The organism is Natronococcus pandeyae (assembly GCF_008122205.1).
Classification (GTDB): Archaea; Halobacteriota; Halobacteria; order Halobacteriales; family Natrialbaceae; genus Natronococcus; species Natronococcus pandeyae.
The window spans coordinates 115344-338172 of the sequence record NZ_PHNJ01000003.1; the positions used below are offsets into that span (position 1 = coordinate 115344).

Here is a 222829-nt window from a genome sequence, read left to right on the forward strand (position 1 = left end):
CGAGGACACCGAGGTCGTCCACCGGGAGTACGGCTGCGAGTTCGTCCTGGACCTCGCGGAGGTCTACTTCTCGCCACGGCTCGCGACCGAGCGCCACCGAGTCGCCGAGCAGGTCGGTAGCGAGGAGCCACGCTCCTCGGAACACGCGAGCGGACGGCGTCCGCGAGCGACCGGCGAGCGGGCGTTCGACATGTTCGCCGGCGTCGGCCCGTTCGTGATCCCGTTCGCGAAACGCGGCGCCGACTGCGTCGGCGTCGACGTCAACGAGACCGCGATCGACTATCTGCGCGAGAACGCGCGACGAAACGACGTGGAGGATCGCGTCACCGCCATCTGTGCCGACGTCCGGGAGGTCGCTCCCGAGTACGAGGACTGGGCCGACCGCCTCGTCATGAACCTTCCACACAGCGCCGACGCGTTCCTCGAGTCCGCGGTCACGGTCGCGGGCGACGACTGCGTGGTCCACTACTACGACATCCAGCACGAGGACGACCCGTTCGGCCCCGGAGAGCGGGCGATCCGCGAGGCCGCCGAACCCGAATACGACGTCACCGTCGAAACGCGTCACACGGTCCGATCGTACGCTCCACACGAGTTGAACGTCTGTCTGGACGTCCGACTCGAGCGCTAACTTCCACCACGAAACACCGTCACACCACCGCGACGATTCGCAATCCTTATCCCGGTTATCGCTCCTATCATTAAACGCGTTCAACGCAGGTGTTGGGGCGACGGACGTCGCCGATGCACGGGACGTGAGTGTGCCGGTGTAGCTCAGACTGGCAGAGCGAATCCTTCGTAAGGATTAGGTCGAGGGTTCAAATCCCTCCACCGGCTTCCTTTTGGCGAACAACTTCGTGAGCCGGCCGTCCGTTCTGGAGGGATTTTAACGACTCCGAGGTTCTGTATGGGATCGTTCGAAAGACAGTTTGCGTCTTTCGTAACCGAGCGGATCTGCAGTAAGCGAGGACTTTGCTTCCGCAAGATCAGCGGGACGCGACCCCGACAGACTCCGCGAGGCCAGCAAAACCGACGGTTTCAATCGATGACGAGAGACCGGGGCTCTGTAGCCACGCAGGTTCTCGAGAGCGTTTTCCAATCCCTCTACTCCATACACATGTTCAACTGTTACGTAAAAAATATAATAAGAATCATATTCCACAGAGACTAATTTTCCCTACCGGGGAGTGTCCTGTGACATTCCGTCGATGCTCCCTGGGCTCCATTACACTTTCACTCCTCGTTCCCCGGAGAACTATAGTACCAACTGAAACGAGTTCCACACCGATCGCACTGTCCGCGGTTCTCGCTCGCGTCGCTCACGGGTCGTTCCTCCCCGTTCGCGTTCCGCGGCTCTCACTCACTTCGTGCTCACGGGTCGCGTTCGCTCCCCGCTCGCGTTCCGCGGTTCTCACTCACTTCGTTCGTTCCGAACCGCGCTCGCTCCGAACCGCGCACGTTCCGAACCGCGCTCCCATCGTGCGAGCGGGTGTGCACTGACGTTCAGTGGCTACGATACTCCACAGTAGCCGCGAGAGATGGAACGACGGTCGTTCGTCACGCCGACGCCGGAGACGCCGCTCTGGTCGTGTGTTTGCAAGTGGTTATGAAGGGTTGGGAGCGTGGAACTCCGCGTCTTATCCATTGAAGTGCTGGTGATTAGTCTTGCTCCCAAAACAGATTGGGTTGACGACGGATCGGGTCCGATCGATCGTCTCCGGTATTACCGCGCGAACGTGCCGTCTCTCTCATCTGGAGGTGTTACAGGGCGTGAGGACTCGAGGATCAGCGACGAGACGAGCGAATCCGACGAACCCGAACCCTGGCCGTCGTCACAGAAACGCGGTCAGCACGAGGACGATCGAGAGACTCAGTACGGGTGCGTCACGCCGTGAGAACGACAGCGGCGGAAGCGTCGGATTCCACGAGAAGCAGCGAGCCTGGAGCGCGAGCGAGAGCCGGTCGGCCCGGTCGAACGTCCGCGAGAGGCCGAGCAGTCCGAGCGTCGTGAGCCGATCGACGGCTCCCCGTTCGGTCCCGAGTCGCGCGGCCATCGCGTCGCGGATGGTTCGCATATCCGACTGGAGCACGGGCAGGAATCGGAAGACGAGCGCGACGCCGATGCCGAGCAGTTGACCGGGCTTTCCGGGAATCGTCCGCTGGATCGCGGCTCGAGAGTGGCGAACCGGGGTCGTCCGGACGTAGGCCGCACTGACGAGCAGAATGAGCAGGACCCGGTAGCTCGCCAGCGCGGTAGTGAGCCCGGAGTCGAGGTCGATCCAGGGCGATCCCAGCGTCGCCGCCGCGACGATCGGCCCGAGCGCGAGGATGACCAGCGCGAACCGATAGGCGTAGAGCGTCTCGAGCAGGGGCACTCGGGCGACGACCAGAACGACCGCGGTCAGCGCGGAGAGAGCGACCAGCGCGCGCGGCGTCGTGTGGGCGAGCGCGGTCGCGGCGAAGCCGATCTGGACCGCCAGCTTGGAGCGCGGATCGAGCCGGTGAACGATCGTATCGCCGGGTTCGTAGGTCAGCATCGGCTCACCGAATCGTGCTCCGGTCTCGCGGAACCCGAACCTCGAGGCCCTCGAGTTTCTCGACGGCCGTCTCGGGCGGGTCGTCGACGACGACCCGTCCGCCGGCCATCGCGACGACGCGGTCCGCGAGTCCGAGCACGTCCCGGAGGTCGTGGGTCGCGATCAGGACCCCGGTGCCGTCGGCGGCGAGCGCCTCGAGTCGCGAGAGCACCGACCGCCGGGCCGGTTCGTCGAGCCCGGTGAAGGGTTCGTCGAGCACGAGGTGGGTCGGCTCCATCGCGAGCGCGCCGGCGATGGCCACGCGGGACTGCTCGCCGCCCGAGAGCTGGTCGATCCGCTCGTCCTCGCGTCCCGCCAGGTTCACGGCCGCGAGCGCGTTTTCGACGCGGCGATCGATCTCGTCGCGCTCGAGGCCCAGATTCTCCGGACCGAAGGCGACGTCGGCGCCGACGGTCGCGGCGACGAACTGGTCGCGGGGGTGCTGGAAGACCATACCGACGCTCGAGCGCGCGCCGATCAGGTCGTCTTCGACGTCGGTCCCGTCGACGAGGACCGTCCCGTCGTCCGGCGTCAGCAGGCCGTTGCAGTGGCGCAGCAGCGTCGTCTTGCCACTGCCGTTGGCGCCCGCGAGGACGACGAACTCGCCGTCGGGAATCGAGAGCGAGACGTCCTCGAGCACTCCTACGTCGTCGAAGCCGAACGAGACGGATCGAAATTCGATCATCGAACTGTTCGACGGTTACGTGGGATCGATCCGGCCGCTGCGGACGATGGCGATCGCGGCGGCGAGTTTCAGCAGGTCCGCCGGAACGAACGGGACAGCGACGGCGAAGCCCGCTTCGACGATGCTCGTTCCCGTGAGCCAGGAGAACCACACCATCCCGCCGGCGTAGATCAGGACCAGGCCTATTCCGAGGCTTCCGACGACGAGCGGGAGCGACGCGTCGGCCGGATCGATCAGCGTGGTTCCCCGGTGCACGAGCAGTCCCACTAGCGCCGCGGCGACCGGGAACGTCCAGAGGAAGCCCGCAGTCGGTTCTGCGAGCAGTACTCCCGGGCCGCCGGTCATTCCGGAGAAGACCGGCGCTCCGGCGGCTCCGGCGGCGAGATACAGGACGATCGAGGCTCCTCCCCAGAGCGGACCGAGGTACAACCCGGCGAGGAAAACCACGAGCACTTGCAGCGTCACCGGCGCCGGTGAGAGCGGGTACGGGATGGTCACGATTGCGGCCGCACCCATCAGCGCCGCGAGCAGAGCCGCTCGAGCGAACGCGTGGACGACGTCTCCCTCGATCAGGTCGACGTCGCTCCGTTCTGTTGCCATACGTGACCACGGCCGTAAACCAAGATCAAGACTTCGGTTTACCGAGTCGGCTGCGAAGCGACGGAAATGAGGGTGTGACGGGGGTATATGCTGTCATAACGGGTACGTCCGTCACCGCCAGCTATCAGTCTCAGCAACGGACGACGAGTCGCGTGCTCGAGGGTGTTGTGCGATCGGTATTGGCGACGAAGGCGGGTATCCCACCTCCGTAACCCGGCATTATCTCTGCCGACTAGCTGGAACGACCGACAGGGCTTAATCGTCGTGTTGACCGTTCTATCGGGAGGATGCGATCGATTCGCGCAACTGGGAGGAAGAAGGGGAAGCGCTCGAGGGGGCAGACGGCCGACGGGGCATCGAGATCATGACTCGCGCCGCGTTCGTCGCGACGATGCTCACCATTTTGATGGTTACGAGCGTCGTCGCACTGCCAGTTCTCGGCGGTGGGTCGCCGTTCGCTGACGGTACCGCCGAGTCCGTCGACGACGTCGGGGGACAGGACTCGAATCCGGGAGCTGCGGCGCTCTCTCAGATTGCTTCGACGGAAGGGACGTTCGAGCCGGTCGCGATGGGATCGGGGTCGCCCGCGGAGGCGTCACTCTCCCAGGAGACCGAGGAAGCCGTCGAAGACGGCGTCGACGAGGGGATCGCCCTCGTTCAGGCGCAGGGAATCGAAGTGACCCAGGAGCAGCGCACGGTGGCGGTCGAGGGTGCCCAGGAGTCGGCCGCACAGCACCAGGAGGCGACCGTCGAACAGGTCCAGGCGGCGACGACCGGCGCGGTCCACGGCGCGTTGCTGCAAGAGCAGCGCGTCGAGGTCGAACAGATCCAGATCGCCGTCGGCGGGGCGACCGACGGCGCGCTCGAGCAACACCAGACCGCCACTGCGACGCAGCTCCAGAGCGCGACGTGGGGCGCGACCCACGGCGCGCTCGCCCAGGCACAGCGCGTGACCGTCGAGCAGCTGCAAGTCGCCACTCGCGGCGCGGCCGCGGGCGCCGCGAGCGAGGCCGGCGAGCGGGATATCGACCGAGTGCCGGTCATTCAGGAGGCGGCCCAGGGCTCGGCCTACGGCGTCCTCGAGCAGTACCAGAAACTCACGGTCGAGCAGCGCCAGCAGGTCACGCTCGACCACGTCCAGCACGCCGCGGCCGGGGCGGCGGCCGGCGCGCTCGAGGGGAGCACGCCCGAGGCGCTCGAACAGATCCAGGAGATCGAGATCGAACAGTATCAGCAGGTGACGATCAAGCAGGTCCAGAAGGCGGCGGTTGGTGCCGCGAAAGGTGCACTCGTCCAGCAGCAGACGGTGACGGTCGAGCAAACCCAGGCCGCGGCGCGCGGAGCGGGAGCGGGATCGCTGGTACAGGTTCAGTTGGTCCGGATCGAGCAGGTCCAGCGGATCACCGTCACGCAGATCCAGGAGGCGTCCTTCGGCGCGGCGAAGGGCGCGATCGTCCAGAGTCAGGAGGCGACGGTCGAACAGATCCAGGCCGCCGCCCTCGGCGGGTCGCAGGGCGTGCTCGTCCAACAGCAGGAGGTGACGATCACCCAGATTCAACACGCGGCGGTCGGCGCCTCGAAGGGGGCGGTCGAGTCGGCGATCCAGTACCAGGTCGTCGAGGTCGAACAGATCCAGGCCGCCGCGTTCGGCGCCGGCGAGGGCGCGGTGGTCCAGACGCAGGTCGTCGACGTTGTTCAGGTTCAGCAACTCGCAGCGGGCGCCTCGAGCGGCTCGCTCTCGCAGCACCAGACGGCGTCGGTCGAGCAGATCCAGACGGCGGCGAAGGGTGCCAGTCAGGAGACGGCGCGACTCGTCCAGGAGCAACGCATCAGCATCACGCAGCTACAGGTGCTCACCCAGGAGAGCGCGGCCGCCGCGGCCGCCTTCGCCGCCGAGGAAGGGATCGACGACGAGGCCGAGATCGTCCAGTTCCTCGAGGTCGAGATCGAACAGCGACTCGAGGTGATCGACGAGGTCGAGGGCGAGGCACGGCTCTCGTTCCCCGAGCAGGAAACCGACGGCGAGACGGTCGTCGTCGACTCGGTCGAACTCTCCGAGGGTGGCTTCGTCGCGGTCTACGACGAGGGCTTCTTCGCGGGCGAGCCGACCGAGAGTCTCGTCGGGGTGTCCGGGTACCTCGAGCCCGGCGAGTACGAGGGCGTCGAGATCGACCTCGAGGAGCCACTCGAGGAGGACCGCCAGCTGATCGCGGTCGCCCACCTGGATACGAACGAGAACGAGGCGTTCGACTACGTCGACACCGGCGGCGAGGAGGACGTGCCGTACGTCGGACCGGGTGGCATCCCCGTGATGGACCAGGCGATCGTCGGCCTCGAGGAAGAACCCGAACCCGAAGCGACGCTGCTCGTCGACGATCAGGAAGCCGACGGCGAGACGCTGTTCGTCGAGGAGGCGTCGGCGACCGTCGACTACGCCATCACCGTCGAGTACGACGGCGAGCGCGTCGAGAGCGAACAGTTCGAGGCCGAGGAGACGGTCGAGGAACTGGAACTGGAACTCGAGCCGCCGATCGAGGAGGATACGACGGTCGAAGTCGCCGTTATCGACGCCGACGAGGAGGAACTGGCGGGCGAGACGATCGAGTACGAACTCGAGGACCCGGATCCCGACGCGACGCTCGAGGTTGCAGACCAGGAGGGTGACGGCGAGACGCTCCTCGTCGGCTCGGCGTCGGCAGCCGTCGATTTCGCCGTCGTGGCGGAGTACGACGACGAGCGCGTCGAGAGCGAGTTCTTCGAGGCCGAGGAGACGGTTACGGGGCTGGAACTCGAGCTCGAGCCGCCGATCGAGGAGAACACGACCGCGGAAATCGTCGTCGTCGATGCTGACGGTGAGGTGCTGGCGAGCGAGACGATCGAGTACGTGATCGAAGAACCCGATCCGGATCCGACCGCGGAGCTTTCGGTCGAGAATCAACAGGGTGACGGCCAGTCGCTGGCCGTCGCGGAGGCGAGCGCGACGGTCGAGTACGCGCTCACCGTGACCGACGAAGACGACCAGCGACTCGCCGAAACCGACCTGCTCGACGCGGACGAGACGATCGAGAACGAGTCGATCCCGCTCGAGCCGCCCCTCGAGGACGACGCGACGCTCGAGGTCGCCCTCGTCGGCGCCGACGGCGAGGAGTTGGCGAGCGAGACCGTCGACTACGCGTTCGATCCCGGCTTCGAGGTCGAGTTCGTCGACTGCACCAGGGCCGAAGTCACGGCCTCGCTCGAGGACGGCGACCAGGTCGCCGCGAGCACGGGCTTCTACGACGCCGGCGGCTTCGGCAACACGATCATCGAGGACTTCGTTACGGTTGGCGAGGACGTCGAGGCGCCGTTTACCGGCACGATCGTCTTCGAGGTCGGCGCGGAAGACGACTTCACTGACGAGGACGAGATCACCGTCGGCGTCGAGGAGTACGGGCTCTACGGCACCTTCATCTCGGGGATCAGCTCGCCGGAGGCGATCCCGACGGCCACTATCGACCATCCCCACCCCGAGGCTGAAGCGTGTCTGGAGGAGGTTCGACCGGACGAGCCGTCGATCGCCGTCACCGACGCGACGGTTGGGGAGGACGCGATCGACGTGACGTTCGGCTACGAGAATCCCAACGACGCACCACTCTTCGTCGGGAGCGAGTTCGTCGAGGGAACGACCGCCGAGGAACCGCCGACCGAACTCGAGCCCGGCGAGGGCGAGTTCACCGTCGAGTGGACGCCCCAGGACGACGAGGAACGGCTGGTCTGGGAGGTCGACCTCTCGCGGTACGAGTACGACGAGCCGCTGACCGCCGCGACGCCGACCGCGGGCGAACTCGAGCCGGACGAGCCCGAGCCCGCGGCGTTCGCCGTCGAGATCGTGGAGACGAACGCGCCGGTCGAGCAAGGGGGGACCCTCGAGGTGGTCGCCGACCTCGCAAACGTCGGTGAGGAGGAGGGAACGCAGGAGATTGCGCTCGCGATCGACGGTACCGAGGTCGACTCGACGACGATCAGTCTCGAGCCCGACGAGTCGGAGACGGTCACGCTGCTCACCGACACCATGGACTTTGAACCTGGCGAGTACACGGCGACCGTCTCGAGCGAGGACGACACGGCAGCAACGACGGTTTCGATCGAGGCGCCGGACGAGCCGGCCGAGGACCCTGTCGAGGAGGACGAGCAGCCCGTCGACGAGGACGAGCCAGCCGAGGATCCGACCGACGAACCGGGAGACGATCCCGCCGAGGAGCCCGCGGATGATCCGACCGAGGATCCTGTGGACGAGCCGATAGACGACCCTACTGAGGAGCCGGTCGACGAGCCGGCGGACGACGAAGCGGACGGGCCAGCCGAGGATCCAGCGGCTGATCCCGCTGACGACCCCGACAACGAATCGGCGAACGATCCGGCTGTCAGCAACGAAGCAGTCGCTTCGTAACGAGAAAACTGCCCGTCGCAGGAACCGAAGAATTCGATCGTCTCGGTACTGGTGCCTACCGCGAGCCGTTCCGAGTCGGTCTCGTCAGTGCTGGTGGCCGGTGGCTTCGCCGAACGTCACGCCGAAGCGCTCCTCGAACAGCTCCATCACGCGTTCCTCCTGGGCCTCGATCTGCTCGTCCGTCTCGCCGCCGTGGTGAACGAGGTGGTGTGCGCGGCTGGCGAACGAGAGCAGAGTGATGTCGCCAATCGTCTCGGCGGCGTCCTGGTCGCCCTCCGCGAGGAGGTCGACGAGTTCCGCAGGGAGCGTCACGTCATCGTTCGAGCCGTCGTCGGTCGAGATCGAGATCGAGATCGTTTCGACTTCGTCTGTCATACCCCTACGGTCGGGGGGTACGCGTAAAGATGCTGTGGCTTGCGCCCATTGGTTCGCGGCCGACGGTCGCCACGGTGTTTTTGCTGCTCCGTGACGAACGGTCTCGTATGCCCACCGTCGAACTCGAAGAAGAAACCATCGAACGCCTGGACGGCCTCCGAATCGAAGACGAGTCCTACGACGAACTCATCACCGAACTGATCAACATCTACGAGGCCAGCGAGTACACGCTCTTTCACGCCGGCGACTGAGTCCCAACGCGGCGAGTCAGCTGTCGGCCACGGCCTGCCGAACACTGTTCCACCGGCCGTTCGACTCGAGTTTCGCCTGGAGTTCGTCCGCGTACTCCTGTGTGAGCTGTTCGGCCGCTCGCCGCTGCTCTTCGTGGGAGTCACCGTTGTCGCCGAGGCCGAGCGCGCCGAGGATGCTGCTTACGACGCCGCCGGAGGAACTCGAGCCGCCACCGCCGCCCTGGCCGCCCATCGCACCCATCTGGGCGTCGAGGTTGTCGAGTTCGGGCAGGATCTGGTCGACCTTCTCCGTGTTGGCGACGATCCGCGCCCGGTCGGGATCCTCGGGGTGTTCGATCTCGAACTCGGTCGCGGTCATGATCAGGCTCCACTGCTGGCTCGAGAACTGTGACTCCGCGATGCGCGAGGAGAACTCCTGATCGACGGTCATCCGTTCTCCGACGATCCGGTCCGTCCACGAGTTGTTGCTCATGACCGTCGGTTGAGTCGGTGACTGTATCAGCGTTTCCCTCGATTATACTGTCGGCTGGAAGTCGGTATGGGGGATTCGCCGCGACCATCCCGCGAATCCCCACACAGTTCTCGCCGACAGTAGACACGTCGCACTCGCCGTCGCTCGAGGCAGTGTCGATTCTCGCCGGTTTCCCGGCGCGGTCAGTCCAGCCGTTCCGAGGTCTCCTCGTGGCGAGTTGCGAGTTCGACGTACCGGTCAGCGGTCGCCTCGAGACGCGGGTCGTCGACCTCGGCTTTCGGCTCGGCCGGGGATCCGGCGACGAGCGTCGACGGGGGGACCTCGGTGCCTTCCGTGACGACGCTGCCGGCTGCGACGACGGCTCCCTCGCCGATGCGGGCGCCATCGAGAACGACGGCGTTCATGCCGATCAGCGCACCCTCGCCGACAGTCGCGTCGTGAACGATCGCGCTGTGACCGACCGTGGCGGACGGTCGCAACTCGGCGTCCTCGTGCAAAACTGCGTTGTCCTGTACGTTCGCACCCTCGCCGACGACGATCTGTCCGTGGTCGCCCCGAATCGTGGTATTCGGCCAGACGCTGGCGTCGGCTTCGACGACGACGTCGCCGATGACGACTGCGGTCTCGTCGACGTACGCGGTGTCGTCGACCTGCGGTTCGGTCCCATCGAACGAGCGAAGCATACTCGTCTCCTCTCGAGAGGGCGGCTTGAATCTACGCGTTACCCGAATCTCTGCCGTTTCGGAGGGATCATCGATACCGGAGCTCTCGAATACCTACATGTGTTGGGAGTAGCTCTAATACATTCTCTCCACTACCTGTAAGTAGGCAGTGGACGGACGTACTCGAAACATCCGCAGACCGCTGCCGTAAACGAAGGCCCCATCTTCGACCCCAGGAAGTCCACCCCACTTCCGTTCCACCGAAGACAGCCACCTTCGATCAGGGGGGTTCGACCCCGCTTCCGTTCCACCCAAGACAGTCACCTTGATTCAGGGGGGTTCGACCCCACTTCCGTTTCTCTCTTCGAAGCGACCGATTAGAGACGTTACTCGTCGGGCAGTCGTTCGGAGAGTCGATCGAACCGATCCTGTGCGGACGCCTTTCGATCACGCTCGTCGTCGGGACGGTACTCCATCTCGCGGAGCGTCTCGTCCTCGAGCGTGACGGTGAAGACGGCACCCTCGTGGCGTCCGTCGTCGGGAAGCCGCTCGACGTCGAGCGTGTACTCATCGACGACCGATCCCTCCTCTTCGAGCAGTAACACGGCCGTGGTGCCGTCGACGATGCGATCGAGTACTGCGGTGGCGGTGTCACTCATTATCCGAATACAGGGGTTCGAACGGGATCAATCGGGGGGTGAGAGATGGCCGGTTCGCTCAGCGATGCCGACTCCTCGTCGTTTTTCTTCTCGAGCAGATCCATCGGGTCGCTCGAGGCGTCCCGTTCGGTCGCGACGGATAACTCCTCGCCGTCGGTCGTCAGGACGATGTCTCCGTGGACACCGGTCCAGTAGGTCTCGATCCCGCGGTCGGCGAACCGCTCGAGCACCTCGTCGTGTGGGTGGCCGTACTGGGAGTCTTCCGCGCTCGAGATGACCGCAACCTGCGGATCGGCGGCCTCGAGGAACGACTCGGTCGAGGACGTCGACGACCCGTGGTGGCCGGCCTGGTAGGCGTCCGCCTCGAGGTCGTCGCTCCAGTCGTCGACGAGTCGCTGCTCGGCGTCCTGTTCGGCGTCCCCGGTCGTCAGATACGAGAACTCGCCGAACTCCACGGCCAGCGCCACGCTGTTGTAGTGGAGTCCGTCGCCCGAATCTCCCTCGGGTGGATTCAGCACGGTCGCTTCGGCGGTCCCGTTCTCGAGCGGCAGGTCGTCGCCTTCCTCGACCTGGAAGAGCCTGACCTCGTACTCCTCGACGGCGTCGAGGTAGTCGTCGTACGTTGCACTCGTGTGGACGACACCGGAGTCGTAGGCTGCCCCGACACCGTCGCGGTGTTCCTCGAAGTGTTCGATGACGGCGGCGTGGCCCCCGATGTGATCGGCGTGGGCGTGCGTCGCGACCAGGTGATCGATCCGGTCGACGTCCTGGGCCTCGAGGTAGTCGATGACCTCCTGGCCGTCCTGGCGCCAGTCGCCCGTATCGATCAGTATCGTCTCACCGCTGGGCGTGATCAGCAGCGTCGAATCGGCCTGTCCGGCGTCGATGTGGTGAATCTCGAGTTCGCCATCCGTCTCGATATCTTCCGCTTCGACGTCTTCGTCGTCTTCGGAGTCCGCTCCGATACCCGCTCCACCGATACAACCACCGAGGGCGACCAGTCCGACGGCGGCCAGGATCACGAGTGCTCGTCGCATGCCCAATCAGAAGTGAGCCGAACATATGTGAATTGGGAGTGGTCAGAAATCGTGATAGTTTCGCCGTTCTATCGCTCGATGGCGGTGAAATCGACGGACGACTCGAGACAAATAAAAAACCGTTGACAGTTCCGCGAGCCGGGCGGCGTCAGAACGCGTCGCCTTCGAAGCTCGTGTCGGCGTGGAGACTCTCTTTCAGCGCGTCGTGGACCTTGCAGAGTTCGAACCCGCGCTCGATGATCTTCTGGCCGGTCTCGTCGTCGACGTCGGCTTCGACGCGGATGTCGAAGTGGATCGACTCGAGTTTGTCGTCGTCGTTGAGTTCGCCCGACGACTCGATCTCGATCTTCCCGAGCTCGTCGACGCCGCGCTGCTGGCCGCCGACGCGCAGCGCCGGAACGTAACAGGAGCCGTAGGCGGCGAGCAGGGTCTCGAGCGTGTCCGGTCCCTCCTCTCCGTTGGAATCGATCGTCGTCTCGAAGTCACGGATCTCGTTCGTCGCGCTAAACCCCTCCTCGGAGATGGTGGTAGCCTGTTTCGACATAGCACTCGAGACAACTACAGCCTCCGGTGTAAACGTTGTTCTCCCGGCGGGATACGGTTCAAATCGATGACGAACGGACGTACACGGTTCCGGCAGTTCGTCGCGGCCGTGAACTCGAGCTACTCGTTACGTCCAGATGCGTATGGAACATCCGGCGTTGTGTCTGCAGTATCGACCAGCCATCCGTGGGGTGGGACTGAAAGGGGCTGGCCGGCTCGAGGTGTGAGACGAAGTAAGCACTGGACCAAGTGAAACGAGGGAAGCGCGCAGCGAGTCGTAGCCCTCGAGCCGGCCAGGGGCTTTCGTGGTAGTATCTACAGAGCAGGTCCTGCTTACACGAACACAGGGGATCGCCACGCCCTCCCCAACCGATTCGCTCGCTTTGCTCACGGCTTCCGCCGTTCGCATTACCGCGGCGCTGTGCGCCGCGCCCCGCTCGCTCATCCCTCGCGCAGCATCGTCGACCACCCTCACTGGTGCTCACGGTTCCCTTCGGTCACCGTTCGCTTTCCGAGGTGCTCGCAGGCTCGCACCTCGCTACGTTCGGCCGGTCGACAGCGCGCGCCACCGCAGATCGAGTGGATGGCCCGAAGTGATACGCCGTCCACCTATATTGAACACGAGTTTCACGCGCGCTTCCGAAACTGTCAGCGAAGAAAGTGCGGTCGTCTCGACCCCTAGCTCTCGATCTCGAACGGCTCGTCGGCCTCGAGGGCGTGAACCTCGGCGTCGCTGCCGGTTCCCGCGACCTCGCTCGCGAAGTCCTCGGGATCCTGCTCGATCGGCGGGAAGGTGTCGTAGTGCATCGGGAACGCGTGGTCGACGTCGAGCCAGTCGACGGCGATGGCCGCCTGCCACGGCCCCATCGTGAAGTGGTCGCCGATCGGGACGGCAGCGGCGTCGGGCTCGAGGTACGGGCCGATGACCTCGCGCATCTCGGTCATCAGTCCCGTATCACCGGCATGGTAGAAGGTGGTCGACTCTTCGTCGGCGGCCTGGGTGGGCTTCGTGTCGGAGATGACGAAGCCGGCCGGCATTCCCGCGTCGACGTCGTACTCGGTCATGATGCCGTTCGTGTGATCGGCGCGGTGCATCGTCACGAAGGCGTCGCCACAGTCGACGGTGCCGCCGAGGTTCATCCCCATCCCGCCGACGGCGTCCTCGAAACCGAACTCCTCCTCGCAGTAGGAGACGAGTTCCGGCGTCGCGACCAGCGTCGCGTCCGAGAACTCGCCCGCGTGGGAGATGTGGTCGGCGTGGCCGTGTGTCAACAGCACGTAGTCGGGCGTGTCGATGTCCGACGGATCCAGATCCGTCTTCGGATTGTCGAAGAACGGGTCGATCAGCAGATCGGTGTCGCCGACGGTGACGTGCCACGTCGAGTGGCCGTGCCAGGTGACTTGCATAGCGGGTGAACCGTTAGTCCGAGGGCGCCTTAAAACTGGCCGAGGGGACGCCCCACGCCTCCGTGTAGAGCGCTGCGTGGACGAGTCGCTGGCCGCCGCGTTCGGTACCGAGTTCCCCATCTGTACCGGTTTACCCGACTGCTAAGGGACGGCTCAACTTCCCCATACTTATGAGGATCGTTTCGAAAGAACCGAACGCCGCACGCGATTGACACACCACGCATGCGGCGCGATCGGGACGATCGCATCCCGATGCGCTTTTTCGACGGACGGATCCTCGACGAGCGAGCCGACCCGATGCCGTGACGTTTTTTGTACGGGGGCCGTACGGCGACTATGCTCGCACTGACGCTCGAGGACTTCATGGTAGAGCTGAACGACGGATCGATCAAGAACGTCGGACCGAAGAACAAGTCGGCGACGGTCAAGCTGTTCGACGTCGACGCCGCGGAGGCGCGCGAGTTCGGCGACAAACGCGTCAAACTCGTCTTCGAGGACGAGGACGACAACGAGGTCCAGGTCTCGCTGTTCCCCGAGGACGTCCGCAAGATCGTCGACGATATCGAGGCGCTCGAGGACGATTCGCCGGTTTTCGAGTGAGCGTCTGGCGATTCCGCCCGTTCGTTTCGCACACGCAGTAACTGATACTGCTGTGAGTGCATTTCGACAACCGTTTTAGGACGAACCTGCTTGGTTCGAGTAGATGGGTAACTGTATCATCTGCGGTACGCCTGTTGACGGCGAGATCTGCAAGAGTCACGAGGAGGATGCCGTTTTCGAATTCCACGGCACGTCCGCCTCACAGCTCACTCCCGGTCGGTACTACCGGGGGACCGTCGACGGCTACGCCGACTTCGGAGTGTTCGTCGATATCGGCGATCACGTCACCGGTCTGTTGCACAGAAGCGAACTCGAACAACGACTCGAGAGTCTCGACTGGGAGCCTGGCGACGACGTCTACGTCCAGGTGCTCGACGTCCGAGACAACGGCAACGTCGACCTCGGCTGGTCGATCCGCCAGCGCGAACGCGAGTTCCGCGGGAAGCTGATCGAGACGGCCGACGACGAGTTCCTCCCCGAGGAGTTCGAGAACGACGACGCCGACGAGGCCGCCGACGATTCCGGCCCGCGCGCGAGCGCCGACGACGCCGGTCCGAGCGACGAAGGATCGCCCACGACGAGTGGTGCGGACTCCGTCGCTGCCGAGAGCGGTTCCGTCGCAGCGGAGACGGCCGCGACGACGACGCCGACGACCGACGACGCCGCCGACGCCGAACCCGAATCGGAACCGGCGCTCAAGCGGACGACAGTCGCCGCAATCGAGAACCAGGTCGGCAGTGTCGTCCGCCTCGAGGGCGAGATCACGGGCGTCCGCCAGACCTCCGGCCCGACGGTGTTCGAACTGCGCGACGAGACGGGAACCGTCGAGTGCGCGGCGTTCGAGGAAGCCGGCGTCCGGGCCTACCCCGACGTCGACGTCGACGATGTCGTCGCGCTCGAGGGCGAGATCGAGCGCCACCACGGCGACCTGCAGGTCGAGACCGAGACTCTCGACATCCTCCAGGACGACGCGCGTGACACCGTCACTGAACGGCTCGAGAGCGCGATCGAGAGCGAGGCCCGGCCGGCCGACGTCTCGCTGCTGGCCGACCACGATGCGGTCGCCGCCGTCGAGGACGAACTCGTCGACGCCGCGACGTCGATCCGACGCGCCGTCATGGAAGACCGCCCGGTCGTCGTTCGTCACGCCGCGACCGCCGACGGTTACGTCGGCGGCGCCGCCATCGAACGCGCCGTACTCCCGCTGATCCGCGAGAAGCACACCCGCGAGGACGCGGAGTACCACTACTTCGAGCGCCGACCGCTCGAGGGTCGCGTCTACGATATGGACGCCGCAACGAACGACGTCACCTCGATGCTCGAAGCCCGCGACCGCCACGACGAGCAGTTCCCGCTCGTCGTGCTCGTCGGTGCCGGCTCGACCGTCGAGTCCGTCGACGGCTACGACCTGCTCTCGCTGTACGACGCAGAAGCGCTCGTCATCGACGACAGTCGCGCCGACGAGGCAGTTACCGACGCAGTGGCGGCCGCCGTCGCCCCGTCGCTCGCCGGCGTCGACGTCGCCGACCTGACCTCGACGGCGCTCGCAGCCAACGTCGCCGCACACGTCAACGACGACGTTCGCGACGACCTCGAGCACCTCCCCGCCGTCAGCTACTGGGAGGACACGCCCGAGGCCTACACCGACCTCGCGAGCGAGGCCGGCTACGACGAGACCGGGATCTCCGAACGCCGCGAAGCCGTCGCGCTCGAGGCCTACTACCAGAGCTACAAGGACAAGCGCGAACTCGTCGCCGACCTCCTGTTCAAGGACGGCGAGGGAACGGGGACGGCTCGAGAGGGCGACCTCGCGGCTCACGTCTCCGAGCAGTTCCGTGACAAACTCGAGACCGAACTCGAGACCGCGCGGGCGAACCTCGAGGTTCGCGACGTCGACGACGTCACGATGGCGCTGCTGGACACAGACGCGTTCACTCACCGCTACAACTTCCCGACGACGATCCTGCTGCTCGACGAACTCCACCGGCGTGAACGCGAGCGCAGCGAGCCGCCGGTCGTCACGCTCGGCATCGGCGAGGACGAACTTCACGTCCGCGCAACCGAGCCAGTGAACGTTCGCGATCTCGGCGACGCGATCGCGGAACGCGCGCCGAACGCTGGCGTCCACGTTCTCGGCGGTCAGGACGGTCACATCGAGTTCCTGCCCGGCGAACGCGACGCCGTCCAGGAGGCTGCGATCGAAGCACTCGGCGAGACGCTCGAGTAAGACGCGCCCTTCTCCGCTGTCCACTGACCCGCCAGCGGCAGCGCTCGCGTTGCTGTCATCTCGGGAACCCCAGTTACCGCCCAGCTACGGCGCCAGCGACTCGGAGTCGGCCCGAATCTCTTCGAAAACACGGGTCGCCCACTCGCGTGCGATCGCCGTCTCGGTGTCGACGAACACGCGCATCGTTCCCGTCTCCTCGTCGTAGCCGCCGACGCCGATTCGCTCGTCGAACAGCGCCAGCCCGTACGGAAGCGCGTCCCGCGTTCGGATAGCGACGTTCCCTTCGTCGATCGCGTCGTCGAGGGTCGTCTCCCGATCCTCGCGAAGCGTCTCGACGGCGTCGGGTCGGTAGATGAGTTCGGCCGACCGGCTCTCGAGCAAGCCGTCGGCGGTCGCGTCGAGTCCGGGCGGAATCATGTGCGTGGTGTTGAATCCGCGGAAGCGCTCGCTCTCGCGCAGGAGTTCCAGGAACCGCGTGACGGGTGCGTACGGCTCTTCGGGCATGGCGACGGTGACCGTCGCGTCGGCGAACGGTTCGACGACGAACTCGTCGTGGTCCTCGCAGATGTAGTCGAACAGCGGATCGAGTCGGTGGACCGTCTGGAGGTACGTCTCGAACTTGGAAACGCCGTGGGCGACCGTCTCGCCGAGCCCGGTCAGTCGGTACCGACTGTCGACACGTTCGCCGTATCCCTGGGCCTCGAGCCAGCGAACGAACCGGTGGCTCGTCGCTTTCGACACCTCGAGCGTCGACTCGATATCGCGTCGGTCCAGCGGCTCCGCGAGTAGCGCTCGGAGCAGCGGCCCGTGTCGGATCACGTCGATCATCTCGTCCGTGTCCGGGTACGAGTCGCGCCGCTCGGGCTGATCGCGAACCCCGCCGAGTTCGAGTTCGTACCGGAGCAGTTCGTCGAGAATGTGCCGCGTTCCGGTGGGTTGCTCGGTCATGTCAATCGTTACCAAATGGTACGACACTCGCTCGCTTAACCCTGTCTCACGGCGTGAAACGGCTCTTCTCGGCCGAGCTTTCTCTCGGAAAATAAGTATAGCGCCCCCGGAGGCGTCCGCTCTGATATGGGAACTAGTCCCGTACAACCCGACCCAAACGAGACCGACGCCTTCCTCGAGGACCTTCTCGAGCGAGCCGCGGGCACCATGTCGCTGTTCGGAATTTACATCGGCGACCAGCTGGGCTACTACGACGCGCTGGCTGCGGGCCCCCTCACCGCGACGGAACTGGCCGAGACGACCGCGACGGACGAACGCTACGCGCGCGAGTGGCTCGAACACCAGACCGTCACCGGCGTGCTGTCCGTCGAGAACCCCGACGCCGAGGCGACCGACCGCCGGTACGTCCTGCCGGCGAGCTACGTCGAGGTCTTCTGCGAGCCGGAGAGCCTGAACTACCTCGTTCCGCTCGCGGGGCTCGTCGCCAGCGTCGGCACGCCGCTCGAGGACGTGATCGAGGCGTTTCGAACCGGCGGCGGGGTCCCGTTCTCGGCCTACGGCGAGGCCTGTCACGAGGGCATCGCGGCGATGAACCGACCCGCGTACGTTTCCCAGCTCGGTCCCGAGTGGCTGGCGAGCATGCCCGACGTGGACGGGACGCTCCGCGAGGGCGGCCGCGTCGCCGACGTCGGCTGCGGTCACGGCTGGTCCAGCATCGGCGTTGCAGAGCACTACCCCGAGACGACGGTCGACGGCTACGAACTGGACGCGGCGTCGGTCGAGCGGGCGACCGAGAACGTCGCCGAGCGCGGCGTCGACGATCAGGTCAGCGTCCACCACCGCGACGCCGGCGATCCCGCTATCGAGGGCGACTACGACCTCGTGATGGCACTCGAGTGCGTCCACGACCTCGCGGATCCGGTCGGCGTTCTCGAGACGATGCGCCGGCTCGCGGGCGAGGACGGCGCCGTCCTGGTCGTGGACGAGCGCGCGGGCGAGGCGTTCACGCCGGACGGCAACGAGATCGAGCCGCTGCTGTACGGCTTCAGCGTCCTGCACTGCCTGCCCGTCGGCACGGTCGACGAGCCGGCGGTGGGCACGGGGACCGTGATGCGTCCGGGGACGCTCGAGGCGTACGCCAGCGAGGCGGGGTTCTCGAGCGTCGAGGTGTTGCCGATCGAGAACCTCTTCTTCCGGTTCTACCGGCTCCACCGATGACCACTCCTCCCCCGACGTCCGAATCCGCCGACACGCGCATCCCGTGGGACTCGCCGACGGTCCGGATCGTCCTCCTGAGCACGCTGCTGGCGCCGCTCGGGGTGCCGCTCGTGAGTCCGACGCTTCCCGTGATTCGCGATACGTTCGGCGTCACCGAGGCGACGGCCAGCCTGCTGATTAGCGCGTATTTTGTCGCCGGCATCGTCCTCTCGCCGTTCATCGGGGCGCTGGCCGACCGACTCGGCCGACGGCTCGTCCTCGTCGTGAGTCTGATCGTCTTCGGCCTCGCGGGCGGCGTGATCGTCCTCGCGCCGTCGTTCACGACGGTCCTGCTGGTGCGTATCGTCCAGGGGACGGCCTCCGCGGGCGTCTTCGTCGCGACGGTCACCATCATCGGCGACACGTTCGAGGACGCCCAGCGAAACGCGGTCCTCGGGATCAACACGGCCGTTCTCTCGGTCGGCGCGGCGATCTTCCCCGTCGTCGGCGGCGTGCTCGTCGCCGTCTCGTGGGACGCCCCGTACCTGTTGTACCTGCTCGCGGTCCCGCTCGGTCTGCTCGCCTGGCGCGTGCTCGAGGAACCCGACCGTGACGGTACGAAACCGGCAGGCGACGAATCGATGTCCGGCGACGGGACCGTGTCCCTCGATGCGGCCTACGTTCGCGGCGTGTTCGCCGCCGTCGGCACGGCGAGCGTGCTGGCGATGTTCCTCGCCACCTTCGCGGCCGAACTGCTGCTGTTCGGTTCCGTCCTGACGGCGGTGCCGTTCCTGCTGACCGGTTCGTACGGCCTCGCACCCGTCGTCGTCGGCGGCGTCCTGATGCTCTCGGAAGGTGTGTCGGTCGTCGTCTCGGCTGCGAACGGCCGGTTCGCGAGGCGGGCGACGAACTCGACGCTCGTCGGGGCAGGATTCGTCTGTCTGGCGGCCGGCTTCGCCGTCGCGTGGCTCGCCAGCTCGGTGGTGGTGATCGCCCTCGCCACCGCGATCATCGGCGCGGGCATCGGACTCGTGTTGCCGTCGGTCGACGCCGAGGTGAGCGATCGGGTCGCCAGCCAGTATCTGGCCGGTGCGTTGAGCCTCCGTAACAGTACGACGTTCCTCGGTCGCACGCTGGGTCCGGTCGCGTTCGCCGGGATCGCCGCGACGACCGGCTACGCGCCGCTGCTGCTCGGCGGTGCGATCGCCGCGCTCGTCGTCGCCGGTGTCGTCGTGGGATCGAGGCCGGGGCCTCGAGTCGGAGACGTGAGACGATCGGGCACGATATGAGGACGCACTCCCTATCGACCCGCATGACGATTTCACGTCGACAGCTGTGTTCGACTGGAGCGGCGTTCGCGGTCGTCGGTCTCGCCGGCTGTCTCAGCGGTGGCGACGAATCCGCCGAGGGCAGCGGGGACGACTGGACGTGGTCCGGCTCCCTCCCAGTCGAATCCGTCGTCCAGCACCACGATCCGGACTGTGGCTGTTGTTCGGCGTACGTCGAGTATCTGGACGACCACGGGATCGACGTCCAGGTCGAAGAGACGAGGGATCTCGAGGGCATCAAACGCGACCTGTCGGTTCCGGAAGACGCCTGGAGCTGTCACACGATCGAGTTCGGCGACTACCTCGTGGAGGGCCACGTTCCACTCGAGGCGATCGAGACGCTCTTCGAGGACGAACCCGCGGTCCTCGGCATCACGGCGCCGGGAATGCCCCAACACTCCCCCGGGATGGGACCGCCCGGTGACGAGCCGCTGACGATCTACAGCTTCGAGGAGTCGGGCGAGACCGCGGCGTACGTCGACGTCTGATACGGTCTGCTGTAACTGTTTACCGGAGCAACCGCAGGACGCCTCGCGGTTGCTCCGGAAAGGACTTACAGCAGTCCGTATGAGGGGTGGTTCGACGACGCCCGGCCGGTCGGCAGTCGCGTCGGTCAGGGTCACCGGGACGCGTCGTCCGCCGCGGACCCTTTGATATCCTCGAGGAGGTTCGTGAGTATCAGCTCCAGTTCCTGGCGTACCGTTCCGGCGCCGACTCGGTCCAGAACGAACGACCAGATCGAATCGAACGTGTACCGAGTGATCGCCGAGATGCGCGTCTCGTCCTCGTTTTCGACGAGTATCCTCGAGTACCGCTCTTCGAACATCTCTCCGCCGTCGACGAAGCGATACTCGTACCCGTTCTCGAGTTCGGAAAACGACACCACCATCTCGGCGTCCTTGAGCGAGACGGTTACGTCCGCTCCGTCGGCCGTCGGTTCGTACTCCCGGATCTCGTAGACGTCGGCGTACTCGAGAATAGAACGGGGAGTCAGGCGTTCGACGACGTCCTCGTACGACGGCTCCACCACGTACGAGACTTCGACCTCGTGCATCACGCGTAGCTGCGGGCTGGCCGCCAAAAACCGTACGCATTGCCTCGTCGAACAGTCCGTCGGCGATCGACGATCTTCGAGTAGTTCTGTCCGACAGTTCAGCCGTTGGATCCGCTTCGGACCGCGTACCGATGCCCCTCGTGACGACGAGCAGTAGCGAGTCCGACACGCTTATTCGCGACGCGCGACGAAACCCGTGTAGTGAGTACCGAGACGCCCGAACCAACCGAAACCGACGCGTTCGAGAAGGTCTGCAAGACGCTCGTCGAGCGGATTCTCGCAGGCGAGATCGACCAGGACGAGGTCGAGAAGGCCAAACTCGAGGCGTGTTCGGAGCACTCGGCGCCGAAGGTGCCGAAGAACTCCGAGCTGCTGGACTACGCGCCCCAGGAGCACCGCGAGGATCTCGAGACGGTGCTCCAGCGCAAACCCGTTCGGACGGCCTCGGGCGTCTCGCCGGTCGCGATCATGACGTCACCGGAGCGGTGCCCCCACGGGAAGTGTCTCTACTGCCCCGGCGGCCCCGACTCCGAGTTCTCGAGTTCGCAGAGCTACACGGGCGACGAGCCCGCCGCGGCTCGCGGAGTGCAGAACGACTACGATCCGTACGGCCAGGTGACGCTCCGCCTGGAGCAACTGCGCGAGATCGGCCACCCCGTCGACAAAGTCGAACTGATCCTGATGGGCGGGACGATGACCGCTCGGAGCCACGACTACCAGGAGTGGTTCGTCAAGCGCGCTCTCGAGGCGATGAACGACTTCGACGTCGACAAGGAGCCCGAACCCGCGGAGGGCGTCAGCTTCGCACAGGACCCCGATGAGTACGAGTGGAAGTACCTCGAGGACGTCATCGCCGAGAACGAAACGGGCGATATCCGCAACATCGGAACGACGTTCGAGACCAAACCCGACTGGTGCGACCCCGAGCAGATCGACCGGATGCTCGACCTCGGCGGCACGAAGGTCGAGGTCGGCGTCCAGACGACCTACGAGCGGATCAACCGGGAGATGCACCGCGGTCACGGCGCCCAGGCGTCGATCGACGCCAACCGACGACTGCGCGATTCGGCGTTCAAGGTCGGCTTCCACATGATGCCGGGCCAGCCGGGGATGAGCAAGGAGATGTGTCTCGAGGACTTCCGGCGACTGTTCGAACAGGAGCAGTGGAAGCCCGACTACCTGAAGATCTATCCGACGCTGATCGTCCGCGGCACCGCGACCTACGACTGGTGGCACAAGGGGGAGTACGAACCGCTCGACAACGACGAGGCCGCCGACCTCGTCGCCGAGATCAAGGACATGATTCCCCGGTACACGCGCCTCCAGCGCGTCCAGCGGGACATCCCCGCGGACTACATCGACGCCGGCGTCTGGAAATCGAACCTCCGACAGCTCGCCCGAAAACGGATGGCCGAACACGACTGGAACTGCGAGTGTATCCGCTGTCGTGAGGTCGGAATGAACGACGAGGAGCCCGAGAACGTCGAACTCGACGTGATGACCTACGAGGCCTGTGGGGGGACCGAGCACTTCATCTCGGTCGAGGACTTCGAGCAGGACCTCCTGATCGGCTTCTGTCGGCTGCGGTTCCCGAACGATCCGGTTCGGCCGGAACTCGAGAACGCCGCGCTCGTTCGCGAACTCCACGTCTACGGCTCGGAGGTCACCGTCGGCACGGAGAGTGAGGGAGACCAGCACCAACACCAGGGCTACGGTCGTCGGCTGATGGCACAGGCCGAAACACTTGCCGCCGACGCCGGCTACGACAAGGTAAGCGTCATCTCGGGCATCGGCGCCCGGGAGTACTACCGGAACAAACTCGGCTATCACCAGGACGGGCCGTACGTGAGCAAACGACTGTAGCGGCCGTGGCCACGCCGTTCTCGACGCTCGGTTCTCCATCCTGTCTGGTCTCGAGCGACGCGAACGCTCGGCCACGACCAGTGCTGGCCGCTCGACGCCGCGAAACTGGCCGATCAATCTGCAAGAACTGTCTATAAAAACACGGCAATCACTCCGAAATTTTTATACGTAATGGGGCTAAAGCATTAGCTGCCGACGAACGTCGGCATTGATCACACTCCCCCAGACAACCAGCGCCACACCCGCTGTACCTCATTCGAGCGCGCCGCCGTTCCCCCCACTGCTCGATTCCCCCCTCGAGCGGTTCACCGCGGCGCGCTCTGTGATCTTTCTCGGTTTCGACGCGACTCATCTTAAACGGCGAGCACCGTATCTACGACGAGCATGATCGCGAACCCGCAGACGAACGTCGCCGTCGCCGTGTCGGCGTAGCCGTGGCCGTGACTCGAGGGGACGAGTTCGCGGAAGACGACCGCAATCATCGCGCCCGCGGCGAACCCGGCGGCGACGGGGAAGAGCCCCGTGACGAAGGCGACCAGGGTGAAGCCGACTGCGGCAGCGATCGGTTCGGGAACACCGCCCGAGAGCGTCGTGTAGAGGATCGTCTTCGGCTTCGAGACGCCGGCGCGGACGGCCGGCACAGCCATTGCGAACCCGTCGGGGACGTTCTGGACGGCGATTGCGGTCGCGATGGCGAAGCCGAGTGCGGTCTCGCCGCTGGCGAACGCGATACCGACCGCTAACCCCTCGGGAACGTTGTGGATCGTGACGGCGCTGCCGACGAGGAGGGCCCGTCGAATCGCACCGTCCTCCTCGCGGGTCGGTTCGAGTCGATCGGGTAACGACGCCTCGTCGACCACGGCGGTCCCCTCGAGGCGCTCGCCGCGAAACCGCAGGTGGAGGTGCGGAAGCAGCGCGTTCGCGACGAGCATGAACGCGCCGCCGCCGAGCAGTCCGGCGACGACCTCCCAGGGCGTCCCGAACTCGAGACCCGGGACGATCAGCGCGAAGACGGCCGCGCCGACCATGATTCCGGCGGCGAGACCGATCGCGCCATCGTAGACGCGGTGGCTCACCTGCGTGCTCGCTAGCGTCGGGAGTGCGCCGATCCCCGTCGCACAGCCGGCGAGTAGCGCGACGAGTACGACCGTAGCGACCGTCGTCACGACCGTCCCGTCACCCTCGAGAGGCAAAAAGTCGGCTCGTGTCTCTCGTCTGACGCCGCTCGTCGAACTCCTGAATCGAGTCAGTCACGGCCTCGACCGCACCGAGATCTCCGTCGAGTGCCGCCGATACGATCGAACGCTCTCGAGAAACGCGACGGACTGTCCGTGCTGTGACTCGAGCGGAGAAGCGACGGCCGTCAGCCGTCGATGGTTACCTCGAGTTCAAGCAGTCCGAGGTAGTCCGGGGCCGCGCCGCTCGTCCGGAACTCCGTCACCGTCGAGTCGACGAGTTCGTAGAACTCCGACTGCGAACCCGGGACGATGGGCTGGCCGTCCTCGCGCAGGAGGTAGGCGGGCGCGTTCGTCCGCTGGATCTGCTGGACCTGCTCGCGCCACGCGTCGCCCGCGTAGAGGAAGACGCCGAAAGAGAATCGTCCCGCGGCGAGCGCCTCGCGCTTCGACGAGAACTGGTCTGCCTCTTCGATCCGGTACTCCTCGTCGCTCACCCAGGCGAGGGCCGCGACGCCCTCCGCGCGGAGGAGGTAGACGTCCCAGGACAGCGTGTTGTCGAAGATGGCCCACGTGTTTCGCGGGCCGACGGCGTCGATCTGGACGCTGAACGCTGGCCGACCCCGCGAGCCGGTCGGTTCGTGAACGAAGGTCGCGTCGTAGCCCGGAACGCGGATCCCGCGGTCGTGGTAGGCGATCCCATCGACGGGAAGGTCGACGTCGAGTTCGTCGACTAGCGCGCGAACGGAGATCCCGCCTTCGGCCTCGAGCTGGCCGAGAAACGACGAGAGCTGGTAGACGTTGGACCAGGGAGTGTTGGCGGGCGCACTCATCGGTGACGGCGACCTCCGTGGCGGGAACGCGGACGATCGCACGGCGGTTCGGAGACGCGTCTCATACCGTTTTCGAGGGCGGTGGCACGGATTAGCGTTCTGGCTTGCGGCGGCACGGGTAGCGCTCCGGCTTCGCTCGAGTCGGAGCGACACGTCTTTTTGACCGGGACGGGCAGTGTAGGACATGGATCCGAAGCGGGAGCTTACAAGTGTCGACCTCGCGGCCCTCGTCGGGGAGTTCGGTGCCTACGAGGGAGCGAAGGTCGACAAGGCCTACCTCTACGGCGACGATCTCCTCCGGCTCAAGATGCGGGACTTCGACCGGGGTCGCGTCGAACTAATGATCGAAGTCGGCGAGGTCAAGCGCGCCCACACGGTCGCGCCGGAGCGCGTCCCGGACGCCCCCGGCCGACCGCCGCAGTTCGCGATGATGCTCCGGAACCGACTCTCCGGTGCGGACTTCGTCGGGGTCGAACAGTTCGAGTTCGACCGCATCCTCGAGTTCGTCTTCGATCGCGAGGACGGCACGACCCGCATCATCGTCGAACTGTTCGGCCAGGGCAACGTCGCCGTCACCGACGGCGAGTACGAGGTGATCGACTGTCTCGAGACCGTCCGCCTCAAATCGCGGACCGTCGTTCCCGGCTCGCGATACGAGTTCCCCGACACGCGGACGAACCCGCTGTCGGTCTCGCGCGAGGCGTTCGACCACGAGATGGAGGAGTCCGACACCGACGTCGTCCGGACGCTGGCGACCCAGCTCAACCTCGGCGGACTCTACGCCGAGGAGATCTGTACCCGCGCGGGCGTCGAGAAGGCCCTCGATATCGACGACGCCACCGAGGACGACTACCAGCGGCTCTACGAGGCGATCGAACGTCTCGCGATCGACGTCCGGAACGGAAACTTCGACCCTCGGCTCTACCTCGAGCCCGAGGACGACGGCGAGGACGCCGACGACGCGGACTCGAACGCGGGCCGCGTCGTCGACGCGACGCCGTTCCCGCTCGAGGAGCACGAGGAGGCCGGCCTGACCGCCGAGGGCGCCGACAGCTTCCTGGCCGCGCTCGACGACTACTTCTTCCGGCTCGAACTCGAGGACGAGGAGCCGGATCCGACCGAGCAACGGCCCGATTTCGAGGAGGAGATCGCCAAACAGGAGCGAATCATCGAGCAACAGCAGGGTGCGATCGAGGGGTTCGAGCAGCAGGCCGAGGCCCAGCGGGAGAACGCCGAGTTGCTCTACGCCCGCTACGGACTGGTCGACGACATCCTCTCGACGATCCAGAACGCCCGTGCACAGGATCGCCCCTGGGACGAGATCGAAGAGCGGTTCGAGGAGGGGAAAGAACGCGACATCGAGGCCGCCGAGGCGGTCGTCGACGTCGACGGCAGCGAGGGGATCGTCACCGTCGATATCGACGGCGAGCGGATCGACCTCGTCGCCCACGACGGCGTCGAACAGAACGCCGACCGCCTCTACACCGAGGCGAAGCGCATCGAGGAAAAAAAGGAGGGCGCGCTGGCCGCCATCGAGAACACCCGAAACGACCTCGAGGAGGCCAAACGCCGCCGCGACGAGTGGGAGGCCTCGGACGACGAACCCGACGAGGACGAGGACGAAGAGACCGAAGACCGAAACTGGCTCGAGATGCCCTCGATCCCGATCCGGGAGAACGAGCCCTGGTTCGATCGGTTCCGCTGGTTCCACACCAGCGACGGCTACCTCGTGATCGGCGGCCGAAACGCCGACCAGAACGAGGAACTCGTCAAGAAGTACCTGGAGCCCGGCGACACGGTGCTCCACACCCAGGCCCACGGCGGCCCCGTCACGGTCCTGAAGGCGACCGACCCGAGCGAGGCCTCCTCCTCGGACATCGAACTCCCCGACTCGAGCATCGAGGAGGCCGCCCAGTTCGCCGTCACCTACTCGTCGGTCTGGAAGGACGGCCGCTACGCGGGCGACGTCTACGCCGTCGACTCCGATCAGGTGACGAAGACGCCCGAGAGCGGCGAGTATCTCGAGAAGGGCGGGTTCGCAATTCGGGGCGACCGGACCTACTACCGGGATACGCCCGTCGGCGCAGCGGTCGGCATCCAGTGTGAGCCGTACACGCGCGTGATCGGCGGCCCGCCGTCTGCGATCGAGGGCCAGGCCGAAACGATGATCGAACTCGAGCCCGGCCGGTACGCCCAGGCCGACACGGCAAAGCGACTCTACCGGCGGTTCCGCGAGGAGTTCACGGACGAGTCGTTCGTCCGGAAGATCGCCAGCCCGGACCGCATCCAGCACTTCATGCCGCCGGGCGGCAGCCGGATCGCCGAGGAGTAGCAGGGCCGCGTTCCGCGATCCGATAACTGTCATCGAGTGATTCGCCGACGATCCTCGAGTTGTTTCAGATCACCACACACCACTCGAGCCGGTAGCTCGACGAACCCGTCCTCCGGCGGCGCGCGCTGAGCCGCGGCGAACAGACAGTGAGCCTCGGCTCGAAAGCGTGCGAGGAACGAGCGAGTGACGGCGGAACGAGCGAATCGTCTGTGGAGGACGTGGACGGTCCGTGTCGCCAGTGTGAGTGCGCTCCGTGTAGGGCAAGTAGGTAACGGAGCAGCAATCGATCTCACTGATAGCTGTCAGGAACAGCGAATACAGAGAGTGAGTTCAGCACGACGGGTTCGTTTGTTTCATCTCGAAGGCGATGAACCAGCCGTTCAGTTGAACAGGCGAACTGAACCTCTTTGTACCCGTTTGCAGTAATGAACCTGCCCACTGATTGAAATTAGAAGTATAGGGGTGTCTATCAGTCGTCAGGTCGCTTTTCGACGGTGACTATCGGGTCGTAGGCTTGGTGAACTTGTCCGATTTCGGTGCCTGCGATGAGTTCCCAGTTGCCAGCGACCGTCGCTTCAAACAACCCAGTGGTGAAAAACCTCGCTGCCCCGGAAGGGATTTCGTCACCACCTTCAACAACGATGGTAGCCGTTTGAATGTCCTCATCTTCGTTCGGTGGGACGAGTTCAACGCTGACTTCACCGGTAATGGATTCGCCACCAGCGTTTCCGAGAACAACTGCGATTTCAAATTCGTCGCCAACGGTGATGCCGCTCGGTTCCTGTGGCTGATTCCGAAGGAGAATGAACTCACCGGGCGCGTCTTCATCAATCTCAAACCCGGGTGCATCAGCAGCGGTATCCGTTTCGGTAGTAGCCTCATCATCGGTATTATCAGTGCTGGAACCATTCAGGCATCCAGCGATAATGGGTACACCGACTGGAAGACTGGTGAGGAGGGCACGACGGCGCATATTCAATCCACATTTCGTAGGAGTATATATATTGATAGATTTTTCGCCCCAGTGCTGTACCCTTCACCTACACTAAACGATCCCTATTTTCGCAAATCAAGCCGAATCTCGTGCGGCATTCGCGCTATCTATTCAGCAGTAACTGAACATCTTATCCAGATTCTGTCAAAAGTCCTGTTCTAAATATAGAGGATGGACCTTGTTTAGACGTCCTCGAATGGGCGACGTATCGTCATCTGCCGCCCCATCAATCATTTGGTACAGTCAGCGGGAACACAACATAAAACACGAATGCAAGACCGATTCCTTGCCCAATGGCGTGGAAAATCGTGTCTTGCCAAGTATGCCCAAACCCGACAATTCCGACTAACAACCCCAGACCTAAACCAATGAACAGTCCTAGAATGGCTCTCCGAAACGGAGACTGGAAAACATCACTCATATATAAAAATACCTGCCATGACTTATAAAATATAGTAATTGTACTATGCATTTGGGCTGCTCACTGTCTTATTTGTATGGAGCAATCAGTTCCGTCGTAAATCAAGCCAGAACTCGTGGGACATTCGCGCCCTGTATTCAGCACGACGCTACGAGTATCACTGTCACCTGACAGATGTAATCACGCTAGGTTCGCACACTCTACACAACACTCCCTCGAGCGCCTACCCACCCGAAGTCGTTGAACGAAGAGACGCCGCTCAGACGGTTCGATCGATCGCCACGACGTGTGCGTCTTCGGGTTCGAACCCGACCGTAACGTCGCCAGAGAGCGGATCGCGAGTCCTGACGAGCAGTTCCTGGCCGTACCACTCGAGGTGCACCCGCGTCGTCTCGCCGAGGAACTCGGCGCTGGCGACGATCGCTGTCGTCGCGTTCACGCCGGCACCGATCCGCAGGTTCTCGGGTCGTACGCAGAACGTGACCTCGTCGCCGACCGAGACCTCGCGGTCCTGGAGATCGACCGCGAACGTTTCGGTACCGACCTCGAGCGCGGCTCGCTGCCGGCCGTTCGCCCCTCTCCCCTCGACCGACCGAACGGTCCCGTCGAAGACGTTGTTGTCGCCGACGAACTCCGCGACGAACCGCGTCTCGGGCCGTCGGTAGATTTCACGCGGCGGGGCGACCTGTTCGGGCGCTCCGGCCCGCATCACCGAGACGCGATCCGAGATGGCCAGGGCCTCCTCCTGGTCGTGCGTGACGTAGACCGTCGTGATTCCGAGCTCCTTCTGGATCGCTCTGACCTGGACGCGGAGGCGCTCGCGAAGCTGGGCGTCGAGCGCGCTCATCGGCTCGTCTAACAGGAGCACGTCCGGGCCGGGCGCGAGGGCTCGAGCGATCGCGACGCGCTGTTGCTGGCCGCCCGAGAGCTGGTCCGGCTCGCGGTCAGCCATCCCCTCGAGGTCGACCAACTCGAGCAGCTCTCGAACCCGCCCGCTCTTCGAAACGCCCCCCGGCGGATCCGCGAAGTTGAGCCCGTAGGCGACGTTCTCGCCGACGCTCATGTGGGGAAACAGCGCGTAGTTCTGGAAGACGACGCCGACGTCGCGCTCCTCGGGCGGCGTTCCGGTCACGTCCTCGCCGTGGAACCGGACGCTCCCCTCCGTGGGCGACTCGAAGCCCGCGATCAGGCGAAGCGTCGTCGTCTTCCCGCAGCCCGAGGGGCCGACGAGCGTGAAGAACTCGCCCTCTCGAACCGACAGGGAGACGCCGTCGACGGCCGTCGTCTCGGCGTAGCGTTTCGTGACCGACTCGAGTTCGAGCGCGATTGGCCGGTCGCCGGGGTCGTCGGCCGCTGCGGCGTCCGCGGCACGGCCCGGTCGCTCGAGCGGGGTCGGCGTCGGCTCCTCAGATGCCAAAGCTCTCACCCCCGAGGCGGTCGATAATCACGAAACTGATGCTCGTGACGACGAGCAGGACGACGCCCATTGCGGTTGCGGGTCCGAGCCGACGGCCGATGAAGCGTTCGATCGCGACCGGCATCGTATACTGGTCGGTTCCCGTCGCGAGGATGACCGTCGAGGAGAACTCGCCCATCGAGATGGCGACGACGAAGGCGGCGCCGGCGACGACGCCGGGCCACACTAACGGAAGCTCGACGTCGACCAGCGCCCGCGCCCGAGAGGCGCCGAGCGCGCGAGCGGATTCGACGAGCGATTCGTCGACCGACTCGAGCCCCGGCGCGACGGTGCGGACGACGAACGGGTAACACGAGACCGCGTGGGCGGCGACGATCGCAACCGCCCCGGCCATCGTGAACCGCCATCCCGAAATCTCGATCCCGAAGACGGGGCCCCGAAGGAGCCCGATTCCGACGATGATCCCCGACACTGCGAGCGGCGCCATCGCGACGGCGTCGACGAGTTTCCGACCGCGATACCGTCTGGTCGTCAGCACCGAGACGACGATCCCCATCGGCAGGGCGAGCGCCAGCGCGCCGGCGGCGAACAGCAGCGAGTTGCGGATGGCGGGCCAGGGCTGGACCTGGAACGCGGCCGCGGTCTGCTGGCGCTCGAGCAGGAATCTGTAGTGGTCGAGCGTGAGCCCGTTCGGCCCGGTGACGCTCGCGTAGAGCATGCTGACGATCGGTGAGACGAAGACGACGAGCGCGATCACGGCGTAGACGGCGATCCCCGCTCGCGGAACGACCTCGCGAAGCGAGAACGAGGGCGGCGAAAGCGGGCGACGCGCCAGCGGCCGGACGCCGCGCGAGCGGACGACGTGGTTCGCCTCGTAGCGCAGATAGCCGTAGAGGACACCCAGCGAGACGACGAGTTCGACGATCGCCAGCGCGGCCGCCTCGGTGTAGTTCAGGTCCTGAACCAGCCGGTAGACGAACACCTCGACGGTCGCCAGATCGAACCCGCCGAGGGCCAGCACGATCGGGAACGTCCCGAACGTAAAGACGAACGTCAGCGCGGCGCCCATCAACACGGCGGGGTACAGTTGCGGGGCGACGATGTCCCAGAACGCCCGAAACGGGCTCGCGCCGAGGCTTCGAGCGGTCTCGATCGCGCTCGCGTCGACCGACTCCCAGGCGGCGGTCGTCACCCGCGCCACCAGCGGCGCGTTGTAGAAGGCGTGGGCGATCAGAACCGCCTCGAGCGAGTACATGAGCTCTACGGGTCCGAGCCCGACGAGCCCCAGCGCCCCGTTGAGCGTGCCGTTCTGTCCGAACGTCGCGACGAAGCCGACGGCGACCATGATCGACGGCAGGACGAACGGCAGCACCGTCAACGAGCGCAGCGTCTGTCGCCCGCGGAACTCGTAGCGTGCGAGCACGTAGGCGGCGGGGACGCCGAGCGCGACGCTGAGCAGACTCGAGAGCGCCGCCTGATAGGCCGTGAAGCCGACGACGCCGAGCCGTCTGTCGCTCGAGAGCAGGTCCCCGGCGACGGCCAGCGGCGACTCCCCGGCGAACAGCCGCGCGAGGTCGCCGAAGTAGAACGGATCGCGCAGGAGTTCGACGAAGACGGCGAGCGTGAGCGCCCCTTCGACGACGATAGCCTCGACGAAGACCGTCGCCACGGGGTAGTAAAACAGCACGAGCAGCAAGACGAGCGTTCCGAGGCCGAACAGCGCGATCGCCCGCCGCTCGAGGCGGTTCCGGATGCCCCGCCCACGCCGTCGATCCGACGGCTCGCTCGGCGGAGTGGACTCCCCTGACGCGGAGTCGGGAGTGCCGACCGGCGCTGTCGCCCCGCCGTCGGTTCGTGAACCGTTCCGCTCGCGTGCGGAGTTCCGATCGGTCACGGGACCACTCCGGTTCTCGAGTCCGTTCCCGTCATCGTTCGCCGAGTGAGTTCCGCCCCGGACCACCCGGTGGTACCGTCGATCGAAATTTCTATGCGGCGACCGCGGGAACGGGCGCCCATGACCGTCTTTGCACTTCTTCGCGTGACGCCGATCACCGGAGAGGACGTCACGGCGGACGTCGCGGCCGCCGTCGAGGCCCTCGAAGAGTACGACGTCGAGTACGAGACGACGCCCATGGCGACGACCGTCGAGGCCGAGGACGTCGAGGAACTGTTCGCCGCCTGCGCTGGCGCCCACCAGGCGGTCGACGCCGCCGAGGTCCAGACGCTCGTCCAGGTCGACGACAAGCGCGAGAAGTCGATGTCCGCGAGCGACAAGGTCGACGCCGTTGAGACGGAACTCGGCCGCGAGGCTCGAAGCGACCGCGAGTGAGACGGATACGCCGCTCGAGTCATCTGCTGGCCCGCGGTGGCGGTCCGTTCGGTCGCGTCGATCGAGGTCACTGGTCGATCAGTACTCAGTAGTTCCCGGCGACCGTCTGCTCCCAGTCGCTGAGCCACTCGTCGAGGTTTTCCTCGAGTTCCTCGTAGCCGAAGAACGGGGTGTCGTCGGGCACGTTGGCGTACTCCTCGTACACCTCCGGCAGCTCCGTCTCCTCGTTGACCGGCCCGGTGACGTTCCGCTCGGCGATCACCGACTGGACCTCGGGCTCGAGGATGAAGTCCATGAACTGGGTGGCCAGTTCGTCGTCGGTGCCGTCCGCGAAGCGGACCATCCCCGAGACGTTGGCGTAGGCCTGGTCGTTCAGCAACGACACCTGGTGTTTCTCGAGGTCGTTCTCGAAGCGCTTCGCGTAAACGCGGTCGTTCGCGTAGGAGACGACGACTGGGATTTCGTCCTCCTCGAACTGCGCGTACACGTCGCTCCAGGAGTCGAGGACTCGCGCGTCGTTCTCCATCAGCTCCTCCCAGTACTCGAGGTAGCCGTCATCGCCGAACTGGTCGATCGTCCACAGCAGGAACAGCAGCCCGGTCGTCCCGCGCTGGGGGTTCGAGACCCCGATTTCGCCCTCGTACTCGGGATCGAGGAGATCCTCGAACGTCTCGGGGGTGTCGACGTTCCGACCGTCGTAGACGATCGCACAGTAGCTACTGTACGTCGGGATCACCCGATCGTGCGGATCGAAGTAGTACTCCTCCTCGACGTCGACGACGTTCTCGAGTGCGTCCTTGTCCGTCTCGGCGAAGAGGTCTCCATCTCCCTCGACCTCCCGGTCCGCGCGAACGAGTTCGTGGGGACTGAGCCCCAGGTAGAGTTCGGGTTCGATCTCGGCGCCCTCGTTGTGGCGATTGATGTAGTGGTTGAGCTCCTGCTCGGGCGTCTGCCACTCGAACTCGACGTCGTAGCGCTCGGCGAACTCGTCGGCGATCCACTCGCCCGGACTGTCGCTCGGCGCGTCGACGAACGAGTTGTAGGTCGCGACTTTGAGGACGTCGTCATCGTCGTCGGTAGTGCCCGCTGTTCCACCGTTTTCTCCTTCTCGAGAGACACATCCAGCCAGACCGACTCCGGCAACCGTTGCCCCCGACGTGAGAAATGCGCGTCGTCTCATTACTCAGTGGTCACAACCGGTGGTACGTAAGAGTCGCGCTTTCGATCGGGGTCAGTCGCGGTCCGCAGTCGGTAGCTCGAGGCTCGAGCCGTCCGGAATCGCCCCCTCCGGCTCCGAGAAGTCGAGTCGGCCCGTCGCGGCCAGCGTTCGAAGCGCGTAGAGGTTCCGGAACGGTGCCAGCCGATCGAGCAGGTCGTCGTCGACGATTCCGTACCACGAAAGCGGATGGTTCCCCGGCTCACTCCAGGCCGACCGCGGCGCGAGAAACGGCGGCTCCCACTCTCCCGATCGCTCGGTGAACTGCCGAGTCGGCGTGTGGCGAACCAGCGCGAGGTGGCGATCGATCGGCGAGAGCGTTCGATCCGTCAGCGCCGCCCGCTCGCGGGAGACGTCCGCCGCGCGACGATAGTACTCCACCGCGAGGTCCGCGTGCAGTCCCTTCCCCCGCCGCTGCTCGAGGGGCACTCGCTCCCAGGCGCGGACGTAGGCGGGATCCCACAGCGGGAGCCACCAGTCGAGACCCGCGTCCTCGTAGACCCGACAGTCGCCGTTCGTGAACGTCGCCATTCGGCCGCGCCACTCCCAGCGCTCGTATGCGGCGGCCGCAGTCGCCGGATCGAACACGGCGTCTGGATCGCGGTCGCCGAGCAGCCCTCGCCGGATTCGCTCGCGGGCGGCCCGCTCGAACGCTGCGTCGTCCCACTCCCACAGCGCGTAGTGGTGCTCGAGGACGTAGTCGATCAGTGCCTCGAGCGACGGTTCGACCCGTTCTCTGTCGTCGATATCGTCGACGTCGTCGTCCGCGTCGACGGCGGGGCCGCAGCCGACGCTCGCGGACGGCGCGCCGTCGTCCCGCTCGCCGGCGAACTGCGGAAGCCGCTCGCTCGGCGTCGCGACGGTGTGGCCGGGACAGTACAGCGCGTCCGTCGGCAGTCGCCCCTCGGCGACCAGTTGCCGGACGGCGGGCCACTCCGCGAGAAACGGGAGCGCGTCGCCGCCGAACGCCCGTCGTCTGTACGTCCGTCCCGCCGATCCGTGGTACCACTCGCGCCATCGATCGGCGTCGTAGTCGCAGAACTCCCACCGAATCCCGAGTCGATCCGCGATCTCCCTGCTCGCCTCGACGTCCGGATGACCGGAGCGACCGAACGTGAAGCCGATCACTTCGCGCCCGCGCTCGACGAGCGCCGACGCGAGCAGCCGGGAGTCGTAGCCGCCCGAGAGCGGGACGACGATGGGGCGGTCACCGGCGACGCACTCGAGTCGGTCGAGCGCCGTCTCGAGAGCCGACCCGAGGTGCGCTTGCGGCTGCTCCGGAACCGAGCCCCACCTGTCGGCTGCCCCCGCGGGCCAGTAGTCTCGGTACGTACTACGGCTGGCTCCGTCGGCGTCGATCCGGACGACCTCGCCGGGCTGGGTCGACCGGATTCCGGACCAGATCGTCTCGGCTCCCGTCACGTACCGCGTGAGGAGGAACTCGCTCTCGGTGACCGGGTCGCGCTCCGCCTCGAGCGCGTCGCGAACGATCCGTCCGCGATCGGAGACGATCGTTCCCCCGGGATCGTAGTACAGCGGAATCGAGCGAGCGCCGTCGGCGACGAGGGACGTCCCGTCCGAGTCGTGGACGACGGCGGCGAAGAAGCCCTCGAGCGTCGCCGCGACGGACGCGACGGCGTCGAGGATCGCCCCGTCGGCGGCTCGAGCGTCGGCGAATCGGGAGGCGAGCGCACTCTCCTCGAGCAGCAGTTCGCCGTCGAACGCGCGGCCGCGAACCGCGACACCGTTCGCTCGCGTCCAGCCGTCGGCCCGGAGCGCCGTCTGCATAGTCGTGCTTTCGGCGAGGGGTATATAGGCTCGGCGCTGGCGTCGCCCTCGCCGATCGATTCGTCGTCGAAGGACCGATCCAGATCGGAACAACGCTGATTAGTCCGCTCCCGGAAGCGACAATGTGGGGTGAAGACGATGACCGGACCGATCGGCCACTTCGAACCCGTCGGCGGCCAGTTCGGGGTCGATACGACCGTCGCGATTGCCATCGTCGTAGCCGTCGCCCTGGTCGCGACGACGCTGTTCTTCCTGTACCTCGCGTTCGCGGTCCCCACGCCGGAGCCGGCGACCACGCCGACAGTGCACAAATCCGCCGGCGGCGAAGCGGAGTCCGCGGACGCTGGGCCCGACGCACCGGAAGACGCCGCAGCAAACGGGCCGGACGACTCCGACTCGAGCGCGACGACGGATTCGGGAACGAGGGCGTCGAACAGCGGCACCGACGCATCGGAAAACGAGTGACGAGGCGTTCAGCGGGACTACCGCGGTTTTTGAGGAGGGGAACGCGAGGGACGGACGCTCGAGAAGCTACTTCTGGTCGCCGGGAGCGCCGGGAGCGTTCTGTTGCTCGACCTCGGCCGCCCAGTGGTGCATCGACTCGTCGTAGGACGTCCCGAGGGCGATCAGGAAGCCGACGATGGCGGTCACGAGTGCGACGCTCCCGACAGCGACGACGGCGATCGAGAACAGCGGCCCCGCCAGGACCTGGGCCGACGTCAGCAGCGACACTGCGGTTACGGCGGCGATCAGGGTGAACAGGCGAGCCAGCCGACCGGTGTCGAGTCCGTCGGCGGACTTCGACTTCGTATCGGTGAGGTCGACGACTTCGCTCAGGATGCCGTTGTACTCGCTGTCGGTCGTCCCGTGCCCCAGGGAGTGAATCGACTGCGCGACCCACACCCCGGCGGTGAAGTTGAGGAGTGCGACGAACGAGACCAGTCCCAGTTCGCCCTCGACGAACAGTCCCGCGACGATTGCACCGCTGAACGAGAGCGCCATGATCGCGTGGGTGACGAGTGACCGCTTGCCGAAGTCTTCGAGTCGACCGATGTGTCCAAGATTCATACCACCAATAGGACCGTAGCGGTAATACAGAGCAGCCCTAACTATGGCAATCGTTCGTGTTAGTAGAAGTTCCCCGCGATCCGAACGACCCTTCGCAGGCGAGATTGCAGTTGCCGGGACAGCTGGTTCCCGACTGCGGATAGTGGTCCACAGTATGGCTGAACTCGGGAGGGCAACGATCGTCTACGAGACCGCGACCGGCGAGGTCGAAAGAGCGACCGTCGACAACGACCATATCGCTTACTTCCAGGACCACTGGCTGTTCGAGTACGGGACGGACGACGACGGGAACGACATCGTCCGACGAGTCCCGAGCGAACGGGTCTACCACGTCGAACGCTCCGTCGAGAAACTCGAGGAGACGTTCGACTCGACAGTCGACAAGGCGAGGGACAAACTCGAGGACATTACCGAGTGACGCGCCCAGTCGCGCCCAGTTTCGAGTAACAGCAGCGGCGGCACCGTTTCGTGCTGATTCGAGAACCGGCGAGTGACGACTGGCCTACTCCTCCTCGTCGGTCGCCTGTTCGACCCGCTGGGCGTGCTTCTCGAGATCCGCCGCGATCGACCGCGCCTCGTCGGGCGCGAGTCGGATCTCCTCCATGTGTGCGGGGAGGTGGTCCTCGGTCATGTTGTCGAGTTCGAACTGGAGTCGGACGTAGTCCGGCTCTTCTCTGTCCGCCGTCGCGTTGACGACGGCGAGCGATTCCGTCTCGAAGTCGTGTCCTTTCGCGACGGCATCGGCGAGATCGAGCGTCGTGTACGCGTTGACTTTCATCAAACGGTCTGCCATCTGTCTGTCTCAACGGAGCGCTCGGACGTACTTAGGCGGCCCGGCAGCGACAACGGAGACGAAGCACAGCCGAAAAACAGCGGCCGTACCGAAAGCGCGTCGCTACGGGTCCGGCGATCGGTTGCCCGTCAGTCGTCGGATGGGATCGGCGTGCCGTCGGCCTTCGCGGGCGCGGGACTCGAGTCGAGGTCGTCGTCCTCGGCGTAGGGGTACCACGTCCGCTTCGTGTTGTGCATGAAGGGATCGTCGTAGTCCGTCTCCTCGGGCTCGATCAGGTCGGCGAGTTCCTCGTCGTCGCGGTCGGCGACGAACTCGCGGAAGCTCTGGGCCTCGCTATCGCGGGCCTCGTCGAAGTTCTCGAGCAGGTTCGCGATCGCTCCCGGCACCTCGTCGGCCGGGATCCGCTCTGCGATCCAGGAGGCGAACTGCGGCTCCTCGCCGAGACCGCCGCCGAGGCCGATGTCGAGCGCCTCGACCGGCTCGCCGTCCTTGCGCGTCTTCATCCCGCGCAGGGAGACGTCGGCGATCTGGGGCTGAGCGCACGACGCCGTACAGCCCGAGAGGTGGATGTGGAAGTTCTCGACGCCCTCGGGGAGTTCGACGTTCTCCTTGAGCCAGCGCGCGTACCGGACCTGGCGGTTCTTCGTCTCGACGATCGAGAGCGAACAGAACTCCGTGCCCGTACAGGCGATCGAGCCGCGCTGGAACGGGTGGGGATCGGGGCTGTACTTCTCGAGCACCGGCACCTCGCGCAGGTCGTCGACGCTCTCCTCGTCGACGTCGGTGAAGATGATGTTCTGGCGCTGGGTCAGTCGGACCTCGCCCGAGCCGTACTCGTCGGCCGCGTCGGCGAGCTCGTAGCCCTCGTCGACGCCGATTCGGCCGACCAGAACGTTCAGTCCGACGTAGTAGTTGCCGTCGACCTGCTCGTGGACGCCGACGTGGTCGTGTTTGCCGTCGGCCTCGCCCGCGTTGTACGAGTACGATTCGCGGAGGTCGTCGCCCGCGGTCTCGAGTTCGAAGTCGACGTACTCCTCCTGGAGCGTTTCACGAAGCTTCTCCGGCCCCCACTCGTCGACGAGGAACTTGATGCGGGCGTTGTACCGGTTCTCGCGGTCGCCGTTGTCGCGGAACAGCGCCGAGATGCCGCCGGCGACGTCGACCGCCTGTTCCGGCGTGGCGAAGACGTCGATGTTGCGGGCGAAGCGCGGTTCGTTGCGCGAGAGACCGCCGCCGACGCGGACGTTGTAGCCCGTGACGGTCTCGCCGTCGATCTCCTTCTCGGCGGGCTCGAAGGCGAGGTCGTTGATGTCGCCCTGGCCACACCCTTCGTCACAGCCGGTCACCGACACCTTCCACTTCCGGGGCAAGTTCGAGTGCGCCTCGTTCTCCTTGAACGTGTCGTGCAGTTCGGTCGCGAGCGCGTCGGCGTCGACGTGCTCGTGTTTGTCCTTGCCGGCGACCGGACAGCCGACGATGTTTCGCCAGGAGTCACCGCAGGCCTGGACCGTCGAGAGACCGACCTCCTCGAGTCGGTCGAAGATCTCCGGGACGTCCTCGAGGCGGATCCAGTGAAGCTGGATCGCCTGTCGGGTCGTCACGTCGATCCAGCCGTTCCCGAACTCGGGGTTCTCGGCCGGGCCGCGGGAGAAGTCGTCCGCGATCTCGACGATCTGGCGGAACTGTCCCGGCTCGAGCACGCCGCCCGGCGGGCCGATTCGCATCATGAAGTACGACTCCTGGCCGGCTCGCTGGTGGTACAGTCCGTACCACTTGAAGCGCTCGAACCAGGCGTCGTGTTCGTCGTCGGGGATCGCGTCCCAGCCTTCTTCGGCGAATCGCTCGATCTCCGCGCGAATATCGGTACCGTAGAGTTCGTCCTTCCACTGCTCGACGTCACTCGCCATTGATACCCTTCGTATGAACCCGCCGCATAAGCCCCTCTTTCTGGCGTCAGTTCTCCCCGGCTCTCGCGTATCTCGGCTACACTTGCCGCTACCAGTTCAGTCGGTTTCGGCGCCGGGCTCTACGATCGACTGGACACCCTCGGGGCTGTACGGTTTGAATTCGCCGTCGACGACGCGGCCGACGGGTAATCGCTCGATCGAGTCCTGCGTACCGCACTCGAGACACCGTCCGACCGTGTCCGCGACGACGACCGATCCGCTGACGTCGACGCCGAAGAATCCTTCCAGGAGGACGTACGCCGGTTCGCACTCGCAAAACGAGCCGTGAGAGAGGGTCCAGACGTCGCTTACGCTCACCTGTCGGCTGTCGTTGACGCTGATCCACGCGCCGTCGTCGAGCGTTCGCACTGCAATCGTCATACGACCGCTTGGTCGGCGACGGGTCTCTGTCCGTTGACCCGGGCAATGCTTACCGGTGAGCGGACGGCGATTTACGCGGAAATCGCGCGTGGGCGCCGGGAAGATACCGAGAGCTTCAACCGAGATAGCTGCCATTCTTTCCGGTACAGAGGAGTGTCGATAACCGGAACCGTTTCCGTCACTCCTCACTGTCGAACCTGCGGCCGCGAATCGGGCCGCGACGAGCGACTCGGCTCCGCAGTTCGCGAATAACAGCACCTTTTAGCGGCCCTCCCGGACTGACAGGTATGCAGATCAAAGACCGGGAACGGATCGAGGGGGGCCGCGAGCGCCTCACCGTCGTCCCCGAGAGCGTGGACGACCTCTGGCACCTCCAGTACGTTCTCGAGCCCGGCGACCGCGTCGCGGGTGACACGACCCGGCGGATCCAGCGCAACGACGACCAGATGCGCGACACGGGCGGCGAGCGCGAACCGATGTGGGTCGCCATCGCCGTCGACGATATCGAGTTCCACAAGTTCGCCAACCGATTGCGCGTCGGCGGCGAGATTGTCGCCTGCTCGCGGGAGGACCAGCTCGGCTTTCACCACACTCTGAACGTCGAGGAACGCGAGGAGCTGTCGATCGAGAAGCGGTTCAAGCCCGACCAGGAGGCCCGCCTCGAGGAAGCCGAGGAGGCCACCGAGAACCCGGACGTCGCCATCGCAACCGTCGAGGAGGGCCAGGCGCACGTCCACACCGTCGCCCAGTACGGCACCGAGGAGCGGGCGACGATCACCGGTCCGACGGGCAAAGGCGAGTACGCCCGCGAGCGATCGGAGCTCTTCGCCGAACTCGCCACGGTACTCAAACGACAGGACGCCGACGCGATCATCCTTGCGGGGCCCGGCTTCACGAAGCAGGACGCCTACAAGTACATCGAGCAGAACGAACCCGAGGTCGCGGAGCTGATTACGATGGTCGATACGGCCAGCGTCGGCGACCGCGGCGTTCACGAGGTACTCAAGCGCGGTGCCGTCGCCGACGTCCAGCAGGAGACTCGCATCGAGAGCGAGGCCGAGTACATCGACGACCTCACCCAGCGCATCGCACAGGGGGCGAAGGCCGCCTACGGTCCCGAAGAGGTGCAGAAGGCCGCCGAGTACGGCGCGATCGAACGACTGCTGATACTCGACGACCGACTCCGGAAGGAGCGCGGTCCCGACGGGGAGTGGGCTATCGACGTCGACGAGATCGTCCGCACGACCGAACAGAAAGGCGGCGAGGTGACGGTCTTCTCGAGCGAGTTCCCCCCGGGCCAGCAGCTGTCGAACCTGGGCGGGATCGCGGCGCTGTTGCGGTATCGACTCGAGTGAGTCGGCTGCTCCTATCCGGGAAGCGCCGGCGACGTGATTCGATCAGTTCGATTTCTCGAGCGTTTCGTCGCTCGCTTCGATAAGCTGGATCAATACCGAGGCGAACAGCGAGTTCGAACTCCAGATCGCGGTCTCGCTCCCGTCGTTGTCGACGACGCTCAACAGCAAGCTGTCGTCGTCGACGATGGCGATCCGCCCCGATCGCTGGTCGCTCTCGCGGTGGGCCGGCGGCGTGTCGACCGTCACGCCGTCGAGCGCCCCGAGACGGTCGCGAACCGCGTCGCTACTACTGACGACGACGACCTCGACGCCGGCGGCGGCGCGCTTCTCGAGGGTCTGTTCGATCTGGGGCGTGACGAGTTCCGGAAGTCGTGCTCCGAACAGCAGTCGCCGATCCGCTGCAGAGAGGATGTCGGCGATGCGGTCGTCGACGCGGCTGCGTCCGCGAACCGTCCAGATGTCCTCCTGGGTTTCTTCGCCGTTCGGCTCCTGTTTGACGGTCGAAACGTAGTCGAACGCGCGTTCCTGCTCGCGCTCGAACCGCTCCTCGAGCGTCGTCCGGGCTTCTTCGACGCTCACCGGCCGGTAGCGGATGGGACTGGACTGCTGGACCTCGAGCAGTCCGCGCTCCTCCAGGCTCTCGGCGACGCTGTACACCTGCGATCGGGGGACGTCCACCACGCGGGCGACGTCCCGCGCAGTCCCCGAGCCGATTTGGTGGAGGCCGATGAACACCTTCGCCTCGTAGCTGGTGAGCCCCAGTCGTTCGAACGCCTCGAGAGCCTCGGACTCGTTCGGCGTCATCGATCCTCACCTCCCTCGTCGGACGCTCCGTCGTCGGGAACTCCCCCGTCGCTCGCCGCCGGGGCTCTCGTCGGCGAGGACTCGAACGAGACGTCGGGGCCGAAGTAGCGCGTCCAGAGGACGAGCAGCGTCGGCAGGACGATCACGCTCGCCAGGAACGCGTAGATGATCGTCAGCGCGGTGATGACCCCGAACTGCTCGAGCGCGGGAAGGATGGCGAAGGCGAGCACGCCGAAGCCGCCGACCGTGGTCGCCGCGCTGCCGAGCAGCGCGCCGCCAGTGCCGGTCACTGTGGTGTGCATCGCGTCCCAGACCGAGCCCTGGCGCTCGAGTTCGAGCGTGTACCGGGCGCTCACGTGGATGCTGTAGGCGACGCCGAGTCCGATCGTCAGGCTGGTGATCATCCCGGTCAGGACGTTGAAGGGCATCCCGATCAGGTACATCGTTCCGAGGATCCAGCTCACTGCGAGTGCGACCGGGAGCAGGGTTATGGCCCCGAGCGTCGCGCTGCTGCCGGTAAGCTTGTAGGCCGTCGTCAGGAACAGCAAACAGGCCACGAGCGTGATCAGCAGGCTCTCGAGCACCGTATCGAGCAGGTCCTGCTCGACGACGTGGCCGACGATCGGATCGCCGGTCGCCACGACGGACCACGGACCGCCGCTCTCGAAGTCGGCGGCGAGCGCCCGCATCTCGTCGGTCGTGTCCTCGCTCGGCGCGTCGCCCTGGATCGAGACGATCATGCGAACGGCCTCGTACTCTCCCTCGTCGGTTCGGTAGACGACGTCGCTCGCGGCCTCGGCGTCGACCTCGTACAGTTCGTCGTACAGCTGTTCGACGTCCTGGTCCGGGACGCCGTCGCCGTTCGTATCGGCCGCCTGGAACGACTCGTTGAACGACTCGTTCTCGGCTGCGACGTTCTCCATCGTCGCCAGCGGACTGCGGACGTCCGCCTCACCGCTCGCCAGTACGTACACGACGTCGCTGTCGGCGGCGTCCGCCTCCGTGGCTTCGATCTGCTGGAGGGTCTCGTCGTCGGTCACGTCACCCCGTATCAGCAACTGCGCCTCCGAGTCCTGTCGCTGGAAGTTCTCGTCGACGTACTCGAGGTTATCCTTCGCGGTGTACTCACCCGGCTGGAACGGCTCGGGGAGGTTCTGGGTCCACGCCGGCGGGCTATCGGCCAGGAAGTCCTCGTCCTCGAAGCTGGTGTCGACCTGGGTCGCGCCGTAAACGCCGCCCGCGGTCAGCAACAGGACGGCGACGAGGACGACCAGCGGTGCCTTCCGGGCGGCGACCGCGCCCACGGAGAGCGCGTCGGCGAGTCGGCCGCCGCCGGTACCGAACGCCCGCTTGCGTCGGTCGATGCCTCGGCCCTCGAGCCAGGAGTCGATCACGACCTTCGCGGCGGGGATCATCGCGCCGAAGACGATCAACGCCGCGAGGATCCCGACTGCGCTGACGACCCCGAACTCGCGGATCGGGCCGATCGGACTGACGAGATTCGAGAGGAAGCCGATCACCGTCGTCGCGGTCACCCAGACGAGCGCGACGCCGACGCCGGCGAGCGCGACGGTCATCGAGCCGCGGGCGTCGCCGGTCACGCCGTCGGCCTCGCGCTGCTCTCGATGCCGCATAAACACGTGAATCGCGTAGTCGATCGAGAGCCCGATCAACAGGACGGGGATGGCGACGAACATCTGGTTGAACGAAATCCCCGTCCAGCCCATGAAGCCGAACGTCCAGACCAGCACGGCGAGGATCCCTGTAACGCCGAGGACGATGTCGAGCGGGTCGCGGTAGGCGATCAGCAGCGCGACGACGACGAACGCGAGCGCGAGGGGACCGACGATCGCGAGACTGTCGGCCATCGAGCGGTCGATCTCGTCGGTGATGATGCCCGCGCCGAAGACGAGCATCTCGTCGTCCTGGGACTGCGTGAGCTCCTGTAGCTCGAGCTGGGTCGCCGTGATCTCCTCGTCGCCGCCGTCAGGTCCCTGGAAGTCGGCACCGTCGGTCGACTGCGTGACGAATATCATCCGCGACTCGGCGCTCGTCGAACCGGGGTCGTAATCGTTCGGCATCAGGCGAAGCGCCAGGTCACCACCCGCCTCATCGTCGTCGTCGAGGACGCTCGTAACTGTCTCCTCGTAGGTCGACTCGTTCATCGACTCGAGGTGCTCGATCTGTTCGTCGATCGAAGGTGCGCCCGCGTCCTCGAGTTCCTCCTGATCGGCCTCGAGTTGCTCGCTCTCCTCCTCGAGTGCGTCGCTCTCGGCTTCGAGCTGTTCGCTCTCTTCTTCGATTGCCTCCTGGTCGGCCTCGAGTTGCGCGTACTCGTCCTCGAGGACGCCCTGGGAGCCCTGCAGGAAGACGCCCTCTAGTTGCGCGTCGAGTTCGGCCGAGCGCTGTTCGTACTCCTCCTCGGAGAGCTCACCGGCGTCGTTAGCCTGCTCGAGTTCGACGCGTTCCGACTGGATCTCGCGTACGTCGTCCATCGCGGCGTCGTACTGCGCCGCCTGCTCGTCGGTCAGGCCGGCCGTCGCCTCCTCGAAGACGGTCTCGAGTTGCGCGTCGAGTTCGGCCGAGCGCTGTTCGTACTCCTCGTCGGAAATCTCCCCCGCCTCGTTGGAGGCGTTCAGTTCGGCGTACTCGAGCTCTATCTCGGCGGTCTCCTCGAGTCCAGCCTCGAGCTCTGCGGCGGTTTCGTCGAGTTCCTCGCTGCGCTGTTCGAGCTCCGCGCTTCGCTGCTCGAGCTCCTCGCTCTGGGCTTCGAGTTCCGCGCTTCGCTCCTCGAGTTCGGCACCGCGCTCCTCGAGTTCGGCGGCTTGCTCCTCGCGGATCGCGGTCGTCGCAACCAGGTTCTCGACGCCGACGATCGGATCGTCCTCGGCGAGCGTAGCGTTGATCGACTCGTTGTTCCGAATGTCCTGCTGGAACTCGAGCGAGGAGACGAGCGACTCCTTCGTCAGGACGTTGTCTCCCCTGACGATCAACTGGACCGTCGTCGTGTCCTCGGCGTCGTCGATCGTGAAGTTATCCTGGCTGTACTCGAGGGCCGCACCCTCCTCCGAGTCGCTCTCGTACTGATCGAGCGACGAGTCGTCGTCGACCATCGGCATTCCGGCGCCGACCAGCGCGGTCGTCAACAGCAGCGCGAACAGGACGATCTTCGCGTTCGCGGTGATCGCATCGGCGACGCGGTGTGGAACGCTCACCGGGAATCACCGGTCTGGTTCGTTAGTAAGGAGGGCGGCATCATCTGTTGTGAGGATATTACTAACGTGTACAAATATAGCTGTTGTTAGTTTGGTACTAACAGATTACTCGATGCCGTCGATCGGATGGGGGGTAGACCAGGTTTACAAGATAGCTCGTCGTAGTTCTCCAGACCGTTTCGAGGACTCGAGTTCGTGCGAGTCGCTTCCAGACTCGGCGAGAATACGACGAGACGGTGAGAATCACATGACGACGAAAATAACCGAACTCGTCCGGCGCGACCCGGAGGAGATCTGGACCGACGGAAACCTCGAGACGATCGACGACCTCTTCGCGGAATCGTTCGTCCTGCACGACCCGTCCTCGGCCAACGAACAGCGGGGCCGCGACGAGTACAGAGAGTACGTGGAGACCTACCGAGCGGCGTTTCCCGACCTGGAGTACGCGGTCGAAACCGTGATCGCCGAGGACGATATCGCCGCGTTGCGGTACACTGCTCGCGGCACGCACGAAGGGGAACTCCTGGGGCTGGAGCCGACCGGCGAGCGCGTCTCGGTGTCGGGGATGGAGATGTACCGCGTCGAAGACGGGCGAATCACCGAGATGTGGACGAGTTACGACTCACTTGGACTGTTCCAGGAACTGGGAGTCGTCCCGCCACTCGAGGAACTCGACGAGACGTCCGAACGAGACTGAATTCCGTCGCTCGCTCTCGGGACCGTTTCGATTCAGTGGCTCTATTGAAAGCTTCAGTAAATGAGAAGAGTTGCCTGCTGAATACAGCGTGTGGATGCATCACCAGTTTCCGCGCGAGCAAAGCGAGCGCGGTTCCCGGACGGCGAGGACGAAAGCCGAGCCGTCCGCCTTTTTCATCGAAGTCCGCAAGCGCGGAGCGCTTGCGGGCCCATCAGAAATCTTTGATTTCTGAGGACGTTTTTGCGCCCAGCGCGGGACCTTCGGTCCCGCGAGCCGTGCGAACAGGCGAGACCGAAGTCTCGCATACCGTGCGAACGGACGCTATGCGTCCGTGAGCAGAGGGCACTTCGTGCCCGTGAGCAGAGAGCGGTTCGCCTGCGGCGAACTCGAGGTGGAACAAGTTCGCGCCCTGTCTCTCGCACGCTCCGCACGACCCATCCAGCATTTGGTAGAAGAACGCGCAAGATACGAAGGGTGAGTTCAGCAGGACAGTTTTGGCCGTTTTATCTCGAAGTCGGTGCACGATGCGTTCAGGATATCTGCGAGTCTATCGGTGGATCTGGAGGACTGAATACGGATGAGGAATCACCGCGGCTTCCCGCTGCGTAGCCGCCCTCGCCTGATAATACGTAGTTCTGAAGGGACAACTCTTCGAAACTGGCTCACCGTTCGGGCACAGACTCGGGATTGTCCGCCGATGCGTCTCCATCCCGAACCGAGATGCTTACCGTGGGGCCGTTCTGGATCTGAACGACGTAATCCAGGTACGTGAACTCGATTTCCACCTCACCGGTGTTCGAGTCCGCATCCGCCTGAACGAGCGCGTCCAGCGCGTCCGGATCGACGACGCTAAACAAGGGAGGAGATAAATCAGTCGGCGAGACGCCCTCCTTCTGGGCTACCGTCTCGACTACCCGGTACGACGGAACGTGTGAATCCATTATCGACCCTAAGGCTGTGATAAGATATCAATGTTGCCCCGAATATGACGTATTCCTCAAATATAAGCCCTAAATGTGCAAAATACGCAGCTTCGTTCGCGGACCGAGCAGCCTCGATCCGTTGCCTTCACCATGTGATATACCACCGGTGTGGATTCCCGCAACGCGGACGAAGATTCATACAGACAGTAGGTCTGTACAAACCCATGAGTCAAGTCGCACTCGACGACATCGATCGCGGTGTCCTATTCTTGCTCCAGGAGGACGCCCGGAACACCACTATCGCCGAGATCGCAGAGAATGTGGACGTCTCCAACAGCACCGTCCGCAACCGCATCGAGCGTCTGGAGGAGACGGGCGTCATCGAGGGGTACTTTCCGAAGATCAACTACGAGCAGGCGAACTACCCGCTGCACGTGCTGTTCGTCTGTAGCGCCCCCGCCGGCGAGCGCGAGCAGTTGGCCCTCAGCGCATTGGATCGCCGCGGGGTAGTTGACGTCCGTGAGATGCTCACCAACAGGCGCAACATCTATATCGAGGTCGTCGCCACGAACACCCGGGACCTGGCCGAAATCACCAGCGGTCTCACTTCCTTGGGCTTCAGCATCGAGTCCTCTGAAATCGTCACCAACCACTATACCCGCCCCTGGGGTGAGTTCGAGCTCGAGGAAGCCGAAGAGTAGCCTGACTGGCCAACTATCGTATTACTTGATGAGTGTGTGGAATGGGCAACGAATTGGGTGGAAAGATACAAAATATGCAGCTCAATTTCTGCTTTTTCACAGCCTTTTTGCTGGTTCATGCCCAATCGGAAAAGTGAAACAGATGGGTCGGTGAGACACGCTCATCTGTTCCGTAGTAACTCTATGACCGACCATTCATATTCGTCACGCGAGCCCACCGTTCAACGGGAGCGTGCTTCACTCGACGAGCTGCTCGAGGCGCTCAGCAAGCCCCCTCGGCGCCGCATCCTGACTGCGCTTGCTGAGGCCAACCCGAGAGACGAAGCCGAGTTCGCCCCGGGGGAGTTCACCAGCGCCGCGCGACGCCAGGAACTCTTGACGAGACTGCATCACACCCATCTCCCGAAGCTCGACGAGGCAGGCTTCATCGAGTGGGACCCCGATTCGAAGACGATTACGCGCGGGCCGCGCTTCGACGAGATCGCGCCGCTCGTCGAGTTGATGATCGCCCACCGGGACGAACTTCCAGTGGGCTGGCCGTAGGTCGGAGTGACGGTCCGGTGTGGGTTCCAGTTTCGGGGGCGACAGTGTGGCTCTGTCGGCGGGGGTCAGTAGGTGTCCAGGGCCAACAGAGACGTCCTCTGTTGAGCGATTACTCCCTTCGAAATCAAGCCGAATCTCGCGCGATATTCGCGCTGTGTATTCAGCACGGCTGCTAAAACCTATCACCGACCGATATTTTTAGCAGAGCCGATTCAGCGTGAGAGCGGTGGTGCTCGAGCGAACCCAACGGTACGCGACGTTCCGTTTCCCCTGTTCACCCGACCGTCTCCGCGTCGAGCACGCGGAGTGCCGACGCGGGGCACTCACAGTTGGACGTCGAACTGACCGGCATCACGTCGCCGTCATTGGTTACCCAGACTGTACAGACCGCCTCGCACCCCTCACAGATCGCGACCGATCTCTCTCGTTCGTCGGTCATCCGTCGGCCACCCACGAGAGTCGCCCGTCGTTTTCGAGTGACGGCGTGGACACGTCGCTGTTGGAACTGTCCGTCCACCCCTCGTTTCTGGTAGTCACGATATATCTCTCTACAAGAACGGGAGCTATTGAACGAAGCGACCGTGTCGACGAGTTCAGACAGTTTACCGCAATTACGGTGAGTTTTCTGCCGGGCTGGCGGTCCCACGGAGTCGCCGGCTCACTCGATGGAGATCGTCTTGAGGTCCTCTGCGAACCGAACGTCGCCGTCGTAGTGGGAGCCGATCGACTCGAGCATCTCGTCGTGGCGTCCCTCGGTGTGCGGATAGAGGTGCGTGAGATAGACGCGGCCGATCTCCCGGTCGGCCAGTTCGCGGCCGAGGGTCTCGGGAGTCGGGTGGTTCGAGACGTCGACGTCGTCGGGGAACGAACAGTCGTGGAGGAGGATCGCCGAGCCCTCGGCGAAGTTCGCCAGGCCGGCGAACGCCTCGCTGTCGCCACTGAACGTAAAGAGGTCGCCGAAGCGGTAGGCCAGACACGGCAGCGAGTGACGCGTCTCGTAGGCCGAGACGTCGAAGCCCGCGACCGAGAACTCGCCCGGAACGACCTCGCGGATCTGCAGGTCGAGTTTGTCCTGCATGTACTCGTGAACGGAGAGGAGGTCGTCGACGAGAGACTTGGTCCCCTGTGGGCCGACGACCTCGAGGTGGTCTTCGCCGGCGAGCCAGCGGGCTTTCATCAGCGGCAGCAGATCGGCGACGTGGTCGAGGTGATGGTGCGTGAGCAACACGGTCGAAACGTTCTCGTGGCCGACGCCGGACTGCTGGAGGCGGTGGAGCACGCCGGAGCCACAGTCGACCAGCAGGGTTCGGCCGTCCTCCTGAACGAGGATGCCGGTCTGGAAGCGTTCGCCGGTGGGCATCGCACTGCCAGTGCCGAGAAATGTAACGCGCATACGGCCCTGTGGGATGCCCCATCCGATAAGGCTGGCTGCTCGCCAGCCATCGCATCCGTCAACAGTTAACCCGCCGGCGTCGGAGCCGTACGTATGCGCGCTGCAGTACTCGAGGCCTACGGCGAGGCGCTGTCGATCGAGTCGGTCGAACGACCGGATCCCGATCCCCACGGTATCGTCGTCGACGTCGAGGCCTGCGGGATCTGCCGGAGCGACTGGCACGCCTGGCAGGGCCACGGCGAGTGGGCCGACGACCGGGTCCCGATCGGGCAGATCCTGGGCCACGAACCGGCGGGACGGGTCGCTCGAGTGGGGGACAGAGTGGAGCGACTCGAGGTCGGCGACCGGGTCGCGATCCCGTTCAACCTCGGCGAGGGGTCCTGTCCGCAGTGTCGAAACGGACACGGCAACGTGTGCGAGGACGGCTACGCGCTGGGGTTCGAAGAGACCGTTCCCGGCGCGTTTGCCGAGCAGGTCCGTGTTCCGTACGCCGATTTCAACGCCGTCTCGCTCCCCGATGGCGTTTCAGCGGTCGACGCGGCCGCGCTCGGCTGTCGCTACGTCACGGCGTTCCACGCACTCGCTCATCGGGCGGATCTCGCCGCCGGCGACTGGGTCGCGGTCCACGGCTGCGGCGGCCTCGGCCTCGCCGCCGTCCAGATCGCCGGCGCGCTCGGGGCGAACGTCGTGGCGGTCGACGTCCGGGACGGACCGCTCTCGATGGCGACCGACCTGGGGGCCGACGCGGCGGTGAACGCGAGCGGGGAGGTCGACGTTCCGGCCGAAATCGAGGCCGTGACTGCCGGGGGTGCTCACGCCTCCGTCGACGCCCTCGGCCGCGCGGAGACCTGCCGGAACAGCCTCGACTGTCTCCGCATCCGCGGGACCCACGTCCAGATCGGGCTGACCACCGACGCCGAGCGCGGGGAGGTCTCGCTGCCGATCGACGAGATGACCCGCTGGGACGTCACATTCGTCGGCTCGCGGGGGATGCCACCCTCCCGGTACGACGAACTGCTCCGGATGATCCAGTCGGGCCGGCTCGAACCAGGGAACCTGGTCACGCGAGAAGTAGGACTCGAGGACGTCTCGGATCGACTCGCGGCGATGTCCGAGTACGACACTCGGGGCGTCGAGGTCGTGACGGAGCTGTAGCGCCGACTCGCGGACCGAAACTGTTCGGCTCGCTCGAGCGGGAGAGCCAATGCGAACGCGGCTCTACCGGGCCCGGTCGGATCTGGCTCCAGCGCGGATCCGTCGATCCTGTGGATTGAACAGGAACCGGTCGTACTTTCCGTCGTACCACTCCAACAGCGGTTCGTCACTGGTCGTGTCGACCCCGATCATCGGTGGTTCGTCGGTCTCCGCGTACTCCTCGGCACCGTCGTTCGGATCGTAGACGGCGAACGTCACGCCACTATCGGTCACGTCGTAGTCGTAGAGGAGCACGTAGTGGCCCCGGAGTACGTTTTCGCCGGTGATCGTCACGCCAGCCGAGCCGAACTCGTCGATCGTCGCACGGAGCTTGCGCGCCTGCGACCGGTAATCGATCCACTCCGGTCGGAGGAGCGCCCACCGTTCCAGCCACGAGTCGACGTTGAGGAACTGGCTCCGGTGGAACCGCTCGATATCGTTGCGCACGGGAGCCGACGACTGATCCTCGAGTGGATCGTTCACGTGCTCGATCTCGCTCGCCGAATCGCGGTCGACGGGGAGGGCGGCTGGCTCCTCGAAGTACCATTGCGCCGCCGCAGCCATGCCGTAACAGTACCCCTTCGTGCCGAACAGTCGGTTGGCGTTCGTGTAGAGACGTTCAGCTATCGGTCCGATCTGGGACTCGAGCCCGCCGCCCAGCGCGATCGTCATCTGATTCTGAAATCGGTCGCTCCAGTAGGCCGTCAGGGCTTCTCTAACGTCGCTCTCGGAGACGAAATCGGTCGGTTCCGGGGGAACGGGAGGGGTCGAGTAGTTGTCGAACCCGAACCCGTTGACGGCCGGATCGAATCCGCCCTCGTCGGCGATCGGAGTGAAGGCGGACTCTGAATCCGAGGCGAACAGCCGGCTCTCGCGCGCCGCGACGGACAGAACCCCCACTCCAGCCGAAAGCGAGAGCCCGCAGAGAAGCTTGCGACGAGTCAGTCCGGCCATGAGCTGTTCAGGGACGCGGTTACGCGAGTCGACCAGTCGGTCGCTCGAGTGCGGTCGAGCCGTGAACCGTTCGACGTCCGTTCCCCGGTCGCGGCAGTCGAGCGTACGACGTGCCACGAGTCCGGTCTCGATCGGACGAGCCGTTACGAGGGAGGTGTCCGGCAGCGACTCGTTCCAGGCCGCGATCCGTAACACTCTCCCGCCGATCAGCAGTATATAGTCCGGCCCTGCAGATGCCGGCATCGCCAGGCCAGTACTCGAGCGTCCCGTTCGGACGTACCGTCCACTTTCACTCCGCTGACCAAACCCTCTTACATAGTCATCCCGCAGACCAGAGTGATGGACGGGAACGACGGCCTCGAGTTGCCGGTCGCCGACGAGGACCTCTCCTTCGATCCGGACGCCGCCACCATCGAGGACCGCGACGTCTTCGACCTGCTCGAGCCTGCGGTCCAGGAGTGGTGGCTCGAGGAGTTCGGCGAGTTCGTTCCCGAGAACGACGGCTTCTTTACGCCGCCCCAGGAGGGGGCGATCCCGAAGATCCACGACGGGACGAACACACTGATCTGTGCGCCGACCGGCTCCGGAAAGACGCTCGCGTCGTTCTCAGCGATCATCAATGAACTGTACAGGATTGATCGCGACCTCGAGGAGGGTCTCGAGAACTCCGTCTACTGCCTCTACGTCTCGCCGCTGAAGTCCCTCGCGAACGACATCCATCGCAACCTCGAGGTGCCCCTCGAGGGGATCGAGTCGATAGCAGGGCAGCGGGGCGAGGAAATGGGCGAAATCCGCCACGCCATCCGCCACGGCGACACGGACTCCTACGAGCGCCAGCAGATGCTCGAGGAGACGCCCCACATCCTGAACACGACGCCCGAAACGCTGGCGATCCTGCTGAACTCGCCCAAATTCCGCGAGAAGCTTCGAACGGTCGAGTACGTCATCGTCGACGAGATCCACTCGCTGGCGGGCGGGAAACGGGGGACGCACCTCTCGGTGAGTCTCGAGCGACTCGAGGCGATGGTCGACCACGAGATCACGCGGATCGGCTGTTCGGCGACGATCGAACCGCTCTCGCAGGTGGCAGAATTTCTGGTTGGACAGCAAGATCCGGGTGGTGATCCCCGGCCCTACGACATCGTCGACGCCCGCTTCGCCCGCGAGTTCGACATCGAACTCGAGTGTCCGACAGACGACCTCATCAACACCTCCCGGGAGGTCGTCCAGGACCGGTTCTACGACATGCTCCACGAGCACGTCAAAGAGCACACGAACACGCTCGTCTTCACCAACACCCGGTCGGGCGCCGAGCGCGTTCTGCACAACCTCCGCGAGCGCTTCGACGCCTACGACGAGGAGAACTCGGGGTGTCACCACGGCAGCCTCTCGAAGGAGGTCCGACAGGACGTCGAGGGACGGCTGAAGGACGGCGATCTCGAGGTGGTCACGAGTTCGACCTCGCTCGAACTGGGGATCGACATGCCCCACGTCGACCTCGTGGTACAGGTCGGCTCACCCAAGTCCGTCGCCGCGTTGCTCCAGCGCATCGGCCGTGCGGGCCACCGGGTCGGCCAGACCGTGACTGGACGGGTGATCGCCCTGGATCGGGACGAACTGCTCGAGTGTGCGGTGATGCTGAAGAAGGCCGCGGACGGCTTCGTCGACTCGGTGTCGATCCCCGAGAACGCCCAGGACGTCGCCGCCCAGCAGGTTTACGGGATGGCGATCGCCGAAATTCGTCCCGAATCCGAGGTGAAGGCGATCCTCCGGCGGGCGTACCCCTACCGGAACTACACCGAAGCGGAGTACGAGTCGCTCGTGCGCTACCTCACGGCCGAGTACGCCGGGCTCGAGGACAGGAACGTCTACGCGAAGATCTGGCGCGACGAGAACGACCCGCCCGACGGCGAACACCACCACGAGGCGTTCCCGGTCGGCGAACCGCTGGTCGGCAAGCGCGGCCGACTCGCGCGGGTGATCTACATGACCAACATCGGGACGATCCCGGACTCGTTTACCTGTGACGTCCACACCCGTGCGAGCGACGAGTGGGTCGGCCAACTCGACGAGAACTACCTCGATACCCTGGAGAAGGGCGACGTCTTCGTCCTCGGCGGCAACCACTTCGAGTACCGCTACCGGCGGGGTTCGAAGGTCTACGTCGATCACACGAGTGCGCGGCCGACCGTTCCCTCGTGGTACTCCGAACGGCTGCCCCTCTCCTATGACCTCGGCTGTGAGATCCTCGCCTTCCAGCGGGACCTGCTCGAGCACTACGAGGCCGGCGGCTCGTCCCGCGTTAGAGGCTGGCTGCGAGGGTTCCCGCTCGACGACGACAGCGTCCGGGCGATCGCGCGGCTGTTCGAGCACCAGATCCGGTACGCGGGCGAGGAGAGCGTGAGTACCGACGCCCGCCTCGCGGTCGAGATCGAACGCAACCGCGAGGAGTACGAGCGCCACTACTACGTCCACTCGAACTACGGCCGGCGGGTCAACGACGGCTTCTCCCGCCTGCTGGCCTACCGCTGCGCCCAGGAGGCGACGGCCAACGTCCGGGTCGCCGTCGCGGACAACGGCTTCGTGCTCTCGATGCCGTTGAACCGGAAGGTCGACCTCGAAGGGGTCTTCGACGACCTCGAGGCCGACCAGGTGTGCGCGGACCTCCGGGCGGCCCTCTCGGGAACCGACCTCTTACAGCGGTACTTCCGGATCAACGCGACCCGGTCGCTGATGATCTTGAAGCGCTACAAGGGCTACGAGAAGTCCGCGAGCGAACAACAGGTCTCGAGCGAGATGCTGCTGGGCTTCGCGGAGGACCTCGAAAACTTCGCGGTGATCGAGGAGACCTACCGCGAGATCCTCGAGGACAAACTCAACGTCGACGAGATCGAGGACATCGTCGCGGCGATCGATTCGGGCGAGCTAGCGGTCGAGCGCCAACTGCTCGACTCGCCGACGCCGCGGGCGTTCGGGCTGGCGACTCTCTCCGCGAGCGACGTCGTCCTCGCGGAGGACGAAAGCGCCGCGTTGCAGGCGTTCCACGAGCACGTCCTCGAGGAGATCGGCGAGGGTTCGTTGCGGGGACTCGCCAGCGAGGAGTAGTCGGACCGAGCGGCGGAATCGTATCCGGGCCCGCCGCCCGGTTAACAACGGTTCGATTTCTACCAAACGAACTTTACCTTGGAAAGTGATGTGAGGGTATGACGCTGCAAAAGCGCACGCGCGAGCGAACCGTCGGCGGATCGGACCGACGTTCGTCCAGGAACCGACTCTGCCAGTCTCTCACAAAACGGAATACGTAACGTTTGCAATGAACGACAACTTCCACAGCAGTATGACCGACACCGATCCGCCGAACTGGGACTTCAAAGACCGCGATATCGCGATCCTCTGTGAGCTCTCGAACGATCCACAGCTCTCCTCTCGAGAGTTGACGGACGTGCTCGAGTCGGAGTACGAGATCGACGTCTCCCACGTCACTGTCAGCGAGTCGATCCGACGGATGCGCAACGAGGGTGTCTTCCGCGAGGCGATCATCCCGAACGAGGAGTACTACATTTTTGCACTGTTCGAGTTCAAATTCAACACCGAGAACTTCGCCGACGGCTGGCGAGCGGCGATGGAGCACATCCGCGAGGACAAGCACACGCTCTTTTTCTTCCTCTCGGACGGAGAGTACCAGTGGAAGACGGTGATGATGTTCCGGGGCCGCGAGCAGGTCTCTCGGTGGATCCACGACTGTTATACTGAGCACGGCGACGTCATCGCCAACATCCGCAACTCGGCGGTCCACAACGTCCTCAAGTTCCGGACCGATCCGGAGATCTACGAGGATCTGCGCGAGGAGAGCGACGAGGCGTAGCCGTCGGGTTCCGGCTCCCGTAGCTGCGTTCCAGTGGAGGAAAGTGTGTGCGGCAACGTTATATCATTGGAAGAGGGTTATCTCGACTCCTCGATTCAGGCGTCGCGATCGCTGCTCTGCTCGACGAACGAACTGACCGCTTCGTTGAACGCGTCGGGTTCTTCCCAGAAGGGTACGTGGCCACTTTCCGAGAACATCACGAGTTCCGAGTCGGAGATTCGATCGTGCATCCACGCACCCACGTCACTGGGATAGATCTCGCTCTGTTCGCCGTAGAGGAGGAGCGTCGGGACGTCGATCTCGGGGACCACGTCCCGCCGATCGCTGTTGACCAGATCGCGAAGCACCGCCGTTGCTACCGACGTCGGCGTCTTCATGGTTTCTGCGTACATTTCATCGACCGTCTCCGCCGACGGCGGGTCGGCAAACATGTCGCTGATAAATTGTTTGGCGAAGTCGGGCCGGGCGGATTGGATGGTCTCTACGACCTCTTCCAGTGCTTCAGGGGTGAATCCCCCGAACACCGGGTGTTCCCAGTTTTCTTCCGAGAGAAGACGGGGACTTTGATCGACGAATCCAACGGCGCGGAGCCGATCGCTGCCGAACTGGTCGAGATACGTCAGCAACACGGCAGCCCCCATCGACCAGCCAACCGCCGTAACGTCGTCGAACTCCAGTGATTGCACGAAGTGGCGGATGTCGCGGGCGTACTCCTCCAGCGTGTGGTTCTCGTCGGTTTTTCCGGAGAGCCCGTGACCACGGAGATCGACAGTGACGACGTAGTGGTCGTCTGCGAGCGTCTCTACGTTCTTCTGCCACCAGTATTCCGCGTTCATCGTCCAGCCGTGAACGAGAAGAAGCGTCTCACCCTCTCCGCGTTCTTCGTAGTACAGCGGTACCCCGTCTGGCGTTTCTATGTATGCCATATGCTAGAACACATCGTGTTACTACATAGACACCTTCTCTGCGTGGTAGACATGTCGGGACAGCGTCGTCACTTTCGGCCGCTGATTCGACTGTGATCTCTCCTCTACCTGTATCTGACGGCGGTTTCATCGTCAACTCGGGATACCGAAACCCCACTTCGATTACCGGTGAGGGTTCCGATCGATGGCACGCCTCCACACGAAAGCCTCGGCCTCTTCCCGCCGTCGACGCTATGACAAGCGCTATGATCGGCGCATTCACCGTCGGGAAGAAGGCTGTTACGTTCGGCTACAAACGCTTCGGAATCCCGGGAGCCGTCGCTTCCGGCGGGGTCGCACTGGCCGGGTACGTCGCCGTCCGCCGTGCCCTGCAGTCGGCCACGGAATCGGACGACGTCGATTCGGCCATCGACGCGACGACGATCGAATCCGCGGTCGAGGACAAAGGGATGGACGCGGTCGCTAGCTCGGACGTCCTCGACGAGGCGATCGATCGGGACGAACTGGATTCGGGCGTCGAGATGGACGACGTCCAGTCGTCGGTCGAGGACGAGACCGACGCGTCCGACGAGATGGACGACGTGGGCGAGGAAGACGACAGAGACATCGGAGACGACGGAGACGTCGACGGTTGATCGACGGCATTCGAGTGACTGCCGATTTTTGTGCGGCGAGGTATACTATTCGATAGAACTATTCGAAGATGGGGCGCTCTAACTTGGCCGTCACCGCTGGTGACGGCCGGAGTTTCGCGACCGACTTCTCACCGACTCCTGTCCGACAGTATTACCGTACGAGCGTGAGCATCTCACAGGAGAGCGCGACCTCGTCCTCCTCGGTGACGAGTCGCGTCTCGTAGCGAACGACGCCGTTCGCGACCGGATGGTCCCTGGGCTCTTTTTCCACCAGTTCCGACTCAGCGCGGACCGTCGTCCCCATCGTGACGGGTTCGGTGAATCGGAGCTTGTCGACCCCGTAGAAGGCGATCGTCTCGGGGCGCTCGTGGCGGTACTGCCAGAGCAGTCCCGACGCGACAGCAAAGAGGAGCGCACCGTGGGCGATCGGCTCGCCAAACGGCGTGTCCGCGGTGTAGGACTCGCTCAGGTGCAGCGGGTTGAAATCGCCGCTGACACCCGCGTAATTGCGGACGTCCGCCTCGGTGATCGTTCGCGAGTGGGTGACGACCTCGTGGCCGACCTCGAGATCCTCGAACGAGATCGCGTCGTCGGCCATCTCACTGCCCCTCGAACTCCGGTTCGCGATCCTCTGCGAACGCGGCGGTCCCCTCGCGCACGTCGTCGGTGCCGATCAGCAGGCCAAAGCCCTGGCTCTCCATCGCCAGCGCCGCCTCAAGGCTGGCGTCCTCGCCCTGGTTCATCACCTTCTTGGCGACCTCGAGCCCGAGCGGCGGGCCGTTTCGCAGGTCGTCGACGAACGCCTCGACGGTCTCGTCGAACTCGTCGCGGTCGACGGCCCGATTCGCCAGCCCCCAGTTTGCGGCCCGCTCGGCGTCGATGTGGTTGCCCCGGAAGACGAGTTCCTTCGCGCGAGTCTCGCCGAGGACGCGCATGAGTCGCTGCGTGCCGCCGCCGCCCGGAATGAGGCCGAGGCCGATCTCGGGCGCGCCGAAGGCCGACCGTTTCGTCGCAATCCGAAGGTCGCAGGCCAGCGCGAGCTCGAGGCCGGCACCCAGACAGTAGCCGTCGATCTTCGCGATCACGGGCCGCGGGAACTCGTGGACCGTCTCGAAGGCTGGCGTGACGTCCATCGCGTCCGTGGGCTCGAGCGAGCCGAAGCCGGTGATGTCCGCGCCGGCGCTGAACGCGCGGTCGCCGGTTCCCTCGATCGTCGCGCACCGAATTTCGTCCGTGTCGACCGTCGAGAACAGGTCGTCGATCTCTCCAAGGAGATCCGCGGAGAGGGCGTTCATCCGCTCGGGCCGGTCTAGTTCCACCTCGAGCACGCCGTCGTCGATCTCGGCGTTCAGGTAGCGGTAGGCGTCGAGATCGCCGTCTTCGCCGCCGCCGTAGTCGTGGAACCCCGCGCCGGCGTCCTCGCCAGTCTTCCCCTCCTCGACGAGCTCTCGAAGGTGGGGATGGGGCTCGAAGCGGTCGTCGCCGGTCTCCTCGAGTCTGGTCTCGAGCTTCTCGAGCACCCTGTCGAGACCGATTTTGTCCGCGCGACGGCAGATCCCTTCCGGGAAGCCCAGCCCGAGACGAACGCCGATATCGATCGCCTCGGGGGTCGCGACGTCCTCGCCGACCAGGTACGCCGCGCGGTTGATCATCCGCGCCTCGACCTGGAGTGTGTCGAAACCCTCCCCGTCGCCGGGCTCGTAGTCGGGTCCGTCACCCTCCTCGTAGTCGTAGAACCCTTTGCCGGTCTTCTTGCCGAGTTCTTCGGCCTCGACCTTCTCTTCCATCACCGGCGGGATGTCGTCGCCGGCCTCCTTGCGGACGTGGTAGCCGACGTCGATCCCGGTCAGGTCGGCGAGTTCGAACGGCCCCATCGGGTAGCCCCGCTGGTGGGCCATCGCCGCGTCGGCCTGGCGAACGTCGGCGTCGCCCTCGGAGACCATCCACGCCGGTTCGCCGATGAACGGGCCGACGATGGTGTTGACGACGAAGCCGCGGACGTCCTTGCGGACGTAGATCGGCGTCTTCTCGATCGATTCGACCCACCCGTAGCCGGCCTCGGCCGCCGCGTCGCTCGTTTCCGCGCCGTAGATGACCTCGACGAGATCCATCTTCACCGGCGGGTTGAAGAAGTGCAGACCGAGGACGCGCTCGGGCGTGTCGACGGCCTCCGCGATGTCGGTGATCGGCAGACTCGAGGTGTTCGTCGCCAGCAGGGTGTCCTCGTCGGTGTAGCGCTCGAGGTCGGCGAAGATGTCGTGTTTCAGCTCGAGGTTCTCCGGCGCGGCCTCGATGACGAGGTCGGCGTCGGCGACGGCCGCCTCGAGATCGGTCGTGGTCTCGATCCGCGCGAGGATCTCGTCGGCGGGTTCCTCGAGGCGGTCTTTCTCCTCGAGTTTCTCGAGGCTCCAGGCGATCGACTCGTAGCCGTCCTCGACCAGCTCTTCCTCGATGTCCCGCATGGTGACGTCGTAGCCGGCCATCGCGGTCACTTCGGTGATTCCGTGTCCCATGTTGCCGGCGCCGAGTACGGCGACGCGATCGATGGTGTCGTATGACATGATCATCAGATCGTCCGGGACGTTCTTAACTCCACCGACGGCTGATTACCATTGTTAAGGAAGCAATCTATTTATGGACAGGACGTACGCCCCAGGATGATCCCGGTGAACACCGATAACCATCAATCGGTAGGCGGGTTACGCCGAGGGCTGAAACCGGCCAATTATCGTCGCACGTTCGATTTACCGCAGCCATCGGCTTTAGGTATCAGTATGCAAACTATCGGACGATGGAGGCCGTCCTGTGGTACGTGTTTACCGGAACGCGAGGCGGCCCCAACCGCGTTCGTCTTTTGCGGGCGCTCGACGAACGGCCTCGAAACGCGAACAAACTCGCGGAGGATCTCGACCTCGACTACAAGACCGTTCGCCATCACCTCGAGGTGTTGGTGGATAACGACGTCGTAGAGAGCAGCGGCAACGAGTACGGCGCGGTGTACGTGCCGACCGATCGAGTGGACCACCACTGGGAAACCGTCGAAGAGATCATGGGTAAGGTGGACTGAGTATGAACGAATTTGGGAAAGTGTATATCAGCGCACAATCGAAAGGGGAAACGAAATGTCGATCTGGATAGATATTGCGCGCCTCTCGGCCGCGATCAACGTGATCTTGCTGCTCGGACTCGGCTACGTCTGGGTGCGCAACTATCTCCAGTTCCGCTCGAAGCACACGCTCGGACTCGCGGTGTTCGCCGTGCTCCTGCTGGCGGAGAACGCGCTCGCGCTCTACTACTATCTCGTCGATCCGACACTTTCGGCCTGGTTCGCCACCGAGGTTCCGGCGATCGCCTGGCGAGCGATGATGTTCCTGCACGTCCTCGAGACCCTCGCGCTGCTCTTTCTGGTCTGGGTCACGTGGGACTGAACTCAGTCTAGTCTGGTGGTTTTCTCGAATCGAATCCGACGGACGAGCGGCAAGTTCGATCCGCGTCCGGACGGAGTCGGTTCGAAGTAGGAACGAATTTGGGTGAGAGTTCGGCGAACTGTCTTGTGTTCGATAGTACTCGATACTTTTGCGATCGAAGAACTACCATGACTCCACCACACGACCAGCAAACGAGCGAGAACGCGACGAGTGCGAGCGGCAACTCCCGACGACGGTTCCTCGCGGGGACCGTGCTCCTGAGCGCCGGTGCCGGCGCCTTCGGCGCGTCCGGTTCGGTTCTGGGTGACGACCACGGCGGCAACGGCACCGACGACCACGACGAGATGGACGAGGAGCCGATGGCGACGGTCAGCTTCGAGGACCAGACGACCGGCGGCACCTGGGTGAACGTCGCTTCGACGACGCTCTCCGAGGGCGGATTCGTGACGATCCACGACGCCTCGCTGCTCGAGGGAGCGGTCTTCGACAGCGTGGTCGGCGTGAGCGAGGCGCTCGAGGCCGGCGATCACGAGGGCGTCGTCGTCGACCTCTTCGAGGGCGTTCCCGGCGCCGACTTTGACCGAGAGATGGTCGACGACGGAGAGACGCTCATCGCGATGCCCCACTTCGATTCGAACGACAACGGGACGTACGACTTCCTCACCAGCGAGGGCGAGGAGGACGGCCCGTACGTCGACGAGGAGGGCGAACCGGTCGTCGACGACGCGGTCGTGAGCGTCGACCACGACGAGATGGACGACGAGTCGATGGCGACGGTCAGCTTCGAGGATCAGCACGGCGACGGACGGACGGTGACGGTCGCCGAAGCGACGCTCTCCGAGGGCGGGTTCGTGACGATCCACGACGCCTCGCTGCTCGAGGGCGAGGTCTTCGACAGCGTGGTCGGCGTGAGCGAGGCGCTCGAGCCCGGATCGGTCGAAGACCTCGATGTCCGACTGTTCTGTAACGTCCCCGGCGCGGAGTTCGACCGGAAGACGGTCGACGACGGGGAGACGCTCGTCGCGATGCCCCACTTCGACTCGAACGACAACGGGACGTACGACTTCCTCACCAGCGAAGGGGAGGAAGACGGCCCCTACGTCGACGAGGAGGGCGAACCGGTCGTTGACGACGCCAACATTCGAGTCTGTTAACCCGACTCGATGACCGGCTGCCAGCATCGTTCCCGTCGATCCCTGCTTCGAGCGAGCCCACGTTGTCGTCCGCACGTTCGCGGCGACACGGTCCCCGCAGCAATTCGGCCTCCCAACCGACGGCGAAACGAACGGCTGCAACGACGATTTCGGCTGTCGTCTCGCTGCCAACCTCACGGTGCATGGGCGGCGTTCCCACGCCTGCCTCCGTTTCAACCCATAGTGATTTCCAGTGAACACCAGCGACGGTCGTGAGAGTGGATCGATTCGCGTTTCGGGACCTCGTCCCGACAGCGTGGCCAACGCGCGGACCCAGCTCCAGCTGACGCTCGTCGCGTTCGGCGTGTTCCTGTTCGCGGGCGGCGCGATGATCACACTCGGGGCCTTCTCGCCAGGACTGGCCTCCTTCGACCAGGACGACGAATCGGAGAGCGGTTCCGACGTCGAACTCGAGGGTTCGGAAGCGATCGATGCGGACGGGGACGCGACGACGCCGGCTGAATCCGGCGAGGGCGGCTCGAGTGACCAGAAAGAGAGCGAGAACGGGAATGACGAGTCGGCCGCTATCGACTCGAGCGAACTCCGCGACCGCGACGGCGCCGACTCGACGGAACTCCGGACCCTCGAGATCGAGGCAGCGGGCTCCGGACCGGTCGCCTACGAGGTCGTCGTCGACGGCAGCCTCGAGGCGGCAGACTCTCGAACCGCGAGCGGAACCGCCGTCGACAGTGGAGTGGCCGCCGGCGAGTTCGACGGCGGGAGCCACACCCTCGTGTTCGATGGCGACGTGACAAACGTGGTCGTCGACGGCAACGCGACTGTCTCTATCGACGGCGATCTCGTCTTCTCGACGGGCGAGGAGACGGAGTAGTCGGCCGGCGGCTCCAAGGTCTCCGTTCTCTCGACGGTGTACGACGGCCATCCAGCCGGTGCCGGAACGTTCTCGACGCCTCCGAACCGGCTGATGCTATACTCGTTGGGGAGAACGAGGCGTACGTGCGGCCGAGTGCACCAGCGAGAGCGACGGAACTCACTCGTCGTCGCGTCGCTCGAAGATCGCGTTTCCGACCCAGCTCATGACGAGGTCGTCGTCCTGGTTGTACGTCTCGAGGCGGCTCTTGACGTAGCCGCGATCCGAGCGACTCTCGGAGAGGCGCTTCTCGAGCACCTCGGTTCGGAGCGAGAGCGTATCGCCCGGTTTGACCGGCTGGTGCCAGCGCAGTTCGTCGACGCCGGGGGACCCCATCGACGCTCGCTCGTCCTCGTCGTCGGGCCCCTCGACGAGCATTCGCATCGACATCGCCGCGGTGTGCCAGCCCGAGGCGACCAGTTCGCCGAACATGCTGTCGGCCGCGGCCGCCTCGTCGACGTGGAACGGCTGTGGATCGTACTGCTCGGCGAACTCGACGACCTCGTCCTCGGTGACGTGATACTCGCCGAACGCACGCGTTTCGCCGATCTCGATGTCTTCGAAGTAGCGCATATCAGAGCGGTTCCTCGCCCTCGATGATCCGCATCGCCCGTGCGGCCAGCGCCGGAACCCGCGCTTCCATCTTCGGATACATCGGATCGTCGCTGTTCCCCTCGAGGTAGCGCCGGAAGAACATCTCGCCGAGGGCGGCCAGCTTGTACACCGCGAGCGTGCGGTAGAACCGCTCGTGTTCGAACTCGAGGCCGGTCCGGTCCTCCCAGCGGTCGACCAGTTCGCGGCGGGTCGGGTACCCCTCCCGTTCCATGAACGTCGACGTGAGTTCCGGCACGGCAGGATCGGGATCCTTCGCGTCGCGCCAGTAGGAGAGCATCCAGCCCAGGTCGGCCCGCGGATCGCCGAGCGTGGCCATCTCCCAGTCGAAGACGCCGATCAGTTCGGGCGGGGTTCCGGGACCATACATCACGTTGTCGAGCTTGTAATCCCCGTGGACGAGCGTGTGTGGGTGTTCTTCGGGCGCGTTCTCCTGCAGCCAGGCGCCGACCTCGTAGAGGTCGGGTACTTCGCGCTCCTCGACCGTGCGGTCGAACGCCCACATCAACTGCTGGCCCCAGCGCTCGACCTGGCGCTCGGTGTACCCCTCGGGGTAGCCGAACTCGTCGAGACCGACGGCCTCGTAGTCGACCTCGTGGATGGCAGCCAGCGTGTCGACGAGTTCCTCGCCGATCCGCTCGCGGGCGTCGGGGTCGGCGAACTCGTCGGGCTCCTCGAGCCGGAGCACGTGCCCCTCGAGTCGCTCCATCACGTAGAAGTCGCTGCCGATGACGTCGTGGTCCTCGCAGGCGAGCAGCGGCTCGGGGACGGGGACGTCGGTGTCGACTAATGCGTTCGTCACCCGGTACTCCCGCAGGACGTCGTGGGCGGTGTCGGCGGTCTCGCCCGGCGGGGGCCGTCTGATCACCAGGTCGCGGTCGCCCCAGGTGACGAACAGCGTCTCGTTGGAGTGTCCTTCCTGGTGGCGGTCGATCTCGTACTCTTCGGCCGCACCCAGGTGGTCCTCGAGGTAGGTCGCCAGCGCGTCCTCGTCGACGAGACGCTCGTAGTAGCTCTCGGTCATGGGGCGCACGCGGTGCGTTCGGTCGGCTGTCGGCTCGATACGGTCCGATCCGTCGGAAGAGCTGTTCCGTTCGTCATAGTCGTGTACGGTACTACTCCCGATCCGATTAACGAAAATAGTTACGACAGAAACTTTATTTTACAATGTTCGCATATATGGGGTATGGAGTACCACGATAGCGATCGGGCGCGCGAACTGGCTGCCGACGTTCGCGAGTTCGTCGACGACGAAGTGATTCCGGTCGAACGCGAGTGGCTCGGAAACGGTCCGGTTCCGAACGACGTCGTCGAGGACCTGCGAGAGAAGGCGCGCGAACGGGATCTCTACGCGCCCCAGATCGACGAGGAGCACGGTGGCCTCGGCCTCGAGTTCAGCGACGTTCTGCCGGCGTTCGAGGAGGCCGGTCGCAGCCTCCTCGGGCCGCTGGCGCTGCGGGTCGACGCGCCCGACGAGGGGAACATGCACACCCTCGAGATGGCCGGCACCGAGGAACAGAAAGAACAGTGGCTCGAGCCGCTGGTCGACGCGGAGATCCACTCGGGCTTCTCGATGACCGAGCCGATGCAGGGTGGCGGCTCGGATCCGAAGATGATCAAGACCACCGCGGAAAAAGAGGGTGACGAGTGGGTCATCAACGGCCACAAGTGGTGGACCACCCAGGGTAGCGAGGCCGACGTCCTGCTGGTGATGGCCCGGACGGACCAGGACGCCCATCCCTACGAGGGCTGTTCGATCTTCCTCGTGCCGAGCGACGCCGACGGCGTCGAGTACCAGCGCGATATCCCCCACGTCGGCGGGAAGTTCCGTGGTTCGAGTCACGCCGAAATCATCTACGACGACGTGCGGATCCCCGAGGAGAACCTGCTGGGCGCCGAGAACGCCGGCTTCGCCATCGCCCAGAAGCGTCTCGGTCCCGCGCGGCTCACCCACTGCATGCGCTTTTCCGGGATGGCCCAGCGCTCGCTCGAGGTGGCGAAGGCCTACACGAGCGAGCGCGAAGGGTTCGGCAGCACGCTTTCGGAAAAGCAGAGCCTGCGATACGAGATCGCAGATGCGGAGACGCAACTGCACGCGGCCAGGACGATGGTCCGTCACGCTGCACGCGAGATTAGCGAGGGGAACGAGGCGCGCGTCCCCGTCTCGATGGCGAAGGTCTTCACCGCCAACGTCGCCCAGGAGACGGTCGACCTCTCGATCCAGTGCTGTGGCGGCAACGGGATCGGCAAGGACCTGCCGCTCGCGGACTTCTACGAGAACGTTCGGTCGTTCCGCATCGTCGACGGCGCCGACGAGGTCCACAAGCGCGTGATCGCCCGCAACGCCTTCGAGGACATCGACGAGAGCGAACTCGACCCGGTGACGCGGTTCCGTGGCTAACCGGTCGACTCCCCAGCGGTCCGCAGGGACCGACGCATCCAGTCAGGTAGCGTCCACCGTCAGGTCGTGTCCAGATCGAGCCGCGAGAACGTCCAGTCGGCGACCGAACTGTTCTCGACCGCGCTTTCTGCGCGGAGATCACGTGCGAGTAGCGTCCGTGCCGACGGTCGAACGACCGTCGAGAGCGGCGGTCGCGTGTCGGGGTAGAACCGGTAGCGAACCGGCGTCGGCAGCGTCTCGCCGAACGCGGTGACGAAACTGCGGTTCTCGTACTCGGAGAGCACCGCGACGAGCAGGCGGTTGAGCGCCGCCCGTTCCGACTCGACCGCTCGAGGGACGGTCTCGACGATCCGAACGTGGTCGCCGACCGTGGAGACGACGAGCGCAGCCACCGGCTCGGTGCCCCGTTTCGCGACGTACGCCGTGTACCCGCGAGCCGGATTGGCGAATCGCCAGCGGTAGAACTCCGCGGTCCGATTCGTGTGTATCCCGTCGGGGATCGACCGACGGTAGATCCGCTCGAGCGTCTCGACCGGCGGCGTCTCGTAGCGCTCGAGTCGGACGTCGGCGTCGGGTGCCAGGAGGCGGTCGCCCGTCCGGTGTGAGCCCGAAATCGCGTTCGAAAGCGATCTCGAGAGCGCGGCCGCTGTGCGGCTCTCGCTCGACGCTTCCGCCTGCTCAGAGTCGCCGGTCCCGGTCCACCGCTCGAGGGCGCGGACGGGATCCTGAAACCGATAGTACAGCGGTACCGTGCCGATCTCGTGCCAGCCGTGATCGAGGTTCCCCTGTATCGAGGCCTCGTTCGGAAAGTTGAAAAAGAACGACGGGCCGTCGTCGGCGTAGCGCTCGAGGGTCCGTTCGTTCATCCGGCCGAACAACCCCTGCCGACGGTGTTCGGGGTGGACCATCGTGTCGCACGGCTGGAACGCCGTCCACACCTGCCCGTACCCGCGCATCTCCTGGGCGAACAGCGACCGGCAGCCGACGAGATCGCTGTTTCGTTCGGCGACGACGATCGGGACGTGATCGACGTACGGATTCTCCTGGTACTTCCACCGGAACCAGTCGGGGCGACGGTCGCGGTCGAACACAGTCTCGTATAGCGATAGAAACGCGGCTCGATCGCCGGGCTCGAACCGGCGGATCGTTACCCGCGACGTACCCCGATTGACTGATTTCATGGTTCGAAGCGATCTTGATGCCCGGTTCGCGCGCGCGACGAGACGCCGCGGACTCACGTCTATCTCCACCCAGCGGATAAAAAGGGATTGAGCCTTAATACGCCGAATTTTACAGGACTCAGGACCTCTATCGGAACTCGACTGTCACGCGACCGAACAGCTATCGGAAGCGAGAGACGTTCGACCGCCGACCGATTTCACCCGTTTCGTTCGCCGTCGACGATCTCGAGGACCTCCGGTGGCGACTCGATGCGGTAGGAGACGGCGGGGCCGTCCTCGGCACCGAAGGCGACGCCGTGGATCCCTGCCTCGGCGGCGCCTTTCACGTCGTGGTCGTACCGGTCGCCGATCATCAACGACCGCTCGGCTGGGACGCCGGCCTTCTCGAGGGCCGTCTCGAACATCGCGGGATCGGGCTTCGTCCGGCCGACCTCCTCGGAGGTTGTGATCGAGTCGAACGCCTCGCGGACGCCGAACTGTTCGAGCATCCACCGGCCTTCCTCGTCGTCGACGTCGCTGACGACGCCGACGTGAAGGTCTCGAGCGGTGAGTCGCTCGATCGTCTCGACGGCGCCCGGAACCGGCTCGATCGATGACCGGACGGCCTCCCGGAACGGCGGCTTCCACTCCGATCGCGGAACCGGTTCGCCGACGACCGCTTCGATACCCCTGTGATAGCCGTCGCGTGCGGCTCGAAACTCCGTTCCGTCGCGTTCGCGGAAGTGGTCGCCGACGGCGCTGCGCCAGGTGGCTATCGCGTCTTCGATGGTCGCGTCTACGTCGTGGCGCTCGAGGAGGTCCGCGACGAACGCGGTGTGTGCTGTCTGGACGGACTCGAGGTCGAGGATGACGCCGCCGATGTCCCAGAAGACGGCTTCCCACTCCTCGGGCTCCGCAGGGGTACCGTCGCCGGAGCGTGAATCGCCGCTCATCGCTCCGCCCGCCGGATCGTCGACCGATCGACCTCGTCGATGCTGGCACAGCCCGACAGCCCGACGGTCAGGTCCAGGTCCGCGAGGAAGTTCTTCAGGACGGAGCGCACGCCGTCCTCGCCGCCGATTCCGAGCCCGTAGGCGTAGGGCCGGCCCAGCAGGACGGCGTCGGCGCCGAGCGCGATCGCCCGGACGGCGTCGCTGCCCCGGCGAATCCCGCTGTCGAAGAGGACCGGTACCTCGTCCCCGACGGCGTCGACGACGCCGGGCAGGGCCTCCAGTGCGGGAATCGCGCCGTCGACCTGGCGGCCGCCGTGGTTCGAGACGATCACGCCGTCCATCCCGCACTCGACGGCGCGAGCGGCGTCGTCCGGGTGGAGCACGCCTTTGAGGATAATCGGCAGATCCGTATGTTCGCGCAGGAACGAGAGATCGTCCCAGGTGAGCGAGGCGTCGCCGAAGCAGTCGGTGAACGACTCAAGCGAGGCCTCGGGATCGGCCCACGGATCGTCGGTCTCGAGGCGGTCGCAGAACGCGTCGTCCTCGAAGTAGTTCTTGACCCCCTGGCCCTCGAGGAACGGGAGGTAGGCGAGCTCGATGTCGCGCTCGCGCCACCCCATCTTCGGCGTGTCGAGGGTGACGACGACGGCCTCGAAGCCGGCGTCCTCGGCGCGCTCTAAGAAGCTGGCCGCGACGTCTCGGTCTGCACTCCAGTAGAGCTGGAACCATCCCGGTGCGTCGAGTTCTCCGGCGATCTCCTCCATCGTGTACGAGGAGACGGAACTCGAGATCATCGGCACGCCGACGTCGCTCGCCGCGCGGGCGACGGCGAGTTCCGCCTCGTCGTGAAGGATCGACTGGACCCCAATCGGTGCGAGCAGGACCGGTACCGGAATCTCCCGGCCGAACAGTTCGATCGAGAGATCCCGGTCGGAAACGTCCCGCAGGATTCGCGGAACGATCTGCCACTCGTCGAAGGCACGGTCGTTCGCCTCGACCGTCGACTCCGAGCCCGCGCCGCCCGCGACGTAGGCGAACGCCTCCTCGCTGAGTTCCTCGCGGGCGCGTTCCTCGAGGTCCTCGTAGGCGACCGGGAACTCGGGTGGCTCGCCCTCGAGCATCCCCCGTCGGTAGACTGCTTCCTGTCGATCCGGCCCGTAGCTGGTGTTTTCTCCTGTCATAGTGCTGGGTGAGCGGCAGTCGGCACCGCTCGAGTGTGTGCGTATCGATGACAGTGCTCGCCCACTGTCTTAACAATACGGGAGTCGGACCCATCTTTATTAACAGTGTCTGCGTATCGTTTACTGTACCTAACAATGGTAACCACTCTCGCAGCGGAGACGGGTGATCGCCGATGAGTACCGAACAGTTCAGCGTCGACGGCGACGTCGCCATCGTCACCGGGGCCTCGAGCGGCATCGGGGAATCGATCGCGAAGGGGTTCGCTGACGACGGCGTCGACGTCGTGATCTGCTCGCGCGAGCAGGACAACGTCGACCCGGTCGCGGAGGAGATCAACGAAAGCGACCGTCCGGGTACGGCGCTTCCGGTCGAGTGCGACGTCACCGACCGGGAGGCGGTCGACGCGCTGGTCGAGGCGACCGTCGAGGAGTTCGGCGGTCTCGACGTGCTGGTGAACAACGCCGGCGCGTCGTTCATGGCCACCTTCGACGATATCTCCGAGAACGGCTGGAAGACGATCGTCGACATCAACGTCCACGGCACCTACCACTGCACGCAGGCCGCCGCGGAGCACCTCAAGGAAGACGGTGGGGTCGTGATCAACCTGTCCAGCGTCGCCGGACAGATGGGATCGCCGTACATGAGCCACTACGGCGCGGCGAAAGCGGCCGTGGTGAACCTGACGAAGACCCTCTCCTACGAGTGGGCGGGAGACGACGTCCGCGTCAACTGCATCGCGCCCGGCTTCGTCGCGACGGAAGGCGTCGAGAGCCAGATGGGCGTCTCGGCCGACGAGGTCGACCGGACGGAGGTCGAACGGCGGATGGGAACCGTCGAGGAGATCGCCGATCTCGCGCAGTTCCTCGCGAGTCCGGCCTCCTCGTACATCGTCGGCGAAACGATCACCGCGCAGGGACTGCCCCGCATCGAAGAGTCACCGGACGTATGACCGACAGAGACGTCCACCTCCCTGTCGCGGCCCAGCCGAGCGTCGACTCGCTGGCCGAGTACGCCCGGCGGGCCGAAGACGGGGGATTCGACTGCGTCTGGCTCCCCGAAACCTGGGGTCGAGACGCGGTGACCGTCCTGACGACGATCGCCGAGCGAACCGAGAGCGTCGATCTCGGGACCAGCATCGTCAACACCTACTCGCGCTCGCCGGCGCTGCTCGGCCAGACCGCCGCGACGCTGCAGGAGGTCGCCGACGGCCGGTTCCGTCTCGGCCTCGGCCCGAGCGGCCCAGTCGTGATCGAGAACTGGCACGGTCTCGAGTACGGCAACCCGCTCAAGCGCACCCGAGAGACCGTCGAGGTCGTCCGGCAGGTGCTCTCGGGCGAGACCGTCGACTACGAGGGCGACGAGTTCTCGCTGGCCGGCTTCCGACTCCGGTGTGAGGCACCCGATCCCGCACCGCCGGTCGAGGTGACCGGGATGGGACCGAAGGCGGTCGAACTCGCGGGCCGGTTCGCCGACGGCTGGCACGCCATCATGCTCACGCCCGACGGAGTCCGGGACCGAATCGAAGACCTCGAGCGCGGCGCCGGCCTCGGCGACCGCGACCCCGACGATGTGGCGGTGACCGTCGGCGTCACCTGCTGTGCGCTGGAGGACGCCGACCGAGCCCGCGAACTCGCCCGACAGCACACCGCGTTCTACGTCGGCGGGATGGGAACGTTCTACCGCGACGCGCTGGTTCGCCAGGGGTACGACGAGGGCGAGACGATCCACGACGCCTGGCAGGAGGGTGACCGGGAGCGGGCGCTCGAGGCGGTCTCCGACGAGTTGCTCGAGGACCTCTGTGCCGCGGGCGACCCCGAGACCGCGCGCGAGCGAGTCGCGCGGTTCGAGGCGGTCGACGGCGTCGACGCCGTCGCCGTCAGTTTCCCGCGCGGTGCCGACCAGGAAGAGATCGAGGCGACGATGGAGGCGCTGGCGCCGGATTCGGACCCGGCCTGAACGGCGTCTCGTTTTCGCGAATTCCGGACGCGTGAGCTATCGCTCGAGCAGGTAGAGCGTCACGAACGCGGTCGCCGAGACGATCTCGGCGATCTTCGTCGAGAGTGCGGCCAGATCGTCCCGGAGGTGATCGACGAGGACCTCGTGAGCCGGGGCGTCGTGGTCGTGATCGTGCCCGTCATCGTGAGAGTGTTCGTCGTCGTGGGCGTGGTCATCGTGCCCGTCGTCGTGGCTGTGGTCGTCGTGGGCGTGATCGTCGTCGTGACTGTGATCGTCATCGTGCCCGTCGTCGTGACCGGTAGAATCGTCATGGCCGTGATCGTCGTGACCGTGATCGTGGCCGTCGAATCCGAGGGTACTCTCTGCGATCTGGAAGACGTGCCAGTCGGCGTAGGCGAAGACGTGTCCGATCATCAGGAGTGCACCGGCGAGGAACACCGTTGGCGGTGCGACGACGCCCGTCGCGTAGCTGACACCGAGGGCGACGACGAACGCTGCCCCGATGAGAAATAGAATCGGTAACAGCACGGTCGTTCCGTTCGCGAGAGACTCGAGGATACCACCGACGCCGAGTACCAGGTGGACGATCGCCGAAAACCCGGCGAGCCCGAACGCGACTGCCAGGAGAACGGTTCGCTGGTTCATTACGTGCTTCTCGCCCCCTCATTCCAAGGTGTCTGTGGTACATTCGTCGAAAGCTGACGTCTCTCTTCGAGACGGTCACTCGAGAAGTACAGTCATCGCTCGCAGAACGACCTGCCCGGTCGCACGGAGTGACGGACGATCGACCTCCTCGAGAGGTGCGCTCGGGCGTGGGCACTCGAGCGCTGCCGACAGCTACAAACCGCGTATCGACACAGTTCGTTGTATGCCCGGAAAGGTACCGCCGGAGGAGTTGCTCGAGCACGTGTTCGGCCGCACGGGAACCGCGAACGCGGACGAGTCGGTGATTCAGGGACCCGCGGACGGTGAGGATGCCGCGGCGATCGCGTGGCCTGACGGCGAGGGAACGCTCGTCGTCAGCTCCGATCCGATCTCGCTCGCGGCCTCACAGGTCGGCCGCCTCGGTGTCCACGTCGCCTGCAACGACGTCGCCGCCTCCGGAGCCGATCCCCGCTGGCTCACCGTCGTCATCCTGCTCCCGGACGAGGACGCGCCGCTCGAGACGATCACCGACGACCTCGACGCGGCCGCTCGGGAGGTCGGGGCGTCGATCGTCGGCGGTCACTCGGAGTACGTCGACCAGCTCGAGCGCCCGCTCGTCTCGCTGACCGCGATGGGGGCGAGCGACGCGTTCGTCCCGACCGGGGGCGCAGAGCCCGGTGACAGGGTCGTCCTCACGAAGGCGGCAGGGATCGAGGGGACGGCCATCCTCGCGGCCGACTTCGGCGACGAACTCGGCGTCGATTCCGACGTCCGCGACCGCGCGGCGACGTTCCTCGAGGAGATCAGCGTCGTCCCTGACGGGCGCATCCTCCGGGAGTACGCGACAGCGATGCACGACCCCACGGAGGGCGGCGTCGCGGCCGGCCTGTTCGAACTCGCGCGGGCCTCCGGCGTTCGGCTCGAAGTCGACCGGGACGCAGTACCGGTCCGCCCCGAAACCGAGACGCTCTGCGGGGCGGCGGGCGTCGACCCGCTCCGGATCTTCGGCTCGGGTGCGTTGCTCGCGACCGTCCCCGAGGATGCGATCGACGACTGTCTCGAAGCGCTTGAGGACGCCGACCTCGCAGCCGCCGAGATCGGAACGGTCGGCGAGGCCCCACGAGCTTCGGAGACGGCGGACGGTTCCGCGCTCGAACTCGGTTCCGAGACGATCACGGAGCCGATTCAGGACGACCTCTATCCGCTGTGGGAAGCCGCCGACGACGGCGACTGATCCGCGGGCTCGCTCGAGCCGAACGCCGCACGAACGACCGCGTCGACCACGACTGCTTCGGGATCGACGACCGCGTCCGCCTCGCCGTCTCCGACCACTTCCTTTGCGTCTCGATTTGCGATCATCACGATTCGAGCGTCCGTGACGCCTCGTGCGGCGAGCGACGCGTCGGTGGCATCCAGTTCCCCGGCTGTCGTGACGAGAACTGCATCGCACGCCTCGAGTTCGGCCCGCTCGAGAACGCGCGTCTCGGTCGGATCGCCGACGACGGTCTCGACACCGTCGGGAAGCCGTTTCGCTCGTCGCTCGTCGCTCGTTACGACGGTGATCGAGCCCCGTCCCGAGAGCCCTTCGGCGAGTCGAGCGGTCCACTCGTCGGAGCCGAGGACGGCGATTCGTTCTCCATCGCCCGTGCCGGACTGCCCTCGGTGGCTCGTCGCCTGCCGACCGGTTCGGGCGAGCCGGTTCTCGAGGGCCGGACCGAACAGGCTGCCGACGACCACGCCGACGGTCGTCGGCCCGAGGACGACCAGGCTGATGGCGAACAGGCGCGCGGTCTCGGTCTGTGGATGGATGTCACCGTAGCCGACCGTGCTCGCGGTGACGAGCGTGAAGTAGACCGCGTCGATGACGGTATCGAGTTCGTCGAACTGGGCCCGGAGGGTGTACGCGCCGGCCGTGCCGTAACAGAAGACGCCGACGATGGCCACGAGCGCGCCGAGCTGAGTCGAGGCGAGCGCGCTCGAGCGCGTGAACCGCTCGCTGGTGAGCACGAGCACGGCGAGGCCGCCGATCGAGAGGACGAACAGCGGCACCGAGAAGAGCCGGAACTGGACGACGCCGTGGGCGGCCGCGAGAAAGACGAGCGCAGCCGCAGTGACGTACGCGAGCCGGTAGCCCCGACGCATCCCCCACGCGGTGACGAGCAGCGCGAAACCGATGACGGTCCCGCTGAACTCCGCGGCCGCCTGGAGGTCTCCGAGGGGTCCAGCCGCCTCGAGGGTCGGTCTGGTGAGGATGGCGACGACGCCGGTCACGATGGAGGTGATGGCGACTGCGACGACGAGCCAGACGGCGACGCGGCCACCCGGACGGTAACTACGGAGGCGTTCGAGCATAGGCGTTCCACCACGCCGACGAGGGTAAAACTGGATCCGTGGGAGCGACGACCGACTCGAGTCTACCGACCCTCGACCAAGAGCGTGTTCAAGGCGTCGGGAACCACTAGCACGTCGCTGCCGGGTTCGACGGCGTCGGAGACGTCGCCTTCGGCGCGCATCAGACACGATTCGACGACCTCGGGGGCCTGGCTGTTCGTCACGACGAGGTCGTGCTCGCGCAGGACGCGCGCGACGACGAACGCCCGCTGGGCGCCGGGCTCGTACCCCTCTCGCATCTCCTCGTACAGCGATTCGGCGTCGTCGGCGTCCCGGAGTCGCCGGAAGAACCGCCGCTCGCCGGTCCCTTCGCCTGCACCTTCGGGGAGGGCGGCGGGGACGACGAGTCGGCCGGACGGCTTCAGTGGATTTCGGTCGCCCAGCGCCACGTAGGTCGCGCCGCGGGTCGCCTGGTAGAGGTTCCCGTCCTTGGGCGCGCCGACGCCGCAGACGACGGCGTCGAACTCGCGTTCGATCGGAACGGAGAGGGTGTCTCGAACCACTGCCGCGAGTTCGCGGACGACGCGTCGCCCCGCTCCGGCGCGGACGCCGAGCACGCCCGTCGGCCCGTGCGTGAGATTGAGCGAGAAGTCGACCCCGACGAGGTCGCCGGCTGCGTCGAGCGTCTCCCGAAACGGATTCCCTTCGACGCGGCCGAGTCGGACGCCCTCGCGGGCGAGCATCTCCGGGCCGTGGGTGTAGCGGATCAACGACTCGCTGCCCGCGCCGATCACGACCGTCTTCGCGCCGCCGCTGAAGCCGGCGTACTGGTGGGGTTCGACGACGCCCGTGGAGAGGACCGTCTCGGCGTCCGCGACGGGGTCGCCGATCTCGACGGGAACGCCATCGACTGTTCCAACCTCGCGAACCGACTCCGGGTCGTGGTTCACCGCCAGATCGGCGTGGGGGCCGAGCATCGCTTCGATTTCGTCGTCGGTCATCGGTCGGTGGAGGCCGAGGCCGATGACGACCGTGACCTGCTCGCGCGCGACGCCGAGGGTCACGAGGCGCTCGAGGAGCACGTCGAGTAACACGTCGTCGGGCGCTTTTCGCGTGATATCGGTGACGACGATCGCGACGTCGTCGTCCGGATCGACGCGGGCGGACAGCGGCGGACCGAGGGGCTCCTCGAGCGCTCGTTCGGCGGCCGCGCGAACGTCGACGGAGTCGCCGCCCGGCGGGTCGGCGACCGTCACCTCGCAGTCGGGGAGTCGCACGTCGATCGTCCCGGAACCCAGTGGAACGTTCACGAACGGCATTCGATTTCGGTCGTAAAAAACGATCGTGGTTTCGGCCCTTCGGGACGATCAAGTCCCGGTCCGCCGCGGCTACTGTGCACCGTCCTCCCGGCGCTCGTCGATGAACAGGCGCACGCCCATTACGGGGATGAACAGGAAGAACGCCATGAAGACCGTCCCCGCCAGGACCGAGACCGCGAAGTCGAACGCGAGCGTCGGCGGCAGCGTCCAGGCCGCGAGCAGGAATCCGCCGAGTAGCGAGACCACGATGAGGATCAGGATGTCGGTCGCGTGTACCGGAACCTCCTGTGACATACCCGAACTTGCGACCGGTGGCACATAACGCTACGCGGTTTCGCGCTCGGTCGACCGCCCCTCCTTACCTGCGCGCCCACTCGAGCATCCGTCCGTAGACGGGGTCGGAGCCGAGCGCCTGGCTGTCGCCGACGAGTACCAGCGCCCGCTTCGGTCGGGTGAGCGCGACGTTGATCCGGCGGTAGTCCTCGAAGATGGGGCCCTCGAGGCTTCCCGTCGCGGTAAAGGAGACGACGATGACCTCCTTGCTCGAGCCCTGGAACCGGTCGACCGTGTCGACGGCGACGTCTTCGGGGACGTGACTCGAGATCTCCGAGACCTGGGCCCGGAAGGGGGCGATGACGCCGATCGCCGACCGATCGACGCCGGCGTCCTCGTAGGTGTCGATCAGTTCGGCGATGCGGGCCGCCTCCACGCTGTCGGTGTAGCGGCTGCCGTCGCCCTCGACGTCGACGAACGCGACGGGGTCTCGCAGGGTTTCGGGAAGGTCGTCTCGAGTGACGCCCTCGAGGTCGTCGAGCGTTCGGCCGGCGACCTCGGGCGTAGCGGGTCGAAGCTGGCCGTCGTAGAACTCCCGCGAGGCGAACACCTGGATTCGCTGGTTCATCCGGTACTGGCGGTCGAGCATCACGCCGGCATCGGGGTGGAGATCGACGAGGCGTTCGAACAGCGACTCGGTGAGGTCGTTCTCCGCCCGCACGACCGGCGGCAACTGCTCGTGGTCGCCGACGAGGACGAATCGCTCGGCGAGGTTGATCGCCGCGAAGGTACCGGGCTCCGTGAGCTGAGCCGCCTCGTCGACCAGCGCGGCGTCGAACGACTGCTCCTTCATGATTCGTGACCCGCAGGTGGCGGTCGTCGCCGCGACGACCTGTGCGTTCTCCAGTTCGGCGACTCGCTCCTCGGGATCGCCCGCGCGCTCGAGCCGATACGGCTCCATGTCGTCGCGAACGCCGCTCTCGGAGCCGACGCGGACGATCCGGTCATCGTCGACGACGTCTTCGAGCTGCTCGAGCAGGGCTTCCAGGGCGTTGTCGACCGCGCGGTTCGTAAAGGCAGACAGCAGGACGCGCTCGCCGCGCTCGACCATCGCGCGGATGGCGCGGGCGATGGTGTAGGTCTTGCCGGTCCCCGGCGGACCGTGGATCAGCGCGAAATCGCGAGCGCCGACGGCCATCGCGACGGCCTCGTTCTGAGCCGCGTTGTTGTCGATAAACGTCTCCTCGATCGCATCAAATTCGGGTTCGGCCCGGTCGAACAGCACGTCCTTGCGGCGTTCGTCGCCTTTCAGGAGCATGTCGTGGAGCGCGACGAGCAGCCGGTCGGTCGTCAGCTCCGAGGGGTAGACGTCTAATCGCGTCACTTCGACGGCCTCGTCGGCCGTCAGAATGACGCTCTCCTCGTCCAGCCGCTCGATTCGAGCGAGTTCGGACTGCCCGCGAACCGGGTGGCCGTCGCTCGCGAGCACCAGGTCGCCCTCTCGGAGCTTCGAGGCCGCACCGCTCGTTCGACGGGCCGTGAGTTCCCAGCGCCCCTCCTCGAGTTCGCGTTTCTCCTCGAACTCGAGGTCGATCATCGCGCGGTCGTCGTCGGCGCGCTCCTGGGCGTCCTGCTCCCAGAGCTTGGCGTACTCGCGGTGGACCTCCCGTCGCTCCTCCTCGATCGCGCGGGAGAACCGCTCGAAGAACTCCCGCTCCTCGGCGGGAAGGGGTTGACCGATCTGGCCGGCCTTCGACTCCTGGTCGAGTCGGCCCGAGACGACCATACAGGTGTCCTGCTCGAAACAGTACTCGCACTTGGCGTTCCCCTCGTAGCCGGTCGGCACGTCACCGGCCATCTCGGCCGCCGCGATCTCGTTGCGCAGTCGAACGACGTACTTCAGGAGGCCGTCGCCCATCGAGAACTCCTTCGCGGGGGTGAGGTCGCCGGTCTCCTCGTTGCGATCGAGCGCCGAGTTTTTCGTGTAGAGCAGGGTTCCGAGGTCCACGTCGCCGCCGTGTTCCTCGAGCAAGAGCGCGTAGCAGGCGGCCTGGACCTTGTCCTTGAATCGGGGCTCCTTCTTGAGGTTCTTCCCGGTCTTGAGTTCGACCGGCGCACCCCGCCGGATCGCGTCGGCCCGACCGCGAATGCCGAACGTCTCGCTGATGAGGAGCTGCTCCGACCGCCAGCTGTCTTCTTCCGTCAGGCGGCCCTGCTCGAGCCACCCCTCGATCGCCTTCGCGTTCTCCCGGACGTCCTCTGCGACGGCGTCGGGCGACTCGCCGAGCAGGCCGAGCTGGAGACCGCGTTCGTCGACGCGGGCCTCGATCGAATCCTCGAGCTCTCGGCCGCGCAGGAGGTCACCGAACACCTCGTGAACGAGCGTCCCCTTCACGACGGGGTAGTTCAGCGGGACCCCGGAGAGTTTGTTCAAGTAATAGAGGCGGGGACACTCCGTCCAGTTCCGGATCGCCGTCACGTTCACGAGGAAGCTCGGCTCGACGACCACGTAGGAGTCGCCCGTCGTCTTGTACTGGGTCTCGCCCTGGTACTCCTCTCGCTCGGCGTTGGTGACCAGCAGTTCCATGCCGGGTTCGAGCAACTCGGCCGACTCGGTCCACTTGTTCCAGCAGACGACCGTCGTGGGCTCGTGGTCGTCCGCGAGCACCAGCGGCACCTCGGCGAGCTGACTCTCGCCGTAGCTCGTCGACACCGAGCGAACCTCGACCTCGTCGGCGACCGTTCCGCGTACGTCCACGGCTATCGTCACGGCCGAGGCATCAAAAACGCTATCGGTCGCGGACCAGACCGGGATTGCCACTGCAGTTTCGCGAGTAATCCCGTGTTTATTCCGGTGTCACCAGTTGTTTCTTCCGACGTCAACGGTTCCGTCAGCGGAACGGTCGCGGCCCTTTTGGAACTTCGCGGCGAACCTCGAACTGCTATGAGTGACCCCAACAGTGACGACCGTCGCACGGATACGGAAGCCGACCCACCAGAGGGTCGAACACCCACCGAAACGGACTCGGGAACCGGTGCCGGTGACCGAGACGACCGCGGGCGCGATCCGCGCGACGACTCCACACAGATCGCGAACGAGGAACGCCGGCGGAACACGCCGTTCATCAGCGCGATCGTCGCTGCGATCGGGGTGTGGGTCGCCCTCTCCGTGCTGATCTACGACATGGGCGCGGCCGCCCTCTGGAACAACGTCCTCGTCGGCGCCGTCGTCTTGGTCGCCGGCGGCTACAACTACTATCGGCTGGTGAACGACGCCCCGCTCAGCGTCGGCGTCGCCTCACTGGTCGCGCTGCTCGGCATCTGGCTGATCGTCGCCCCGGCGCTGCTCGAGATGGTCAACGGGTTCTGGAGCACGCTCGTCTCCGGACTGCTCATCGCGGCGCTGGCGGGGTACAACGCCTACGAGGCTCGAGAGGCCCGTTCGGTCGCGACCGAGCCCGAACCGGAGGCGCCCTGAGACGTATCGCGTAGCTACGACTCGAGGTCCGCCTCCAGCCGCCGGCGTCGGTGTTCGGCGGCGTGGTGGTCCGTGGCGACGGTTGCGAACGCGACCATCGCGACCGCGAAGGCGATCGAAACGACCGGCGAAACGCCGTTGACGTAGCCGTTCGCGAGCTGTCCTGCGGCCAAAACCAGCGGTCCAACCGCGAGCAGCGTACTCTTCGTCGGCGCAGCGCGAAACAGGTCGATGTACGAGGGGGATCGGCGGGCGGCCATGGGAAACTGTCGGTTACCCCCTCCTGTCTGGGGCGACGCCGTATTCCTTTTGGTTCGGTCGCCCTGATTCCCGGCGATCGATACGTTCATTCTGTCCGCGATACAACCCTCGAGTATGCGGATTCGCGAGTGGCAGGACATCCTCGAAGACGTCACCGAACGAAACGTGGACCCGGACGACTGGCGCGCAGTCGCGGGCGACCGCGCCGGTGGGGTCGGTGAGGACATGTATCTCGGACACCCTCGAGCCGGCGTCTTCTTCCTCAAGACCTACGCGAAGAACCCGTTCGAGGTTCGCGGCGTCGGCACGAAAGTCGCCCGTAGTCTCGACGACGAGATCGGTTCGTTCATGCCGGAACGCGACTCCGGCGGTCGCTTTGCGGTCCAGTCCCCGCCGGACGACGAGGACCACGCCGAGACCGTCTCGAAGCGCCTCGAGACGGTGCTCGAGACACACTCGGACGCGCCGACCCGGCCCCAGGACCTCTTCGACGACGTGATGGAGGCCGTCGAGAGCCCGGCGTTCGGGCCGATGGAGTACGACCAGTACGACCGGCCCGAGGAACTCGAGGAGCTCTCCGAGCAGTTCGACGAGGCCGAAGAGCTACTGAACGCGGAGCTCGACGATCTCATCGAGACCGACGAGGTCGACCGCGGCTTCATGTAGACTGGGTGGCGGCCGATCGCGCTATTCGTGCTCTCGAAGCCTGTTCAGACGATATCTCCCGTCCCGCGAGCGGACGGATTCGCCTCGGTCGACGGAATCTCGCCGGTCTCGGCGAGGCTTTTGAACCGCTGCAGCGTCTGCCCGACGACCGTCTCGGGGACGATGCCGAGACGTTCCATCGCCGCGTCGCCCAGCGACCCTCCTGGCGGATCGTACTGGATCTCGAGCGAGACCCTCGTTCCGCGGTCGCCGGCCGCCAGCTCGAACCGGATCGTCGCCTCGTGTGGAACCACCGCGCCGTCGAGCGATTCCCACCGCAGGAGTTCGCCGGGCCGATCCTCGACGATTTCCGTCTGCCACTCGACGCGACGATCGAGCGGGCCGCGAACGTGCCACTGGTGAGTGTCCCCGTCGAGCCCGGACACCGCAGCGAAATCGCCGAGGATGCGGCTCAATCGCTCCGGTTCGCGCCAGAACTCGTCGAGTTCGTCGGCTGGCCGACCGACCGTGATCGAGCGCTTCACCGACGGTTCGCCGCTCGTCGCGCTCCCGTCCAGTTCCGTGTGACCGTCTGCGGTGGTGATACCGAGGGCCTGATAGAGGCGGCTGTGGCCACGGACGCCACGGTACAGCAGCCCGGCGCCGGCGACTGCCGACGCTGCGCCGTCGAGCGAACGGCGTCTGAGACCACGCACGAGGAGCGCGCCGCCGAGCGCCGCAGATGCCGCTCGCTCCCATCGGCTGACGTTCGTTCTCGAGCGCTGGCCGGCCGGTATACGCTCTGCCTCCGACTGTTCGTCGGCCGAGTGCTGTGTGGAGCCCGTGGTCATGGGTCGGATTCGACGACGGTTGTGGGGTTTGCACCGGAGCGAATCGGCTGTTCGCCACCGTAGCCCTGACCCGCGCGATCGGCGGCAGTGGCGGTCGATACGTCGTGTACTCTCCGGACGCCGACGGCGTTCCCTGGCATGTATAGCGGTCCCGATACGTAATCCGGACAACTGCTTCATTGGATGTTTGGGCTGCAACTGCAACGCTTCTCGAGCGCGTGACAGCGTCGATCGCGGACCGGAACCCGACTCGTCCGTCGGGCCGACGGTCGGACCAACCTGCGTCTGCGTCCGGTGGGCCTTTGGGACCAGGCTTCGACAGACCAGCCTAGAAATGAGTGACACTGCCGAGTCCGTCGTCGAGGACTACTACGACGCGCTCCGACGGGGCGATCCGCTCGAGCGGTACTTTCTCGAGGACGCGTCCACCGTCAAGTTCGGCATCAGCGAGGCCCTGTTCGGCTACGACGCCGTCGCGGACGCGCTCCGGAGCCAGACCGAGACGACCGAGGACTGGACCGTCGAGAGCGACCGGCTTACGGTCGCCGAGGACGACGAGTGCGCCACGTTCGCCGACGAGGTGACGATGGCCTGGACCGACTCCGAAGACGGGACGGAACGGCGTTTCGAAACGCGCTGGAGCGGCACGCTGGTTCGCCGCGAGACGCCGGACGGTGACTCGAGTACGGATCCGACCGACGGTCCGGCCTGGCTGTTCCGGACGATGCACGTCAGTACGGCCGATTCGCTATGAGCCGCGACCCCCGTCGTTCCTCGCGGACCGGCGTGTTGACGACGCCGTCGGCTCGCCTCGCGATCGTGTTCGTGCTGCTCGTCGGCTTCTCGGGCGGACTGATCGCGCTCCAGGGCGGCGCGTCGCTGATCGAGATCGGGCTGGCGATCCTCGGCGGACTCGTCGCTGGCGGCGGACTGCTCTGGTATCTGTACTGGATCCTGGAATAGCGCGCTCGTTGCCGCGGCGACCGTCTGGTTCATACTGTCGGACAGAAGTCAATGAGAAGTCAATCGCGAAGTAGCGGCCGTCGCCGCTGGAGACGGCCGCGTCCGAGCGATCGATCTTCAAATAGCTCTGTCCGACAGTATCACCGCTCGAGACGTCGAACCCACAGCCCCGGCGTGTCGAGTTCCTCGTGCGTCGGGAGGTTGTCGGGGTGGTCCCAGACCCGACTCGCCGTCTCCAGATCCCGTACTGCGACGACGTGCTCGAAGAAGTTCTTCCCGCGTTCGTACTGGCGCTCCTTGAGTCCGAGTCCGAGCAGGCGCCGGAACAGCTTCTGGAGCGGGCCGCGGCCCTGTCGGCGAGCGTCGAGTTTCCGGCGAAGATCCTCGTACTCGTCGTCGAAGGCGTGGTCCATCAGGAGTTCCGCGTAGCCCTCGACGACGGTCATCGCCGCGTCGAGTTCGCGGAACGCCTCCTTGTTGAACGACCCCTCCGAGAGGTCGGCGATGCCGTCTTGCATCCGATTCTCGAGGTGGGTCGAAAGCCACGGGGCCGCGCCGAACTCGGCGGCGTGGGTCACTTCGTGGAACGCGATCCAGCGGCGGAACCGGTCGGGGTCGACGTCGAGGGCTTCGGCGGCCTTGAGAATGTTCGGTCGGACGAAGTACAGGGCGTGGTCGTCGTCGGGCGTCTCCGCGAGCAAGAGGGGATCGTACTGCCCGAGGACGTTCCGGCCGAGGAACGAGAGCAGGACCGTCATCGTCCCCGTGTTGATCGTCCGGGCGACGCCGGGGAACGCGCCGGTGTGGGTCTCGAGGGCGCCCATGACCCGCTCGAACGTCTCGACGTTGGCGTCGATCCAGTGGTGACGGTTCTGGATCTCGATCGTTTCGGGAACGTCGAAGTCGGCGCCGGAGACCGAGCGGACGGCCGCTCGAGCGTCCCGCACGTCGCGGGCGTAGGCCTCGCGCTCGCCGGGCTCGAGGTCGAGGGAGCCGGGGTCGGTCGCCGCCTTGGCACCGTCGGCAGCCGACTGCCAGTCGATCACGCTATCGCCGGACGCTCCGGCGACTGCGCGGGCGCTACGGTAGAGATTCACAGCTGTCGGTACGAGTGGCGAACGCAAAAGCGTTCGGCTCGCCGTCGGGTTGTAACGGTCGGTACGAAGCCGAGCGTGACGTCTCGACCGGTCTCGACGTCGACGGCGAGACGAGCGATCGGTTGTGACCCGTTTCGGTCGATCGTCTCAGTTGACGATAACGTCTGGCTCTTCTTCGGCTGGGAACTCCTCTTCCTCCTCGTCGTCGCCAGCGTACTTTTTCAGGGCGACGCCGATTGCGGCGAGGAAGACGAGCGCGATCAGCGCGCCGATGGCGCCCTTCCCGCCGGAGTCGTCTTCGCCCGCGGCCGCTTCCTCTTCGTCCGACTCCTCGGCGAACTCCGCTTCGAGTTCGTCAGACTCCTCTTTCTCGCCGAACGGAAGCGCGTCGTCGATGGCTCGCGGTCCGAACTGCGTGTCGCCGTCCAGATGCAACTCGATGAACGTGAACTTCTTTTCTCCCATACGGGATGGATCGACGAGTGTCCACTTAGCCGTTTGGCTTGGAGAGGCGTGACAGCTCACCGAGGAGACGGTGCAGACGGCACCGGGACCGGTACGATTAAGTGTGCATCACTTGCGGTGTTTCGTATGAGTGGACGACCGCTGGACGTCCTCGAGGCGTCGCTCGGCGAACGTGTCACAGTGCGACTCAAGAGTGGCGACGAGTACGTCGGCGATCTCGCCGGCTACGATCAACACATGAACCTCGTGCTCGAGGACGTGTCGATGGCCAGAGAGCGCGAAGTGGAAGAGGAGGAGCCGGTCGAAGACACAACGATTATACGCGGCGACAACGTCGTTTCGATCACTCCATGACTGGTGCAGGAACCCCGAGCCAAGGAAAGAAGAACAAGACGACCCACACCAAGTGTCGTCGCTGCGGAGAGAAGTCCTACCACACGAAAAAGAAGGTCTGCTCGTCGTGCGGCTTCGGCAAGTCTGCCAAACGCCGCGGCTACGAGTGGCAGTCGAAGACCGGCGACAACTGAACTCTCTCTGCTCTCGCACGACACGCTGTTTTCACGCCGAGCGCAGCGACAACGCACTGAGCCACCCGGCTACCGCTGAGCCAGCAGCCGCCTGGTCGTCGCGCTACCGTCTTCGGCCGCCGCCCTATCCGTCGCCGTCGTCGCGCTACCGTCGCCGTTCACCGGCTCTCGAGGCTGACGAACGATTATATAGCTGTCAGTCGTATATACTCTCGATCGAGCCGTGAGCAGCGGCAGTCGGTCGAGGAAGACACCATGCTAACCGAATCAATCGAGTATCTGAAGAACAGTGACGAGGTATGGAAGACGAGCATCATCGGCGGGGTCCTCCTGCTGTTTAGCTTCCTGCTGATCCCACTCTTTCTCGTCTGGGGATACGTCATCCGCGTGCTGGACCGGACTTCGCACGGGAACGACGAGGCCCCGGTCTTCGAGGAGTGGAGCGAGCTGACCATCGACGGAGCGAAAGCGTTCGTGATCCTCCTCGCGTACTCGCTCGTCCCCATGGTGGTCGGCGGGATACTGGTCGGCAGCGTCTGGTTTGCTACCGGCGGAACGCCGGGTTCGATCGGTGCGGCCGGATTCGTCCTCGCCGGACTGATCACCCTTGCACTGTTCGTCACGGTGGCATACGTCACCCCCGCAGCGCTCGCCAACTTCGCGGAGACCAAGCGCATCGGCGCCGGATTCGATTTCGAGACGCTCCGTCCCGTCCTCTCGAGTGGCACGTACGCGGCCAGGTGGCTGCTGGCGTTCGGGATCGTCCTCGTCGGCTCGTTCGTCTCGGGGATCCTCAACGCGGTTCCGTTCCTCGGGACCGTTCTGGGCGCGATCGTCGCGTTCTACGCCCTGGTCGCGGCGTACTACGTCATCGGCCACACCTGGCAGGACCTCCACCCGATCCCCGTAGAGGAGACTGGCGGAGAGCCGTCGCCCGAGCGGTCTGCGATCTGATCGGCGTATCCTTCGCGCCGAGTGATCGAGTCGCGCGACGACCGCCAACGGGGGCGGTGACCGGTCCCCCGTCACCTGATGAACAACCCTTAGTTCGGGGCCGCAAACACTCTCCTATGGAGACGACAGACGCCTTCGTCGGCCTCGAGTGTGTCGACTGCGGATCGACCGTCGACGCCGATGTGGAGGGCCATCAGTGTCCGGACTGCGGTGGCATTCTCGACCCGAACTACGACTACGACGCCGTCGACCTCGACCGCGAGTCGCTGGCTTCGCGGCCGTTCGACTCGATGTGGCGCTACGAGGAACTGCTACCGTTCACCCGCGAGTCCGCGGTGACGATGGACGAGGGGACGACGCCGCTGGTCGACTGCCCCAAACTCGCCGACGAGATGGGCGTCGAGCGCGTCCTCATCAAGGACGAGGGCCGGAATCCGACGGGGACGTTCAAAGACCGCGGGCAGACCCTCGCCGTGACGGCGGCCGTCCAGCACGGCGCGACCGACGTCGCGCTCGCTTCGGCGGGTAACGCCGGCCAGGCCGCCGCAGCCTACGCCGGCCGGGCCGGCCTCGAGTCCCACGTCTACCTCCCCTCCCGGTCGGGCTTTACGAACAAGGCGATGGTGAACGTCCACGGCGGCGACATGAACGTCGTCGGCGGCCGGATCGGCGACGCTGGCGCGGCCTTCGAGGAGGGGCTCGCCGAACACGACGACTGGTACCCGCTCCAGACGTTCGTCACGCCCTACCGCCACGAGGGCAAGAAGACGATGTTCTACGAGATCGCCGAACAGCTCGAGTGGGAGCTGCCGGACGTGATCTCGTACCCGACCGGCGGCGGGGTCGGTCTGGTCGGGATGTACAAGGCCGCCCGGGAGTTCCGGGAGCTCGGTCTGACCGACGACCTGCCCGCCTTCTACGCCGCGCAGGCGACGGGCTGTGCGCCCGTCGTCGAGGCGTTCGAGAAGGGCCGTGACGTCCACGAGCCGGTCGAGAACCCCGACACGATCTGCGGCGGCATCGAGATCCCCGACCCCGGCGCGAGTCCGTGGATCCTCGAGGCGCTGCGCGAGACCGACGGCGGCGCCGTCGCCACCGACGATACGGAGATTCTCGACGCCGCGATCCAGGTGGCCCAGCACGAGGGCCTCGAGATGGCGCCGACCTGTGCGGCGGCCGCAAGCGGCGTCTGGGAGCTGTCCGAGCGCGGCGAGTTCGATGGCGACGAGACGGTCGTCATCGTCAACACCGGCACGGGGAACAAAGAGGCCGACGTGCTCCGCAGTCACCTGATGAGCCAGGGGATCTGAATCGCGTCTCGTCGGTAGCTTCGACGAGTGCCCGAAACCACCGTCGCGCCGCCGAGGGACTGCCCCCCGATCATGTCGTTCCCTCCGTCGATTCCGCTCGGTAGTTCGTGTGCAAGCGTGGTTTCCTCTCGCAGAATAACGCCGGCACACGAACGCCGGCACACGAGTTTGGACGCCTGTGAACCGGTGCGAACACTGTCGCCGTCGGGCCGAGAACATATCGTTCGATCCGGATCGAGTCTCGGTGACAGACCAGGGGTAGCTTTTTAGTTATTGTCTCGACAGTTTTCGTATGGATTCGTCGGGGTACTACGACGACTTTGCAGCGTTCTACGATGCCGCCTACGGCCAGCAGGCGGGCGTCGTCGAGGATGACGTGCAGTTCTACCTCGAACTCGCCCGCGAGGCCGACGGCCCCCTCCTCGAGGTCGGCTGCGGGACCGGTCGCATCTACCTCGAGTTGCTCCGCGCCGACATCGACGCGGACGGGATCGACCTCTCGAGCGGCATGCTCGAGGTGCTCCGGGAGAACGCGGCGGACGAGGGGCTCGAACCGAACGTTCGAGAAGCCGACGTCACCTCGTTTCGCTCCGACCGGGAGTACGCCCTCGTGATCGTCCCGTTCCGCGCGTTTCTCCACCTGACGACGGTCGACGATCAGCTTGCGGCGCTCGAGCGGATTCACGACGTGCTCGCGCCCGGCGGCCGCCTCGCGCTCAACGTCTTCACGCCCAACTTCGACGTAATCTGTGAGGCCTACGGCGAGCCGGAGGAGACGACGGTCGAGGTCGACGGCGAGACCTGCACGTATCGGACGGTAACCGAACTGGCCGACGAGGTCGAGCAACTGGCTCGAATCCGATCGGAGGTGCTGACGAGCGACGGCGAGCGACTGTTCGAGCGCGAGGCGCCAATCGCGCTCGTCTCGAAACGCGAGTTCGAGTTGCTGTTTCGCCAGTCGCCGTTCTCGTCCTGGGACGTCTACGGCGGCTTCGAGTACGATCCGCTCGAGGATTCGAGCCAGGAGATGGTCTGGATCGCCGACCGATAGCGACGCTCGGATCGCCGGCCGCCGGCCGTTTCGTAGCGCTTTTGCCGGTTGTCGGGAAACGGGGCGGTATGACTGCTCCCTGGGCCGATTGGAATCACGTTCTCAAGCTGGATCCGGACAAAGAGCTTCCGGAAGGCGTCACGTTTGGCGATCTCTGTGCGACCGGGACCGACGCGATCGAAATCGGCGGCACGATGGGGATGACCGAGGAGAACATGACCGCGGTCATCGAGGCCTGTGCCGAGCACGACGTCCCGCTCTACCAGGAGCCGTCGAACCCCAGCGTCGTCGTCGAGAACGACGCACTCGATGGCTACTTTATCCCGACGGTGTTCAACGCCGGCACCCCCTTCTGGATCACGGAGGCCCACAAGGAGTGGGTCCGAATCGACGACGTCGACTGGGCCCGGACGACGACCGAGGCCTACATCGTCATGAACCCCGAGGCGGACGTGGCGACGCTCACCGAGGCCGACTGCGACCTCGAGGCGGACGACGTCGCGGCCTACGCGAAAGTCGCCGAGCGAATGTTCGGCCAGGAGATCGTCTACCTCGAGTACTCCGGGATGCTCGGCGACGAGGGGATCGTCAAAGCTGCGAGCGAGGCGGTCGACGAGTCGACGCTGTTCTACGGCGGCGGCATCCACGACTACGACTCGGCGTACGCGATGGCCCAGTACGCGGACGTCGTCGTCGTCGGGGACCTCGCCCACGACGAGGGCGTCGACGCGCTCCGCGAGACGGTCGATGCAGCCAACGACGCCTGATAGGGTCGGTTGTAACTGTTTACCGGTCGTTCGCCAGAGCGGGGTGCCGAACGACCGGAAATGACTTCCAACCGCTCCTGTGACGACCGACGTACTCGCTCGATCCGGGACGCCCCTCGCCGTTCACTTTGTGGCGAGCCACCAGGATACCGCTTGGCTGCAGGTATCGCGAAATAATACTGTCCGTCATTCTTATACCGTCCGGTGGCCTTACACTGGTGATGGCAACCCGGTTACCCTCCCACCCCTCCAGCGACGAATCGCTGTCAGTGAGAGTCGCTCGGCGGATCGCCGCCCACGAGGGCGTCGATCCGACGGAACTGTCACCACCGCTGTACCACAGTCTCGATCCCGACGCGTTGGATACCCTCTTCGAACCGATCAGCAGCGGCGGGCCCCGCGCGGGTTGCGTGACATTCAGCTACGACGGAAAACGAGTCACCGTCGACAGCGACGGCGAGATAGCGATCGAATCGGAACAGCACGCCCAGTCTCGATGAAGTACTGCCACAACTGTGATTGGTTCGCGAGCGTCGAAGACGGCCTCTCCGAACGGGAGCGCTCGAAACTGGCGATCGAACACTTCGTCGAAACGGGCCACTCGATCGACTCGACCGATTCGCTCTGCAGGCCGACGCCGCCGGCCGTCTGTGAGGATATCCTCGTCGACGAACTCGTGAGTTCGGTCACCGGCGCCGGCGCGGACTGATCGGCTCTCTCTTTCGAGACCGCTTTCGCCGTTGGCGTCGGTGTGTTCGCGGTTCCCCTCGCTGTCGAGAACGACGTGGGTCGTTGCGTATCCATCGCTGCCGGAACTACCGGTCGGCGTTTGGTGCACTCATACGGTCTGTTGTAGCGATTTACCAGTGCAACCGCGACATGTCTGCGGTTGCACCGGCAACGACTTACAGCAGACCGTATCACTCGTCGTCCGGATGAGAAATCTCGAGTTCGAAGTCGTCTTCCGGGTATGCGACGCAAGTCAGCACCCAGCCATCCTCGATTTGGTCGTCTTCGAGGTACTCGTTGCCGTCGTGGGTGACGACATCGTTTGCGTCGCCGTCGTACCTCGTAGTACACTCTCCGCAGGTGCCTACTTCGCACTCGTACGGAATGTCGACACCGGCGTCGAGCGCCGCGTCCAGCACATCCTGATCGGCCTCGACGTCGACCGTTTCGTCTTCCTCGGGGAACTCGATCTCGTACGAGTCCACGTCGTCATCCGCAACGTCATCGTCATCGAGACAGCCCGAAATCGCAACGGCGCCTGCACCGCCGATCGCGGCCAACAATCGGCGACGATCGGTTCGGGGCATCTCTCGAGGAACGACGATCGTTAGCTTCGACTCGTCGGTAGAGTCGTCTGGTTTGCGGCATGGTCGCTTGCCCATAGCCTGGTTTCCGACACTGCAGTACCGTATAATAGTTTCCGCTGGACACTCATACTGTCGGACAGAAGTCAATGAGAAGCCGATCGTGAAGTAGCGGCCGTCGCCGCTACCTGTGGATCCGGCAGATCGTCACCGGTTCTCGACGAGCTCTCGAAGCTCCGGGAGTACCTCGGTCACGTCTTCTCGGCAGACGACGTCGGCAGCGCCGTCACACGGCGTCGACTCGAGGTTGACGATCCCGACCGTCGCGCCGTTCCTGGCCGCGATTCGGGGGAGCGACGCGGCGGGCTCGACGACGAGCGAGGAGCCGATTGCGAGGAAGGCGTCGCTCTCGCGGGCCAGCGACTGCGCGCGCTGCATGACCGCGTCCGGAAGCCGTTCGCCGAAGAGGACGACGTCGGGCTTGTAGACGCCGCCGCAGTCGCAGGTCGGCGGAAGTTCACCGTCGGCGGCGCGCTCGAAGATCGGATCGCCCTCGCGGCGGCGGCCGCAGTCGGCGCATCTGACGCGGCGGGCGTTGCCGTGGAGTTCGAGGACGAAGCCGTCCACGTCGACGTTCGGTTCGTCCGTCTCGCCGTCACGGACGGCGGCCGCCGCGTCCCGGTGGAGCCCGTCCGTGTTCTGGGTGCAGATCGCCTCGAGGTCGCCGTCGCGTTCCATCGCGGCCAGCGCCTCGTGGCCCGCGTTGGGTTCGTACTCGCCGCTGAACATGGCTTCCTGGAGGTCGAGTCGATCCGCCCAGAACCCGTCGGGATCGCGCTGAAATCGTCCGTAGGTGAACTGGCCCTCGTCGAACTGTTCCCAGACGCCGTTGTCTCCCCGAAACGTCGGGATGCCGGAGGGCGCGGAGATGCCGGCCCCCGTAAGGGCGGCTGCGGTGTCCGCGCTCCGGATCGCGTCTGCAAGGGTCTCGAGGTCGTCCATACCGTGATGGTCGTGACGGATCGGCAAAAGCGAGGCGGAGAGTTCGACGATGGGGCCGAACAACTCACTCCATCGAGCCTGCGTAGGCGGCGGCCAGCTTCGATTCGATGCGCTGGAGGTGTTCGCCGACGGTCGACGGGGCGAGATCGATCTTCGCGGCGAGTTCCCGGTGAGTCGTCTCGCGAGGCACCTCGTAGTAGCCCTCGCGGACAGCGACCTCGAACAGTTCACGCTGGCGTTCGGTCAGGGTTGCCCTAGGATCGGGGCCGGGTTCGTACTCGCCCAGCCGCTCGAGTTCGAGTCGGATCTCGTCGGGGAGGTCTGCGGCCGCTCGCTGGATCGCTCGACTCGTGCCGATCGCCGTAATCTCGAGTCCGCGTGTGCCGTCGGTCTCGATGTAGCGCATCGGCCAGTCGAGGATGATCTCGTGTTCGCGGAGGACCGACAGGAGGTCGTCGACGAGGCCGACGCTGCGACATTGCACGTAGGCGAGGCCGTGGCCGTCGCTGCGGGTGACGTCGTACTCGAACACGTCCCGGGAATCCGCGAGGAGCGTCCGCGCCCGCTCGAGGTCGCCGCGAAGTTCGAGCAGTTCGACGTACCGTTCGTCGTCGTCGTGGACGGGATTTACGTAGCGGATCGCCTCGACCGAAACCGCATCGCTGCGGCCGAATATCTCGTCGATGGGGGTGAGTTCTCGCCCGCTCCACGTCAGCGTCACCGTCGCATATCTCATGGCCGGCTCCCTCGAGACACCCGTCTTTCGTCCGCGGCGGTCGTCAGCCGCCCCGCTTCGCCTCTCGCTCTCGAGTCGACGGCGCGCCGATCCTCGTCCGATCCCACGAAGAGGCTCATCACTAGCGGCTGTCGATCTATATTTAAATACACCGGGGATGATCGGGTTCAAACATAGGGGGATCGCGCCCGTCGTTCGACGTACATGAGCAGTGACACCCCCGCCGTTACCGACGAGCACCCTCCCGGACCGGACGGTCTTCCCATCGTCGGCAATCAACTCGCCTTTCTCCGCGACCCGTACGGCTTCATGACGCGGACGGCCCGCGACTACGGCGACATCGCCTACTGGGAGGACCCCACCGGTCCCGTCTATCAGCTCAACCACCCCGACTACATCGAGCAGGTCCTCGTCCAGAACAACCAGAACTACGTCAAGGGGGATCGCTTCCAGCACATTCTCGAACCGGTCACGGGAAACGGCATTCTGAACAGCGAAGGCGCGGTCTGGCGCCGGAACCGGCACCTCATCCAGCCGGCGTTCAACCCCGACCGGATCCGGGAGTACGCCGAGATGATGACCGCGTTTACCGAGGACGCCCTCGAGGAGTGGGAAGACGGCCAGACCCGGCTGTTCCACGAGGACATGATGGAGGTGACGCTGCGGATCGTCGCCCGGGCGCTGTTCGGCGTCGACATCGACGAGTACGTCGACACCGTCGGCTCCGCGCTCGAGGAGTTTATGCTGGCCACCGAGAGCCTCTCGCACCTCGTGCTCCCGCCGCAGGTGCCGACTCCTTCCAGGCGGCGCATCCAGCGGGCACGGGAGGAACTCGACGCGGTCGTCTACCGGCTGATCGAGGAGCGGCGGGCGAACCCCACCGAGCAGGACGTCATCTCGAAGCTCCTCGAGGTGACCGACGAGGAGGGGAACAGGCTTTCGGACGAACAGATCCGCGACGAGGTGGTGACGCTGTTGCTCGCCGGCCACGAGACGACGGCGCTCTCGCTGACGTTCACGGCCCACCTCCTCGCGAGGAACCCTGCCGTCGAGGAGGCGCTCGTCGACGAACTCGAGACCGAACTCGGCGGCGAGACGCCGACGATGGGGGACCTCTCCGACCTCACGTACACGGAACGGGTAGTCACGGAGTCGATGCGGCTCTACCCGCCCGTGCCGGGGATCGTCCGCGAGCCGGTCAAACCCGACATCGTCGGCGGCTACGAGATTCAGCCGGGGGCGACGATCCGAATGCACCAGTGGGTCGTCCACCGCGACCCCCGCTGGTACGACGATCCGCTCGCCTTCCAGCCCGAGCGCTGGACCGACGAGATGGAGTCTGACCTGCCGAAGCTGGCCTACTTCCCGTTCGCGGCCGGCCCACGCCGGTGTATCGGCGACCGGTTTGCGATGCTCGAGGCGCAACTCATTCTCGCGACGATCTACCAGGACTACCACCTCGAACTCGTCCCCGGGACGGAGGACCTCGACCTGATGGCGACGATCACCGCCCGCCCGAAGGACGAAATTCCGATGACCGTCCGCAGGCGGTAACCGCCGTCCACCGCCCTCGAGCGACGCAGAAGCCTCCCGTTGGTGTCCGCGAGCCGAGTCGCGGCCCCCCGTCCGGTCCCGAGCCAGAACGATTGCGCTTAAGTTCCGGCGATGGGAATCGGGAGGTATGCAGGACAGAACTTACACTGCCGACGCCGAGCCAGGTGACGAGGTTACGGTCGCCGGCTGGGTCCACGAGATCCGCGACCTCGGCGGGATTGCCTTTCTGATTCTCCGGGATGCGACCGGGAAGATTCAGATCAAATTCGAGAAGGACGAGATGGACGAGGAACTCGTTGAGACGGGTCTTGGTGTCTCGCGTGAAAGCGTCGTCAAAGTCTCCGGCGACGTCGAGGAGGAGCCCCGTGCGCCGACCGGCGTCGAGGTCACGCCCGAGTCGCTCGAGGTCGTCGCCCCCGCCGACCCCGAACTGCCGCTCGACCCCTCGGGGAAGGTCGACGCCGATCTCTCGACGCGACTGGACAACCGCACGCTGGACCTCCGCAAGGACGAGGTCCAGGCGATCTTCGAGATCCGCGCGGAGATCCTGCGCGCGGTCCGCGAGCAGTTCCGTGACTTCAAGAGCACGGAGATCACCACGCCGAAGATCGTCGCGACGGGAACCGAAGGCGGTACGGAACTCTTCCCGATCACCTACTTCGGGGAGGAAGCCTTCATGAACCAGTCGCCACAGCTGTTCAAGCAGCTGGTCGCCGGCTCGAACGTCGAGCGCGTCTTCGAAATCGGCCCGATCTTCCGCGCCGAGGAACACAACACGCCGCGCCACCTCAACGAGGCGACCTCGATCGACTTCGAGGGTGCGTTCTGCGATGCCGACGACGCCATGGACGTTGCCGAGGGCGTCGTCACGGCGGCCTACGAGGCCGTCACCGAGAACTGCAGCGAGGAACTCGAGGCGCTCGGTCTCGAAGAGGAGTTCGAGATCCCCGAGGGCGACTTCCCGCGTCTCAGCTACGAGGAGGCCATCGAACGCGTCAACGCGACGGGTGAACTCGACGAGCAACTCGTCTGGGGCGACGACCTCTCGACGGAAGCCGAGAAAGCGCTCGGCGACGACGTCGGCGGCCACTACTTCATCACCGACTGGCCGAGCGAGGTCAAGCCGTTCTACATCAAGGACCACGACGACGACGAGCAGCTCTCGACCGGCTTCGACCTGATGCATCCGCGGATGGAACTGGTCTCGGGCGGTCAGCGTGAACACCGCCACGAGCACCTCATCGAAGGCTTCGAACAGCAGGGTCTCGACCCCGACCAGTTCGAGTACTACACGAAGATGTTCAAGTACGGCATGCCGCCCCACGCCGGCTTCGGGCTCGGCGGCGAGCGCCTGATCATGACGATTCTCGGACTCGAGAACATTCGAGAGGCTGTGCTGTTTCCGCGAGACCGGCAGCGGCTGAGCCCGTAGAGCGAAGACGTTGGGAGCCAGCGAGACGACCGCAGGGAGTCTCGCCGGATCGCCAGCGTTTGTCGACGTAGCTGCGAGCCGCTATCGCTTCGTTTTCAGCGTCTCGAACACTCGCTCACCGTAGGCCTCGAGAGAGTCGTCCCCGGAATCGAACGAACGTACCCAGTTTATGTAGGCGACGAACCGACCGAAGTCGATTCTGCTGCGCTCGAGGACAGTCACTTCGAGCGTCGCCGGGTCGTCGCTCGCGAGCACGTAGGGTACGTACGCGCCGGCGACGTAACCGACCTCCCACAGCACACCGATCTCGGGCGTGTCCGCGACGTACTCGAGATAGAGATAGCGCCGCTCGCGAGCGAGACGGTCGACGTCGATTCCGCCGCGCTCGAGGGCTGTCTCGAGGGAGTCCTGGCCCGTTACGTTGGCCTCGAGTCCCGCGTCGATACCGGCCTCGTACTCGTCGGAAAACTCGCGGACGGGAAGCTCCGGGAGCCGGTGTTGCACCGGCGTGTGATCCTCGACTGGCTCGGGTTCTTCCTCGTATCCCTCGTCGTGCTCGGTGGTACAGCCGGCGAACGCCAGCGAGCCAAGCGATCCGACGGTCGCGAGGAGTGTCCGACGCGAGACTGCTTGCGGGCGGTTCATCTCCACTGACGTAGTCGCGAGCGAATCAAAGCGCTCTGCCCGGGAAGTGCAAGTTCGCCGTTTACCCGTCAGATGGTGATACCGGGAACGGATGGTCCTCGACGGGTTCGTCGCTGGCTTGCTGCTGGCAGGAATCGCGATTCTCGCGCTCGTCGTACTGACTCGCATCCTCGAGGAGCGCGCTCTCTCGCTGCCGATCTTCTACCTCGCGCTGGGTGTAGTCGGGTTCACGCTCGTGCCGGAACTGCCGTATCCCGACCCGATCGAGCACGCCGATACGGCCGAGCGATTGACCGAACTCGGGGTCATCGTCGCACTGATGGGGGCGGGGTTGAAGATCGATCGCCGCGTTGGCTGGCCAGCCTGGGAGTCGACGACCCGTTTGCTCGCGGTCACGATGCCGCTGTCGATCGCCGGAGCAGCGTTGCTCGGGTGGGGCGTCGCCGGGCTGTTGCTCCCGACCGCGCTCTTGCTGGGGGCAGCGATCGCACCGACCGATCCCGTGCTCGCTTCCGAGGTCCAGGTCGGCCCTCCCGGCCGCAACTCTCCCTCATACACGGATCTCGATCCGGGCGCGGACGCCGACGACGGGACCGGTGACGTTCGGTTCGCGCTGACGTCGGAGGCCGGCCTCAACGACGGACTCGCGTTCCCGTTTTCGTACCTGGCAGTTCTCATCGCGCTCGTCGGCTACGCGCCGAGTCGCTGGCTCGGACAGTGGCTTCTCGTCTACGTCGTGTACAAGATCGTCGTCGGAGTGATCGGCGGCGTCGTCCTCGGCTGGCTGATTGCTGTCGTCGTCTTTCGCTTCTCGGCCGACTCGCCGCTCTCGCGCTCGGTCCAGGGTCTCGAGGCCGTCGCCGGGACGCTGATCGCGTTCGCGGCGGTCGAACTCGTCGGCGGCTACGGCTTCATCGCGGTGTTCGTCGCTGCGCTGACGCTCCGGGAGTACGAGCGCACTCACGAGTATCACGACGCGCTCCATGGCGTCGCGGAGATGGCCGAACACCTGTTGATGGCCGCGATCATGGTGCTCTTTGGCGGTGCGCTCGCCGACGGACTGCTCGCGCCGCTGACCCTCGAGGCGATCGTCGTCGTCCTCGGAATTCTTCTGGTCGTCCGTCCGCTCGCTGGATTCATCGGCTTTCTCGGCTCCGACCTCGAGTTTCGCAAGCGGCTGGTCATCTCGACGTTCGGAATCCGCGGTATCGGGACGTTCTTTTACCTCTCGTGGGCGCTGAACGCCGCGCCGTTCCGCGAGGCCGAGTTGCTCTGGGCGATCGTCGGCCTCGTCGTCCTCGTCTCGGTCGTCGGTCACGGGATCCTGGCGACACCGGTGATGAACCGCCTCACCGAAATCTGACTCTCTCAGCCAGCGGATGTGCTCTTATAGAGATTGTCTTCTCCGATAGCAACTGAATTAACACTAATCACATGTGAGTAAGGAAGTGAAATACAACCGGAATTTTACAGTAGTATTTCAAGCGAAGCGGATATAACGTTTGCAGAAGCTCTATTGATGGCTATTCAATACTGATTCGTATGGAAGACTGGAGGCGGCGAGTCGGTTTTGCACTCACAGCAGTAGCCGCAATCATTCTCGTTTATTCTATTATTTACCAGTGGGCGATGGGTACCTTCGAAGGCCGAGAGATTCCATTTTACAAGGCGGTTCAGGTCGTCATCGAATCGCTTACGACGGCTGGGTTCGGCGGCCATGCCCCCTGGGAAAGCACGGCACTGAACCTCATGATAATCGGGATGAATCTCACCGGCGTCCTCCTCGTGTTCCTCGGTCTTCCCCTGTTCGCTATTCCGCTTCTCCGACAGGCGCTCCAGTCTGGCCCGCCAACGACGAGCAACCTATCCGATCACGTGATCATCTGCGGTCATTCGGCACGTGACGACGTGTTACGAAAAGAACTCGATGAGGTCGGGATACCGTGTCTCTTCATCGAACAGGACTCAGATATAGTCGCTACACTCTCAGACAAGGGTATCGATGCGGTTCACGGCGACCCAGAAGAGATCGAAACCCTTCGCGCCGCAAACGCATCGACGGCCCGTGCACTCGTAGCGGACGTGAGCGATGAAGCGAATCCAACGGTAATCCTGTCGGCTCTTCGTGTCAACCCTGATCTGAAAATTATCAGTGTCGTCCGGGATTACAAAACGGCAGCGTATCACGAATATTCGGGTGCAGACGAAGTCGTGTTGGCTCGGCAGCAACTCGGAGAGGCGTTCGGAATGCGGGCGAGGACCTCGTTTGCGGAGAAACTCCGAAACGTAATCCACGTCGAGAACGATTACGAGATCACGGAACTACTCGTCCAAGAGGAGAGCGATCTCGCCGGACAGACGATCAGAAATGCGGATATTTTCGACCTGAACGACATCACGATCATCGGGGTGTGGATCGGCGGAAAGTTCGTCGTCTCTCCCGATCCGGACACCGTTCTCGAAGAGAATACCATCCTTCTCGCTGCGGGTGGACACGGCGACTTCGAGAGCGTAACTGCGCGTCCGATTCCAACGCATCACTACCCGTCTCACGTCATCGTCTGCGGTTACGGCACCGTTGGCTGGTCCGTCGCTGAAACCCTTCAAGAAGCGAATATTACGACCAGTGTAATCGACCAGGACGATCGAGACGGAATTGACGTGGTCGGTGATGCCACTGACCCTGAAACGTACGAGGCCGTGGATCTGGAGGATGCAGAGACTATCGTCCTCTCCTTGGACGACGACACGACGACGATCTACGCGACGCTGATTATTGAACAGTTGGCTCCCGAGATCGAGATCATTGCTCGTGCAGACGATCCAGATACCGTCTGGAAGCTATACAATGCTGGAGCCGACTACGTCTTATCGCTCCCGACGATCACTGGCGAGATTCTGGCGGCACACCTGATCGAAGAAGTAGAAATCGTCACCCCACAGGTCCAGTTCGAGTTCGTTCGATCGAAGGCTCCTTCACTCGTCGAGAAAAGTCTCAGCGACATCGATTTGCGGGCTCAAACGGGATGTACGGTAATCGCTATCGAACGTGATGGCGAACTGGTAACGGATTTGAGACCGGACTTCGTTATCAAAGAAGGCGATACCCTCATTGCGGGAGGGAGTGAGGAAGCAATCGATCGCTTCAATCGGCTTGTCTCCGAGTAGTTTTTTACTCCACTTAAACAAGGGTATCTGTTCCCTTCAAGAGCGCGCCGAGTCTCGGACTTGCCGACTCGAGGGCGAAGTTTGCTACAGTTCGATTCCAGCATGAGTGAGACGACAAACGCGACGTTCTCGAGCCGATAGACTGATTGGACGCCGCTGAACCCGCAGATATTGATAGGTGTCCGCCGGTCGTGTTACAGAGGTGGATGCGTAATACGCTGGAAATTGCACCAGCTACTAAACAGCTGTTTCAGCTAAAATATATCTAAACACGTAAATTTCAACGAGGTTACTGATTCGAATTGTCACCGAAGTCGTTGTACGTCACTCGGCCCGTACTCGACGGCGCGCTCGAGCCGTTCTTCACCCTGTTCTCGAAGCTCCTCCCGACTCACCTCGCCCGTCAGAACTGCTTCGACCTGATTCTTGAGTCGTTCGGCGGCCAGTTCGTCCGGGATCGCGACGAAGAGCGCGCCCTGTTCGAGCAGGTCTGCACCGGACTCGACGTCGACCGCCCGGACCATGATATCGGCGTCGATATCGAGGGCGAGGATCTGTTCCGCCCAAGATTCCCGGGCGACGGTGCCAACGATCAGTCCCGCCTCCTCGGCGTTGGCGACCGTCCACGTCGACGTCGTCATCACGTCGCCGAGGACGTAGTTCTCGCAGTGATCTTTGACGGCCTCCTCGCGCGTCGGATCGCTCTCGAGGACGACGTACGATTGATCGATCGACTCGCAGGCTTCGACCACCTGCTGTCCCTCGCGGTCGTAACCCGTCACGATAACGTGATCTTCGAGGCCGTCGCGCACTTGGCTCCGCTCGCGAACCCGTTCGGTGTCGCTCTCGAAGACGTCGAGTTCGACGAGGCGCTGGAAGCCGGCTTCCGCGTAGCGCTCGGTGACCGTCGAGCCGAACATGGTGACGATCGCCGCGAGTACGATCGCGTCGAACAGTTCCGGGACGAGAAGGCCGGCGACCAGCGCCTCGATCGCGATGATGAGCGCGAACTCGCTCACCTGATCGAGGTTGTAACCAGTAAGCGTTGCCGTCCGGGAGTCGTACTCCCGCCAGCGAAGCACGAGGTAGGTGACCATCGGGTTGAGTACGAAGACGGCGAACAGGAGCAGGGCACCGATGCCAAGCGTCTCGACCGTCGGTATGGAGACGAGCGCGCCGAGCGTGATGAAGAAGATCGGCGTGAAGAAGTCCTCGAGGTAGCCGATGGCGTCGACCATCTCGACGTCGTGGGGGTACTCGGAGGCGACCGCGAGGCCGGCGGCGAACGCGCCGACGACGATCGAGACGCCGACCAGTTCCGCGAGCGCGATGAAGCCGATTATCAGCGAGACGCCGGTCAACATGAGGATCTCGACGTCGCTCTCGGCGGCCGTGACGAACCGGTCGAAGAGGAACTGCCGGAACAGGAGCGCGGCGCCGATCAGGGCGACGCCGGTCGCCAGTGCGAGGAGGCTTCCCTCCGTGTAGACGAACGCGGACAGCAACAGGATCGTGCCGATCGCGACCACGTCTTCGACGAAGTGGATGGACTCCGCCATGCGCTCGTGTAGGCTACGCAGCCGGATCCGCCGCTCGAGCAAGCTGAGCGCGACTAGCGATGAACTGAGCGTCGCGGCGAGCGTGAAGTACAGCGCGTTGAGCCCGTCGAGGCCGATTCCGAGCCCGACCCCGTACATGATCAGACCGGTGACGAGCAACTGGACGACCGAGACGATGGTACTGTCGCGTCGCAGACCCCCACCCTCGAGGGGGTCGAGTTCGACGGCGAACGCGAACACGAGGAAGGCGATCCCCCACTGCGCGAGGTCGAGCAACTGCCCCTCGTCGACGAACAGGCCGACGGCGACGCCCGCCAGCAGGTAGAACGGCACCGTCGGAAGCGAGTAGTGGGTCGCGAGGAGCAAGAGTGCCGCCGCGACCACGAAGATGAGCGTCAGTGCCGCGATGAACTCGAACTCGCTCACTCGTCACCACCTCCATCGACGTCGGCGGCGGTTCCGATCTCCTCTCGCGGCGGCTCGGTCGGAGTCCCGCCGAGTTCGCGGATCCGGTTCATCGATTCTCGAGCCGAGTCGCGGAACCGGTCGCGGTCCTCGACGAACGCCTGGACGTACTCGCCGACCAGTTCGCCCGCCATCACCTCCTTGAGAACGACGTAATCGGCACCCAACTCGTAGAGGTCCGCTGCCTCGTCGACGTGTTCGGCGGTGGCGATGACGAGAGTGTCGTCCTCGGTCTCCTCGATGAGCTGTCGGTTGACCGAGGAGGGACGGGCCATCGAGAGGACGAACCCGGCGGTCTCGAGGTCGGCCTGCTCGCGGATCTCGCCGTGGCGGACGTCGCCGTAGTAGTAGTCGACGTCCATCGACTCGAGTTCGTCGACGTTCTCGGCCGATCGGTCGACGACGACGACGTCGTCGAACTGCTCCTTGATAACGGGGAGTGTCTCTCGAACGACGGGATCGTAGCCGACCAGCAACGCGTGATCCTCGGTGATCGAGAGCGATGCGTCGCGCTGGTCCTCGTCCTCGAAGCGCCCGAGGTAGGGCTCGGCCAGTTCGTAGAGGCGATTGTTGTAGAGGATGATGTACGTCGAGAGTGTCATTGTAACGAGTGCCATGAGGCTGAGATAACCCAGAATCGGTTCGTCGACGAGTTCCTGGGTGACGGCGAGTGCACCGACGACGAGCGAGAACTCGCTGACCTGGACCATGTTGATCGAACCCAGGAACGACGTCTCCGGCGCGAAGTTCTCGCGGTCGATCAGGTAGAACATGATGAGGAAGTTCCCGATCATCAACACGGCTGAGGCGACGAGCGCTTCCTGCCAGTAGGCGAGCAGGTAGTCGGCCTCGAGCTGGAGCCCGATACTCGTAAAGAAGACCACGAGGAAGAAGTCGGTCACGGGCCGCATCCGCTCTTTGAGTTCCGTACTGTACGGTAGCTGCGCCAGGCTGAGTCCGGCGATGAACGCCCCGACCTCGACGGAGAGTTCGAGCGCTTCCGCGACGAAAATGAAGAGGAATGCCCAGGCCAATCCGACGACGAACAGGACGTTTCGGTCGCTAGCGACTGACGCGAGCAGTTTCGGTAGCAAATACTGGTAGGCGACGTAGGAGACGGCACCGATCGCTGCCATCAGTCCGAGGATGCGAGCTACGTCGAAGAGAATCTCGCCGGCGGTACCCTCGAGACCCGCGCCGACCAGCGCGAGGACGATCACGAGGTATATGTCCTGGACGATGAGAACGCCGATGTCGATCCGGCCCGGGAGCGTCTTGAGTTCGTCCTTCTCGTCGAGGAGTTTGACGATGATCGGCGTCGCGCCGAAGACGGTCGCGAGCGCGATGATAAACACGTCCATCCCCCGGAAGCCAAGCAGGAATGCGATCCCGAACGCCGCCGCAGTCTGGAGGATCGTCTGCCCGACCGCGATGTTGACGATCGGTCTGAGGATGTCTTTGATGCGATCGAATCGCATCTCGATCCCGAGCACGAACAACAGAAAGCCGAGCCCGAGTTCGGCCATCACTTCGATCAACTGTTCTTCCGTCACGATACCGAGCAGGACGGGTCCCAGAACGATTCCGGTTAGAATGTACGCGACGAGCGTCGGTTGGCCCGTTCGTCTGGCGATGTAGCTCAGTACCGTCGCCGTAACGACGACGATCGCGAAGTCGGCAGCAAGTGCAATTCCTCCGAGTGGCATCTCAAATCAATTCGTATCGACGACAACACTGCGCACCGGCGAGTAACGCGCTGCCGGCGGTTATTGTACGTGAGGCGACCACGACCGCCGTGTTCAAAGCGACGATCTCGGTAGTTTCGTGTGCGGTTCTGATTCGGTCGTTTGCCGAGCGTCGTCCACCAGCCACGAGCGCGCCGTGATCGAATCGGACGTTCATCGGTGCTCGAGCACCGTTCCGTCGGCGCCGGCAGCGACCCCAAGCGTCTCGCCGATGGCGACACCCTCGAGCGCCGCGCTCGAGTCCATCTCGGCGCGTTCCCACTCGGCCGTCGGCCCGGCGCGCTCGTAGACGGCGCCGTCCTCGTCGCAGACGACGAGCCGATCCTCGTGCCGGGCAATCGCCGTCAGCGCCGTCTCGCCGACGCGTTCGGGCGTCCACGTCGAGCCATCGAATCGGTGGACGACGCCCGCGTCGGTACAGACGTGGCAGTTGCCCCGATCGCCAGCGGCGATTCCGGTGAGCGTGCCGTCGGCACCCTCGAGCCCGACCGTCTCGAACGTCTTCCCGCCGTCGTCGGTTTCGAAGACACCGTCGTTCGTATCGCAGCAGTAACCGAGCGACGCGTCGACGAGCGTCGCGTCGCTCAGACTCGAGCCGCTTCCTGGCTTCACGGGCTCCGCCCAGTCGAGATCGCCGTCGCGGTAGCGCCCGCGAAGGACCTCGCCCGAGCCGTTGATCAGCAGGACGGTCTCGTCGCCGCTCGAGCCCGCGACGGCGATCCCGGCCAGGTTGCTGGTTTGATCGTCGGGCGCCGAGTAGTCCGTGTGCCGGCCCGACGAGCACTCGAGCCGCCCGACCGCGCCGCCGTCGCCGGCGACCCAGGCAATCTCGCCGTCGTCGGTCACGCCGACGCCGCGCAGGGGCTGTCCCTGCGCGGCAGGGCCGTCCTCGAGGAGCACGTCCCAGTTTTCGTCGGCAGTGCGCTCGAGGACGATCCCGTCGTCGCCGACCGCGAGTGCACCCGGCGACGTGATCACGGCGTCGAGCAGGGCCGCGTCGGTCGGCGAGTCGACCTGCTCCCAGTTCGGTTCGACGTCAGATTCCGGTTCGGCGTCGTCCTCGTCGACGTCCGAAACGGGGGCCGTCTCGGTCGACTCGGCGTTCGATTCCTCACCGGCCGTCGGCTCGCGTTCCGGTTCGGCTTCGGTCGTCAGCTCGTCTTTCCGTTCGGTCGACGCCGCTCGTTCGCTTTCCGTTTCTACCGTATCGTCTTCCGTTTCTGCCGCCGATTCTGACTCGGACGCAGGTTCCGGCTCGCGTTCCGTGTCGGCTGCAGAGCCCGATCCAGCCGCAGGCGCCGATTCGCGTTCGGCCTCGACCGTGGGCTCGTGTTCGGTCGCCGGCTCCGGTTCGGATTCCGTCTCGGCTGTAGACGGTGGTTCGGACGCGGGTTTCGACTCCCCTTCCGCCTCGCTCGCGGTCCCCGTTTCGGTCACGGGTTCGGGTTCGCTCTCCCCCGTCGAGGGCTCGAGCGAATCGGCGTCCGAGGTCGGCGACGGACCGTCGTCGAGATCGCCCCGGTCGGAAAGCGCCGCCTCGGTCGGCGACGTCGACTCGCCCGCCGAATCGCCTCGCTTCCGAGAGACGTAGAGGACGATCGGCGGAACGATGTAACAGGCGAGTGCCAGGACGACGAACCCGCGGTGAACGATGGTGAGCGTCCCGAACGCCGTGAGTCCGGCCGTCGCGACGGCGTGCATCCACGTCTTCGTATACTGCCGAAAGAACGAGCCGAAACTCTCGGGTTCGGATCCTGTCGCCATTGACTAGTCGCACCCGTCCTCGAACGGCCGGCTCTCGTTACGACTGTCGGCCACCGGGCCGGCGACGGTCGGTAACGAGGACTGTACGTTCATCGAATGAGAGTCCGCCTTCCGAACGGAAAAGCCACAACCCTGGGTTTGCCAGAACCCGAACCCGTCGACGTCGAACCTGCAACGTTATATCGGGCGAGTGGCAACCGGTGCGTAATGCGCGAGGAGGCGACGGCGTTCGTTCCGGGCCACATTACGGGCTTTTTCAGCACGCACCCGGACGACGATCCGACGAAGGCCGGCTCACGTGGTGCAGGACTGACGCTCACCGACGGCGTCGAAGTCACCGTCGAACCCGCGACCGAATCGACGGTCGAACTCGACGGCGAATCGATCGAGATCGATCCGGTGACGACCGTCCTCGAGACGCTCGACGCGCCGGCCCGCGTCGAGGCCGAGGCGGATCTCCCGATTGGCGCCGGCTTCGGCGTCTCGGGGGCCATGGCACTCGGCACCGCCGTCGCGGCGAATCACGTCTTCGAGCGGAAGCTTTCGCGAAACGAACTCGTCACGATCGCACACGGCGCCGAAGTACAGGCCGGGACCGGCCTGGGCGACGTCGTCGCCCAGGCCCAGGGCGGAATTCCGATCCGCCTCGAGCCGGGGTGCCCGCAGGTAAACAAACTCGACGCGATTCCGGCTCGAGCACGTGTCGAGTACGTCACCTTCGGCGAACTCTCGACGGCGGACGTGCTCGCCGGCGACACCGACCAACTCTCGATGGCCGGCAAGACGGCGCTGTCCCGGATCGTCGAGGAGCCGACGCTGCTCTCCCTGATGTACGCCTCGAGACAGTTCGCTCGCGAGGCCGAACTCCTCACGTCCGACGTCGCGGAGACGATCGAGGACGTCGCGGCCGCCGACGGCCAGGCGTCGATGGCGATGCTCGGCGAGACGGTGTTCGCCCTGGGAACCGGGCTCTCCGACGCCGGCTACGAGCCCTCGGTCTGTGCGACCCATCCCGCCGGTGCGGTGCTCAAGTAGCGCCTGACGGATCGGTCGGCTTTTTATCCGCGAATGCGAGTCATCGTTCGTGAGCGATTACGACACCGTCTCCGCCGACGTCGAGCACGAAGAGGAGATCCCGGAGGACCACCCCAGATACCAGGACCTGCTCACCCGCCACCGGATCGAGCAGGGTGTCGAGAAGGGGATCACCCACCTGCAGGGGATGCACGCCGAGGGCCGAGGCAGCGCCTTCGACTACCTCCTCGGCGAGGAGACCATCCCGAGCGCAGACGAGGCCGAACGCGTCGCCGCGGCCCACCTCCTGCTCGCCGATCGGCCGGTGCTCTCGATCAACGGCAACGTCGCGGCGCTCGTTCCCGGCGAGATGGTCGACCTCGCCGAGGCGACCGGCGCCGACCTCGAGGTCAACCTCTTCAACCGCACGCCCGAACGGATCGAGGCGATCGCGGATCACCTGCGCGACCACGGCGCCGAGGACGTGAAGGGAGTCGAGGCCGACGCCCGGATCCCGAACCTCGACCACCAGCGCGCGAAGGTCGACGCCGACGGGATCCACGCGGCCGACGTCGTGGTCGTCCCGCTCGAGGACGGCGACCGCGCGGAGGCGCTCGAGGCGATGGGCAAGACCGAGATCGTGATCGATCTCAACCCGCTCTCGCGCTCGCCCCAGGTTGCGGAGGTGCCGATCGTCGACAACATCATCCGGGCGGTGCCGAATATGACCGCTCACGCGCGGGATCTGGCGGGTGCTGACGAGTCGGAACTGCGCGCGATCGTCGAGACGTTCGACCGGGAGGCGGCGCTCGAGGCGGCGGAAACCCGAATCCGAACCGGCGATCTCTAACGGTCGGCTCAGAACTCGTCCGTGATACGCGGAGAGACGGCGTCGCGGCCGTCGTCGCGGTCGATAATGTGGCCATCGCTTCCGTCGCCGTCGACGAGCGGCACTCGAGATTTGATCGACGCGACGGACTCTTTGACCTGGTAGTACGACAGCGAAAAGTACTCGCTCGCCTGGCGACTGATCGAGTCGTCGACTTCGAAGCCGATGTCGCAGTCGTCGCCCCGGAGCGTCTTCCCGTCCTCGTCGACGAGCCAGCGGCGGGCCAGTTCGACGCCCTTCTCGGCGTCGTACCCCCGGGCGACGTAGTGTCTGTAGGGGTGACGAATCCAGGAACACTCCCAGTGAGCGTAGACGTCGACGCCCTCCGCTCCGTCGAGTTCGTGGAGGACGATGTGGAGCTGGTACGACGCCAGCGGCGACGCTCGCCACACCCACGATCCCTCGGCGGTGTTGCCGTCCATCCGGACCTTCACCGCGGAGATCGGATTCCGCGAAAAGCCCAGGTCGTCGAGCAGCGACTCGATGTCGTCTTCCGAACAGTGGGCGGTCAGCACGTATTCGTCGGCGGTGGTGTGCGTGACGGCGTAGCCGTCGAAGGTTCCCCGCAGAAGGTAGTGGATCTGCGGGTAGACGGTCCGCCGGGCGGCGTTGATAGCGTCCTCACTGTAGCCCATACGACTGGAGAGTACCCTCGAGCAACCGTATGAACGTTCGGCAGGCACTGTCTACCCGCTGTAGAACTGCTGTCTCGTGACGGTGTTCGGAGCACACCGACTCGCCGAGAGCATCGACCACCACGAAAGGCCCCGGGCCGCTCGAGTCGGGTGGCTCGCTGCGCGCTCGCTTCACCCACGGACAGTCGAGCGGAGAGCGAACGGACAGTCCGTAACTGATAGAGTACGGGTTACCAGTAAAATCGCAGGACATCGTGGTGTGTATGCACATGCTGGTGGAAGGGTTAGGTGGCTACTGGTTGACGATCGTTACACTCGCATGAACACGACTAACAGCGACGACGTTATTACGCGACAACGAATCAATACCGAGCAAGATGCCCCGGCGGCCCAGGTCGTCGAACTCGTCGCCGACCTCGAGGGACGGGAACCGACGGAACTGCCGCCGATCTACTACAGCGTCGACGAACTTCTCGCGGATCTCTTCTCGTCGCCGCCGAAGGCGGAGGCCGATGCGTCGCTCGAGTTCACCTACGAGGGATACCAGATCCGCGTCCAGCAAAACGGCGTGACGACGGTTTCGAACCGTACGCAAGCGGCACCCGGCTAACTGACGGCGTGAGCAGCCGATCGCTCCGCGTCCGCGGCCGTTCGCTCGCGCTCGACGTCGGTCGGTCTGTGACGGATTTCTCTCGCAGCTGAAGCCGTGGGCTCTCTCGTTACGTATAAAACCGTTCGACGGATGCGATTAGACAGAGATGGACGCCTACGAGTTGATCACGAGAAACGCCGAGGAAATCGTAACCGACGAGGAGGTGCGCGAACTCGCGCAAGCGCCCGAGGACAAGCGCGTCTACGTCGGCTACGAGCCCTCCGGCGTACTCCACCTGGGACACCTGCTGACGGCCAACAAGCTCATCGACCTCCAGGACGCCGGCATGGAGGTCGTCGTCCTGCTCGCGGACGTCCACGCCTACCTCAACGGGAAGGGCACGTTCGAGGAGATCCGCGAGACTGCAGAACAGATGCAGGCGCAGTTCGTCGCCTACGGTCTCGACGAGGAAAACACCGAGTTCGTCTACGGCTCGGAGTTCCAGCTCGACGAGGAGTACACCCTCGACCTGCACGAACTCGAGCTTTCGACGACGATGAACCGCGCCCAGCGCGCGATGGCCGAACTGCAGTCCGGCGAGACGGCGAAGGTCAGCCACCTCGTCTACCCGCTGATGCAGGCGCTGGACATCGAGTACCTCGACCTCGACCTCGCCGTCGGCGGCCTCGACCAGCGCAAGGTCCACATGCTCCACCGTGAGGAGCTCCCCGACCTGGGCTACGAATCCCGGCCGTGTCTGCACACCCCGATCGTCGCCGACCTCACCAGCGGCGAGGGCAAGATGTCCTCGAGCGAGGGCGTGACGATCTCGATGGAGGACTCGACCGAGGAGTTAGAGGAGAAGGTCAACTCGGCGTTCTGTCCGCCGACGCGCGACCCGGAAGACAATCTCGAGAACCCCGTCCTCGAACTCTTCGAGTACCACGTCTTCCCCCGGTTCGACGAAGTCGTCGTCGAACGCCCCGACAAGTACGGCGGCGACCTCACCTACGAGGCGTACGAGAGTCTGGCCGCGGACCTCGAGTCCGGCGAACTCCACCCGGCCGACGCCAAGGGAACGCTCGCGACCTACCTCGACGAACTGATCGCGCCGGGCCGCGAGAAGCTGCGCGAACTGCGAAGCTAAGGGTTCGGCCGCCGGCAGTCGCGGCTCCTCGTTTCGCGGACCGACGGATCGCTCCCGGTCGCGCCCACCCGTACGGCTCAGAACTCGACCGCGTCGATCCACGGCTCGTCACCGCAGTACTGGCACTCGAACGTCGTTTCGTACTCCTCGCACGGATCGTGGATCCCGCGTCCGCACGTCTCGCAGATCGTGATCTCGCGTTCGTTCGCCTGCGTTTCACAGATCGTGCAGCGATTCCCGATCTTCATGTGTCGTGCTAGCTCACCTCCCGTTGCTCGGAATTCCGTGGCAGAACGGCAAAAAACCGCGGATCGGACGGTCAGGGGACAGGTCGCGGCGACGGATGATCGGAAGAACGGACGTATCGTTCTGCGGTACCGCACTCCGATTACCGTCGGCACCGACGCTACCCGGTGCTCGAGTCGCGAGCCTCGGCGATGCGTTTAACGTACGATGTCGACGTGTACCGTCGTATGACGTTTCAACTTACGGCCGAGCAGGAGGCGATTCGGAACGCCGTCCGCGAGTTCGGCGAGGAGGAGATCAGGCCGATCGCTCGGGAGTACGAGCGGGAGCAGCGCTACCCGGCAGAGCTGCTCGCAGAAGCGGCGAAGCTCGACCTCGTCGCCCCGCACGTCCCGGAGAAGTACGGCGGCGCGGGGATGGACGCGATATCGACGCTGCTCGTCACCGAGGAACTGTGGCGTGCGGATCCGGGCGTCGGCGGATCGATCTCCGCGGCGGACTTCGGGACGGGGATGCTCGTCGAGTACGGCGAGGAGTGGATGCGCGAGCGGTGGCTCCCGGAGATCACCGCCGGCGAGACGCCGATCGCGACCGCCATCTCGGAGCCCGCCCACGGTTCGAACGTCGCAGGGATGGAGACGCGCGCCGATAAAGACGGCAACGAGTGGGTCATCAACGGGCAGAAGATGTGGATCACCAACGGGACCGTCGCCGACGTTGCGATCGTCATGGCGAGGACGACGCCCGACGCTGGTCACGAGGGGATCACCGCGTTCCTCACTCCGACGGACGTCGACGGCTACGAGGCCGCGCGGATCACGAACAAACTCGGGATCGAGGCCCAGGACACCGCCGAGATCGTTCTGGACGACCTTCGGGTTCCCGACTCGAACGTCGTCGGCGAGGTCGATCGCGGCTTCTACCAGCTGATGCGCTTCTTCGCCCCCGCACGAGCCGACGTCGCCGCCCAGGCCACGGGCGTCGCCCAGGCGGCGCTCGAGGCCTCGATCGACTACGCGACCGAGCGCGAGCAGTTCGATCGACCGATCGGCGAGTTCCAGGCGATCGAGCACAAGCTGGCCGAGATGGCGACGAACGTCGAAGCGGCGCGATCGCTGGCCTACCGCGCGGGGGCCGCACTCGAGTCCGACGACGACGCGCTCGCGACGAAGCTCGCGTCGATGGCGAAGCTGTTCGCCAGCGAGCGGGCGGTCGACGTCACGGACGAGGCGATCCAGGTCCACGGCGGCGCCGGCTACGTCGACGATCACCCCGTCGAGCGGTACTACCGCGACGCCCGCATCACGAAGATCTACGACGGGACGAGCGAGATCCAAAAGAGCATCATCGCCGACCAGCTGTACTGACGCGCCGGCGGTCCGGACCGATCCCGCCGATTCAAGTACGAGGGCTCCCCTCTCGAGGCTATGAACGAGACGAGACGAGCGATCCTCGAGCGAATCGCGGACGGGCCGGTCTCCGGCCCCGACGTCGCAGAATCGCTCGAGGTCTCGCGGGCGGCCGTCTGGAAGCACATCGAGGCGCTTCGCGAGGCCGGATTCGAGATCGAGAGCGGGCCGACCGGCTACGAACTGACCGACGTCACGGTGTACAACGGACCGGCCGTCGAGTACGGGCTCGAGGCGCCGTTTTCGGTCGACTACCACGATTCAGTCGGGAGCACTAACGACCGCGCTCGCGAACTGGCGACCGACGGCGCGAGCGACGTCGCCGTCCTCGCGGACGAACAGACCGGCGGCCGGGGCCGCCTCGAGCGCGAGTGGTCCTCGCCCGCAGGCGGCGTCTGGCTCAGTATCGTCTCGAGGCCGGTGATCGCGCCGGCCCGCGCGCCCCTCTACACGCTCGCGGCGTCGGTCGCGACGGCGCGCGCGGCGCGAGAGGCCGGCGTCGACGCCCGGATCAAGTGGCCGAACGACGTCGTCGTTCCCGTCGACGACGACGGCTCCTACCGGAAGCTCGCGGGCATTCTCACGGAGATGGAGGGCGAAACGGACCGGATCGAGTGGCTCGTCGTCGGAATCGGCGTCAACGCGAATATCGACGACAGCGAACTTCCGCCGGAGGCGACCTCCGTCCGCGCCGAGGCCGGCGACGTCGACCGTCGCGCGTTCGTCCAGCGCGTGCTCGAGGAGTTCGACCGCTACCGGAACGATCTCGAGGCGGTCGTGCCGGCCTGGCGCGACCTCGCGCTGACGCTCGGCCAGCGCGTTCGAGTCGATCGCCCGTCGGGCGAAATCGTCGGCGAGGCGGTCGACGTCACCGACTCGGGAGCACTCGTCGTCGACACTGGCGAGGAACAGGTGACGGTAGCGGCGGGCGACTGCGAGCACCTGCGTCCTATTTGATCGGCTCGGCGTCGGACGGCCCCGCCGTCTCCTCGCTGGCCATCGTGGGCTGTTCCTCCGCGTTCTCTTCGAACTCGTCCTCGCCGAGCCGAACCGTCAGTACCGGAACGGACGCCCGCCTGACGACTCGTTCCGCAACGCTCCCGAGGAGTAGTCGATCGATCCCGCCGCGACCGTGGGTGCCCATGACGACGAGGTCGCAGTTTTCGGGCGTCGCCTGGTCGACGATGACGCGACTCGGCGATCCCTCGAGCACCTTCGTCTCGACCTCGACGTCGGGGGGTGCAAGCTCCTCGACCCGGCTGACTGCCTCCTGTCCCTCCGATCGAAGTGCGTCGCCGATCCCCTCCCAGGCAGTCTCCATCGGGAGGCCGCCGTAACTGGCGACGTTGGCGACGTAGATCGCTCGAATTCTCGCGTCGTGAGCGCGAGCGAGGTCGAACGCGTACTCGAGTGCGTGCTCGCCCTCGGGTGAGCCATCGGTCGGAACGAGGATGCAATCGTACATCTGTTACCACGTAACATGGGTGTCGTTCGTAATAATGTTACGGTAAAATTCACCGATTATTGCCCGGCGTCAGGGCAGACTCGAGCCCGATCTCGAATCCGGGAGCTGCGATCAAAGAGAGCGTTCGAACGGGTGGTCGATTCAGTACTTGACAGCGAGCGGCCCGCAGGTCGTCGAACCGACCACAACGTCTATAGTAGCCACTGAAAGTCAGTGCACACCCAATCGCACGACTGCTGTGCGATAGGTGTGTAAACCGTTTCAGTTGGTACTATAGCGGCAGGCGCGACCGAAGATGGTCACTCCCCGTCGGCCGCGTCCGACTCCCAGCCTTCGGTATAGATCCGCTCCTCGTCGATTCCGGCAGTCCCGAGGATCTCTCGCGTTTCGACGACCATCTCGGGGACGCCACAGACGTAGCAGTCGGTCTCGTCTCTGTGGTCCAGTTCGTCCAGCGTGTTCTCGAGGTGGTCCTGTACGTGCCCGGTCCGGCCGTTCCATGCCTCGCTGTCGGCGTCGGAGAGGACGTATTCGACGGAAACGCGGTCGTGTCCCGCCCGAAGCTGATCGAGACTCTCGCGGAAGATGAGGTGTTCCTGGTCGCGTTCGCCGAACAGGAGTCGGGCGTCGCCCCGGCCCGCTCGAGCGTACTGTTCGATCATCGGATAGAGGGGCGTGATTCCCGTCCCCGTCGCAATGAACAGGGCATCGCGGTCGAGGTTTCGCACGGAGAGGTCGCCGTCGACTGGTTCGATTTCGACCTCGTCACCCGGCGTCCGCTCGTGCATATAGACGGAGCCGGTTCCGCCGTCGTAGCGCTTGATGGCGAGAACGAGTTGCTTCGTCCCGGGGACGTTCACGGCCGTGTACGGCCGGGCGTCCTCCTCGCCGTCGGTTTCGAAGTGAATCGTCGTGTGCTGACCGGGGTCGTACTCGAACCGGTGCTCGTCGGCGACGAGTCGAAACTGCTTCACGTCGGGGGTCATCTGGTGAACGTCAGCGACTGTCGCGGTCAATGTCATCTGCTCGAGTGTGTGGACGTCGAGCACTAAGCCGTGCTGTCGGCACGTGCTCGCCGTGGGTAGGTGTCACGATGGCGGGAAACACAGGGCAAGAACTGTCCCACCTCCGACCTGCAGCACCCGTCGTCGCGTCCGCTCGCTCTTCGTCATACTCCTACTTACACGAGATACTGAATTACTACAGAGGGGATAACCGGCGATTTAGCGGGAGTATAATCCATTCCACTCTGTTTTTGTACCCGTCGTGACAGCAGACACGGGGACTCGCGACTGGTCTGCCGACGTCCGGCCCGAACCCGTTCCGCTGCGAGCGTCAGGGATCGAGCACGACCTCGCGAACGTCGTCGACGCCGGCCCGTCGAACGACGGCCCGAACGGGATCCCGTACGCCGGCAAGGTTATCCGAGTCGCCGTCCAGTACCACGAATCGGCCCACCTGTCCCGACTCGAGCGGGCCGTACTCGAGGTCCGCCAGTTCGGCGCCGTTGATCGTCGCCATCCGGAGAACGTCGACGGCGGAGAGGTCGGAACACTTCGCGAGGAACTCCATCTCGCGGAACATCGACGGCGAGTTGAGCATCACGTTGTCGGTCCCCAGCGCGAGGGTCGTCCGCTCGGCCAGTTCGGTGACCGGCGGAAAGCCGACGTCGGTCACGAGATTCGAGCGCGGGCAGACCACGATCGGGATCTCGCTGTCCGCGATCCGCTCGAGGTGGATCGGCTCGGGGTGGACGACGTGGACGAGAAAGTCGGGATCGAGATCGAGCGCGCCGTTGAGGTCGCTCGGATCGGCCTCGCCGGCGTGGATGCCGAACGGCTTGCCGGCCTTCCGCGTCGCGGTACGCTCTTTGTCGAAGTCGGCGTCGTTGGCGCCGCTGGCGCCGAACCCGTCGCCGGCGTCCATCGCCTCGATCGATCCCCGGGCGAACGACAGCGCGTCGATCTCGACCCCCTCGGCCGCCGCCTCGAGCATGCGAACGCCCTCGACGCCGCCCTCGCGGAAGTCGAGGCAAGCGGCGGTCCCCCCGCGCCGCATAAACTGGAGGGAGCGGCGCATCGCGCTCACGAGTTCCTCGCGCGAGGCCTGGCGCAGCAGGCGGTGTTTCAGCCCGTCCGGCGGGGCGACCAGCTCCTCGAGCGAGAGGCCGCCGCCGGCCTCCTTCGCGATCGAGTCGCCGATGTGCGTGTGGGCGTTGACGAACGCCGGCAGAATGACGTCCGAGCTCTCGACCGCTTCCTCCTCGATGGCTTCGATCCGTCCGTCATCGTCGATCACGATCCGTCCCTCGACGGGCTCGAGCTCCCGTCCGCGGAGAATCGTCCCCGTTCGCTCCATACTGGTCCCTTCGCGGGCCGGACCTTCAACCGTTTGCAACGGGTCGCGTTCCGTTCCCGAACCGGCCCGTCAGTCGACGAACTGGTCCAGCGTCGTGTCGAGGCCGTCCCGGACTTCGGTGACGAGCGCGCCGTCGATGTCGAGGCCGAGCACGTCGACGGCGGCCCGACCGACCCGTTCGCGGAGGTCGGCCGGGGAGTAGACGCCGAGACGCCACTGAGAGTACTGGGCGGCCCGGAGCGCCTCGACGAGCGGCGACTGCTGGCCGAGTTGCCGAACGTCGCCGTTGACCATCACGCGACTCGTCGACTCCGTCATCGATGGACGACCCGGAACGTCGAGGATGACGTGCGCTGAATCGACGCCCGCCTCGTCGGCGACGTCGCGTTCGAACTCCCGGATGGCGTCGTGATCGGCCTCGATGATCCCGCCGGGAACGTCGTCGATCTCCGCCCACACCGCACGCTTGAAGAGGTCGCGCTGGTCCAGTCGCCGGGAGAACGCAGTCGTCGGCTCGCACGAGCGCAGCGCCACGATCAGGTCGTAGTCGTCCATCCGCTGGAGGGTTTCGGCGTCGACGTCGGCGTCGGGTGTCTCGAGCAGCCGTTCGGCTGCGCGACGAAGCATCGCCTTGCTGATTCGGGCGACACTGTGGCTGTAGACCGTCGGGTTCATCAGCGCTCGCGCGACGAGCAGGCTCTCCGCGGTCTGAACGTTCCCCTCCGCGAGGACGAGTTCGCCGTCGGTAAACGTGAGCTCTCGAACCAGCCGGCCGTGGTCGATCGTCCCGTAGGGAACCCCCGTGTGGTGGGCGTCGCGAACCAGGTAGTCCATCCGGTCGACGTCGAGTTCGCCCGACACGAGCTGGCCGAACCGCCCCTCGCCGGCGACCAGGTCCGCGACCCGTCCGGGCTCGAGGTCGTGATCGCGCAGCACCTCTCCGACCGTACCGTTCTCCAGCAGGTCGTGGACGTCGTCGTGGTACCGACCCGTCCGTCGATACGTGAGCGACTCGAGGTTGTGGCTGAACGGGCCGTGGCCGACGTCGTGGAGCATCGCCGCGGCGTGAACCCGCTCCGCCTGTCGCCCCTCGACGCCGAGCTGCTCGAGCGCCTCGCACGCGAGGTGGTAGACACCGAGGCTGTGTTCGAACCGGGTGTGGTTCGCCGAGGGGTAGACCAGCGAGACCGTGCCGAGCTGTTTGATTCGACGGAGCCGCTGTACCGCCGGCGTATCGAGGAGGTCCCGCGCAACGCCGTCGATCTGGATGTGATCGTGGACGCTGTCCTTGATGATCTTCATTGTCGGTATTTTGTCCGGTTAGTACAAAAACCGTCGTCCACCCGGCCCCCTCGAGTCGGGGACCGCATTGGATATGACGACAGCAATACTATAGCCGTGGATATCGTCCACGTTACGTACCATGACACAGCTCACGATTCCACCGGACGCCGACGAGGAACGAGCGACGAAACTCGTTCAGGAACACGTCGAGATCGGCGACGTCGTCGAGGTCCGTAACCAGGAACGGACCGAGGGGGACGCCTTCGACGTCACGGGAACGGTAACTGGCGTCGAGCCGGGCTACCTCGAACTCGACGAACGGCCACCCGCCGAGGGAAGCGTCCGCTACGACGAGATCCACACGATCACGAAGATCGATTCGGAGTAACGGTCCGTCACTTCCTGACGGAGGCGGAGATCGAACCTGTTTTCGGTCACCCGACCGCGACATCACCGACAGCAGCCCGCGCGCCACGCTTCAGTTCGAGACTCTCAATCCGAGAGTCCGTTCTCGTTGACCGGGTTCTCGGGCCGATCGCCGTTCAGAACCCGCAGGACGTCTCGAGTTACGGTCTCGTGGAGGTCGACGTACGATTCCTCGGAGTACCACGCGACGTGCGGCGTGAGGACGACGTCGTCGCGACCGACCAGCGGCGAGTCTTCCGGTGGTTCGGTCGGGAGCACGTCCAGTCCCGCAGCCGCGAGTTCGTCGTTCTCGAGTGCCGTCGCCAGCGCGTCGGTGTCGACGACCTCGCCTCGCGCGGTGTTGAGCAGGATCGCGTCGTCGTCCATCGCCGCGAACGCCTCGGCGTCGAACAGTTCCCGCGTCTCCTCGGTCAGCGGCGCGTGCGTCGAGACGATATCGGCGCGCTCGAGCAGGCCGTCGAACGACACTTTCTCGACGCCGTACTCGGCGAGTTCGTCCTCGGACTGGTAGGGATCGTACGCGACGAGTTCGAACTCGAAGCCCGAGAGGCGTTTGGCGATTCGCTGTGGAATCTTCCCGAACGCGGCGAAACCGAGCGTCTTCCCCGGCAGTCGGTGGATCGGGGCGCCGATTGTCCAGTCCCAAGTGCCGTCGTCGATCGCCCGGTCGTACAGTGACGTCTTTCGAACGCAGGCGAACAGCAGCGCGATCGTGTGTGTCGCGACCTCGTCCTCGCAGTAGTCGGGGACGTTGACCACGACGACGCCATTGTCGGTGGCGGCATCGAGATCGACCGTGTCGACGCCGATCCCGTACCGGCCGACGGCCTGCACGTCGAGTTCGTCGAGCACGTGCTCGTCGATGGGTGCGTACTGGGCGAGTAACGCGTCAGCGTCGGCCTCTCGAGCGGCCTCGATTACCTCGTCGGCGGTCTCCGCCTGCGCGGAGACGAGTTCGGCGTCCCGTTCGTCGACGACGCGGCGCTCGATGTCGAGATCCGGGAAGTCGAAGTCGGTAACGAGAATGGTGTCCGTCATCCGCTCGGTTCCTTCGTGGATCTCGCCGATAGTAGTATCGCCTGCTGTGATTCTCGCGCCCAAAACTCGGGGGAGAGGGGCCGAACCTACTCGAGCGAGATCCACTCGCCGCGCTCGTCGCTGTCTTCGATCGCCGCGAGCACGCGCTGGGCGGCCAGTCCGTCCTCGAAGCTCGGTGCGAACTCGCCGTCCTCCGCTACTGCGGAGAGGAACTCGTAGTTCTCGTGGACGAAGGTGTGCTCCCAGCCGATGACGTGACCCGGCGGCCACCAGTGGTCGACGTACGGGTCGTCCTCGTCGGTGACCAGGATCGTCTCGTAGCCGCGGTTCTCGTCCTTCCGGAGCACCTCGAGTTCGTTCAGGCGCTCGAGCGAGAACCGGAGGCTGCCCTCGCTCCCCTGGATCTCGATCGTGTGATCGTTCTTGTGGCCGGTTCCGTAGCGAGTGGCCTCGAGGGTCCCCATCGCGCCGTTTTCGAACTCGAGTTGGGCCGAGTAGGCGTCGTCGACGGTGACGGGTCGGGTCTCGCCGTCACTTCCCTCGACAGGTCGCTCGTCGACGAACGTCTGCAGGTGGCCGCTGAGGCGCTCGATGTCGCCCGCGAGATCGTCGTCGCCGACCAGGAAGTTCACGAGGTCGACCGTGTGGGCACCCAGGTCGCCAAGCACGCCCGATCCCGCCATCTCCTCGTCGAGACGCCAGGCCCACGGTGCTTCGGGATCGACCAGCCAGTCCTGGAGGTAACGCCCGCGGACGTGGTGGATCTCGCCGAGTTCGCCGTTCTCGAGCAGGCGCTTCGCGTACCGAATCGCCGGCACGAACCGGTAGTTGAACGCGGCGCCGGCCGGAACGCCGGCTTCGCGGGCTGCCTCGGCCATCTCCTCGGCCTCCTCGAGCGTCGGTGCGAGGGGCTTCTCGCAGAAGACGGGCGTGCCGGCCTCGAGGGCGGCGATCGAGGGTTCGGCGTGGACGTGGTTCGGCCCGAGGTTGTAGAAGACGTCGACGTCGTCGACGACGTCGCGCCAGTCCGTCGCGATCTCCGCGAATCCGAGCTGGTCGGCCGCCTCGCCGAGGGCTTCCTCGTCGCGACCGACGAGGACGCTGCGCTCGACGTCCGGAGCGTCCGGGAAGAACATCGGCAGCCGCGCCAGTGCGTTCGCGTGGGCTTTCCCCATGAACCGATAGCCGAGTACGCCGACTTCGAGGGTCATGGCTGAAGGTTCACGAGAGATGTAGTTAGTGCTTTTCGTCTCGAGAATTCGTTTCTGTTTGCCGATAGGACGATCTGCTCACGCTGCCGTTGTGAGAACGGGCTCCACTTTTCATTGGAACCGTTGCTGAGTGGTACGACTGTAATGAACGCACTCGATCCCTTCGATCACGTACAGATACGAACATACCCGTACTTCGGCCGGGGACTCGCCGCCCCGTCTTCCTGTCTTTATAAAGACTGAAGACCGCGACCGAGAACGCACAGGTAGGGTGACGCTCACTGTCTGTGCGCTACATTTCGGCTGCGAAACGAGTGATTTCGGACCTCTCGAGCGACGGTCGCGGGAAGATCCTCCTCGCCGTCGCCTTCGGCTGGTTTCTGTCGATCAGCGTCCGGATGATCTACCCGGCGTTGCTGCCGCACATCAGCGATGCGTACGACCTCACGCTCACGACTGCCGGCCTCCTCCTGACAGTTCTCTGGATCGCGTACGCGTCCGGGCAACTTCCCGGCGGAATCCTCGCTGACTGGGCCGGGGAGCGCCCGCTGTTGATCGCGAGTTCCCTTCTCGCAGCGACGATGCTCGCACTCGTCATCGTCGCGGACTCGCCGATCGTCTTGTTCCTGGCGACGGCATTGTTCGGCGTGGGAACGGCTTTGTACGGCGTCTCGCGGTTCACGATACTGGACAAGATCTATCCCGACCAACTCGGTACGGCGACGGGCGCGACGATGGCCGCTGGCGACGTTGGAAACGCGGTAATGCCACCCGCTGCCGGGTTCATCGCGGTCGTGATAGGCTGGCAGTACGGCTTCGGGTTCACTGTCCCGCTCTTCCTGGTTGCTGCGGTCGGTCTCTGGGCGACGCTTCCGAGACAACCCGCTACAGCGACACCGCTGCGCGAGTACCTCGAACTCGGCGACATCGTCCCGACGTTGTCTCATCCGGCCGTCCTCCGAGGAACCGCGTTGCTCGTGCTGTGGGGCGTGATCATTCAGTCGTTCATGGGGTTCTACCCGACGTATCTGATCGAGGTGAAGGAGTTCTCGGCACAGGTGTCGACCGCACTCTTTGGCTTCTTTTTTGCGCTCGGGATCCTGATGAAGCCGATCGCCGGGCGCGCCTACGACAGCGTTGGTGTCCGAGTCCCGCTGCTAGTAATCATGAGCGCAGCTGGTCTGGCGCTCGTCGTTCTCCCGTACGTCGGCACGATGTGGCTGTTCGTCCTCCTGACCGTGTTCGCGAGTGCCCTCCTGGGATTCGAGACGATCGTGATCTCCGATCTCACTCAGCGGCTTCCGGACGGAACGCAAGGGACGAACCTGGGTGCCCTTCGGACGGTCTACATCGCGCTCGGCGCGTTGAGTCCGGTCCTTTTCGGGGCGGTCGCCGACCGAGGATACTTCAACGAAGCGTTTCTCGGGCTCGCCGTTCTTGCCGGCGTGGTCCTTCTCATCGTGTTCGCCTCGATCGATTACTAACTCCGAACTTTTTCCGTCTCGGGTTCGCTCGCCTCGCTCGCTCACCACTCGACGCAAAAACTTCGATGAAAAAGGCCGCTCGCTCCCGATGGTCGCTCGCGGATGCATCGCTTGCAACTCGACCGCAGCGGTAATTCCGCCACCGATACTCCTTTATAAGCGAGGGGGCTCCTGAAACCGACAGTCGTCTATCAAAGAGTACCGAAAATCGATATTCGAGTAACCGCTTACTCGGCCCAGTACGCCTCGCCGGGCTGTTCGCGGAACACCGCACGCTCGAGGATCTCGACGGCCTTCTCGAGTCCCTCGCGGGAACTCGTCAGCGAGTCCTCGTGTTCGATGCTCAGGGCACCGTCGTAGCCGACCATCCGAAGCGTCGAGACGAGGTCCTTCCAGTGGCCCTCGCCGTGGCCGTAGCCGACCGACCGGAACAGCCAGGAGCGGTTCGGCTCGTCGTCGTAGGCCGTCGTGTCGAGAACCCCCTTCTCGCGGGCCTGCTCCTCGTAGACCTTCGTGTCCTTGGCGTGGAAGTGGTGGATCGCGTCGCGCTCGCCGAGGTAGCGGATCGCGTCGGTGATCGAGATGTCCTGCCAGTAGAGATGCGATGGGTCGAAGTTCGCGCCGACGCGCTCGTTCGTCTCCTCGCGCAGGCGGGCCATCCCGTGGGGCTCGTAGACCAGCATGTTCGGGTGCATCTCGATCGCCAGGTCGACGCCGTGATCGTCGGCGAACCCCGCGAGGTCGGACCAGTACTCGATGGCGACCTCCCACTGGTACTCGTGGGCGTCGGCGTGTTCGGTCGGCCAGGGGGCCGTGATCCAGTTCGGCACCTCGTCCTCGGGGCCGCCGGCAGGGAGCCCGGAGAAGCAGGTCACCGTGTTCACCTCGAGTTGCGAGGCGAGTTCGATCGCCTCGCGGAGTTCGGTATCGGCCTCCTCGGCCTGTTCTTCGTCGGGATGTAGCGGGTTGTTGTGCGTCGCGAGCGCGCTGATCCGCATGTCGAACTCTCCGAGCAACTCCTCGAGTTCGACCTGGGCGTCCTCGTCGTCCAAGTACTCCTCTCGGACGAGGTGGTCGTCTCCGGGGAAGCCGCCGACGCCGGGTTCGATCGCGTCGACGCCGATATCCGAGAGGTACGCAAGGGCGCCCTCGAGCGATTCGTCCGCGAGCGGCGGGGTGTGAACACCGATATCCATACGGGTGAAACGTCGTGACCGCCCTTCATAAATTCGGGTGGAGGCGAGCCGACAGACGAACGGCTGCGCCAGTTTTTACCCGACTCTCGCCTGGTAACCGACTGACAAAACAGGGACGGATCAGCCGCGACTCGTGTCGCGGCCGGAATTTTCGGGGTCGAGCAACGCCGGGATTCAGACGGGTTGCTGTAACGATTTATCGGCGCAACCGCAGAACGGTCGCGGTTGCGCTGGTAATGACTTACAGCAGACCGTCTCAGTACAGCTGCTGTTCCTTCTCGTCTCGCTCACTCTCGCGTTCCTGTTCTCCCTTCTGTCGGGCCCGTCCGCGCCGGTACTGTTTGATTCCTGGAACGACCTTGTTCTTCAGGTCGAGGACGAACGAGACGATCCCGTAGATCCAGAAAAAGAACAACACGAGGAATCCCCCGTAGTAGACCAGCGGGACGAGGCTACTCATTGTTCACCGGATTCGGCTTCCGCCATCGTTCGGGTCGCTTCGGAGAGGTCGACGATGCCGTGGGCGAGAGCGTCGCCGGACTCGGCGTCGAACAGGTGGATCTTCGAGCGATCGAGAACGACCGAGACCGACTCGTCCTCGCCGATGTCGGTGTCGGGATCGACGCTCATCAGCAACTGGTTCGAGGCGCCGGAGGCCTCCCCGCTGGTCATCGAGCTTCCGCTGGAGCCGTCCAGCGAGAGATAGACGAAGATCTCGTCGCCCATCGGTTCGAGGACGTCCGTCCTCGCTTCGATCACTTCGGACGGGTGCTCCACGGAGTCGTCGTTTCTGGTGAGGTAGATGTCCTCCGGTCGGACCCCCGTCGTAACCCGGTCACCGACCGGGAGGTCGAGTTCAGTCATATCCGACTTGAGATCGAAGTGATCGGTTGTGACCCCGCCGTCGACGAGTTCCCCGTCGGCGAAGTTCATCGAGGGGGAGCCGATGAAGCCGGCGACGAAGCGGTTCGCTGGCTCGTTGTAACAGACCAGCGGCGGGTCGATCTGCTGGAGCTCTCCCGCGTTGAGGACGGCGATCCGGTCGGACATCGTCATCGCCTCGGCCTGGTCGTGGGTGACGTAGATGATCGTCGTATCCAGCTGTTTGTGGAGGCGCTGGAGCTCGGTCCGCATGTGGACCCGCAGCTTCGCGTCCAGGTTCGCCAGCGGCTCGTCCATCAGGAAGACGTCGGGGTTGCGAACGATCGCGCGGGCGATCGCGACGCGCTGCTGTTGTCCGCCCGAGAGCTCGTTCGGTTCGCGATCGAGCATCCCCTCGAGCTGGACGATATCCGAGGCGTTGTCGACCCGCCGATCGATCTCGTCCTGGTCGTACTTCCGCAGGCGAAGGCCGAACGAGATGTTCTCGTAGACGTCCATGTGCGGGAACAGCGCGATGTTCTGGAAGACCATCGACACCCCGCGATCTTTCGGCGGCAGTTTGGTGACGTCGGTCTCGCCGATCCGAATCGTCCCCTCGGTCGGCTTGGTGAGTCCGGCGATGGTTTCCATCGTCGTCGACTTTCCACACCCCGACGGGCCGACGAAACAGACGAACTCTCCGTCCTTGATATCGAGATTCATGTCGTCGACTGCGACGACGTCATCGTAGCGCTTCGTGACGTTGGTAAGTGATACGCGTGCCATAGTTACTCCTTGAGTGCTCCTGCAGTTAGTCCGCTAACGATTCGTTCCTGTGCGACGATCACGAGGATCAGGATGGGGATGACCCCGACGATGCTCGCCGCCGCCATGAGATTGAAGTCGGTCGTGTACTGGTCCTGGTAGCTCAGGATTCCGCCGACGAGCGGCGACCAGTTCTGGGGGACGTTCTCCAGCGCCATGATCGAGCTGAAGAAGTATTCGTTGTAGACCGCGATGAACGTCAACACGGCGGCGGTCGCGACACCGGGCGCCGACAGCGGCATGATGACCCGGAACAGCGCGCCAAGGCGGGTCGTTCCCTCGACCCTCGCAGCGTCCTCGAGCCCGTCGGGGATCTGGGCGTAGAACGTTGTGAGGATGAAAATCGCCAGCGGAAGGAACAGCGCGCTAAAGGGCATGATCATCGACCCCGGCGTGTTCACCAGCCGCGGCGGCTCGAACAGCTCGATCCCGAGGAACGGGATGACGACGGCGTTCCCGAGGAACGCGTCGAACAGCGGGATGAGAAACGCCGCCGGCGGGAAGTACGAGACCATCAGTACGCCGAGCATGAGCGGTCCCTTGCCGGGGAAGTCGAGTCGGCCGAAGACGTAGCCGGCGAGGCTCGCGACGAGCAACACGATGATCGTCGTGATCGTCGCGAGCACGAAGCTGTTGAACACGTAGAGGTGGAACGGAACCTGCTGGAACACCTCGACGAACGCCGACGGGTTGAACCCCTGCGGATGCGGGAACTCGAGGCCGATGACCGGCAGCGACCAGTCGCCCGTAAGGATCGCGCTGTTCGGCGTGAGCGCGAGCACCAGCAGCCAGTAGAACGGGAACAGCGTCGTCACGAGGAAAAAGCCACACGCGACGTAGAACAGCGCCTGGTAGAGGCGGCTGCGTTTCTCGTCGTCCCCGATGACGCCCTGGGTCCACTGTGCGAGTACGCCGTCGTCGGTGTCCGCCGAATCGGACTGTTGTTCGGTTGTCGTAGCCATGTCAGACTCCCTCCTTGAACTGCCTGTAGATGACGACCATCGCGAGGGCACCGATGATCGCTGCCGTCACGAACGCGATCGCCGAGGCCAACCCGCGATTCGTGTTGAACGTCTCGACGACCATACAGGAGAGCGACGGAACGACTGTACAGCTCGAGGCGACGTCGATCAGTCCGTAGATCCGCATCGCGTCGATCGTCCGGAAGAGGACGGCGATAGCCACCGCCGGCAGGACGAGCGGGAACGTGATCAGTTTGAACTGCTGCCAGCGACTCGCGCCGGCGACCTTCGCGACGTCGTAGAGGCTGCGGTCGACGCTCTGGAGCCCTGCGAGAATCAGCAGGGCCATGAACGCCGTCGTCTTCCAGATGTCGGCAACGGTTACGATGAGGAGTGCGCTCCACGGGTCGTTGAGTGTGTTCGTCGGTGCAACGATCCCGAAGTTCGCCAGATACTCCGTCAGGAACCCGGTGCTCGGGTGGAACATCAGGTAGAAGATCATCCCCTGAATGACCAGTGGGATCGCCCACGGGATGATGATGGCGACGCGGACGAGACGCCGGCCGCGGAACTCCTGGTCGAGGATCAACGCCTGACCGAATCCGATAACCGTCTCGAAGAAGACGCTCACGACGGTAAACACGAGCGTCACGACCAGCGCACTACGGAACCAGCCCTCGACGTGGACGAACGGGAAACTCGAGCTCGTGCTCACGTCGGGCAGGAACGTCGTCGATCCGGGGAAGTCCGGATCGCGTTCGCCGGTAAACATGTCGACGTAGTTCTGGAGTCCGACGAACTCCGGATCGCCGGTGCCCAACACGTTGACGTACATCGACAGCTCGAACGTCCGCAGTAGCGGATAGAGCGCGATTGCGCCCAGGATGACGAACACCGGCGTCAACAGCAGGTAGGCGAACGCGGTTTCGCCGAGATTCTCGAGCCACTGTGTAACCGCAACGTGCGGTCCCGAACGGCGTGAGTCTCGGCTTGCGGTATCCGTCCCTTGTTCCGTGCTCATTCTTAGGACTCGCTCTGCTCGAGTGCTTCTTGAAGATCAGCTGCGGCGTCTTCGGGGCTCGCTTCTCCGGCGACGGCCCGATTGGCCTGCTCTGCGATGATCTCCGCCTGGGAGGGCCACTGTTCGGTGACGGGACGCGGCATCGCGTTCTCACCGGCCACGCGCAGCGTATCCATGTAGTGCCCGATGTCACCGACTGCGTCGGGATCCGTCGCCTCTTCGTCGTCGAAGAGCTCGGGCTTGGGCGGCAGCCAGGCGACGATCTCGAGCATACCGAGGTTGAAATCGTCTTCCGTCATAGCCTGCATGACTTCCACTGCCTCTTCGGTGCGCTCGGAGTTGGGGTTGAGCCCGATGTGCCAGCCGCCCTGTGCGGAGGCCGTCCCGCCCGCTCCGGGCTGGGCGGCCTCGTCCTCGTCGACGGCGTAGGGGATCGGCATCGCGCCGAGGTCGTCCTCGTCCTCGAACGGGTAGTCGGCCTCGTCGTCGAGGGTCGTGGGAACGACGTAGGGCCAGTTGCGCAACATCGCCGTCTGTCCCGACGAGAACGGCTCGCGGGCACCCTCCTCGTCCCAGGAGGTGATGTCGGAGGGAGCGATCCCGGTCGGATACTCGTCGAGGGTGTCGTCGTCGTCCTCGTCCGCCGCGAACGTGTACATCATCGAGAGGGCGTCGATGAACTCCTCTTCGTCGATGGTGACGGGACGATCGCCGACGGGACCGCCGAGGTTCTCCTCGCCGCCGAAGTACGCGCCGCCCCAGGAAGTCATGACCTCGTTGAAGCTACAGCAGGAGGTTCCCTCGTAGATGTCGAACTGCGTTGCCAGCCCAACCTCGGCGTCGGAGGCCTCGACCATCTCCTCGGTCAGTTCGGCCCACTCCTCCCAGGTCATCGGCTCCGTTGCCCACTCCTCGAAGTCGTCGTCGTCGTAGCCGGCGTCGCGGGCGTAATTCTTGTTGTAGTACAGACAGCCGTAGTCGGGGAACAGCGGGAGCGCCATGAGGTCGTCCGTCTCCGGATCCCGGGCCGTGTCCACGAACGCCTCGAAGTACTCCTCGTCGATCCGACTCAGCGTCTCGTCGTCGAGCTCCTCGGAAAGGTTCGCGAGGTAGCCGTTTTCGACGAGAACGTTCGTCCAGCCGGTGTCACACATCATGAGGTCGGGTTCGGTTTCGCCGGCCTCGATCAGCTGCGAGTAGGTATCCCGCTGGTCGCCGGTGTCGTCCGACTGGGAACTGAATCGGATCTCGATGTCCTCGTCCAGCCCGTTCTCGTAGAGCAGGTCCGGCATCCCGTCTTCGACGTCGTCGATGGTGGTCGACCCCATCGCGATCACGACGGAATCCTCGTCTCCGTCGTCGCCGTAGATACAGCCGGCCAGGCTAACCGTCGCGCCGGCCGCGCCGGCTGCCTTGACGAACGTTCTCCGCGAAACGCTCGAAGAACTATCACTCCCCTGTGAATATCTGTCACTCATGCACGATAGTATGTGAATTGTTCCTATTTATAATTACTGGGTCAGGTACAACGGGTGTAGTTAACTTTTACCGACCGGTGACAGGAGTCGAACAGCGAAGAAAATGACTATTACCGGAGTGGTTCCGAGACGGTGTCGGTGCTGCCCGCTATCGCTCGACAGCCTCGATCGTGGTTCGCGTCGCTTCGAGGTCCTCGATCGTCGCGCCCCAGCCGCCGACGGTGTACGTCCCGTGGTCGCTCTCGAGCGTAAACGAAGCTTTACCCGCGAGCTGGGTGAGCGGGGTCTGCTGACCCCCGCTCGCCGGGACGCCGGCGTACGTGACGTCGACGATCGTCCCGGCGACGCTGAGTTCACGGCCCGTGTCCGTCTCGAAGCCATGGACCGTCGCCCCGATCGTCGCCCCCTCGTCGAGCAGGGGCTCGACGCAGCGGAGGCACTGTCGCATATCGACGTAGGTGATCGGTGGCTCGTTCCGTCGGGTGGAGTAAATCGCGTCGTGGACCTCCCAGAGACAGGTGAGAAAGTACCAGTGAAAGACGTAGGCGTGGGTCCTGTCGTTGACGAGAATGCCGTACTGGCTCATCGACTCCGCGTGAGGAGCGAAACAGGTCCAGGAGCGGTCGACGAGCGCCACGAACGGCGACGGAACGTCGCGGTATCGAGCTTCGGTACAGGTGTGGGCCAGCGTCTCGGTCGACGGGAGTGTCGGCTCCGTCGTCGTCGCCGGGAACAGACACACTTTCGTGTCGATACCGGCGTCGTGAGCCACCGCGAGCGCGTCCGAGAGTTCGTCGAACTGTGCCGGCGTCAGTCCGACCTGCACCTGGTGGTCGGCCGATCGAATCAGTTCGTCCGCCCTGTCGAGGACCGTGTCGAACCGCTTTACGATGCTCACCTTGTGGCCCTCGATGTCGGGGCGGCTCCACCGTTCCTCGATCTCGTCCGCTGCGGTTACGAAACGGCTCGCTCGTGACCGGAGATCCGACAGCACTTCCGCCGGATCGTGTGCGCGAGCGTGCAAACTGTCCTGCTCGTAGGTTTCGATGTAGTCGTTCTCCTCGAGGGAGCGCAGGACGTCGTAAATCCGGGGGTCGGGGACCACACTCGCCTGTGCGATGTCGGTCGCCGACGCGGAGCCGAGTCCGAGTAACGTCACGAACGCGTCCGCCTGATAGGGAGACAGACCCGCGTCCTCGAGAGTGGTAGTAAGCTCGTCAGCGTCCATCGCCACCCTCCAGAACTCCGTCGTCTCGGATAGTGCTGCTCGGACGGTGTCCGCCGGTCCCCCGCTGGTCCGACGAGCACGTTCGGCCCACCACGGCCGGGCCCACCGGTCGGCACCGTGAGACTCTCTCACTCATCACAACTTGTGTATAACACCCGTTGTAAAAAACACTATCTCTGACGGCACACTGAAGTCAGTCGAACGGAAACCCGATTACATGACGAGTCTTCTCGATCGAATCCGACGTCCCGAGTACACCGGGACGAACCGATGTTGGCCGTGTACCGTTACGAACGGACTCCTGTTAGGAATCGTCGTCGTCGCGCTCGCAGCCACCCGACGACGGCTCGGAGCCGTCGCCGTCGCGGCCGTCGGCGCCGCGTCGATCGCCCTGCGAGGTTATTTCGTCCCGTATACGCCCCAGTTTGCGCCGCACCTCACCGCCCGGCTCCCGCTCGGCGAACCGGGCTCCGACGACGCGGGTTCGCTCTCGGACGCAGGATCCGCCGAAACCGAACGCGGTGAGGAGGGGCCGACCGGCGAGGACGTCCTCACCGCGCTGGTCGAGGCCGGAGTCGTCGTCCCCGAAGGCGACGAACTGTTCCTCGACGAGGAGTTCCGGAACGACTGGCACGACGAGATGCGGACGCTGCGCGACCGCGACCTCGAGACGCTCGCGGAGATCGCCGACCGCCACACGGCGCCCGAAACCGCGGTTCGCGTCGGTAGCAGCTTCGGTCGCTCGTACCTCGTGCTCGACGGGGAGGACGGAGGACTCGTCACGCTCCGGCGGGAAATCGCCGTCGCGGAACTCGGCGCCGCTCGCGCGCTCGAGTCGGTCGTCGAGAGCCCTGCGATCCGACGCGCCGCCGGCCGGCCGCTGCGCTCGTTGCTCGAGGGATGTCCGCTCTGTGACGAACCGCTCGAGATCACGCAGTCGAGTTGCTGCGGCGAGGTGACGCCGATCGGGTCGACGCCGAAAGAGAAACTGTACTGTCCGAACTGTAACGTTCGGCTGTTCACGTTCGACTGACGGCCGCGGTCCGTAACCGACGGCGCCGACGCGTTTTTGCGTTCGCGTCCACGACGACCAGCCTCTGTAAGTGGTGTTTCCATGTTAACAAATGGTAACGAACCACACATGCGTGCTGACTTCACAGAAGACGACGCGGGAAAGCGAGTCGTCAACGCGGAGGGCGACGAGATCGGTATCCTCGAAGAGGTCGAACGGGGAACTGCGTACGTCAATCCCGACCCGGGGCTGACGGACACGATCAAGTCGAAGCTGGGCTGGGGTGATACCGACGAAGAAACCTACCGACTCGATGCCGACCGCGTCGACTCGATCACGGACGATGAAGTGCGGCTGGGACGCCTCTGAGCGGTCGATCCGCGCGCCGATCAGAGAGCGGCACCCGATTCGGTCACCGCTCTTTCCTGATCGTTCGCACCGCCTCGCGGTCCGGCAGCGCGGTCATCGCGCCCGCAGCCGTCGTCGCGGCCGCGCCGACGGCGTTCGCGAACGCGAGCGTCTCCGCTAAGTCCCGTCCCTCGTACAGCGCTGCAATCGCGCCGGCGACGAACGCGTCGCCCGCGCCGGTCGTGTCGACGACGTCAGCCTCGTAGCCTGGATGGCTGGCGGTTCCCGTCCAGGGGGCGTCGTCGCCGGCGATCCCGATCGATCCTTCGCCGCCGCGGGTCGCGAAGACCGTCGACGGCCCGCCGTCGAGGGCGAGGACCTTGCGAGCCATCGCCTCGACGTCCTCGCCCTCGAATCCGAGCGCCTCGAGTTCCTCCTCGGCCGCCTTCAGGATGTCGACGTGTGCGAGCGCGTCCCGGACGACGTCCCGAAACTCCCTCTCGTCGGGCCACAGCTCCGGCCTGGCGTTGGGGTCGAACGAGACGGTACAGCCCTGCTCGGCGGCGCGCTCGAGCAGGTCCAGCGTGGCCGCCCGCGAGGAGCCACTCGAGAGGGCGACCCCGCCGGCGTGGACCCACTCGAGGTCCTCGAGCGCCGCGTCGTCGATTCGGCCGGGCTCGAGTCGGGTGTCCGCCGTCCCGTCGCGGTAGAAGGAAAACTCGCGGTCGCCCGTCTCGTCGTGGGTGACGAACGCGAGCGTCGTCTTCGCATCGGGATCGCGTTCGACGAACCGGTCCGGCAGCCCGTGATCGTCGAGCGTCTTCCGGAGGTAGCGACCGAACGGGTCGTCGCCGACGCGGGTCCAGAACAGCGGCGTCTGCTCGAGGCGGTCGAGCGCGACGGCGACGTTCGCGGGCGCGCCGCCGGGCCGTCGGTCGAAGCGTTCGACGTTCGAGATCGGTCCGGGTCGCTCGGGGAGGAAGTCGATCAGCGTCTCGCCGGCGACCAGTATCTCGTGGTTCATAGCTCCTCGTTCATCGTCCCGGTGATAATGTGTTACGAAGCGGGCGAGGTTGGGGTCAGAAGACCAGCAGGAGCCCCAGCACGACGGCGGAGACGTACAGCGTGACGACCGCGGCGTAGCTCGCGAACTCGCGCCAGTCGAAGCCGTAGAGCGAGAGCACGCTGGCGAACAGGAACGCGAGCCAGAGGTTCGAGACGCCCGAGGCGTACATCACCGCGATCAGCGCCGGCACGACCTCGAGGTTCCCCGCAGCGACGACGGGACCGTGGAGCAGCCACACCGAGCCGGGATCGGGGACCAGCAGGCCGACGAGGAACGTCGCGACGTACGAGCCGACGTACGGCAGCCCGGTCGCGGCCAGCGCGTCGCCGAGCGAGCCGTACAGCTCCGCTTCCGCCAGGAGCGCGAACGCGGCCCCGTACAGCAGGAACGGGATCGCCATATGGTTCGCCCACTTCGTCGCGTCCTCCGTCTTCTCCCGGAAGGCCATCGGCGGCCCCTGTGCGAGCAGTCCGAGGACGACCAGGCCGAACGCGAGCCAGGGCAGCGTCAGTCCGCCGCCGGTCGCGAAGTGCCAGCCCAGCGAGGCCAGTCCGATCGCGACGACGACCAACGTGAGCGTCTCGGCGTTCTCGAGGCAGTCGCCGACCTGCCAGTCGGCGGGCTGGCGGGCGGGCGAGTAGTGCTCGAGGGTCTCCTCGATCGACCCCTCGAGGATCCGGTTTCGCTCGCCGAGGGTCGTGATCTCGTCTTCGTCGTCGGGGGCCAACCACACGAGCAGCAGCGGGAGCGTGAGCGCGAAGATGAGGCTCGAGGCGAGGTTCGCCGGGTGGAAGAGGAACTCGCGCATCGCGATGGCACCCGCGTCGTCGACCATCACGTTCGTCAGACCGGTGTCGTCGGCCGCGATCAGCGCGCCGGGGCTGGAGAGCCCCTGGTTGGCCAGCACGAGCGCGAGCAGCCCGCCGGTCAGGACGAGCGGATAGTGGACCGCGGTGCCGTTCTCGCGGGCGCGACGGCAGAGCCGCTGGCCGACGAGCACGCCCCCGATCAGCCCGAACGCCCAGTTGACCCAGCCGAGGGCGAGCGAGACGAACGCGGTCGCGTAGATGACGCCCGCCTGGCTCGTCGGCAACGCGTCGGCGAGTCGATCGAGGACCGCGCCGACGCGGGGCGATTCGACGACCGAGGCGCCGAGCACCCAGTAGAGGATCAGGAGCATGTGGAGGGCGAACAGCTCGTAGACGTAGAAGCCGCCGCCGAACAGCTCGAGCTGGGTGATCGACTCGAGCGAGGGAACGGTCGCGACGAGGGCGATACCCGCCAGGAGGATGGCGCCGACGAGCGACTCGGGGAAGTACTTCCCGAAGGTCGGCACGAACGCGTTCCGGACGTCGGCGTCGACGTCGGCGGCCTCCTCCTCCTCGACGGTCGCGGGAGTGGGTTCACTCGCCATCGCGATCACCCGAACACCCCGATCATGATCGCACCGGTCCCCATCACGATTCCGGAGAAGACGAACAGGACGGCGACGTACCCCATCATGTCGCGGATGGTGAGTCCCGCGATTCCGAGCACCGGGATCGCCCAGAACGGCTGGATCATGTTCGTCCACTGGTCGCCCATCGCGAAGGCGATCATCATGTGGTTCATCTGCGTGCCCTCGATCTGCTGGGTGGCCGAGGCGTAGATCTCACCCATGACGACCCACTGGCCACCCCCGGAGGGGACGAAGAAGTTGACGATCCCGCCGGAGACGAACACCAGCAGGTACCACGTCGTATCGCTCGCATACTGGGCGGCCGTCTGCGCGGTCAGCTCCACCAGGCCGGAGAAGACCATGATCCCCATGATCCCGCCGTAGAACTGGAACTGGATGATGATCTGGCTGGCGCCCCTGATCGCCTCGTGGAAGACGTCGATGTAGCTCCGCAGCGATCCGTGCGCGAGGAATCCGAGCCCGAACATCGCGGAGATGAGCACGTTGATGTCGAGCGCCTGCATTATCGGCTCCGTCGCGAACAGGTATACGAGGTACGTCCAGATGGCGACGCCGACGCCGGCGCAGACAAACGTGCTGTCGAGGACGGCCGCCTTGAGCCGCGAGTCGTGCAGTCGGTGCGGTCGCGGACCCGTCTGGCCGCCTCGAGCGCCCTCGCCGCGGGCGGCGCGAAGCTTCTCCTCCGGGACGGTCGTCACGTTTTCCCGGTCGGGCGCCATCAGCGGCATCAGCACGACGACGACGGCGACGACGGCCGCGATCATCACGAGGTTGATCGGGTGGAAGATCGTCTCCGAGACGGGGATGACGCCCATCGTCTCCTCGGCGAAGTGGCCGTCGGTCGCGACCAGCAGCAGCGCCGCGCCCGAGAGCCCCTGGTGCCACGGCAACAGCCCTGCGTAAGCGGCCGCGACCAGCAGCGGGTAGTGCACCTTGACGTCCTGCTCGGCCATCGCGATCCCGACTTCCCGGGCGAGGATGGCACCGGCGATCAGGACGACGCCCCAGTGGAACAGCCCCAGCAACTGGCCGCAGAGGGCGACGACGAAGATCGCCTGCGTCTGCGTGTCGGGGATCGACGCGATCCGCCGGAGGCCGCGTTTGATCGGCGGCGAATCGGCGAGCGCCCACCCGGTGAGCAGCGCCAGCGAGGCCTGCGTCGAGAAGGTGACGACCTCCCAGAACCCCTCTCCCCAGTGTGTAGCGACGCTGGCGGGGCCCTCGTCGGTGAGCACCACCGCGATGGCCATCGTCAGCAGCGTCAACAGCAGCGCGAAGATGAAGGCGTCCGGCAGGTAGCGCTTGATCACCCTGCTCGCGCCGTCGCCGAGCGACGTGAAGAAGCCGCGTATCGCACCGCGCTCGTTCGAGTCGGTCGAACTCATGAGCTACCCCAATTCGGTCTGCAGCCTCCGAACCATCGTTCCAGAACACTGTGTAGAGACTCGACACTGTCTCTTACTATCATTCGATACTGACTATCAATCACATACGAAGGGAAAAAACGGCGGCCTGATTCGTGAGCCGCATCCCGAGACGGCCGAAATCGGAAACTGCTCGAACAAGAATCGGAGGGATCGTTCGGTCGCTCGAGCGAACCCCGATCCGAATCAGGTGCGCGATGTGCGCTCCACGTATACCGCTATTTTTCCCAGTCGATCGCTTCCGTTCGTTCCGCCTGACGGAGGATGAACGGTCCGAGCGAACCGGTTCGTTTCGAGATGGTCGCGATACGCAGGACGTAGGCCGCGAGCAGGAAGAACGGGACGAGCGCGACCGTCGCACTGGCGCTGACGAGCCACACCATGTTATCCACGCCGAGCGTCGCACCCGGTACCGAATCCGGCTCGAGATAGAACACCGTCGCCGTCGCGGCGACGACTCCCGGCAGCCCGGCGTACAGTATCGATCGCGTGAGGTGGACGAGTTCCCACTGGAAGTACAGCGACTTGAAGTGCTCGAGTGCCGGTCCGAACAGCGTCAGCACGTCGATGAGTTCGTCGAAGGCGTCCAGCTCGTCGTCGTCGAGACTGTCCTCGTGTTCGTGACGGAGCCGCCGGACCGCGTAGATCTTCCAGGAGTAGTTGTAGTTCAACCCCGACCGCAAAACGCCGAACTCGCCGAAATTAGACGTCTCGAGCTGCGCGTCGATCTCCTCCGAGTTTCGACAGACGTTGTCGACCAGTCGATCGGCTCGGCTCCGAAGCGTCTCGTCGGCGTTGTCGGCGACCGCCTCCCGGAGCGCTTCGGCCCGTCCGCTGCTCGTCTGAACGAGCGCCTGCAGGAACTGGGAGGGGTCGGGCGGACCGACCGTTCCGAACAGTTCCTCGACGCTGCGTCGGTACTCCATCGCCTCGTTCATCCACCCCTGCTGGTCGCCCAGCCGACCGAGTTCCTGTGAGAGAACCAGTTGATTGATCGAGACGACGAGCGTCATGCCGGTGAGAATGGCGGCGATCAGCGCCTGGAACGCCGTATCAACGGGTGAGCCGTTCTCCATCGCCTCCCGAAGCGGCACGGCGATCGTTCCGAGCCCGACGAACGTGGCGAACGTCAGGATGGACAGCGCCCCCGCGAGCAGCCACCGGTTCGCATCGAGCAGGATCCAGTGTGCGAGCCGACTCTCGCCGGTTCGCCCTCGGAGGGTATCCCTCGACAGCGGGTTCTCCATACCGGTCGTACAGTCTCGGGACGAAAAGTGATTGAGCTTGGAAGGGGGGTTCGAGACTGATCCGACGGTCGGCCCGTCGATCAGACGCTGACCGCCCGGAACTGAAGCCGCCGGTAGTCGGCGATCCACGTCTGGTCGTCTTCGTTGTACAGGGCCGGTTCGAGCCGCTCCTCGACGGCGTCGATCACCGCAGTTCGCTCCGTGGCGGACAGCGGTTCGAAGAGGCTATCGCCGAACATCTCGAGCCACCGTCGTAACCCCGCCTCCCCCTCGAGCGGGGTCGGCCGGTCGAACAGTTTCGCGTCCCGCACTTCGAATCCGTGATCCTCGAGCCGGGTCGCGTACTCGCCGACGCTCGGGAAGTACCACGGATGGTCGCCCTCGTAGCCCCGCCGTTCGAGTTCTGCGAGGATCGTCTCGACGATGCGAGCGACGTTTCCCGTCCCCCCGAGTTCGGCGACGAAGCGCCCCCCGGGGACGAGTGCGTCCCGGACGGACTCGAGGACCGCGTCCTGGTCCGTGTCCGGAATCCAGTGCAACGCGGCGTTCGAGAACACCGCGTCGAACGGATCTCGATCCGCGACGGCCACGCTCCGGGCGTCGCCCTGGACGAACGAGAGTTCCGGGTAAGTTTCGCGCGCCTCGGCGATCATCGACTGGGCGCTGTCGAGACCGACGACCGTCGCCCCCTGATCCGCGATTTCGGCCGTCAGATGTCCGGTGCCACAGCCGAGATCGAGGATCCGCTCGTCGGGACGGGGAGCGAGCAGTTCGACGAGGTCCGCGCCGTGCTCGTAGACGAACGAGTGATCCGCATCGTACTGGTCGGCGTCCCAGCTGTTCGGCCTGGCGTCACCGTCGGTCATACGACCCAGCGAACGAGACGGTACGTGTTGAGTGTTACTGCCCGTCACTCACGGCGGGCTGTCGGCTGCTGGGAGCGACGTGAAAACGGACCGCAGGGATTCGACTTCGAGCGACGACCGCTTCGATTTCGAGCCCCGGCCGCTAGTCGTCGGCAGGCGCAGGCGCACCGCGTTCGACGTCGACGTTACCCTCGTCCAGGTCGGCCTCGACGTTGCGGGCGGCCTCGACCATGTTCGCCATCTTGCCGTAGGCGACCTCGCGGGGCAGCAGCTTCACGCCGCAGTCCGGCGAGACGACCAGCTGTTCCGGCGGGACGACCTCGAGCCCCTTCTTGATGTTCTCCTCGATCTGCTCGACGGACTCGACTTCCGCGACGTGGACGTCGGTGACGCCGAGCGCGAGGTCCTTCGAGAACTCGGGGTCCTTGAAGACGTCGAGCTGGTCGTAGTCGCCGTTGGCGAGTTCCAGGTCGAACTCGTCGACGGGGAACTCGAGGATTTCGGGGTAGATTCGGGAGTAGTCACCGTAACAGACGTGGAGGCCGATGCGGACCTCCTCGTCGATATCCTCGACGATGCGCTCGAGACACTCGCCGACGATGGCGTGGTCGTCGGGCGTCGTCGCGAGGGCGGGCTCGTCGATCTGGATGTAGCGGGCACCGGCCTCGACGAGCTTTTCGATCTCCTCGTTGACCAGATCCGCGAGGTCGTAAGCGAGTTCCTCGTCGTCGCCGTAGGCCTCGTTAAAGGACCAGTTCGCGAGGGTGTACGGGCCCGTGATCGGGACCTTGACCGGTCGGTCGCTCGCGGCGGCGGTGAACTCGTACTCGTCGACGAGCCAGCTCTCGTCGTACTCGACCTCGGACACGACGCTTGGCTTGTCGAAGTAGTTGTGTCCCCACACCTTGACGGGGCCGTTGAACTCGTAGCCATCGATTCGGTGGGCGAAGAACTCGACCATCTCGTTGCGTCGCATCTCGCCGTCGACGACGACGTCGAGACCGGCGCGTTCGTGCTCGTCGGTGATGAGGCGAGCGGCGTCGTCCTTCGCCTCCTGGTAGTCGTCGTCGTCGAAGCCGTGGTCGGGGTCCTGGTAGAGCTCTTTCGCGCGGTTGAGCCACTTGGGCTTCGGGTAGGAGCCGACGACGGTCGTCAGCAGGAAGTGGTCGTTCTCGTGTCCCTCGGGTCGGAACTGATCTTTGTTCTCGTTCGTGGTCATGCTGCTTTCACCTCCGCGAGATCCGCGGCTTCGGCAAGGACGGCGAGTTTCTCCTCGAACTTGGCGTAGGGCAGGTAGAACGTCTCGGTGTTGGTCGTCAGGTAAACCGTCTCGAAATCGGTGACGGGAACCTGGTCGTACACCCAGTCGACGCGCTCGCGGATCGCCTCGGGATCCTCGACGAGCGTGTTCTGACCGTCGGCCAGACCGAGCGAGATGTCGTCGGTCGCGCCGTACTCCTGAATGTTGTACAGGTTGTCCTCCTGGTTCGCGACGAAGTCGAAACCAACCGCGTCGATATCGGCGTCGAGCAGGTGGGCGTAGACCTTCTCCTCGAGCGCGCCCCAGTAGGGCTGGACGACGACGTCGGCGTCGGTCGCGCTCGCGACCTGGTCGATCGCTTCGCTCGCGCGCTCGTCGACGCCGTCTTCGGGCGCGTTCTCGACCAGCGAGGGCTCGAGCAGGAACAGCGTCTCGTGGGCGGGGAAGGCGTCGACCTCGCCCTCGAGGAAGTCGGCGATGGCGCCGAGGAACTCCGCCTCGTCGCCGTACTGTTCGTCGGTCGCGAGGTCGGCGAGCGAGTACGGACCGGGGAGGACGGCCTGCAAGTCGTCGGTCAGTTCGCTGGCCGCCTCGAGCTCCGAGGCGACGTCGCCGGAGAACTCGAGGGCGCCGTTGACGACCGGCTCCCGATAGAAGTTGTTGTTGTCGTAGTAGCGGACGATACCGCGTGTTTCGACGGCGTCGTGGACCGCGAGCGGGTGTGCGAGCATGTCGTCCCAGCGCAGCTGACCCTCGACGACGCGGTCGAGACCGGCCTCTTGCTGTACCCCGATCACTTCTTCGCGTGCGTCCTCGTAGGCGGCGGTGATCTCCTCGCCCTCGTCGCCGCTGACGAGGTCGTGTTTCTGGTGACCCTTCAGATCCGAGAGGTCGTCTTTCGCCCAGTCCGGGAGCGGAAAGAGCCCCGGCGTGGTCGAGACGTATTCAGTCATGCGTAGAGGCGGCTAGGCTATGCCGACGCTTAATATTTTCCATCCATGCTAATACGCTACAGTAATTTTTGCAGGTTTCTCTCGATATCCGGACCGCCTGAAAGAGGACTCGATCGCGGAACGTTATCCTGCCAGCCGTCACACCACCAGTATGGACCTGACGATCGACCACGTCCCGTTCGCGTTCGCGGATCTCGAGGCGATCAGCGACGAGTTCGACCGACTCGGACTCACGCCGGAGTACGGCGGCGTTCACGGCAACGACGTCACTCACATGGCTGTCGTCGGATTCGACGACCGGTCGTACATCGAACTCATCGCCGAGCGCCGGACGGGCGACCACGACTTCTGGCCGGAGCACATCCGCGCGAACGCGGGGCCGGCGGCGTGGTGCGTTCGCGTGCCCGACATCGTCGAGGAGTGCACGCGACTGCTCGAGTGCGCCACTCCGGTCCGCGGGCCGCTCTACGGCTCTCGCGAGCGCGACGACGGCACGCTCGTCGAGTGGGACAGGGCGGAGTTCGGCACCCACGAGCGGCGACTCCTGTTCCCGTTCGCCATCGCGGATCGAACGCCGCTCTCCTACCGGGTCGAACCCTCGCCCAGCGTCGCCGGCGGCCCGCTCACCGGCATCGAGCAGGTGGTCGTCGCCGTCGCGGACCTCGAGACCGCCATCGAAACGTTCCGGGACCGTTATCGGTTTCCGAAACCCGTTCGTGCTACCGTCTCCGGCTTCGGCACCGTCGCCTCGGTCCCCGGCCAACCCCTGGCGTTCGCGACGGCGGACGACGGCTGGATCGCCGACCGTCTCGAGCGGTTTCCCGACTGTCCGTGTAGCTGCCTGCTCGGGACCGACGACCTGGGGGCCGCGCGGGAGGCGTACCCGCTCGGCGAACCGCTCGAGTGGCCCGAGGGTCGCGTCGCCTTCTTCGACTCCGAGACGCTCGGCTTCCGGCTCGGCGTGATCGAACGATCCTGACCGCGTTCGGGCTGGTCGGCGGCCAGTTCGGTCGAGTTCGTGTCGGTCACTCGAGCGCCAGCAACGCGACCTCCTCGTCTTCGACCTCGGCAACGACGTAGAGTGTGCCGTCGTTGAGCACCGGTCCGGGACCGACGATCTCGCCGCCGAACTCGTGCTCGAAACGAATCGCGGGACCGTCCGCCGGATTGCCCTCCGGAGCCGGGTCCAGCGCCCGGAGGCGGTCGCCGCCGACGAACACAGTTTCGCGACCGTACGCCGGTGCGGTATCGTCTCGGTCGCCGATCTCGTGGTCCCAGTAGCGCAGACCCGATTCGGCGTCGAGAGCCCGAAGCGTCTCTCCCCTCGCCGCGAGAACGAGATCGTCGACGACGGCGAGTCCACCGTCGACCCAGCCGGTATCCGCCACCCACTCGAACTCCGTCGTCGATTCGTTCTCGTCTGTCAGCGCGTACGTGTTTCCGTCCTTGCAGTTCACGTAGATCGTCTCGCCGTCGATGCTGGGCGGCGCCGTCGGTGACTCGGGCAACTGCCACCGGTTGTACGCGACCCCGTTCGTCGCCAGGGCGTAGACCATCCCCGCCTCGGTAGCGACGATGATCAAGCGCTGTCCGAGGGTTACGGCGTGGTCGAGAACCTGCCCGAAGACGTCGCGGTGCCAGCGAACCGAACCGTCCTCTGGATCGAGCGCGACGACGCGTTCCCCGAACGCACAGATCAGCAAGCCGCCGATGGTCGCTGGCACCGTCGAGTTGCCTGGCACGTCGATCGCCCGCACCCACAGTTCGTCGCCGGTGTCGGCCTCGAGCGCGTGGACGCCGTCGTAAGTCGAGACGTAGACGACACCTTCTCGGATCAGCGGCGGTTCCCACACGTCTTCGACCGACCAGAACTCCGTTCCGTCGTCGGCGTCGAAGACGAACAGTTCGCTGCCGTTGAGAAGATAGACGCGACCGCCGGCAGCCACCGGTTCCCGCCGCACCATCGGCGTCACCTCGACTCGCCAGCGCTCGGAAACCCCGTCGACCGGTGCCTTCCCGTCGGCGACGGCGCGAGTGTTGGCGGCGTTACAGCCGAAACTCGACCACTCGCCGTTCGCACCGTGGACGTGGCTGTTCGGATCCGGGAGTTCGTCGACGCCCGATTCGGGCGGTTCGTCGGGCTCGGGTGGGTCCCGAGACTGCGTACTCGAGAACCGCGAACAGCCCGGGAGCAACACGGCCCCGGAACCGACGCTCGCCAGAAGGGCGCGTCGCGAGGATTGCATCGTGTTTTTCTGCTGACGTGGGTCGCAAGTATCTTCTGATCGATCCGGAATTTCGACGGATCGGACGCGGTCGTTACAACGGGCAGAAAGCATTTACCGGACGGAGACTCCCTGGGAGACGATATGCAACGACGGGGCGTTCTCGCTGCGATCGCCGGCGCCTGTTCCCTGGCCGGCTGTACGGAATCCGAACCGTCGGCGGGAGTGGAGCCCGCTTCCGCCGCGGAGGAAGACGAGGAAGTGGCGGACTCGAGCGTGACGGGCAGTATCGACGTGGTCGTCGACGGCGATCCGCTCGACCAGTTACCGAACGAGTGGTCGGCAGCCGACCACGAACGGCTACGCGTCGCCGAGGCTATCGACGCGCTGGCAGCGAGTGGCTATCGCCGGAACGGATGGCGCGTTCTCACCGTCGACGGGACATCGTACGACGAAGCGGACGTCGCCACCGAACTCGTGTTCTTCGTCGACGACTCGCTCGTCGATCCGGACGCGTACGAACTCCGGGGAGGGGAGTCGGTTCTGGTCGAAATCACGACCGACGGCGCCGTGAGCTACGAAGAAAATCCGTCGTTCATCGACGCATCGGGAGAGATCGACGTGCTCGTCGACGGCGAGCCGTTCGATCTCTCGCAGGACCGGTTCCAGGCCGAGCACGCCGAGGATTACGCGATGGCGTTTCACTTCCACGAGGGCTCCGAGAAGTGGTACATGGAAGACTGGGAGCGAGTGACGCTGGGCGAAGGCCTCGACCTGCTGCCCCACGTCTCGTACGATCGCGAGGACGGCACCCACGTCCTCGCTATCGACGGTACCGAGTACGACGAGCGGACGCCGGGGACGGAACTCGCGTTCTTCGTCGACGGAGAGCCGGTCAACCCGGCGGCGTACGACCTCGAGGACGGGAACGAGTTGCTCGTCGAGATCACGACCGGACCGTGAGTCGGCGATGCGATTCGCCCCCTCCCTCAACGGAACAGTTCGAGCACCGTCAGCGTCTCGAACGGGAACGACTCGTCGGCGACGGCGGCGGCGCTGAACCCTTCCTCGCCCGCTCGCTCGACCACCGCGTCCACGTCAGTGAGGCTGCTGACGAGCAGGTAGACGACGCCGCCGGGGGCGAGCACGCGGTCGACGCTCTCGAGGAAGGGATCGATGATCGCTCGCCCGTCTTCGCCGCCCGACAGCGCGCGTTCCATCCAGTCGTCCCACTCGTTGTCGGGATCGGTCGGCAGGTACGGCGGATTGAACGCGACCGCGTCGAACGCGCCGTCGGCGAACGGCGAGACCAGATCCGCGCGAACGGTCTCGAGCCCCTTCTCGCGGGCCTGGCGGACCGCGTGGGGGTTCAGATCCGAGGCGATTACGCGAACACCGGTCTCGTCCGCGACGCGGGAGGCGACGTACCCCGACCCCGTCCCGACCTCGAGGACGGTTCGGTCGTCGCCGGTCCCGCGTCGTTCGTCACTCCGGTCGCCGTCGTCGCTCGAGAGGCGGTCGCAGACGGTCTCGGCGAGCAGTTGCGAGTCCTCGGCCGGCTGGTAGACGTCCGTCCCGATATCACGTCGGTCGCGGAGGTCCACGTTACTCTCCCTCCTGTGGCCGCATCCGTTCTTCCCGTTCGCTCGATTCTTGTGGATCGGTCGTTCCCGTTTCGTGGCCCTCCGAAATCCGGAACCCGCCGGTCTCCTCGCGGCCGGCGAGTTCGCGCTGCGGGTACGGAATCTTGATCCCCGCCTCCTCGAACTCGGCTTTGATCGCGTGAATCGCCGCGGTTCGGGCCTCCGCGTGTCGCCTGGCGCTCGGCTTGTCGATCCAGAACCGCACCCCGAGCAGGACCGATGAGTCGCCGAGCGATTTGGTGACGACCTGTGGTGAGGGGGCTTCCAGGGACTTCTCGAGGCCGTCAACCGCAGATTGGGCGATCTCGCTGGCGCGCTCGACGTCCGCCGCGTAGTCGACGCCGACGTCGACCTCGACCCTGATACGGCCCCGCTTCGAGCGGTTCGTGACGACCTCGGAAGCAACGACGTCGTTGGGAATCATGATGTACTCGCCGTCGAACGATCGGATGCGGGTGTTGATGATCGAGATGTCGGTGACGATCCCCTGATCGTCCTCGACTTCGATCCAGTCGCCGATCTCGAACGGTCGGGCGAACATCAGGACGAATCCGGCGAGAATGGTTCCCAGAACCTGCTGAGCGGCCATTCCGATGATAATGCCGAGAAAGCCGGCCCCGACGAGCAGGCCGCCCAGGTCGTCGATCCAGAGCGCGAGGATGACGATCACCGCGACCGTCAGAATGATCACCTGCGAGAGCCGATGGGTGACCTCGCGCTGGTGGGCCGTTACCGCCGACGCGGAGCTAAAGACCTCGTCGATCACCCGGTGGACGACCCGGGTGACGATCAGCGCCGCGACGCCGAGGACGAACGTGAACACCGCTCGCGCGACGGCGTCGCCGCCGACGTCGTACTCCGTATAGATGTACCGAAGCTGGTCGGTCTGGCCCCAGACGCCGACGATCACCGCCAGGCTGAGCAGGAACGTCCCGACCAACACCGTGGTCGAGACGATATCGCTGTACAGCGGCCGGGTCCGCTCCTCGAGCCACTCCTGAAGTCGCTGAAACGAGAGTACCACGGCGACCAGCGTACCGGCTGCGACGAGCGTCACTGCGATTCGAATCGGTGTCGTCTGGAAGACGTCCGCAAGCCAGTCGAGCCCCACTGTGTCGGTCATTGCTCCGTTCTCGAGCGAGTCGGCGATCCAGCTACCTGTATCCGTCGGTCAGTTCGTTACGCGAGCGAATTGATTAGTATTAGTTTGCTTCCGGCTGGCCGACCTCGGTGGCGAGCCGTGCCAGTTCGGCGAACTCGGCCGGCGTCATCGCGTCGGCGCGTTTTTGCAGGAGGTCGTCGTCGGCCGCTTCGACGACTGCGTCGGGAGCACCGAGACTCGTGATGTGGGCGGTGTTCCGGATCGCGTTCCGGATCGTCTTCCGGCGCTGGGTAAACATCGCCTTGACGAACCGCAGGAAGAATTCCTCGTCGTCGACCGTGTACTCGGGTTCCCGTGGTATCAGCCGCACGACGGCGCTCTGGACCGCCGGCGGCGGCGAGAACGCCTCCTTCGGGATCGATTCGACCAGTTCGGGCTCGGCGTAGTGCTGGGTCGAGACCGAGAGCCTCCCGTACTCCGAGGTGCCCGGTTCGGCCACCATCCGCTCGGCGAACTCCTGTTGAAACATCAACACGAGCGGCCGCTTTTCGGGGAGCAGGCGGAACGCAATCTCGCTCGAGACGCCGTAGGGAAGGTTCGACACCGACGCCGAGAAGTCGGGCAGATCGACCTCGAGGGCGTCACCCTCGATCACGGTCAGTCGCTCGTCGGCGATCTCGTCGGCGAACTCCTCGCGGAGAAAGGCGGCGAGGTCGCGGTCGCGCTCGACGACGGTGACCTCGTCGGCGATCTCGAGCAGTCGATCCGTCAGGGCCCCCGTTCCGCCGCCGATCTCGAGGAGGTGGCTCGTATCGGCGTCGATCTCCGCGGCTCGCGGGGGCTCTCCGCTCGCTCGATCCGAGGCGCGTCGCGCCTCGCCGTCGTCGAGATAGGTCGGGATGCGGTTCAGGACGCGATCGTCGACGAGAAAGTGCTGGTCGCGGTTCGGATCGCCGCGAACGCCAGCGCGAGCAATTAGGCCGTCGGGATCTCTCATTGCTGGCGCTAGACGCGGGGACCGTGTAAACGCACCGTCTCGGCGCGAGCGGTCCCTCCTACTGTTCGTCCCGTCGGCCGACGAACGTCCGGTACTTCAGGTCGTCGTCGCGCAGTTCCTCGAGGATCCGCTCGGCGAGGATCTCGTCCGGATCGTGCAGCCCCGAGACCCGCTCGGACAGCTCCTCGAAGCTCTCGAAGGGCTTGCGCTTTCGCTCCTCGAGGATGCCGTTGCGCAGTTTCTTCCCGATCCCGGGCAGGAGGTTCAACTGGTGGAGTCGCAGCGTGATCGGCTGGGCGTCGTTGTAGAAGTCGACGAACCGCTCTTCGTCCTCCTCGACGAGGTCCTGGACGACGTACTCGAGTTCCGACTGGGCACCCGAGGTGAGGTCCTCGTACTCGACCTGCCGGCACTCGACGACGACCTCCTGCTCGGCTTCCGGTTCGATGACGATTTCAGTGCCGATGGTAAGCCGCGCGTCGTCGTCGAACGCGACCTGATAGAGCTCGAAGTCCTCGACGTCGAGTGCGTATCCTGCCGGTGACCGTTCGTACTGGGGTCGCCTGTCGTCCGACAGCCCGTGTGCGAGGTAGTCCAACACGACCGCGCGTCGAACGTCCGTCTCGTCGCTATCGACTTCGCTCATTACTCTCCGATACGGCAACGGCGTACTTAAAGAATCGGCCCGCCGTCAAGCGTACTTTGCAACGACGTTGAGAATCTCGTCGAGTTCGTCTCCGGACAACGAGTAGCGCTGCTGAGCGTACACGGATCGGAGTTCGTCACGGTCGCGCGGCAGGAGGTCGGCGATCTTGTACGCCGTCGGCTCGTCGACCTTCTCGAGTTCCTGCAGGTCGTCGACGAGGGCCTGGGCCTCTTCGGGATCGAGGACCGCGAATCGGTTGGCGTGTTCGATCGCTCGCGCGAGTTCGTAGCGCAGCTCCCGGCTCTCGTCCAGTGCGCGCTCGGCCTCGATGTCGGCGAGCAGTTCCTTCGTTTCCGAAACCGTCAGGAACTCCTCGTCGACGATCTCTTTGAAGATCGTCATCGTGAACTCAGACGCGGACTTCGTCCTGGTCCTGTGCGCGGAGGTGAGCGGCAGTGACGATCAGCGTCTTCTCCTTGCCGCCGTCGACGATCTGCACCTTGAACGCGTTGCCCTGCTTTCCGACGACTTCGCCGGTACGGCCGTCGAAGCGCGGGTGGAACCGTCCGTCCTGAATGCTCGGGTCGATCTTCAGGTGGACTTTCTGTCCGTCGTCGTACTGCTGAATCGCTCGCTGTGGCGGCGATGCGCCGCGGTCTCGAGGAGTGTTTGAAAGCTTGTTCCGGGTCCCTTGACGAGGTCCTTTAGAGTTGGGCATAGTCGTACGGCCCTCTTACTTCGTGATGGTTATAAAACGCACGTTCCGCCGTCGCGGCGGTTGCGAGCCAAGTCGGTTCGTGGGTTGAGCCGAGTGTCTTCAGTGGCGAGACCTCGAGCGTCACGGTTCTGGACGCGGGTCCGGCGCGACCTCGAGCCGTCTTCGCCGAATCGTCGACGCGAATTCGGTCGCTCCCGTGACGAGGAGGACGCCTCCGACGGCCGCCAGAAAGACCGTCACGATCGGTGTCGAGAGGATTCCCGTGGCGTGGTACCCCACGAAGGCGCCGACGAGGAATCCGAGGTGAATCGTGACGACGCTCGCGATCCCCCAGCCGCGACCGACGGGGGCGTACAGGCCGCCGATCGCGACGGTCTCTCCGACGGCGTGGACGGTTAGGAACACCAGGCCGAGCAGTCCGAGCGCGGCGCTCGCGGCGTAGACGCCCGCGACGAGGATCCCTTCGACGATCCGGTGGAGCAGTATCGCGCCGAACGCGGCGTCCGCACAGCCGTCGTGTGGCGAAACGCCGCCCGCTCGAGCGATCCACGCGAGCGTCCCACCGAGTATCGCGGCGCCGACCGCGGCGGCCGGCTGCTGGGCGGCGGCCGAGAGGAGCGCCACGAGGCCGAGGACGAACAGCAACACGGTCATCTCGATTCTGGTCGTCGATCCGTGGACGAGATCGGTGGCGAGCTTCGTCCGATAGTGGCGAACCGCTCCGAGACCGACTGCAACGCTGAGGAACGTCGAGACGCCGATCGCTACGACGAAGGGAACCGCGGAATCCGGACTCTGTGCGGTCGCTCCCGTTTCGTGAGCGCGGACGACCGCCGGCCAGACCGAGAGGCCGACGAGTGCGATCGCTCCGGTCGTCCGAATCGGTCTCATCGGTTCACAACGGTGCTGGTAGTTCGGATGTCGTTCATCTCGGGGGTTTCAGGAGGACCGCTGGCCCGCGTTCTCCGCTCGAGCGCGGGCGCGTACGATCGTTACATCCAGATGTCGCTCGTGCAGTCGCCCTCGGGCCACCGGATCTCGTGAGCGCGGGCGGGTCCCTCGGGGAGCGTCCCGAAGTCGACGAGGAACTCCTCGTCCAGGGTCATCGTCCCCTTGCGGGGGTCCACGTCGACTTTCAGCATGACCGAGCCCTGCTCGGCTTCCTCGGGGAAGAACTGGTCGTCCCAGCTCGAGTACAGCGACGTCGTGAAGTAGAGCCGCTCGCCGTCCAGCGAGAGCTGGAGCATCTGCGGCCCGGCGTTGATCGTCCGGCCGTTCACCTCCCGGCGGTCGCCGAAGAGCCCGCCGACGGAGATCGTGTCGGCCAACCGCGGGTTCGACCGATCGGAGATGTCGTACATGCGGACCTCTCCGTGGAGCCAGTTCGAGAAGAACAGGTACCGATCGTCCATCGAGACCACGAGGTCCGTGATGAGACCGGGGACCGGCATGTCCCACTCCTCGTGTTCGCGTGGCTCGACGTCGATGACCTTGCTGGCCTGCCACTCTCCATCCTCTCGAGTCAGGTGGAACATGTTCGAGGAGAGGGCAGCGCCGACGTAGGCGTGTTCGGAGTCGGGACTGTGCAGGAAGCGGACCTCGAGCGGAACGACCCCTTCCTCGCCGAGGTCGATCGTCTGCTCGACCGTCCGGTCCTCCCAGTTCCAGAAGTGGAGCTTCTGGCCGTAGTTCCCGGCCTCGACGTCCTCGAGGTCGAACCCGGGCTGGTAGGTCGCGGGGGCGGCCCACTCGGAGGAGACCATCACGTTGCGACGCGGCTGGTACCAGAAGTCGTAGTTCATCTCGATGTCGCCGGGCGCGTCCCACCGGCCCTCGACCTCGAAGTTCTCGTCGAGGAGGAGGAAGCCGCCCGGCAGGTCGCCGTCGGCGTTCCCGAGCATGCTGATCATGATCTTCTCGTCCGGGATGCAGTGGACGGTGTGCGGGGCCGACAGGTCGTGCTCGAAGACCGCCTCGGGTTCGACGACCGTCTCGAGTTCGGGGTGCCGTGGATCGTCGGTGTCGACGACGTAAATCCGGGACGAACGGTTCCCGGGGACGACGAGGTACCGCCGCTGTGCCCCCTCGATGTGGCAGGACGACGAGCACGCGTTCCAGCCGAAGTGGTGCAACTCGTCGCCCTTGACGGGCATCTCGATCCGGTCGACGATCTCGCAGTACGTCTCGGAGTCGGGATCGAGGTCGACGACGGCCAGCATATCGGGCGCGTCGATGTCCGTCCCGACGTAGAGCGCCGGTACGTACGCGGTCGTTTCGCGAGCCGACCCCTCGATGGCGGCTTGCGGCGTTGCATAGCCCACGTCACTGACGCGATGCTCGTGGTCGTGGTGGTCGTGGGCGTGACTGGTGTGGTTTGAACTGGAACCCATGCAGTATATTACGCCCGCATACATCATAAACGAATATTATAGAAATAAATTCACAACTATTCGGTCCTGTATTTTCGCCGGATCGTCCCGCGAAGCAAGGAGTGGGGTCGATTTCTGATCGGCCGCGGACCGCGACAGCGTAGTCGTCAGTATAACCTACCTCCGCTGCGTCGGCCCGCGTATGGACGACGACCAGTTCCGGTTCGAGACCCGATCGATCCACGCCGGACAGGAACCCGACGAGGAGACCGGCGCGCTGATGACGCCGATCTTCGCGAACTCGACGTACAAACAGGACGCTCCCGGCGAACACCGCGGCTACGAGTACTCCCGGACCGGCAACCCGACCCGGACGGACCTCGAGGAGAACCTCGCCTCCCTCGAGAACGGCGCGTACGGCCGCTGCTTCTCGAGCGGCATGGGATCGATCAACACCGTGCTCAACCTGCTCGAGGCCGGCGACCACGTCGTTACGGGCAACGACGTCTACGGGGGAACCCACCGCATCTTCACGCAGGTGTACGAGGACTACGACATCGAGTTCTCGTTCGTCGATATGACCGACCTCGACGCCATCGACGCGGCGTTCCAGGAGAACACGGAACTGCTCTGGCTCGAGACGCCGACCAACCCGCTCATGTCGATCGTCGACATCGAGGGCGCCGCCGAGATCGCCCACGACAACGACGCGCTCTGTGCGATCGACAACACCTTCGCGACGCCGTACCTCCAGCGGCCCCTGGAGCTCGGCGCCGACGTCGTCTCGCACTCGCTCACCAAGTACCTCGGCGGCCACTCGGACGTCGTCGGCGGCGCGCTGATCACGAACGACGAGGAACTGGACGAGCAGTTTGGCTTCTACCAGAACTCCGTCGGCGCGACCCCCGGCCCCTTCGAGTCGTTCCTCGTCCTCCGGGGGACGAAGACCCTCCCCGTCCGGATGGATCGCCACTGCGAGAACGCCCGCCAGATCGCGGAGTGGCTCGAGGAGCACCCGGACGTCGACCAGGTCCACTATCCGGGCCTCGAGTCTCACCCCGGCCACGAGGTCGCCCGCGAGCAGATGGACGACTTCGGCGGGATGCTGAGCTTCGAACTCGACGCGAGCCTGGAAGAGGCCAGCGAGGTCGTCTCGAGCACGGACGTCTTCACGCTCGCCGAGAGCCTGGGCGGCGTCGAGAGCCTGATCGAGCAGCCGGCGCCGATGACCCACGCGGCGATCCCGCGCGAGGAGCGCATCGAAGCCGGGCTGACGGATAGTCTCATCCGGGTGAGCGTCGGCATCGAACACGAGGACGACCTGATCGCCGACCTCGAGGGTGCGATCGAGTCGGCCCTGGACTGAGTCCGGCAGTACGATCCACGGCGGACGCAACCCTTTCCTTCCGTCTCGTCGAACCGCGAGCCATGAGCACTGACGAGGATCCCGGCGTCTACGTCCTGCCGATCACCGTCGAGTACGGCGGCCGCGAACTCACGATCAACCCGGCGGCGGTCGAGACGGATCGCGGGCTGGTGCTGATCGACGTCGGACCGCCGGGTGCCGTCGACGGAATTCGAACGCACCTCCGGGAGATCGGGTTCGGTCTCGAGGATATCTGGCTCGTCCTCGCGACTCACCACGACGGCGATCACGTCGGGGGCCTCGCGGAACTGCTCGAGCGTATCGACCCGGTCGTCGCCGCCCACCACGAGGAGGCGCCGTTCATTACCGGCGAACGGGAGCCGATCAAGGGCGACGGCGATCGGTACTCGCCGGCACCGGTCGATCTGGAACTCGCTGGCGGGGTCCGTATTCCGACGATCGCTGGTTCGATGACGGTGCTCGAGACACCGGGTCACGCGCCGGGACACGTCTCGCTGCACTTCTCCGACCACGACCTGTTGCTCGCCGGCGACGCGCTCGTCGCGGACGGAAACGAACCGCTCTCCGGACCGAAACCGGAGTTCACGCCGGATATGGACCGCGCCACCGAATCAGTCGGCCGACTCGCCGAACTGGACGTCGAGCAGACGCTGTGTTATCACGGCGGCTACGTCGAGGAGGGGGCCGACCGAATCGCGGAGATTCACGCGGACCTGCGCGACTGATCGGAGACGCGAGACGAGATACCGCTCCGGCGTAGCGGCCGGACAAATTATCCACCGTCGCCCCCTCCGTCTGCTATGAGTGTCATAACCGAGTTTACGATTCCGGCGGAGGCGTTCGCACTGGAACACACGTTCGACACCGTCTCGGACGTGACGATCCAGATCGAACGGCTCGCGAGCCACAGCCGCGAGTGGGTCATGCCGTTTTGCTGGGTTACCTGCGAGGATCTCGAGGCCGTGACGGACGCGCTTCGAGAGGACCCGACCGTCGACGGCGTTCGACTGGTCGATAGCGATTCCGACGTCGGCTACCTCAACGTCCACTGGAACGAAAGCGTGCAGTCGCTGATCGATACCGTCGTCGACCAGCACGGAATTATGCAGGAGGTGGAGGCGAACGACGGGATCTGGCACCTCAAACTGAAGTTTCTCGATGGGGATGCAGTCCAGAAGTTCCAGACGTACTTCGACGAGAAGGGCTACTCCTTCGAACTCCAGCGGCTCTACGACGGAACGGCACCGAAGGAGCGGGAGTACGATCTCACCGCCGATCAGCGCGAAGCGCTGGTGATGGCGCTGGAGATGGGATACTTCGACGTCCCTCGGGAGGCGAACATCGAAGACCTGGCGGCGGAACTCGAGATTTCGACGAACGCAGTGTCGCAGCGATTGCGCCGCGCGAACCGAAATCTCACCAGAAACACGCTGACCGTCTCGCCGCCCACGGAAACGTCCGAGACGAACGAGTCGGAATGACACTCCCTATATGAATACTCTCGATATCAACACACGGCCCGTTTCCTTCCCGGGATGCTTTCTAGCGTAATGAACGAGCAAACCACGACGACGCCGACTCTCGATTCACTCTCCAGCGACATCGCTTACGACGTCCTCAGTAACCATCGCCGTCGGACGCTCCTCGCTCTGTTGACCGCGCACGACCGAACGCTGACGGTAAACGATCTGACGAAAGAAATCGCCGTCCAGGAATCTGACGAGCAGATAACGAATATTTCGGGCGACGAACTGGTCCAGGTCGCGATTTCACTCCGCCACAACCACCTCCCGAAACTCGTCGATATGGGCTTCATCGACTACGACGAACGCCGATCGCTCGTCGGTCCGACGGAGAAACTCGCATCCCTGGAACCACACCTCCAGTCAGTCAGTCCGACCGACGTTCCGACGTAGTCTCGAACGGCGGCTGATAGGGTCGGTTGGAACTGTTTACCGGTCGTCCGCCAGAGCGGGGTACCGAACGATCGGAAATGACTTCCAACCGATCCTACGAACCACGGCTGCGGTGTCCTGTGTCCGATCGCTGCACGCAGTGTCCGTAAACGTTCCCAGTCCCGACGTTCGTCCCTCGTCGATCGCCGATCGGTAGTATCTCTCAGCCGCCTGTTATCCCGGTAGACGGCCTCACACGACACGGCTCGCTCAGGCTGCTCCGAATCGGTCGTGAGTTCGACGGCGTCGGAGCCGAACGGACTCGAGTCGCGTCTCGGCGTTCTCGTCACACCCGGTCCGCTCACTCCGTGACGATCTGGCCCTCGAGGTAGTTCCGGATCTTGTCGTTGCTCGACTGGACCTTCTTGCAGAAGGTGACCACCCGGTCGCCGTCCTCGCGTCTGTCCTCCTCGATCTCGAGTTGCAGTCCCTGATCGCGGAGGTGTTCGAGCAGGACGTTGACGGTCTCCGAACTGGCACGAACGGTGTGGCGTTCGCCGACGCTGTCGCCGTCCTCGACGGTCTCGATCGCGTCCCGCATCGACAGCAGGATCGCCTCGCCCAGTTCGTGCGCTCGCTCGCGAGCGGCGTCGTCGTTCTCGTCCCACTCGATCGTCTGGAACCCCTCCCTGAGCAGCCGCCGGAACATGAACTCCTGACCGTAGTCGAACGGCAGCGAGAACGCGTAGGCGAGGTCGCCCCGGCTCGAGGCCGAGGTCGTGTACTTGAGCTGTGTCGACCCGTCTGGAGATTGCATCACCACGCCCTCGCGACCTTCGTCGTCGAGTTCCTCGATAATCGGCCGGACTTCGCTCGCCGCCCCGTCGACGTCGTAGGTGCCGAACAGCTGCGTCTGTGGGACGTCGAAGCGCTCGTATCGCTCCCGGCGCTCCTCGACGTCGAGCGGCTCGCCCGACGTCCGATTCCGCCAGTCGAACGCGCGGAAGACGAGCGACTCGACGCCCGGATAGTCGTGTGCCGTGTAGGGGTTCTCCGGCCCGATCATCTCGCCACAGACCATCGCCTCCGGGTGCTCGTCGAACAGGGGCTCGAGGTCGACCAGCCGCTCGATCATCCGGGTTGTGAACGGACAGACCATCCCGCTTCGCGTGAACGCAAGCTGGTCGCCGTCGACGCGAGCGATGCGGACGTTGTAGCCGTTGAGCTTCTCTTCGACGGCGACCCGGTCGTCGAACTGCTCGGGGATCCCGGTCTCGAGCACGAGCGCCCGCGGAATCTTCGGGAACCCGCGGACGACCTCGCCTTCCATCAGGACGGTTCCGCGCTCGACGCCCCGACGATAGTCCGGGACGTGGCGGTACTCCCGACCTTCGTAGGTGCGGTGCTCGAGGTGGTCTTCGAGGGCGTCGAACGCCGACTCTCCGATCCCGAGCTGCTTGTGGTACTCGGTATCGTTCATCACGGTAGGGCTACCACGACGAGCAGTATAATCACCGGGCGCTCGAGCGGGAAACGGCTACAGTGTCGCGTCGCAGTGCGTACACGTCGTTCGTCCCGGATCGTTCGGCGCGCCGCACGCGTCGCAGTTCACCGGTTCGGCATCGGAATCGTGCACCGCGTCCGATCTGATCGACGCCCCGCACTCGGGACAGGAGTCGGTCTCGTCGCCCTCGTCGAGGCTGTCTCGAGTACGGCCGCGGTACCCCTGTGCGAGACCGATCACGAGCAGCGTTCCGAAGAACAGCAAGCCGAGGGGGCCCAGCGCGGCGAACGTCAGGAACAGGAGATAGAGGACGGTGAGGAGTCCGATCGCCTGCAGTCCGGCTCGAACGGTCATGCCTCGGACCAGTTAGACGACCCACATAAGCTTTTTCGAGAAACCGACGATCGGAACGCGAAGTCGAACCGCGAGCGCGGCCGCTGAAGCGGAATTCTCATCGGCGTCCAGCGAGTACTCGAGCGCATGCGAATCGAACTCCGCGTCTGCCAGCACTGTCTCGAGGGCGACCACGGTAACGAGCGGCGGACGCAGGTCATCAACGATATGGTCAACTGCGCCGAGCGGATCAAAGAGCACAAGGAGATTATCGACCTCGACGAGGTCGTCATCCGACGCGTCACGGAGAACGACCCGGGAAAGCCCGAGGCACTGCCCGTCGTCTCGGCGACGATCCAGGACGACCAGATCGTTCTCAACGACCTGCAACTCGTGACGGAGGGGCCGGACGGGAACATGCTCATCTACGTCGAACCGCAGGACGTTCTGACGGTGCTGGCGGGCAACGTCGACGAGATCAGCAAGGCCGTCCACGAGGACGTCACGGTCGACCTCTCGGCGACGGGCGCACAGATGATCTCCGACGCCGACCTCGGCGCTCGAGGACCGAACACGGACGAGCACTAACGCTTCGTCCTCGAACTCCACAGTCGGTTCCACGAACCCACTTATTTGCTCCTGGCCGTCCTACGTCCGGCCATGTCCATCGAGGCGTTCAAACAGCGGTTCGTCCTCGACACGTCACTGTTCATCACCGAGGAGATCCGTCACGACGACGAGTCGCTCGAGGAGGCCGTGCTCAGGCTGCTCGAGTTGATCGCGAACGCCCGTCTCAACCTCGGGATCTCCTGTTACGTCCCGCCAACGATCCACGACGAGCTCACCACGATGCTCGAGCACCGCGACGTCGACGACGAGGTGTTCTCGAAGCTCAACACCTGGGTCATCCGCAAACACCCGGACCGGTACGAGGTGTCGATCCCCGCGAACGTCGTCTACAGCTTCGTCGACGAGATGAGCAACCGGGTCGACCGCGGCCTTCGTGTCTCCGAGAAAGCGGTGCGACGGGCCGAAGAGCGAGACGACGAAACGCTCGAGGATCACGATCACAAGACCGAGGTCGACGCGGTGATCTCGGAACTCCGCGACAAGTACCGCGGCGCGATGCGCACCGGCGTCCTCGACTCCCGGGAGGACTTCGACCTCCTGATCCTCGCCCGCGAACTCGATGCCGGGGTCGTCACCGAGGACCGCGGGATCATCGACTGGACCGAGGACTTCGGCCTGCGGTACATCCGGGGCCGTGAGTTTCCGGATCTACTCGAGCAGTATCTCACCGCCGTCGATCCCGAGTCGAAGCGAACGATCGACTGACGCGACGGATTGGCAGACCGGGATGGCCGCGGCGGCTCCTCGAGAGTGAAACACAACCGTGAAACCGTCTACCTTGGCCGTCTTTGACAAACACTTGTCTACTAACGAGCCATTTTAGTTACCGTTCGTGTACGAAATAGCTGTAACTCTTGCAGGTGCGGTCATGCTTATCACCTGTTCAGCGGGTATGGCCACTCGTGAACCGACGAGATATTCTGAACGGTATCGGTGCAACGTCTGCGGTCTCGATTGCTGGTCTCGCGGGCTGTCTCGACGGCGGCGATACCGGCGACGACGAGTACCCCTCGGACGCGCTCACGTGGATGGTTCCCTGGTCCGAGGGTGGCGGGACGGACACGTACGCTCGTCAGCTCGATCCGCTGATGGCGGAGGAACTCGGCGAGTCGGTGGCGATCGACAACAGAGCGGGTGCTGCGAGCCTCCTCGGAATCGAGTGGCTTCACAACCAGGAGGGCGACGGCTACACGTTCGGGACGGCCAACACCCCGAGCTGGCAGTTCGCCTGGCGAATGAATCAGGACGACGCCGGTGGCTGGGAGCCGACGGATTTCGAGCCGATCGCGTACTTCGGCATCTTCGGCTACACGATCATCGTCAACGACGACCACGGCATCGAGGATTACGCCGATCTGCAGGACGCCTACGCCGGTGGCGACCTCGAGAACTTCGCCGTCCAGGGTGTCGGCCACGACAGCCACGTCGCCGCCTACCTGCTGCGCGACGACTACGACCTCGAGTGGGACAACGTCGTCCCCTACGACGGCGGCGGCGAGGTCAACGAGGCCGTCATCTCCGGTGAGGCTCCAGCCGGTATCGCGACGAACACGTCCGCGATCACGGCCGAGGAGTCCGGGAACGTCAGCACGGTCGTGAATCTGATGGACACCGAGATCGACGCCTTCCCGGAGATCGACCAGATCACGGACTACGGCGACAGCATGTCCTACCTGACCGAGTTCCGCCTGACCCAGATCGCTCCGCCGGACACCCCCGAAGACGTCCGAGAGGACCTCGAGGCGGCGACCGAACACGCCGCGACCCACGACGACGTCCAGGACTGGGCGGAAGAGACCGGCAACATCGTCGAGTTCGGCGACATGGAGGACGCCGCCGACGACCTCGAGGGTGCCGTCGAGCAACTCGAGGAGAACATCGACTTCGAGGAGTTCCAGCAGCGGATCCAGGACGACGAGTAGCGCGGGGTATCCCCACTCCGAGTCGTCGCCGGACGACGACTCCCTCGAGTCGTTCTCTCGAGATATCTGTACCGAACCGATAGCATCCGCTCGACGAATTCGAACGCTACGACGAGAGACTAGCAGTAGATAGTAGCACGGTTTCGCTATTCAGCGTTGGTCGTGAAATTCGTGTTCAGTACAGGTGGACTATGTAACACTTCGGTTCAGCGAACGCTTCTGCGGTGGCGCGCGCTGTCGACCGACCGAGCGAAAGCGAGGACGGTCGACGATGTTGCGCGAGGGATGAGCGAGCCCTTGGCGAGCGAATCGGCTGGGGAGGGCGTGGCGATCCCGTGTGTTCGTGCGAGCAGAACCTGTCCCAGTCGGTATTACCGTGAAAGCCCCTGGTCCGCTCGACTCCCAGGCCTCGCTGCGCGCTTCCTTCACTCCGTTCAGTCCAGTGCTTACGTCGGCCGGGTTCGTCGAGCAACGGGAGAGCTTCGCTCTCCGAGCATCGCGGACGCTTCGCGTCCGCTCAACGCGCCAGCCCCTTTCAGTCCCACCCAGGGGTGGGTGGTCGGTACTACAGACTCGACGCTGAACGTCTTCTTTACGTAACGATTCGACCGACGCAGATTCAGAACCAAGACTGAACAACGAAACCGTATTACCAACTACTGCTAACCACCGATCCACTACCCAACGAGCCGATTTCGGCGCGGGCGCAGTGCCGCGCTCGCCCGAAGAGCTGTTGGCCGCTCGAGAGAGCCGTCGCTCGGCTCGGTTTCGAACGACTGACCGAAAAAACGGTCGCGTTAGATGCGGCCGACGTTCTCGACGCCGACGCTTTCGACGCCATCGACGTCCGTGAAGCTCTCCTCGACGGCTTCCGTGCCGCCCGATCCGTCGGGGACGATCACGGTTGGGTAGAGGGCGATGAGTCCGAACGCGACGTCCTCGCGTTCGACGCCGTTAATCTTCGCGCCTTCGGGGAGACTGCTCTCGAGTCGCTCCTGGAGCGCGTCCAGGTCGATCTCGGGGCTGTCCGGCATGACCTTGATTTTGGCAGCTACTTTTCCCATATCGATCGTCCCTCAGGGTCCGGTGAATCCGCAGTCGGGGCACTCGTAGAGGTTGCTCTGCTTGCGGCACTTGGCGCAGCGGAAGACGCGCGTTCCGCAGTCGGGACACTTGAACGCGGCGGCGTTCGTGCCGGCGATGTTGATCCCACAGGAAACGCAGGAGCGTCTGTCCTGCTCGTCCGTCGTACTCATACACCTCCCTTTTTGCCCGGCGCTTTTAACCGTTGTCTTTCGATACTCGAGGGGCGTTTCGCCGGCGCCCTCGGTCGTTCATACTGTCGGACAGCAGTCAGTGAGACGTCGGTCGCGAAATTCCGGCCGTCATCGACGGTGATCGCCGAGTTCGAGCGACCGATCTTCGAATAGTTCTGTCCGACGGTATCAGTCGTGGGGGTGGAACCGGCGGACGGCCGTCCCGACCGCGTCTTCGCGACCGAGGAAGGTTACCTTGTCTCCCTCCTCGAGCACGGTGTCGGCACCGGGAACGTAGGTCTCTCCGTCGCGGGCGATGACCGCGACGATGACGCCGTCCGGGATTTCGGCGTCCAGTTCGGCGATCGTCGAGCCACCTAGGTCCGATGCGGTGACGGTGATCTCCTGGGCGTCGTGGCCCTCCCCGAGTTCGGTCATCCAGTGGGCGAGTGCGGGCCGTTCGATCTCGTTGTCCAGCGACCACGCCGTCGCACTCGCGACGTCGATCGCGCGGACGCCGAGGGTCTCGAAGGCGTCGACGTTACCGGGTTCGTTCACCCGAGCGACGACCGTCTCGACGTCGAAGGTCGTCCGGGCGAGCTGGGAGACCAGCAGGTTAGCGTCGTCGTCGGCGGTCGTCGCGACGACGATCTGTGCCCGCTCGACGCTGGCTTCGCGCAACGTCTCGGGGGACGTTCCGTCCCCGTGGACGGCGGTGTAGCCGTCCCGCCGGAGCGCCTCGACCACGTCCTCGTCCTCGTCGACGAGGACGACGTTTTCGCCGCGTTTCTCCAGTCGTCTGGCGAGCGCTCGGCCGACCCGACCGCCGCCGATGATGATCGCTGGCATTGGAATCACTTCGAAGTACTCCGCGATCTGGCGGGCGAACCCCGCCTGGATCACGACCGTGAGGAAGATGACGAGAAAGACGGTCCCGGCGAGGGTCTGGGCGGCCTCGAACTGGCCCGCAGCCTCGAGTTCGATCGCGAACAGCGTCGCGACCGACGCCGGGATGATGCCGCGAGGGCCGACGAACGAAAGGAACTGCCGTTCCTCGCGACTGAACTGCCGATCGGTCGCCGACAGCGCGACCAGGACAGGACGCACGAACAGGGTGACGGCGACGACGACCGCGATACCGCCCAGTCCGAGGCCGAGCAGCGAGCCGAAGTCGATCAGCGCTGCGAGCGAGATGAAGACGAACGAGAGCACGACCAGCGTGAGGTCGCGGTTGAACTCGAGAATCTCCTCCCGGTGTGGGAGATCGAGATTCCCGAGGACGAGTCCGGTCGTTGCGGCCGCCGCGACGCCGGTCTCGGGAAACACCGATTCGGCGAGACCGAACGAGACGAGCGCGCCGGTGAGCGAAACGAGTCGTGCAATCTGCGGGGCGTCGCCCGCGGGCGCTTTCACCTCGACGAGCAGGTACCAGACGGCGACCGCGACGACGACGCCGATCCCGATCCCGGCGGTCAGCCGCTGGAGGAACCCGACCGGGATCCGACTCGGCGCGCCGCCGACGACGAACGCCTCGAAGATGACGATCGCGAGAACGGCCGCGGTAACGTCGTTGATGATTCCCTCGGCCTCGAGTGCGGTCTCGACGTGGTCTCGGACCGTGATGACCTCGAGGATCGGCGTGACCACTGTCGGACCCGTCGCGATCAACAGCGCGCCGATCAGGGCGGCGACGTCCCAGTCGGTGCCGAGAAAGAACCGGACCGCGACCGTCGTCCCGACGAAGGCGATCGCCGCGCCGATCGTCGTCAGTCGGCGGACCGCCTGTGGCGCCCGCTCCAGTTTCTCCCGCCGGAGATGGAAGGCGCCGTCGAAGATGATGATCGCGACGCTCAACCCGACGACGGTCGAGAGGCCGCCGCCGAACGTCTCTATCGTGACGAACCCCAGCCCTTCCGGCCCGACGATGACGCCGATGACGATCAGAAAGAGGACGCTCGGTACCCGAAGGCGCTTTGCGAGCACCTGGGCGCCGATCCCGAGCGCGAGAATACCGATGACGACGGGAAGAACCTCCACAGTACGATCACTTAGAGGGGTGTACTAAATAACACTCTCCCTACTCGTCACGATTCCCCTCGAATGCAACATTCAAACCCGATCGCTCCCTACTCTCGGTGAATGCGCCTCGACGACTATATCGAGAGCCTCGAACCCGACGAGGAGGCCGAGCGGCGGCGCCTCGCGAAGGAGAAGTCCTACGCGATCACGGACCACCTCGAGAACTTCGAGCGGAACTTCGAGCAGGCGCTGTCGGGCGACACGCTCGTGGGTTCGACGGCGCCATCGATCTTCGTCGGGAGATCGAACTACCCCGACATCCCGATCGGGGTGCTCTCGCCGGTCGGCGACGAGGACGACGCCGAGGAGTACGTCACCGACGGCAACTGGTACCAGCAGGGGTACGCGATCGACGACGTGCTCCAGCGACGGACCGGCCTGCTGAACTCGAACAAGCGCGCGAACGTCGACTCGCCGAGCATCGCGAGCCGGCTGGCACCGAACGTCCACGACAGCTGGGACGGGTTCGTCGGCGTGCAACGCGAGGTCGCCATCGCCGACCGGCCCGTCGACTTAGAGATCGGGCTCGACGACAAACCCGATCTCGGGCTGGACCCGGGAACGGACGTCGCCACCCCTCGAGGACCGCGGGCGAACGCCCGGAACGCCGAGCTGCGAGAGAACCCGTACGTTCCCAAACCGGTAAAGAAGACCTTAGAGGACGACGACTGGCAGGCCCAGGGGGCGATGACCTACCTCTACCGGCGCGGCTTCGACGTCTACGACATCAACTCGATCCTCTCGGCGGGCGCGCTCGGTGAGAGCGACCAGCGACGGCTCGTTCCGACTCGCTGGTCGATCACGGCCGTCGACGACACCGTCGGCCAGTTCCTTCGCGGGCGCATCCGGAACGAACCCAGCATCGACGAGGTGCAGGTCTGGGCCAACGAGTACATGGGCAACCGCTACTGGGTGATCCTCGCGCCCGGCAACTGGGAGTTCGAACTCGTCGAGATGAAGGCGCCGGGCAGCATCTGGAACCCCAACCCGGACGACGACATCTGGCTCCAGAGCGCGAGCGAGGGGTACGAAGGCCGATCGAGCTACGTCGAGGAAACGGCGGGCGCGTACTACGCTGCCCGACTCGGTGCGCTCGAGCACCTCGAGTCGATCGGCCGCCAGGCAAAGTGTCTCGTCCTCCGGGAGGTCAGCGACGACTACTGGGCGCCGGTCGGCGTCTGGCAGGTCCGCGAGAGCGTGCGCAACGCGTTCGAAGGAGAGTTCGGCGAGGCCGAGACGTTCCACGAGGCCGTCGCGAACGTCGCGACGCAGTTGCCGGTCTCCTACGCGCGCCTCCAGCGGAAGTCCGAACTCGCGGCGGGCCTGCAGTCGAACCTGAGCGCCTTCTCGAGATCCCAGTAGCTCACCGGGCCGGGCGGCGTATACTGAACGCTTTTAGGTACCTACGTTGATATATCGGCATGGTTTCGCTGTTCGTCCCGGGTGTCCCAGGCGGCCCAGAACTCCTGATAATCCTGTTTATACTGTTCTTTTTCGTCGCCCCGATCGTCGTCATCGCGATCGTCGTGTTGTTTCTCCGTGACAGTGACACCAGCACCGGACCCGGTTCTGCGAGCGACGCCGACGCCGCCCTCGAGCGGCGAGTATCGGCTCTCGAGGAGCGCGTCGAGCGACTCGAGTCCGACGACGGCGAGCCCGACCGGCGATAATCTCGACGTCGAACCCCTGGTCTCTAAGCCCGCCGAACGCGTTCGTAGAGATATGTGGCTTGCGCTCGTCGGTCCTAACCTGCTCACGATTCTGGCGATGCTCGTTCTCCTGATCGGAGTGCCCGTCTTCGTCGTCGTCGTGCTCGCGGTCGTCTCGGGATACATTCGGTACGATGCGGAGCAACGCCTAGCGGCACTCGAGGAGGATGCGGACGAGGAGTCTGCGGGCGGAGCGGAGACGGCGGGAGAGCCGACCGACGAAGACCGGTAACCGAAACGGAGGACGGTCTCTTCGAGAAGACCGGCGTGCTGTCGACCGACCAGCACACGGCTCGCGGACCGACACCCGCTCGAGCGAGCAGCGACCTTCTCAGTACGAAAGCGAGCGCTAGATCCGCTCGTCGAGTTCCCAGCGGATGCAGAAAGCGTACCAGAGCGCGCCGAATCCCGCGAGCGCGATCCCGCCGCCGATCACGAGCGGTTGCATCTGGGTCATGACGCCAAGCGTGGCGAGGACGCCGACGACCGGCACGGCCGGAGAGGCCGCGTCGGGGATTCGAAAGTCCGGGTCGTACTCGAGCGAGTCGTCGCGTCGACACTGGACGACCGCGACGTCGACGAGCGCGTACGCGAGCAGGAAGTCAAAACGGCGCGCGGCGGGCCGTTCAGTCGTCACCCGGTCGCGGTTCCGGTTCCGACGCGTGCGGTTGGACGCGCTCGAGTTGCACGTCGCCGGCGGCCAGCGCCGTCTCGTTGAGGACGTTCAGTCCGGCTTTGAACACCGCCAGCAGCACTGGGCCGAGGAACAGGCCCATGATGCCGAGCAGGTAGATGCCGCCGATGACGCCGACCAGGACGACCGCCGGATGTAGCCCCGAGTTCCGATCGACGAAGATCGCCCGCAGGTAGTTGTCGACGACCGAGAGCACGGCGAGTCCGTACAGGAGCAACGCGACCGCGGCGAGCGGATCGGCGGTCATCGCGAGGTAGCCGACCGCCGGTCCCCAGACGAGCCAGATGCCGATCGCCGGCAGGAACGAGACGACGATCATGATCACGGTCCAGAACGCGACGTTCGGGACGCCGAGCAGGTAGAACCCGAGCCCCCCGAGCACCCCTTCGACGACGGCGACGAGCACGTGGCTCTTGATCACCGCCCAGGTGACGACCTCGACCTCGTCGAACAGTTCGTCGCGGATGCCGTCCTCGAGCGGGGCGACGTCCGCCAGCCAGTCGACGAACATCCGGCCGTCGACCAGCAGGTAGTACAGGACGAAGACGAGCACCAGCAGCCCCAGACTCATCCGGATGCTGGCGTTCAACAGGCCGATCAGTTCGGCGAGCGCAATGTCGACGGCGTTTCCGAGGAACGCCTCGAGTTCGGAGACGAGTTGCGCTTCGGTGGTCGCCACCACCTCGGGATCGGCGCCGAGTTCGAGGGCGAGCTCCCGTCCGCCCTCGATGACGGCCATCTCGTCGAACCCGTCCAGGAACGAGAACACCGTCTGCATGACGACGATCGAGAGGTAGAGAATCGGTACGACTGCGGCGAGGATCGCGACCCCCGTCAGGACGAGTGCCGACGGCTGCGCCCCGATCCGCGACTCGAGTCGCTCGTGGGCTGGATAGAGCACGAACGCGAGGAGGCCGGCAGCCAGCACGTACTGCAACAGCGGCGCGAGAATGAGGGTCGAAATCGCCGCGAGAACGACGAGCAGGAGGGCGAAGAACGCGGTTCGAACGTCCATGGCTGAATTTGCCACGGACGGTACGTAAGTGTTGACATTCAATTATTCTAACCATATGGCCGGTGAGGGGCCTCGGTACACGGACGGACCCGTGTAGCGCCCCCACAGACGGATGGCACCATAACTGAACGAAATCACTGTTTCCGTTCGTCGAAGTGCGTTTCACAGAGGACTTCGAAGACCGTTCCGTCGGATTTGGCGTCTCCGGAGGGTGTTTTCTTCAGAATCGTGATCCCGTACGCCGCCGTTTCCTCGCAGTCGAGACACGCGGCACGGTCCCCGGCGGTACCCTTGGTTTTGCTGCCCTCGGCCCGGATCTCGGCACAGTCGCGACAGAGCCACCAGTTGTTCTCCGGCTCGGACAACTCGAAGATCCGATGCGCCATCTTGTGCTGTGTGAATCGGACCGCGGCGTCACAGAAGACGCAGTCCATAGCTGTCTTCTCCCAGCACCGGCCGGATAACGGCTTCCCTCGAATACTAATGGCTATCGGGGTGCGTGAGATTCACGACGAACTGAATCCGGAGTCCGTTTCGACCGGCGTGCAGGACGCCGTGACGCGATCAGAACGGAACGGTCGGGAGGGTCCCTCGAGTCCGCGTCAGTCGGTCGTCTCTTTGTCGACCGAGTCGAACTTCTCGAACGCTTCCTCGGTGAGGTCGCCGGTGGTGTCGACGATCTCGGCCCACGTCTCGTTGTCAGGGGCGAGATCGAGCAGGCGAGCGATCTTCATGATCGAGAGGTGGTACACACGCTGCTGGCCCGGTTCTTCCTCCCAGACGATCATGTTGCAGGGGAAGAGCCCACCGATCCGCATCGTCTCGTCGAGCGCCTGGTCCGCGATGGCGGGGTTGCAGGCGCCGAGCACGTAGTAGGGGTCGCGGTCGGCGTCGACCTTCTCGTTCAGCAGCTCCGAGGGGGAGAACTCGACCGGGATGCCGAAGCCGACGTCCTCGCAGACCTCGCGGACGTGTTCGATAGCCTCCTCGTGTTCCATCTCGAGGACCGCCTGTTTCTCGCCGACATCGTCCGGATCGATTTCGGCTGGGTCGATTGGCAGACTCATATCTGGTACATCGAACGGGAACCACTAAAGCCCCACCGCCCTGGGGAGTCAGATCGGGACCGGGAGCCACTCGAAGTACCGCAGGAAGGGGACAGGATCGAACAGCGGATCGTGCAACACGAGCCAGTCCAGGAGGACGAGTCCGGCCCCGTGGGCGATCACCGACGGGAGGATGGAGTCGGATTTGTAGTCGACGGCGCCGAAGAGAACGTCGGTCGGCCCCGACAGCAGGAACTCGAGCGGCGGCTTCGAGGCGTGGTGGATCATGTAGACGACGGGGCTGATCAACACCGCCTTGAAGCCAATCTCCTTGACGCCCACACAGAGCAGGCCGCGATAGTAGGTTTCGGCAGCCAGCGCCAGCGTGAAGAGTTTGAGGGCGTGGGGGACGAACTCGCCGGGCGCGGCCGAGGTCTCCCACATCGGGTAGAACGCGCGGATGGTCGGGAGCGTCGATCCGACCATGTAGAAGGGGAGGACGAACAGCGAGAGCAACACCGCGTTCCGGACCGCAGTTCGGTTGATATTCCAGCCGATGTGGTTCCCGTGGGTGAGGCCGAGCGCCAGCGGGCCGCCGATCAACAGGACCGCGTCGACGACGGCCCGACGCCCGAGGTCACCCGGGACGAGTTGCATCCACAGCAGCGTCAGGACGCCGCCGGTCAGTAGCGACTTCTGGAACCAGGTGAGTCGATCGAACTGGCCGGAGAGCCAACCGACGCCGCTCCGCTCTTCCTCCTCCGTTGACACGGGTAGTTACTCGTCCGCAGTCGGGACCGGTCCGGTGCCGATGACCTCACGGACCTCGCTCTCGAACTCCTGGTGGCGCTGGAAGTACGTCTCGTCGACCGCCTCGAGGACGGCCGAGAGCTCTCGCGGGCCGTCAGGGGTGCGGATAACGCTCTCTCCCTCGAGACGATCGATCTCGCTCTTCTCTTTCGGCCAGGTGAGTCGCGAACTCACGCGGGCGAGCGGCGCTCCCTCGACAGGTGTTCGTTCACCGAGCGAGACCGCAGGTTCCGAATCCTCGTCCTCGTCGCTCATGACCGAAGATTTTCGACCCTGTCGATTCAACCTTTCGCTTCACCGGATGTCCGCGTCGCTTCCTCTCTGGGATTTGAAACATGTCTGACACACCGTTTTGTGCCGGGCGCTCGAACCCACCCGCATGACGAGTCTGACGGAGGCCTACCAGGGGAACACACGGGAAGTGACGAGCCTCCGGCGGCTGTACGCGGGGACGTCGCTCGTTCTCCTCGGTGCGATGCTCTCGGTGCTCGCCGTCCTCGTACCGACCACCGACCTCTTCGCGGGCTACGTCGCCGGGGCTACCGCGTGGGAGATGCCCGACCACTACGCGACGGTTCGCGTCGCCGGCGCGCTCGCCGGCGTCGGCGTTCCGGCAGCGCTCGTCGGCGTCTTCATCGTGTTACCGGCGAGCCGACGGGTGCGCGCGGCCGGTGCCATCAGTGCGAGTCTCTGTCTGCTCGGTGTCGTCCTCTTCTGGGAAGCGTATCCCCACCACTGGCGGGGGTACGGTGCCGATCTGACGCTCGAGGTCTCGGCGATCTACCTCTTCGGGCTGTTCATCGCCATCTGGTGTCTGTTCGCCGCGGTCGTCAACTTCAAAACGCGAAACGATCCCGGCGGGATGCTCGAGATGAACGTCACGCGACACAACCAGACCGTCGTCGAAGTCGACGACTCGTCGAACGCCGGCAGCCTCGGCGGCGTCGGTCTCCTCGGCGAGACGCCCGACGGCGACGTGGAGACGCAGACGAACGCCGGCGGCGACGGTCGATCCAGTTCGTCGACCCGCGCGGGGCAGTCGCGGAGTCAGCGGCGATCGAACTCCGCCCGCCGGACGGGGGCGGCGACGAGCGACGGCGGTTCGAGGGGCGCAGAGATCTCCTCACCGCTCGAGGCGGATGCGGGCGACGGCTCCGACGCGGAGATCGTCGACTCACCCACCGAACCGCCGACGCCGACCGACCGTTATTGCGGCAACTGCAGCCACTTCGAGTACGTCCGCTCGTCGGGAATGGTTCCCTACTGTGCTCGCCACGACGAGACGATGGAGAACATGGATGCCTGTGAGGAGTGGACGCCGAACCGTCGGTAGCTCTCGGTTTCGAATTCGGACGCGGATCAGATCCCGATCGCTTGCCGCCCCATCTCGAGGCCGTACTGCGGTAGCTCGTAGATGATCGCCGCGGCGAGCACCAGCTCGACGACGGTCACCAGGACGGTCACGAGATCCGCCCGCTTGCTGCTCACCGTGACCCCGAAGGGGAGCCCGAACTCCTTCTTCCAGACGGGATAGAACAGCGCGATGCCGCGCTTGCTCCCCGCGACGTCGAGCGCGTAGTGGGTCAGGATACCGATCCAGACGTACTCGAGGTTCCCGAAGAGCGCCGGAAAGGCGAAAAAGCCGACCAGAATCGGAAGGTTGTGCAGCGTCTTCCGATGCTTGCCGAAGGCCGTATCGACGTCCGGGAAGAGGGCACCGAGCGTGACGGGAATGCCGATCGCGATGATTGTCTCGAACGTCCCCAGATCACCCGCTGGCTCGAGCAGGTAGCCGAGCCCGATACTCAGCAGGATCGCGTTGAGCACGTGGCCTCGTTTGTTCATGCTAGTCGTGACTCGACGGGGCGCCCTCGAATACCTTTCTCTCCGAGACGGTCAGGGTATCGAACCAATCGGCGCGAGGAAGAGTCGGTCGCGGCGGGTGTTCAGTTCCGCGGCGTCTCGTCGGTGGCAGCGAGCAGGTCCTCGAGCGCCCGGTCGACGGTCTTCGCGCGGACGGTGGCGCGGTCGCCCTCGAACTCGTAGCGGGAGACCGTCGTGAACGAGGACTGTGAGCCCCACGGGCCGGCGTAGGCGACGGCGATATAGACCGTTCCGACGGGTTTGCCATCGGTCCCGCCGGTGGGGCCGGCGACACCGGTCGTGGCGACGCCCCACGTGGCATCCGCGACGTCGCGAACCCCCTGGGCCATCTCGCGAGCGACCGGCTCGGAGACGGCGCCGTGCTCGTCGAGCGCCTCGCGGCTGACGCCGAGGTGGCGACGCTTGGCGCCGTAGGAGTAGGTCGTCAGCCCCGAATCGAAGTAGTCACTCGCTCCTGGAACGGCGGTGACGGCGGCGCCGACCAGCCCGCCGGTGCAGGACTCGGCGACGGCGAGCGTCTCCTCTTCGTCGCGGAGGGCGTCGGCCACCTGCATCGGGAGCTCCCGTTCGATCTCGTCGTTCATACTCGACTCGAGGGGATGAACGCGTTTCAAAGACTGGTTTTGTCGGTGCGGACGCGGCCGGTCCGCGAACCGACTCGAGCGCCTCGAGAGAGTTCCGAGGTCGAACGGAAAGAACGACGGTCGGGGCGTCCCCAGTATCCGACATGGAGTACGAGACGCCGCTGTTCTTCCACGTGATGCAGTACGCGGCCCAGGCGGACCGCGACGTCGTCGATATGGTGAGCGGGAACCCCGACTGGGAGCCGCCCGAGGCGCTCCGGGAGGGGTTACACGAGTACGCCGACCTCGAGCCCGACCAGTTCCAGTACCCGCCCAGCGAGGGGTTGCTCGAGCTTCGGGAGGAGATCGCCGCGCGCCGGGGGGTCGACATCGAGCAGGTGGTCGTCACCAACGGCGCCGGTGAGGCGAACTACCTGGCGATGGCCCGCGCGCTCGAGCGCGACCGCGGCGACGAGATCTTGCTCACGGATCCCGTGTATCCGTACTACCCAGGCAAGACGACGATGCTCGGCGGGACCCAGTCGTTCGTCGCGGCCGACGAGGAGGGCCAGCTCGACCCGGCCGACGTCCGCGCGGCCGCGAGCGAGGAGACGGCGGCGATCGTCGCCAACTCGCCGAACAACCCGACGGGGGCGGTCTACCCCGAGGAGACGGTCCGGGAACTCGTCGCCATCGCGGAAGAGTACGACGCGATTCTGGTCAGCGACGAGGTGTACGACCACTTCGACCTCTCGGGCGAGTTCGCCAGCGCGCTCGCGTTCGACTCCGACCACCGGATCGTCACCAACGCCTTCTCGAAGTCGATGGCGATCACCGGCTTCCGCGTGGGCTACGCGATCTTCCCGCCGGAGCTCGTCGCGAACGCGAAGAGCCGCCACATGCTCGTCAACGTCGCCGGCAGCCGGCCGTCCCAGTACGCGGTCCTCCGAGCGCTGCGCGAGACCGGTCCCGACTACTACGAGCGCAACCGCGAACTGCTCGCTGAGCGCGTCGAGACGTTCACCGACGCGCTCGAGGCCGCGGGCGCCGAGTACACCACGCCGCAGGGGTCGTTCTACGTGATGGCCCGCTTCGAGGGGTATCCGGGCTCGCTCGAGAACGCCGAGCGGCTGATCGACGAGGCCGGTGTCGCCGGTATGCCAGGCGAGGCGTTCGGCGACTCGCGAAGCGACTGGCTCCGGTTCGCGCTCGTCACGCCTCGCGTCTCGGAGGCTGCCGATCGGCTCGCTGCGTACTTCGACGATTCGTAGCGACTGCGAGGTCGAACACGACGAGAAGTGACGGACGAACGTGATGAAAAGCGACGGACGAACGTGACGAAGTACGGAAGGCCGAGATCAGCGGTTAGCGAAGGGACCCGTTCCAGGAACAGTTCGTGCAGGCGAACAGCCCGGCGCCGTTGATCGTCTCTGCATCACACGCGGGGCAGTCCGTCGATCCGGCGGCACCAACCGCGTCGCTCGCGTTCCGCGGTCGAAGAACGCCGCGAGAGTGTGCCGTCGGGAGCGGTAGTCCGGTGTCTTCGGCCCCGTAGGGGAACTGCGTGGTGTCTGTCGTCGACGATTCCGCGGATCGTGGCTTTGCGAGTTGTGCTGTCATGAGTACGGGTTCGAAGCGCCAGCACCTGCTTCGACGTAGCCGGATCGATGCGACTCTCGTAATTAAATTCGACGTCTAATATGGGTATACAGGTAAGGATATTCTACAGACCTAGTTTGCATATAACTGTGGTAATATACTGTGGAAAAGGCGGAGTCCGGAACTGGATCTCGAGGGTGCACGGAGATGGACTACTCGAGACCGGGAGGGGGACTGACTACTCGAGACCGACGACTACTCGTGTGCGCGGCGGAAACCGGCGCGCATGAGCGGAATCGACGTCGAGCCGGTCGACGAAACGGCCGAGGAGGATGCGACTACGACGGACGACGAGTCCCACACGATCGAGGTCACGCCGACGGACTCGGTCTCGGACGAGCGGCGAGAGACCGTCGAGGTCGCCCCCTCCGACGAGGATATCGACGGCCCCGACTACGTGCTCTACGGCGGGAAGGGTGGCGTCGGGAAGACCACGATGGCGGCGGCGACCGCACTCGACAGCGCTCGCGGAGGCGTCTCGACGCTCGTTGTCTCGACGGACCCCGCCCACTCGCTTTCGGATACGTTCGAGACCGACGTTCCGTCCGAACCCGGCAGGATTCGGGAGGACATCCCGCTGTACGCCGCTGAGATCGACCCCGAGGCCGCCGTCGAGGAGGGACAGGCCGCCTTCGGAGGGCAGGGCGGCGGCATGTTCGGCGGGCTCGACGAGATGGTCGGCGAGGAGTCACCGATGGACTCGCTGTTCGGCGGCCCGATGCCGGGCTCCGACGAGGCCGCCGCGATGCAACTCCTGCTCGAGTACATGGACGACGACCGGTTCGAGCGCGTCGTCGTCGACACGGCGCCGACGGGGCACACCCTCCGGCTGCTCCAGTTACCCGAGATCATGGACACCATGATGGGCCGGATCATGCAGTTCCGCCAGCGGATCGGCGGCATGATCGGCGGCATCAAGGGGATGTTCGGCGACCAGGAGATGCCCGACGAGGAAGCCGACCTCGAGGATCTCGAGGTACTTCGCGAGCGAATCGAACGGCTTCGGGCCGCGCTGCGCGATCCGACCCGGACGGACTTCCGGATCGTCCTCGTGCCGGAAGAGATGAGCGTGCTCGAGTCGAAGCGGCTTCGCGAACAGCTCCAGGAGTTCGACATTCCCGTCGGCACCGTCGTCGTTAACCGCGTCATGGAGCCACTCTCGGACGTCACCGACGACGTCGAGGGCGAGTTCCTCCAGCCGAATCTCGACGACTGCGAGTTCTGCCAGCGCCGCTGGGACGTCCAGCAGTCGGCGCTCGCGGAAGCCCAGGAGCTGTTCCGGGGTACCGACGTCCGCCGGGTACCGCTGTTCGCCGAGGAGGTCCAGGGAGAAGGGATGCTCGAGGTCGTCGCGGCCTGTCTGCGGTAACGCCGGCCGCGGCGGTCGTAATCAGTTTGGCGGGACGACCGTCACCGGTCGGTCGCTGTCGAGGATCACTGCCTGCGCGACGCTCCCGAACAGCACCTTTCCGACGGGAGATTTCTTCTGGATGCCGATCACGATTGCGTCGCTGCCTCGTTCCTCTGCGGCGGCGAGGATCGTCTCCGCCGGCTCACCGATCGATTCGTGCACTTCGTACTCGAGGTCGCTCGACTCGAGGAGGTCCGTAACGGCCTCGACCGACGCCGGCACCTCCGCGTGCCGACGGACGTTTTCGTCCATCTGCTCGGTGTATTCGTCAGAGAAGCCGCCCGCCGCCCACTCGGCGTCGGGTCCCGACATTCCCTCGTGAACGTGGAGGACGTCGATCAAGACGTCGTCGGTCGGCAATTCGAGGATCGCCTCGGCTTGGGCGCGACCCCGGGCGTCGTTCTCGTCGACCGGCAGCAGAACGCGATACATACACGGGAGTTGTGGTTTGGAAGACAAAGGAATTCCCGTCCGCTTTCGGGTCGATCAGCTATCCATCGCGGAGTCGTCGACCGGCGGCTCCGTGCGAACGACGAACAGGAGCAGGCCGGCGGCGACGACGCAGCCGGCACCCAGAAGCCACCACGAGGCGCGGTAGCCGACGCCGTCCGCGAGGTAGCCGAAGGCGGGCGGGGCGACGATCGAGCCGGCGACGAGCGAGAGCTGGCCGCCGGCGGTCGCGCCGCCCATCTCCTCGGTCCCGACCAGCGTCGCCATACAGGAGTAGTAGACGCCGGTGTTCCCGAGGACGAAAAAACCGAGTGCAGCGAAGGCGACGACGGCTCCAACCGGCGTCGACACAGCGGCGACGACGGCGAACAGTGCGGCTCCGGCGACCGCCTGGACGATCAGGATCGCGCCGATCCGGAACTGCGGATCGCCCGGGAGCACGTCGCTCAGCCAGCCCGTGGTAATTCGACCGATGCTGCCGAATAGCTGGACGACCGCGAGCACGACGCCGCCGAAGGCGACCGACGCACCGACTTCCTCCGCGACGAAGAGGACGGTGTAGCCGGTCGTCGTGAACAGTGCCGCGCCGAGGAAGAATCCTGCCGCGACCAGTCGACGGTACGGACGATTGTGCGACAGTGCGCGGAAGTCGGGATACTCCGCCGTCCCGCCGTCGTGGCTTCCGGTGTAGGAGAGCGCGAAGACCGCCGCGACGACGAACCCGACGGCGGCGGCGATCAGGAAGCCGGCCTGCCAGAAGAACACGCCGGCGAGCCCCGTCACGAGCAGGGCGCTGATGCCGCTGCCGGCGGTGACGCCGACCTGTTTGATACCCATCGCGAGGTTCTGCCGACCGGCGGCGATGTTGTCGTAGACCGCTTTGTTCGTCCCCGGAATCGCCGTGGCGTACAGCGAACCGAGGAAGAACGCGGCGGCGAGCAGGAGTGCGGTGGTCGGCGCGCCAGCGACCAGGGCCGCGCCGGTCGCGAGGCCGACGAGACCGAGCGAGAGGGTCCGATACTCGCCGAATCGGTCGATCAGTGCGCCAACCGGCAGGAGAAAGACTGCGTACCCCAGCGTGAGCGCGGTCACGACGAACCCGACCTGAAACCGAGAGAGACCGAACTCCGCACGGAAAAACGGCGTCGCCGCGAAGACGGTGTAGTAGCAGATGCTCGCAGCGACCTGCCACAGTGTCACGAGCGAGACCGTTCGCCAGTACGACCGATCCATCGAACGACGTGTCCTTTCCGGAGGACGCGCTTTACGGTGGCGGAACCGGAAGCGGGCGCGGCGAACCGAAGCGACTACTCCTCGGACCACTCGCCGCCGACGCGGTCGACACCCATCATCGCCTGTCCCGGGTGTTCGGTGAACACGACTTTCATGTTCTCGTCGGGAATCTCGAGCGTCTCACCCGCGTACTCCATGGTGGCGAGTGCGAACGCTCGCTTCTGTTCGACGGAGCGTCCACGGCGGATTTCGGCGTCGAGAAACAGGAGCGGCCCCTCGACCGCACGGCCGAGGTGGAGCGCCGACTCCTCGTGTTCGCGGATCGTCACCGCGACGTGGCCCGCGGTCGTCTCCATCTCGCTCGTGTAGCGTTCCGTCACTCGATCGGCGAGAGTCGTTCGTTCTTCGGGGGTCAGCGTGCAGGTCGTATCGAACTGCAACAGCGGCATAGCCCAGCTTCACTCGGCACGGGTATGGGCGTTCCGACGCAGGATTTCCCTCGAGCGCTGGCGGGTTTCGGATCGAACCGCTGTGAGGAGTTTCACCACCATTGACATCCTCACACAGCCGAATCTTGACGTTTTTTATGCTTCCATTCGAAACGCTCGCAACGATGCTGTCTCCTTCGCTCGGAAAGTATCAATCGATCATCCAGAGCGTCTGGACGTATCTGTGGATTCTCAACGAACAGACGAAGGCGTATCTCACGCTCGACGGCCGAGCGATAGCCAAGGACCTGGACACGCTCTCAGAGGAGGAGCGTCAGGTCGCGCGAACGGCGTTTACCGACGGTGGCCGCGAACCGAACGACGATCCCGGGAACGGCGGCAACGGCTCCGGGGACGACGACCAGTCCCCGTTCGACGTCGGCGGCAGTTACAAACTCCGGCAGAAGATCGGGTTCGTCCTCGGTCCGCTCCTGTTCGCGGTGCTTTTCCTCTCGCCGACACCGGAGGGGCTCACGCCGGAAGGACAGGCCGTCGCCGCCGTCACGGCGTGGGTCGCGGTCTGGTGGATGTCCGAGGCGATCCCGATTCCGGCGACGTCGTTGCTGCCGATCGTGCTGTTTCCGCTGACCGGTGCGCTCCCTGCGGCGGAGACGACGCCGTCCTACGCCAATCCGCTGATCTTCCTCTTCATGGGCGGGTTCTTCCTCGCGATGGCGATGCAGCGGTGGGGGCTCCACCGGCGTATCGCCCTCCGGACGATCAAGGCCGTCGGCACCGAGCCCTCGAGGCTCATTCTCGGGTTCATGCTCGCGACGGCGTTTCTCTCGATGTGGGTCTCGAACAGCGCGACCGTGATGATGATGGTCCCGATCGCGCTGGCGGTCATCTACCAGACCGCAGACCTGGTCGAGGAGACGGGTCTCGACATCGACACCAGCGAAGGGAACTTCTCGTTCGGCGTCGCGCTGATGCTCTGTATCGCCTACGGGGCGTCCGTCGGTGGCGTCGCGACCCTCATCGGCACCCCGCCGAACATCCTCTTTGCGGGCCAGGCGGGCGAACTGTTCGGAACGACGATCGGCTTCGCCGAGTGGATGCTGTACGGCGTCCCGATCTCGATCGTCGGACTCACGACGGTCTACCTCTACGTCACGCGCGTCGCGATCTCGCCGCAGTTCGATCAGCTGCCGATCGGCGCCGACACGATCGATCGCGAACTCGAGCAGCTCGGTTCGATGAGCAGCCAGGAACGGATGGTGCTCGTCGTCTTCGTCGGGATGGCGGCCGCGTGGATCGGTGCGAGTTTAGTCGATCAAGCCGGGATCGTCCCCGTTCCGGAGGACGTCGACACGATCGTCGCCATCGGCGGCGCACTGGTCCTGTTCACGCTGCCGACGAAGACCGAGGACGGCGACCACACGTTCCTGCTCGACTGGACCAGCGGCGTCGAGATCCCGTGGGGGGTCATCCTCCTGTTCGGCGGCGGGCTCGCCATCGCCGCCGGCTTCGGCGACACCGGACTCGCGGAGTGGATCGGCGTCCAGCTCGCGGGACTCGAGGGCGTCTCCATGGTCCTCATCCTGCTGGCGGTGGTCGGCATGACCGTCTTCCTGACGGAAGTCACCTCGAACACGGCGACGACCGCGATGCTCATGCCGGTCCTCGCCGGCGTCGCGGTCGGAATCGGCGTCCACCCCTACGGCCTGATGATCGCGGGCGCGACCGCCGCCTCGTTCGCGTTCATGCTCCCGGTCGCAACGCCGCCGAACGCTATCGTCTTCGGCAGCGGCTACATCACGCTGCCCCAGATGGCCCGCGTCGGCGTCGGGCTCAACGTCCTCGGGATCGTTCTGATCACGCTGGTCGCGCTCCTGTGGTTGCCACTGGCCTGGGGAATCGACCTCGGGACGCTGCCGACCGACTTCGCGGAGGCGTTCAACGGGTAGCCTGGGTGGGGCTATCTCGGCCGACTACCCGATCACTTCGTTCCGTACTGGCGCAACGCGACGACCAAGCTGCGCACTCGTCGCGTCGCTCGCCAGCGGCTCCCGAGAGCATGGTCCACTGCGCCGGTCGAAACCTGCCGATCGACGGCGGTAAAGAACTGATAACTCCCGGGGAGAGTCGCGACACGCCTATTCTCGGAAAGTGGGAACCGGGCGACGGTTGATGTTCCAGTTCGACAATACCAAAATACTCTCAATGCCGACAGATGGACCGGTTCCCAATCGGGGCGAACGCGTAATTCTTCAGACACTCGAGGAGTCCGGTCCGATCACGGTTCCGGAGTTAGCAGACTCTCTTGCCAGCCATCCGGCGACGATCGAACGCCGCTGCCGCAAGCTACAGCGGGTAGGGTACGTTCGCCAGTGTACCGGTGGAAAGTTTGCCGTCGACGAGAGCCGCTGGAACGCTCGAGCGGCCGGCGACTGACACCACCGCGACCACCGCGGCTACCGACCGTTCGAGACCGCAGAATCGTCCGCTCTCACTCCGCTGCTTCCTCGCGTCTCTCCAACCCCTGGCTGCTACGCTCTTCGACTGCTGATCGCCGACTGCCGACTGTCGATCGCCCTGCATCTTCGCACCGACGCGAGAGCACCGAACGGGCCGTTTACGCTCGTGACGTCTCGCTCGCAACGACGAGCACGCGGAGGTCGTTTACGTTCGTTCCCGTATACCCAGTCTCGAGCAGCGCCCCCTGTTTCTCGAGCAGTCCGTAGACGTCGTTTTCGGCGAGTGCTCGCCTCGCCATCGCCTCGTCGCCGACGCCGATCGTCTCGCCGTCGACCATCGCACCCGCGGCGTCCGTCGGGCCGTCGATCCCGTCGGTGTCGACGCTCGCGAGGACGGCCCCGGTCTCACTCGCGGCGAACTCGAGGCCGGCCGCGAGCGCGAGTTCCTGGTTCGGGCCGCCGATCCCGCCGTCGCCCTGGCTGTCGTCGGTCCCGTCGACGGTAACGGTCACCTCGCCGCCGGAGAGGACGACCGCTGGCGGTTCGATCGGATCGCCATCGGCCTCGATCTCCGCTCCAATCGCTGCGTGAACCCGGCCGACTTCCCGGGCTTCGCCGGTGAGGCGACTCGAGAGCACGAGCGACTCGTAGCCGCGCTCGCGGGCGACCTCGCGGGCGGCCTCGATCGCCGTCCGGCCGTTTGCGAGCGCGTGCCAGTCGGCGTTGGCGACGGCCAGCTCGCTCTCGTCGGGCGTCTCCTCGACCTCACCACTCGTTCCGCCCTCGAGGTGCTCGCGGACTTCCGCGGGAACCTCGTCCCGGATTCCGTAGCGCTCGAGCACGGCCACGGCGTCGTCGAACGTGCTCGGGTCGGCGACCGTCGGCCCGCTGCCGATCACCGAGGGATCGTCGCCGACGACGTCGCTAACGGCGAGCGTGAGGACGGTCGCGGGGGCCGCTCGACGGGCGAGTCGGCCGCCCTTGATCGCCGAGCAGTGTTTCCGGACGGCGTTGATCTCGTGGATCGAGGCACCGGACTCGAGCAGCGCGTCGGTCGTCTGCCGGAGCGCCGAAAGCGAGAGGCCGTTGGCGGGCGCACAGAGTAACGCGCTCGCGCCGCCGGTGATCGCCGCGAGCACGAGCGTTCGCTCGCCGGCCGCGTCGGCCTGCTCGAGGAGTTCCTGCGTCGCCTCGACGTTCCGCTGCGAGGGGCTCGGATGGTCGCCCTCGCGGACGGTAACCGGCCCGATCGCCTCCTGGTCGGGTGCGGTCGTGACGACGACCCCGCCGTCGATCCGGGACTCGAGCAGGTCGACGAGCGCCGCGGCGACGCCGCCGGTCGCCTTCCCACCGCCGAGAACGAGGATCTCGTCGAATCGCTCGAGATCGTACTCGCTGTCCTGGACGCGGAGTGTCTCGCCCTCGAGCGCCATCGTCGAGTCGACGACGGTCTCGGGGAGCGCGGCAGTGATGCCGGCCTCGAGACAGGCGAGGGCGGTCTCGTGGGCTGACGTCTTTGCGTGTCGTTCGCGGGAGTGGAACATGTGTGTGGACGATCGGTGCGCTCAGACGAGCCTTCGAACGATCCCGTAGACGGCGTCCTGAAGCCGGTCCGGGAGGAACCGAGCGTAGACGCCGACCTGGCCGAGCGGGCCGACCGGGTACCTGGCCGGCGGCTCAGACCGGATGGCGGATTCGACGATCGCCGTCGCGACCTCCGCCGGCGTGGAGGCGAACGGACCGCCCTGCCCGCCCCCGATCAGTTGCGCTTCGTCGTAGAGTTCGTACAGCGACTCGTAGGCCGGCGTGCGCTGGTCCTCGGGGAGTTCCTCGTCGACGCGGTTCGTGAACTCCGTCTCGACCGGGCCGGGTTCGATCAGCACGACGTCGATACCGAACTCCTCGACCTCGGCCCGAAGGGAGTCGCTCATCGCCTCGAGGGCGTACTTCGATCCCGAGTAGGCGCCAGAACCCGGGAACGAGACCCGGCCGGCGACGCTCGAGACGTTGATGATCCGGCCGGCGCCCTGGGCGCGCATGTGCGGCAGCGCGGCGCGGGTGAGCCGATGGGGCCCGTAGACGTTGACGTCGAACTGCCGGTGGAGGTCGACCGTCGAGACGTCCTCGAGCGGCCCCATCTGGGCGTAGCCGGCGTTGTTGACGAGACAGTCGATCGCGCCGCCGATATCGACGGTGCGTTCGACGACCTCCGCGACCTGATCGGGGTCGGTGACGTCGAGTTCGAGGGTCGTACAGCCCGCCTCCTCGAGGTCCGCGATGTCGTCGACGTTCCGGGCGGTCGCGATCACCTGCCAGTCCCTCTGGAGAAAGGCTCGAGCGGTCGCCTGTCCGATCCCCGACGAGCAGCCGGTGATTAACACGCACTGCTTGCGCGTGTAGCGATCCTCGTCGCTCGTGCTCGTCTCCGTTTTCCGACCGGAGTCATCTGCTGCGGCGGCTTCGTCGTCCCCCGCCTCATCGTCGGCTTCCTCAGCGATGGCCATGCGTGACCGTTTCGAGAGACGATACCTAAGTATCGACGGTTTATCGTGCCAGTCTGAAATTCCACCTCTGGTCTAGTCTCCGCCACTGCTCGCTCGAGAACCGACGCTGACACCTGCACGGGTCTCCCCGCTCGAGAGATGACTACTCGAGCGACGTGGCGCGCGCTGAACCGCGACGAGCGGTAGCGAGGCGCGGTTCGAAGCTGCGCGAGGGACGAACGAGCGGAGCGCGGCGCGTAGCGCCGCGGTAACGCGAACGGCGCGAGCCGTGAGCGTAGCGAGTGAGTCGGCTGGGGAGGGTGTGGCTACGCCGTGTGTTTCGGGTGAGCAGGACGCATCTCGAACGGGAATCCGGTCAGCGAACGCGATCGATCGGCTAGCCCCTGAATGCAACGGTCCTATTCGCCGAGGCCCCGCTTCGCCTCGTCAGCGTAGCTGTCCGCCAGTCGGACGGGTTCGGGAAGCTTGTAGGACGTACTGAGCGCCAGGGCGACGTCGGCGGCCGTTTCGGGACCGACGCGGTGACCGGGACTGACGTACAGCGGGTTGATGTACCGATTCGGCGAGTCGTACTGTCGCGTCTGGACGGCGTAGCCGAGCAGCGTCCCGTCGGCGACGTCGACCCTCGAGTTCGCCTCGATCCCGACCCGACGCCCCTCGGGCAGGTTCTCGACGTCTTCGCGCGGGCTGCCACAGAGGAGGCTCTTGGCGACGCCGATGCTCGGGACGTCGAGGACGACGCCCATGTGCGTCGCGATGCCAGCCTGCCGGAAGTGGATCCGGCCGCTGCCGTCGAACAGACAGAGGTCGGGGTCGACGGACAGTTCCTCGAGCGCGTCGAGGATCGGCGCTCCCTCTCGAAACGAGAGCAGGCCCGGAATGTAGGGGATCTCGAGGGGCGTCACCGCGTGGACCCGTTCGATCACCTCGCCGCCCTGCATCGCGACGACGGCGGAAAGCGCGCGATCCTGGTCGCCGGCGTCGTTGGTGAGGAAAGACTGGTCGACGCCGGCGACGATCGGCGGGTCGTCGGCGCTCGAGGATGCGGCCAGCGGATCGCCCAGCACGGCGGGGTCGAACTCGAGGTCGTCTTCGAACGCCGCGGCAGCGGCAATCTCGCGCTGGAGCGCCTCCATGTCGTCGCGCTCGAGCGAGGCGTCGGGGACGAGGTCGGGACGGGACGCGTTCATCAGTGGGGAAGCGTTGACGGCGTGGGAAAATCAGTATCGGGGTTCGGTTCTGCCGGCGTGTTAGAACCGTCGACGACCGCCAGGGCCGCCCGGGCCACCCGGGCCACCCGGACCGCCCGGTCCACCGGGGCCGCCGCCGCCGAGCTGGAACTGGTCCGGCGTCCGAACGTTCTGGGTTCGCTTGATGTACTCGCCGTAGGCGAGACCGATCACGAGCCCCACGAGGTGGGCCGCGTGGGCGATGTTGCCGCCGCCGCCGGTGCCGATGAAGAAGACGCTGATCACTGCCGTCCCGGCCGCGAGCACCCAGATCGGAACGGGGAGGATGAAGTAGAGGTAGACCTTGAGGTTCGGGTTCAGGATCGTCAGGACGCCCATGATCGCGAGTGCAGCGCCGCTGGCGCCGAGAACGCTCGAGGGGACGCCCTGGGCGGCGGAGATACCGATCTGTCCGAAGCCGGCGAGCACGCCGCTGACGATGAACAGGATCGCGAACTTCTTCGAGCCGACGTAGCGCTCGACGAGCGGGCCGAAGAAGAAGATCACGATGCTGTTGAAGACGATGTGGAAGATTCCGAGCGGGCTATGTGCGAAGATGGAGGTGACCCACGTCCAGACGTACTCTGGGTTCTCCGTCGAGAGGGTGAACAGTGCGCCGTGTAGCGACATCCCGCCGATCAGGATCGAGATCCACTGGAGCGCGAACGTGATCCACATCAGCGCGAGGAACGTGTACGTCGCGTTCCCGCGGAAGTACGCCAGCGGGCCGCCCGGCCCGGTGTCGATCGGGAGTTTGTCCATCAGACTCGCGCTCTTCGACGTTCCCCCGTTCTGGACGCTGTCGTCGAAGCCGCTGTCGAAGACCCCCTGCGGATCGTTCCAGTTGTTGAGACTCGTACAGTCGTGGTTCTCCGGCAACCGGTGTTCGCTGCAGTAGGTACCCCCACAGTGCCGGCAGTTGTAGGGCATGCTCTCCTCTTTCCCACACACGTCGCACGTGGCCATTGGCCGGGGATAGGTGTGGCATCGCTAAGGGATTTGGGGTTTTCCGGGCGAATCGACGGACGTTTTTTGACGTCACGGCCCGCAGTTCGGTGTGTGCAAGAGTACGAGCGCAAGCAGCTGCTCGAGCGCGTCGAGCGCGAGGGCGCGACCGTCGGCGCGGACATCCCGGAGACGATCACCGTCCAGGGAGAGGAGATCGACCTCCGGACGTTCGTCTTCGAGATCAAGCGCCGCGAGACGGTCCCGGCTGGCGAGCGCGACCGCGTCGAGCAGGCCAAACGGAACCTGCGACGCGAGCGCGTCGAGCGCCTCGAGGCGATCGAGGAGGGCGATATCAGCCGCGAAGAGGGCGAGGAGCTCGCCCAGGGGATCATCGGCATCGACCGGGCGCTGAACGCCCTCGAGAACCTCGGCCCGACGGATCTCGAGCGCGAGCAGAAAGCGCAGCAGGCCGCCGACACGAAACGCTGGATGACGTTCCTGAAGAAGGCCCTCGGGGACGAGGATGCCGCCAGCACCCGGAGGGGGCGATGACGACCAACGCCGAGCTCGCGGGTCGGTTCGAGGAGTTCGCCGACCTGCTCGAGGCCGACGACGTCGAGTACAAGCCGCGAGCCTACCGCCGGGCGGCCGAGAGCATTCGTGCGCATCCGACGCCGATCGCCGGCCACGTCGAGGACGGCGACCGCGAGGAGATCAAGAACATCGACCACGTCGGCGACGCCATCGCCTCGAAGATCGTCGAGTACGTCGAGACCGGGGCGATCGAGGAACTCGAGGAACTCCGGGCGGAGCTCCCCATCGACATCGCCGACATCACCCGCATCGAGGGCGTCGGTCCCAAGACGGCGGGCAAGCTCTATCGGGAACTGGGAATCGAGACGCTGGACGACCTCGAGGAGGCCGCGGAGGCCGGCGAGATACAGGAAATCAAGGGATTCGGCCCCAAGACGGAGGAGAACATCCGCGAGAACCTCGAGTTCGCCCGCACGATCGGCCAGCGCCAGTTGCTCGGCGAGGCGCGGCCGCTGGCCGATGACGTGCTCGCCTATCTCGAGTCGATCGACGCGGTCGAGCGCTGCGAAGTCGCCGGCTCGATCCGCCGGTGGCGCGAGACGATCGGCGACGTGGACGTGCTCGCGTCGTCGGAGGCGGCCGAGGACGTGATCGACGCCTTCGTCGGCTGGGACTCCGTCGACGACGAGATCGAGTCCGGCCCCGCGAAGGCGAGCGTCCGCGTCGGCGAGATCCGCGTCGACCTGCGCGTCGTCGTCCCCGACGAGTTCGGCTCCGCGCTGCAGTACTTCACGGGCAGCAAGGACCACAACGTCACGCTGCGCAACTACGCGATCGACCGCGGGATGAAGTTGAACGAGTACGGGGCGTTCGACGTGAGCGAGATCGACGATCCCGATTCGGGACAGCGCGTCGGCGAGCGAGTCGCCGGCGAGACGGAGGAGGGGATGTACGAGGCGCTCGGTCTCGAGTGGATCCCGCCGGAACTGCGCGAGGACCGCGGCGAGATCGACGCCGCGGCGAACGGCGACCTCCCAGACCTGCTCACCCGCGACGATATCCGGGGCGATCTCCACTGTCACACCGAGTGGTCCGACGGCAACACCTCGATCGACGCGATGATCGAGGCAGCCGAGCAGCGGGGGTACGACTACCTCGGAATCGCCGACCACGCCGAGGGGCCGGGCGTCGTCGCCGACATGGGACTCACCGACACCGAGATCATAGAGCAGGTCGAGGCGATCCGCGAGGTCGCCGCCGCGACCGACGTCGAGGTCCTCGCCGGCATCGAGGCCAACCTCGACGCCGACGGCGGGATCGGCCTCGGCGAACCCGTTATCGAGGAGCTCGACGTGATCGTCGCCTCGCCCCACAGCGGACTCGGGCAGGACGCCGAGACGGCCACGAACCGACTCGTCGCGGCGATCGAGAACCCCGCCGTCGACGTGCTCGGCCACCCCAGCGGCCGGCTCCTCAACGAGCGCTCGGGTCTCGAGTTCGACGCGACCGCGCTCGGCGAGGCCGCCGCCGAACACGGCACCGCACTCGAGGTCAACTCCAATCCGCGGCGTCTCGACCTCTGGGGCAGCGCCGTCCAGGCTGCAATCGAGGCGGGCGCGCCGATTTCGGTCAACACCGACGCCCACCAGCCCTCGACGCTCGAGTACATGCGCTGGGGCGTCCACACCGCTCGCCGCGGCTGGGCCGAGCCCGCGGACGTGATCAACACCTGGGAGCTCGAGGAACTGCGCGAGTTCCTGCACTGACGCTGGCCGACTCTCTTCTCACCTATGCGACTCCTCCTCGACGTCATGTGCGGCGGACTCGTCGCCTACCTCCGAATGTGTGGCTACGACACCGTCTACGCCGGCGACCGCGACCTCGAGACCGATGACGAGTTACTCGCGGTCGCCCGGGACGACGGGCGGACGATCGTCACGCGGGACGTCCAGCTCGCGAGTCGCGCCGAGGCGTCGATCCTGCTCGAGTCGCGCGACGTCGAGGACCAGCTCGCGGAACTCTCGGCGGCCGGACTCGAGCTCTCCCTCGAAGATGAGCCCGCCTTCTGCGGACGGTGCAACGGCTCGCTCGAGTCGGTCGAATCCACAGCGTCAACGCCCGAGTACGCACCCGACTCCGCCGAAACGGCGGTCTGGCGCTGTCGGGACTGCGGACAGCACTTCTGGCGCGGCAGTCACTGGAACCGGGTCGAACGGACGCTCTCGGGACTCGAGTCAACGGGAGAGTCAGCTGGCGACCGGGGCGAGCGCGGCGAGTAACTTGTCTTACGGCTCGTATCGGCGAACGTCGTCGACCGACGGTGCCCCGACCGCAACGACCTCGACGGCTTCGTCGGCGTCGTCGGGATTGAACGCCCGGTGCGGGCTTTCGGGTTCGACGACGAAGAACTCGGACTCGTCGACGACGAACGCTTCGGCCGGCGTTTCGACGTGTAACGCGCCCCGGACGACGTAGAACGCCTCTTCCTGCTCCTCGTGGGAGTGATACTGAAGCGGGACCTGTTCGCCGGGCGCGACCGTCACGTGACTGAGCCCGAGGTTCTCGAGTCCGACTGCGGTGCTCAGCGAGCGAAAGTCGCGTCCCGCTTCGCCGAACGGATCGACGTCGGTCGGATCGATGACGTGGTATCCCATTTCGAGAGTCATTGCGATCTCGATACAAAAATTCGACTCCCAGGTGACGGTCGATCGGTGCTAACGCCGCGGACGGACACCCGATCCGAAACGATTCACGGCTGGACGAAGAACGGAACCCCGATGCCAAACGATAACACACCTCTCGACAGGGCTGGAAAACAGGCGGCGTACATCACCGACGAGTGGAGTACCGACCCGGCGATCATGCAGACGCAGGCGCTTTGCTACGTCGGCATCCAACTCGAGCGCATCGCGGACGCGCTCGAGGAAGAGACCGAAACGGAGTGATCGGACGGAGACGCGGCGATCGCGTCCGGTTCGTCGTCCGGATCAGTAGACGGCCACGTCGTCGAACCGGCCGTTGTAGGCGATGTGACTGGGGTGGGTCGGCTCGATTCCCGAGAGGAAGAGTCGATCGGCCTTCTTCCAGGTGTTTTCGTAACAGAGGTGGGCGAGTTCGCCCGCAGACGTTCGCAGGCGTCTGGCCCCGTTGTTGTGGACGACGCGACGGGCGACCCGCTCCTCGAAGGCGTCGACGAGGTCGTCCTCGGACTCGATCGGCGTCTCGAAGGCCGTGTAGGCGACGCCGACGGAACTCGGCAGGTGCGCGTACGAGGACGTGAACGGTGGGTACGACAGCATCTCGGCGAGTTCCCGCGCGCGCTGATTGTGCGACGGGAAGTGTTTCGGGTTGAAGATCTCGACGGCGTCGATGGTCTTCGCGTACGTCCGCAGATCCGACTCCGTCAGGCTCACCGTGGCGAACTCGGGGTGCGGGGCGAGTACCGCTGCCCCCTGGCGGTCGAACTCGGCCATCGCCACCTCGATCGGGATAAAATCGGGGACGGGGTCCTCGAGTCCGATCGCGAGAACGTGTTTCCGGTCCCGCCAGGAGCCGGTGAAGACCTCTCGAGCGGGGATGATCAGCAACTCGTCGCTCGAGTAAGCCGCCGCTCGCTCCCGGATCTCCGGGAGGCGGGTAAAGTGCGGTGCGTAGACGATTGCGTCGAGTCCGACCCGTTTGGCACGCTCGACGACGGCGTCGTTGAGCACCTTCACGTGACAGTCGACTCGAACCTCCACTCCGTCGCTCACGAGTATATCTGGCTCTTTCACGAGCGCCGAGTTATGAATTCTGATTCGGTGCGGGAAAAACGGGCCGGTAACGGCGTCGAACGGCAGATGTTGTCCGAGAGATAGGTCACTGCGAAAAAACCATTACGCCGGCCCTGCGATTCTCCTATCAAATGGCTTGGGAATGCGACATCGGTGGCTGTGGTGCGGTGTTCGAGGACGCCGAGTCCGCCGTCGTCCATCAGACGACTGAACACGAACGCCGCGAGTGCAAAGTTTGTGGAACCGTCGTCCCGGACGGCTATCTCGCGATCCGGCACACCTTCACCGAACACAGTCGGGCCGAGTACGTCCGCGCGTACGGTGCCAGTTCCGAGGACGTCCGAAACCGCGAGCAACTGCTCGAGGAGATCGAATCGGTGGCGGATACGCAGACGCTCGCGGACGAACTGGACCAGTAACGAGAAGTGAACTGCGCCGCTCGACGAAACCGCTCACCGCGTGATGTGCGTCTGTCCACGGGCCTTTGGCCCGTTCACATAGTTGCGAGACCGAGGGTCTCACACCGTTCGCGTGGTTCGACGAACTACCGTTCGTCGCTATATTCAACACACGAATCTGGTCTCCCCGGACCGTCACACGCCTAAATTGTACGTCGTCGGGTGCCTCGCCCCGCGTCGGCACCTCTCCTCGCAAAGTTTAGTATAAAACTCCCTCGGCGCTCTCCTGACGGATCGTGCCGAGCGAACCGACTCGCTATCGCTCGTCGGAATCCAGTACCCGAATCTGGTCCCCCCGGACCGTCACCGGAATCGGAACCGTCGCCTCGTACAGTTCGACCGTCACCTGGTCCTTGCCCTCGTCGATCCGCTGAACCTGGGCCTTCTCGCCCTTGAACGGACCGGCGATGAGTTCGACGATGTCCCCCTCTGCGATCCCCTCGACGTCCGGCTTCGGCGAGAGGAAGTGCTCGACCTCCGAGATGTCCGACTTGCCGGGGACGATGCTACGCGCGTGCGGAATGTCCTCGAGCACGCGGTTCAAGACGGCGTCGCCCTCTGCCTCGACCATCACGTAGGAGGTCAGCGAGTCCGGCGCGAGCGCGGCGTGGATTTCGGGTTCCTCCCGGTTGATGATCATGTCGGCGACGGTTCGCTCCTGGCTCGCCGTCGTCTTGACTGCGAAGATGCCCATTATAAGGCACCACCGGCGTCACCGGTCAGCAGTAACATGATTCCGCCGATGAGGAATCCGAGGAATCCGACGAGCAGAATCCCTGCACCGGCGATTTTCGATACCTGGAGGAACTCTTCGCTCGTAGGCGTTGTCGCCATCTTCAACACCCGTACGTACGAGGTGAGGTCGTAGGGAACGTCCATATTTGTCTATTTACAGCGCGGGGCCTTTTATCTGTCTTTCGTGTCCGCTGTCGTGTTCTCGAGCGCGCACTGATCGACCGGCCCTTGACGTTGCACTCGACGGCCGGATGTCCAAGCCGTTCGCTCGTCAATACACGCGTGTCATGGCCGAAGATAACACCGACCGCGCCGACGAGTACGAAGCAGAGCGTGAAGCCGAGGTCGAGGAGGAACTCGAGCGCGTCGACCGTGACCCGGACGAGGTCGACGACGGCGACGACGACCTCGGCACCCAGAACGCACCGCGATCGGACGAGCAACCTGACGACCTGGAGGAAGCGGAGGACGAAGCGGACGAGACGTCGTAGCGCGTTTCGTCCCGATCCGTCGCGTCGGTTGCGTTCGGCTCCTTACTGTCCCTCTAGCAACACTTCGTCCTCATCGGACTCGACGAACTCGGCCTGGGTCGGGCCGATGTTGTGGACCGCGACGTGATCGAACTCGACGTCGACGAACCCCCGGATCGCCTCGACGTGCTCGTTCCGGGTCTCGCCGGTGCCGAACGCGAGAAAGAATCGGTCGAGTAGCTGCGCGACTGCGGTGGCCGCCGCCTGCGCGGTGATCGTCGGGTGAATGCGCACGATCAGACAGGTGACGGCGGTGCCGAGACGCAGGTCGGTGGTCGCCTGCGAGATGGCGCCGATCACGTTCTGGACCAGCGGACTCTCGCCCTGTGTCGAGGTCGCCGCTCGTACGATCCGCCGTGACCGCGTCGAGCGATCAGGGAACGTCCACGTCGGGTCTCGGCTCGAGTGTCAACTCGACGGTCTGGCGCTCTCCATCGCGGACGACCTCGACCTCGACCGTCTCGCCGGGTGACGTCTCGAGCGCGAGCGTCGAAGAGAGCCGATCCTGGTTCGGAATCTCCTGGTCGCCGATGGCGATGATCACGTCGCCGCCGACCGGGACCGGATCACCGTCGACGGACTCGACGTCGTCTACCGACTCGAGGACATCGTCCGCGGGCGAGTCCGAAACCACGTCGACGATCAGGACGCCCCGTGGCTCCTCGAGGTCGTTCGCCTCGGCGACCAGCGGCCCGACCGGCAGGACGTTCACCCCGAGGTACGCGTGCTGGTACTCGCCGTCGTCGGCGAGTGCGGGGACGACCCGGTTCGCGAGCGCCGCGGAGATGGCGAAGCCGATCGTCTGCCCGGCGCCGGCGAAGACGACGCCGAGGACGTCGCCTGCGAGGGTCACGAGCGGGCCGCCACTGTTCCCGGGGTTGACCGGAGCGTCGGTCTGGATGGCCGCGGGAATCGAGAATCCGGTCGGACTCGGCAGCGAACGGTCGACGCCGCTGACGAGCCCCTGGGAGATCGAGGCGTCGAGACCGAGCGGGTTGCCGAGGGCGAGCACTTCCTGCCCGACGGTCGGCTCCGTCTCCGTGAACGACAGTCCGTCGGCCGCGTCCGGGACGTCGTCGACCTCGAGGACGGCCAGGTCGCTGTGGACGTCCGAGCCGGCGACCGACGCCGACCGCCACTGTTCGTCGCGGAACTGGAGTTCGACCTCCGCCGCGTTGCCGGCCACGTGGTCGTTGGTGACGACGTACCCGTCGACGACGAATCCGGATCCCAGTCCGCCGGGCATCTCGTCGTCATCGCCGTCGCCGAACACGTTGACGAGGACGACGGAGTCGATCGTCTCGTCGTAGACCTCCGTATACCGTTCGTCCTGTTCCTGAACCGTGCCTTCGGTACGCCCGACTGCGCTCCGGGCGGCGTTCGCCGCGACAGATCCGCCGACAGCGCCGAGGGCGACCGTCCCGCCGGTGACGCGAAGCAGTCGCCTGCGCGTGATATCGTCTGGAGTCACGCACCTTGCCACCCCGAGGAGGAAAATAAAACTCCCACCGGCAGCCTCTCGCAGCGTCCCCCTGCACCCGGCGGCTGCCGGCGTACGCTTTTGCCGTCCCTCTGTGCTACGTACCAGTAACACAGTCTACGGGTCGCTCCATGACAGAAACAGAACACATGCCAATCGAGTATCCACCGCTTCGAGATTACGGGGTTATCGGCAACGACGACCGGTGTGCGCTGGTCAGCCGCCAGGGCTCGATCGACTGGTGTTGTTTTCCCCACCTCGAGTCCTCGAGCGTCTTCGCCCGGATTCTCGACGCCGATCGCGGGGGTCACTTCGCCGTGTATCCGACGGAAACGCACGAGTCGAACCACCGGTACGCGGATCGGACGAACGTTCTCGAGACGAGGTTCGAGACCGCCACCGGACAGGCGACGGTCACCGACTTCATGCCGATCGACGACGGCGAACCCGACGACGAACGGTTCCAGCAGGCGATCTATCGGCTGCTCGAGTGCGAACGCGGGACCGTCGAACTCGCCGTCGAGTTCGAGCCGCGGTTCGACTACGCGCGGGCCGATCCGGTGCTCGAGCGAACCGACGACGGCGCGGTCGCGTCGAGCGACGACGAACGGCTACACCTCGTCGCGGACGACGATATCGAGCCCGAACTCGAGCTCTCGGAGTCGGCCGTGACCGGGACGGTTTCGCTCGAGGCGGGCGAGCGCTGCTGGATCGGCGTCCAGTACGGTGGCCGCGAGCCGCTGGCGTCGGTCGACCCGAAGACGGTGCTCGACGAGACGAAGCGGTACTGGCGCTCGTGGCTCGGCAGCCGCGACGGGAAACCGGCGTCGATGCCCGAGCGATGGCACGAGACGGTCGTTCGATCGGAACTGGTGTTGAAACTGCTCATCCACCACGAGACCGGCGCGATCCCCGCCGCGGCGACCACCTCGATTCCCGAGAAGATCGGCTCCGACCGGACGTGGGATTACCGGTACAACTGGATCCGGGACGCGAAGTTCACCGTGCAGGCGCTTCACGATACGGGCCACCGAACGGAGGCCCAGGAGTACTTCGACTGGTTCGTCGACGTCGTGCAGACCGATCCGGCGGATATCCAGCCGCTCTACGGACTCCACGGCGAAACCGAGATCGACGAAGAGGTCCTCGAGCACCTCTCGGGGTACCGGAACACGCGCCCCGTCCGCATCGGGAACGGCGCCGCACCGCAGTGGCAACTGGACGCGTACGGGACGATCGTCCAGGCCATCTACGAGACGATCCAGTTCGACGACGAGGCGGGACTGACGGCCGACGAGTGGGGCGGCCTTCGCGACCTCGTCGACTACGTCTGCGATCACTGGGAGGAACCCGACGCGGGGATCTGGGAGTTTCGCGACGAGAAACGGCATTTCCTGCACTCGAAGCTGCTGTGCTGGGTCGCCCTGGATCGCGGTCTCGCGATCGCAACCGAAAACGGCTTCGACGCGCCGCTCGAGCGCTGGCGCGAGGAGCGCGATGCCGTCCGGGAAGCCATCGAAGAACGGGGATACAGCGAGGAAGCGGGGAGCTTCGTCCAGCACTTCGAGACCGACGAGGCGATCGACGCGACCGCGCTCCTGATCCCGATCTACGAGTTCCTGCCTCCCGAGGACGAACGCGTCCAGAACACGATCGACACCGTTCTCGAGAAGCTGACGACCGACGACGGACTCGTCGTCCGCTTCGTCGATACCGACATCCGCGAGGACGAGGAGGAAGCGTTCGTGCTCTGTTCGTTCTGGCTGATCGACGCGCTCGTCCTCTCGAACCGGCTCGAGCTGGCCGAGACGTACTTCGAGAACGTCCTCGAGTACGCGAGCCCGCTCGGACTCTACTCGGAGAAGATCGACCCCGAGAACGGACAGCTCCTGGGGAACTTCCCGCAGGCGTTTAGCCACCTCGGACTGATCAACAGCGCCTCGTACCTGACGCGGGCGCTCGAGGTCGACGGGGAGGTCTCGCCGGAGAACTTCCACCCTGACGGAGTCGAAACGCTGTTCCAGCGCGAGGGGCCTCCTGACTGACAAAAAAGGTCGTTGTGGTTCTCGAGCGTTACGCTTCGTCGAAGAGTTCCTCACCCTCGACCATGTGCTCCTCGACGACGTCCATGTCGAGGGTCACGCCGAGGCCAGGTTCTTCCGGAATATCGATGTAACCGTCCTCGATGACGTCCTCCTGGACGATGTCCTCCCACCAGCCGAGTTCGTAGGAGTGGTACTCGACGGCGAGCGAGTTCGGGATGGCGGCGCCGACGTGGGCGCTGCCCATCGTCGCGACCGGCGAGGAGACGTTGTGCATCGCGACCGGGATGTAGTACATGTCCGCGAGGTCGGCGATCTTCCGGGTTTCGCGCATGCCGCCCACCTTGGGCATGTCGGGCGCGATGATGTCGACGGCCTGGTTCTCGATCAGGCTGCGCTGGCCGTGCTTGCGGTAGACGTTCTCGCCGACGGTGATCGGCGTCGAGGTGCTCTGGGTGACCTCGCGCTGGACGTCGTGGTTCTCCGGGGGGACGGGGTCTTCGAGCCACCAGACGTCGTACTCCTCGAGGCGCTGTGCGAGGCGCTTGCCGCTGCCGCCCGAGAAGGTCCAGTGACAGTCGAAGGCGACGTCGGCGCGGTGGCCGACGCGCTCGGTGATCGCCTCGACGATGCTGGCTTTGTGTTCGACCTCCACGCCGCGCAGGTGCCGGTTGGCGCGGTCTTTCTCGTGGCCGGAGGGGACGTCGAGGTCGAACTTCAGCGCGTCGTAGCCGAGTTCCTCGACGACGCGTTCGGCCTCGTCGGCGCAGGCAACGGGGTCGGCCTCGTCCTCGGTGTGGCAGTCGCAGTAGACACGAACCTCGTCGCGGTACTTGCCGCCGAGCAGCTGGTAGGCGGGAACGTCGAGGATCTTGCCCGCGAGGTCGTGCAAGGCGACCTCGATGCCCGAGATCGCGGTGACGGTGACGCCGCCGATCGAGCCCTCGCCGGACATCTTCTGGACGAGGTGCTCGGTGAGGCGGTCGATGTCGAGCGGGTTCTCACCCTGCAGGAAGGGTGTCATCCGTTCGATGAGTTCGGGTGCGCCGGCGCCCCAGTAGGCCTCCCCGGTGCCGACGATGCCGGCGTCCGTGTAGACGCGGACCAGCGTCCAGGGGAAGTTGCCGTCGATCATCGTGGTCTGGACGTCCGTGATCTCGACGTCGCGGCCGTTGCCGCGCTCGCCCGTGACGCCCATCGTCTCCCCGGAGAGCTCTCGCATGGTGTACTCCGCGTTCGGATCGTGTAGTTTCGAGTAGTCGACTCCCATGGGGTGTAATTCTCACTCGTGATCGTGTAATAGTTTCTATCTCGAGACGTACTGTCCAGCTGACGGATGGTATCGGACCGCTGACTGATCGCTCAGATCGATGCGAACTCGACCGCCGTCTTCACGACGTCGTCGCCGGTCTCGAACGCCGACTGGTACTCCTCGAGCCCGTAGACGCCGGTCACGAGGTCGTCGGTCAGCCAGGTGGGCAGCCCCTCGAGCGTGTCGATAGCCGACTCGAAGTGGCCCCGATGGGAGTTGACCGAGCCGACCAGCGCCTTGTTGTGGAGGACGAACTCCTGGTGGAGTCGGCCGCCGTCGATCTCGAACGACCAGGGCTCGGGAACGCCCAGCAGGACGCCGACGCCGTTCGGGGCGAGCGCGTCGATCGTTTCGAACGCGTGTTTGGCGTAGCCGGTGGCCTCGTAGACGATGTCGACGGCCTCGTGCACCTCTGAAATCTCGGAAACCGGCGTCTCGCGCGAGTCGACGTACGTCGAGCCGAGTTCGTCGATGATGTCGATCGACGGGTCGGGTCGGTCGCGCCGCCCGAGACAGTACGTGCGGTCGAGTTCGAGCACCGACTCGAACATCGCGAGCGTCAGCAGGCCGAGCGAGCCGTTGCCGAGGACGAGTGCCGATTCGGGCTCCCAGTCGAACGCAGATCTGGAGGCGACGGCGTGCTCGATGGCCTTCTCGGAGATGCTGATCGGCTCGACGAGGAAGCCGAGCGGGGCGAGGCGTTCGGGGATCGGAACGAGGTACTCCGCGGGGCTGGTGAAGTACTCCGCCATGAAGCCGTGGGCGCCGACGATGCCGCGCTCGACGTACTCGCCGTCGGGAGCCATGTCGGGTTCGCCGCGTTCGAAGTACTCGTTGGTGCCGTTCGGCGGTCGACGAACGGTCGGAACGACGTGCTGTCCCTCCTCGAGGGCGGTCCCGTTCGGGTCCTCGACGACGCCGACGGCCTCGTGACCGAGGACGAGCCGGTCCGCACCGGCCGGGAGGTCGCCGTGGTTGCCCGCGATAACCTCGTGATCGGTTCCGTCGACGCCGACGCGGAGCGTGCGGACGAGCGCTTCTCCCGGCGCCGGTTCGGGTCGGGGTTTCTCGACGAGGGTCGGTTCGCCGGCCCCCGGTTCGACTGCGATCGCTTGCATGGCTCGACAGTAGGATTCAGAGAATAAAAGATTACCCAGTCTGTAGTAAAAGTTTGAATGGCGGTCGGGGGAGCGCCAGTAACGATCGGACCCGTCCCACCGTTCGATGGCTGTACAGCAACACAGCCTCCACGAAACGTGCCGTCGGCTCGAGGACGGCGATACCCAGTCGAGTGCGTCGAGAAGATGCTCGAGCGGCTGCGTCGTGTCCGTAGCCGCTCCCTGCCCGTCAGGACGGTCGTTTGCGCCGATTCCGGCGCTGCCCTCCGGTTTTGGTTATTCCTCCCGCGCGTCCTCGACGGCTTCGACGAACGCGGCGGCCGTCTCGCGGACCTGGTCCATATCGTTCTCGGCGATCGCCTCGTAGTCGACGATCGAACTGCCGGCTCCGACGGCGACGGCGCCGGCGTCGAAGTAGTCGGCGACGTTGTCGCGGCCGATGCCGCCGGTCGGAATGACGGAAACGTCGCCCAGCGGGCCCTGCAGCGCGCCGATGTGTCCCGGACCGACCGTCGAGGCGGGGAACATCTTGAGGATGTCCGCGCCGGCGTCGATCGCAGTGACGGCCTCCGTCGGCGTCATCACGCCGGGCGCCGAGAGCACGCCGTGGCGGTTGCAGACGCGGACGACCTCGGCGTCGGTGTGCGGCGAGACGACGAACTCGGCGCCGGCGTCGATCACCGACTGGGCGCTCGCGGCGTCGAGGACGGTGCCGGCGCCGACGACCGCGTCGGTGTCCGCCAGTTCGCGATCGATTGCAGCGATCTTCTCGTACGTTCGCGTGTCGTCCGCGGTGACCTCGAGCGCGCCGACGCCCGCCTCGTACATCGCCCGCGCGACCGGAACGACCTGCTCCTCGTCGACGCCGCGAAGCACGGCGAGGACGCCGTTCTCGACGATACGATCCTCGATCGCTTCTGCCTCAGTCATCCGTGTTCCCTCCGCGTACGGGGTTCTGCCGGGCGATCCGCCGCGAGGAATGCATCTCTGCGCACGGTTCGGTCGATAGCAAGCGGAAATCCATCACGACGACGTTCACCGTCCCCTCCCAAGAACGTTTCACTCCTCGAGGGGTCGAATCGTGACCGAGTCGGCCTCGAAGTCCTCGAGGAACGCACCGGAGCCACCGATCGTGTACCGTTCGCCGTCGATCCGGATCTCGAAGGCGTTCTCGATCGGGAGCGTCGAGGTGGCCGGTCGGACGAGGCTCTGCCGGACCGCGACGACTTCCCCGGTGAGCGTCGACGGCAGGTCGTGATCGCCGAGCGGCGTGCCCGTGACGGTCGCCTCGATCGGTCGCTCCGTCGCCTGATGGAGCGCGATCTGGAAGACCGCGTTGCGAAAGCCCTCGTAGGTCTGTGGCAGATCGCTGGGCGTCGTAACGTACCGTTCCTCGGCGGTCGGCCAGTAGTTCGCCAGAAACGAACCGGCGAGAACGGGGGCGAGTTGCTCCTGGGTGAGCGAGATGGCCTTGGTGTCGCTCGTCGAGGAAGTCAACAGTTCGCTCGGTGCGAGCAGACCGTGTTGTCGATCGACCGTCAGCATCGTCGGGACGAGGGCGTCCCACGTCCGGACCGTACTGGCCGTCCCGGCCAGCGAGGCGATATCCCGGTGTTCGTCTCCGGTCGCGCCGAGCAGGAGGAGCACGAGCACGCCCCGGTCGACGGTCTCCTCGAGCGTCGGGCGGATCTGCGGGAGCATCTCGGCGGGAAGCGAGAGCGTCACCTCCGTCTCGGCGTTCGAAAGCAGGCTTTGAATCCGTTTGAGGACCGTCTGCCGGGACTTGATCACCTCGAACTGCTCGCCGGTTCGTTCGGTCTTCGTGTACCGCGACCGGATCTCCGGTTCGATATCCTCGACGCTGCGGGTGAGCCGATCGACGACCGTCTCGGGCGGAACGGGCCGGATAAGTGTCGGCACCGAGTGGTCGTCGACCTCGACGAAGCCGCGTTCTTCCAGCTCCTCGCTGATACTGTAGACGTAGCGCTTGGAGACGTCGGCGGCGTCCGCGATGGTGCTCGCCTTCGACTCTCCGTGCTCGAGGATCGCGAGATAGGTGTCGATCTCCTTCTTCGAGAGGCCGAATCGCTCGAGTAACCCGGCGAGGTCGTCGTCGTCCATGGAACTACGTCAACGATTGCACGGTCACCGTAAAATATGCTCGGTCGCCGCCGTCCCGCGGGTTTTCCCTCACTGACCCATCTCCGTTCGATCACTTTGAAAGTGAGAATACATTTTTCAACAAGATTTAATGGACCGCGGACGAAGCTGGTATACGATGGAATTACACGGCGCCCTCAACGACTTCAAGCGCTCGCAGGGCGACAGACATCGGTTCCCCGGCGAGCGCAGGTCGACGACGGGACTGTTCTCTGGACTCGACGATCGGCTCGTCCACGTCGCTCCGGACGGCTCGCTCAGAGACTACTCCTACCCGCTGTCGGGACTCGCGGGCATCGAACGCTCTCGGTTCGGGCTCGAGATCGACGACGACGTTCACTGGTTCGACGACGGCACCCAGCGCTACGTCGAGGAGACGGCGGTCGTCGAAACCGTCCACGAGGTCGGCGATATCACCTGTCTGCAGTACGACCTCACCGTGGGTCGACTCCACCTGACGCACTTCGTCCTCGAGGAGCAGACCGACGTCGATGCGACGATCCACGGCTGCTACGGGTTCGCTCCCGAGGGACGGGCGGGACGGATCGGACAGCTCTGTCACGGCGACGCCGTCGAGATCCACCACGACAGCGAGCGAGACTTCCTCGCAGTCTCGACCGACGTGACGTTCACCGGCCAGGTTCCCGAGCGCTTCGAGGAACTGCTCGCGGCCGAACCCGCGGAGTTCCCCCGCACCGAAGACGACGATCGGTACGAGGAAGGGCGCCTGAGTCCGATCACGATGACCGAAGTCTCCCTCACCGGGACGTCCCCGAGCGCGACCGTCGCGACGCTCCTCACGGAGGACGCGGACCGGGTCGACTCGCTCGAGCGGGTCCGGGCCGACGCCGCCGAACACGCCGACCGCAAAGCGGTACTCGAGGCAGGACGACGACAGGCCCGGGACAGACTTCCCGTCGACACACCCGGCATCGAGCGCGGGTTCGCGGATCTGCGTGCCCTCTCGCTCCTGCGGGCACCCACCGGAGCGCGGATCGCCGGCCCCGAGTTCGACCCGTTCTACCGGTACTCCGGCGGCTACGGCTACACCTGGTTCCGCGACGACGCCGAAATCGCCGGCTTCCTGCTCGCCGCGGACCGGCGAGCGGACCTCGGCCTCGGGGAGTGGCACGCCGCCAGCGCCCACTTCTACGCCGAGACGCAACTGGACGACGGCACCTGGCCCCACCGCGTCTGGCCCCACAACGGCCGTCTCGCTCCGGGCTGGGCCCACGGCCGGCTCGAGGAAGCCGACTCCGTCGACTACCAGGCCGACCAGACCGCGAGCGTCGCGGCGTTTCTCGCCACGTACCTCCGCGAGGTCGACGACGGCGACGAACGCGTGCGCGAGACGCTCGTGGCCGCCCTCGAGGGGATGGACGCGACGCTCGAGCCCGACGGGCTGCCCGAACGCGTCCAGAACGCCTGGGAGAACATGACGGGCCGCTTTACGCACACCGCCGCGACCTATCTCGAGGCCTACGCGGCGATCGCTCGAGCGCCGGTCGACGACGACGTTACGATGCGTGCACGCGAGGGTGCGACGGCGGTCTACGACGCGCTCGACGAACTGTGGGTGCCGGACCGGGGCTGCTACGGGCTGCGACTCGACGGCGAGGAACTGGACGAGCGCCTCGACGGGAGCACGCTCGCATTGGCGGCCGCCCACCGCGAGTACGACGCGGTCGTCGGGGTCGACGACGAGCGCCTCGAGCGCCTCGTTTCGCACGTCGAGACGACCCTCGACGGCCTCTACCGTGATCCCGAGGGACCGATCGAGGGGATCGCACGCTTCGAGGGGGATCCGTGGCGCGTCCGCGACCAGGGCGAGGCGAAGATCTGGACGGTCACGACCGCGTGGGGCGCCCACGCGGCGACCGAACTGCACGACCTGCTCGTCGCCCACGACCACGACGCGGCGTCGGCGTTCGAGGACCGCGCGCGGCAGTTGCTCGAGTTGGTCGCTCCCGGCGGTTCGCTGCGGCGGGACGGCGAGTACCTCCCGGAACAGCTGTTCGACGACGGAACGCCGGACAGTGCGACGCCACTCGGCTGGCCCCACGCGATCCGGCTGGCGACGGCGAGCGCGCTCGAATCAGTCGAGATCGCTGAGCCCGCCGGGGTGCCTGCCGGCGAGCGGGCGGCCGGACGGGAGTAGCCGTCGCGGTCGCTGTACTGTGCCCTCGACGGTGAGATACCACTCGGCGTTCTGTTTTCAGGCGGTTCCGTAGCCGTCGACGCCCGGACCTGGGCTCGAGTTTCGAACCGATTCCGTTGACGAGTACGCGAAAAGAGCGACGAAACAGTGGTGTGCCGATCAGGCCAGCGGCACGATCGACGCGGTGATCGTGATGATGATGAACGCCGTGACCGAGATGATCGTCGTCAGCGCCGTCCAGATCTTGACCGTTTCGGCCTGCGTGAGGCCACCGATCTCCTTGACGAGCCAGAAGCCGCTGTCGTTGAACCACGAGCAGATGTTCCCGCCTGCGCCGATGATCAGTGCGAGGTAGACCGGGTGAACGGCCAGTTCGGGCACCTGCGGTGCCATAATCCCCGCCGTGGTGATCATCGCGACGGTCGCCGAACCCTGTGCGATGCGGATCGCGGCGGCGATGAGCCACGCCGAGATCAGCACGGTCAGTCCGCCGCCGGCGCCGACGGCGACCAGTTCCGTGATGTATTCGCCGATACCAGAGGCTGCGAGCAGTCCACCGAACGCGCCGCCAGCGGAGGTAATCGCGGCGATGTGTGCACCGCTTTTGAGTGACTCGACGAGTTCGTCAGTCCAGACGTCCTGTTCGATCGCGCGAGCGCGAAGGTACGTCACGGCAGCAGCGAGCGCGGCGGCGGTCAGCGCGAAGTTCGGATCACCGAGGAAGCTCGCGACCGGCGCGAACGCCTCGAGTGCGCCCTCCGCGCCGGCGAACGGGGCGACGCCTTCTGCCGCGAGATCGAGCATGAAATCCACGGTCGTATTCGTGGCGACGAGAACTACCGCGAGCAGGATTGGGAGCGAGGCCTCGAACATCCCGGGCAGTTCGCTGGTGGACCGCTCTGCCAGTTCGTGGACTTCCTCGGCGGTCGATCCCATCGTTTCCCGCAGCGGAATGTCGTCGAGACGGTTGTTGATCCACCTCCCGTAGAGAATTCCGGAGATGGCTGCGGTCGGAACCGCGACGAGGACGCCGCCGAGCATCATCGCGCCGAGGTCGACCGCATCGCCGAGTTCCGCCGCCACCGCGAGCGGGCCTGGGGTCGGCGGGACGAAGACGTGCGTCGTCGCCGCACCGGCGCCGACCACACAGAGGAAGAGCGCGTAGTCGCGGCCGGTCCGTGCCCGCATCGAGCGGGCCAGTGGAGCCATCAGGTAGAAGACGTTGTCGAAGAACACGGGAATCGACAGCGCGCTACTGCTTCCCCACAGTGCGAGATACGATTTGTCCTCGCCTGTTACGGACTGGAACGACCGAACGATGCGTTCTGCAGCACCGCTTTCCATCATCGCTTTTCCGATGACCGCTGCCATCAGAATGGGAATACCGATCCCCGCCATCGTCTCGCCGAATCCGCCGGCGATCTCCGCCGGCACTTCGCCGAACGGCACAGCGGCCGTCGCAGCGCCGACGATCAGCGAGGCGATGATGAGGCCGATAACTGCAGGGAGTTTTAGCCAGACGAGTAGTGCAATAACTGCAACCAATCCGATCAAGAATACGATCAGCGGGTTAGCGATTGCCATGTTACAACCACACTAATTCGAACAGACCGTATTATATTTAATTACATTATTTCCGAGGACTGAGTAAACAAACATTCAAATAAATCTATATTTTGTTGTGGTGGTGGTGTTTAGAGGGACATTCCACCTCGTATTTTAGTACTACTCGAGTAGTTTCTTTTGACCGGCATAAATTCACTCGGACTCGAGCGAGTAGTCCGTGACTGCCTCCGAGAGTAACTGGCACGACGGGCCAAACCCGGCTGGTTCTCGAACGCAGGAGCATCGATACTAACGTCTGGTCGACAGATTACGCCGATCGATCGTCGATCACAGTGAGCAGTTCGTGAACGGACGGTCGGTCGAACGACGTCGCACCTTCGTGGGTGTACTCGACCGAGGGCTCACCATCGCGGTAGCCGAGGATGACCGTCATCGGTACCCGGCCGATCGAGGAGACGAACTGTCCGAGGCGGCCGTACTGGGTTCGCTGGTGAAACTCCTCGGCAAGGGCTGCCTCACGGTCCGCCAGGACTGGAAACGGCGGATCGACGAGTCGTCGCCAGGCCCGAACTTTTGGAGTGGTTCCCGGAACGATCGCCGCCACCGTCGCGTTTCGCCGCTGGAACTCGTCGTACTCGGCTGCAATCTCGCGCGCCTGCTGGCGACACGTACCGCTGCCAGGACTCTGCATCAACAGCAGGACGACGAACATCGACTCTGCGCCGAGATCGGCTACCGACACCGTCTTTGGTCCCGCTGCGACGTTTGGAAACTCCGTCCGGAGGGAGTCGAAATTCATAGGCTCCCTATGATCCCGTGCTCAAAAATGATAGGGCAGAAACATCCCTCTCAGGACCGATAACCTGTTCGATACCGCGCACCGTCGTCGATCCCGGAATGTCACTTCAGCGCCGCGAGGACGGCCTCCGCCGCGGCGTCGAACCCACCCGCCTGCGCGACGCGTTCGGAGCCGCCGCCACCACCGCCGAACTCGTCGGTCAGTTCCTCGATGACCGCGTCGGCTGCCACGGAGCCGTTCGCTGCCACGGCTACGTAGGACGCGTCGTCACCGACGAGCACGACGACGTCGGCCAGTTCGTCCGCGGCGTCCGTCGCGATCTCCGTCGCCTCGTTCGACTCGACACCCTCGACTGTCGTCGCGAGCCACTCGGCGCCCTCGCGCTCGAAGGGCTCCGTTCGATCGAGGCGAGCCTCGACGAGTTCCCGCTGGAGCGACTGGACCGAGTCTGCCAACTCGTCCCGTTCGTCTTGCAGACGACGAAGTTCGTCGGTCACCGACTCGAGCGGCGCGCCGAGCGCCTGGCTCGCGTCGAACGCGACGCGCTTTTCTATCCCACGGCGATCGATGGCGCTCGGGCCGACGGCGAACTCGACCCGGGTCAGCCCCTCGCCGGGGTTCGACCGACCGAGAACGGTGACCGGGCCGATCTCGCGCGTGTTGCGAACGTGCGTGCCGCCACAGGCCGCGACGTCCCACGGCTCCCGTGAGTTCGTGCCGGGACTCCCCGTCGCGGCGTCGGCGCTGATCGCCGTAGTGGTGCCGTTGTCGTTCTCGCTGCCCACGGTGACGATCCGGACTCGCCCCTTCCGGAACGCGCCGTCCTCGGTCGCGTCGTTGAACGCGATCTCCTCGCGCTCGCGCGCCTCGGCGACGGGGATGTCCTCCCAGGAGACCTGGTGTGAGTCCCAGACTGCCCGGTTGACGAGTCGTTCCAGTTCGACCAGCGTCCCGTCGTCGATCTCCGTGCTCGTCTCGAGGTCGACCCGAACCTTCTCTGCCCCGATGTCGAAGCCGCCGTAGCCGAGATCCTCGAGGAGCCGTCGGCCGGCACCGTAGAGGACGTGACTGGCAGTGTGGGCACGCATACAGTACATTCGGAACGCCCAGTCGACCGAGCAGAGTACGCCCCGGCCCGCGCCGAACGAGGGCTCCTCGGCGAGGACGTGAACCGGATCGCCGTCGACCAGTCGGACGTCGACGACTTCGTGATCGCCGATCGTGCCGCGATCGGCCGGCTGACCGCCGCTCTCGGCGTAAAAGTAGCTCGTTTCGAGCCAGACCTGTCGGCCGTCGACCGCTGCCACTTCCGTCTCGAACCGCGTGGTGTACGGTTGCGCTGCTGCGCGTTGCCCGCTCATCGGTCTCACTCCGTCGCCCGGTATCAAAAAGGTGCCCCGCTGGCGCGAAGCCGAAACCCGTTCGCAGAACGACCGCTATTCGGCGAGTGTCACGTCGAGGACCTCCTCGAGCGCCTCGATCAGTCCGCCGCCGACGCCAGCCTGCGTCGCGCGACCCTGCTCGATGGCGAGGAGATCCCGTTCGGGAACGCCGAGTTCCTCGGCCAGTTCCTCGCGCTGGTAGCCGGCTTCCCGGCGGGCCTCGATCAGCACCGATCCGTAGTCGGAGACGAGGTACGGAAGCGGATCGTCGTCGTAGTTGGTTCCCTCCTTCTCCCAGTGTTCGGAGTCGCCGTCCCAGATCGGGTTCGCCTTCGCGACGTTCTGGGCCGCCTTCTGCTTTCGACTGGGTTCGTCCTGATCGCCGCCCGAGTCCTGCGAGCGAGACGTGCCCCGGTTCCCGCGGCTCTGTTTCTGTGCGTCGTCGTGCGGTGCGCAGTCGGGACAGACCTCGAGTTCGGCCCCGGCGACCTGCGCCCGTCGAAGCGAGTCGCTCTCCGCGCCACAGAGTTCGCAGTTCGTCCCGCCACCGCCGCCGGACGAACCGGTCGAGTACTTAGCCATACGCTACGTACGGATCTGTCGCATTTCAATACAGCGGTAGCCGGAACGTTTCGCGTTCCTCGGCCAGTTCCGTGAGCGGAACGAGGCGGCACGAACCGGAACTGATGACCACTATGAACCGAATCTCGTCGCTCTCTGGGGGCAAATTCCATGTGACCCCGGCGCAGGCGTCGACTCAAAGGAAAGGGCTTTTATAATCACACTGGATACGATTGAGTGCAGAAAGAGATCGCGAGCGTGGGTAGCCAAGCTAGGCCAACGGCGCAGCGTTGAGGGCGCTGTCCCGTAGGGGTCCGCCGGTTCAAATCCGGTCCCACGCATCGCAAGGGTGGACGAAGTTCACCCAAGAAGCGCGGCGCGATGCGCCGCGAAACGATGCAGGTGATCTCCCTTCGAGGACATCACCCACGCACAATCCTTTCGGAAACTACACCGAACAGCCGTCGCGCTGTCCCGCAGGGGTCCGCCGACGAGCGATTGATCCTCTCGATTACGAGCGAAATCGCCTCGAGACGGTGCGACCGGAACGGCCGCGCCGGCGTCCGGTCGCGGTCTCGTCCGAGACAGCAATCCCTTTCTCCGCACAGTCGAACCTCGAGACATGGCGTACGTCCCTCGAGAGCGCATCCGGCCGCTCACGGTCGTTCTAAGCGTCGTGTCGCTGGGGCTCGTGTTCGCGGCCGCAGGCGGACAGATCCCGCAGTCGACGGTGCCCGCCGCACCGGAGTGGATCCTTGACCTGATTCCGCACGTCAACGTCGCGATCAGCGCGACGGCCATCGGGACGATCGCGCTCGGCTGGCGGGCCATCCGCCGCGGACGAATCGACCGCCACCGCGTCGCGATGCTCGCCTCCTTCGGGCTGTTCGCGGCCTTTCTGGTGCTCTATCTGTACCGACTCGTCGCGACCGGCGGACCCCAGGAGTTCCCCGGTCCCGCGGCCGTCGAGCAGTTCGTCTACCTGCCGATCCTCGCCGTCCACATCTTCCTCGCGGTCGTCTGCATTCCGCTGCTCTACTACGTGCTCCTGTTGGCGGGCGCGTATCCGCTCGAGGAACTCTCGCAGACGAACCACGCCCGTGTCGGTCGAGTTGCGGCGAGTCTGTGGCTGATCTCGTTCGCGCTCGGGATCGTCGTCTACGTGTTGTTACACGTTACGTACTGACCGAAGTGCCGGCTGATCCCCCGTTCGCGTTCGACGGATTACTTTAGCGTGACGTAGACGAGCGAGAGCAGCGCGACGAACTGTAGCGACCGCAGCGCCAGCATGACCCGGTGAACGATCGGCTCGTAGCCGTACAGCATCTCCTCGGCGAAGAAGAAGTAGACGGCGACGACGTTCTCGAGCATGAAAACGAGGCTGAACAGGAGCAATCCGAGCACGAGCGGCGTTCGGAACGTGCGGTAGTTCTGGAGCCAGACGTAGGACAGCGCGGCGAGCAGGACGATGTTGCCGCCCGAAAGCGCAGTCGCGACGGTGACCTCGGTTGTGATAGCCATCTGTTATTCCACCTTGTCGATGATCGACTCGAAGTCGTCCCTGTGGTGTTCGAACTGATCGGTCAGGAAGTAGAGTTTGCCGTACTCCTGGTCCCCCTCCTCGACGACGTCGTGGTCACTGAGCATGTCGAGATGATACCGGACCGTATTGTACTTGACGTCGAGTTCGTCCGCCAACTGATTCGCGTTCCGGGGGCGGTCGTCGAGTGCGCGGATGATCCGCGCCCGATTTTTGCCCCCGCGCGTGCCGGCGATGAGATACCACAGGGCCTTCTTCATCCAGACGAGGAATCGTTAGTGTAAGAGAACTAAATAACTCCCGTTGATCCGGGTCGGTGCGAGCGGCGATTCGGGCAGGCGTAAACGGACGGACGGCTACTGGACCGCGCCGTGTAGTTCGCGACCACGGTGCTCGCCACGAGGACGTCATCAGGTGTCGGTGGAGAGACGTCGGGTACCACCGAAGCGATTCGCCGTGAGTGTGCTGGCGGCACACGACCGGGACACGGCTTTTGTTCTCTCGGGCAGAACGCTCGCTCGTGCAACCGACTCGAGACGCAGTTCGAAACGGGCTCCTCGTCGCCGGCGGCTTTTTCGTGGGTACCGGCATCGTCACCGGACTCGTCCCGACGCCGTTTTTCGATCGCATGGTGTCACACTCCGCACTCGATTACGCGTTTTTGCTGCTGACGTCCGTTCTCGCCGGCGCGTACGCCGCACAGCGATCGACGCTCGCCGACTGCTCCGGCGACTACTGTGCGTACGGCGGCGCCGCAAGCGGATTTTTCGCCGTTTCCTGTCCGCACTGCAACGCAGTTCTCGTCGCGCTGTTCAGTAGTTCGTGGCTCGCCGCGTACGTCGATCCGATCCGGCCCCTGTTCGGCGTTCTCGCGACCGGACTCCTCGCGGGGATACTCTACACGCGCCGCCGTACTGGTGGGTAAACGGCTCGCTCGAGTATCGATCCGAAGTTGGCACAGACGCCGGTTACGGGGTGACACTCGCTGGTTCGGGTTCGACGTTGCTCTCGCGTTTCGCCAGCCGAAACTGCTCCAGACAGTCGCGGAGTTCCTCCCGACTGTCGTGAGTGAGGAGTTTCATCGGCGTGTCGCAGTAGTAGGTGCCCTCGTGCTTTCGAATGACGACGTTCGTCGTCTTTCCGAGGATCGATACCTCGATGACGACGCGACCGCCGTCCTCTAAGACGTCGAGTATCTCCGTTGCGGTCAGTTCCTTTCGCGAAGCGCGTTTGATGGTAGACATACGTGGTCAGTGGGGACGTCAACGGCTCGAGGTCGTTCTCGAAACGACGGGACGGGGCGAGCGCACGTCTCGTACTGGAACGACGACGTATCGACTGATGAACGTTATTCAATATCCGGGGGGTATCCGTTGAAACTCTCTCTAGAATTCGGACCGGGACGGCGTCGATCCGCCGGCCCCATCACGCTCGACGACCCGTCCGGAGAGCGTTACCCCCGAGAGGCCGGTCACGCTCGCGGAACGCGTCACGGCCCGCCCGTCATCGCTGGCAGGACACGGATGGACCGATCTCGGGGATCGAGGGACCATTCTATAGCAACGGACACGCCCAACCGTCGCCCGGCGATACGGCCGTCCATGACACGTCAGGAAGCGCGCAAAAAAGCCGACGAGATCGAGCCCCAGAAGCAGGACCGACAGCCCGGGGTCGAGAGTGAGATGGAGCCGTCCGCCGAGTTCATCCGCGACAGCTACCAGGGCAGCGGCAAACTCGAAGGGAAGGTCGCGATCGTCACCGGCGGGGACAGCGGGATCGGCCGAGCCGCCGCAGTACACTTCGCCCGGGAAGGTGCCGACGTCGCCGTAATGTACCTCGACGAGGAGGAGGACGCCGAGACGACGGCCGAGATGATCGAGGACGAGGGCGGGGAGTGTCTGACCATCGGGGGCGACGTCCGGGACAGCGCGTTCTGTCAGGCGGCCGTCGAGGAAGTGATCGACGAGTTCGGCGACGTGAACGTGCTGGTCAACAACGCCGCGGCCCAGGTCGTCAAGACCGAGCTGACCGACATCACCGACGAGCAGTGGGAGGAGACGTTCGCGACGAACATCCACGGCTACTTCTACATGACCAAAGCGGCGCTGCCGCACCTCGAGGACGGCGATACGATCGTCAACACGACCTCGATAAACGCGTTCGCCGGGAAGGCGACCCTGGTCGACTACTCCACGACGAAGGGCGCGATCGTCGCCTTCACGCGATCGCTGTCCCAGCAGCTTGCGGGCGAGGGAATCCGCGTCAACCAGGTCGCCCCCGGCCCGATCTGGACGCCGCTGATCCCCGCGACGATCGGCGACTACGACCCGGAAATGGTCGAGGAGTTCGGCCAGGACGTCCCGATGGGGCGTCCGGGCCAGCCCAGCGAACTCGGGCCGGCGTACGTCTTCCTCGCCTGCGAGGACTCCTCGTACGTCAGCGGGCAGACCCTCCACATCAACGGCGGCTCGATCGTGGGCGGGTAGGCGGCCACTGGCCCTCGTCCCTCACAGGTGACGAGTTCGTCATCGGGGCGTACTCGCCGTCCGTGGCAGATGACCAACACTTATCCTCGCCGGGGAATATGCTGCCGTATGATCCCGCAGTCCGGTCCGGAACTCCCGTCGACGGCCGCCTTCTTCGTCGTCGTCGGCGTCTGGATCGTCTCGGACTGGTCCATCGGTTTCCGGTACCGGAGAACGGTCGAGGGATCGCAAGACAAAGGATCGAAACACGCCATCGGCGCGGCCGTCGTCGGAGGTATCCTCGCCGCCGCACTGCTCCCGCTGATCGTTCCCGCACCGCGAGTCCCGTCGCCGGCGGTCGCCTTCTGGGCCGGACTCGGAACGATCCTGCTCGGCGTCGCCGTCCGGCAGTACGCGGTTCGGACGCTCGGAAACGGGTTCTCGCTCGAGGTTACCGTCGACGCGGACGACGAGGTGATCGACTCGGGGCCGTACCGGTGGGTCCGCCATCCGTCGTACACCGGTGCCTTGCTCTCGCTCCTCGGCGTCGGTATCGCTGTCGGCAACTGGCTGAGTATCGCCGTCGTTTTCGTCGCCGGGCTGGCGGGCTACGGCTACCGGATCCGCGTCGAGGAGCGTGCCCTCCGTGATACCCTGGGTGACGCCTATGCCGAGTACGCGGACCGGACACCGTACCGACTCGTTCCCGGACTCTGGTAGCGCGGCTCAGTCGTCGGCGTGCATCGTCCGCTCCTCGAGCCCCTCGACCAGCGCCGCGTGGTCGACGTGCTCGGTCCGTCGTTCGTACTCGCACGCGAGCGCGAGCACCGTCGGTTCCTCCCAGGCGCGACCGACGAACTCGACGGCCGTCGGGAGATCGCGCTCGCCGAAGCCGTTCGGGATCGTCACGCCCGGCAGCCCGGTCACGTTCGCGGCGGCGTTCACAGGTGGGGTCTCGAACTGGCCGAAGAACTCCGCGAGCGACTCCTCGATCGGGTTCGCCACGGAGTTCCGCGCGGGAGAGACGAGCGCGTCGTACTCGGTGAGGAGTTCGTCGAGCCGGCGCTGTGCCTTCGTCCGAACGCGGTTGGCGTTGACGTAGTCCTTCGCGAGCACGGTGCTCGCCCGGTAGCTGCCGAGCTGGTGGATCTCGTCGTCGAGTTCGTGAACCTCTCCGCTCTCGATTAGCGTCTCGAACGCCGCCGCGGCCTCGGCGTCGATGATCGTCCCCGCCATCGCGGCGTACGGCAGGTCGGGCAGCGAGACGCGCTCGAGCGTCGCGAACTCAGAGAGCGTCTCGAGCGAGCGCTCGAAGTTCTCGCGGACGCCCTCCTGTTCGCCCTCGCCCGCGTCCTCGGGGACGGCGATCGTGAAGCCGTTCTTCCGGCCGTCGGCACGAGGAGCACCCGGTTTGCCCTTCGGCGGACCCCGTCCGGGCCGATCGGCCGGACGCGGTTCCGCGATCGCCTCGAGGACGCGCCGACAGCCGCCGACGGTTCGGCACATCGGACCGACCTTGTCCATCGTCCACGACAGCGCCATGACGCCGTCGCGGCTCACCAGGTCGTAGGTCGGCCGAACCGCGCTGATCCCCGAAAAGGCCGCCGGCGTGTTGAGCGATCCCCAGGTCTCCGTCCCGATCGCGAAGCCGACGAGTCCGGCCGCGACCGCCGACGCGGAGCCGCTCGAGGAGCCGCCGGCCCAGGCCTCGACGTCCCACGGGTTCCGTCCGGGGCCGGAGAAGGTGGCGTCCGCGCTGTCGTAGCCGAAGCCGCCGGCGAGTTCGACCATCGCGAGTTTCCCGAGCAACACGCCGCCGGCCTCGTCGAGCCGGCGGACCACGGCGGCGTCCTCGTCGAACTCCTGGTCGCGGTACGGCTCCGCGCCCCAGGTCGTCGGGGCGTCCTCGGTGGCGACGAGGTCCTTCACGCCGTAGGGGATTCCGTGTAACGGACCGCGGTCCTCGCCGGCCTCGAGTTCCTCGTCGAGGCGGTCGGCCGCCGCCAGCGCCCGCTCGTCGGTGACCGTCACGACGGCGTTGAGTTCGGGACCGACTCGCTCGAGTCGGTCGAGGTACGCTTCCGTCAGCTCTCGGACAGTAAACTCGCCGTCGCGAAGCCGTCGGCCGAGTTCGTCGACCGGTTCGACGAGCACCTCGTCGGGAATCACGACCAGTCACCCCGGTACGCGCTGAACCCGTATGCCGGCTCGTCCGCGTTCTCGAGTCCGACCTCCCGGAACGCGTCGGCGGAGGCGAGCGAGCCCTCGATCCCTTCGTGGATCACCTCGCGGTCCTCGTCGTCGAGGCGGTCGCCGTAGTTCGCGACGACGTACGCGAGCAGCGCCTCTGCGGGCTCGAGATCCTCCATCGGCACCGTCGGTTCCACTTCCCGTTCTCCGTCGGTTTCGTCTGCCGTTCCAGTACTCGTCGCGCTCGCCACTGTCGCCGCACCGAGCAGTGCGAGAAACGTCCGCCGACGAGTCATGCCGATTCCTCAGTTTCGAACGAATTGCCTCGTGACACCATGCAGCACGATTGTGGTCTACAGGTAGTCGAATAAGTATTGTCTCAGTTTACAACTGATTGGAAGACGAAATTAGCTGGAGACAGCGCGGGAGTCGTCACCTGGCGTCAGTCGTCGGCGTGTATCGTCCGCCCCTCGAGTTCCGGCCTGACGACGTCGCGATCGCTCTCTTCGCCCTCGATGTCGTAGGGGTACTCGCCGGTCACGCAGCCCAGACAGAGGTCGATCCGCTCTTGTTCGAGCACGTCGGCGACGGCGTCGGTCGAGAGGTACGCGAGGCTGTCGGCGTCGATGGCGTCACGGATCTCTTCACTCGTCTTGTCCGAGGCGATCAGCTCCTCGCGGGTGGCCATATCGATCCCCATATAGCAGGGGGCGACGATCGGCGGTGCGCCGATACGGACGTGGACCTCCTTGGCACCGCAGTCTTTGAGCAGTTGGACGAGCTGCGTCGAGGTCGTTCCGCGGACGATCGAGTCGTCGATGACGGTGACGGTCTTGCCCTCGATCGTGGACTTGATCGGGTTGAGCTTCAGGCGAACCGCGCGCTCGCGTTCGTCCTGGCTCGGCATGATGAACGTGCGTCCGACGTAGCGGTTCTTCATCAGCCCTTCGGCGAACTCGACGCCGTCGTCGTCTTCGGTACGAGATTCGCCGTCGGGAGTCGTTTCGCCCGCAGCATCGGCGTACCCCGAAGCGAACGCTCGCCCGGAGTCGGGGACCGGCATCACGACGTCGGTCTCGACCCCGCTTTCCTCCCAGAGCCTGCGCCCCAGGTTCCGGCGCGCCTCGTAGACGAGCGTGTCGTCGATGATGCTATCCGGGCGGGCGAAGTAGACGTGTTCGAAGAAGCAGTGAGCCGTACTCTCGCGATCGATCAGCTGGTAGGAGTCGAACCCCTGCCCGTCTTCCTGGAGGACGACCAGTTCGCCCGGCTGGACGTCGCGGACGAGTTCCCCGTCGAGCGTGTCGATCGCTGCCGATTCGGAGGCGAGGATGTAGCCGTCATCGAGCTTCCCGATGCAGAGCGGGCGGTTTCCCTCCGGATCGCGCACGCCGAGGACGGTGTCGTCGTGGCTGATCGTCAGGGCGTAGGAGCCGTGGATCCGCCCCATCGTGCGCTTGACCGCCCGGACGAGGTCCTCCTCGAGCAGGTTGCGCGCGAGGTCGTGGGCGATCACCTCGGTGTCGCCGTCGCTGGTGAAGGCGTGGCCGACGGCCGCCAGTTCGTCGCGGATCTCGTCGGCGTTGACGAGGTTCCCGTTGTGCGAGAGGCCGAGCGAGCCGCTCTTGAACGAGACCGAGAAGGGCTGTGCGCAGCAGGAATCGACCGAGCCGGCCGTCGGATACCGAACGTGGCCGATTCCGGCCGCCCCGTTCAACATGTCGAGGTCGTCCTCCTCGAAAACGTCGCCGACGAGCCCCATGTCGACGTGGCTGTGTTGCTGGAAGCCGTCGTGGGTGACGATCCCGGCGGACTCCTGGCCGCGGTGCTGGAGTGCGTAGAGCGCGTAGTACAACGGTCGTGCCGCCGGTCGACCGTCCAGTGAGACGCCGACCACGCCGCACTTTTCGGTCATTCCTGTTCGCCGGGGAGTTTCGCCCCGCCCATCAGTCATGGTCGACCGTAGCGTCTCGAGTGGATAAAAATCCCCGTATTTGTGCTGTCAATGCCGCCACCGTGACGAGATGTTGTGCAAGAACGTGCCTATTCGAGCCGAACGAGCTCCTCGACGTCCGGCATCTCGGTCGAGGCGTCGACGATCTGTTCCATCCGCTGGCCGTGTTTCTCGGCGGCGTAGCTCACCAGTTCGCTCTCCTCGACGCCGTGTACCCCGTCCTCGCTGGCGCCGCCGACGATCTGCTGGGTGAGCGCCGCGAGTTCGCCGACGGTCTCGGTGACGAGTTCGGGATCGACGCCCTCCTCCTGGACCAGGTGCTTGAGCCGCCACATGCCGAAGCCGACGTGGCGGCCCTCGTCGCTCCGGATGCTCGAGAACCCCTCGACGAGCCCGGGGAGCCGCGGGAGTTCCGGGAAGTCGCCGCTGAAGTTCGTCTGCACCCCGTAGTAGCCCGTCTGGGCGAGAATCCCTTCGATCGTCATGTGATAGTGACAGTACGCCAGCGCGCGGTTCTCGGGCGTATCCTCGACGAGCAGCCGGTGCATCGCGGCCTCGTTGCGCTCGAACAGTTCGTCGTACGGCTCGTTGAACCAGCGTGCGTCGGTCGGCGACGACCGCTCGAGCCCGCGGCGGTCCTCCTCGGGGCTGATCACGGTCTGCCAGTAGCGATCGAAGAAGTCCGCGTGTTTGGCCTCCTCGTAGAGCTGCGTCGTGAGGAACAGCTGATCGGCGACGTCCTCGAGGACGACCGCGAGCGGCGAGAGGTCTTCGGTCACCGCCTCCTCGCCGGCGCCGAACAGGGCGAGGGTCTCCCGCAGGCCGTAGAAGGCCTCCGTCGGCACGTCGGCGATCGCCTCGCGATCGGGCTCGAGGTCGATCTCGTGGGGATCCCAGTGGCGTTCGACCGCGTTCCGGTAGTACCGGAAGGATCGTCGGTCGTGATCGAGCGACGCGTGCGTGCTGTCTGTTGACATACGGCGTCGTACGGGGAGCATCGAAAAAATGGTATCGCCGCCAACAGCTCTCTCGAGGGAGGACGGACTGGGGCTGGCGCTCCCCGAGAAAACACAGTGCAGGTGCCGACCGATGACACAGTGTTCAAGACCGTTGACTCGAACCTCTTGGATATGCAACTCGAGGAGTACTGGGGAGTGGGGCCGAAGACGCGGGAGACGTTGACCGACGAACTCGGCAGGGAGCGGGCGGTTCGGGCGATCGAGAGCGGGGACGTGCGCACGCTCTCGGACGCCGGCCTCGCCCGGGGTCGAGCCACGCGCATCCTGCGCCGGGCGACCGGCGGCGACGGGATGGACACGCTGGCGACGAGCGACGCCCGCTCGGCGTACAAGGAACTGCTCGAACTGGCGGTCGATCACGCCGTCACCGACCGCGCGGCCGACCGGATCCGCGTGCTCACCCCGCTCACCAGCCGCGAGGAGATGGAGAACCGACTCGACGACGTGCTCGCGGCGCGGGACGCCTGGAGCGACCTCGAGGAGAGCGATCGGGAGGCTGTCCTCGAGGCGTACGACCGGTACGACGAGCGCGCCGGCACCGAACGCGCGGCCGTGGACGCCGCCCTCGCACTGTCCGACGCCGGGGTCGACTCCGGCCCCTTCGCGGCCGTCGCGGATCTCGAGCGCGAGACGCTCGCGGAGGCCGCCGACGCGCTCGCCGCGCTCGACGGCGGTCGCGTCACCGCGGGTGCGGACGACGAACTCGACCGCCTCCGGACGGCACTCGGGGCAGTCGAGGACATGGACGCGAACGCGCTCGAACTGATCGAGAACCTGCGGGACGACGGGGTTCGAGACGTCAGCGAGTTCCGCGAGGCCTTCGAGGATCACCTTCTTCGCGAGACGGACGTGACGATCGACCGGGTCCACGAGGCGATGCCGAACGACGCGGCCGACGCGACGGATTTCGTGGGCGAGACGCTTCGAGCGCTGCGAGCCGACCTCACCGAGGCGGTCGACGAGCGTGAAGAGACCGTCGCAACCGAACTCGAGGCGACGCTCGAGGACGCCCGTGAGGCGGTCGATCGGGCGGTCGAGGCGGTCGACGAGATCGCGTTCCACCTCTCGCTGGCCCGGTTCGCGCTGGCGTACGACTGTACCAGGCCGTCGTTTATCGATAGCAGTGATGGAAGCGCAACCGTCTCGGTCGTCAACGCCCGGAACCTCATGATCGCGGCCCACGAGGAATCGGTCCAGCCCGTCACCTACGCGCTCGGTGATCACGACGTCGCCGAGACGCCGGCGGGCGTCGACTCGGCCCCCGGCGAGGAACGCGTCGCGGTGCTGACCGGGGCGAACAGTGGTGGGAAGACGACCCTGCTCGAGACGCTGTGCCAGGTCGTCCTGCTGGCGACGATGGGACTGCCGGTCCCAGCCGACCGCGCGGAGGTGACGCCGGTCGACTCGCTGGTCTTCCACCGTCGTCACGCCAGCTTCAACGCGGGCGTCCTCGAGTCGACGCTGAAATCGATCGTGCCGCCGCTCTCGGCGGACGGGAAGACGCTGATGCTCGTCGACGAATTCGAAGCGATCACGGAGCCCGGCAGCGCGGCGAATCTGCTGCACGGACTCGTCACGCTGACCGTCGAGCGGGATGCGCTTGGCGTGTTCGTCACCCACCTCGCGGACGACCTCGAGCCGCTCCCGCCCGAAGCGCGGGTCGACGGCATCTTCGCTGAGGGGCTGAACCCCGACCTCGAACTGCTCGTGGACTACCAGCCTCGCTTCGGCACTGTCGGCCGCTCGACGCCGGAGTTCATCGTCTCGCGGCTGGTCGCGAACGCGAGCGACCGGGGCGAGCGCGCCGGCTTCGAGATCCTCGGGGAGGCGGTCGGCAACGAGGTCGTCCAGCGGACGCTGGCGGACGCTCGCTGGGACGAGTGAGCGGACCCTACTCGTCAGCCTCGTCGCCGCCGTACGTGTAGGGCACGCCCTCGTACTCCTCGCAGATCCGCGCCTCGAGATACGTCCGTGCGGCCCGCCTCGAGAGCCGACCCATCTCGATGACGTCTCCGAGGACGGTTTTCGTCGCGCGAAACCAGGTCCGAAAGTCGCGGTCGTCGGTTCCCGGCGCGAGTTCGACGATGGCGCCCCGGTTCTCGTCCTGGCCGTCGCTCCACTCGAGCCAGCAGACGCGATACGATTCGATCGCCTCGCCGAGATCGACGAGGTACAGCGCCTCGTGGATGCAGGGGTCGAGAAAGTCCGTGAGGATCCGGTCGCGCGTGATCGAGTCGGCGAGCAGCGACGGCTCGACGCAGCCCTCGGCCAGCGGCGTCTCGGCCGTGAGCTGTGACGCCAGCGTGAGTTCCTCGCCGCCCCAGTGGCTGTATCGAAGGTCGTAGAGGCGGTCCGGTCGCCCGTACGCGACGAGGGCTCTATGACCCATCGCCCACCCCGCTCCGCGACCGGTCGGACGGCTCGGTTCTCGCGTGACGGACGCCTGTTTCGTGGAACATCGCTCCCTCTGGCCGCCCGCCCGTACTTCAACTTCCGGACGCGGACGGCCACGGTGGGAGCACGATGTCAAATAAATAGGCGACGCGCCTGTGGCGGGCACAACGCCGAAAACCCTGCGAGGCGTAGCGGCCCCAACGAAAGATGGAGTACGACGCATTCGTGTTCGACAACGACGGCGTGTTGACGACGCCGACGGACCGCGACGTTCTGCTCGAGGCGATCCACGGCGCCTTCGCGGACGTCGGCGCGGGGGAGCCGACGAACGCCGAGATCGAGACGCTGCTCGGTCCCGACGTCGCCTCCCTTCGCCGGATCGCCGACGAGTACAACGTCGAGCCGTCGACCCTGTGGGAGGCGCGCGAACGCGCAGCGATCGAGGCGCAACTCGAGGAGCTCCGAACCGGCCGAAAGTGTCCGTACGAGGACGTATCGGCGCTCGAGTCCCTCGAGGCACCGACGGCGATCGTCAGCAACAACCAGCACGAGACGATCGGGAACATCCTCGAGCACTGTTCGCTCACGCCGTTCGACGTCTGGTACGGCCGCGAGCCGACGCTCGAGGGGATCGAGCGCAAGAAGCCGGAACCGTACTATCTCGAGCAGGCGATCACCGATCTCGGCGTCGAGAACCCGCTGTACGTGGGCGATAGCCGCGTCGACGTTGCGGCAGCCGACGCGCTCGGTATCGACTCGGCCTTCATCCGTCGCGACCACCGCCACGGATACGAGCTTCCGACCGAGCCGACCCACGAGATCGAGTCGCTCGAGGGGATCACGAGCCTGTACTGAGTCCGTCTCGAGACTCGGTACCGCTCAGGCCGCCACACGCGCTTCGGCGCGTTCCTTGATCGTCTCGTTCGTCTTCCTGAACTCGCGCTCGAACCGCCGTGCGTCGAACAGCAGCGGGACGAGCGCACCGCGCACCGTCTCGCGCTGGAGGAGCCGCGTGCGCGAGCCGTCGTCGATCGGCTCGAGGTGGAACTCGTGGTAGCCGTCGAACGTAAACGGGAGGAACAGCCGACCGAGCCAGACGAGTCGCCGGCCCTCCTCGATGGCGATCACTTCCGGCTGGAAGGTACTGGATCGGGATCCGGACGACGCTCGGGAGCGGAGTCGCTCGCCGACGACCGGAACGTCGTCCATCGACCGGACGAACGGGTTTATCGTCGGATCGCTGCTGAACTCGAGGAGGACGTCCCAGACGACGTCTGGGGGTGCGTCGATCTCTTCGAACACCTCGACCTGGTTCATGCTAGCACGTATCGTTTCTCGCCGAAATGACTGTATCGGTTGGGAACCCCCTCACCGCAGTCAACTCGTGCGGCTCGATACTCGAGTGCGCTCTCACTTCTTTTCGCTTCTTCTCGCCTCTGCTCGAGTCCCCGTTTGACCGGAATTTCCTTGAGGACGCACGGCTCAGGGATGAGTATGCCCCGCCCGGACCGCGGTCTCTCGCGCCGAGCGTTCGTTCGGAGCGCGGTCGCCGTCGGCGGTGCGGGTGCGCTGGCCGCCTGCACCAGCCGTGAGGAGGACGCGGACGTCCCCCAGGCCGATCTCGACCCCGAGGAACTCCCCGACCGCCAGCACGCCTGGAACGAGTTTCTCGACCGGGACGACCACGGCAACGTCAGGCCGCCCGAACACCACCTCCTGCTCGGCCTCGAGTACGTCGGCGGCGGTCTCGACGGCTCCGGCGACCCCGACGACGCCGAGCGCGAGCGCCTCGAGGACGCGTTCACGACGCTCGAACGAGCCTACGGTCGCGGCAACGACGGTCTCGCGTTTACCGTCGGCTACGGACCGACCTACTTCGATCGCTTCGACGGCGATCTCCCGGAAGGAGTCGACCTGCCCGAGCCCGAACCGCTCGCCCCGATCGAGGATCCGGACCTCGACGCCCACGACGCCCTGCTTCACCTCGCCAGCGATCACGGCCACGTCATCCTGAGCGCCGAGGAGGCGCTCACGGGCGCGCTCGAGGAGATCAACGACGTCTCCGTCGAGGGTACCCTCGAGGGAGTGCTCGAGGTGACCGACCGCCGGACTGGGTTCGTCGGCGAGGGGATCCCGGCGGAGAACCAAGCCGAGACCCGCGGTATCCCGGACAGTGAGCCGGTTCCCGACGACGCCCCGTTCTTCATGGGATTCAAGTCCGGCTTCGAGCGCAACCAGGCCAGCGAGGATCGCGTGACGATCCCCGACGGTCCCTTCGAGGGCGGAACGACGACCCATCTCTCGAAGATCGATCTCAACCTCCAGCAGTGGTACGAACAGGACAGTCGCGACCAGCGCGTCGCCAAACTGTTCTGTCCGGCCCACGCCGACGAGGACCGCGTCGAGGGCGCCGGCCACAATCTCGGCGACTCGAGCGGCGTCGAGGGCTGTATCGAGGATGCTGAGACCGACGCGCGGAACGGACTGGTCGGGCACGCCCAGAAGGCCGGCCGCGCCCGAGAGGACGGCGACCCGATCATCCTCCGGCGGGATTTCAACTCGACCGACGACGACCAGGCGGGGCTGCAGTTCCTCTCTCACCAGCGGTCGATCGCCGACTTCGTCGCCACTCGAGCGGCGATGACCGGCGGCGATCTTACCGACGGCGCGATCGACTCTCGGTTGAACAACGGCATTCTCCAGTACGTGCGGGTCCGCCGGCGGGCGAACTACCTCGTGCCGCCGCGGCGCTACCGGGCGTTGCCGACGCCGAACCCGGAGTAGTCGGTAGCCTTTCCTGCCGGCTCGCTGGCCGCGAACGTCACGACGAACCGCTCCTCGCCCGCGTACTCGATTTCGGCGACCGCGAGCGCGTCGGGATCGACGCCGTACTCGTCGAGTTCGTAGATCAGATCCTCGAAGTAGTCGTAGTCGCAGCACATCCGGCAGAAGGGTCCCTCGAAGCGGACGAGAAAGGCGTCGCTGCTCGTCTCGAGCAGTTCTGCTGTCGCCATCGGACTCCGGTACTCGTTGTACGTTTCGATCGCGCGCTCGAGAGTGCCGCTCGAGACCATACGGGGAGTACGATCCGGACACGCAAAAGTCGTCGCTCGTCCGTCATCCGGCGGCGGGCGAGGGATCCCGGAACGCGCCAGCCCGGCCTATTTTGGCCTGGCTACTGTCGACCTCCCCATGACCAAGATCGCGATCACTGGCGCCTCCGGCAACGTCGGCAGGCAGGCGATCGAGGCGTTTCCGGACGACGAGCTCACCCTGTTCTCCCACAGCGAGTCCGAGGACCTCGAGACCACACCGATCGAGATCAGCGACCGCGAGACGTTCGTCGACGCGCTCGAGGGCCAGGACGTGCTGATCCACCTGGCGGCGAACCCGGACCCCCGGGCCGAGTGGGACGCGGTCTCCGGGCCGAACGTTGAGGGCGTCTACAACGCCTACGCGGCCGCCGTCGAGAACGACCTCGAGCGGGTCGTCTTCTCGAGTTCGAACCACGCGGTCAACATGGACAACACCGTCTCGCCGACGCGGCCGGAGTCGACGAACGGATCTCCCGACGTCGTGCGCCCCGACGATCCCCCGGCGCCCGACACCTACTACGGCGTCACCAAGGTGTTCGGCGAGGGGATGGGCCACTACTACGCGAATCGCCACGGTCTGGACGTGGTCAACCTCCGGATCGGCTGGCTGCTTACCCGCGACGAACTGCGGAGCGAGGTCGCCGACCGGGACGGCGCCGGCGAGCGCTACGCCCGCGCGATGTGGCTCAGTCCCGGCGACTGCCAGCGCGTCGTCCACGCGGCCGCGACGGAGACGCTCCCGACGACCCCCCTGACCGCCCACGGCATCTCCCGCAACAGCGACCGGTTCCTCTCGCTCTCGGAGACGATGCTCGAACTCGGCTACCGCCCGCAGGACGACGCCGCCGAAGTCCTCGCGGACGACGAGGAGGGTCGAGACGGGCTCGAGGCGCCCTGATCTCCGGAGGACGGTACCCCGGTCAGCCGTCCGACTCCCCACGAGACAGTCTCGTCCGTGACGTTCTCGAGATCGAAAGACGGAATATCGGGACGGTTCTACACTCACACATGTCAACCAGGGTGGCCGAGTCGACGGGCTACGGCCCGAACAGTCAGATGTCCATCTTCGGCTACGTCGTAGCGGCGCTCGTCGTTATCGTTCTCCTCCCGGTGTTGCCGCTGTTCGTGATCGGCTGGCTCATCTGGCGAGCCTTCCTCGCACCGGACGAAGAGGAGCACAGCTTCGAGAAGTGGCGTCGCGAGTCCGGTCGTCCGCCGGGAGACACCTGATCAGTCGTCCGCGCTCGCCGCCTCGAGTCCCGACGGCGGCGCACCAGGCAGTTCGTCCCGATCGTGCGGCGCATCGAACGCCGGATCGGGGCCGCGGGCGACGATCCGGTGGGGATTGACGTCCGGATGAGTCGTGTAGTAGTGTTCTTTGATGTGGTCCATATTCACGGTCTCCGCCACGCCTGGCGTTTGATATAGATCGCGGAGGTAGGGCCAGAGGTTCTCGTACTCCCGGATGAACTGGACGTTACACATGAAGTGGGTGTGGTAGACGTTGTCGAATCGGACGAGCGTCGTGAACATCGCGATGTCGGCTTCCGTGAGCCGATCGCCAGCGAGGTAGCGCTGGTCGGCCAGAACGTCGTCCCAGTGGTCGAGCGCGGAGAAGAGATCGTCGACTGCCTCGTCGTACGGGCCCTGATCGGTCGCGAATCCGGCCCGGTAGACGCCGTTGTTGACCGGTTCGTAGATCTCCTCGATGATGCGATCGACCTCCTCCTGGTACCCCTCGGGGTAGAGGTCGACGTCTCTCGAGGCGACCGAGTCGAACTCAGTGTCGAGCATCCGCATGATTTCTTTGGACTCGTTGTTGACGATCGTGTCCGTCTCCGTGTCCCAGAGCACTGGGACCGTCACGCGAGCGGTGACGTCGGGGTCGGCCCGGACGTAGAGCTCTCGGAGATAGTCGGCGTCGTGAACGTGATCGCGCGTACAGCCCTCCTTGCCGGGCGGGAACTGCCAGCCGTCTTCGTCGCGGTACGGGTCGACGACCGAGACGGAGATCGCGTCCTCGAGTCCCTTCAGCGCGCGCGTCACGAGCGTCCGGTGGGCCCACGGGCAGGCGTAGGAGACGTAGAGGTGGTAGCGGCCGGCCTCGGGCTGAAACTCCGCGTCGGGATCGTCGCGGATCCGGTCGCGAAACGTCGTCTCCTGGCGCTCGAACGAGCCGTCGTCACTGGTGGTCTCGTAGGCATCTGTTCGCCACTCGCCGTCGACGAGCATGTTCATGACTCGTCGTACGCCCCGGACGGTCAAAGGGTCGCGCTAACACCAGTGTCACCGGCCCCCCGCCCGTCAGCCGACAACGTTCACCAGCCAGTACGCCGCCGTGAGCGCGATCAGGACCACACCCTCGAGTCGGGTCACCCGGCGGCCGGTCGCGAGCAGCACCGTCGCGGCGGCGGTCAGGACGCCCAGCCACACCAGGCCGGGGACCACGGCCGGATCGAGGGCAAGCGGCCGGACGACCGCGGCGAGGCCCAGCACGCCGAGCAGGTTGAACACGTTCGAACCGACGATGTTGCCCGCGGCGATCCCGACGTCGCCACGCCGGGTTGCCACGACGGCCGTCACGAGTTCCGGCAGCGAGGTTCCGGCAGCGACGACGGTCACGCCGACGAGCCACGCCGAAACGCCGACCGAGAGGGCGATCGTCGTCGCCGCGTCGACCAGCACTCGCCCGCTGACGGCGACGAGGAGAAGGCCGACGAGAAGGCGACCGATGTCGTACCCGATGCGAGGGGATCGTTCGCTGCTCGCGTTCGCCGGCTCTTCTGACGCGTCGGAGGGGCTGGCGGTGCTGGTGGTCTCCGGGGCGGACGACGTTTCGCTCGCGGCGATCGGTTCCGCACCGTCCGGCACAGTCTCCCCGTCAGATCCGCTCGTCCGCCGGATCTCGAGTCCGAGCGCACCGAGGTAGCCGGCCAGCAGTGCGAGGAGGATCACACCCTCGAGTCGCGAGAGGACGCGGTTTGCGAGGACGCCCGTCGCGAGAGCCGTCGCGAGAGCCATCGCAACCGCATCACGGCGGATCATCGTTTCGGTGACTCGAAACGGCACGATCACGGCGACAATTCCGAGAATTAGTCCCAGGTTGAATACGTTCGAACCGACGACGTTGCCGACGGCGACGTCGCCGTTGCCCTCGAGTGCGGCGACCGTCGAGACGGCGATCTCCGGGGCGGACGTACCGAAGGCGACGACCGTGAGGCCGATGACGAGCGAGGAGACGCCGGCCGCACTCGCGAGTCTCGAGGCCGCGTCCACGAGCCATCGCGCGCCGGCCCACAGTCCGAGCGTGGCGGCGACGAGAAGCGCGACTGAACCGGCGAGCGGCGACACGGTCCGTACGTTCAGCCGACTGGCGTAAAAACCTGGCTCGACTCGAGAGCGCTGCTTCGACGTAGCGGATAGCGAATAGAGCCGTTGCGACGAGTAACGACGAAGAAACCACGTGTTAGCCCGGTGTTACGTTTTCGGTCGACGTACGGTAACATTTATCCGAGATAATTCGAGTATTACTGTCGTGTGTTGCGATGAGTACTAATAACAGCGGGCCGGGTGACTCGGATCCGAGTGAGTCGTTCGTCGCGGGAACCGACGACGACGAGCCGCGAATATCGTTCTACGGCGGCCGGGGGATGAGCGCGATTCCGATCGGCTTTTTCATCCTCTGGGCGATCGCCCAGACCGCCCTCTGGCGGATCTCCGATACGGGCGGGTTAGTCGTCGGCATCCTGGTCGGCCTCATTCTCGGGATGTTCTTCGTTCGCGGCAACTGGAAGACCTACGCGAACACCATCTTCGAGGGAATGACCCAGCCAGTCGCGGTAACCGCGATCGTCGCGTGGATCTGGGCCGGCATGTTCGCCGAGATACTGCAAGACGGCGGCTTCGTCGACGGCCTCGTCTGGCTGGCCGATGTCGGCGGGATCGGCGCGACGCTGTTTCCGGCGATCACGTTCATTCTCGCGGCGCTGTTCACGACGGGGATCGGGACGGGATACGGCGCGGCGATCGCGTTCGTGACCCTCTTTTTCCCCGCCGGAATCCTGCTCGGGGCGAACCCGGTCCTGCTGTTCGGCGCGATCCTCTCGGGGGCGATCTTCGGCGACAACCTCGCGCCCGTCAGTGACACGACGATCGTCAGCGCGGTCACGCAGGACTCCGACATCGGTGGCGTCGTCGCCTCGCGGTTCAAGTACGTGATTATCGCCGCGATCATCGCGTTCGCCGGCTATATCGTCGCCGGGCAGTTCATGGGCGGCCTCGGGATCGGCGGCGACGCCCGGGAGATCCTGGTCGCCGAGAGCGAACCGATCGGCCTGATCCACCTCCTCTCGATGGGGGTCGTGATCGGCGCGGCGGTCGCCGGTCGCCACATCGTCGAGGCAATCTCGTGGGGCATCGTCGTCGCAGCCGTCTCAAGCCTCGCGCTGGGGCTGATGTCGCTCGGCGACATCGTCATGTTCAACGCGCCTGAAGACGCGCCAGTGGCCGGGCCGCTCGAGTTCCTGCCCGTCCTGACGATCGTCGAGGAACCGGCCGACGTCGGTGTCGGCGGGAGCCTGATCAACGGTGCAGCCGGGTTCTTCGAACTCGCGATCCTCGTCCTGTTGATCATCGCGGCGGCCCAGATCATGATCCGTGGCGGCGCCTTCCAGGCGATCCTCGACTGGTCGCTCGAGAACCTCGCGACGAACGTTCGCAACGCCGAACTCACGATGGTCGGCTCGGCGGCGCTGATCAACGCCGTCATCACGATCAACACGGCCGCGGAGGTCGCGATCGGACCGTACATCTCGAAGATCGGTGAACGGTTCAACCTGAACGGCTACCGTCGGGCGAACATCCTCGACGGGCAGACCGCCGCGCTCGGCTACATCTTCCCGTGGTCCGGCGGCGTCCTCGCCGGCTACACGGCGATGCAGACCCTTCCCGGCCAGTACGACTGGTTCGAGACGGGCATGCTCGTCACGCCGATCGACGTCGTTCCGTTCGTCTTCCAGGGCTGGCTGCTGGTCGCGGTGTTCGTCATCGCGGCGCTCACCGGCTTTGGCCGCGAGTACGTTACCGACCGCGAAACCGAGGAGGTGGCACGAATATGAGTCTCTTCCAAAAGTATCTTAAAGGATGGACGTTCCGGAGTACCAAGCCGTCGTTCGACGTGGGCGACGAGATCAGCGTGTTCATCGCCAAAACGAACGGCACCGACGCAGGACTCGCCTACATCGGTGACACGAAACTACTCGTCGACGGTGCCGGTCCGGAGACCGTCGAGAAACGCGTCCGACTTCGGGTGACCGAGTTCGACGAGGCGGAGTCGGCTGGTCGCGGTGAGTTCCTCGAGATCGTCGGCCAGAGCTCGTACACCGACTAACGACTCGCCGTCTGCGTCTCACTCGAGGAACGCGATTTAAGTATGCCGGGTGAGAGCACTCGGACATCAAGCATGGAGGACGGGGACAGCCACCGGCAGAGTCGGCTCTTCACGGACGACGACGGCGAGTTCGACGCCGAGCGCGCTCGAGACGAGTCCTTGCCGGTCGAAGACGGCGACGTGATCGACACCGACCAGCTCGCCGACCACCAGCGCTACATCGAGGGGCGAGGGATCTACGACGAGCGCAACCGGGTCAACGACCTCACCGGCAAGGAGTGGAAGTACGCGACCAAATCGGTCATCGCGGAGCACTACCCGCCGGACGTCCAGCACGACCTGCGGAGCGAACACGGCGGCCAGAAGCCGCCGCGACTCTGTGCGGAGCTGATCGGCCGGTTCAGCAAGGCCGGCGACACCGTCCTCGACCCGTTCGCCGGCGTCGGCGGTACCCTGCTCGGTGCGAGCTTCTGCGAACACGAGGGAACCGGACTCCGTGAAGCGATCGGCTTCGAACGCACCGAACGCTGGATCGAGCTCTACGAGGCGGTCCTCGAGTCCGAGAACGAGGAGCGACGGGCCCGCGGGGAGCCGCCGCTCGCCGAACAGGACGTGCGCCACGGCGACTGCGCCAACCTGATCGAGGACGTCCCCGACGACTCGGTCGACCTCCTGCTGACGGACGTGCCCTACTGGCACATGGACGAACTCGAGCAGACTCGCAACGAACACGAGACACGCGAGAGCAAACTTGGCGCGTTCGACGCGGACGAGAGCGAGGCCGCGGACGGTGACGAGACCACGGGCGACACCGACGGCGGCGCGACCGCGACGAAAGCCGAGTGGCTCGCCGACATGGCCGAAAAGTTCGATCGGTTCGCCGACGCGGTCGCCCCGGACGGTCACGTCGTCGTCTTCATCGGCGACATGTACCGCGAGCAGTCCTACGAGTTCCTCTCGGCGGATCTCGCGCGAGCGATCGAGTCGGCCGCGCCGCTTTCGCTCGCGGCGAATCTGGTCTGGTACGACCCGACGAAGGACCTCCACGTCTACGGCTATCCGTTCTCGTTCGTCCCGTCGATGGTCCACCAGAACGTGCTCGTCTTCCGACTCGATGACGACGGTTGAAACGGTCTGACTCGCGTCGTTCGGTCGTCTGACGCGGTTTTATCACGAATCCCGTCGACGAGTGTACTGGGCGCAAACTGGACGATACCCCCATCCCCACTCCGGTTGCGCCCGTCCGTCACCTGCTTCCATCCCCTCTTTCCGATTGGCTTCCGTCCCTCTACTGACTGGCTTCTATCCCCTTCTCACCGATCACGCGGCTGCGGGTAACAGCGCCGCTCGAACCTCGTCGACGCGGTCCGTTTCGGTGATGACGGCGACCTCGTCGCCAACGTTCAGTTCAGTTCCCGGAAGCGGAATCGTCAGTGACTCGCGTTCGCGACCGTGTGCGTAGATCCGAGCGGAGTCGGGGAGGTCGAGTTCGCTCATCCGCTTGCCGACCGCGGGTGAGCCGTCGCGGATCTCGAGGACGGTCAACTGGAGGTTCGTGGCGAGGTCGGCGACGACGTTGAAGTCGCCGCCGAGCATGGCCGTCTTCGCGCCCGCCGCGCCCAGCCGTTCGGGGTAGATGATCTCGTCGACGTCCTCGGCGTACTTGTTGTAGATGTCCTCGCGGTAGTCCTCGTCGATCCGCAGGACGGTTCGACAGTCGTGGTGTTTGCCGACCATGCAGGCCGCGAAGTTGGCGTTGAGGTCCGGCGTGAACGCACCGATCGCGTCCGCGGTGTCGATCCCCGCCTCGAGAAGCACCTCCTCGTCGGCGCCATCCCCCTGGATCGTCTCGAACCCGTCGTTCTGGGCGCGGTCGATCCGGTCGAGATCCTTGTCGACGACGACGGCGTCGTGTCCCTCTTCGGTCAGAATACGCGCCGTTCGCGATCCGACTCGGCCGTAACCCACGATGACAAACCTCATGGTCCCCAGGTATGCGCTCGGGGGTCAAATACGTTCGTTCGACACGGACCCCTATGCCCAACCCGTCGACGAGGATCTCGATGACCTGCGAGCGGATCTGACGGATACGTCGTTCGACTGCTCTCGTCCGTAACCTGAACTCCGGACCTATCCACGAACGTGGTCACAATACCGCGATCCGAGACGGGAATCTTTAACTAAGCAGTCTGGTTATGCTCGTACATCCAATATGGGGGCTTCCGACAGAGTCGCGGAGTACTTCGGATTCGACGAGTACGGAACGGACTTACAGACGGAGACGATCGCCGGGCTCACGACGTTCCTGGCGATGGCGTACATCATCGTAGTGAACCCAGCGATCCTGACCGACGCGATCCTCTGGGACCACGAGGCCGGCGAGTTCCAGAGCGAGGCGACGATCAACGGAACGGTCTACAGCGAGGGCGAAATCTTCCAGATGATCGCCGTCGTGACGATTCTCGCCTCGATTGCCGCGATCCTCGTGATGGCGTTCTACGCGAACCGGCCGTTCGGTCTGGCGCCGGGGATGGGGCTGAACGCCTTTTTCACGTTCACCGTCGTCATCATCCTCGGCGTGCCGTGGCAACTCGCGCTCGCGGCGGTCTTCGTCGAAGGGATCATCTTCATCGCGCTCACCGCCGTCGGGGCGCGACGGTACATCATCGAACTGTTCCCGGAGCCGGTCAAGTTCTCCGTCGGGGCCGGTATCGGCGTCTTCCTGCTCTTTCTGGGCCTCCAGGAGATCGAACTCGTCGTCCCGTACGACGCGACGATAGTCACGCTCGGGAACGTCCTCCAGAGCCCGGTCGCCGCGCTCTCGCTGGCGGGGCTCGTCCTGACGCTGTTGCTGTACGCCCGCGGCCTGCGCGGTTCGATCATCATCGGCATCGTGACCACGGCCGTCGCCGGCTGGGCGCTCACGCTCGCCGGAGCGGTTTCACCCGGGATACTCACGCCCGGGAACTCCTACGATCAGGTGACGAACGACGGTCTCGTCTCGATGATCGCGTCCGTTCAGTACGACTTTACCCCACTGTTCTGGGGGTTCGTCGACGGGCTGGGCATGATCAGCGACGACCCGCTCGTCTTCGCGCTGGTCGTCTTCACGTTCTTCTTCGTCGACTTCTTCGACACCGCGGGGACGCTCATCGGCGTCTCCCAGATCGGCGGCTTCCTCGACGAGCAGGGTGACCTGCCCGAAATCGAGAAGCCGCTGATGGCCGACGCGGTCGGCACCACGTTCGGCGCAATGGTGGGGACCTCCACCGTAACGACCTACATCGAGTCGTCGGCTGGCCTCGAGGAGGGCGGCCGGACCGGCTTCACCGCGCTCGTCGTCGGCGGGATGTTCGCGCTCGCGTTGCTCGTCGTCCCGCTGATGCAGGCGATTCCCCAGTACGCCACCTACCTGGCGCTGATCGTCGTCGGAATCATCATGCTGCAGGGCGTCACCGACATCGACTGGCAGGATCCCGCTTGGGCGATCAGTGCCGGCCTGACGATCACGATCATGCCGCTGACGACGTCGATCGCGAACGGCCTCGCCGCCGGCATCATCAGCTACCCGCTGCTCAAGGCTGCGATGGGCGAGCGCGAGGATACCTCGCTCGGCCAGTGGATACTGGCGCTCGCGTTCATCGTTTACTTCGTCGTTTACTTCTCGGTCGAGGCGGGGACCGTCACGTTCTGACCGCGTCGGCGGTTCCGGCAACCCGTTATCCGACCGGTGGCCTCTTCATCGTCTATCCATTACTGGCCGTCATGGCTGACATTACGCTGTACGAACTCCCTGGCTGTCCGTACTGTGCGAAAGTCCGCACGAAACTCGACGAGCTCGAGGTCGACTACGACGTGATCGAAGTACCCCGTTCCCACGGGGACCGCACCGAGGTCGAGCGAGTCAGCGGCCAGACCGGCGTTCCGGTCATCACCGACGAAGCCGAGGGCGTCGAGGGAATGGTCGAGAGTACGGATATCGTCGAGTACCTCGAGGAAACGTACGCCTGATCGGTCGATCGTAGCGCGTTTCGCGTCGCGATTCGCCGTTCTCTTGGTCTCGATTGTCCCTTGCTGTCACAGCGAGTAGCGGCGCTATTCGGGGTTCCGAGAGACGTCTCCCGTCTTCGCCCTATGATGCGGACGGTGTTCAGAGTACACCGACTCGCTGAGAGATCCGACCATCACGAAAGCCCCTTTCAGTCCCACTCACGATGGCTGGCCAGGCAACCGACTCGGGTGGGACTTTCGTGGTGGTCTCACTCGAAGCTGAGTACTCACAATAGTGTTTGAACACGGCCGTGATGCGAGAGTGAACTCCCGTCGAGAATCAGGCGGCTTCCTCGTGCTCTGCGCGCTCCCGGATGACTGCCCGGAGGTCGTCCGCGTCGCGGAGTTCCTCGAGTTCCTCGCGCTCGACGAGTGCGGTGCCGTTGACGGAGTCGCGCTTCGCGCGGTCGACGATGTAGACCGACTGGGTTCGGGTCACGTGACCGATCGAACTCATGATCCGGGCGCGCTTCTCGGCGGCCTTCGTGAACTCGGAGTGACCGGTGAGAACGACGCCGCTGTCGTCCTCGTCCTCGCTGACCGCCTTGAACGGCGATCGAGCGGTCGGGTGAACCTGGTAGCCGGCCCGGGTGAAGACGGCGACGACCCGTTCGTCGGTCGGATCGGCCGCCGGATCGTCCGGCGTCGACTCGCTCTCGTGAACGTCGTCGGTGCCCTCGAGGACGTCGACCGGGCTGGTCAGCGGTGCGTCGAAGAACTCCTGGAGCGCCATCGCGACCTCGACCGAGGCGTTCATCCCGTCCTCGTACTTCGAGACGGTCCGCCGCGAGACGCCGAGCTGGCTCGCGAGTTGGCCGAGGCTCAGGTCGCGGTTCTCGCGCTCGTCGGCGAGCAGGTCGCCGTCGATGTTGACGTAGAGACCGCCGGGTGCGGCGTAGATCAGCGGCGGAACGTCCTCGATGAACAGGTTGTACGCCGTGTCGGGGCTGAAGACCGGGACGCCGTGTCGGAAGTAGACGACGTCGGGTTTGAGATCCTCGTCGCGGCTGCGGAGTCCGATGACCAGCGGCGTCGCCTGCAGGTAGGTTCCGAGGCGACGCATCTCGTGTCCGGTCTCCTCGTTGAACGCGTCGATGTTGCCGAGGATCTTCACGAGCAACAGGTCGTCGTTGCGTCGTGCAGCGATATCGAAGCTCTTCGGTCGAATCGCACACCGGTCGCTGACCACGAACCCCGCGTCCTCCAGCATCGCGGTGACGTTGCCGACCAGTGCGGATCGGGACATACGGGTACGTAAGTGATTCCAGCTATATGAGCGTTGTCCCCGTATCGTCCGGGTGCGGGGTTGCGATTCGACCCGTTACTGCCAGTATTCTTTTATAGCTGGTTTCGCCAGCGCGTTCGTCCCGAAAGGCGTTACTCGCTCGCCCGGCAATCACCGACGATGACCGTCGTCGGCCTCGACGATACCGACTCCCGCAAGCGCGGGATGTGTACGACCTACGCCGCCCACGAGATCGCCGAGCGGTTGCGACGGGCGGGGGCGACCGTCTCGCGACTGCTGCTCGTCCGACTCAATCCCGCCGTCGAGTACAAGACCCGCGGCAACGCCGCGCTGGCGATCCACACCGACTGCGATCCGGACCGCGCGTTCGCCGTCGCTCGCGAGCGCCTCGAGTCCCTCGCCGAAACCGCCGACGACCGGACGCATCCGGGGCTGGTCGTCGCCGATCACGGCCCCGACGAGACGCCCGACGACGTGTCGGCGTTCGCCCGGCAGGCGATCCGGACCCACCTCGAGCGTGCCGACGCGACGACCCTGATCGACCGCCACGGCTACCGCGCGTGGCACGCCGGCAACGGCCGCGGCCGGATCGGTGCCCTGGCCGCGATCGGTGCCTGGCGCGCGCTCGAGGACTGGACCGCCGAGCACATCTCCTATCGCGAGCCCGAACGGTGGGGAACACCGCGCGACGTCGATCACGACAGCGTCTTCGCCGCGGCGGACTGGGGGTATCCCACGGTCTGGGACACAGTCGACCGCGGCGAGGACGATTCCGTCTGCGTGCCACACACGCCCGGGCCGATCCTGTACGGGATCAGGGG

The 222829-nt window shown here is 65.3% G+C and carries 227 protein-coding genes, 2 tRNA genes and 1 pseudogene (2 of these 230 only partly in view); 97 read left to right on the forward strand and 133 right to left on the reverse strand.

Features of this window, described 5'->3' with window-relative positions:
- Positions 1-631, forward strand: the 3' portion of a protein-coding gene (locus CV102_RS07225) for a class I SAM-dependent methyltransferase (protein ID WP_148857226.1). 401 nt of this gene lie to the left of the window's left edge; 631 of the gene's 1032 nt are visible here — the last part of the coding sequence; its start codon lies beyond the left edge, outside the window; the stop codon is at positions 629-631.
- A gap of 132 nt (positions 632-763) precedes the next feature.
- Positions 764-837 (forward strand) — tRNA-Thr (locus tag CV102_RS07230).
- A gap of 995 nt (positions 838-1832) precedes the next feature.
- Here the strand turns inward: CV102_RS07230 and CV102_RS07235 are convergent.
- From CV102_RS07235 to CV102_RS07245, 3 genes are read right to left on the reverse strand one after another with little or no spacing between them, the layout of a single operon-like run.
- Positions 1833-2537 (reverse strand): energy-coupling factor transporter transmembrane component T family protein, encoded by a 705-nt coding sequence (locus CV102_RS07235; protein WP_148857227.1) that lies wholly within the window; start codon positions 2535-2537, stop codon positions 1833-1835.
- A 4-nt stretch (positions 2538-2541) separates the two neighbouring features.
- A complete protein-coding gene (locus CV102_RS07240; protein WP_148857228.1) occupies positions 2542-3261 on the reverse strand; it encodes an energy-coupling factor ABC transporter ATP-binding protein in 720 nt (239 codons plus the stop codon).
- 15 nt (positions 3262-3276) lie between these two features.
- On the reverse strand, positions 3277-3861 hold the full coding sequence (locus CV102_RS07245; protein WP_148857229.1) for a biotin transporter BioY: 585 nt from the start codon (positions 3859-3861) through the stop codon (positions 3277-3279).
- A 364-nt stretch (positions 3862-4225) separates the two neighbouring features.
- Here CV102_RS07245 and CV102_RS07250 point away from each other — a divergent pair, with 364 nt between their 5' ends.
- Positions 4226-8290, forward strand: coding sequence for a DUF7282 domain-containing protein (locus CV102_RS07250; protein ID WP_148857230.1), 4065 nt, complete (start codon positions 4226-4228; stop codon positions 8288-8290).
- An 84-nt stretch (positions 8291-8374) separates the two neighbouring features.
- Here the strand turns inward: CV102_RS07250 and CV102_RS07255 are convergent, their stop codons facing one another.
- Entirely contained in the window at positions 8375-8665 is a 291-nt protein-coding gene (locus CV102_RS07255; protein ID WP_148857231.1) for a DUF7545 family protein, read from the reverse strand.
- Positions 8666-8772: 107 nt separating this feature from the next.
- Between CV102_RS07255 and CV102_RS25805 the strand changes: the two genes are divergently transcribed.
- The gene (locus CV102_RS25805) at positions 8773-8916 is read left to right on the forward strand and encodes a DUF7557 family protein (protein WP_187432884.1); all 144 of its coding nucleotides are present in this window, start codon (positions 8773-8775) and stop codon (positions 8914-8916) included.
- 16 nt (positions 8917-8932) lie between these two features.
- Here CV102_RS25805 and CV102_RS07260 read toward each other — a convergent pair whose 3' ends face one another.
- The 6 genes from CV102_RS07260 to CV102_RS07285 form a co-directional block, all read right to left on the reverse strand.
- Entirely contained in the window at positions 8933-9388 is a 456-nt protein-coding gene (locus tag CV102_RS07260; RefSeq protein WP_148857232.1) for a DUF5799 family protein, read from the reverse strand.
- Between the two features lie 182 nt (positions 9389-9570).
- On the reverse strand, positions 9571-10071 hold the full coding sequence (locus CV102_RS07265) for a gamma carbonic anhydrase family protein (RefSeq protein WP_148857233.1): 501 nt from the start codon (positions 10069-10071) through the stop codon (positions 9571-9573).
- 365 nt (positions 10072-10436) lie between these two features.
- Positions 10437-10709: a DUF3006 domain-containing protein gene (locus tag CV102_RS07270; protein ID WP_148857234.1), complete on the reverse strand. Its 273-nt coding sequence runs from the start codon at positions 10707-10709 to the stop codon at positions 10437-10439.
- Entirely contained in the window at positions 10709-11746 is a 1038-nt protein-coding gene (locus tag CV102_RS07275; RefSeq protein ID WP_187432885.1) for a ComEC/Rec2 family competence protein, read from the reverse strand. The genes CV102_RS07270 and CV102_RS07275 overlap by 1 nt, the downstream gene beginning before the upstream one ends.
- Positions 11747-11894: 148 nt before the next feature.
- On the reverse strand, positions 11895-12290 hold the full coding sequence (locus tag CV102_RS07280; protein ID WP_148857236.1) for an OsmC family protein: 396 nt from the start codon (positions 12288-12290) through the stop codon (positions 11895-11897).
- A gap of 677 nt (positions 12291-12967) precedes the next feature.
- A complete protein-coding gene (locus tag CV102_RS07285; RefSeq protein WP_148857237.1) occupies positions 12968-13696 on the reverse strand; it encodes a metal-dependent hydrolase in 729 nt (242 codons plus the stop codon).
- Positions 13697-14032: 336 nt separating this feature from the next.
- On the opposite strand from CV102_RS07285, the gene CV102_RS07290 reads away from it, so the two are divergent.
- Together CV102_RS07290 and CV102_RS07295 are read left to right on the forward strand one after the other, a co-directional pair.
- Positions 14033-14296: a hypothetical protein gene (locus CV102_RS07290; protein ID WP_148857238.1), complete on the forward strand. Its 264-nt coding sequence runs from the start codon at positions 14033-14035 to the stop codon at positions 14294-14296.
- A 103-nt stretch (positions 14297-14399) separates the two neighbouring features.
- On the forward strand, positions 14400-16523 hold the full coding sequence (locus CV102_RS07295) for a DHH family phosphoesterase (RefSeq protein WP_148857239.1): 2124 nt from the start codon (positions 14400-14402) through the stop codon (positions 16521-16523).
- Positions 16524-16607: 84 nt separating this feature from the next.
- On the opposite strand, the gene CV102_RS07300 is transcribed toward CV102_RS07295, so the two are convergent.
- Entirely contained in the window at positions 16608-17471 is an 864-nt protein-coding gene (locus tag CV102_RS07300; RefSeq protein ID WP_148857240.1) for a helix-turn-helix transcriptional regulator, read from the reverse strand.
- 126 nt (positions 17472-17597) lie between these two features.
- Between CV102_RS07300 and CV102_RS07305 the strand changes: the two genes are divergently transcribed.
- From CV102_RS07305 to CV102_RS07315, 3 genes are read left to right on the forward strand one after another with little or no spacing between them, the layout of a single operon-like run.
- On the forward strand, positions 17598-18689 hold the full coding sequence (locus CV102_RS07305) for an SAM-dependent methyltransferase (RefSeq protein ID WP_148857241.1): 1092 nt from the start codon (positions 17598-17600) through the stop codon (positions 18687-18689).
- Positions 18686-19957, forward strand: coding sequence for an MFS transporter (locus CV102_RS07310; RefSeq protein WP_148857242.1), 1272 nt, complete (start codon positions 18686-18688; stop codon positions 19955-19957). Before CV102_RS07305 ends, CV102_RS07310 begins: the two co-directional genes overlap by 4 nt.
- A 23-nt stretch (positions 19958-19980) precedes the next feature.
- Entirely contained in the window at positions 19981-20484 is a 504-nt protein-coding gene (locus tag CV102_RS07315; RefSeq protein WP_148857243.1) for a DUF411 domain-containing protein, read from the forward strand.
- Between the two features lie 131 nt (positions 20485-20615).
- Here the strand turns inward: CV102_RS07315 and CV102_RS07320 are convergent, their stop codons facing one another.
- Entirely contained in the window at positions 20616-21050 is a 435-nt protein-coding gene (locus CV102_RS07320; protein WP_148857244.1) for a hypothetical protein, read from the reverse strand.
- 201 nt (positions 21051-21251) lie between these two features.
- Between CV102_RS07320 and CV102_RS07325 the strand changes: the two genes are divergently transcribed.
- Positions 21252-22913 (forward strand): tRNA uridine(34) 5-carboxymethylaminomethyl modification radical SAM/GNAT enzyme Elp3, encoded by a 1662-nt coding sequence (locus tag CV102_RS07325; protein WP_148857245.1) that lies wholly within the window; start codon positions 21252-21254, stop codon positions 22911-22913.
- 353 nt (positions 22914-23266) lie between these two features.
- Here the strand turns inward: CV102_RS07325 and CV102_RS07330 are convergent, their stop codons facing one another.
- Complete coding sequence (locus CV102_RS07330) at positions 23267-24079, reverse strand: ZIP family metal transporter (RefSeq protein WP_148857246.1); 813 nt, start codon at positions 24077-24079, stop codon at positions 23267-23269.
- A 197-nt stretch (positions 24080-24276) separates the two neighbouring features.
- Positions 24277-24921, reverse strand: a complete 645-nt coding sequence (locus CV102_RS07335; RefSeq protein ID WP_148857247.1) for a hypothetical protein — start codon at positions 24919-24921, stop codon at positions 24277-24279.
- Positions 24922-25105: 184 nt separating this feature from the next.
- Here CV102_RS07335 and rqcH point away from each other — a divergent pair, with 184 nt between their 5' ends.
- On the forward strand, positions 25106-27253 hold the full coding sequence (rqcH, locus tag CV102_RS07340; RefSeq protein WP_148857248.1) for a ribosome rescue protein RqcH: 2148 nt from the start codon (positions 25106-25108) through the stop codon (positions 27251-27253).
- A 469-nt stretch (positions 27254-27722) separates the two neighbouring features.
- On the opposite strand, the gene CV102_RS07345 is transcribed toward rqcH, so the two are convergent.
- The 3 genes from CV102_RS07345 to CV102_RS07355 all read right to left on the reverse strand — a co-directional run bounded on the left by CV102_RS07345 (position 27723) and on the right by CV102_RS07355 (position 31979).
- A complete protein-coding gene (locus CV102_RS07345; RefSeq protein ID WP_233710645.1) occupies positions 27723-28226 on the reverse strand; it encodes a hypothetical protein in 504 nt (167 codons plus the stop codon).
- Between the two features lie 701 nt (positions 28227-28927).
- A complete protein-coding gene (locus tag CV102_RS07350) occupies positions 28928-30085 on the reverse strand; it encodes an ABC transporter ATP-binding protein (protein ID WP_148857249.1) in 1158 nt (385 codons plus the stop codon).
- On the reverse strand, positions 30075-31979 hold the full coding sequence (locus CV102_RS07355) for an ABC transporter permease (protein WP_148857250.1): 1905 nt from the start codon (positions 31977-31979) through the stop codon (positions 30075-30077). The genes CV102_RS07350 and CV102_RS07355 overlap by 11 nt, the downstream gene beginning before the upstream one ends.
- Positions 31980-32099: 120 nt before the next feature.
- Here CV102_RS07355 and CV102_RS07360 point away from each other — a divergent pair, with 120 nt between their 5' ends.
- Positions 32100-32414, forward strand: a complete 315-nt coding sequence (locus tag CV102_RS07360) for an MTH1187 family thiamine-binding protein (protein WP_148857251.1) — start codon at positions 32100-32102, stop codon at positions 32412-32414.
- An 85-nt stretch (positions 32415-32499) separates the two neighbouring features.
- On the opposite strand, the gene CV102_RS07365 is transcribed toward CV102_RS07360, so the two are convergent.
- Both CV102_RS07365 and CV102_RS07370 read right to left on the reverse strand, forming a co-directional pair.
- Positions 32500-33594, reverse strand: coding sequence for a thiamine ABC transporter substrate-binding protein (locus CV102_RS07365; protein ID WP_148857252.1), 1095 nt, complete (start codon positions 33592-33594; stop codon positions 32500-32502).
- Between the two features lie 51 nt (positions 33595-33645).
- Positions 33646-35418, reverse strand: a complete 1773-nt coding sequence (locus tag CV102_RS07370; RefSeq protein ID WP_148857253.1) for an asparagine synthase-related protein — start codon at positions 35416-35418, stop codon at positions 33646-33648.
- Positions 35419-35556: 138 nt separating this feature from the next.
- On the opposite strand from CV102_RS07370, the gene CV102_RS07375 reads away from it, so the two are divergent.
- On the forward strand, positions 35557-35883 hold the full coding sequence (locus CV102_RS07375; protein ID WP_148857254.1) for a hypothetical protein: 327 nt from the start codon (positions 35557-35559) through the stop codon (positions 35881-35883).
- A 66-nt stretch (positions 35884-35949) separates the two neighbouring features.
- On the opposite strand, the gene CV102_RS07380 is transcribed toward CV102_RS07375, so the two are convergent.
- Positions 35950-36486, reverse strand: coding sequence for a hypothetical protein (locus CV102_RS07380; RefSeq protein WP_148857255.1), 537 nt, complete (start codon positions 36484-36486; stop codon positions 35950-35952).
- Positions 36487-36640: 154 nt separating this feature from the next.
- On the opposite strand from CV102_RS07380, the gene CV102_RS07385 reads away from it, so the two are divergent.
- Positions 36641-36904, forward strand: coding sequence for a hypothetical protein (locus CV102_RS07385; RefSeq protein WP_148857256.1), 264 nt, complete (start codon positions 36641-36643; stop codon positions 36902-36904).
- Positions 36905-36988: 84 nt separating this feature from the next.
- Here CV102_RS07385 and CV102_RS07390 read toward each other — a convergent pair whose 3' ends face one another.
- The 3 genes from CV102_RS07390 to CV102_RS07400 form a co-directional block, all read right to left on the reverse strand.
- A complete protein-coding gene (locus CV102_RS07390) occupies positions 36989-37279 on the reverse strand; it encodes a DUF6360 family protein (protein WP_187432887.1) in 291 nt (96 codons plus the stop codon).
- A 128-nt stretch (positions 37280-37407) separates the two neighbouring features.
- Entirely contained in the window at positions 37408-39186 is a 1779-nt protein-coding gene (locus CV102_RS07395) for a nitrite/sulfite reductase (protein WP_148857257.1), read from the reverse strand.
- Positions 39187-39282: 96 nt separating this feature from the next.
- Entirely contained in the window at positions 39283-39606 is a 324-nt protein-coding gene (locus tag CV102_RS07400; protein ID WP_148857258.1) for a hypothetical protein, read from the reverse strand.
- Between the two features lie 287 nt (positions 39607-39893).
- On the opposite strand from CV102_RS07400, the gene CV102_RS07405 reads away from it, so the two are divergent.
- Positions 39894-40961: an mRNA surveillance protein pelota gene (locus CV102_RS07405; protein WP_148857259.1), complete on the forward strand. Its 1068-nt coding sequence runs from the start codon at positions 39894-39896 to the stop codon at positions 40959-40961.
- A 42-nt stretch (positions 40962-41003) separates the two neighbouring features.
- Here CV102_RS07405 and CV102_RS07410 read toward each other — a convergent pair whose 3' ends face one another.
- Together CV102_RS07410 and CV102_RS07415 are read right to left on the reverse strand one after the other, a co-directional pair.
- Positions 41004-41765, reverse strand: a complete 762-nt coding sequence (locus CV102_RS07410) for a TrmB family transcriptional regulator (protein ID WP_148857260.1) — start codon at positions 41763-41765, stop codon at positions 41004-41006.
- On the reverse strand, positions 41762-44980 hold the full coding sequence (locus CV102_RS07415) for an MMPL family transporter (RefSeq protein WP_148857261.1): 3219 nt from the start codon (positions 44978-44980) through the stop codon (positions 41762-41764). Before CV102_RS07415 ends, CV102_RS07410 begins: the two co-directional genes overlap by 4 nt.
- Positions 44981-45227: 247 nt before the next feature.
- On the opposite strand from CV102_RS07415, the gene CV102_RS07420 reads away from it, so the two are divergent.
- Positions 45228-45677: an ester cyclase gene (locus tag CV102_RS07420; RefSeq protein ID WP_148857262.1), complete on the forward strand. Its 450-nt coding sequence runs from the start codon at positions 45228-45230 to the stop codon at positions 45675-45677.
- A 662-nt stretch (positions 45678-46339) separates the two neighbouring features.
- Here the strand turns inward: CV102_RS07420 and CV102_RS07425 are convergent.
- Complete coding sequence (locus tag CV102_RS07425; protein WP_148857263.1) at positions 46340-46618, reverse strand: HalOD1 output domain-containing protein; 279 nt, start codon at positions 46616-46618, stop codon at positions 46340-46342.
- Between the two features lie 206 nt (positions 46619-46824).
- On the opposite strand from CV102_RS07425, the gene CV102_RS07430 reads away from it, so the two are divergent.
- Positions 46825-47301 carry an Lrp/AsnC family transcriptional regulator gene (locus CV102_RS07430; RefSeq protein ID WP_148857264.1) on the forward strand — a complete coding sequence of 159 codons (477 nt, stop codon included), beginning with the start codon at positions 46825-46827 and terminating at the stop codon, positions 47299-47301.
- A gap of 183 nt (positions 47302-47484) precedes the next feature.
- Complete coding sequence (locus CV102_RS07435) at positions 47485-47844, forward strand: DUF7344 domain-containing protein (RefSeq protein WP_148857265.1); 360 nt, start codon at positions 47485-47487, stop codon at positions 47842-47844.
- 274 nt (positions 47845-48118) lie between these two features.
- Here the strand turns inward: CV102_RS07435 and CV102_RS25810 are convergent, their stop codons facing one another.
- Together CV102_RS25810 and CV102_RS07440 are read right to left on the reverse strand one after the other, a co-directional pair.
- The gene (locus CV102_RS25810; protein ID WP_187432888.1) at positions 48119-48283 is read right to left on the reverse strand and encodes a hypothetical protein; all 165 of its coding nucleotides are present in this window, start codon (positions 48281-48283) and stop codon (positions 48119-48121) included.
- 219 nt (positions 48284-48502) lie between these two features.
- Positions 48503-49237 carry an MBL fold metallo-hydrolase gene (locus CV102_RS07440; RefSeq protein ID WP_148857266.1) on the reverse strand — a complete coding sequence of 245 codons (735 nt, stop codon included), beginning with the start codon at positions 49235-49237 and terminating at the stop codon, positions 48503-48505.
- Positions 49238-49330: 93 nt separating this feature from the next.
- Between CV102_RS07440 and CV102_RS07445 the strand changes: the two genes are divergently transcribed.
- Complete coding sequence (locus CV102_RS07445) at positions 49331-50392, forward strand: zinc-dependent alcohol dehydrogenase family protein (protein ID WP_148857267.1); 1062 nt, start codon at positions 49331-49333, stop codon at positions 50390-50392.
- 63 nt (positions 50393-50455) lie between these two features.
- On the opposite strand, the gene CV102_RS07450 is transcribed toward CV102_RS07445, so the two are convergent.
- Complete coding sequence (locus CV102_RS07450; protein WP_233710646.1) at positions 50456-51628, reverse strand: hypothetical protein; 1173 nt, start codon at positions 51626-51628, stop codon at positions 50456-50458.
- A 96-nt stretch (positions 51629-51724) separates the two neighbouring features.
- Between CV102_RS07450 and CV102_RS07455 the strand changes: the two genes are divergently transcribed.
- Complete coding sequence (locus tag CV102_RS07455) at positions 51725-54490, forward strand: ATP-dependent helicase (protein WP_148857268.1); 2766 nt, start codon at positions 51725-51727, stop codon at positions 54488-54490.
- Positions 54491-54722: 232 nt separating this feature from the next.
- Positions 54723-55250: an Lrp/AsnC family transcriptional regulator gene (locus tag CV102_RS07460; RefSeq protein ID WP_148857269.1), complete on the forward strand. Its 528-nt coding sequence runs from the start codon at positions 54723-54725 to the stop codon at positions 55248-55250.
- A gap of 95 nt (positions 55251-55345) precedes the next feature.
- Here the strand turns inward: CV102_RS07460 and CV102_RS07465 are convergent, their stop codons facing one another.
- Positions 55346-56176 (reverse strand): alpha/beta fold hydrolase, encoded by an 831-nt coding sequence (locus CV102_RS07465; RefSeq protein WP_148857270.1) that lies wholly within the window; start codon positions 56174-56176, stop codon positions 55346-55348.
- Between the two features lie 245 nt (positions 56177-56421).
- Here CV102_RS07465 and CV102_RS07470 point away from each other — a divergent pair, with 245 nt between their 5' ends.
- Positions 56422-56811 (forward strand): hypothetical protein, encoded by a 390-nt coding sequence (locus CV102_RS07470; protein ID WP_148857271.1) that lies wholly within the window; start codon positions 56422-56424, stop codon positions 56809-56811.
- A gap of 151 nt (positions 56812-56962) precedes the next feature.
- On the opposite strand, the gene CV102_RS07475 is transcribed toward CV102_RS07470, so the two are convergent.
- The gene (locus CV102_RS07475; protein ID WP_148857272.1) at positions 56963-57409 is read right to left on the reverse strand and encodes a MaoC/PaaZ C-terminal domain-containing protein; all 447 of its coding nucleotides are present in this window, start codon (positions 57407-57409) and stop codon (positions 56963-56965) included.
- 1 nt (position 57410) lies between these two features.
- On the reverse strand, positions 57411-59372 hold the full coding sequence (locus CV102_RS07480) for a 3-hydroxyacyl-CoA dehydrogenase/enoyl-CoA hydratase family protein (protein ID WP_148857273.1): 1962 nt from the start codon (positions 59370-59372) through the stop codon (positions 57411-57413).
- A 230-nt stretch (positions 59373-59602) separates the two neighbouring features.
- Between CV102_RS07480 and CV102_RS07485 the strand changes: the two genes are divergently transcribed.
- The 4 genes from CV102_RS07485 (at position 59603) to CV102_RS07500 (ending at position 62264) form a co-directional block, all read left to right on the forward strand.
- Positions 59603-59878: a winged helix-turn-helix domain-containing protein gene (locus tag CV102_RS07485; RefSeq protein WP_148857274.1), complete on the forward strand. Its 276-nt coding sequence runs from the start codon at positions 59603-59605 to the stop codon at positions 59876-59878.
- A 55-nt stretch (positions 59879-59933) separates the two neighbouring features.
- On the forward strand, positions 59934-60239 hold the full coding sequence (locus CV102_RS07490; protein ID WP_148857275.1) for a hypothetical protein: 306 nt from the start codon (positions 59934-59936) through the stop codon (positions 60237-60239).
- 167 nt (positions 60240-60406) lie between these two features.
- The gene (locus CV102_RS07495) at positions 60407-61393 is read left to right on the forward strand and encodes a DUF7282 domain-containing protein (RefSeq protein ID WP_222863686.1); all 987 of its coding nucleotides are present in this window, start codon (positions 60407-60409) and stop codon (positions 61391-61393) included.
- Positions 61394-61688: 295 nt separating this feature from the next.
- Positions 61689-62264, forward strand: a complete 576-nt coding sequence (locus CV102_RS07500; RefSeq protein ID WP_148857276.1) for a hypothetical protein — start codon at positions 61689-61691, stop codon at positions 62262-62264.
- A 159-nt stretch (positions 62265-62423) separates the two neighbouring features.
- Here CV102_RS07500 and CV102_RS07505 read toward each other — a convergent pair whose 3' ends face one another.
- On the reverse strand, positions 62424-62876 hold the full coding sequence (locus tag CV102_RS07505) for a MaoC family dehydratase (protein WP_148857277.1): 453 nt from the start codon (positions 62874-62876) through the stop codon (positions 62424-62426).
- A 1-nt stretch (position 62877) separates the two neighbouring features.
- The gene (locus CV102_RS07510) at positions 62878-63939 is read right to left on the reverse strand and encodes a phosphotransferase family protein (RefSeq protein WP_148857278.1); all 1062 of its coding nucleotides are present in this window, start codon (positions 63937-63939) and stop codon (positions 62878-62880) included.
- A gap of 162 nt (positions 63940-64101) precedes the next feature.
- On the opposite strand from CV102_RS07510, the gene CV102_RS07515 reads away from it, so the two are divergent.
- On the forward strand, positions 64102-65316 hold the full coding sequence (locus CV102_RS07515; protein ID WP_148857279.1) for an acyl-CoA dehydrogenase family protein: 1215 nt from the start codon (positions 64102-64104) through the stop codon (positions 65314-65316).
- A gap of 59 nt (positions 65317-65375) precedes the next feature.
- On the opposite strand, the gene CV102_RS07520 is transcribed toward CV102_RS07515, so the two are convergent.
- From CV102_RS07520 to CV102_RS07530, 3 genes are all read right to left on the reverse strand, one after another.
- Complete coding sequence (locus tag CV102_RS07520; protein ID WP_148857280.1) at positions 65376-66497, reverse strand: GNAT family N-acetyltransferase; 1122 nt, start codon at positions 66495-66497, stop codon at positions 65376-65378.
- Between the two features lie 197 nt (positions 66498-66694).
- The gene (locus CV102_RS07525) at positions 66695-67429 is read right to left on the reverse strand and encodes an HAD family hydrolase (RefSeq protein ID WP_148857281.1); all 735 of its coding nucleotides are present in this window, start codon (positions 67427-67429) and stop codon (positions 66695-66697) included.
- On the reverse strand, positions 67426-68610 hold the full coding sequence (locus CV102_RS07530) for a lactate 2-monooxygenase (RefSeq protein WP_148857282.1): 1185 nt from the start codon (positions 68608-68610) through the stop codon (positions 67426-67428). Before CV102_RS07530 ends, CV102_RS07525 begins: the two co-directional genes overlap by 4 nt.
- A gap of 173 nt (positions 68611-68783) precedes the next feature.
- Between CV102_RS07530 and CV102_RS07535 the strand changes: the two genes are divergently transcribed.
- Together CV102_RS07535 and CV102_RS07540 are read left to right on the forward strand one after the other, a co-directional pair.
- Positions 68784-69560, forward strand: coding sequence for an SDR family NAD(P)-dependent oxidoreductase (locus CV102_RS07535; protein WP_148857283.1), 777 nt, complete (start codon positions 68784-68786; stop codon positions 69558-69560).
- Positions 69557-70567, forward strand: a complete 1011-nt coding sequence (locus CV102_RS07540) for a TIGR04024 family LLM class F420-dependent oxidoreductase (RefSeq protein ID WP_148857284.1) — start codon at positions 69557-69559, stop codon at positions 70565-70567. Before CV102_RS07535 ends, CV102_RS07540 begins: the two co-directional genes overlap by 4 nt.
- A gap of 36 nt (positions 70568-70603) precedes the next feature.
- Here CV102_RS07540 and CV102_RS25815 read toward each other — a convergent pair whose 3' ends face one another.
- Entirely contained in the window at positions 70604-71212 is a 609-nt protein-coding gene (locus CV102_RS25815; protein WP_187432889.1) for a hypothetical protein, read from the reverse strand.
- A 223-nt stretch (positions 71213-71435) separates the two neighbouring features.
- Here CV102_RS25815 and CV102_RS07550 point away from each other — a divergent pair, with 223 nt between their 5' ends.
- Positions 71436-72446, forward strand: coding sequence for an AIR synthase family protein (locus CV102_RS07550; protein ID WP_148857285.1), 1011 nt, complete (start codon positions 71436-71438; stop codon positions 72444-72446).
- Here the strand turns inward: CV102_RS07550 and CV102_RS07555 are convergent.
- From CV102_RS07555 to CV102_RS07570, 4 genes are all read right to left on the reverse strand, one after another.
- Positions 72410-73564 carry an ion channel gene (locus CV102_RS07555; protein WP_148857286.1) on the reverse strand — a complete coding sequence of 385 codons (1155 nt, stop codon included), beginning with the start codon at positions 73562-73564 and terminating at the stop codon, positions 72410-72412. The genes CV102_RS07550 and CV102_RS07555 overlap by 37 nt on opposite strands.
- A 62-nt stretch (positions 73565-73626) precedes the next feature.
- Positions 73627-74853, reverse strand: coding sequence for a lactate racemase domain-containing protein (locus CV102_RS07560; protein ID WP_148857287.1), 1227 nt, complete (start codon positions 74851-74853; stop codon positions 73627-73629).
- A 78-nt stretch (positions 74854-74931) separates the two neighbouring features.
- A complete protein-coding gene (locus tag CV102_RS07565) occupies positions 74932-75156 on the reverse strand; it encodes a hypothetical protein (RefSeq protein WP_148857288.1) in 225 nt (74 codons plus the stop codon).
- A 64-nt stretch (positions 75157-75220) separates the two neighbouring features.
- Positions 75221-77893, reverse strand: coding sequence for an AAA domain-containing protein (locus CV102_RS07570; protein WP_148857289.1), 2673 nt, complete (start codon positions 77891-77893; stop codon positions 75221-75223).
- Positions 77894-78079: 186 nt separating this feature from the next.
- Here CV102_RS07570 and CV102_RS07575 point away from each other — a divergent pair, with 186 nt between their 5' ends.
- On the forward strand, positions 78080-78613 hold the full coding sequence (locus CV102_RS07575; RefSeq protein WP_148857290.1) for an SPW repeat domain-containing protein: 534 nt from the start codon (positions 78080-78082) through the stop codon (positions 78611-78613).
- Between the two features lie 14 nt (positions 78614-78627).
- On the opposite strand, the gene CV102_RS07580 is transcribed toward CV102_RS07575, so the two are convergent.
- A complete protein-coding gene (locus CV102_RS07580; protein ID WP_148857291.1) occupies positions 78628-78873 on the reverse strand; it encodes a hypothetical protein in 246 nt (81 codons plus the stop codon).
- Between the two features lie 115 nt (positions 78874-78988).
- Between CV102_RS07580 and CV102_RS07585 the strand changes: the two genes are divergently transcribed.
- Entirely contained in the window at positions 78989-79540 is a 552-nt protein-coding gene (locus CV102_RS07585) for a hypothetical protein (protein WP_148857292.1), read from the forward strand.
- A 44-nt stretch (positions 79541-79584) separates the two neighbouring features.
- Here CV102_RS07585 and CV102_RS07590 read toward each other — a convergent pair whose 3' ends face one another.
- The gene (locus CV102_RS07590; RefSeq protein ID WP_148857293.1) at positions 79585-80370 is read right to left on the reverse strand and encodes an SRPBCC family protein; all 786 of its coding nucleotides are present in this window, start codon (positions 80368-80370) and stop codon (positions 79585-79587) included.
- 334 nt (positions 80371-80704) lie between these two features.
- Here CV102_RS07590 and CV102_RS07595 point away from each other — a divergent pair, with 334 nt between their 5' ends.
- Together CV102_RS07595 and CV102_RS07600 are read left to right on the forward strand one after the other, a co-directional pair.
- A complete protein-coding gene (locus tag CV102_RS07595) occupies positions 80705-81124 on the forward strand; it encodes a nuclear transport factor 2 family protein (protein ID WP_148857294.1) in 420 nt (139 codons plus the stop codon).
- The gene (locus CV102_RS07600; protein ID WP_148857295.1) at positions 81121-81333 is read left to right on the forward strand and encodes a hypothetical protein; all 213 of its coding nucleotides are present in this window, start codon (positions 81121-81123) and stop codon (positions 81331-81333) included. Before CV102_RS07595 ends, CV102_RS07600 begins: the two co-directional genes overlap by 4 nt.
- Positions 81334-81473: 140 nt before the next feature.
- On the opposite strand, the gene CV102_RS07605 is transcribed toward CV102_RS07600, so the two are convergent.
- Together CV102_RS07605 and CV102_RS07610 are read right to left on the reverse strand one after the other, a co-directional pair.
- Positions 81474-82430: a zinc-dependent metalloprotease gene (locus CV102_RS07605; RefSeq protein WP_148857296.1), complete on the reverse strand. Its 957-nt coding sequence runs from the start codon at positions 82428-82430 to the stop codon at positions 81474-81476.
- 147 nt (positions 82431-82577) lie between these two features.
- Positions 82578-82895: a hypothetical protein gene (locus CV102_RS07610; RefSeq protein WP_148857297.1), complete on the reverse strand. Its 318-nt coding sequence runs from the start codon at positions 82893-82895 to the stop codon at positions 82578-82580.
- Positions 82896-83021: 126 nt separating this feature from the next.
- Here CV102_RS07610 and CV102_RS07615 point away from each other — a divergent pair, with 126 nt between their 5' ends.
- From CV102_RS07615 to CV102_RS07650, 8 genes are all read left to right on the forward strand, one after another.
- Positions 83022-83249, forward strand: coding sequence for an LSM domain-containing protein (locus CV102_RS07615; protein WP_148857298.1), 228 nt, complete (start codon positions 83022-83024; stop codon positions 83247-83249).
- The gene (locus CV102_RS07620) at positions 83246-83422 is read left to right on the forward strand and encodes a 50S ribosomal protein L37e (RefSeq protein WP_076609090.1); all 177 of its coding nucleotides are present in this window, start codon (positions 83246-83248) and stop codon (positions 83420-83422) included. Before CV102_RS07615 ends, CV102_RS07620 begins: the two co-directional genes overlap by 4 nt.
- Positions 83423-83677: 255 nt before the next feature.
- On the forward strand, positions 83678-84376 hold the full coding sequence (locus CV102_RS07625; protein WP_148857299.1) for a DUF4013 domain-containing protein: 699 nt from the start codon (positions 83678-83680) through the stop codon (positions 84374-84376).
- Between the two features lie 116 nt (positions 84377-84492).
- On the forward strand, positions 84493-85686 hold the full coding sequence (locus CV102_RS07630) for a threonine synthase (protein WP_148857300.1): 1194 nt from the start codon (positions 84493-84495) through the stop codon (positions 85684-85686).
- 292 nt (positions 85687-85978) lie between these two features.
- Positions 85979-86737, forward strand: a complete 759-nt coding sequence (locus CV102_RS07635) for a class I SAM-dependent methyltransferase (RefSeq protein ID WP_148857301.1) — start codon at positions 85979-85981, stop codon at positions 86735-86737.
- Between the two features lie 68 nt (positions 86738-86805).
- A complete protein-coding gene (locus CV102_RS07640) occupies positions 86806-87504 on the forward strand; it encodes a phosphoglycerol geranylgeranyltransferase (protein WP_148857302.1) in 699 nt (232 codons plus the stop codon).
- Positions 87505-87725: 221 nt separating this feature from the next.
- Positions 87726-88004: a HalOD1 output domain-containing protein gene (locus CV102_RS07645; RefSeq protein WP_148857303.1), complete on the forward strand. Its 279-nt coding sequence runs from the start codon at positions 87726-87728 to the stop codon at positions 88002-88004.
- A complete protein-coding gene (locus CV102_RS07650; RefSeq protein WP_148857304.1) occupies positions 88001-88213 on the forward strand; it encodes a hypothetical protein in 213 nt (70 codons plus the stop codon). The genes CV102_RS07645 and CV102_RS07650 overlap by 4 nt, the downstream gene beginning before the upstream one ends.
- 211 nt (positions 88214-88424) lie before the next feature.
- On the opposite strand, the gene CV102_RS07655 is transcribed toward CV102_RS07650, so the two are convergent.
- The 3 genes from CV102_RS07655 to CV102_RS07665 form a co-directional block, all read right to left on the reverse strand.
- Positions 88425-88895: a 2Fe-2S iron-sulfur cluster-binding protein gene (locus tag CV102_RS07655; protein ID WP_148857305.1), complete on the reverse strand. Its 471-nt coding sequence runs from the start codon at positions 88893-88895 to the stop codon at positions 88425-88427.
- Between the two features lie 129 nt (positions 88896-89024).
- Entirely contained in the window at positions 89025-89819 is a 795-nt protein-coding gene (locus CV102_RS07660) for an SIR2 family NAD-dependent protein deacylase (protein WP_148857306.1), read from the reverse strand.
- 64 nt (positions 89820-89883) lie between these two features.
- On the reverse strand, positions 89884-90555 hold the full coding sequence (locus tag CV102_RS07665; RefSeq protein WP_148857307.1) for a helix-turn-helix domain-containing protein: 672 nt from the start codon (positions 90553-90555) through the stop codon (positions 89884-89886).
- Between the two features lie 204 nt (positions 90556-90759).
- On the opposite strand from CV102_RS07665, the gene CV102_RS07670 reads away from it, so the two are divergent.
- Positions 90760-92109, forward strand: coding sequence for a cytochrome P450 (locus CV102_RS07670; RefSeq protein WP_148857308.1), 1350 nt, complete (start codon positions 90760-90762; stop codon positions 92107-92109).
- A 127-nt stretch (positions 92110-92236) separates the two neighbouring features.
- Positions 92237-93541: an aspartate--tRNA(Asn) ligase gene (gene aspS / locus CV102_RS07675; protein WP_148857309.1), complete on the forward strand. Its 1305-nt coding sequence runs from the start codon at positions 92237-92239 to the stop codon at positions 93539-93541.
- An 81-nt stretch (positions 93542-93622) separates the two neighbouring features.
- Here the strand turns inward: aspS and CV102_RS07680 are convergent, their stop codons facing one another.
- On the reverse strand, positions 93623-94186 hold the full coding sequence (locus tag CV102_RS07680; RefSeq protein ID WP_148857310.1) for a hypothetical protein: 564 nt from the start codon (positions 94184-94186) through the stop codon (positions 93623-93625).
- A gap of 91 nt (positions 94187-94277) precedes the next feature.
- Here CV102_RS07680 and CV102_RS07685 point away from each other — a divergent pair, with 91 nt between their 5' ends.
- Both CV102_RS07685 and CV102_RS07690 read left to right on the forward strand, forming a co-directional pair.
- Positions 94278-95549 carry a cation:proton antiporter domain-containing protein gene (locus CV102_RS07685; protein ID WP_148857311.1) on the forward strand — a complete coding sequence of 424 codons (1272 nt, stop codon included), beginning with the start codon at positions 94278-94280 and terminating at the stop codon, positions 95547-95549.
- A gap of 179 nt (positions 95550-95728) precedes the next feature.
- On the forward strand, positions 95729-97354 hold the full coding sequence (locus tag CV102_RS07690; protein WP_148857312.1) for a potassium channel family protein: 1626 nt from the start codon (positions 95729-95731) through the stop codon (positions 97352-97354).
- A gap of 305 nt (positions 97355-97659) precedes the next feature.
- Here the strand turns inward: CV102_RS07690 and CV102_RS07695 are convergent, their stop codons facing one another.
- The 3 genes from CV102_RS07695 to CV102_RS07705 form a co-directional block, all read right to left on the reverse strand.
- Entirely contained in the window at positions 97660-99339 is a 1680-nt protein-coding gene (locus CV102_RS07695) for a cation:proton antiporter domain-containing protein (protein WP_148857313.1), read from the reverse strand.
- Entirely contained in the window at positions 99336-101084 is a 1749-nt protein-coding gene (locus tag CV102_RS07700; RefSeq protein ID WP_148857314.1) for a cation:proton antiporter, read from the reverse strand. The genes CV102_RS07695 and CV102_RS07700 overlap by 4 nt, the downstream gene beginning before the upstream one ends.
- 192 nt (positions 101085-101276) lie before the next feature.
- A complete protein-coding gene (locus CV102_RS07705) occupies positions 101277-102887 on the reverse strand; it encodes a hypothetical protein (protein ID WP_148857315.1) in 1611 nt (536 codons plus the stop codon).
- A 207-nt stretch (positions 102888-103094) separates the two neighbouring features.
- Between CV102_RS07705 and CV102_RS07710 the strand changes: the two genes are divergently transcribed.
- Both CV102_RS07710 and CV102_RS07715 read left to right on the forward strand, forming a co-directional pair.
- Positions 103095-103922, forward strand: a complete 828-nt coding sequence (locus tag CV102_RS07710) for a pantoate kinase (RefSeq protein WP_148857316.1) — start codon at positions 103095-103097, stop codon at positions 103920-103922.
- Between the two features lie 49 nt (positions 103923-103971).
- Positions 103972-104751: a 4-phosphopantoate--beta-alanine ligase gene (locus CV102_RS07715; protein WP_148857317.1), complete on the forward strand. Its 780-nt coding sequence runs from the start codon at positions 103972-103974 to the stop codon at positions 104749-104751.
- A gap of 8 nt (positions 104752-104759) precedes the next feature.
- Here CV102_RS07715 and CV102_RS07720 read toward each other — a convergent pair whose 3' ends face one another.
- Positions 104760-105425, reverse strand: a complete 666-nt coding sequence (locus tag CV102_RS07720; RefSeq protein ID WP_148857318.1) for a hypothetical protein — start codon at positions 105423-105425, stop codon at positions 104760-104762.
- A 319-nt stretch (positions 105426-105744) separates the two neighbouring features.
- Between CV102_RS07720 and CV102_RS07725 the strand changes: the two genes are divergently transcribed.
- Together CV102_RS07725 and CV102_RS07730 are read left to right on the forward strand one after the other, a co-directional pair.
- Positions 105745-106035, forward strand: coding sequence for a HalOD1 output domain-containing protein (locus tag CV102_RS07725; protein ID WP_148857319.1), 291 nt, complete (start codon positions 105745-105747; stop codon positions 106033-106035).
- Between the two features lie 148 nt (positions 106036-106183).
- The gene (locus CV102_RS07730; protein WP_148857320.1) at positions 106184-107164 is read left to right on the forward strand and encodes a tyrosine--tRNA ligase; all 981 of its coding nucleotides are present in this window, start codon (positions 106184-106186) and stop codon (positions 107162-107164) included.
- A 77-nt stretch (positions 107165-107241) separates the two neighbouring features.
- Here the strand turns inward: CV102_RS07730 and CV102_RS25820 are convergent, their stop codons facing one another.
- Positions 107242-107412 (reverse strand): hypothetical protein, encoded by a 171-nt coding sequence (locus tag CV102_RS25820; protein WP_187432890.1) that lies wholly within the window; start codon positions 107410-107412, stop codon positions 107242-107244.
- Between the two features lie 225 nt (positions 107413-107637).
- On the opposite strand from CV102_RS25820, the gene CV102_RS07735 reads away from it, so the two are divergent.
- Positions 107638-108777: an acyl-CoA dehydrogenase family protein gene (locus CV102_RS07735; protein WP_148857321.1), complete on the forward strand. Its 1140-nt coding sequence runs from the start codon at positions 107638-107640 to the stop codon at positions 108775-108777.
- Between the two features lie 60 nt (positions 108778-108837).
- Positions 108838-109776: a biotin--[acetyl-CoA-carboxylase] ligase gene (locus CV102_RS07740; RefSeq protein ID WP_148857322.1), complete on the forward strand. Its 939-nt coding sequence runs from the start codon at positions 108838-108840 to the stop codon at positions 109774-109776.
- Here the strand turns inward: CV102_RS07740 and CV102_RS07745 are convergent.
- The 4 genes from CV102_RS07745 to CV102_RS07760 all read right to left on the reverse strand — a co-directional run bounded on the left by CV102_RS07745 (position 109769) and on the right by CV102_RS07760 (position 113944).
- Positions 109769-110284: a universal stress protein gene (locus tag CV102_RS07745; protein ID WP_148857323.1), complete on the reverse strand. Its 516-nt coding sequence runs from the start codon at positions 110282-110284 to the stop codon at positions 109769-109771. The two genes, CV102_RS07740 and CV102_RS07745, sit on opposite strands and share 8 nt — an antisense overlap.
- A gap of 299 nt (positions 110285-110583) precedes the next feature.
- Positions 110584-111306, reverse strand: a complete 723-nt coding sequence (locus CV102_RS07750) for a ferredoxin--NADP reductase (RefSeq protein WP_148857324.1) — start codon at positions 111304-111306, stop codon at positions 110584-110586.
- A gap of 313 nt (positions 111307-111619) precedes the next feature.
- Positions 111620-112642 carry an amidohydrolase family protein gene (locus CV102_RS07755; RefSeq protein WP_148857325.1) on the reverse strand — a complete coding sequence of 341 codons (1023 nt, stop codon included), beginning with the start codon at positions 112640-112642 and terminating at the stop codon, positions 111620-111622.
- Between the two features lie 69 nt (positions 112643-112711).
- Positions 112712-113944 carry an HD domain-containing protein gene (locus CV102_RS07760; protein ID WP_148857326.1) on the reverse strand — a complete coding sequence of 411 codons (1233 nt, stop codon included), beginning with the start codon at positions 113942-113944 and terminating at the stop codon, positions 112712-112714.
- A gap of 121 nt (positions 113945-114065) precedes the next feature.
- Between CV102_RS07760 and CV102_RS07765 the strand changes: the two genes are divergently transcribed.
- Entirely contained in the window at positions 114066-114314 is a 249-nt protein-coding gene (locus CV102_RS07765) for a hypothetical protein (protein ID WP_148857327.1), read from the forward strand.
- A 104-nt stretch (positions 114315-114418) separates the two neighbouring features.
- Here CV102_RS07765 and CV102_RS07770 read toward each other — a convergent pair whose 3' ends face one another.
- The gene (locus tag CV102_RS07770) at positions 114419-115390 is read right to left on the reverse strand and encodes a C-terminal binding protein (protein ID WP_148857328.1); all 972 of its coding nucleotides are present in this window, start codon (positions 115388-115390) and stop codon (positions 114419-114421) included.
- Positions 115391-115476: 86 nt separating this feature from the next.
- On the reverse strand, positions 115477-116601 hold the full coding sequence (locus CV102_RS07775; RefSeq protein ID WP_148857329.1) for a Gfo/Idh/MocA family protein: 1125 nt from the start codon (positions 116599-116601) through the stop codon (positions 115477-115479).
- Positions 116602-116915: 314 nt separating this feature from the next.
- Between CV102_RS07775 and CV102_RS07780 the strand changes: the two genes are divergently transcribed.
- Positions 116916-118085, forward strand: coding sequence for an MFS transporter (locus tag CV102_RS07780; protein ID WP_394349479.1), 1170 nt, complete (start codon positions 116916-116918; stop codon positions 118083-118085).
- Positions 118086-118312: 227 nt separating this feature from the next.
- On the opposite strand, the gene CV102_RS07785 is transcribed toward CV102_RS07780, so the two are convergent.
- The 7 genes from CV102_RS07785 to CV102_RS07815 all read right to left on the reverse strand — a co-directional run bounded on the left by CV102_RS07785 (position 118313) and on the right by CV102_RS07815 (position 125656).
- Positions 118313-119281 (reverse strand): sugar phosphate isomerase/epimerase family protein, encoded by a 969-nt coding sequence (locus CV102_RS07785; RefSeq protein ID WP_148857331.1) that lies wholly within the window; start codon positions 119279-119281, stop codon positions 118313-118315.
- Positions 119282-119537: 256 nt separating this feature from the next.
- Complete coding sequence (locus CV102_RS07790) at positions 119538-119741, reverse strand: hypothetical protein (RefSeq protein ID WP_148857332.1); 204 nt, start codon at positions 119739-119741, stop codon at positions 119538-119540.
- Complete coding sequence (locus CV102_RS07795) at positions 119738-120928, reverse strand: ABC transporter ATP-binding protein (RefSeq protein WP_148857333.1); 1191 nt, start codon at positions 120926-120928, stop codon at positions 119738-119740. The genes CV102_RS07790 and CV102_RS07795 overlap by 4 nt, the downstream gene beginning before the upstream one ends.
- Before the next feature lie 2 nt (positions 120929-120930).
- Positions 120931-121929: a carbohydrate ABC transporter permease gene (locus CV102_RS07800; RefSeq protein ID WP_148857334.1), complete on the reverse strand. Its 999-nt coding sequence runs from the start codon at positions 121927-121929 to the stop codon at positions 120931-120933.
- A gap of 1 nt (position 121930) precedes the next feature.
- A complete protein-coding gene (locus CV102_RS07805; RefSeq protein WP_148857335.1) occupies positions 121931-122950 on the reverse strand; it encodes a carbohydrate ABC transporter permease in 1020 nt (339 codons plus the stop codon).
- 2 nt (positions 122951-122952) lie between these two features.
- Entirely contained in the window at positions 122953-124428 is a 1476-nt protein-coding gene (locus CV102_RS07810) for a substrate-binding domain-containing protein (protein WP_148857336.1), read from the reverse strand.
- Between the two features lie 148 nt (positions 124429-124576).
- The gene (locus tag CV102_RS07815; protein ID WP_148857337.1) at positions 124577-125656 is read right to left on the reverse strand and encodes a TrmB family transcriptional regulator; all 1080 of its coding nucleotides are present in this window, start codon (positions 125654-125656) and stop codon (positions 124577-124579) included.
- Between the two features lie 217 nt (positions 125657-125873).
- Between CV102_RS07815 and CV102_RS07820 the strand changes: the two genes are divergently transcribed.
- Entirely contained in the window at positions 125874-126689 is an 816-nt protein-coding gene (locus tag CV102_RS07820) for a hypothetical protein (RefSeq protein WP_148857338.1), read from the forward strand.
- A gap of 108 nt (positions 126690-126797) precedes the next feature.
- Positions 126798-127037: a PRC-barrel domain containing protein gene (locus CV102_RS07825; RefSeq protein ID WP_148857339.1), complete on the forward strand. Its 240-nt coding sequence runs from the start codon at positions 126798-126800 to the stop codon at positions 127035-127037.
- Between the two features lie 43 nt (positions 127038-127080).
- On the opposite strand, the gene CV102_RS07830 is transcribed toward CV102_RS07825, so the two are convergent.
- The 7 genes from CV102_RS07830 to CV102_RS07860 all read right to left on the reverse strand — a co-directional run bounded on the left by CV102_RS07830 (position 127081) and on the right by CV102_RS07860 (position 135292).
- A complete protein-coding gene (locus tag CV102_RS07830; RefSeq protein ID WP_148857340.1) occupies positions 127081-128040 on the reverse strand; it encodes a carbohydrate kinase family protein in 960 nt (319 codons plus the stop codon).
- Between the two features lie 55 nt (positions 128041-128095).
- Positions 128096-129496: a TIGR00366 family protein gene (locus tag CV102_RS07835; protein WP_148857341.1), complete on the reverse strand. Its 1401-nt coding sequence runs from the start codon at positions 129494-129496 to the stop codon at positions 128096-128098.
- Between the two features lie 5 nt (positions 129497-129501).
- Entirely contained in the window at positions 129502-130926 is a 1425-nt protein-coding gene (locus CV102_RS07840) for a short-chain fatty acid transporter (RefSeq protein ID WP_148857342.1), read from the reverse strand.
- Positions 130927-131183: 257 nt separating this feature from the next.
- Entirely contained in the window at positions 131184-132212 is a 1029-nt protein-coding gene (locus tag CV102_RS07845; protein WP_148857343.1) for a hypothetical protein, read from the reverse strand.
- Between the two features lie 80 nt (positions 132213-132292).
- On the reverse strand, positions 132293-133078 hold the full coding sequence (locus CV102_RS07850; protein ID WP_148857344.1) for a class I SAM-dependent methyltransferase: 786 nt from the start codon (positions 133076-133078) through the stop codon (positions 132293-132295).
- A 142-nt stretch (positions 133079-133220) separates the two neighbouring features.
- The gene (locus CV102_RS07855; RefSeq protein WP_148857345.1) at positions 133221-134297 is read right to left on the reverse strand and encodes a methionine synthase; all 1077 of its coding nucleotides are present in this window, start codon (positions 134295-134297) and stop codon (positions 133221-133223) included.
- Positions 134294-135292: a 5-methyltetrahydropteroyltriglutamate--homocysteine methyltransferase gene (locus tag CV102_RS07860; protein ID WP_148857346.1), complete on the reverse strand. Its 999-nt coding sequence runs from the start codon at positions 135290-135292 to the stop codon at positions 134294-134296. Before CV102_RS07860 ends, CV102_RS07855 begins: the two co-directional genes overlap by 4 nt.
- A gap of 151 nt (positions 135293-135443) precedes the next feature.
- Here CV102_RS07860 and CV102_RS07865 point away from each other — a divergent pair, with 151 nt between their 5' ends.
- Entirely contained in the window at positions 135444-136271 is an 828-nt protein-coding gene (locus CV102_RS07865; protein WP_148857347.1) for a VOC family protein, read from the forward strand.
- 46 nt (positions 136272-136317) lie between these two features.
- On the opposite strand, the gene CV102_RS07870 is transcribed toward CV102_RS07865, so the two are convergent.
- The gene (locus tag CV102_RS07870; protein ID WP_148857348.1) at positions 136318-137538 is read right to left on the reverse strand and encodes an outer membrane protein assembly factor BamB family protein; all 1221 of its coding nucleotides are present in this window, start codon (positions 137536-137538) and stop codon (positions 136318-136320) included.
- Positions 137539-137661: 123 nt separating this feature from the next.
- Between CV102_RS07870 and CV102_RS07875 the strand changes: the two genes are divergently transcribed.
- Positions 137662-138480, forward strand: a complete 819-nt coding sequence (locus CV102_RS07875; RefSeq protein WP_148857349.1) for a hypothetical protein — start codon at positions 137662-137664, stop codon at positions 138478-138480.
- Between the two features lie 26 nt (positions 138481-138506).
- Here the strand turns inward: CV102_RS07875 and CV102_RS07880 are convergent, their stop codons facing one another.
- The 8 genes from CV102_RS07880 to CV102_RS07915 all read right to left on the reverse strand — a co-directional run bounded on the left by CV102_RS07880 (position 138507) and on the right by CV102_RS07915 (position 145013).
- Positions 138507-139121, reverse strand: a complete 615-nt coding sequence (locus CV102_RS07880; protein WP_148857350.1) for a HemK2/MTQ2 family protein methyltransferase — start codon at positions 139119-139121, stop codon at positions 138507-138509.
- A 1-nt stretch (position 139122) separates the two neighbouring features.
- The gene (locus CV102_RS07885) at positions 139123-140283 is read right to left on the reverse strand and encodes a mechanosensitive ion channel family protein (protein WP_148857351.1); all 1161 of its coding nucleotides are present in this window, start codon (positions 140281-140283) and stop codon (positions 139123-139125) included.
- Between the two features lie 79 nt (positions 140284-140362).
- Positions 140363-141259 (reverse strand): 16S rRNA (adenine(1518)-N(6)/adenine(1519)-N(6))-dimethyltransferase RsmA, encoded by an 897-nt coding sequence (rsmA, locus tag CV102_RS07890; RefSeq protein WP_148857352.1) that lies wholly within the window; start codon positions 141257-141259, stop codon positions 140363-140365.
- A gap of 58 nt (positions 141260-141317) precedes the next feature.
- The gene (locus CV102_RS07895; RefSeq protein ID WP_148857353.1) at positions 141318-141905 is read right to left on the reverse strand and encodes a DUF655 domain-containing protein; all 588 of its coding nucleotides are present in this window, start codon (positions 141903-141905) and stop codon (positions 141318-141320) included.
- 45 nt (positions 141906-141950) lie between these two features.
- Positions 141951-142307, reverse strand: a complete 357-nt coding sequence (locus CV102_RS07900; RefSeq protein WP_148857354.1) for an RNA polymerase Rpb4 family protein — start codon at positions 142305-142307, stop codon at positions 141951-141953.
- 7 nt (positions 142308-142314) lie between these two features.
- Complete coding sequence (locus CV102_RS07905; protein ID WP_148857355.1) at positions 142315-142623, reverse strand: 50S ribosomal protein L21e; 309 nt, start codon at positions 142621-142623, stop codon at positions 142315-142317.
- Positions 142624-142743: 120 nt separating this feature from the next.
- On the reverse strand, positions 142744-143514 hold the full coding sequence (locus CV102_RS07910) for a hypothetical protein (RefSeq protein WP_148857356.1): 771 nt from the start codon (positions 143512-143514) through the stop codon (positions 142744-142746).
- 101 nt (positions 143515-143615) lie between these two features.
- Positions 143616-145013, reverse strand: coding sequence for a selenium-binding protein SBP56-related protein (locus CV102_RS07915; RefSeq protein WP_187432891.1), 1398 nt, complete (start codon positions 145011-145013; stop codon positions 143616-143618).
- 181 nt (positions 145014-145194) lie between these two features.
- Between CV102_RS07915 and CV102_RS07920 the strand changes: the two genes are divergently transcribed.
- From CV102_RS07920 to CV102_RS07935, 4 genes are all read left to right on the forward strand, one after another.
- Positions 145195-146358, forward strand: coding sequence for a cystathionine gamma-synthase (locus CV102_RS07920; protein ID WP_148857357.1), 1164 nt, complete (start codon positions 145195-145197; stop codon positions 146356-146358).
- A gap of 62 nt (positions 146359-146420) precedes the next feature.
- Positions 146421-147104 carry an MBL fold metallo-hydrolase gene (locus CV102_RS07925; RefSeq protein WP_148857358.1) on the forward strand — a complete coding sequence of 228 codons (684 nt, stop codon included), beginning with the start codon at positions 146421-146423 and terminating at the stop codon, positions 147102-147104.
- Between the two features lie 75 nt (positions 147105-147179).
- On the forward strand, positions 147180-147860 hold the full coding sequence (locus tag CV102_RS07930; protein ID WP_148857359.1) for a helix-turn-helix domain-containing protein: 681 nt from the start codon (positions 147180-147182) through the stop codon (positions 147858-147860).
- A gap of 69 nt (positions 147861-147929) precedes the next feature.
- Positions 147930-148295 (forward strand): DUF7344 domain-containing protein, encoded by a 366-nt coding sequence (locus CV102_RS07935; protein WP_148857360.1) that lies wholly within the window; start codon positions 147930-147932, stop codon positions 148293-148295.
- Between the two features lie 340 nt (positions 148296-148635).
- Here the strand turns inward: CV102_RS07935 and CV102_RS07940 are convergent, their stop codons facing one another.
- Both CV102_RS07940 and CV102_RS07945 read right to left on the reverse strand, forming a co-directional pair.
- Entirely contained in the window at positions 148636-149754 is a 1119-nt protein-coding gene (locus tag CV102_RS07940; protein ID WP_148857361.1) for an RNA ligase, read from the reverse strand.
- Positions 149755-149811: 57 nt separating this feature from the next.
- Positions 149812-150132: a hypothetical protein gene (locus CV102_RS07945; RefSeq protein WP_148857362.1), complete on the reverse strand. Its 321-nt coding sequence runs from the start codon at positions 150130-150132 to the stop codon at positions 149812-149814.
- 126 nt (positions 150133-150258) lie between these two features.
- Between CV102_RS07945 and CV102_RS07950 the strand changes: the two genes are divergently transcribed.
- The 3 genes from CV102_RS07950 (at position 150259) to CV102_RS07960 (ending at position 152663) form a co-directional block, all read left to right on the forward strand.
- Positions 150259-150699, forward strand: a complete 441-nt coding sequence (locus tag CV102_RS07950) for a hypothetical protein (protein WP_148857363.1) — start codon at positions 150259-150261, stop codon at positions 150697-150699.
- Positions 150700-150771: 72 nt separating this feature from the next.
- Entirely contained in the window at positions 150772-151446 is a 675-nt protein-coding gene (locus tag CV102_RS07955) for an RNA ligase partner protein (protein WP_148857364.1), read from the forward strand.
- A gap of 197 nt (positions 151447-151643) precedes the next feature.
- Entirely contained in the window at positions 151644-152663 is a 1020-nt protein-coding gene (locus CV102_RS07960) for a Bug family tripartite tricarboxylate transporter substrate binding protein (protein ID WP_148857365.1), read from the forward strand.
- A gap of 797 nt (positions 152664-153460) precedes the next feature.
- Here CV102_RS07960 and CV102_RS07965 read toward each other — a convergent pair.
- From CV102_RS07965 to CV102_RS07975, 3 genes are all read right to left on the reverse strand, one after another.
- Entirely contained in the window at positions 153461-153727 is a 267-nt protein-coding gene (locus CV102_RS07965; RefSeq protein WP_148857366.1) for an elongation factor 1-beta, read from the reverse strand.
- A 12-nt stretch (positions 153728-153739) separates the two neighbouring features.
- Entirely contained in the window at positions 153740-153919 is a 180-nt protein-coding gene (locus CV102_RS07970; protein WP_148857367.1) for an HVO_2753 family zinc finger protein, read from the reverse strand.
- 189 nt (positions 153920-154108) lie between these two features.
- Positions 154109-155956, reverse strand: a complete 1848-nt coding sequence (locus tag CV102_RS07975) for a cation:proton antiporter domain-containing protein (RefSeq protein WP_148857368.1) — start codon at positions 155954-155956, stop codon at positions 154109-154111.
- A 102-nt stretch (positions 155957-156058) separates the two neighbouring features.
- On the opposite strand from CV102_RS07975, the gene nreA reads away from it, so the two are divergent.
- From nreA to CV102_RS07990, 3 genes are read left to right on the forward strand one after another with little or no spacing between them, the layout of a single operon-like run.
- The gene (gene nreA, locus CV102_RS07980) at positions 156059-157360 is read left to right on the forward strand and encodes a DNA repair protein NreA (RefSeq protein WP_148857369.1); all 1302 of its coding nucleotides are present in this window, start codon (positions 156059-156061) and stop codon (positions 157358-157360) included.
- Positions 157361-157419: 59 nt separating this feature from the next.
- On the forward strand, positions 157420-157668 hold the full coding sequence (locus CV102_RS07985; protein WP_148857370.1) for a preprotein translocase subunit TatA: 249 nt from the start codon (positions 157420-157422) through the stop codon (positions 157666-157668).
- Positions 157669-157720: 52 nt separating this feature from the next.
- Positions 157721-157939: a hypothetical protein gene (locus CV102_RS07990; protein WP_148857371.1), complete on the forward strand. Its 219-nt coding sequence runs from the start codon at positions 157721-157723 to the stop codon at positions 157937-157939.
- 117 nt (positions 157940-158056) lie between these two features.
- Here CV102_RS07990 and CV102_RS07995 read toward each other — a convergent pair whose 3' ends face one another.
- The 6 genes from CV102_RS07995 to CV102_RS08020 all read right to left on the reverse strand — a co-directional run bounded on the left by CV102_RS07995 (position 158057) and on the right by CV102_RS08020 (position 161527).
- A complete protein-coding gene (locus CV102_RS07995; protein ID WP_148857372.1) occupies positions 158057-158344 on the reverse strand; it encodes a hypothetical protein in 288 nt (95 codons plus the stop codon).
- Positions 158334-159416, reverse strand: a complete 1083-nt coding sequence (locus tag CV102_RS08000; protein WP_148857373.1) for an AI-2E family transporter — start codon at positions 159414-159416, stop codon at positions 158334-158336. Before CV102_RS08000 ends, CV102_RS07995 begins: the two co-directional genes overlap by 11 nt.
- Before the next feature lie 134 nt (positions 159417-159550).
- Entirely contained in the window at positions 159551-159850 is a 300-nt protein-coding gene (locus CV102_RS08005; protein ID WP_148857374.1) for a hypothetical protein, read from the reverse strand.
- Positions 159851-160018: 168 nt separating this feature from the next.
- Positions 160019-160483 (reverse strand): DUF302 domain-containing protein, encoded by a 465-nt coding sequence (locus CV102_RS08010; protein ID WP_148857375.1) that lies wholly within the window; start codon positions 160481-160483, stop codon positions 160019-160021.
- 48 nt (positions 160484-160531) lie between these two features.
- Positions 160532-161233, reverse strand: coding sequence for a CPBP family glutamic-type intramembrane protease (locus CV102_RS08015; protein WP_148857376.1), 702 nt, complete (start codon positions 161231-161233; stop codon positions 160532-160534).
- A 6-nt stretch (positions 161234-161239) separates the two neighbouring features.
- Complete coding sequence (locus CV102_RS08020) at positions 161240-161527, reverse strand: DUF5789 family protein (protein ID WP_148857377.1); 288 nt, start codon at positions 161525-161527, stop codon at positions 161240-161242.
- Positions 161528-161651: 124 nt separating this feature from the next.
- On the opposite strand from CV102_RS08020, the gene CV102_RS08025 reads away from it, so the two are divergent.
- Complete coding sequence (locus tag CV102_RS08025) at positions 161652-162605, forward strand: DUF7139 domain-containing protein (protein WP_148857378.1); 954 nt, start codon at positions 161652-161654, stop codon at positions 162603-162605.
- Positions 162606-162631: 26 nt separating this feature from the next.
- Here CV102_RS08025 and CV102_RS08030 read toward each other — a convergent pair whose 3' ends face one another.
- Together CV102_RS08030 and CV102_RS08035 are read right to left on the reverse strand one after the other, a co-directional pair.
- Entirely contained in the window at positions 162632-163117 is a 486-nt protein-coding gene (locus tag CV102_RS08030) for a metal-dependent hydrolase (protein WP_148857379.1), read from the reverse strand.
- Between the two features lie 101 nt (positions 163118-163218).
- Positions 163219-163740: a CinA family protein gene (locus tag CV102_RS08035; RefSeq protein ID WP_148857380.1), complete on the reverse strand. Its 522-nt coding sequence runs from the start codon at positions 163738-163740 to the stop codon at positions 163219-163221.
- Between the two features lie 143 nt (positions 163741-163883).
- Here CV102_RS08035 and CV102_RS08040 point away from each other — a divergent pair, with 143 nt between their 5' ends.
- Complete coding sequence (locus CV102_RS08040) at positions 163884-164990, forward strand: pyridoxal phosphate-dependent aminotransferase (protein WP_148857381.1); 1107 nt, start codon at positions 163884-163886, stop codon at positions 164988-164990.
- A 94-nt stretch (positions 164991-165084) separates the two neighbouring features.
- On the opposite strand, the gene CV102_RS08045 is transcribed toward CV102_RS08040, so the two are convergent.
- The gene (locus CV102_RS08045) at positions 165085-165339 is read right to left on the reverse strand and encodes a hypothetical protein (RefSeq protein WP_148857382.1); all 255 of its coding nucleotides are present in this window, start codon (positions 165337-165339) and stop codon (positions 165085-165087) included.
- Between the two features lie 265 nt (positions 165340-165604).
- Here CV102_RS08045 and CV102_RS08050 point away from each other — a divergent pair, with 265 nt between their 5' ends.
- Positions 165605-166747, forward strand: a complete 1143-nt coding sequence (locus CV102_RS08050) for an ArsA family ATPase (RefSeq protein ID WP_148857383.1) — start codon at positions 165605-165607, stop codon at positions 166745-166747.
- Positions 166748-166768: 21 nt separating this feature from the next.
- Here the strand turns inward: CV102_RS08050 and CV102_RS08055 are convergent, their stop codons facing one another.
- The 3 genes from CV102_RS08055 to CV102_RS08065 form a co-directional block, all read right to left on the reverse strand.
- Complete coding sequence (locus CV102_RS08055; RefSeq protein WP_148857384.1) at positions 166769-167221, reverse strand: universal stress protein; 453 nt, start codon at positions 167219-167221, stop codon at positions 166769-166771.
- 54 nt (positions 167222-167275) lie between these two features.
- Positions 167276-168472 carry an MFS transporter gene (locus CV102_RS08060; protein ID WP_148857385.1) on the reverse strand — a complete coding sequence of 399 codons (1197 nt, stop codon included), beginning with the start codon at positions 168470-168472 and terminating at the stop codon, positions 167276-167278.
- A 74-nt stretch (positions 168473-168546) separates the two neighbouring features.
- Positions 168547-168921 carry a tautomerase family protein gene (locus CV102_RS08065; protein WP_148857386.1) on the reverse strand — a complete coding sequence of 125 codons (375 nt, stop codon included), beginning with the start codon at positions 168919-168921 and terminating at the stop codon, positions 168547-168549.
- Between the two features lie 164 nt (positions 168922-169085).
- On the opposite strand from CV102_RS08065, the gene CV102_RS08070 reads away from it, so the two are divergent.
- Together CV102_RS08070 and CV102_RS08075 are read left to right on the forward strand one after the other, a co-directional pair.
- Complete coding sequence (locus tag CV102_RS08070) at positions 169086-170867, forward strand: SLC13 family permease (RefSeq protein WP_148857547.1); 1782 nt, start codon at positions 169086-169088, stop codon at positions 170865-170867.
- Between the two features lie 256 nt (positions 170868-171123).
- Positions 171124-171354, forward strand: coding sequence for a MarR family transcriptional regulator (locus tag CV102_RS08075; protein WP_148857387.1), 231 nt, complete (start codon positions 171124-171126; stop codon positions 171352-171354).
- A 181-nt stretch (positions 171355-171535) separates the two neighbouring features.
- Here the strand turns inward: CV102_RS08075 and CV102_RS08080 are convergent, their stop codons facing one another.
- The 4 genes from CV102_RS08080 to CV102_RS08095 form a co-directional block, all read right to left on the reverse strand.
- Positions 171536-172921, reverse strand: a complete 1386-nt coding sequence (locus tag CV102_RS08080) for a glycerate kinase type-2 family protein (RefSeq protein WP_148857388.1) — start codon at positions 172919-172921, stop codon at positions 171536-171538.
- 21 nt (positions 172922-172942) lie between these two features.
- Positions 172943-173881 (reverse strand): SDR family oxidoreductase, encoded by a 939-nt coding sequence (locus CV102_RS08085; RefSeq protein ID WP_148857389.1) that lies wholly within the window; start codon positions 173879-173881, stop codon positions 172943-172945.
- A 398-nt stretch (positions 173882-174279) separates the two neighbouring features.
- The gene (locus CV102_RS08090; RefSeq protein ID WP_148857390.1) at positions 174280-175071 is read right to left on the reverse strand and encodes an endonuclease V; all 792 of its coding nucleotides are present in this window, start codon (positions 175069-175071) and stop codon (positions 174280-174282) included.
- Positions 175072-175131: 60 nt separating this feature from the next.
- Positions 175132-176076, reverse strand: coding sequence for a rhomboid family intramembrane serine protease (locus CV102_RS08095; RefSeq protein WP_148857391.1), 945 nt, complete (start codon positions 176074-176076; stop codon positions 175132-175134).
- Positions 176077-176169: 93 nt separating this feature from the next.
- Here CV102_RS08095 and CV102_RS08100 point away from each other — a divergent pair, with 93 nt between their 5' ends.
- The 3 genes from CV102_RS08100 to CV102_RS08110 are packed head-to-tail and all read left to right on the forward strand — an operon-like array spanning position 176170 to position 178871.
- Positions 176170-176610: a DUF5788 family protein gene (locus CV102_RS08100; RefSeq protein ID WP_148857392.1), complete on the forward strand. Its 441-nt coding sequence runs from the start codon at positions 176170-176172 to the stop codon at positions 176608-176610.
- A complete protein-coding gene (gene polX, locus CV102_RS08105) occupies positions 176607-178358 on the forward strand; it encodes a DNA polymerase/3'-5' exonuclease PolX (RefSeq protein WP_148857393.1) in 1752 nt (583 codons plus the stop codon). Before CV102_RS08100 ends, polX begins: the two co-directional genes overlap by 4 nt.
- A gap of 24 nt (positions 178359-178382) precedes the next feature.
- Positions 178383-178871, forward strand: a complete 489-nt coding sequence (locus CV102_RS08110; RefSeq protein ID WP_148857394.1) for a Mut7-C RNAse domain-containing protein — start codon at positions 178383-178385, stop codon at positions 178869-178871.
- Between the two features lie 6 nt (positions 178872-178877).
- Here the strand turns inward: CV102_RS08110 and CV102_RS08115 are convergent, their stop codons facing one another.
- Positions 178878-179258, reverse strand: a complete 381-nt coding sequence (locus CV102_RS08115) for a cupin domain-containing protein (RefSeq protein ID WP_306438835.1) — start codon at positions 179256-179258, stop codon at positions 178878-178880.
- A gap of 111 nt (positions 179259-179369) precedes the next feature.
- Between CV102_RS08115 and CV102_RS25825 the strand changes: the two genes are divergently transcribed.
- Entirely contained in the window at positions 179370-179537 is a 168-nt protein-coding gene (locus CV102_RS25825) for a hypothetical protein (RefSeq protein WP_187432892.1), read from the forward strand.
- 42 nt (positions 179538-179579) lie between these two features.
- Here the strand turns inward: CV102_RS25825 and CV102_RS08120 are convergent, their stop codons facing one another.
- Positions 179580-180344 (reverse strand): PHP domain-containing protein, encoded by a 765-nt coding sequence (locus CV102_RS08120; protein ID WP_148857395.1) that lies wholly within the window; start codon positions 180342-180344, stop codon positions 179580-179582.
- A 152-nt stretch (positions 180345-180496) separates the two neighbouring features.
- On the opposite strand from CV102_RS08120, the gene CV102_RS08125 reads away from it, so the two are divergent.
- Positions 180497-180784 (forward strand): DUF7565 family protein, encoded by a 288-nt coding sequence (locus CV102_RS08125; protein ID WP_148857396.1) that lies wholly within the window; start codon positions 180497-180499, stop codon positions 180782-180784.
- Positions 180785-181079: 295 nt separating this feature from the next.
- Here CV102_RS08125 and CV102_RS08130 read toward each other — a convergent pair whose 3' ends face one another.
- Positions 181080-181517: a transcription elongation factor Spt5 gene (locus CV102_RS08130; RefSeq protein ID WP_148857397.1), complete on the reverse strand. Its 438-nt coding sequence runs from the start codon at positions 181515-181517 to the stop codon at positions 181080-181082.
- Positions 181517-181702 carry a protein translocase SEC61 complex subunit gamma gene (locus CV102_RS08135; protein WP_148857398.1) on the reverse strand — a complete coding sequence of 62 codons (186 nt, stop codon included), beginning with the start codon at positions 181700-181702 and terminating at the stop codon, positions 181517-181519. The genes CV102_RS08130 and CV102_RS08135 overlap by 1 nt, the downstream gene beginning before the upstream one ends.
- 143 nt (positions 181703-181845) lie before the next feature.
- Between CV102_RS08135 and CV102_RS08140 the strand changes: the two genes are divergently transcribed.
- Positions 181846-182049 (forward strand): hypothetical protein, encoded by a 204-nt coding sequence (locus tag CV102_RS08140; protein WP_148857399.1) that lies wholly within the window; start codon positions 181846-181848, stop codon positions 182047-182049.
- Positions 182050-182091: 42 nt separating this feature from the next.
- Here the strand turns inward: CV102_RS08140 and CV102_RS27205 are convergent, their stop codons facing one another.
- Both CV102_RS27205 and CV102_RS08150 read right to left on the reverse strand, forming a co-directional pair.
- A complete protein-coding gene (locus tag CV102_RS27205; protein WP_394349480.1) occupies positions 182092-182388 on the reverse strand; it encodes an LLM class flavin-dependent oxidoreductase in 297 nt (98 codons plus the stop codon).
- 73 nt (positions 182389-182461) lie between these two features.
- Positions 182462-183559 (reverse strand): S1C family serine protease, encoded by a 1098-nt coding sequence (locus tag CV102_RS08150; protein WP_148857401.1) that lies wholly within the window; start codon positions 183557-183559, stop codon positions 182462-182464.
- Positions 183560-183717: 158 nt separating this feature from the next.
- Here CV102_RS08150 and CV102_RS08155 point away from each other — a divergent pair, with 158 nt between their 5' ends.
- Entirely contained in the window at positions 183718-185613 is a 1896-nt protein-coding gene (locus tag CV102_RS08155; protein WP_148857551.1) for a glycoside hydrolase family 15 protein, read from the forward strand.
- A 28-nt stretch (positions 185614-185641) separates the two neighbouring features.
- Here the strand turns inward: CV102_RS08155 and CV102_RS08160 are convergent, their stop codons facing one another.
- The 4 genes from CV102_RS08160 to CV102_RS08175 all read right to left on the reverse strand — a co-directional run bounded on the left by CV102_RS08160 (position 185642) and on the right by CV102_RS08175 (position 190161).
- Positions 185642-186880 carry a mandelate racemase/muconate lactonizing enzyme family protein gene (locus tag CV102_RS08160; protein ID WP_148857402.1) on the reverse strand — a complete coding sequence of 413 codons (1239 nt, stop codon included), beginning with the start codon at positions 186878-186880 and terminating at the stop codon, positions 185642-185644.
- A 92-nt stretch (positions 186881-186972) separates the two neighbouring features.
- Positions 186973-188040, reverse strand: a complete 1068-nt coding sequence (locus CV102_RS08165; protein WP_148857403.1) for a glucose 1-dehydrogenase — start codon at positions 188038-188040, stop codon at positions 186973-186975.
- 276 nt (positions 188041-188316) lie between these two features.
- Complete coding sequence (locus CV102_RS08170) at positions 188317-188970, reverse strand: bifunctional 4-hydroxy-2-oxoglutarate aldolase/2-dehydro-3-deoxy-phosphogluconate aldolase (protein ID WP_148857404.1); 654 nt, start codon at positions 188968-188970, stop codon at positions 188317-188319.
- A gap of 129 nt (positions 188971-189099) precedes the next feature.
- Positions 189100-190161, reverse strand: coding sequence for a TrmB family transcriptional regulator (locus CV102_RS08175; RefSeq protein WP_148857405.1), 1062 nt, complete (start codon positions 190159-190161; stop codon positions 189100-189102).
- A 157-nt stretch (positions 190162-190318) separates the two neighbouring features.
- On the opposite strand from CV102_RS08175, the gene CV102_RS08180 reads away from it, so the two are divergent.
- Positions 190319-192358, forward strand: a complete 2040-nt coding sequence (locus tag CV102_RS08180; protein ID WP_148857406.1) for a glucan 1,4-alpha-glucosidase — start codon at positions 190319-190321, stop codon at positions 192356-192358.
- Between the two features lie 159 nt (positions 192359-192517).
- Here CV102_RS08180 and CV102_RS08185 read toward each other — a convergent pair whose 3' ends face one another.
- The 4 genes from CV102_RS08185 to CV102_RS08200 all read right to left on the reverse strand — a co-directional run bounded on the left by CV102_RS08185 (position 192518) and on the right by CV102_RS08200 (position 196687).
- Entirely contained in the window at positions 192518-193942 is a 1425-nt protein-coding gene (locus tag CV102_RS08185) for a GntP family permease (RefSeq protein ID WP_148857407.1), read from the reverse strand.
- A 289-nt stretch (positions 193943-194231) separates the two neighbouring features.
- Positions 194232-194723 carry a peroxiredoxin family protein gene (locus CV102_RS08190; protein WP_148857408.1) on the reverse strand — a complete coding sequence of 164 codons (492 nt, stop codon included), beginning with the start codon at positions 194721-194723 and terminating at the stop codon, positions 194232-194234.
- A gap of 101 nt (positions 194724-194824) precedes the next feature.
- Positions 194825-196084, reverse strand: coding sequence for an alanyl-tRNA editing protein (locus CV102_RS08195; RefSeq protein ID WP_148857409.1), 1260 nt, complete (start codon positions 196082-196084; stop codon positions 194825-194827).
- 75 nt (positions 196085-196159) lie between these two features.
- The gene (locus CV102_RS08200) at positions 196160-196687 is read right to left on the reverse strand and encodes a helix-turn-helix domain-containing protein (protein WP_148857410.1); all 528 of its coding nucleotides are present in this window, start codon (positions 196685-196687) and stop codon (positions 196160-196162) included.
- 235 nt (positions 196688-196922) lie between these two features.
- On the opposite strand from CV102_RS08200, the gene CV102_RS08205 reads away from it, so the two are divergent.
- A tRNA-Leu gene (locus tag CV102_RS08205) sits at positions 196923-197007 on the forward strand.
- Positions 197008-197288: 281 nt separating this feature from the next.
- Positions 197289-197852, forward strand: coding sequence for a DUF420 domain-containing protein (locus tag CV102_RS08210; RefSeq protein ID WP_148857411.1), 564 nt, complete (start codon positions 197289-197291; stop codon positions 197850-197852).
- Between the two features lie 38 nt (positions 197853-197890).
- Here CV102_RS08210 and CV102_RS08215 read toward each other — a convergent pair whose 3' ends face one another.
- A complete protein-coding gene (locus CV102_RS08215; protein ID WP_148857412.1) occupies positions 197891-198187 on the reverse strand; it encodes a hypothetical protein in 297 nt (98 codons plus the stop codon).
- A gap of 3 nt (positions 198188-198190) precedes the next feature.
- Entirely contained in the window at positions 198191-198466 is a 276-nt protein-coding gene (locus CV102_RS08220) for an ArsR/SmtB family transcription factor (RefSeq protein WP_148857413.1), read from the reverse strand.
- A gap of 260 nt (positions 198467-198726) precedes the next feature.
- On the opposite strand from CV102_RS08220, the gene CV102_RS08225 reads away from it, so the two are divergent.
- The gene (locus CV102_RS08225; RefSeq protein ID WP_148857414.1) at positions 198727-199131 is read left to right on the forward strand and encodes a hypothetical protein; all 405 of its coding nucleotides are present in this window, start codon (positions 198727-198729) and stop codon (positions 199129-199131) included.
- 43 nt (positions 199132-199174) lie between these two features.
- On the opposite strand, the gene CV102_RS08230 is transcribed toward CV102_RS08225, so the two are convergent.
- Entirely contained in the window at positions 199175-199450 is a 276-nt protein-coding gene (locus tag CV102_RS08230; RefSeq protein WP_148857415.1) for a hypothetical protein, read from the reverse strand.
- Positions 199451-199807: 357 nt separating this feature from the next.
- Here CV102_RS08230 and CV102_RS08235 point away from each other — a divergent pair, with 357 nt between their 5' ends.
- Together CV102_RS08235 and CV102_RS08240 are read left to right on the forward strand one after the other, a co-directional pair.
- A complete protein-coding gene (locus CV102_RS08235) occupies positions 199808-200692 on the forward strand; it encodes an SDR family oxidoreductase (protein ID WP_148857416.1) in 885 nt (294 codons plus the stop codon).
- Positions 200693-200800: 108 nt separating this feature from the next.
- On the forward strand, positions 200801-201391 hold the full coding sequence (locus tag CV102_RS08240) for a methyltransferase family protein (RefSeq protein WP_148857417.1): 591 nt from the start codon (positions 200801-200803) through the stop codon (positions 201389-201391).
- A 6-nt stretch (positions 201392-201397) separates the two neighbouring features.
- Here CV102_RS08240 and CV102_RS08245 read toward each other — a convergent pair whose 3' ends face one another.
- The 4 genes from CV102_RS08245 to CV102_RS08260 all read right to left on the reverse strand — a co-directional run bounded on the left by CV102_RS08245 (position 201398) and on the right by CV102_RS08260 (position 205792).
- Positions 201398-202840 carry an amidase gene (locus tag CV102_RS08245; RefSeq protein ID WP_222863687.1) on the reverse strand — a complete coding sequence of 481 codons (1443 nt, stop codon included), beginning with the start codon at positions 202838-202840 and terminating at the stop codon, positions 201398-201400.
- Positions 202837-203157 carry a hypothetical protein gene (locus tag CV102_RS08250; protein WP_148857418.1) on the reverse strand — a complete coding sequence of 107 codons (321 nt, stop codon included), beginning with the start codon at positions 203155-203157 and terminating at the stop codon, positions 202837-202839. Before CV102_RS08250 ends, CV102_RS08245 begins: the two co-directional genes overlap by 4 nt.
- Positions 203158-203303: 146 nt before the next feature.
- On the reverse strand, positions 203304-204776 hold the full coding sequence (purF, locus tag CV102_RS08255) for an amidophosphoribosyltransferase (RefSeq protein WP_148857555.1): 1473 nt from the start codon (positions 204774-204776) through the stop codon (positions 203304-203306).
- A gap of 128 nt (positions 204777-204904) precedes the next feature.
- On the reverse strand, positions 204905-205792 hold the full coding sequence (locus CV102_RS08260) for a ribonucleotide-diphosphate reductase subunit beta (RefSeq protein ID WP_148857419.1): 888 nt from the start codon (positions 205790-205792) through the stop codon (positions 204905-204907).
- A gap of 153 nt (positions 205793-205945) precedes the next feature.
- On the opposite strand from CV102_RS08260, the gene CV102_RS08265 reads away from it, so the two are divergent.
- Positions 205946-207718, forward strand: a complete 1773-nt coding sequence (locus CV102_RS08265; protein ID WP_148857420.1) for a MutS-related protein — start codon at positions 205946-205948, stop codon at positions 207716-207718.
- A 10-nt stretch (positions 207719-207728) separates the two neighbouring features.
- Here CV102_RS08265 and CV102_RS08270 read toward each other — a convergent pair.
- Positions 207729-208223 (reverse strand): annotated as a pseudogene (locus CV102_RS08270) (DUF6735 family protein); the annotation flags it as partial.
- 212 nt (positions 208224-208435) lie between these two features.
- Between CV102_RS08270 and CV102_RS08275 the strand changes: the two are divergent.
- Entirely contained in the window at positions 208436-209083 is a 648-nt protein-coding gene (locus tag CV102_RS08275; protein WP_148857421.1) for an HAD family hydrolase, read from the forward strand.
- A 24-nt stretch (positions 209084-209107) separates the two neighbouring features.
- Here CV102_RS08275 and CV102_RS08280 read toward each other — a convergent pair whose 3' ends face one another.
- Positions 209108-209545, reverse strand: a complete 438-nt coding sequence (locus CV102_RS08280) for an SRPBCC domain-containing protein (RefSeq protein WP_148857422.1) — start codon at positions 209543-209545, stop codon at positions 209108-209110.
- Positions 209546-209722: 177 nt separating this feature from the next.
- On the opposite strand from CV102_RS08280, the gene CV102_RS08285 reads away from it, so the two are divergent.
- Positions 209723-211012 carry a DUF7405 family protein gene (locus tag CV102_RS08285; RefSeq protein ID WP_148857423.1) on the forward strand — a complete coding sequence of 430 codons (1290 nt, stop codon included), beginning with the start codon at positions 209723-209725 and terminating at the stop codon, positions 211010-211012.
- Here the strand turns inward: CV102_RS08285 and CV102_RS08290 are convergent.
- The gene (locus CV102_RS08290) at positions 210979-211302 is read right to left on the reverse strand and encodes a hypothetical protein (RefSeq protein WP_148857424.1); all 324 of its coding nucleotides are present in this window, start codon (positions 211300-211302) and stop codon (positions 210979-210981) included. The genes CV102_RS08285 and CV102_RS08290 overlap by 34 nt on opposite strands.
- Positions 211303-211420: 118 nt before the next feature.
- Here CV102_RS08290 and CV102_RS08295 point away from each other — a divergent pair, with 118 nt between their 5' ends.
- On the forward strand, positions 211421-212221 hold the full coding sequence (locus tag CV102_RS08295) for an NAD-dependent epimerase/dehydratase family protein (protein WP_148857425.1): 801 nt from the start codon (positions 211421-211423) through the stop codon (positions 212219-212221).
- Between the two features lie 110 nt (positions 212222-212331).
- Positions 212332-212553 (forward strand): DUF7535 family protein, encoded by a 222-nt coding sequence (locus CV102_RS08300; RefSeq protein ID WP_148857426.1) that lies wholly within the window; start codon positions 212332-212334, stop codon positions 212551-212553.
- Here CV102_RS08300 and CV102_RS08305 read toward each other — a convergent pair whose 3' ends face one another.
- Together CV102_RS08305 and CV102_RS08310 are read right to left on the reverse strand one after the other, a co-directional pair.
- Positions 212554-213561, reverse strand: coding sequence for a glutathione S-transferase family protein (locus CV102_RS08305; protein WP_148857427.1), 1008 nt, complete (start codon positions 213559-213561; stop codon positions 212554-212556). It abuts the gene before it with no gap.
- A gap of 66 nt (positions 213562-213627) precedes the next feature.
- Positions 213628-214674: a calcium/sodium antiporter gene (locus tag CV102_RS08310; protein WP_148857428.1), complete on the reverse strand. Its 1047-nt coding sequence runs from the start codon at positions 214672-214674 to the stop codon at positions 213628-213630.
- Between the two features lie 194 nt (positions 214675-214868).
- Between CV102_RS08310 and CV102_RS08315 the strand changes: the two genes are divergently transcribed.
- The 3 genes from CV102_RS08315 (at position 214869) to CV102_RS08325 (ending at position 217840) form a co-directional block, all read left to right on the forward strand.
- Positions 214869-216440: a Na+/H+ antiporter NhaC family protein gene (locus tag CV102_RS08315; RefSeq protein WP_187432893.1), complete on the forward strand. Its 1572-nt coding sequence runs from the start codon at positions 214869-214871 to the stop codon at positions 216438-216440.
- The gene (locus CV102_RS08320; RefSeq protein WP_148857429.1) at positions 216437-216712 is read left to right on the forward strand and encodes a DUF7513 family protein; all 276 of its coding nucleotides are present in this window, start codon (positions 216437-216439) and stop codon (positions 216710-216712) included. The genes CV102_RS08315 and CV102_RS08320 overlap by 4 nt, the downstream gene beginning before the upstream one ends.
- Positions 216713-216784: 72 nt before the next feature.
- Positions 216785-217840, forward strand: a complete 1056-nt coding sequence (locus tag CV102_RS08325) for a DNA methyltransferase (RefSeq protein ID WP_148857430.1) — start codon at positions 216785-216787, stop codon at positions 217838-217840.
- A 192-nt stretch (positions 217841-218032) separates the two neighbouring features.
- Here CV102_RS08325 and CV102_RS08330 read toward each other — a convergent pair whose 3' ends face one another.
- Entirely contained in the window at positions 218033-218695 is a 663-nt protein-coding gene (locus CV102_RS08330; protein ID WP_148857431.1) for a potassium channel family protein, read from the reverse strand.
- A 229-nt stretch (positions 218696-218924) separates the two neighbouring features.
- Here CV102_RS08330 and CV102_RS08335 point away from each other — a divergent pair, with 229 nt between their 5' ends.
- Together CV102_RS08335 and CV102_RS08340 are read left to right on the forward strand one after the other, a co-directional pair.
- Entirely contained in the window at positions 218925-220406 is a 1482-nt protein-coding gene (locus tag CV102_RS08335; RefSeq protein ID WP_148857432.1) for an NCS2 family permease, read from the forward strand.
- Positions 220407-220477: 71 nt separating this feature from the next.
- On the forward strand, positions 220478-220723 hold the full coding sequence (locus tag CV102_RS08340) for a glutathione S-transferase N-terminal domain-containing protein (protein WP_148857433.1): 246 nt from the start codon (positions 220478-220480) through the stop codon (positions 220721-220723).
- Positions 220724-221042: 319 nt separating this feature from the next.
- Here the strand turns inward: CV102_RS08340 and CV102_RS08345 are convergent, their stop codons facing one another.
- Positions 221043-222008: a transcriptional regulator gene (locus CV102_RS08345; protein WP_148857434.1), complete on the reverse strand. Its 966-nt coding sequence runs from the start codon at positions 222006-222008 to the stop codon at positions 221043-221045.
- Positions 222009-222167: 159 nt separating this feature from the next.
- On the opposite strand from CV102_RS08345, the gene CV102_RS08350 reads away from it, so the two are divergent.
- Positions 222168-222829 carry the 5' portion of a tRNA(Ile)(2)-agmatinylcytidine synthase gene (locus tag CV102_RS08350; RefSeq protein ID WP_148857435.1) on the forward strand. 664 nt of this gene lie beyond the right edge of the window, so 662 of the gene's 1326 nt are visible here — the first part of the coding sequence; its start codon is at positions 222168-222170; the stop codon falls past the right edge of the window.

Excerpts from the sequence above, each read along its gene's own strand:
- CV102_RS07235 (WP_148857227.1), bottom strand. The coding sequence starts at position 2,537 with ATGCTGACCTACGAACCCGGCGATACGATCGTTCACCGGCTCGATCCG.
- CV102_RS07240 (WP_148857228.1), bottom strand. The coding sequence starts at position 3,261 with ATGATCGAATTTCGATCCGTCTCGTTCGGCTTCGACGACGTAGGAGTG.
- CV102_RS07245 (WP_148857229.1), bottom strand. The coding sequence starts at position 3,861 with ATGGCAACAGAACGGAGCGACGTCGACCTGATCGAGGGAGACGTCGTC.
- CV102_RS07250 (WP_148857230.1), top strand. The coding sequence starts at position 4,226 with ATGACTCGCGCCGCGTTCGTCGCGACGATGCTCACCATTTTGATGGTT.
- CV102_RS07255 (WP_148857231.1), bottom strand. The coding sequence starts at position 8,665 with ATGACAGACGAAGTCGAAACGATCTCGATCTCGATCTCGACCGACGAC.
- CV102_RS25805 (WP_187432884.1), top strand. The coding sequence starts at position 8,773 with ATGCCCACCGTCGAACTCGAAGAAGAAACCATCGAACGCCTGGACGGC.
- CV102_RS07260 (WP_148857232.1), bottom strand. The coding sequence starts at position 9,388 with ATGAGCAACAACTCGTGGACGGACCGGATCGTCGGAGAACGGATGACC.
- CV102_RS07265 (WP_148857233.1), bottom strand. The coding sequence starts at position 10,071 with ATGCTTCGCTCGTTCGATGGGACCGAACCGCAGGTCGACGACACCGCG.
- CV102_RS07270 (WP_148857234.1), bottom strand. The coding sequence starts at position 10,709 with ATGAGTGACACCGCCACCGCAGTACTCGATCGCATCGTCGACGGCACC.
- CV102_RS07275 (WP_187432885.1), bottom strand. The coding sequence starts at position 11,746 with ATGCGACGAGCACTCGTGATCCTGGCCGCCGTCGGACTGGTCGCCCTC.
- CV102_RS07280 (WP_148857236.1), bottom strand. The coding sequence starts at position 12,290 with ATGTCGAAACAGGCTACCACCATCTCCGAGGAGGGGTTTAGCGCGACG.
- CV102_RS07285 (WP_148857237.1), bottom strand. The coding sequence starts at position 13,696 with ATGCAAGTCACCTGGCACGGCCACTCGACGTGGCACGTCACCGTCGGC.
- CV102_RS07290 (WP_148857238.1), top strand. The coding sequence starts at position 14,033 with ATGCTCGCACTGACGCTCGAGGACTTCATGGTAGAGCTGAACGACGGA.
- CV102_RS07295 (WP_148857239.1), top strand. The coding sequence starts at position 14,400 with ATGGGTAACTGTATCATCTGCGGTACGCCTGTTGACGGCGAGATCTGC.
- CV102_RS07300 (WP_148857240.1), bottom strand. The coding sequence starts at position 17,471 with ATGACCGAGCAACCCACCGGAACGCGGCACATTCTCGACGAACTGCTC.
- CV102_RS07305 (WP_148857241.1), top strand. The coding sequence starts at position 17,598 with ATGGGAACTAGTCCCGTACAACCCGACCCAAACGAGACCGACGCCTTC.
- CV102_RS07310 (WP_148857242.1), top strand. The coding sequence starts at position 18,686 with ATGACCACTCCTCCCCCGACGTCCGAATCCGCCGACACGCGCATCCCG.
- CV102_RS07315 (WP_148857243.1), top strand. The coding sequence starts at position 19,981 with ATGACGATTTCACGTCGACAGCTGTGTTCGACTGGAGCGGCGTTCGCG.
- CV102_RS07320 (WP_148857244.1), bottom strand. The coding sequence starts at position 21,050 with ATGCACGAGGTCGAAGTCTCGTACGTGGTGGAGCCGTCGTACGAGGAC.
- CV102_RS07335 (WP_148857247.1), bottom strand. The coding sequence starts at position 24,921 with ATGAGTGCGCCCGCCAACACTCCCTGGTCCAACGTCTACCAGCTCTCG.
- rqcH (WP_148857248.1), top strand. The coding sequence starts at position 25,106 with ATGGATCCGAAGCGGGAGCTTACAAGTGTCGACCTCGCGGCCCTCGTC.
- CV102_RS07345 (WP_233710645.1), bottom strand. The coding sequence starts at position 28,226 with ATGCGCCGTCGTGCCCTCCTCACCAGTCTTCCAGTCGGTGTACCCATT.
- CV102_RS07360 (WP_148857251.1), top strand. The coding sequence starts at position 32,100 with ATGACCGTCTTTGCACTTCTTCGCGTGACGCCGATCACCGGAGAGGAC.
- CV102_RS07365 (WP_148857252.1), bottom strand. The coding sequence starts at position 33,594 with ATGAGACGACGCGCATTTCTCACGTCGGGGGCAACGGTTGCCGGAGTC.
- CV102_RS07370 (WP_148857253.1), bottom strand. The coding sequence starts at position 35,418 with ATGCAGACGGCGCTCCGGGCCGACGGCTGGACGCGAGCGAACGGTGTC.
- CV102_RS07375 (WP_148857254.1), top strand. The coding sequence starts at position 35,557 with ATGACCGGACCGATCGGCCACTTCGAACCCGTCGGCGGCCAGTTCGGG.
- CV102_RS07380 (WP_148857255.1), bottom strand. The coding sequence starts at position 36,486 with ATGAATCTTGGACACATCGGTCGACTCGAAGACTTCGGCAAGCGGTCA.
- CV102_RS07385 (WP_148857256.1), top strand. The coding sequence starts at position 36,641 with ATGGCTGAACTCGGGAGGGCAACGATCGTCTACGAGACCGCGACCGGC.
- CV102_RS07390 (WP_187432887.1), bottom strand. The coding sequence starts at position 37,279 with ATGGCAGACCGTTTGATGAAAGTCAACGCGTACACGACGCTCGATCTC.
- CV102_RS07395 (WP_148857257.1), bottom strand. The coding sequence starts at position 39,186 with ATGGCGAGTGACGTCGAGCAGTGGAAGGACGAACTCTACGGTACCGAT.
- CV102_RS07400 (WP_148857258.1), bottom strand. The coding sequence starts at position 39,606 with ATGACGATTGCAGTGCGAACGCTCGACGACGGCGCGTGGATCAGCGTC.
- CV102_RS07405 (WP_148857259.1), top strand. The coding sequence starts at position 39,894 with ATGCAGATCAAAGACCGGGAACGGATCGAGGGGGGCCGCGAGCGCCTC.
- CV102_RS07410 (WP_148857260.1), bottom strand. The coding sequence starts at position 41,765 with ATGACGCCGAACGAGTCCGAGGCTCTCGAGGCGTTCGAACGACTGGGG.
- CV102_RS07420 (WP_148857262.1), top strand. The coding sequence starts at position 45,228 with ATGACGACGAAAATAACCGAACTCGTCCGGCGCGACCCGGAGGAGATC.
- CV102_RS07425 (WP_148857263.1), bottom strand. The coding sequence starts at position 46,618 with ATGGATTCACACGTTCCGTCGTACCGGGTAGTCGAGACGGTAGCCCAG.
- CV102_RS07430 (WP_148857264.1), top strand. The coding sequence starts at position 46,825 with ATGAGTCAAGTCGCACTCGACGACATCGATCGCGGTGTCCTATTCTTG.
- CV102_RS07435 (WP_148857265.1), top strand. The coding sequence starts at position 47,485 with ATGACCGACCATTCATATTCGTCACGCGAGCCCACCGTTCAACGGGAG.
- CV102_RS25810 (WP_187432888.1), bottom strand. The coding sequence starts at position 48,283 with ATGACCGACGAACGAGAGAGATCGGTCGCGATCTGTGAGGGGTGCGAG.
- CV102_RS07440 (WP_148857266.1), bottom strand. The coding sequence starts at position 49,237 with ATGCGCGTTACATTTCTCGGCACTGGCAGTGCGATGCCCACCGGCGAA.
- CV102_RS07445 (WP_148857267.1), top strand. The coding sequence starts at position 49,331 with ATGCGCGCTGCAGTACTCGAGGCCTACGGCGAGGCGCTGTCGATCGAG.
- CV102_RS07450 (WP_233710646.1), bottom strand. The coding sequence starts at position 51,628 with ATGCCGGCATCTGCAGGGCCGGACTATATACTGCTGATCGGCGGGAGA.
- CV102_RS07455 (WP_148857268.1), top strand. The coding sequence starts at position 51,725 with ATGGACGGGAACGACGGCCTCGAGTTGCCGGTCGCCGACGAGGACCTC.
- CV102_RS07460 (WP_148857269.1), top strand. The coding sequence starts at position 54,723 with ATGACCGACACCGATCCGCCGAACTGGGACTTCAAAGACCGCGATATC.
- CV102_RS07465 (WP_148857270.1), bottom strand. The coding sequence starts at position 56,176 with ATGGCATACATAGAAACGCCAGACGGGGTACCGCTGTACTACGAAGAA.
- CV102_RS07470 (WP_148857271.1), top strand. The coding sequence starts at position 56,422 with ATGATCGGCGCATTCACCGTCGGGAAGAAGGCTGTTACGTTCGGCTAC.
- CV102_RS07475 (WP_148857272.1), bottom strand. The coding sequence starts at position 57,409 with ATGGCCGACGACGCGATCTCGTTCGAGGATCTCGAGGTCGGCCACGAG.
- CV102_RS07480 (WP_148857273.1), bottom strand. The coding sequence starts at position 59,372 with ATGTCATACGACACCATCGATCGCGTCGCCGTACTCGGCGCCGGCAAC.
- CV102_RS07485 (WP_148857274.1), top strand. The coding sequence starts at position 59,603 with ATGGAGGCCGTCCTGTGGTACGTGTTTACCGGAACGCGAGGCGGCCCC.
- CV102_RS07490 (WP_148857275.1), top strand. The coding sequence starts at position 59,934 with ATGTCGATCTGGATAGATATTGCGCGCCTCTCGGCCGCGATCAACGTG.
- CV102_RS07495 (WP_222863686.1), top strand. The coding sequence starts at position 60,407 with ATGACTCCACCACACGACCAGCAAACGAGCGAGAACGCGACGAGTGCG.
- CV102_RS07505 (WP_148857277.1), bottom strand. The coding sequence starts at position 62,876 with ATGCGCTACTTCGAAGACATCGAGATCGGCGAAACGCGTGCGTTCGGC.
- CV102_RS07510 (WP_148857278.1), bottom strand. The coding sequence starts at position 63,939 with ATGACCGAGAGCTACTACGAGCGTCTCGTCGACGAGGACGCGCTGGCG.
- CV102_RS07515 (WP_148857279.1), top strand. The coding sequence starts at position 64,102 with ATGGAGTACCACGATAGCGATCGGGCGCGCGAACTGGCTGCCGACGTT.
- CV102_RS07520 (WP_148857280.1), bottom strand. The coding sequence starts at position 66,497 with ATGAAATCAGTCAATCGGGGTACGTCGCGGGTAACGATCCGCCGGTTC.
- CV102_RS07525 (WP_148857281.1), bottom strand. The coding sequence starts at position 67,429 with ATGAGCGGCGATTCACGCTCCGGCGACGGTACCCCTGCGGAGCCCGAG.
- CV102_RS07530 (WP_148857282.1), bottom strand. The coding sequence starts at position 68,610 with ATGACAGGAGAAAACACCAGCTACGGGCCGGATCGACAGGAAGCAGTC.
- CV102_RS07535 (WP_148857283.1), top strand. The coding sequence starts at position 68,784 with ATGAGTACCGAACAGTTCAGCGTCGACGGCGACGTCGCCATCGTCACC.
- CV102_RS07540 (WP_148857284.1), top strand. The coding sequence starts at position 69,557 with ATGACCGACAGAGACGTCCACCTCCCTGTCGCGGCCCAGCCGAGCGTC.
- CV102_RS25815 (WP_187432889.1), bottom strand. The coding sequence starts at position 71,212 with ATGAACCAGCGAACCGTTCTCCTGGCAGTCGCGTTCGGGCTCGCCGGG.
- CV102_RS07550 (WP_148857285.1), top strand. The coding sequence starts at position 71,436 with ATGCCCGGAAAGGTACCGCCGGAGGAGTTGCTCGAGCACGTGTTCGGC.
- CV102_RS07555 (WP_148857286.1), bottom strand. The coding sequence starts at position 73,564 with ATGCTCGAACGCCTCCGTAGTTACCGTCCGGGTGGCCGCGTCGCCGTC.
- CV102_RS07565 (WP_148857288.1), bottom strand. The coding sequence starts at position 75,156 with ATGTCACAGGAGGTTCCGGTACACGCGACCGACATCCTGATCCTCATC.
- CV102_RS07575 (WP_148857290.1), top strand. The coding sequence starts at position 78,080 with ATGAGTGACCCCAACAGTGACGACCGTCGCACGGATACGGAAGCCGAC.
- CV102_RS07580 (WP_148857291.1), bottom strand. The coding sequence starts at position 78,873 with ATGGCCGCCCGCCGATCCCCCTCGTACATCGACCTGTTTCGCGCTGCG.
- CV102_RS07585 (WP_148857292.1), top strand. The coding sequence starts at position 78,989 with ATGCGGATTCGCGAGTGGCAGGACATCCTCGAAGACGTCACCGAACGA.
- CV102_RS07590 (WP_148857293.1), bottom strand. The coding sequence starts at position 80,370 with ATGACCACGGGCTCCACACAGCACTCGGCCGACGAACAGTCGGAGGCA.
- CV102_RS07595 (WP_148857294.1), top strand. The coding sequence starts at position 80,705 with ATGAGTGACACTGCCGAGTCCGTCGTCGAGGACTACTACGACGCGCTC.
- CV102_RS07600 (WP_148857295.1), top strand. The coding sequence starts at position 81,121 with ATGAGCCGCGACCCCCGTCGTTCCTCGCGGACCGGCGTGTTGACGACG.
- CV102_RS07610 (WP_148857297.1), bottom strand. The coding sequence starts at position 82,895 with ATGGGAGAAAAGAAGTTCACGTTCATCGAGTTGCATCTGGACGGCGAC.
- CV102_RS07615 (WP_148857298.1), top strand. The coding sequence starts at position 83,022 with ATGAGTGGACGACCGCTGGACGTCCTCGAGGCGTCGCTCGGCGAACGT.
- CV102_RS07620 (WP_076609090.1), top strand. The coding sequence starts at position 83,246 with ATGACTGGTGCAGGAACCCCGAGCCAAGGAAAGAAGAACAAGACGACC.
- CV102_RS07625 (WP_148857299.1), top strand. The coding sequence starts at position 83,678 with ATGCTAACCGAATCAATCGAGTATCTGAAGAACAGTGACGAGGTATGG.
- CV102_RS07630 (WP_148857300.1), top strand. The coding sequence starts at position 84,493 with ATGGAGACGACAGACGCCTTCGTCGGCCTCGAGTGTGTCGACTGCGGA.
- CV102_RS07635 (WP_148857301.1), top strand. The coding sequence starts at position 85,979 with ATGGATTCGTCGGGGTACTACGACGACTTTGCAGCGTTCTACGATGCC.
- CV102_RS07640 (WP_148857302.1), top strand. The coding sequence starts at position 86,806 with ATGACTGCTCCCTGGGCCGATTGGAATCACGTTCTCAAGCTGGATCCG.
- CV102_RS07645 (WP_148857303.1), top strand. The coding sequence starts at position 87,726 with ATGGCAACCCGGTTACCCTCCCACCCCTCCAGCGACGAATCGCTGTCA.
- CV102_RS07650 (WP_148857304.1), top strand. The coding sequence starts at position 88,001 with ATGAAGTACTGCCACAACTGTGATTGGTTCGCGAGCGTCGAAGACGGC.
- CV102_RS07655 (WP_148857305.1), bottom strand. The coding sequence starts at position 88,895 with ATGGGCAAGCGACCATGCCGCAAACCAGACGACTCTACCGACGAGTCG.
- CV102_RS07660 (WP_148857306.1), bottom strand. The coding sequence starts at position 89,819 with ATGGACGACCTCGAGACCCTTGCAGACGCGATCCGGAGCGCGGACACC.
- CV102_RS07665 (WP_148857307.1), bottom strand. The coding sequence starts at position 90,555 with ATGAGATATGCGACGGTGACGCTGACGTGGAGCGGGCGAGAACTCACC.
- CV102_RS07670 (WP_148857308.1), top strand. The coding sequence starts at position 90,760 with ATGAGCAGTGACACCCCCGCCGTTACCGACGAGCACCCTCCCGGACCG.
- aspS (WP_148857309.1), top strand. The coding sequence starts at position 92,237 with ATGCAGGACAGAACTTACACTGCCGACGCCGAGCCAGGTGACGAGGTT.
- CV102_RS07680 (WP_148857310.1), bottom strand. The coding sequence starts at position 94,186 with ATGAACCGCCCGCAAGCAGTCTCGCGTCGGACACTCCTCGCGACCGTC.
- CV102_RS07685 (WP_148857311.1), top strand. The coding sequence starts at position 94,278 with ATGGTCCTCGACGGGTTCGTCGCTGGCTTGCTGCTGGCAGGAATCGCG.
- CV102_RS07690 (WP_148857312.1), top strand. The coding sequence starts at position 95,729 with ATGGAAGACTGGAGGCGGCGAGTCGGTTTTGCACTCACAGCAGTAGCC.
- CV102_RS07700 (WP_148857314.1), bottom strand. The coding sequence starts at position 101,084 with ATGCCACTCGGAGGAATTGCACTTGCTGCCGACTTCGCGATCGTCGTC.
- CV102_RS07705 (WP_148857315.1), bottom strand. The coding sequence starts at position 102,887 with ATGGCGACAGGATCCGAACCCGAGAGTTTCGGCTCGTTCTTTCGGCAG.
- CV102_RS07710 (WP_148857316.1), top strand. The coding sequence starts at position 103,095 with ATGCGCGAGGAGGCGACGGCGTTCGTTCCGGGCCACATTACGGGCTTT.
- CV102_RS07720 (WP_148857318.1), bottom strand. The coding sequence starts at position 105,425 with ATGGGCTACAGTGAGGACGCTATCAACGCCGCCCGGCGGACCGTCTAC.
- CV102_RS07725 (WP_148857319.1), top strand. The coding sequence starts at position 105,745 with ATGAACACGACTAACAGCGACGACGTTATTACGCGACAACGAATCAAT.
- CV102_RS07730 (WP_148857320.1), top strand. The coding sequence starts at position 106,184 with ATGGACGCCTACGAGTTGATCACGAGAAACGCCGAGGAAATCGTAACC.
- CV102_RS25820 (WP_187432890.1), bottom strand. The coding sequence starts at position 107,412 with ATGAAGATCGGGAATCGCTGCACGATCTGTGAAACGCAGGCGAACGAA.
- CV102_RS07735 (WP_148857321.1), top strand. The coding sequence starts at position 107,638 with ATGACGTTTCAACTTACGGCCGAGCAGGAGGCGATTCGGAACGCCGTC.
- CV102_RS07740 (WP_148857322.1), top strand. The coding sequence starts at position 108,838 with ATGAACGAGACGAGACGAGCGATCCTCGAGCGAATCGCGGACGGGCCG.
- CV102_RS07745 (WP_148857323.1), bottom strand. The coding sequence starts at position 110,284 with ATGTACGATTGCATCCTCGTTCCGACCGATGGCTCACCCGAGGGCGAG.
- CV102_RS07750 (WP_148857324.1), bottom strand. The coding sequence starts at position 111,306 with ATGACATTGACCGCGACAGTCGCTGACGTTCACCAGATGACCCCCGAC.
- CV102_RS07755 (WP_148857325.1), bottom strand. The coding sequence starts at position 112,642 with ATGGAGCGAACGGGGACGATTCTCCGCGGACGGGAGCTCGAGCCCGTC.
- CV102_RS07760 (WP_148857326.1), bottom strand. The coding sequence starts at position 113,944 with ATGAAGATCATCAAGGACAGCGTCCACGATCACATCCAGATCGACGGC.
- CV102_RS07765 (WP_148857327.1), top strand. The coding sequence starts at position 114,066 with ATGACACAGCTCACGATTCCACCGGACGCCGACGAGGAACGAGCGACG.
- CV102_RS07770 (WP_148857328.1), bottom strand. The coding sequence starts at position 115,390 with ATGACGGACACCATTCTCGTTACCGACTTCGACTTCCCGGATCTCGAC.
- CV102_RS07775 (WP_148857329.1), bottom strand. The coding sequence starts at position 116,601 with ATGACCCTCGAAGTCGGCGTACTCGGCTATCGGTTCATGGGGAAAGCC.
- CV102_RS07785 (WP_148857331.1), bottom strand. The coding sequence starts at position 119,281 with ATGGATATCGGTGTTCACACCCCGCCGCTCGCGGACGAATCGCTCGAG.
- CV102_RS07790 (WP_148857332.1), bottom strand. The coding sequence starts at position 119,741 with ATGAGTAGCCTCGTCCCGCTGGTCTACTACGGGGGATTCCTCGTGTTG.
- CV102_RS07795 (WP_148857333.1), bottom strand. The coding sequence starts at position 120,928 with ATGGCACGCGTATCACTTACCAACGTCACGAAGCGCTACGATGACGTC.
- CV102_RS07800 (WP_148857334.1), bottom strand. The coding sequence starts at position 121,929 with ATGGCTACGACAACCGAACAACAGTCCGATTCGGCGGACACCGACGAC.
- CV102_RS07805 (WP_148857335.1), bottom strand. The coding sequence starts at position 122,950 with ATGAGCACGGAACAAGGGACGGATACCGCAAGCCGAGACTCACGCCGT.
- CV102_RS07810 (WP_148857336.1), bottom strand. The coding sequence starts at position 124,428 with ATGAGTGACAGATATTCACAGGGGAGTGATAGTTCTTCGAGCGTTTCG.
- CV102_RS07815 (WP_148857337.1), bottom strand. The coding sequence starts at position 125,656 with ATGGACGCTGACGAGCTTACTACCACTCTCGAGGACGCGGGTCTGTCT.
- CV102_RS07820 (WP_148857338.1), top strand. The coding sequence starts at position 125,874 with ATGACGAGTCTTCTCGATCGAATCCGACGTCCCGAGTACACCGGGACG.
- CV102_RS07825 (WP_148857339.1), top strand. The coding sequence starts at position 126,798 with ATGCGTGCTGACTTCACAGAAGACGACGCGGGAAAGCGAGTCGTCAAC.
- CV102_RS07830 (WP_148857340.1), bottom strand. The coding sequence starts at position 128,040 with ATGAACCACGAGATACTGGTCGCCGGCGAGACGCTGATCGACTTCCTC.
- CV102_RS07835 (WP_148857341.1), bottom strand. The coding sequence starts at position 129,496 with ATGGCGAGTGAACCCACTCCCGCGACCGTCGAGGAGGAGGAGGCCGCC.
- CV102_RS07840 (WP_148857342.1), bottom strand. The coding sequence starts at position 130,926 with ATGAGTTCGACCGACTCGAACGAGCGCGGTGCGATACGCGGCTTCTTC.
- CV102_RS07845 (WP_148857343.1), bottom strand. The coding sequence starts at position 132,212 with ATGGAGAACCCGCTGTCGAGGGATACCCTCCGAGGGCGAACCGGCGAG.
- CV102_RS07850 (WP_148857344.1), bottom strand. The coding sequence starts at position 133,078 with ATGACCGACGGTGACGCCAGGCCGAACAGCTGGGACGCCGACCAGTAC.
- CV102_RS07855 (WP_148857345.1), bottom strand. The coding sequence starts at position 134,297 with ATGACCACGAACGAGAACAAAGATCAGTTCCGACCCGAGGGACACGAG.
- CV102_RS07860 (WP_148857346.1), bottom strand. The coding sequence starts at position 135,292 with ATGACTGAATACGTCTCGACCACGCCGGGGCTCTTTCCGCTCCCGGAC.
- CV102_RS07865 (WP_148857347.1), top strand. The coding sequence starts at position 135,444 with ATGGACCTGACGATCGACCACGTCCCGTTCGCGTTCGCGGATCTCGAG.
- CV102_RS07870 (WP_148857348.1), bottom strand. The coding sequence starts at position 137,538 with ATGCAATCCTCGCGACGCGCCCTTCTGGCGAGCGTCGGTTCCGGGGCC.
- CV102_RS07875 (WP_148857349.1), top strand. The coding sequence starts at position 137,662 with ATGCAACGACGGGGCGTTCTCGCTGCGATCGCCGGCGCCTGTTCCCTG.
- CV102_RS07885 (WP_148857351.1), bottom strand. The coding sequence starts at position 140,283 with ATGACCGACACAGTGGGGCTCGACTGGCTTGCGGACGTCTTCCAGACG.
- rsmA (WP_148857352.1), bottom strand. The coding sequence starts at position 141,259 with ATGAGAGATCCCGACGGCCTAATTGCTCGCGCTGGCGTTCGCGGCGAT.
- CV102_RS07895 (WP_148857353.1), bottom strand. The coding sequence starts at position 141,905 with ATGAGCGAAGTCGATAGCGACGAGACGGACGTTCGACGCGCGGTCGTG.
- CV102_RS07900 (WP_148857354.1), bottom strand. The coding sequence starts at position 142,307 with ATGACGATCTTCAAAGAGATCGTCGACGAGGAGTTCCTGACGGTTTCG.
- CV102_RS07905 (WP_148857355.1), bottom strand. The coding sequence starts at position 142,623 with ATGCCCAACTCTAAAGGACCTCGTCAAGGGACCCGGAACAAGCTTTCA.
- CV102_RS07910 (WP_148857356.1), bottom strand. The coding sequence starts at position 143,514 with ATGAGACCGATTCGGACGACCGGAGCGATCGCACTCGTCGGCCTCTCG.
- CV102_RS07915 (WP_187432891.1), bottom strand. The coding sequence starts at position 145,013 with ATGGGTTCCAGTTCAAACCACACCAGTCACGCCCACGACCACCACGAC.
- CV102_RS07920 (WP_148857357.1), top strand. The coding sequence starts at position 145,195 with ATGGACGACGACCAGTTCCGGTTCGAGACCCGATCGATCCACGCCGGA.
- CV102_RS07925 (WP_148857358.1), top strand. The coding sequence starts at position 146,421 with ATGAGCACTGACGAGGATCCCGGCGTCTACGTCCTGCCGATCACCGTC.
- CV102_RS07930 (WP_148857359.1), top strand. The coding sequence starts at position 147,180 with ATGAGTGTCATAACCGAGTTTACGATTCCGGCGGAGGCGTTCGCACTG.
- CV102_RS07935 (WP_148857360.1), top strand. The coding sequence starts at position 147,930 with ATGAACGAGCAAACCACGACGACGCCGACTCTCGATTCACTCTCCAGC.
- CV102_RS07940 (WP_148857361.1), bottom strand. The coding sequence starts at position 149,754 with ATGAACGATACCGAGTACCACAAGCAGCTCGGGATCGGAGAGTCGGCG.
- CV102_RS07945 (WP_148857362.1), bottom strand. The coding sequence starts at position 150,132 with ATGACCGTTCGAGCCGGACTGCAGGCGATCGGACTCCTCACCGTCCTC.
- CV102_RS07950 (WP_148857363.1), top strand. The coding sequence starts at position 150,259 with ATGCGAATCGAACTCCGCGTCTGCCAGCACTGTCTCGAGGGCGACCAC.
- CV102_RS07955 (WP_148857364.1), top strand. The coding sequence starts at position 150,772 with ATGTCCATCGAGGCGTTCAAACAGCGGTTCGTCCTCGACACGTCACTG.
- CV102_RS07965 (WP_148857366.1), bottom strand. The coding sequence starts at position 153,727 with ATGGGAAAAGTAGCTGCCAAAATCAAGGTCATGCCGGACAGCCCCGAG.
- CV102_RS07970 (WP_148857367.1), bottom strand. The coding sequence starts at position 153,919 with ATGAGTACGACGGACGAGCAGGACAGACGCTCCTGCGTTTCCTGTGGG.
- nreA (WP_148857369.1), top strand. The coding sequence starts at position 156,059 with ATGCGCCTCGACGACTATATCGAGAGCCTCGAACCCGACGAGGAGGCC.
- CV102_RS07985 (WP_148857370.1), top strand. The coding sequence starts at position 157,420 with ATGGTTTCGCTGTTCGTCCCGGGTGTCCCAGGCGGCCCAGAACTCCTG.
- CV102_RS07990 (WP_148857371.1), top strand. The coding sequence starts at position 157,721 with ATGTGGCTTGCGCTCGTCGGTCCTAACCTGCTCACGATTCTGGCGATG.
- CV102_RS08000 (WP_148857373.1), bottom strand. The coding sequence starts at position 159,416 with ATGGACGTTCGAACCGCGTTCTTCGCCCTCCTGCTCGTCGTTCTCGCG.
- CV102_RS08005 (WP_148857374.1), bottom strand. The coding sequence starts at position 159,850 with ATGGACTGCGTCTTCTGTGACGCCGCGGTCCGATTCACACAGCACAAG.
- CV102_RS08010 (WP_148857375.1), bottom strand. The coding sequence starts at position 160,483 with ATGAGTCTGCCAATCGACCCAGCCGAAATCGATCCGGACGATGTCGGC.
- CV102_RS08020 (WP_148857377.1), bottom strand. The coding sequence starts at position 161,527 with ATGAGCGACGAGGACGAGGATTCGGAACCTGCGGTCTCGCTCGGTGAA.
- CV102_RS08025 (WP_148857378.1), top strand. The coding sequence starts at position 161,652 with ATGACGAGTCTGACGGAGGCCTACCAGGGGAACACACGGGAAGTGACG.
- CV102_RS08030 (WP_148857379.1), bottom strand. The coding sequence starts at position 163,117 with ATGAACAAACGAGGCCACGTGCTCAACGCGATCCTGCTGAGTATCGGG.
- CV102_RS08035 (WP_148857380.1), bottom strand. The coding sequence starts at position 163,740 with ATGAACGACGAGATCGAACGGGAGCTCCCGATGCAGGTGGCCGACGCC.
- CV102_RS08040 (WP_148857381.1), top strand. The coding sequence starts at position 163,884 with ATGGAGTACGAGACGCCGCTGTTCTTCCACGTGATGCAGTACGCGGCC.
- CV102_RS08045 (WP_148857382.1), bottom strand. The coding sequence starts at position 165,339 with ATGACAGCACAACTCGCAAAGCCACGATCCGCGGAATCGTCGACGACA.
- CV102_RS08050 (WP_148857383.1), top strand. The coding sequence starts at position 165,605 with ATGAGCGGAATCGACGTCGAGCCGGTCGACGAAACGGCCGAGGAGGAT.
- CV102_RS08055 (WP_148857384.1), bottom strand. The coding sequence starts at position 167,221 with ATGTATCGCGTTCTGCTGCCGGTCGACGAGAACGACGCCCGGGGTCGC.
- CV102_RS08060 (WP_148857385.1), bottom strand. The coding sequence starts at position 168,472 with ATGGATCGGTCGTACTGGCGAACGGTCTCGCTCGTGACACTGTGGCAG.
- CV102_RS08065 (WP_148857386.1), bottom strand. The coding sequence starts at position 168,921 with ATGCCGCTGTTGCAGTTCGATACGACCTGCACGCTGACCCCCGAAGAA.
- CV102_RS08070 (WP_148857547.1), top strand. The coding sequence starts at position 169,086 with ATGCTGTCTCCTTCGCTCGGAAAGTATCAATCGATCATCCAGAGCGTC.
- CV102_RS08075 (WP_148857387.1), top strand. The coding sequence starts at position 171,124 with ATGCCGACAGATGGACCGGTTCCCAATCGGGGCGAACGCGTAATTCTT.
- CV102_RS08080 (WP_148857388.1), bottom strand. The coding sequence starts at position 172,921 with ATGTTCCACTCCCGCGAACGACACGCAAAGACGTCAGCCCACGAGACC.
- CV102_RS08085 (WP_148857389.1), bottom strand. The coding sequence starts at position 173,881 with ATGGCCATCGCTGAGGAAGCCGACGATGAGGCGGGGGACGACGAAGCC.
- CV102_RS08090 (WP_148857390.1), bottom strand. The coding sequence starts at position 175,071 with ATGAACGCGTCCCGTCCCGACCTCGTCCCCGACGCCTCGCTCGAGCGC.
- CV102_RS08095 (WP_148857391.1), bottom strand. The coding sequence starts at position 176,076 with ATGGCCACGTGCGACGTGTGTGGGAAAGAGGAGAGCATGCCCTACAAC.
- polX (WP_148857393.1), top strand. The coding sequence starts at position 176,607 with ATGACGACCAACGCCGAGCTCGCGGGTCGGTTCGAGGAGTTCGCCGAC.
- CV102_RS08110 (WP_148857394.1), top strand. The coding sequence starts at position 178,383 with ATGCGACTCCTCCTCGACGTCATGTGCGGCGGACTCGTCGCCTACCTC.
- CV102_RS08115 (WP_306438835.1), bottom strand. The coding sequence starts at position 179,258 with ATGACTCTCGAAATGGGATACCACGTCATCGATCCGACCGACGTCGAT.
- CV102_RS25825 (WP_187432892.1), top strand. The coding sequence starts at position 179,370 with ATGCCAAACGATAACACACCTCTCGACAGGGCTGGAAAACAGGCGGCG.
- CV102_RS08125 (WP_148857396.1), top strand. The coding sequence starts at position 180,497 with ATGGCTTGGGAATGCGACATCGGTGGCTGTGGTGCGGTGTTCGAGGAC.
- CV102_RS08130 (WP_148857397.1), bottom strand. The coding sequence starts at position 181,517 with ATGGGCATCTTCGCAGTCAAGACGACGGCGAGCCAGGAGCGAACCGTC.
- CV102_RS08135 (WP_148857398.1), bottom strand. The coding sequence starts at position 181,702 with ATGGACGTTCCCTACGACCTCACCTCGTACGTACGGGTGTTGAAGATG.
- CV102_RS08140 (WP_148857399.1), top strand. The coding sequence starts at position 181,846 with ATGGCCGAAGATAACACCGACCGCGCCGACGAGTACGAAGCAGAGCGT.
- CV102_RS08155 (WP_148857551.1), top strand. The coding sequence starts at position 183,718 with ATGCCAATCGAGTATCCACCGCTTCGAGATTACGGGGTTATCGGCAAC.
- CV102_RS08160 (WP_148857402.1), bottom strand. The coding sequence starts at position 186,880 with ATGGGAGTCGACTACTCGAAACTACACGATCCGAACGCGGAGTACACC.
- CV102_RS08165 (WP_148857403.1), bottom strand. The coding sequence starts at position 188,040 with ATGCAAGCGATCGCAGTCGAACCGGGGGCCGGCGAACCGACCCTCGTC.
- CV102_RS08170 (WP_148857404.1), bottom strand. The coding sequence starts at position 188,970 with ATGACTGAGGCAGAAGCGATCGAGGATCGTATCGTCGAGAACGGCGTC.
- CV102_RS08175 (WP_148857405.1), bottom strand. The coding sequence starts at position 190,161 with ATGGACGACGACGACCTCGCCGGGTTACTCGAGCGATTCGGCCTCTCG.
- CV102_RS08180 (WP_148857406.1), top strand. The coding sequence starts at position 190,319 with ATGGAATTACACGGCGCCCTCAACGACTTCAAGCGCTCGCAGGGCGAC.
- CV102_RS08185 (WP_148857407.1), bottom strand. The coding sequence starts at position 193,942 with ATGGCAATCGCTAACCCGCTGATCGTATTCTTGATCGGATTGGTTGCA.
- CV102_RS08190 (WP_148857408.1), bottom strand. The coding sequence starts at position 194,723 with ATGAATTTCGACTCCCTCCGGACGGAGTTTCCAAACGTCGCAGCGGGA.
- CV102_RS08195 (WP_148857409.1), bottom strand. The coding sequence starts at position 196,084 with ATGAGCGGGCAACGCGCAGCAGCGCAACCGTACACCACGCGGTTCGAG.
- CV102_RS08200 (WP_148857410.1), bottom strand. The coding sequence starts at position 196,687 with ATGGCTAAGTACTCGACCGGTTCGTCCGGCGGCGGTGGCGGGACGAAC.
- CV102_RS08210 (WP_148857411.1), top strand. The coding sequence starts at position 197,289 with ATGGCGTACGTCCCTCGAGAGCGCATCCGGCCGCTCACGGTCGTTCTA.
- CV102_RS08215 (WP_148857412.1), bottom strand. The coding sequence starts at position 198,187 with ATGGCTATCACAACCGAGGTCACCGTCGCGACTGCGCTTTCGGGCGGC.
- CV102_RS08220 (WP_148857413.1), bottom strand. The coding sequence starts at position 198,466 with ATGAAGAAGGCCCTGTGGTATCTCATCGCCGGCACGCGCGGGGGCAAA.
- CV102_RS08230 (WP_148857415.1), bottom strand. The coding sequence starts at position 199,450 with ATGTCTACCATCAAACGCGCTTCGCGAAAGGAACTGACCGCAACGGAG.
- CV102_RS08235 (WP_148857416.1), top strand. The coding sequence starts at position 199,808 with ATGACACGTCAGGAAGCGCGCAAAAAAGCCGACGAGATCGAGCCCCAG.
- CV102_RS08240 (WP_148857417.1), top strand. The coding sequence starts at position 200,801 with ATGATCCCGCAGTCCGGTCCGGAACTCCCGTCGACGGCCGCCTTCTTC.
- CV102_RS08250 (WP_148857418.1), bottom strand. The coding sequence starts at position 203,157 with ATGACTCGTCGGCGGACGTTTCTCGCACTGCTCGGTGCGGCGACAGTG.
- purF (WP_148857555.1), bottom strand. The coding sequence starts at position 204,776 with ATGACCGAAAAGTGCGGCGTGGTCGGCGTCTCACTGGACGGTCGACCG.
- CV102_RS08260 (WP_148857419.1), bottom strand. The coding sequence starts at position 205,792 with ATGTCAACAGACAGCACGCACGCGTCGCTCGATCACGACCGACGATCC.
- CV102_RS08265 (WP_148857420.1), top strand. The coding sequence starts at position 205,946 with ATGCAACTCGAGGAGTACTGGGGAGTGGGGCCGAAGACGCGGGAGACG.
- CV102_RS08275 (WP_148857421.1), top strand. The coding sequence starts at position 208,436 with ATGGAGTACGACGCATTCGTGTTCGACAACGACGGCGTGTTGACGACG.
- CV102_RS08280 (WP_148857422.1), bottom strand. The coding sequence starts at position 209,545 with ATGAACCAGGTCGAGGTGTTCGAAGAGATCGACGCACCCCCAGACGTC.
- CV102_RS08285 (WP_148857423.1), top strand. The coding sequence starts at position 209,723 with ATGCCCCGCCCGGACCGCGGTCTCTCGCGCCGAGCGTTCGTTCGGAGC.
- CV102_RS08290 (WP_148857424.1), bottom strand. The coding sequence starts at position 211,302 with ATGGTCTCGAGCGGCACTCTCGAGCGCGCGATCGAAACGTACAACGAG.
- CV102_RS08295 (WP_148857425.1), top strand. The coding sequence starts at position 211,421 with ATGACCAAGATCGCGATCACTGGCGCCTCCGGCAACGTCGGCAGGCAG.
- CV102_RS08300 (WP_148857426.1), top strand. The coding sequence starts at position 212,332 with ATGTCAACCAGGGTGGCCGAGTCGACGGGCTACGGCCCGAACAGTCAG.
- CV102_RS08305 (WP_148857427.1), bottom strand. The coding sequence starts at position 213,561 with ATGAACATGCTCGTCGACGGCGAGTGGCGAACAGATGCCTACGAGACC.
- CV102_RS08315 (WP_187432893.1), top strand. The coding sequence starts at position 214,869 with ATGAGTACTAATAACAGCGGGCCGGGTGACTCGGATCCGAGTGAGTCG.
- CV102_RS08320 (WP_148857429.1), top strand. The coding sequence starts at position 216,437 with ATGAGTCTCTTCCAAAAGTATCTTAAAGGATGGACGTTCCGGAGTACC.
- CV102_RS08325 (WP_148857430.1), top strand. The coding sequence starts at position 216,785 with ATGGAGGACGGGGACAGCCACCGGCAGAGTCGGCTCTTCACGGACGAC.
- CV102_RS08330 (WP_148857431.1), bottom strand. The coding sequence starts at position 218,695 with ATGAGGTTTGTCATCGTGGGTTACGGCCGAGTCGGATCGCGAACGGCG.
- CV102_RS08335 (WP_148857432.1), top strand. The coding sequence starts at position 218,925 with ATGGGGGCTTCCGACAGAGTCGCGGAGTACTTCGGATTCGACGAGTAC.
- CV102_RS08340 (WP_148857433.1), top strand. The coding sequence starts at position 220,478 with ATGGCTGACATTACGCTGTACGAACTCCCTGGCTGTCCGTACTGTGCG.
- CV102_RS08345 (WP_148857434.1), bottom strand. The coding sequence starts at position 222,008 with ATGTCCCGATCCGCACTGGTCGGCAACGTCACCGCGATGCTGGAGGAC.